This window comes from Prevotella merdae (assembly GCF_900290275.1).
GTDB classification, from domain to species: domain Bacteria; phylum Bacteroidota; class Bacteroidia; order Bacteroidales; family Bacteroidaceae; genus Prevotella; species Prevotella merdae.
Genome location: NZ_LT985324.1, coordinates 367,672 through 598,357, shown reverse-complemented (window position 1 = coordinate 598,357; position 230,686 = coordinate 367,672). Strand labels below are relative to the sequence as shown.

At 41.5% G+C, this 230,686-nt stretch carries 206 protein-coding genes and 5 pseudogenes (2 of these 211 running past the window's edge); 92 read left to right on the top strand and 119 right to left on the bottom strand.

Going from position 1 to position 230,686, the window contains the following annotated elements:
• The 10 genes from abc-f to C9991_RS08955 form a co-directional block, all read left to right on the top strand.
• Nucleotides 1-1,238, top strand: the 3' portion of a protein-coding gene (abc-f, locus tag C9991_RS09000) for a ribosomal protection-like ABC-F family protein (RefSeq protein ID WP_106812222.1). The gene continues 541 nt to the left of window position 1, outside the view; 1,238 of the gene's 1,779 nt are visible here — the last part of the coding sequence; its start codon lies off the left edge, out of view; the stop codon is at nt 1,236-1,238.
• Nucleotides 1,239-1,663: 425 nt separating this feature from the next.
• Nucleotides 1,664-2,635, top strand: coding sequence for a lipoate--protein ligase (gene lplA, locus C9991_RS08995; RefSeq protein ID WP_106812221.1), 972 nt, complete (start codon nt 1,664-1,666; stop codon nt 2,633-2,635).
• 33 nt (nt 2,636-2,668) lie between these two features.
• Entirely contained in the window at nt 2,669-3,757 is a 1,089-nt protein-coding gene (gene gcvT, locus C9991_RS08990; protein ID WP_106812220.1) for a glycine cleavage system aminomethyltransferase GcvT, read from the top strand.
• Nucleotides 3,758-3,817: 60 nt separating this feature from the next.
• Entirely contained in the window at nt 3,818-4,198 is a 381-nt protein-coding gene (gcvH, locus tag C9991_RS08985; RefSeq protein ID WP_106812219.1) for a glycine cleavage system protein GcvH, read from the top strand.
• Nucleotides 4,199-4,235: 37 nt separating this feature from the next.
• A complete protein-coding gene (gene gcvPA, locus C9991_RS08980; RefSeq protein WP_106812218.1) occupies nt 4,236-5,564 on the top strand; it encodes an aminomethyl-transferring glycine dehydrogenase subunit GcvPA in 1,329 nt (442 codons plus the stop codon).
• On the top strand, nt 5,561-7,018 hold the full coding sequence (gene gcvPB, locus C9991_RS08975) for an aminomethyl-transferring glycine dehydrogenase subunit GcvPB (protein WP_106812217.1): 1,458 nt from the start codon (nt 5,561-5,563) through the stop codon (nt 7,016-7,018). The genes gcvPA and gcvPB overlap by 4 nt, the downstream gene beginning before the upstream one ends.
• Nucleotides 7,019-7,247: 229 nt before the next feature.
• Entirely contained in the window at nt 7,248-8,609 is a 1,362-nt protein-coding gene (lpdA, locus tag C9991_RS08970; RefSeq protein ID WP_106812216.1) for a dihydrolipoyl dehydrogenase, read from the top strand.
• Between the two features lie 68 nt (nt 8,610-8,677).
• Entirely contained in the window at nt 8,678-10,735 is a 2,058-nt protein-coding gene (gene htpG, locus C9991_RS08965) for a molecular chaperone HtpG (RefSeq protein WP_106812215.1), read from the top strand.
• 287 nt (nt 10,736-11,022) lie between these two features.
• On the top strand, nt 11,023-11,856 hold the full coding sequence (locus C9991_RS08960; protein ID WP_232823288.1) for a ComEA family DNA-binding protein: 834 nt from the start codon (nt 11,023-11,025) through the stop codon (nt 11,854-11,856).
• 86 nt (nt 11,857-11,942) lie between these two features.
• On the top strand, nt 11,943-13,262 hold the full coding sequence (locus tag C9991_RS08955) for a YihY/virulence factor BrkB family protein (protein WP_374228642.1): 1,320 nt from the start codon (nt 11,943-11,945) through the stop codon (nt 13,260-13,262).
• Nucleotides 13,263-13,265: 3 nt separating this feature from the next.
• On the opposite strand, the gene C9991_RS08950 is transcribed toward C9991_RS08955, so the two are convergent.
• Entirely contained in the window at nt 13,266-14,099 is an 834-nt protein-coding gene (locus C9991_RS08950) for a DUF5715 family protein (protein WP_106812212.1), read from the bottom strand.
• A 123-nt stretch (nt 14,100-14,222) separates the two neighbouring features.
• Here C9991_RS08950 and C9991_RS08945 point away from each other — a divergent pair, with 123 nt between their 5' ends.
• From C9991_RS08945 to C9991_RS08885, 13 genes are all read left to right on the top strand, one after another.
• Nucleotides 14,223-15,197, top strand: a complete 975-nt coding sequence (locus C9991_RS08945) for a PhoH family protein (protein ID WP_106812211.1) — start codon at nt 14,223-14,225, stop codon at nt 15,195-15,197.
• 17 nt (nt 15,198-15,214) lie between these two features.
• Nucleotides 15,215-16,165, top strand: coding sequence for a phosphoribosylaminoimidazolesuccinocarboxamide synthase (locus C9991_RS08940; protein WP_106812210.1), 951 nt, complete (start codon nt 15,215-15,217; stop codon nt 16,163-16,165).
• Nucleotides 16,166-16,237: 72 nt separating this feature from the next.
• Nucleotides 16,238-16,975, top strand: coding sequence for a bifunctional demethylmenaquinone methyltransferase/2-methoxy-6-polyprenyl-1,4-benzoquinol methylase UbiE (ubiE, locus tag C9991_RS08935; protein ID WP_106812209.1), 738 nt, complete (start codon nt 16,238-16,240; stop codon nt 16,973-16,975).
• A 27-nt stretch (nt 16,976-17,002) separates the two neighbouring features.
• Nucleotides 17,003-17,755, top strand: a complete 753-nt coding sequence (locus C9991_RS08930; protein WP_106812208.1) for a shikimate dehydrogenase family protein — start codon at nt 17,003-17,005, stop codon at nt 17,753-17,755.
• A 75-nt stretch (nt 17,756-17,830) separates the two neighbouring features.
• Nucleotides 17,831-18,979: an AIR synthase-related protein gene (locus C9991_RS08925; protein ID WP_106812793.1), complete on the top strand. Its 1,149-nt coding sequence runs from the start codon at nt 17,831-17,833 to the stop codon at nt 18,977-18,979.
• 56 nt (nt 18,980-19,035) lie between these two features.
• The gene (prfA, locus tag C9991_RS08920) at nt 19,036-20,148 is read left to right on the top strand and encodes a peptide chain release factor 1 (RefSeq protein ID WP_106812207.1); all 1,113 of its coding nucleotides are present in this window, start codon (nt 19,036-19,038) and stop codon (nt 20,146-20,148) included.
• Between the two features lie 63 nt (nt 20,149-20,211).
• Entirely contained in the window at nt 20,212-21,039 is an 828-nt protein-coding gene (gene pyrF, locus C9991_RS08915) for an orotidine-5'-phosphate decarboxylase (protein WP_106812206.1), read from the top strand.
• 181 nt (nt 21,040-21,220) lie between these two features.
• Nucleotides 21,221-22,258: a UDP-3-O-(3-hydroxymyristoyl)glucosamine N-acyltransferase gene (lpxD, locus tag C9991_RS08910; protein WP_106812205.1), complete on the top strand. Its 1,038-nt coding sequence runs from the start codon at nt 21,221-21,223 to the stop codon at nt 22,256-22,258.
• 11 nt (nt 22,259-22,269) lie between these two features.
• On the top strand, nt 22,270-23,655 hold the full coding sequence (locus C9991_RS08905) for a bifunctional UDP-3-O-[3-hydroxymyristoyl] N-acetylglucosamine deacetylase/3-hydroxyacyl-ACP dehydratase (RefSeq protein WP_106812204.1): 1,386 nt from the start codon (nt 22,270-22,272) through the stop codon (nt 23,653-23,655).
• A 21-nt stretch (nt 23,656-23,676) separates the two neighbouring features.
• On the top strand, nt 23,677-24,447 hold the full coding sequence (gene lpxA / locus C9991_RS08900) for an acyl-ACP--UDP-N-acetylglucosamine O-acyltransferase (RefSeq protein ID WP_106812203.1): 771 nt from the start codon (nt 23,677-23,679) through the stop codon (nt 24,445-24,447).
• Between the two features lie 114 nt (nt 24,448-24,561).
• On the top strand, nt 24,562-25,470 hold the full coding sequence (miaA, locus tag C9991_RS08895; protein ID WP_106812202.1) for a tRNA (adenosine(37)-N6)-dimethylallyltransferase MiaA: 909 nt from the start codon (nt 24,562-24,564) through the stop codon (nt 25,468-25,470).
• Between the two features lie 91 nt (nt 25,471-25,561).
• Nucleotides 25,562-28,045, top strand: coding sequence for a transglycosylase domain-containing protein (locus C9991_RS08890; RefSeq protein WP_106812201.1), 2,484 nt, complete (start codon nt 25,562-25,564; stop codon nt 28,043-28,045).
• Nucleotides 28,046-28,350: 305 nt separating this feature from the next.
• Nucleotides 28,351-28,560, top strand: coding sequence for a C39 family peptidase (locus C9991_RS08885; RefSeq protein WP_106812200.1), 210 nt, complete (start codon nt 28,351-28,353; stop codon nt 28,558-28,560).
• 412 nt (nt 28,561-28,972) lie between these two features.
• On the opposite strand, the gene C9991_RS08880 is transcribed toward C9991_RS08885, so the two are convergent.
• On the bottom strand, nt 28,973-29,218 hold the full coding sequence (locus C9991_RS08880; protein ID WP_106812199.1) for a hypothetical protein: 246 nt from the start codon (nt 29,216-29,218) through the stop codon (nt 28,973-28,975).
• A 292-nt stretch (nt 29,219-29,510) separates the two neighbouring features.
• Here C9991_RS08880 and C9991_RS08875 point away from each other — a divergent pair, with 292 nt between their 5' ends.
• Nucleotides 29,511-30,137, top strand: coding sequence for a Type 1 glutamine amidotransferase-like domain-containing protein (locus C9991_RS08875; RefSeq protein WP_106812198.1), 627 nt, complete (start codon nt 29,511-29,513; stop codon nt 30,135-30,137).
• Nucleotides 30,138-30,527: 390 nt separating this feature from the next.
• On the top strand, nt 30,528-30,863 hold the full coding sequence (locus C9991_RS08870; protein WP_106812792.1) for a hypothetical protein: 336 nt from the start codon (nt 30,528-30,530) through the stop codon (nt 30,861-30,863).
• 629 nt (nt 30,864-31,492) lie between these two features.
• Here C9991_RS08870 and C9991_RS08865 read toward each other — a convergent pair.
• From C9991_RS08865 to gyrA, 3 genes are all read right to left on the bottom strand, one after another.
• A complete protein-coding gene (locus C9991_RS08865) occupies nt 31,493-32,698 on the bottom strand; it encodes a tetratricopeptide repeat protein (RefSeq protein ID WP_106812197.1) in 1,206 nt (401 codons plus the stop codon).
• A gap of 104 nt (nt 32,699-32,802) precedes the next feature.
• Entirely contained in the window at nt 32,803-34,002 is a 1,200-nt protein-coding gene (locus C9991_RS08860) for a hypothetical protein (protein ID WP_106812196.1), read from the bottom strand.
• 31 nt (nt 34,003-34,033) lie between these two features.
• Nucleotides 34,034-36,622, bottom strand: a complete 2,589-nt coding sequence (gene gyrA, locus C9991_RS08855; RefSeq protein ID WP_106812195.1) for a DNA gyrase subunit A — start codon at nt 36,620-36,622, stop codon at nt 34,034-34,036.
• Between the two features lie 298 nt (nt 36,623-36,920).
• Here gyrA and C9991_RS08850 point away from each other — a divergent pair, with 298 nt between their 5' ends.
• A complete protein-coding gene (locus C9991_RS08850; protein WP_106812194.1) occupies nt 36,921-37,526 on the top strand; it encodes a thiamine phosphate synthase in 606 nt (201 codons plus the stop codon).
• Nucleotides 37,527-37,568: 42 nt separating this feature from the next.
• Nucleotides 37,569-38,513: a ribose-phosphate pyrophosphokinase gene (locus tag C9991_RS08845; RefSeq protein ID WP_106812193.1), complete on the top strand. Its 945-nt coding sequence runs from the start codon at nt 37,569-37,571 to the stop codon at nt 38,511-38,513.
• A 464-nt stretch (nt 38,514-38,977) separates the two neighbouring features.
• On the opposite strand, the gene C9991_RS08835 is transcribed toward C9991_RS08845, so the two are convergent.
• The gene (locus C9991_RS08835) at nt 38,978-39,394 is read right to left on the bottom strand and encodes a hypothetical protein (protein ID WP_106812192.1); all 417 of its coding nucleotides are present in this window, start codon (nt 39,392-39,394) and stop codon (nt 38,978-38,980) included.
• A 165-nt stretch (nt 39,395-39,559) separates the two neighbouring features.
• On the opposite strand from C9991_RS08835, the gene C9991_RS08830 reads away from it, so the two are divergent.
• A complete protein-coding gene (locus C9991_RS08830) occupies nt 39,560-40,843 on the top strand; it encodes an O-acetylhomoserine aminocarboxypropyltransferase/cysteine synthase family protein (RefSeq protein WP_106812191.1) in 1,284 nt (427 codons plus the stop codon).
• A 67-nt stretch (nt 40,844-40,910) separates the two neighbouring features.
• Here the strand turns inward: C9991_RS08830 and C9991_RS08825 are convergent, their stop codons facing one another.
• The 3 genes from C9991_RS08825 to holA all read right to left on the bottom strand — a co-directional run bounded on the left by C9991_RS08825 (nt 40,911) and on the right by holA (nt 45,546).
• On the bottom strand, nt 40,911-43,037 hold the full coding sequence (locus tag C9991_RS08825) for a Tex family protein (protein WP_106812190.1): 2,127 nt from the start codon (nt 43,035-43,037) through the stop codon (nt 40,911-40,913).
• A gap of 163 nt (nt 43,038-43,200) precedes the next feature.
• A complete protein-coding gene (locus C9991_RS08820) occupies nt 43,201-43,737 on the bottom strand; it encodes a helix-turn-helix transcriptional regulator (protein WP_106812189.1) in 537 nt (178 codons plus the stop codon).
• Between the two features lie 777 nt (nt 43,738-44,514).
• Nucleotides 44,515-45,546: a DNA polymerase III subunit delta gene (gene holA, locus C9991_RS08815; RefSeq protein ID WP_106812188.1), complete on the bottom strand. Its 1,032-nt coding sequence runs from the start codon at nt 45,544-45,546 to the stop codon at nt 44,515-44,517.
• A 126-nt stretch (nt 45,547-45,672) separates the two neighbouring features.
• Here holA and C9991_RS08810 point away from each other — a divergent pair, with 126 nt between their 5' ends.
• From C9991_RS08810 to C9991_RS08800, 3 genes are all read left to right on the top strand, one after another.
• Nucleotides 45,673-46,131 carry a type I restriction enzyme HsdR N-terminal domain-containing protein gene (locus C9991_RS08810; protein ID WP_106812791.1) on the top strand — a complete coding sequence of 153 codons (459 nt, stop codon included), beginning with the start codon at nt 45,673-45,675 and terminating at the stop codon, nt 46,129-46,131.
• 81 nt (nt 46,132-46,212) lie between these two features.
• Nucleotides 46,213-46,761, top strand: a complete 549-nt coding sequence (locus C9991_RS08805) for a sugar O-acetyltransferase (RefSeq protein WP_106812187.1) — start codon at nt 46,213-46,215, stop codon at nt 46,759-46,761.
• A 51-nt stretch (nt 46,762-46,812) separates the two neighbouring features.
• Nucleotides 46,813-47,637, top strand: coding sequence for a TerB family tellurite resistance protein (locus C9991_RS08800; protein ID WP_106812186.1), 825 nt, complete (start codon nt 46,813-46,815; stop codon nt 47,635-47,637).
• Nucleotides 47,638-47,649: 12 nt separating this feature from the next.
• Here C9991_RS08800 and C9991_RS08795 read toward each other — a convergent pair whose 3' ends face one another.
• Together C9991_RS08795 and C9991_RS08790 are read right to left on the bottom strand one after the other, a co-directional pair.
• Nucleotides 47,650-49,821, bottom strand: coding sequence for a tetratricopeptide repeat protein (locus tag C9991_RS08795; protein WP_106812185.1), 2,172 nt, complete (start codon nt 49,819-49,821; stop codon nt 47,650-47,652).
• A 6-nt stretch (nt 49,822-49,827) separates the two neighbouring features.
• Nucleotides 49,828-50,733 (bottom strand): ABC transporter substrate-binding protein, encoded by a 906-nt coding sequence (locus C9991_RS08790; protein WP_106812184.1) that lies wholly within the window; start codon nt 50,731-50,733, stop codon nt 49,828-49,830.
• Between the two features lie 79 nt (nt 50,734-50,812).
• On the opposite strand from C9991_RS08790, the gene radA reads away from it, so the two are divergent.
• From radA to C9991_RS08755, 7 genes are all read left to right on the top strand, one after another.
• Nucleotides 50,813-52,216, top strand: coding sequence for a DNA repair protein RadA (radA, locus tag C9991_RS08785; protein ID WP_106812183.1), 1,404 nt, complete (start codon nt 50,813-50,815; stop codon nt 52,214-52,216).
• A gap of 68 nt (nt 52,217-52,284) precedes the next feature.
• Nucleotides 52,285-52,941, top strand: coding sequence for a 7-cyano-7-deazaguanine synthase QueC (gene queC, locus C9991_RS08780; RefSeq protein ID WP_106812182.1), 657 nt, complete (start codon nt 52,285-52,287; stop codon nt 52,939-52,941).
• 135 nt (nt 52,942-53,076) lie between these two features.
• Nucleotides 53,077-54,324, top strand: a complete 1,248-nt coding sequence (locus C9991_RS08775) for a phosphoglycerate kinase (RefSeq protein ID WP_106812181.1) — start codon at nt 53,077-53,079, stop codon at nt 54,322-54,324.
• Nucleotides 54,325-54,471: 147 nt separating this feature from the next.
• Nucleotides 54,472-55,212 carry a peptidylprolyl isomerase gene (locus C9991_RS08770; RefSeq protein WP_106812180.1) on the top strand — a complete coding sequence of 247 codons (741 nt, stop codon included), beginning with the start codon at nt 54,472-54,474 and terminating at the stop codon, nt 55,210-55,212.
• A 5-nt stretch (nt 55,213-55,217) separates the two neighbouring features.
• A complete protein-coding gene (locus C9991_RS08765; protein WP_106812179.1) occupies nt 55,218-55,475 on the top strand; it encodes a hypothetical protein in 258 nt (85 codons plus the stop codon).
• A 6-nt stretch (nt 55,476-55,481) separates the two neighbouring features.
• Complete coding sequence (locus tag C9991_RS08760; protein ID WP_106812178.1) at nt 55,482-58,742, top strand: UvrD-helicase domain-containing protein; 3,261 nt, start codon at nt 55,482-55,484, stop codon at nt 58,740-58,742.
• A 35-nt stretch (nt 58,743-58,777) separates the two neighbouring features.
• Nucleotides 58,778-61,585, top strand: a complete 2,808-nt coding sequence (locus C9991_RS08755; RefSeq protein WP_106812177.1) for a PD-(D/E)XK nuclease family protein — start codon at nt 58,778-58,780, stop codon at nt 61,583-61,585.
• A gap of 134 nt (nt 61,586-61,719) precedes the next feature.
• Here C9991_RS08755 and dnaB read toward each other — a convergent pair whose 3' ends face one another.
• From dnaB to panC, 3 genes are read right to left on the bottom strand one after another with little or no spacing between them, the layout of a single operon-like run.
• Nucleotides 61,720-63,267, bottom strand: a complete 1,548-nt coding sequence (dnaB, locus tag C9991_RS08750; RefSeq protein WP_106812176.1) for a replicative DNA helicase — start codon at nt 63,265-63,267, stop codon at nt 61,720-61,722.
• Between the two features lie 27 nt (nt 63,268-63,294).
• On the bottom strand, nt 63,295-63,642 hold the full coding sequence (gene panD, locus C9991_RS08745) for an aspartate 1-decarboxylase (protein ID WP_106812175.1): 348 nt from the start codon (nt 63,640-63,642) through the stop codon (nt 63,295-63,297).
• A gap of 14 nt (nt 63,643-63,656) precedes the next feature.
• Complete coding sequence (gene panC / locus C9991_RS08740; RefSeq protein ID WP_106812174.1) at nt 63,657-64,511, bottom strand: pantoate--beta-alanine ligase; 855 nt, start codon at nt 64,509-64,511, stop codon at nt 63,657-63,659.
• Between the two features lie 253 nt (nt 64,512-64,764).
• Between panC and C9991_RS08735 the strand changes: the two genes are divergently transcribed.
• The 3 genes from C9991_RS08735 (at nt 64,765) to C9991_RS08725 (ending at nt 67,215) form a co-directional block, all read left to right on the top strand.
• Nucleotides 64,765-65,562 (top strand): glycogen/starch synthase, encoded by a 798-nt coding sequence (locus tag C9991_RS08735; RefSeq protein ID WP_106812790.1) that lies wholly within the window; start codon nt 64,765-64,767, stop codon nt 65,560-65,562.
• 64 nt (nt 65,563-65,626) lie between these two features.
• Complete coding sequence (locus tag C9991_RS08730) at nt 65,627-67,078, top strand: DUF4270 domain-containing protein (RefSeq protein ID WP_106812173.1); 1,452 nt, start codon at nt 65,627-65,629, stop codon at nt 67,076-67,078.
• An 8-nt stretch (nt 67,079-67,086) separates the two neighbouring features.
• Nucleotides 67,087-67,215, top strand: a complete 129-nt coding sequence (locus tag C9991_RS08725) for an ABC transporter permease (protein ID WP_106812172.1) — start codon at nt 67,087-67,089, stop codon at nt 67,213-67,215.
• 122 nt (nt 67,216-67,337) lie between these two features.
• On the opposite strand, the gene C9991_RS08720 is transcribed toward C9991_RS08725, so the two are convergent.
• Nucleotides 67,338-68,693 carry an MATE family efflux transporter gene (locus C9991_RS08720; RefSeq protein WP_106812171.1) on the bottom strand — a complete coding sequence of 452 codons (1,356 nt, stop codon included), beginning with the start codon at nt 68,691-68,693 and terminating at the stop codon, nt 67,338-67,340.
• 166 nt (nt 68,694-68,859) lie between these two features.
• Between C9991_RS08720 and C9991_RS08715 the strand changes: the two genes are divergently transcribed.
• From C9991_RS08715 to C9991_RS17055, 5 genes are all read left to right on the top strand, one after another.
• A complete protein-coding gene (locus C9991_RS08715; RefSeq protein ID WP_106812170.1) occupies nt 68,860-69,717 on the top strand; it encodes an SDR family oxidoreductase in 858 nt (285 codons plus the stop codon).
• Between the two features lie 32 nt (nt 69,718-69,749).
• The gene (locus C9991_RS08710; protein WP_106812169.1) at nt 69,750-70,253 is read left to right on the top strand and encodes a DUF4186 domain-containing protein; all 504 of its coding nucleotides are present in this window, start codon (nt 69,750-69,752) and stop codon (nt 70,251-70,253) included.
• Between the two features lie 72 nt (nt 70,254-70,325).
• Complete coding sequence (locus C9991_RS08705) at nt 70,326-71,414, top strand: hypothetical protein (protein ID WP_106812168.1); 1,089 nt, start codon at nt 70,326-70,328, stop codon at nt 71,412-71,414.
• 323 nt (nt 71,415-71,737) lie between these two features.
• A complete protein-coding gene (locus tag C9991_RS08700) occupies nt 71,738-73,186 on the top strand; it encodes an AAA family ATPase (protein WP_106812167.1) in 1,449 nt (482 codons plus the stop codon).
• A gap of 210 nt (nt 73,187-73,396) precedes the next feature.
• Nucleotides 73,397-73,507, top strand: a complete 111-nt coding sequence (locus C9991_RS17055; RefSeq protein WP_232823287.1) for a hypothetical protein — start codon at nt 73,397-73,399, stop codon at nt 73,505-73,507.
• Between the two features lie 253 nt (nt 73,508-73,760).
• Here the strand turns inward: C9991_RS17055 and C9991_RS08690 are convergent, their stop codons facing one another.
• Complete coding sequence (locus C9991_RS08690; protein ID WP_106812166.1) at nt 73,761-74,135, bottom strand: helix-turn-helix domain-containing protein; 375 nt, start codon at nt 74,133-74,135, stop codon at nt 73,761-73,763.
• 145 nt (nt 74,136-74,280) lie between these two features.
• Between C9991_RS08690 and C9991_RS08685 the strand changes: the two genes are divergently transcribed.
• The 15 genes from C9991_RS08685 (at nt 74,281) to C9991_RS08605 (ending at nt 82,865) form a co-directional block, all read left to right on the top strand.
• The gene (locus tag C9991_RS08685) at nt 74,281-74,610 is read left to right on the top strand and encodes a hypothetical protein (protein ID WP_106812165.1); all 330 of its coding nucleotides are present in this window, start codon (nt 74,281-74,283) and stop codon (nt 74,608-74,610) included.
• A complete protein-coding gene (locus C9991_RS08680; protein WP_106812164.1) occupies nt 74,588-74,902 on the top strand; it encodes a hypothetical protein in 315 nt (104 codons plus the stop codon). The genes C9991_RS08685 and C9991_RS08680 overlap by 23 nt, the downstream gene beginning before the upstream one ends.
• A 281-nt stretch (nt 74,903-75,183) precedes the next feature.
• Entirely contained in the window at nt 75,184-76,524 is a 1,341-nt protein-coding gene (locus tag C9991_RS08670; RefSeq protein WP_106812162.1) for a DUF7833 domain-containing protein, read from the top strand.
• The gene (locus C9991_RS08665) at nt 76,466-77,149 is read left to right on the top strand and encodes a P-loop NTPase family protein (protein ID WP_157949425.1); all 684 of its coding nucleotides are present in this window, start codon (nt 76,466-76,468) and stop codon (nt 77,147-77,149) included. Before C9991_RS08670 ends, C9991_RS08665 begins: the two co-directional genes overlap by 59 nt.
• Before the next feature lie 5 nt (nt 77,150-77,154).
• The gene (locus C9991_RS08660) at nt 77,155-78,195 is read left to right on the top strand and encodes a toprim domain-containing protein (RefSeq protein WP_106812160.1); all 1,041 of its coding nucleotides are present in this window, start codon (nt 77,155-77,157) and stop codon (nt 78,193-78,195) included.
• Nucleotides 78,192-78,806, top strand: coding sequence for a hypothetical protein (locus C9991_RS08655; protein WP_157949424.1), 615 nt, complete (start codon nt 78,192-78,194; stop codon nt 78,804-78,806). The genes C9991_RS08660 and C9991_RS08655 overlap by 4 nt, the downstream gene beginning before the upstream one ends.
• Nucleotides 78,807-78,969: 163 nt before the next feature.
• Nucleotides 78,970-79,545 carry a hypothetical protein gene (locus C9991_RS08650; RefSeq protein WP_106812158.1) on the top strand — a complete coding sequence of 192 codons (576 nt, stop codon included), beginning with the start codon at nt 78,970-78,972 and terminating at the stop codon, nt 79,543-79,545.
• Nucleotides 79,546-79,551: 6 nt separating this feature from the next.
• Complete coding sequence (locus C9991_RS08645; protein WP_106812157.1) at nt 79,552-79,914, top strand: hypothetical protein; 363 nt, start codon at nt 79,552-79,554, stop codon at nt 79,912-79,914.
• A gap of 16 nt (nt 79,915-79,930) precedes the next feature.
• Complete coding sequence (locus C9991_RS08640) at nt 79,931-80,437, top strand: hypothetical protein (protein WP_106812156.1); 507 nt, start codon at nt 79,931-79,933, stop codon at nt 80,435-80,437.
• Between the two features lie 4 nt (nt 80,438-80,441).
• On the top strand, nt 80,442-80,645 hold the full coding sequence (locus C9991_RS08635; RefSeq protein ID WP_106812155.1) for a hypothetical protein: 204 nt from the start codon (nt 80,442-80,444) through the stop codon (nt 80,643-80,645).
• A 3-nt stretch (nt 80,646-80,648) separates the two neighbouring features.
• A complete protein-coding gene (locus tag C9991_RS08630) occupies nt 80,649-80,930 on the top strand; it encodes a hypothetical protein (RefSeq protein ID WP_106812154.1) in 282 nt (93 codons plus the stop codon).
• Nucleotides 80,927-81,253: a hypothetical protein gene (locus C9991_RS08625; protein ID WP_106812153.1), complete on the top strand. Its 327-nt coding sequence runs from the start codon at nt 80,927-80,929 to the stop codon at nt 81,251-81,253. Before C9991_RS08630 ends, C9991_RS08625 begins: the two co-directional genes overlap by 4 nt.
• 260 nt (nt 81,254-81,513) lie before the next feature.
• Nucleotides 81,514-81,768, top strand: coding sequence for a hypothetical protein (locus C9991_RS08620; RefSeq protein ID WP_106812152.1), 255 nt, complete (start codon nt 81,514-81,516; stop codon nt 81,766-81,768).
• A complete protein-coding gene (locus C9991_RS08615) occupies nt 81,768-82,103 on the top strand; it encodes a hypothetical protein (RefSeq protein ID WP_106812151.1) in 336 nt (111 codons plus the stop codon). The genes C9991_RS08620 and C9991_RS08615 overlap by 1 nt, the downstream gene beginning before the upstream one ends.
• A 216-nt stretch (nt 82,104-82,319) precedes the next feature.
• Entirely contained in the window at nt 82,320-82,865 is a 546-nt protein-coding gene (locus C9991_RS08605) for a macro domain-containing protein (RefSeq protein WP_106812149.1), read from the top strand.
• A 297-nt stretch (nt 82,866-83,162) separates the two neighbouring features.
• Here the strand turns inward: C9991_RS08605 and C9991_RS16710 are convergent, their stop codons facing one another.
• Both C9991_RS16710 and C9991_RS08600 read right to left on the bottom strand, forming a co-directional pair.
• A complete protein-coding gene (locus tag C9991_RS16710) occupies nt 83,163-83,318 on the bottom strand; it encodes a hypothetical protein (protein WP_153083065.1) in 156 nt (51 codons plus the stop codon).
• 35 nt (nt 83,319-83,353) lie between these two features.
• Nucleotides 83,354-83,899, bottom strand: a complete 546-nt coding sequence (locus C9991_RS08600) for a hypothetical protein (RefSeq protein WP_106812148.1) — start codon at nt 83,897-83,899, stop codon at nt 83,354-83,356.
• A 196-nt stretch (nt 83,900-84,095) separates the two neighbouring features.
• Between C9991_RS08600 and C9991_RS08595 the strand changes: the two genes are divergently transcribed.
• From C9991_RS08595 to C9991_RS08585, 4 genes are read left to right on the top strand one after another with little or no spacing between them, the layout of a single operon-like run.
• Nucleotides 84,096-84,854, top strand: a complete 759-nt coding sequence (locus C9991_RS08595; protein WP_106812147.1) for a ParA family protein — start codon at nt 84,096-84,098, stop codon at nt 84,852-84,854.
• Nucleotides 84,855-84,877: 23 nt separating this feature from the next.
• Complete coding sequence (locus tag C9991_RS16705; protein ID WP_157949423.1) at nt 84,878-85,027, top strand: hypothetical protein; 150 nt, start codon at nt 84,878-84,880, stop codon at nt 85,025-85,027.
• A 7-nt stretch (nt 85,028-85,034) separates the two neighbouring features.
• Nucleotides 85,035-85,397: a hypothetical protein gene (locus tag C9991_RS08590; protein ID WP_106812146.1), complete on the top strand. Its 363-nt coding sequence runs from the start codon at nt 85,035-85,037 to the stop codon at nt 85,395-85,397.
• A gap of 10 nt (nt 85,398-85,407) precedes the next feature.
• Nucleotides 85,408-85,683 (top strand): hypothetical protein, encoded by a 276-nt coding sequence (locus tag C9991_RS08585; protein ID WP_157949422.1) that lies wholly within the window; start codon nt 85,408-85,410, stop codon nt 85,681-85,683.
• Between the two features lie 63 nt (nt 85,684-85,746).
• Here the strand turns inward: C9991_RS08585 and C9991_RS08580 are convergent, their stop codons facing one another.
• From C9991_RS08580 to C9991_RS16855, 3 genes are all read right to left on the bottom strand, one after another.
• On the bottom strand, nt 85,747-86,073 hold the full coding sequence (locus tag C9991_RS08580; protein WP_157949421.1) for a hypothetical protein: 327 nt from the start codon (nt 86,071-86,073) through the stop codon (nt 85,747-85,749).
• A gap of 43 nt (nt 86,074-86,116) precedes the next feature.
• The gene (locus C9991_RS16700) at nt 86,117-86,356 is read right to left on the bottom strand and encodes a hypothetical protein (protein ID WP_157949420.1); all 240 of its coding nucleotides are present in this window, start codon (nt 86,354-86,356) and stop codon (nt 86,117-86,119) included.
• 150 nt (nt 86,357-86,506) lie between these two features.
• A complete protein-coding gene (locus C9991_RS16855) occupies nt 86,507-86,659 on the bottom strand; it encodes a hypothetical protein (protein WP_198643771.1) in 153 nt (50 codons plus the stop codon).
• 181 nt (nt 86,660-86,840) lie between these two features.
• On the opposite strand from C9991_RS16855, the gene C9991_RS08575 reads away from it, so the two are divergent.
• Nucleotides 86,841-87,050: a hypothetical protein gene (locus C9991_RS08575; RefSeq protein WP_106812143.1), complete on the top strand. Its 210-nt coding sequence runs from the start codon at nt 86,841-86,843 to the stop codon at nt 87,048-87,050.
• A gap of 142 nt (nt 87,051-87,192) precedes the next feature.
• On the opposite strand, the gene C9991_RS08570 is transcribed toward C9991_RS08575, so the two are convergent.
• Complete coding sequence (locus C9991_RS08570) at nt 87,193-87,762, bottom strand: hypothetical protein (RefSeq protein WP_106812142.1); 570 nt, start codon at nt 87,760-87,762, stop codon at nt 87,193-87,195.
• An 11-nt stretch (nt 87,763-87,773) separates the two neighbouring features.
• Entirely contained in the window at nt 87,774-88,061 is a 288-nt protein-coding gene (locus C9991_RS08565) for a sulfide:quinone reductase (protein WP_106812789.1), read from the bottom strand.
• 1,004 nt (nt 88,062-89,065) lie between these two features.
• Here C9991_RS08565 and C9991_RS08550 point away from each other — a divergent pair.
• Nucleotides 89,066-89,284, top strand: coding sequence for a hypothetical protein (locus C9991_RS08550; RefSeq protein ID WP_157949419.1), 219 nt, complete (start codon nt 89,066-89,068; stop codon nt 89,282-89,284).
• A 328-nt stretch (nt 89,285-89,612) separates the two neighbouring features.
• Here the strand turns inward: C9991_RS08550 and C9991_RS08545 are convergent, their stop codons facing one another.
• The 7 genes from C9991_RS08545 to C9991_RS08515 all read right to left on the bottom strand — a co-directional run bounded on the left by C9991_RS08545 (nt 89,613) and on the right by C9991_RS08515 (nt 99,639).
• Nucleotides 89,613-91,091 carry a tyrosine-type recombinase/integrase gene (locus C9991_RS08545; protein WP_106812788.1) on the bottom strand — a complete coding sequence of 493 codons (1,479 nt, stop codon included), beginning with the start codon at nt 91,089-91,091 and terminating at the stop codon, nt 89,613-89,615.
• Nucleotides 91,092-91,297: 206 nt separating this feature from the next.
• Nucleotides 91,298-94,018 (bottom strand): pyruvate, phosphate dikinase, encoded by a 2,721-nt coding sequence (gene ppdK, locus C9991_RS08540; RefSeq protein WP_106812138.1) that lies wholly within the window; start codon nt 94,016-94,018, stop codon nt 91,298-91,300.
• A 190-nt stretch (nt 94,019-94,208) separates the two neighbouring features.
• Complete coding sequence (locus C9991_RS08535) at nt 94,209-95,102, bottom strand: ATPase (protein ID WP_106812137.1); 894 nt, start codon at nt 95,100-95,102, stop codon at nt 94,209-94,211.
• Between the two features lie 310 nt (nt 95,103-95,412).
• Nucleotides 95,413-97,164, bottom strand: coding sequence for a phospho-sugar mutase (locus C9991_RS08530; protein WP_106812136.1), 1,752 nt, complete (start codon nt 97,162-97,164; stop codon nt 95,413-95,415).
• Between the two features lie 197 nt (nt 97,165-97,361).
• Nucleotides 97,362-98,186 (bottom strand): DNA/RNA non-specific endonuclease, encoded by an 825-nt coding sequence (locus tag C9991_RS08525; protein ID WP_198643770.1) that lies wholly within the window; start codon nt 98,184-98,186, stop codon nt 97,362-97,364.
• Nucleotides 98,170-98,964, bottom strand: coding sequence for an ABC transporter permease (locus C9991_RS08520; RefSeq protein ID WP_198643769.1), 795 nt, complete (start codon nt 98,962-98,964; stop codon nt 98,170-98,172). The genes C9991_RS08525 and C9991_RS08520 overlap by 17 nt, the downstream gene beginning before the upstream one ends.
• Before the next feature lie 45 nt (nt 98,965-99,009).
• On the bottom strand, nt 99,010-99,639 hold the full coding sequence (locus C9991_RS08515; protein ID WP_106812134.1) for an ATP-binding cassette domain-containing protein: 630 nt from the start codon (nt 99,637-99,639) through the stop codon (nt 99,010-99,012).
• 78 nt (nt 99,640-99,717) lie between these two features.
• On the opposite strand from C9991_RS08515, the gene C9991_RS08510 reads away from it, so the two are divergent.
• A complete protein-coding gene (locus C9991_RS08510; protein WP_106812133.1) occupies nt 99,718-100,152 on the top strand; it encodes a GNAT family N-acetyltransferase in 435 nt (144 codons plus the stop codon).
• Between the two features lie 480 nt (nt 100,153-100,632).
• Here C9991_RS08510 and C9991_RS08505 read toward each other — a convergent pair whose 3' ends face one another.
• From C9991_RS08505 to bamG, 4 genes are all read right to left on the bottom strand, one after another.
• Nucleotides 100,633-102,774, bottom strand: coding sequence for a peptidylprolyl isomerase (locus tag C9991_RS08505; RefSeq protein WP_106812132.1), 2,142 nt, complete (start codon nt 102,772-102,774; stop codon nt 100,633-100,635).
• 128 nt (nt 102,775-102,902) lie between these two features.
• The gene (locus C9991_RS08500) at nt 102,903-104,171 is read right to left on the bottom strand and encodes a hemolysin family protein (RefSeq protein ID WP_106812131.1); all 1,269 of its coding nucleotides are present in this window, start codon (nt 104,169-104,171) and stop codon (nt 102,903-102,905) included.
• Between the two features lie 86 nt (nt 104,172-104,257).
• A complete protein-coding gene (gene lptC, locus C9991_RS08495; protein WP_106812130.1) occupies nt 104,258-104,905 on the bottom strand; it encodes an LPS export ABC transporter periplasmic protein LptC in 648 nt (215 codons plus the stop codon).
• Nucleotides 104,906-104,920: 15 nt separating this feature from the next.
• Complete coding sequence (gene bamG, locus C9991_RS08490) at nt 104,921-106,207, bottom strand: BamG family beta-barrel-assembly machinery protein (protein ID WP_106812129.1); 1,287 nt, start codon at nt 106,205-106,207, stop codon at nt 104,921-104,923.
• 244 nt (nt 106,208-106,451) lie between these two features.
• Here bamG and C9991_RS08485 point away from each other — a divergent pair, with 244 nt between their 5' ends.
• The 3 genes from C9991_RS08485 (at nt 106,452) to secA (ending at nt 112,477) form a co-directional block, all read left to right on the top strand.
• Nucleotides 106,452-107,564: an Lnb N-terminal periplasmic domain-containing protein gene (locus C9991_RS08485; protein WP_232823286.1), complete on the top strand. Its 1,113-nt coding sequence runs from the start codon at nt 106,452-106,454 to the stop codon at nt 107,562-107,564.
• Between the two features lie 31 nt (nt 107,565-107,595).
• Nucleotides 107,596-108,957 carry an alkaline phosphatase family protein gene (locus C9991_RS08480; protein WP_106812127.1) on the top strand — a complete coding sequence of 454 codons (1,362 nt, stop codon included), beginning with the start codon at nt 107,596-107,598 and terminating at the stop codon, nt 108,955-108,957.
• Between the two features lie 133 nt (nt 108,958-109,090).
• A complete protein-coding gene (gene secA / locus C9991_RS08475) occupies nt 109,091-112,477 on the top strand; it encodes a preprotein translocase subunit SecA (RefSeq protein ID WP_106812126.1) in 3,387 nt (1,128 codons plus the stop codon).
• Between the two features lie 129 nt (nt 112,478-112,606).
• Here secA and ltrA read toward each other — a convergent pair.
• From ltrA to C9991_RS08460, 3 genes and pseudogenes are all read right to left on the bottom strand, one after another.
• Nucleotides 112,607-114,013: pseudogene (gene ltrA, locus C9991_RS08470) on the bottom strand (group II intron reverse transcriptase/maturase).
• A gap of 660 nt (nt 114,014-114,673) precedes the next feature.
• Nucleotides 114,674-116,129: pseudogene (locus tag C9991_RS08465) on the bottom strand (IS1182 family transposase).
• Between the two features lie 209 nt (nt 116,130-116,338).
• A complete protein-coding gene (locus C9991_RS08460) occupies nt 116,339-119,689 on the bottom strand; it encodes an alpha-amylase family glycosyl hydrolase (protein WP_106812125.1) in 3,351 nt (1,116 codons plus the stop codon).
• Between the two features lie 551 nt (nt 119,690-120,240).
• On the opposite strand from C9991_RS08460, the gene C9991_RS08455 reads away from it, so the two are divergent.
• Entirely contained in the window at nt 120,241-120,786 is a 546-nt protein-coding gene (locus C9991_RS08455; RefSeq protein ID WP_106812124.1) for a hypothetical protein, read from the top strand.
• Nucleotides 120,787-120,845: 59 nt separating this feature from the next.
• Here C9991_RS08455 and C9991_RS08450 read toward each other — a convergent pair whose 3' ends face one another.
• The 8 genes from C9991_RS08450 to ftsY all read right to left on the bottom strand — a co-directional run bounded on the left by C9991_RS08450 (nt 120,846) and on the right by ftsY (nt 129,158).
• On the bottom strand, nt 120,846-121,439 hold the full coding sequence (locus C9991_RS08450; RefSeq protein ID WP_106812786.1) for an IMPACT family protein: 594 nt from the start codon (nt 121,437-121,439) through the stop codon (nt 120,846-120,848).
• 11 nt (nt 121,440-121,450) lie between these two features.
• Entirely contained in the window at nt 121,451-122,698 is a 1,248-nt protein-coding gene (locus tag C9991_RS08445; RefSeq protein WP_106812123.1) for a DUF1015 domain-containing protein, read from the bottom strand.
• A 172-nt stretch (nt 122,699-122,870) separates the two neighbouring features.
• Entirely contained in the window at nt 122,871-123,788 is a 918-nt protein-coding gene (locus C9991_RS08440) for an NAD(P)-dependent oxidoreductase (RefSeq protein ID WP_106812122.1), read from the bottom strand.
• A 62-nt stretch (nt 123,789-123,850) separates the two neighbouring features.
• On the bottom strand, nt 123,851-124,918 hold the full coding sequence (gene serC / locus C9991_RS08435; RefSeq protein WP_106812121.1) for a 3-phosphoserine/phosphohydroxythreonine transaminase: 1,068 nt from the start codon (nt 124,916-124,918) through the stop codon (nt 123,851-123,853).
• 261 nt (nt 124,919-125,179) lie between these two features.
• On the bottom strand, nt 125,180-126,583 hold the full coding sequence (locus tag C9991_RS08430) for an HU family DNA-binding protein (protein WP_106812120.1): 1,404 nt from the start codon (nt 126,581-126,583) through the stop codon (nt 125,180-125,182).
• Nucleotides 126,576-126,866: an HU family DNA-binding protein gene (locus C9991_RS08425; protein WP_106812119.1), complete on the bottom strand. Its 291-nt coding sequence runs from the start codon at nt 126,864-126,866 to the stop codon at nt 126,576-126,578. The genes C9991_RS08430 and C9991_RS08425 overlap by 8 nt, the downstream gene beginning before the upstream one ends.
• Before the next feature lie 16 nt (nt 126,867-126,882).
• Nucleotides 126,883-128,181 carry a 30S ribosomal protein S12 methylthiotransferase RimO gene (gene rimO, locus C9991_RS08420; protein WP_106812785.1) on the bottom strand — a complete coding sequence of 433 codons (1,299 nt, stop codon included), beginning with the start codon at nt 128,179-128,181 and terminating at the stop codon, nt 126,883-126,885.
• A gap of 17 nt (nt 128,182-128,198) precedes the next feature.
• The gene (gene ftsY / locus C9991_RS08415; protein WP_106812118.1) at nt 128,199-129,158 is read right to left on the bottom strand and encodes a signal recognition particle-docking protein FtsY; all 960 of its coding nucleotides are present in this window, start codon (nt 129,156-129,158) and stop codon (nt 128,199-128,201) included.
• Between the two features lie 245 nt (nt 129,159-129,403).
• Here ftsY and feoB point away from each other — a divergent pair, with 245 nt between their 5' ends.
• From feoB to rpmA, 6 genes are all read left to right on the top strand, one after another.
• Complete coding sequence (feoB, locus tag C9991_RS08410) at nt 129,404-131,986, top strand: ferrous iron transport protein B (RefSeq protein ID WP_106812117.1); 2,583 nt, start codon at nt 129,404-129,406, stop codon at nt 131,984-131,986.
• 446 nt (nt 131,987-132,432) lie between these two features.
• Nucleotides 132,433-134,451 carry a transketolase family protein gene (locus C9991_RS08405; protein ID WP_106812784.1) on the top strand — a complete coding sequence of 673 codons (2,019 nt, stop codon included), beginning with the start codon at nt 132,433-132,435 and terminating at the stop codon, nt 134,449-134,451.
• Nucleotides 134,452-134,530: 79 nt separating this feature from the next.
• Nucleotides 134,531-134,968, top strand: a complete 438-nt coding sequence (gene rpiB / locus C9991_RS08400) for a ribose 5-phosphate isomerase B (protein ID WP_106812116.1) — start codon at nt 134,531-134,533, stop codon at nt 134,966-134,968.
• Between the two features lie 86 nt (nt 134,969-135,054).
• Nucleotides 135,055-137,664, top strand: coding sequence for a transglutaminase-like domain-containing protein (locus tag C9991_RS08395; protein ID WP_106812115.1), 2,610 nt, complete (start codon nt 135,055-135,057; stop codon nt 137,662-137,664).
• 161 nt (nt 137,665-137,825) lie between these two features.
• Nucleotides 137,826-138,143, top strand: coding sequence for a 50S ribosomal protein L21 (rplU, locus tag C9991_RS08390; RefSeq protein WP_106812114.1), 318 nt, complete (start codon nt 137,826-137,828; stop codon nt 138,141-138,143).
• Between the two features lie 19 nt (nt 138,144-138,162).
• Nucleotides 138,163-138,426: a 50S ribosomal protein L27 gene (gene rpmA, locus C9991_RS08385; protein ID WP_106812113.1), complete on the top strand. Its 264-nt coding sequence runs from the start codon at nt 138,163-138,165 to the stop codon at nt 138,424-138,426.
• A gap of 279 nt (nt 138,427-138,705) precedes the next feature.
• On the opposite strand, the gene C9991_RS08380 is transcribed toward rpmA, so the two are convergent.
• From C9991_RS08380 to C9991_RS08365, 5 genes are all read right to left on the bottom strand, one after another.
• Complete coding sequence (locus C9991_RS08380) at nt 138,706-140,703, bottom strand: DNA-binding transcriptional response regulator (protein WP_106812112.1); 1,998 nt, start codon at nt 140,701-140,703, stop codon at nt 138,706-138,708.
• Between the two features lie 6 nt (nt 140,704-140,709).
• Entirely contained in the window at nt 140,710-142,596 is a 1,887-nt protein-coding gene (locus C9991_RS08375; protein WP_157949418.1) for a reverse transcriptase family protein, read from the bottom strand.
• 319 nt (nt 142,597-142,915) lie between these two features.
• Nucleotides 142,916-143,119, bottom strand: coding sequence for a PIN domain-containing protein (locus C9991_RS16695; protein ID WP_157949417.1), 204 nt, complete (start codon nt 143,117-143,119; stop codon nt 142,916-142,918).
• A complete protein-coding gene (locus C9991_RS08370; RefSeq protein WP_106812110.1) occupies nt 143,116-143,367 on the bottom strand; it encodes a hypothetical protein in 252 nt (83 codons plus the stop codon). Before C9991_RS08370 ends, C9991_RS16695 begins: the two co-directional genes overlap by 4 nt.
• A gap of 47 nt (nt 143,368-143,414) precedes the next feature.
• Nucleotides 143,415-143,660: a hypothetical protein gene (locus C9991_RS08365; RefSeq protein ID WP_157949416.1), complete on the bottom strand. Its 246-nt coding sequence runs from the start codon at nt 143,658-143,660 to the stop codon at nt 143,415-143,417.
• A gap of 790 nt (nt 143,661-144,450) precedes the next feature.
• On the opposite strand from C9991_RS08365, the gene C9991_RS08360 reads away from it, so the two are divergent.
• Nucleotides 144,451-144,717, top strand: coding sequence for a helix-turn-helix domain-containing protein (locus tag C9991_RS08360; protein WP_106812108.1), 267 nt, complete (start codon nt 144,451-144,453; stop codon nt 144,715-144,717).
• A 40-nt stretch (nt 144,718-144,757) separates the two neighbouring features.
• Here the strand turns inward: C9991_RS08360 and C9991_RS08355 are convergent, their stop codons facing one another.
• From C9991_RS08355 to C9991_RS08300, 11 genes are all read right to left on the bottom strand, one after another.
• Entirely contained in the window at nt 144,758-145,786 is a 1,029-nt protein-coding gene (locus tag C9991_RS08355; protein ID WP_157949415.1) for a DUF2971 domain-containing protein, read from the bottom strand.
• Between the two features lie 10 nt (nt 145,787-145,796).
• Nucleotides 145,797-146,288: a metallophosphoesterase gene (locus C9991_RS08350; protein ID WP_106812106.1), complete on the bottom strand. Its 492-nt coding sequence runs from the start codon at nt 146,286-146,288 to the stop codon at nt 145,797-145,799.
• A gap of 586 nt (nt 146,289-146,874) precedes the next feature.
• The gene (locus C9991_RS08340; RefSeq protein ID WP_106812104.1) at nt 146,875-147,081 is read right to left on the bottom strand and encodes a hypothetical protein; all 207 of its coding nucleotides are present in this window, start codon (nt 147,079-147,081) and stop codon (nt 146,875-146,877) included.
• The gene (locus C9991_RS08335) at nt 147,071-147,760 is read right to left on the bottom strand and encodes an HNH endonuclease family protein (protein ID WP_106812103.1); all 690 of its coding nucleotides are present in this window, start codon (nt 147,758-147,760) and stop codon (nt 147,071-147,073) included. Before C9991_RS08335 ends, C9991_RS08340 begins: the two co-directional genes overlap by 11 nt.
• 7 nt (nt 147,761-147,767) lie before the next feature.
• Complete coding sequence (locus C9991_RS08330; protein ID WP_106812102.1) at nt 147,768-149,198, bottom strand: AAA family ATPase; 1,431 nt, start codon at nt 149,196-149,198, stop codon at nt 147,768-147,770.
• Between the two features lie 35 nt (nt 149,199-149,233).
• Complete coding sequence (locus C9991_RS08325) at nt 149,234-150,259, bottom strand: PspC-like choline-binding domain-containing protein (RefSeq protein WP_106812101.1); 1,026 nt, start codon at nt 150,257-150,259, stop codon at nt 149,234-149,236.
• A gap of 3 nt (nt 150,260-150,262) precedes the next feature.
• Nucleotides 150,263-152,197, bottom strand: coding sequence for a hypothetical protein (locus C9991_RS08320; protein WP_106812100.1), 1,935 nt, complete (start codon nt 152,195-152,197; stop codon nt 150,263-150,265).
• Nucleotides 152,185-154,560, bottom strand: a complete 2,376-nt coding sequence (locus C9991_RS08315) for a hypothetical protein (RefSeq protein ID WP_106812099.1) — start codon at nt 154,558-154,560, stop codon at nt 152,185-152,187. The genes C9991_RS08320 and C9991_RS08315 overlap by 13 nt, the downstream gene beginning before the upstream one ends.
• 124 nt (nt 154,561-154,684) lie before the next feature.
• Nucleotides 154,685-155,149 carry a WbuC family cupin fold metalloprotein gene (locus C9991_RS08310; protein WP_106812098.1) on the bottom strand — a complete coding sequence of 155 codons (465 nt, stop codon included), beginning with the start codon at nt 155,147-155,149 and terminating at the stop codon, nt 154,685-154,687.
• A 408-nt stretch (nt 155,150-155,557) separates the two neighbouring features.
• Nucleotides 155,558-156,151 carry a sugar transferase gene (locus C9991_RS08305; RefSeq protein ID WP_106812097.1) on the bottom strand — a complete coding sequence of 198 codons (594 nt, stop codon included), beginning with the start codon at nt 156,149-156,151 and terminating at the stop codon, nt 155,558-155,560.
• Between the two features lie 176 nt (nt 156,152-156,327).
• Nucleotides 156,328-157,617: a DegT/DnrJ/EryC1/StrS family aminotransferase gene (locus C9991_RS08300; protein ID WP_106812096.1), complete on the bottom strand. Its 1,290-nt coding sequence runs from the start codon at nt 157,615-157,617 to the stop codon at nt 156,328-156,330.
• A gap of 195 nt (nt 157,618-157,812) precedes the next feature.
• Between C9991_RS08300 and C9991_RS08295 the strand changes: the two genes are divergently transcribed.
• Nucleotides 157,813-159,198, top strand: a complete 1,386-nt coding sequence (locus C9991_RS08295; RefSeq protein WP_106812095.1) for an ATP-binding protein — start codon at nt 157,813-157,815, stop codon at nt 159,196-159,198.
• Between the two features lie 64 nt (nt 159,199-159,262).
• Here the strand turns inward: C9991_RS08295 and C9991_RS08290 are convergent, their stop codons facing one another.
• The 47 genes and pseudogenes from C9991_RS08290 to C9991_RS08060 form a co-directional block, all read right to left on the bottom strand.
• Nucleotides 159,263-160,369 (bottom strand): nucleotidyltransferase family protein, encoded by a 1,107-nt coding sequence (locus C9991_RS08290; RefSeq protein ID WP_198643767.1) that lies wholly within the window; start codon nt 160,367-160,369, stop codon nt 159,263-159,265.
• Nucleotides 160,366-161,139 (bottom strand): glycosyltransferase family 2 protein, encoded by a 774-nt coding sequence (locus C9991_RS08285; RefSeq protein WP_106812093.1) that lies wholly within the window; start codon nt 161,137-161,139, stop codon nt 160,366-160,368. The genes C9991_RS08290 and C9991_RS08285 overlap by 4 nt, the downstream gene beginning before the upstream one ends.
• Before the next feature lie 16 nt (nt 161,140-161,155).
• Nucleotides 161,156-162,964 (bottom strand): NACHT domain-containing protein, encoded by a 1,809-nt coding sequence (locus tag C9991_RS08280; protein WP_106812092.1) that lies wholly within the window; start codon nt 162,962-162,964, stop codon nt 161,156-161,158.
• 358 nt (nt 162,965-163,322) lie between these two features.
• Complete coding sequence (locus C9991_RS08275; RefSeq protein WP_106812091.1) at nt 163,323-163,838, bottom strand: 3-deoxy-D-glycero-D-galacto-nonulopyranosonate 9-phosphatase; 516 nt, start codon at nt 163,836-163,838, stop codon at nt 163,323-163,325.
• Nucleotides 163,839-163,994: a hypothetical protein gene (locus C9991_RS17050; protein WP_255414799.1), complete on the bottom strand. Its 156-nt coding sequence runs from the start codon at nt 163,992-163,994 to the stop codon at nt 163,839-163,841. It abuts the gene before it with no gap.
• 264 nt (nt 163,995-164,258) lie between these two features.
• Entirely contained in the window at nt 164,259-165,317 is a 1,059-nt protein-coding gene (locus C9991_RS08265; protein ID WP_106812090.1) for an N-acetylneuraminate synthase family protein, read from the bottom strand.
• Nucleotides 165,318-165,338: 21 nt separating this feature from the next.
• Nucleotides 165,339-166,091 carry a cytidylyltransferase domain-containing protein gene (locus tag C9991_RS08260; RefSeq protein WP_106812089.1) on the bottom strand — a complete coding sequence of 251 codons (753 nt, stop codon included), beginning with the start codon at nt 166,089-166,091 and terminating at the stop codon, nt 165,339-165,341.
• Nucleotides 166,092-166,100: 9 nt separating this feature from the next.
• Complete coding sequence (locus tag C9991_RS08255) at nt 166,101-167,456, bottom strand: hypothetical protein (protein ID WP_106812088.1); 1,356 nt, start codon at nt 167,454-167,456, stop codon at nt 166,101-166,103.
• Between the two features lies 1 nt (nt 167,457).
• Nucleotides 167,458-167,649: pseudogene (locus tag C9991_RS17045) on the bottom strand (LbetaH domain-containing protein); the annotation flags it as partial.
• A gap of 327 nt (nt 167,650-167,976) precedes the next feature.
• On the bottom strand, nt 167,977-169,179 hold the full coding sequence (locus C9991_RS08245; protein ID WP_106812087.1) for a glycosyltransferase family 4 protein: 1,203 nt from the start codon (nt 169,177-169,179) through the stop codon (nt 167,977-167,979).
• Nucleotides 169,172-170,050, bottom strand: coding sequence for a glucosamine inositolphosphorylceramide transferase family protein (locus C9991_RS08240; RefSeq protein ID WP_106812086.1), 879 nt, complete (start codon nt 170,048-170,050; stop codon nt 169,172-169,174). Before C9991_RS08240 ends, C9991_RS08245 begins: the two co-directional genes overlap by 8 nt.
• A gap of 12 nt (nt 170,051-170,062) precedes the next feature.
• Nucleotides 170,063-171,151 (bottom strand): glycosyltransferase family 4 protein, encoded by a 1,089-nt coding sequence (locus C9991_RS08235; protein ID WP_157949413.1) that lies wholly within the window; start codon nt 171,149-171,151, stop codon nt 170,063-170,065.
• A gap of 5 nt (nt 171,152-171,156) precedes the next feature.
• Nucleotides 171,157-172,362 carry an O-antigen ligase family protein gene (locus C9991_RS08230; protein WP_106812084.1) on the bottom strand — a complete coding sequence of 402 codons (1,206 nt, stop codon included), beginning with the start codon at nt 172,360-172,362 and terminating at the stop codon, nt 171,157-171,159.
• A 3-nt stretch (nt 172,363-172,365) separates the two neighbouring features.
• Nucleotides 172,366-173,292: an ATP-grasp fold amidoligase family protein gene (locus C9991_RS08225; protein WP_232823284.1), complete on the bottom strand. Its 927-nt coding sequence runs from the start codon at nt 173,290-173,292 to the stop codon at nt 172,366-172,368.
• Nucleotides 173,285-174,421, bottom strand: coding sequence for a CapA family protein (locus tag C9991_RS08220; RefSeq protein ID WP_232823283.1), 1,137 nt, complete (start codon nt 174,419-174,421; stop codon nt 173,285-173,287). Before C9991_RS08220 ends, C9991_RS08225 begins: the two co-directional genes overlap by 8 nt.
• Nucleotides 174,418-175,515, bottom strand: coding sequence for a glycosyltransferase (locus tag C9991_RS08215; protein ID WP_106812083.1), 1,098 nt, complete (start codon nt 175,513-175,515; stop codon nt 174,418-174,420). Before C9991_RS08215 ends, C9991_RS08220 begins: the two co-directional genes overlap by 4 nt.
• Nucleotides 175,515-176,567, bottom strand: a complete 1,053-nt coding sequence (locus C9991_RS08210) for a polysaccharide pyruvyl transferase family protein (RefSeq protein ID WP_106812082.1) — start codon at nt 176,565-176,567, stop codon at nt 175,515-175,517. The genes C9991_RS08215 and C9991_RS08210 overlap by 1 nt, the downstream gene beginning before the upstream one ends.
• Nucleotides 176,568-176,570: 3 nt before the next feature.
• Nucleotides 176,571-177,716 (bottom strand): Coenzyme F420 hydrogenase/dehydrogenase, beta subunit C-terminal domain, encoded by a 1,146-nt coding sequence (locus C9991_RS08205; protein ID WP_106812081.1) that lies wholly within the window; start codon nt 177,714-177,716, stop codon nt 176,571-176,573.
• On the bottom strand, nt 177,717-178,148 hold the full coding sequence (locus C9991_RS08200; protein WP_106812080.1) for an acyltransferase: 432 nt from the start codon (nt 178,146-178,148) through the stop codon (nt 177,717-177,719).
• A gap of 10 nt (nt 178,149-178,158) precedes the next feature.
• Complete coding sequence (locus C9991_RS08195; RefSeq protein WP_157949412.1) at nt 178,159-178,425, bottom strand: hypothetical protein; 267 nt, start codon at nt 178,423-178,425, stop codon at nt 178,159-178,161.
• Nucleotides 178,426-178,450: 25 nt separating this feature from the next.
• Complete coding sequence (locus C9991_RS08190) at nt 178,451-179,629, bottom strand: IS4 family transposase (RefSeq protein ID WP_438269190.1); 1,179 nt, start codon at nt 179,627-179,629, stop codon at nt 178,451-178,453.
• A 232-nt stretch (nt 179,630-179,861) separates the two neighbouring features.
• Nucleotides 179,862-181,406, bottom strand: coding sequence for a lipopolysaccharide biosynthesis protein (locus C9991_RS08185; RefSeq protein ID WP_106812078.1), 1,545 nt, complete (start codon nt 181,404-181,406; stop codon nt 179,862-179,864).
• A 39-nt stretch (nt 181,407-181,445) separates the two neighbouring features.
• On the bottom strand, nt 181,446-181,637 hold the full coding sequence (locus C9991_RS08180; RefSeq protein WP_106812077.1) for a hypothetical protein: 192 nt from the start codon (nt 181,635-181,637) through the stop codon (nt 181,446-181,448).
• Between the two features lie 89 nt (nt 181,638-181,726).
• Nucleotides 181,727-182,011, bottom strand: coding sequence for a DNA-3-methyladenine glycosylase (locus C9991_RS08175; RefSeq protein ID WP_106812076.1), 285 nt, complete (start codon nt 182,009-182,011; stop codon nt 181,727-181,729).
• A gap of 48 nt (nt 182,012-182,059) precedes the next feature.
• On the bottom strand, nt 182,060-182,326 hold the full coding sequence (locus C9991_RS08170) for a hypothetical protein (RefSeq protein ID WP_106812075.1): 267 nt from the start codon (nt 182,324-182,326) through the stop codon (nt 182,060-182,062).
• Nucleotides 182,327-182,328: 2 nt separating this feature from the next.
• Entirely contained in the window at nt 182,329-182,742 is a 414-nt protein-coding gene (locus C9991_RS08165) for a hypothetical protein (protein ID WP_106812074.1), read from the bottom strand.
• Entirely contained in the window at nt 182,732-183,079 is a 348-nt protein-coding gene (locus tag C9991_RS08160; protein WP_106812073.1) for a DUF6864 domain-containing function, read from the bottom strand. Before C9991_RS08160 ends, C9991_RS08165 begins: the two co-directional genes overlap by 11 nt.
• Before the next feature lie 3 nt (nt 183,080-183,082).
• Nucleotides 183,083-184,297 (bottom strand): DUF6575 domain-containing protein, encoded by a 1,215-nt coding sequence (locus tag C9991_RS08155; RefSeq protein ID WP_106812072.1) that lies wholly within the window; start codon nt 184,295-184,297, stop codon nt 183,083-183,085.
• Nucleotides 184,294-184,722 carry a hypothetical protein gene (locus C9991_RS08150; RefSeq protein WP_157949411.1) on the bottom strand — a complete coding sequence of 143 codons (429 nt, stop codon included), beginning with the start codon at nt 184,720-184,722 and terminating at the stop codon, nt 184,294-184,296. Before C9991_RS08150 ends, C9991_RS08155 begins: the two co-directional genes overlap by 4 nt.
• A 329-nt stretch (nt 184,723-185,051) precedes the next feature.
• Nucleotides 185,052-187,274 carry a serine/threonine protein kinase gene (locus C9991_RS08145; RefSeq protein ID WP_157949410.1) on the bottom strand — a complete coding sequence of 741 codons (2,223 nt, stop codon included), beginning with the start codon at nt 187,272-187,274 and terminating at the stop codon, nt 185,052-185,054.
• 358 nt (nt 187,275-187,632) lie between these two features.
• Complete coding sequence (locus C9991_RS08140; protein WP_106812069.1) at nt 187,633-187,986, bottom strand: hypothetical protein; 354 nt, start codon at nt 187,984-187,986, stop codon at nt 187,633-187,635.
• Nucleotides 187,987-188,295: 309 nt separating this feature from the next.
• Complete coding sequence (locus C9991_RS08130; RefSeq protein ID WP_106812067.1) at nt 188,296-188,601, bottom strand: hypothetical protein; 306 nt, start codon at nt 188,599-188,601, stop codon at nt 188,296-188,298.
• A 487-nt stretch (nt 188,602-189,088) separates the two neighbouring features.
• Nucleotides 189,089-190,987, bottom strand: coding sequence for an IS66 family transposase (tnpC, locus tag C9991_RS08125; protein WP_106812066.1), 1,899 nt, complete (start codon nt 190,985-190,987; stop codon nt 189,089-189,091).
• 60 nt (nt 190,988-191,047) lie between these two features.
• Nucleotides 191,048-191,395, bottom strand: coding sequence for an IS66 family insertion sequence element accessory protein TnpB (tnpB, locus tag C9991_RS08120; protein ID WP_106812065.1), 348 nt, complete (start codon nt 191,393-191,395; stop codon nt 191,048-191,050).
• The gene (locus C9991_RS08115; RefSeq protein ID WP_106812064.1) at nt 191,396-191,812 is read right to left on the bottom strand and encodes a hypothetical protein; all 417 of its coding nucleotides are present in this window, start codon (nt 191,810-191,812) and stop codon (nt 191,396-191,398) included.
• A 37-nt stretch (nt 191,813-191,849) separates the two neighbouring features.
• Entirely contained in the window at nt 191,850-192,164 is a 315-nt protein-coding gene (locus C9991_RS08110; protein ID WP_106812063.1) for a hypothetical protein, read from the bottom strand.
• Nucleotides 192,165-192,698: 534 nt separating this feature from the next.
• Nucleotides 192,699-193,106, bottom strand: a complete 408-nt coding sequence (locus C9991_RS08105) for a hypothetical protein (protein WP_157949407.1) — start codon at nt 193,104-193,106, stop codon at nt 192,699-192,701.
• A 31-nt stretch (nt 193,107-193,137) separates the two neighbouring features.
• Nucleotides 193,138-193,563, bottom strand: coding sequence for a hypothetical protein (locus tag C9991_RS08100; protein ID WP_106812061.1), 426 nt, complete (start codon nt 193,561-193,563; stop codon nt 193,138-193,140).
• A gap of 106 nt (nt 193,564-193,669) precedes the next feature.
• A complete protein-coding gene (locus tag C9991_RS08095; protein WP_157949406.1) occupies nt 193,670-193,936 on the bottom strand; it encodes a hypothetical protein in 267 nt (88 codons plus the stop codon).
• Nucleotides 193,937-193,959: 23 nt separating this feature from the next.
• The gene (locus tag C9991_RS16690) at nt 193,960-194,208 is read right to left on the bottom strand and encodes a hypothetical protein (RefSeq protein WP_157949405.1); all 249 of its coding nucleotides are present in this window, start codon (nt 194,206-194,208) and stop codon (nt 193,960-193,962) included.
• Nucleotides 194,209-194,234: 26 nt separating this feature from the next.
• A pseudogene (locus C9991_RS08090) lies at nt 194,235-194,375 on the bottom strand (ORF6N domain-containing protein); the annotation flags it as partial.
• Between the two features lie 44 nt (nt 194,376-194,419).
• Nucleotides 194,420-196,480: a TonB-dependent receptor gene (locus C9991_RS08085; protein ID WP_106812059.1), complete on the bottom strand. Its 2,061-nt coding sequence runs from the start codon at nt 196,478-196,480 to the stop codon at nt 194,420-194,422.
• A gap of 137 nt (nt 196,481-196,617) precedes the next feature.
• Nucleotides 196,618-197,307, bottom strand: a complete 690-nt coding sequence (locus C9991_RS08080) for a DUF4840 domain-containing protein (RefSeq protein ID WP_106812058.1) — start codon at nt 197,305-197,307, stop codon at nt 196,618-196,620.
• A 51-nt stretch (nt 197,308-197,358) separates the two neighbouring features.
• A pseudogene (locus C9991_RS08075) lies at nt 197,359-197,580 on the bottom strand (ORF6N domain-containing protein); the annotation flags it as partial.
• Nucleotides 197,581-198,022: 442 nt separating this feature from the next.
• Complete coding sequence (locus C9991_RS08070; protein ID WP_106812057.1) at nt 198,023-199,438, bottom strand: glycoside hydrolase family 57 protein; 1,416 nt, start codon at nt 199,436-199,438, stop codon at nt 198,023-198,025.
• A 42-nt stretch (nt 199,439-199,480) separates the two neighbouring features.
• Nucleotides 199,481-200,752, bottom strand: a complete 1,272-nt coding sequence (locus C9991_RS08065) for a glycosyltransferase family 4 protein (protein WP_106812056.1) — start codon at nt 200,750-200,752, stop codon at nt 199,481-199,483.
• Nucleotides 200,753-200,773: 21 nt separating this feature from the next.
• Nucleotides 200,774-202,720, bottom strand: coding sequence for a glycogen debranching enzyme N-terminal domain-containing protein (locus C9991_RS08060; RefSeq protein WP_106812055.1), 1,947 nt, complete (start codon nt 202,718-202,720; stop codon nt 200,774-200,776).
• Between the two features lie 296 nt (nt 202,721-203,016).
• Between C9991_RS08060 and C9991_RS08055 the strand changes: the two genes are divergently transcribed.
• Nucleotides 203,017-203,718 carry a Crp/Fnr family transcriptional regulator gene (locus C9991_RS08055; protein ID WP_106812054.1) on the top strand — a complete coding sequence of 234 codons (702 nt, stop codon included), beginning with the start codon at nt 203,017-203,019 and terminating at the stop codon, nt 203,716-203,718.
• 253 nt (nt 203,719-203,971) lie between these two features.
• Here C9991_RS08055 and C9991_RS08050 read toward each other — a convergent pair whose 3' ends face one another.
• The 3 genes from C9991_RS08050 to gap form a co-directional block, all read right to left on the bottom strand.
• Nucleotides 203,972-204,904 carry a diacylglycerol/lipid kinase family protein gene (locus tag C9991_RS08050; RefSeq protein WP_106812053.1) on the bottom strand — a complete coding sequence of 311 codons (933 nt, stop codon included), beginning with the start codon at nt 204,902-204,904 and terminating at the stop codon, nt 203,972-203,974.
• 4 nt (nt 204,905-204,908) lie between these two features.
• Nucleotides 204,909-205,826 (bottom strand): tRNA (adenosine(37)-N6)-dimethylallyltransferase MiaA, encoded by a 918-nt coding sequence (gene miaA, locus C9991_RS08045; RefSeq protein ID WP_438269194.1) that lies wholly within the window; start codon nt 205,824-205,826, stop codon nt 204,909-204,911.
• Between the two features lie 176 nt (nt 205,827-206,002).
• On the bottom strand, nt 206,003-207,031 hold the full coding sequence (gap, locus tag C9991_RS08040) for a type I glyceraldehyde-3-phosphate dehydrogenase (RefSeq protein ID WP_106812051.1): 1,029 nt from the start codon (nt 207,029-207,031) through the stop codon (nt 206,003-206,005).
• 341 nt (nt 207,032-207,372) lie between these two features.
• Here gap and mscL point away from each other — a divergent pair, with 341 nt between their 5' ends.
• Entirely contained in the window at nt 207,373-207,789 is a 417-nt protein-coding gene (gene mscL / locus C9991_RS08035; RefSeq protein WP_106812050.1) for a large-conductance mechanosensitive channel protein MscL, read from the top strand.
• A gap of 275 nt (nt 207,790-208,064) precedes the next feature.
• On the opposite strand, the gene C9991_RS08030 is transcribed toward mscL, so the two are convergent.
• The 7 genes from C9991_RS08030 to C9991_RS08000 form a co-directional block, all read right to left on the bottom strand.
• Nucleotides 208,065-210,533 carry a M1 family aminopeptidase gene (locus C9991_RS08030; protein ID WP_106812049.1) on the bottom strand — a complete coding sequence of 823 codons (2,469 nt, stop codon included), beginning with the start codon at nt 210,531-210,533 and terminating at the stop codon, nt 208,065-208,067.
• Between the two features lie 150 nt (nt 210,534-210,683).
• A complete protein-coding gene (nqrF, locus tag C9991_RS08025) occupies nt 210,684-211,955 on the bottom strand; it encodes an NADH:ubiquinone reductase (Na(+)-transporting) subunit F (RefSeq protein WP_106812048.1) in 1,272 nt (423 codons plus the stop codon).
• 18 nt (nt 211,956-211,973) lie between these two features.
• Nucleotides 211,974-212,600, bottom strand: coding sequence for an NADH:ubiquinone reductase (Na(+)-transporting) subunit E (gene nqrE, locus C9991_RS08020; RefSeq protein WP_106812047.1), 627 nt, complete (start codon nt 212,598-212,600; stop codon nt 211,974-211,976).
• Between the two features lie 159 nt (nt 212,601-212,759).
• Nucleotides 212,760-213,383 (bottom strand): NADH:ubiquinone reductase (Na(+)-transporting) subunit D, encoded by a 624-nt coding sequence (locus C9991_RS08015; protein ID WP_106812046.1) that lies wholly within the window; start codon nt 213,381-213,383, stop codon nt 212,760-212,762.
• 17 nt (nt 213,384-213,400) lie between these two features.
• A complete protein-coding gene (gene nqrC / locus C9991_RS08010; RefSeq protein ID WP_106812045.1) occupies nt 213,401-214,129 on the bottom strand; it encodes an NADH:ubiquinone reductase (Na(+)-transporting) subunit C in 729 nt (242 codons plus the stop codon).
• 12 nt (nt 214,130-214,141) lie between these two features.
• Nucleotides 214,142-215,302, bottom strand: coding sequence for an NADH:ubiquinone reductase (Na(+)-transporting) subunit B (locus tag C9991_RS08005; protein ID WP_106812044.1), 1,161 nt, complete (start codon nt 215,300-215,302; stop codon nt 214,142-214,144).
• A gap of 27 nt (nt 215,303-215,329) precedes the next feature.
• On the bottom strand, nt 215,330-216,682 hold the full coding sequence (locus C9991_RS08000) for a Na(+)-translocating NADH-quinone reductase subunit A (RefSeq protein WP_106812043.1): 1,353 nt from the start codon (nt 216,680-216,682) through the stop codon (nt 215,330-215,332).
• Between the two features lie 329 nt (nt 216,683-217,011).
• Here C9991_RS08000 and trxA point away from each other — a divergent pair, with 329 nt between their 5' ends.
• From trxA to C9991_RS07975, 4 genes are all read left to right on the top strand, one after another.
• Nucleotides 217,012-217,527, top strand: a complete 516-nt coding sequence (gene trxA / locus C9991_RS07990) for a thioredoxin (RefSeq protein ID WP_106812041.1) — start codon at nt 217,012-217,014, stop codon at nt 217,525-217,527.
• A 92-nt stretch (nt 217,528-217,619) separates the two neighbouring features.
• Nucleotides 217,620-221,996 (top strand): translocation/assembly module TamB domain-containing protein, encoded by a 4,377-nt coding sequence (locus tag C9991_RS07985; protein WP_106812040.1) that lies wholly within the window; start codon nt 217,620-217,622, stop codon nt 221,994-221,996.
• 76 nt (nt 221,997-222,072) lie between these two features.
• Entirely contained in the window at nt 222,073-224,112 is a 2,040-nt protein-coding gene (locus C9991_RS07980; protein ID WP_106812039.1) for a helix-hairpin-helix domain-containing protein, read from the top strand.
• A gap of 206 nt (nt 224,113-224,318) precedes the next feature.
• Nucleotides 224,319-224,738 carry a Fur family transcriptional regulator gene (locus C9991_RS07975; protein WP_106812038.1) on the top strand — a complete coding sequence of 140 codons (420 nt, stop codon included), beginning with the start codon at nt 224,319-224,321 and terminating at the stop codon, nt 224,736-224,738.
• A gap of 88 nt (nt 224,739-224,826) precedes the next feature.
• Here the strand turns inward: C9991_RS07975 and thrS are convergent, their stop codons facing one another.
• Nucleotides 224,827-226,779 carry a threonine--tRNA ligase gene (thrS, locus tag C9991_RS07970; RefSeq protein WP_106812037.1) on the bottom strand — a complete coding sequence of 651 codons (1,953 nt, stop codon included), beginning with the start codon at nt 226,777-226,779 and terminating at the stop codon, nt 224,827-224,829.
• Between the two features lie 124 nt (nt 226,780-226,903).
• Here thrS and trmD point away from each other — a divergent pair, with 124 nt between their 5' ends.
• From trmD to C9991_RS07940, 6 genes are all read left to right on the top strand, one after another.
• On the top strand, nt 226,904-227,581 hold the full coding sequence (gene trmD, locus C9991_RS07965; protein ID WP_106812036.1) for a tRNA (guanosine(37)-N1)-methyltransferase TrmD: 678 nt from the start codon (nt 226,904-226,906) through the stop codon (nt 227,579-227,581).
• A 99-nt stretch (nt 227,582-227,680) separates the two neighbouring features.
• Complete coding sequence (locus tag C9991_RS07960; protein ID WP_106812035.1) at nt 227,681-228,457, top strand: hypothetical protein; 777 nt, start codon at nt 227,681-227,683, stop codon at nt 228,455-228,457.
• Nucleotides 228,426-228,860 carry a helix-turn-helix domain-containing protein gene (locus C9991_RS07955; RefSeq protein ID WP_106812034.1) on the top strand — a complete coding sequence of 145 codons (435 nt, stop codon included), beginning with the start codon at nt 228,426-228,428 and terminating at the stop codon, nt 228,858-228,860. Before C9991_RS07960 ends, C9991_RS07955 begins: the two co-directional genes overlap by 32 nt.
• Before the next feature lie 167 nt (nt 228,861-229,027).
• Nucleotides 229,028-229,273, top strand: coding sequence for a hypothetical protein (locus C9991_RS07950; protein WP_106812033.1), 246 nt, complete (start codon nt 229,028-229,030; stop codon nt 229,271-229,273).
• A gap of 96 nt (nt 229,274-229,369) precedes the next feature.
• Entirely contained in the window at nt 229,370-230,587 is a 1,218-nt protein-coding gene (locus tag C9991_RS07945) for an OmpA family protein (RefSeq protein ID WP_157949404.1), read from the top strand.
• Nucleotides 230,588-230,607: 20 nt separating this feature from the next.
• A protein-coding gene (locus C9991_RS07940; protein WP_106812031.1) for a FimB/Mfa2 family fimbrial subunit crosses the window boundary here: on the top strand, nt 230,608-230,686 show its 5' end (the start). Its footprint extends 815 nt past the window's final position; 79 of the gene's 894 nt are visible here — the first part of the coding sequence; it begins with the start codon at nt 230,608-230,610; its stop codon lies beyond the right edge, outside the window.

Genomic DNA, 230,686 nt, shown 5'->3' with positions numbered 1-230,686 from the left:
GCGTATGCAATATTATTCTCGAACTTGACAACCACTCCATATATACCTATCACGGCAACTTCCGCTATTATATGGAGAAACGCCAAGAGCGTATTGACGCTACACGTGCCGAGATTGCGCGTGCCAACAATCTGTATAGACGAGAGCTTGAATGGATGCGCCGCCAACCGCAAGCACGCGGACACAAGGCTCGTTACAGAGAAGAGGCTTTCTACGACCTTGAGAACAAGGCAAGACAGCGCATAGAGGAAAGACAGATGCGACTGAAGTCGAAGAACGTGTACATAGGCTCCAAGATATTCGAATGCCAATATGTGTCTAAAGCCTTCGACGAGAAAGTTATCCTAAAGGACTTCTACTACAACTTCCAACGCTTTGAGAAGATGGGAATTGTAGGCAACAACGGCACGGGAAAGTCTACCTTCATCAAGATGTTGCTTGGTGAAGTGCAACCAGACAGCGGACGATTCGACATCGGAGAAACCGTACGCTTTGGCTATTTCTCACAAGACGGAATGAAGTTTAACGAGCAACAGCGCGTGATAGACGTGATATCCGACATTGCCGAATACATCGACTACGGAGGAGGACAGCATATCACAGCTGGTCAATTGTTACAGCACTTCCTGTTTACACCCGAACAACAGTACGACTATGTGTACAAACTGTCGGGAGGCGAACAGCGAAAGCTATACCTTTGCACAGTTTTGATGCGCAACCCTAACTTCCTTGTGCTTGACGAGCCTACCAACGACCTCGACATACAGACACTTGAGGTGCTGGAAGAGTATCTGCAAGACTATCCTGGATGCGTTATTATCGTGTCGCACGACCGTTTCTTTATGGACAAGATTGTAGACCATCTGCTTGTGTTCAATGGCGAGGGCGTGATAAAAGACTTCCCTGGCAACTATACACAATATAGAGAGTGGGAATCGCTTAAGCCAAAGGAAACACAGAACGACAAGAAGCTGGTAGACACAGAAAAGAAGGAGAAACGCGAGTTTGTTGGCGAACAACGCAGAAAGAAGACGTACAAGGAGAAGTGCGAGTTTGAGCAATTGGAGAAAGACATCGCCAAACTCGAACAAGAACAAAAAGAGATAGAAGAGGCTTTGTGCAGCGGAACTCTCTCTATAGACGAGCTTACAGAAAAGAGCAAACGACTGCCCGAAATAAAGGATGCTCTCGAAGAGAAGGAAATGAGATGGCTCGAACTGTCAGAAATTGACGGATAAAATATCCGGCATTTGGAGAGATGCTAAACCATTGTAATGCGCAACAGCACGCAAACTGAAGTGTCATTATATATGATGAAAAAACTTCGTTTGACAGCAAGCAAAACTTCGTTTGATAGCAAGCATAGATACATTTGATAGCAATCAAAGATACATTTGACAGCAAGCATAGATACATTTGACAGCAAGCATAGATACATTTGATAGCAATCAAAGATCGAACAAATATGTTGTCTACATCTTATAAAGACAATCGAAACGACGCAATAATACGAGCCAAGAGCGCGGGATGCACTACTGCAACACCCCACTCTTGGCTCTTATCATGTCAAAAATCCTTAACCCTCGAAAAAACACGAATAAAAACTCTTGCGAATGAATAAAATTGTGTAAGTTTGCATACGATACTTTAAAAACAAAAATCTATGATATATGTAACCTTGCCCAACAACCGTGAAAGAAGACTAACCTTCTACCTTGCTATGGAAGAGTATATAGCGCGCCACATGAAAGGCGACGAATACTTCTTCATGTGGCAAGTAACCCCCACCGTTATATTCGGGCGAAACCAACTGATACAAAACGAGGTGAATCTGGAATACTGCCGACAGCACAACATCAACACGTACAGACGCAAGAGCGGAGGCGGATGTGTGTATGCCGACATGAACAATATCATGTTCTCGTATATAACAATTGACGAAAACGTTAGCCTGACATTTGGCAAATATATAGATATGGTGGCTACAATGCTGCGCAAACTCGGTGTAGACGCTACCGCAAGCGGACGCAACGATATAATGATTGGCGACAAGAAAGTATCGGGCAATGCCTTCTATCATGTACCTGGACACAGTATTGTACACGGCACCATGCTGTACGACACAGATATGCAGAACATGGTGGGCGCTATAACTCCTTCGGACGAGAAACTTATATCTAAGGGCATTAAGAGCGTTCGCCAGCACATCACACTACTGAAAGACCATATTAGCCTCGACATTGAGCAGTTTAAGCAGTTTACCAAAGACAACTTATGCAATGGAGAGGTAATACTTGGCGAAGACGACATAAAGAAGATATCCGAGATTGAAAAAGAATATCTGACACCCAAATTCATTTATGGCAACAATCCACGCTACAACATAACACGAAGCGGACGCATCGAAGGTGTTGGAGATATTGTTGTAAACATGGAGATGAAGAACGATGTGATACACGATATTGACATCAAGGGCGACTTCTTCCTCGTGGGAGACATAGGACAACAGATAATAACGCCCCTAAGAGGTGTGAAGCTAACTGAACAAGAAGTGGCCCAAGCCTTACCCAACCAACTTGACGATGTTATTCTAAATCTGAAAAAGAACGACTTTGTTGAGCTGCTGACAAAATAAATCTATAAACTCAATCTAAATATTACTACTGATATGGAGAAAAAAACATGTCTTTACGAAAAGCATGTGGCTCTTGGAGCCTTAATGCAACCTTTCGGCGGATTTATCATGCCAATCCAGTACACCAACATCACCGACGAGCACAACGCTGTACGACAGCACTGTGGTGTGTTTGACGTGTCGCACATGGGCGAAGTAACGGTTAAAGGTCCTGATGCCGAGCGCTATGTAAACCATATCTTTACCAACGACATCAAGGATGCTCCTATTGGAAAGATATTCTACGGCATGATGTGCTACGAAGATGGTGGCACCGTAGACGACTTGCTGGTATACAAAATGGACGATAACGACTTCTTCCTCGTTATCAATGCCGCCAACATAGACAAGGATGTTGAGTGGATGAAGAGCCATCTCGAAGGTTTCGACGTTGAGTTTGCCAACCGTTCTGAAGACTATGGACAGCTTGCTGTACAAGGTCCTGAGGCCGAGCAGGTTGTTGAGGAGGTTTTGGGAATTGGATGCAAAGAACTTACTTTCTATACAGCCAAGTTTGCTGACGTTGAAGGCGAGACCATCATTATAAGCCGCACCGGCTATACTGGCGAGGACGGATTCGAGATTTATGCTTCTCATAAGTTTATCAATGCCAACTGGGACAAGCTGATGGAGTCAGGTCGTTGCAAACCATGCGGTCTTGGATGCCGCGACACATTGCGCTTCGAGGTAGGTTTGCCTTTGTATGGCGATGAATTGTCTAAGGACATCACACCAGTTATGGCAGGATTGAGCATGTTCTGCAAACTCGACAAGCCTGAGTTTATAGGCAAGGAGGCACTTGCAGAGCAGAAAGCCAACGGTCCAGAAAAGAAGCTTGTGGGCATTGAGCTACAAGACCGTGCCATTCCTCGTCATGGCTACAAGATTTTAGCCGAAGGCAAGGAGATTGGCGAAGTTACAACTGGATATCATACAATATCTACAGACAAGTCGGTTTGTATGGCTCTTATCGACGCAAAATACGGAAAACTGGGTACAGAACTTGAGGTACAAATCAGAAAGAAGACATTCCCTGGCATTGTTGTAAAGAAACGTTTCTACGACAAACACTACAAGAAATAACAAAAACAAAGAATTAAATAATTAACAACTAAATAATTAATCACTACTAAATTAAACACTATGGCAAAAGTAATTGAAGGACTCTACTACTCTGAGTCACACGAATATGTAAAGGTTGAAGGCGATTTCGCTTACGTTGGTATTACAGACTATGCTCAGCACGCACTTGGCAATGTTGTATATGTTGACATGCCTGAGGTTGACGACGAAGTAGAGGCTGGCGAGGATTTCGGTGCTGTTGAAAGCGTTAAGGCTGCAAGCGACCTTATCTCTCCTGTATCTGGTACTGTTGTTGAGATAAACGAGGCTCTTGAGGATAAGCCTGAGCTTATCAACGAGGACGCATTCGAAAACTGGATTATGAAGGTGGAGATGTCTGACAAGGGCGAACTTGACAACCTTATGGACGCTGCCGCTTATGAGGGTATCTGCAAGGAATAAGCAGATATCCAATATCATAAACTTTAAAACCTTTACTATGAACTTTAAATATTTCCCTCATACCGAGGATGAAATAAAACAGATGTTAGCTCAGGCAGGAATGGAGTCGCTTGACGATCTCTATTCTGATGTGCCTGAGTGCATCCGTTTTCGAGGCAAATACGACTTGCCTGACCCTAAAAGCGAGTCGGAAATAAGAGCTTTCTTCGAACAACTCGGCAATAAGAATCTTCGACTTACTGTATTTGCCGGTGCTGGTTGCTACGACCATTACACACCGGCTGCAGTACCTAACATTCTGTCACGCTCCGAATTTCTTACAAGCTACACTCCGTATCAGGCAGAGATATCACAAGGTACTCTACACTATATCTTTGAATACCAGAGCATGATGGCCGAGCTTACCGGCATGGATGTATCTAACGCTTCTATGTACGACGGCTCTACAGCAACAGCCGAGGCTGCCATTATGACTATGGCAGCTACCAAGAAGACAGATACTGTGCTTGTATCCGAGACGGTAGACCCTAAGGTGCTGAACGTTGTAAAGACATACGCCCACTTCCATGGATTCAACATCGAACTGATTAAAGCCAATGAAGGCACAACCGACAAGGCAAGTATGGACGAGCGTCTTGAGCGTGGCGGCATAGCTGGAGTTATTGTACAACAACCTAACTATTATGGCATTGTAGAAGACTACTCGGGTTTTGCCGACTCTTGTCATACAAATAAGGCTCTGTTTGTCATTAATAGTGTGGCTGCCGACCTTGCCATGTTGAAGACTCCAGGCGAATGGGATGCAGATATAGCTGTAGGCGACGGACAATCGCTCGGCATTCCTATGTCGTTCGGAGGTCCTTCTGTTGGCTATATGTGCTGTAAGGAAAAGCTAATGCGCAAGATGCCGGGTCGTATTGTAGGCAAGACTGTTGACAATAGAGGTCAACGTGTATTTGTGCTTACCCTTCAAGCGCGCGAGCAACATATTCGTCGCCAAAAGGCAACATCAAATATTTGCTCTAACGAGTCGCTCATGGCTCTCTTTGTAACAATATACATGTCTGTTATGGGCAAGGAGGGATTGAAGGAGGCAGCACAGATGTCGTACGACGGCGCACACTATCTGCACGACGAACTGATAGCCACTGGCAAATTCGAGGAAAAGTACAACAAGCCTTTCTTCAACGAGTTCTGCCTCAAATACAAGGGCGATACAGATGCATTGCAAAAGCAATTCATTGCCAACGGCATAATGGGCGGCATTAAAGTAGACGCAAATACCATTATGTTTGCTGTTACAGAGAAACGCACAAAGGAAGAGGTTGACAAACTAGTAAACATTGTAAAGGAGGAGACGCTATGAACAATCATCTTTATGGAAACTTGATTTTTGAGTTGTCACGTCCTGGCAGACGTGGTTATTCTCTTCCCCTGAATAAGTTTGGACACCACGAAGTTCCTGCCGAGATGCGTCGCAATACTGATGCTGAATTACCTGAATGTGACGAGCTTACCGTAGTACGCCATTACACCAATCTTAGCAACAACAACTTTGGCGTAAACAATGGCTTCTATCCTTTAGGCAGTTGCACGATGAAGTACAACCCTATAATCAACGAGGAAATAGCAGCTTTGCCACAGTTTGCAGCTATTCACCCATTACAGCCAGAAGAAACTTGCCAGGGAGCTTTGCAGGTATACTACGACATGCAAAAGGCTCTTTCTGCCATAACGGGTTTGGAAGAATTTACACTCAACCCATTTGCAGGTGCACACGGAGAGCTTACCGGACTTATGATTATACGCGCCTATCACCAAAGTCGTGGCGACATGAAACGTACTAAGGTTATTGTACCCGACTCGGCACATGGCACTAACCCTGCATCTGCAGCTGTATGCGGACTGGAAATAATTGAGGTGAAATCTACAGCAGAAGGTGTTGTCGATGTAAACGATTTGCGTGGACTGCTTGACGATACTGTTGCAGCCATGATGATGACCAATCCTAATACGCTTGGTCTTTTTGAGCGTGAGATTCCTGAGATACAACGACTTGTACACGAATGTGGTGGTCTTATGTATTATGATGGAGCCAACCTCAACCCTATGCTTGGTGTATGCCGCCCTGGAGATATGGGCTTCGACGTTATGCACATCAACCTGCATAAGACATTCTCTACACCTCATGGCGGAGGTGGACCAGGTTCGGGTCCAGTTGGTGTTCGCAAGGGCTTGGAACAATTCCTTCCTGTACCAAAGGTAGAAAAGGTTGGCGACAAATACCATATAGTAAACAAGGGCGATGGCGACATACATGTGGGCGAGTTCTTTGGCAACTTTACCGTTATGCTTAGAGCTTACACCTATATCTTGACCCTCGGCAACGAGCACATCAAGCTTGTTGGTCCGCTTGCCACTCTAAATGCTAACTATATCAAAGAGTCGCTTAAGGACTGCTACGAATTGCCTATAGGTAGTGTATGCAAACATGAGTTTGTATTCAACGGACTAAAGGACAAGTCGACGGGGGTAACAACTATGGATGTTGCCAAGCGTCTACTCGACTATGGCTATCATGCTCCGACAATATACTTCCCGTTGCTCTTCCATGAAGCTATGATGATAGAGCCAACAGAGAACGAAAGCAAGGAGACCATAGACTGCTTTATCGACACCTTGCGCAAGATTGCCGAAGAGGCAGCAAGCAATCCGGACGTTGTAAAGACAGCACCACATAACACACCTACAGGACGTGTTGATGATGTGCTTGCCGCCAAACAACCGATATTGACTTGGAAACAAATGAAATCTATTTAAATCTTTAAAGAGGAGGGTGTGTCAAAATGTGAGTTATCAGAATTAAAGAAGAAGTTAATCCATCTGCGATGGATGGAAGTTAACAGACAAATGCTTTATTTTCAGTAATTTATACATATGTCCGCTAACTTCTGTTAACTTCGGGCGAAGCCCAAACTTCCTTTAACTCCCATTTTGACACACCCTCCTCATGGCCCCCTAATACACCTAACCCTATTACTCTACTAAGATGAACAAATCCAACTTAATCATTATAGGTTCTGGACCTGGCGGATACCGTGCCGCTGAGTATGCTGCAAAGAATGGACTTACAGTTACTGTAATTGAGGCACACGAGGCAGGCGGCACATGCCTTAACTGTGGTTGTATACCAACCAAAACACTTTGCAGAAATGCCGAGGCTATCGAGACATTAGCCAATGCCGAGACTTTCGGTATAAGCGTCAATGGTTTTCAGCTGAACTTCAATAAGGTTATCGAACGCAAGCGCGAAGTGGTAGAAAAGCTGCGCAGCGGCATCGAGACCTTAATGCAAATGCCAGGCATTACATTTGTACGCGGATTCGCACATTTTACAGATGCAAAGACTATTGCTGTTGGCGACGAGACTTATACTGCCGACAACATTATCATAGCTACTGGCTCAAGCTCTAAATGTCCTCCTATCGAGGGCCTTACACTACCTGGTGTTGTAGACTCAACCCAATTGCTTGACATCGACCACATTCCTGAAAATCTTTGCATCATAGGTGCTGGCGTTATCGGAATGGAATTTGCGTCTATCTTCAACAGTTTCGGCAGCAAGGTTACTGTCATTGAGTTTATGAAGGAATGTCTTCCTGTTCTCGATAGTGATATTGCCAAGCGTCTGCGCCAAACTATAGGCAAGCGAGGTGTTGAGTTTACTATGCAATCGGCAGTAAAGAGCATAACCACGTCTACAACCGAAGACGGCAAGCAGCAACTCGTTGTAAACTACGAGAAGAAAGGCAAGCCACAGCAGGTTAATGCCGACACCGTACTTATAGCAACCGGACGCAAACCTAACACAGATGGGCTTGGTCTTGAATTGGCTGGCATCGAACACTCGACTAAGGGTATAGCCGTTGACGACAACTTCCGTACTAATATAAATAATGTATACGCTATAGGCGACGTAAACGGACGTTGCATGCTTGCGCATGCCGCAACATTCCAAGGAATGCATGTGGTAAACCATATACTTGGACGCGAGGACAACATCAAGTTTGACATTATGCCATCGGCCATATTCACCTATCCCGAAGCTGCAAGCGTAGGAGCAAGCGAGGATATATTGAAGGCAGAAAACAAGGAGTATGTATGCAAGAAGGGATACTATAGGGCTAACGGCAAAGCTGTTGCCATGGACGAGACAGAGGGATTGATAAAACTTATGATTGACACATCTGACAACAAGATTGTCGGATGCCATGCCTTTGGTGCCCATTCTTCGGATATAATACAAGAGGTTGCCGCTTTGATGAATACAGGTGTAACAACTGACGCACTTGCTAACATCATTCACACTCACCCTACTCTATCTGAAGTTTTGCACGAAATTGTTTGCTGATAATAAATTGGCACGCAATTTGTATAATATGATGTAAACATAACGTAAAATAATATATACATCATATTATGGCACAAAAAGGTAATATTGGAGTAACTACCGAGAATATATTCCCGGTGATTAAGAAGTTTCTTTATTCAGATCATGAAATTTTCCTTCGCGAAATGGTATCCAACGCTGTTGACGCAACACAGAAGGTTAAGACACTTGCCGAACGTGGCGACTTTAAAGGCGAACTTGGCGACCTCACAGTTCACGTAAATCTTGATACTGATAAGGGAACACTTACTATCAGCGACCGCGGTATAGGTATGACAGAGGAAGAAATCAACAAGTACATCAATCAGATTGCTTTCTCTGGCGTTACCGACTTCCTCGACAAATATAAGGACAACGCAAATGCCATTATCGGTCATTTCGGTCTCGGCTTCTATTCATCATTTATGGTGAGCAAGAAGGTGGAGATTATCACACGCAGCTACAAGGAAGGATCTAAGGCTATTAAGTGGAGCTGTGACGGCAGTCCTGAGTTTGAGATTAGCGATGCCGAAAAGGCAGACCGCGGTTCTGATATCATCCTATATATAGATGACGACTGCAAGGAATTCCTCGACAAGATTAAGATTCAGGAATTGCTTAACAAGTACTGCAAGTTTATGCCCGTACCTGTTGCCTTTGGCAAGAAGACCGATTGGAAAGACGGCAAGCAGGTGGAAACCGAAGAAGACAACATTATTAATAATGTAGAGCCTCTTTGGACCAAGGCACCAAGCACACTGAAGGACGAAGACTACAAAGAGTTCTATCGCACACTGTATCCTATGCAGGACGAGCCTTTGTTCTGGATTCACCTTAATGTTGACTATCCATTCAACCTTACAGGTATACTGTACTTCCCACGCATCAAGTCGAACATCGAGCTTCAACGCAACAAGATACAGTTGTACTGCAACCAAGTGTTCGTTACCGACCAGGTAGAAGGCATTGTACCTGAGTTCCTCACGCTGCTTCATGGTGTTATCGACTCTCCAGACATTCCGCTTAATGTTAGCCGTTCTTATCTTCAGAGCGATGCCAACGTTAAGAAGATTTCAAAGTACATCACAAAGAAGGTTGCCGACCGTCTATCTGGCATCTTTAAGGAGAACCGTAAGGAATACGAGGAGAAGTGGGACGACCTTAAGATATTCATCAACTATGGCATGTTGTCGCAGGAAGACTTTTACGATCGCGCCAAGGACTTTGCCCTACTGAAGGATGTTGAAGGTAAGTACTTTACATACGACGAGTACAAGACTCTTATCAAGGACAATCAGACTGACAAGGATGGCAACCTTGTATACCTCTACGCCAACGATAAGGAAGGTGAATACAGCTATATTGAGGCTGCAAAGGCTAAGGGTTATAGCGTACTGTTGCTTGACGGACAACTTGACACTCCTATGGTGCAGATGCTTGAGACAAAGCTTGAAAAGACTCGTTTCACTCGTGTAGATGCCGACATCGTAGACCGCCTTATTGTAAAAGATGATAAGAAAGAAAGCGAACTGCCTAAGGATGAGCAAGACAATCTATCACAGACATTCCGCTCACAGATGCCTAAACTCGACAAGACTGAGTTCTATGTAGACGTACAGGCTCTTGGCGAACAGAACTTGCCTGTAATAATAACACAGAGCGAGTATATGCGCCGTATGAAAGAGGCAAGCAAGTTCCAGGCTGGCATGGCTTTCTATGCACAGATGCCTGACGCTTACAACCTTGTCCTAAACAGCGACCATGCCCTTATCAAGAATGTGCTTGAAGGCGAGAAGACTGCCTGTGCTGAGGAACTTAAGCCTATAGAAAGCGAGCTAAAGGGACTTGAAGCACGTCTTGCTGCTTTGCATCAGACACAGAGCAACAAGAAACCTGAGGAGCTAACTCAGGAGGAAAAGGATGATGTAAAGAACACCGAGAAGGCTATTGAGGAACAGCGCAACAAGAAGAAAGACGTAATAACCACATATGCAAAAGGCAACAATATCGTACATCAGCTCATCGATCTTGCACTGTTGCAGAATGGCATGTTGAAGGGTGCTGCCCTTGACGCTTTCCTTAAGCGTTCTGTAGACATTATTAAATAAATATAACAAAACTATTTTGTTTTAATACAATTGAAGAAGAGGCAACTGCTTAATTGCGGTTGCCTCTTCTTTTATTTTATCAAAGTTCTTGTAAGTTCAAGAAAGAAGTCGTATTTTTGCATAAGTTTGAAATAATCAGCAATATAACTTAACAACTTTAAATCAAAGAATCTATGTTTTGGAAAAGAATTAGCTATTTATGCAAGTCTGACCGTAGAGCGATATTGACGTTGTTGGTATTAGTTGCTATCGCATGCATTGCTATTTATACATTGCAAAATGAAGGGATGGAGAGCAATCCTATTCCGGCTCAAACCGCCACTAAACAAAGCGAAACAAATATAGCAAGCAAGGAGACTGACAACAAGAACGACGAACCTGCCAAATTACGCAAAGAATTATTCTACTTCGATCCTAATACAGCAGACAGAGATCAACTTCTACGATTGGGTCTGCAAGAATGGCAAGTACGCAATATCTGCAAGTATCGCGCTAAAGGCGGCATATACAGAAGCAAGGAAGATTTTGCTTATGTATACGGACTGACTGTTGGTCAGTATCGCCGACTTGCTCCATATATAAGGATATCTGACGAATACCTGCCGGCGTCAACTCTTGCAGAAGTTAGAAATCATAAAAGATATAACAATTATGACAAAAAGGAATACTCCGAGAAAGAAACAACTGAAATAAAATCAGAAAAGCCAACCGCCTACACTCCTAAACTTAGAAAAGGAGAGCAACTTAATATAAACGCATCAGATACAACCCAACTAAAGACTATTCCTGGAATAGGCTCATACTATGCACGGCAAACTATGAGATACCGTGAACAATTGGGAGGCTTTGTGTCGAAACAGCAACTGCAGGAAATAGAAAACTTTCCGGAAGAGGCTATACAATATATACATATTGATAAAGACAATATCCAAAAACTTAATGTTAACAAGATGTCACTGGCACGGCTAAAACGACATCCATACATCAACTACTATCAAGCACGTGCCATAACCGACTACCGTAGATTGCACGGCGAGATAAAAGACATTAAGGAACTTAAACTGCTGAAAGAATTCACCGAATTCGACATCAACCGGATTGAACCATATATAGAATACTAAATCAATATATAAAAAACAAAGTAAATATATAGAACCATATACATTATATAATATATAGAATACTAATCCATATACAGACAATGAACATCAAGTCAACATATATAAAACTGTACAGATTTCTAACTACAGACATTTGGAGCATACGCCATAACGAAGTGTCACCTATACGCTTCTTTATGTACACTGTTCTGAAAAAGCTGATACTTGCAGTAGAATTCACAACCACCAAACGTATAACAAGCTCAGCGGCAGCCCTTACCTACTCTACCCTTCTTGCTATTGTGCCAATACTTGCTGTGGTGTTTGCCATTGCACGAGGCTTTGGCTACAACAAGTATATAGAAGCATGGTTTCGCGAGTCGTTGTCAAGTCAGCCACAAGCAGCCGAGACAATTATCGGCTTTGTCAACTCATACCTTGTACATACCAAAAGTGGCCTGTTCCTTGGTATTGGTCTTATATTTATGCTCTTCACAGTGATAATGCTTGTAAGCAACATCGAGCAGACTTTCAACTATATCTGGCAGGTAAAGAAGCCTCGAAGCGTCTTCCGTACCATAACCGACTATACATCAATGTTCTTGCTCGTTCCGTTGGTCATAGTTATAACCTCTGGTATAAGCATCTTCTTCGCCACCATATTCCAGCAGATAGAAGACACAATGCTGTTAGGTCCAATAATGCAATTCTTCCTGCAACTCATGCCATATGTCATAATGTCGGGCGTGTTTGTAGCATTGTATGTGTTCATGCCAAATACCAAAGTAAAGATAGGATGTGCAGTTGTGCCTGGTATTCTTGCCGGTGTAGCAATGCAAGGACTACAGTTGTTCTATATCCACTCACAGATATGGGTAAGCAGCTACAATGCCATCTATGGATCGTTTGCCGCTTTGCCTATGTTCATGTTATGGGTGCAGATATCATGGCTGATATGTCTCTTCGGAGCAGAATTGTGCTATGCAAGTCAAAACATGGAAGACTTTGCCTTCAGAACTAAGACCGAAGACCTAAGCCATAGATACAAGATGCTATTGTGCATTGTGCTCACAAGCCAGATATGCAAACGCTTTGCCAATGGAGGTAAACCTTTCTCGGCTCTCGACCTTAAGCTACAAACGGGCATACCTATACGCATAGTAAATGAGTTGTTGTACGAATTGTCGCAAACACACATCTTGACTGAAATAACAAGTGGCGATAAAGGTGAGACTACACACTACCAACCTGCCGAATGTATAACACGTCTTTCTGTGGGAACTGTTATCGACCGAATAGAGGCATATGGCAAGTGGACCTTAAACATTGATATGAAACGGCTTGCCTCTCCTGCATGGAGAAAAATAATAGCAAGCCGAAACGAATATCTTACAGAGCAAAGACAAGTGATGCTAAAAGACCTGTAAACATTAATTTACAGTGATGTGGAAGCATCCCTGTTTCACCTCATACTTGACATAACAGCGTTGGTTCTTGCGCATATCGTTAAGAACCTCGCTTAATACCCACTTCAATGTGTCGTTGCGAACCTTACGGCGTGCAACACCCTCGGGGTCTTCAACGGTCAAATAACGGTTATAACAGATGTCGAATGTTGTACCATAAAGATGGCATGAGTTTTCTGTTGCATTACCGTTATGCGAGCGCAACTTTGCCACATCCGACTTGCTGCGCAATACAGATGTAACAATAACCTTATGAAGAGGAATCTGTTTGGTCTGCAAACTGTCAAAGAAGTTGCGTCCGATGTCTTGCAACAATACAGCAGCTCGCGGCACCAAGTATGGTATACTACTTTTAAGCTTGTCTACATGATAGAATGGACTGCTGCCAACATACACAAGTTCCGACTTGCGCTTTTCTGCATCCGCCCTGTCAATAACAGCACTTACACCATGCTTGGTTGCTGCTACAAGCTGAACATCATTCTGGTCAGGAAAAGCATTACCAAAGTGCGGCACACTATAAATACGGTTCTTAACCAACGTACCGTCAGCATTAAAGAATATGGAAGGCTTGCCCAAAGGTTTCACAATAGTGTCCTTCACTCCCGCATCCACATCACTAACAAGTTCGATGGAATCGCGGTTTTCTGCAATCTCATCTTTATTCTGTATAGCAACAGTATCACTTTTGCCTACATTCTTGCCTGTAACCTGAGGAAATGATACACGAACTATTGCCAAAGCAATAACTACCAGTCCGAAACACTGCAAATATCTTTTTTTACTTACTTTCGTCATAATATATGCAAAGTTAGCGCAATTCAAAGACAATACAAAACAATGACTATTAAAAATTTTCATTCTTTTCGCTTAATCGGATTTTTTCACTAACTTTGCACGCAAAAAGATACTTTATACATTTTGATAGAGAAACATATCATATTAGAAGATATAGACCCGGTAGTTTTCTACGGGGTTGGCAACGCGCATCTACAAATGATTAAGTCTTTGTATCCAAAATTGCGAATTGTCGCACGCGACAATATCATTCGCGTTCTTGGTGACGAAGAGGAAATGGCATCATTTGAGGAGAACGTAGAAAAGATGCGCCGTCATGTCCTTAAATACAATAACATCAACGACGAAGACATCCTTGACATAATCAAAGGCCGACAGACCAAAGAAGAAGGTGTTAAAGGTGTAATTGTTTACAACATCTCAGGTAAGCCAATAAAATGCAAGAGCGAGAACCAACAGAAGCTGGTTGACGCTTTTGAGAACAACGACATGATATTTGCCACTGGCCCCGCTGGTACCGGCAAGACATATCTAAGCATAGCGCTTGCTGTAAGAGCCTTGAAAGAAAAGGCCATCCGTAAGATTATACTTTCGCGTCCAGCCGTAGAAGCTGGCGAGAAACTTGGATTTCTGCCAGGAGATATGAAAGACAAGATAGACCCATATCTGCAACCTCTATACGATGCTCTTGAGGATATGCTGCCGGCAGTTAAGTTGCAAGACATGATGGAGAAGAACATCATACAGATTGCTCCACTTGCATTTATGCGAGGCCGAACACTTAGCGACGCTGTAGTGATTCTTGACGAAGCACAAAACACAACTACAGCACAGCTCAGAATGTTCCTTACCCGAATGGGATGGAACACAAAGATGGTTATTACCGGAGATATGACACAGATTGACCTTCCACGCGGACAGAGAAGCGGACTTGCCGAATCTCTAGACATTCTTAAGAATGTGGAAGGAATAGGCTTTGTATCACTTGGACAGAAAGACATTGTAAGACACAAGCTTGTAACACGAATCGTAAACGCTTACGAATCGCACGACAAGGCTCTTGCAAAAAGTCAGGAAACAACAAGAGAGAATTCATAAACAAATAAAAAAAGAATATGAAAGCACTTACAAAAACTGATTTTCATTTTGAAGGACAGAAAAGCGTGTATCATGGCAAGGTACGCGATGTGTACGACATCAACGACGATGTTATCGTAATGGTTGCAACCGACCGAATCTCTGCATTCGACGTTGTATTGCCTAAAGGCATACCCTTCAAAGGACAAGTATTGAATCAGATTGCCGCCAAGTTCCTTGACGCAACTACCGACATCTGTCCTAACTGGAAACTCGCAACTCCAGACCCAATGGTTACAGTTGGTCTTAAATGCGAAGGGTTCCGTGTAGAAATGATTATCCGTTCTATCCTCACTGGTTCGGCTTGGCGTGCCTATAAAGAAGGCTGCCGTGAACTTTGTGGCGTGAAACTTCCTGAAGGAATGAAGGAGAACCAGCGTTTCCCAGAGCCTATCATCACTCCTACAACTAAGGCCGACGAAGGTCATGATATGAACATATCTAAGGAGGAAATTATAGCCCAAGGTATAGTAAGTGCCGAAGACTATGCTGTAATGGAAGACTACACACGCCGTATATTCCAGCGTGGTCAGGAGATGGCAGCCAAGCGTGGTCTTATACTCGTTGATACAAAGTACGAGTTTGGCAAGCGCGACGGCAAGGTTTATCTTATCGACGAGATTCATACACCTGACTCAAGCCGCTACTTCTATGCAGACGGCTACGAGGAGAAGTTTGAGAAGGGATTGCCTCAGAAGCAGCTCTCTAAAGAGTTTGTACGTCAGTGGCTCATCGAGCATAACTTTATGAACGAGCCAGGACAGACTATGCCTGAAATTACAGACGAATATGCAGAAAGCGTAAGCAACCGCTACATCGAACTTTACGAGCATATCACAGGCGAAACATTCGACAAGACTGTAGAGGAAGGCGATATCGCTGCACGTATCGAAAAGAACGTAGCTGCATACCTTGCCACACGCAAGTAAACGGTTTTTATAGAAGGTGTGTCAAAAAAGATATTTTGACACACCCTCTTATTTGGTTTTAAGAACAAGACAATGACATACAAACAAGAACAAATAAAGCCATACAACGACAACGAGGAAAAAGGGGCTCAAGTGGAGCAGATGTTTGACAACATTGCTCAAACATACGACAAGCTTAACCACCGGTTGTCTTGGAACATCGACAAAATATGGCGTCATAAAGCATTGAAGCGCTTGAAACCATTTAAGCCACAAACGATGCTCGACATAGCAACGGGCACTGGCGATTTTGCCATTCAAGCTGCCAAGATGCTCCAGCCAAACAAGTTGGTCGGAGTAGACATAAGCGAAGGTATGATGAATGTAGGTCGAATAAAGACCAAGAAACTTGGGCTCGACAACACCATATCATTCAGCAAGGAAGACTGTATGGCATTGTCTTTTCCTGACAATTCATTCGACGCTGTAACAGCAGCATTCGGAATAAGAAACTTTCAAGACCTTGACCGCGGACTTAAGGAGATGTGCCGTGTCCTAAAACCAGAAGGACATCTATGCATAGTGGAACTTACCACACCAGTACAATTTCCAATGAAACAGCTGTTTAAGGTCTACTCGCATACTATTCTTCCAGTATACGGTAAGTTTATCTCTGGCGACGCTACTGCATACACCTACCTTACAGCCACAATAGAGGCTTTCCCGCAAGGCGAGCGTATGACAGAAATTCTCAAGAAGGCAGGTTTTAAAGAGGCTTCTTTCAGAAGATTCACCTTCGGAATCTGCACTATGTACTTTGCTACAAAATAAAACTCCGACTAACAAACAATAATTATTATGGATAAGTATGGATTAATAGGATTCCCTTTAGGACACTCTTTCTCCGTTAGCTTCTTCAACGAGAAGTTTGCCAACGAAGGCATCAATGCGCGATACATCAATTTTGAGATTCCTAATATAGAGGATTTACCTGAGATTCTCGCTTCAACCCCAGAGCTTAAAGGACTTAACGTAACAATTCCATACAAGCAAAAGGTGATAAGCTACATCGACGAGCTTAGTCCTGAAGCACGCGCTATTGGCGCTGTTAATGTTATACGCATAACACGCAAGGGCAAGAATGTCACGCTTAAAGGTTTCAACAGCGATGTCATTGGCTTTACACGCAGCATTGAGCCTATGCTTGAGAATTTCCACAAGAAGGCACTTATCCTGGGTACTGGTGGTGCTTCACGCGCTATAGAATATGGCCTGAAGTCGCTTGGACTTGAAACATTGTTTGTTAGCAGAGCCAAGAAAAGCGGTTGCATAACATACGAAGAAGTTACACCCGAGCTCATAAAAGAGTATAATGTTATAGTAAACTGTACCCCACTCGGCATGTATCCCAAGGCCGACACCTGCCCCGACCTTCCATATGAGGCTATGGACACACACACCATTCTGTACGACCTCATCTACAACCCCGACGAAACTCTTTTTATGAAGAAAGGTGCCAAGTATGGCGCCACAACAAAGAATGGTTTGGAGATGCTTCTATTACAAGCCTTTGCCAGTTGGGATTTCTGGAACGGCGAGGAACAACTTTAAACCAATTACACACATAACAATAACATTGACAATAAACAAAACAAAAATACGACAATGGACAAATCGAACAGATACATGATGCGCGGTGTAAGCGCAGCTAAAGAAGATGTGCACAACGCCATTAAGAATATTGATAAGGGTCTTTATCCACAGGCTTTCTGTAAGATTATTCCTGATATTCTTGGAGGCGACCCCGAATACTGCAACATCATGCATGCCGATGGTGCTGGCACAAAGTCGTCTCTTGCATACCTTTATTGGAAAGAAACTGGCGACCTTAGTGTTTGGAAGGGTGTGGCACAAGATGCCATCGTTATGAATACCGACGACCTTCTTTGCGTAGGTGCCGTAGACAACATCCTAGTATCAAGCACTATAGGCCGTAACAAGATGCTTATTCCGGGCGAGGTTATATCTGCTGTTATCAACGGAACCGACGAACTGCTTGCCGACTTGCGCAAGATGGGTGTTGGTGTATACGCTACTGGTGGCGAGACTGCTGATGTTGGCGACCTTGTTCGCACCATTATTGTCGACTCTACCGTTACATGCCGTATGAAGCGTAAGGACGTTATCGACAATGCAAACATACGTCCGGGCGATGTTATTGTTGGTCTTGCATCATTTGGACAGGCTACATACGAGAAGGAATACAATGGTGGTATGGGTTCAAACGGACTTACAAGTGCCCGCCACGATGTATTCTCTAAGTATCTTGCCGAGAAATATCCTGAGAGCTACGACCATGCTGTACCTAACGAGCTGGTATACAGCGGAGGCTATCGTCTTGACGATTCGGTTGAGGGTTCACCTATAAATGCAGGCAAACTTGTATTATCGCCTACACGTACATACGCTCCTGTTATCAAGCGATTGCTTGACGAGTTGCGTCCAGAAATTCATGGTATGGTTCACTGTACTGGTGGCGCACAGACTAAGGTGCTTCACTTCGTAGGCGAAAACTGCCGTGTTATCAAGGACAATATGTTCCCTGTTCCCCCACTCTTCCGTGCTATCCAGGAGCAGAGCCAGACCGACTGGAAGGAAATGTACAAGGTATTCAATATGGGTCACCGTATGGAGATATATGTACGTCCTGAGGTTGCCGAAAAAGTGATAGAGATAAGCAAGAACTTCAATATCGATGCACAGATTGTTGGACATATCGAGGAAGGCAAGCGCTCGCTGCTCATCAAGTCTGAATATGGTGAATTCGAATATTAATTATATAATAAATAGTTGAGCAGTAATTATTACTTGTCTACTACAAAATACTACAAATGGCAGAAAACAATAATATATTAGAAAAACTCGACGGACTAGAGGCTCGTTATGAGGAAGTATCTACTCTCATAACAGACCCTTCTGTAATTGCTGACCAGCAGCGTTATGTGAAACTTACAAAGGAGTACAAGGATCTGGAGGACATCATGAAGCTTCGCCAGAAGTATATCAATTGTCTTAACGGCATTGCTGAGGCAAAGGATATCCTTATGAACGAGCAAGATGCAGATATGAAGGAGATGGCACGAGAGGAACTTGCTACCAACGAGGAACTTCAGCCTAAACTCGAGGAAGAGATAAAGATTGCGCTTGTACCTAAGGATCCAGAAGACGCTAAGAACGTACAGATGGAGGTTCGTGCCGGTACTGGTGGCGACGAGGCTTGTCTCTTTGCTGGCGAAATATTCATGATGTACAAGAAGTATTGCGAGTCGAAAGGTTGGGCAGTATCAGTAACAAGCGAGAGCGAGGGAGCCGTAGGCGGCTTTAAGGAAATATGCTTTGCTGTAAGTGGCGACAACGTATATGGCACATTAAAGTATGAGTCGGGCGTTCACCGCGTACAACGTGTGCCTGTAACCGAGTCGAATGGTCGTATGCAGACATCCGCAGCTACAGTAGCCGTTCTTCCTGAGGCCGATCCTTTTGAGGTTAACATCAACGAAGGCGAAATAAAATGGGATACTTTCCGCTCTTCTGGTGCCGGTGGTCAGAACGTAAACAAGGTGGAATCTGGTGTTCGTGCCCGCTATATGTGGAAAAACCCTAACACTGGAGAGGTAGAAGAAATCCTTATTGAGTGTACCGAAACTCGCGACCAGCCAAAGAACAAGGAAAGAGCTCTTGCACGCTTGCGTACATATATATATGAAAAGGAGCATCAGAAGTATTTTGACGATTTTCCCAACCGCCGTAAGACTCTTGTGTCTACTGGTGACCGTTCGGCAAAGATTCGTACCTACAACTTCCCTCAAGGCCGTGTAACCGATCATCGCATTGGCATGACCGTATACGACCTTCCTGGCTTTATGGGTGGTAACATCCAACCAATGATCGACGCTCTGACTGTAGCCGAGAATGCCGAGAAGATGAAGGAGAACGAATTGTAATTCGTCAATCATTACATCAATCGCAAATACTAATTGTATTCTAATTTATAAATACTAATCATTATGAACAGATCGGAATTAGTAAATCAGATAAAGACCAAGCGCTCATTCCTTTGCGTAGGTCTCGACACCGACCTCAAGAAGATGCCTGAACATCTATTGAAGGAGGAAGACCCAATCTTTGCCTTCAACAAGGCTATTATTGACGCTACTGCAGATTATTGCGTATCGTACAAGCCAAACCTCGCTTTCTACGAGGCATTTGGCGTTAAGGGTCTCATCTCGTTCGAAAAGACTATAAAGTATCTCAAGGATAACTATCCCAACCACTTTATTGTGGCCGATGCCAAACGTGGCGACATAGGCAACACAAGTGCCATGTATGCACGCACTTTCTTTGATGAGTATGATGTCGACTCGCTGACAGTGGCTCCTTACATGGGCGAGGACAGCGTTACACCGTTCCTTGGCTACGAAGGCAAATGGGTTATCTTGCTTGCTCTAACCAGCAACAAGGGCAGCCACGACTTCCAGCTTACCGAAGACAACAACGGTGAGCGTCTATTCGAGAAGGTATTGCGCACATCACAAAACTGGGGTAATGCCGACAATATGATGTATGTTGTAGGTGCTACTCAGGGCCGTATGTTTGAAGACATACGCAAGATTGTGCCAAACCACTTCTTGCTTGTACCTGGTGTAGGTGCCCAGGGTGGCTCGCTTGAAGAGGTATGCAAGTATGGTATGAACAAAGACTGTGGACTGCTTGTCAACAGCTCACGCGGTATCATCTATGCATCCAAGGGCGAGGACTTTGCAGAGCAGGCTGCCAAGAACGCCAAAGAACTGCAGCAACAGATGGATAAAGAGCTTGAAAAGTTCGGTATCTAAGGAAAAAGCACTGTTTTTTTTGCAAAATAGACAAATTCACACAAGCAACAAGCGTTATATCAATAAAATTGCTTATTTTTGCAAAATTAAAAGGTAATCAACTCAGCGGGTTGCTATTTTTAGCACCCGCTGAATATGATAAAAGCCTTTTGCAAAATTTAAAATCTAAATTGCAAAAAATATGGAATTTACAGCAGAACAAATAGCCAACGTCATTGGCGGAAGAGTGGAAGGCAACAAAGACGCTAAGATACACACTTTTGCCAAGATAGAGGAAGGCACTGAGGGAGCCATCTCTTTTCTCTCTAATCCCAAATACACACATTATCTATACAACACCAAGTCATCTATCGTCATTGTCAACGAAGATTTAGAATTGGAAAAAGACGTAGACGCCACACTTATCCGTGTAAAAAATGCCTACGAGAGTATAGCCAAGCTTCTGCAGATTTACGAAGCAAACAAGCCAAAGAAGACAGGCGTTGCCCCACAAGCATATATCGCTCCAAGTGCTAAACTTGGAAACAATTGTTATGTAGGACCTTTTGCCTACGTAGGCGAAGGTGCCGAGATAGGCGACGGATGCCAGATATACCCACATGCTGTTATTGGTGACAATGTCAAAGTAGGTACAAACTGCATATTCTATCCCAACACCACTATATATCAAGGTTGTAAGATTGGTAATAATGTCACAATCCATGCCGGCAGCGTTATAGGTGCCGACGGATTTGGGTTTGCACCGGGTGCTGATGGCTACGACAAGATACCACAAATAGGTATTGTTGTAATAGAGGACAACGTTGAAATTGGTGCCAATACATGTGTCGACCGCTCTACAATGGGTGCAACTGTTATCCACAAGGGCGTTAAACTTGACAACCTTGTACAGGTTGCACACAATGTTGAAATAGGTGAAAACACCGTTATGTCTGCTCAAGTAGGCATTGCAGGTAGTACAAAGGTTGGCTCATGGTGTATGTTCGGTGGTCAGGTAGGTCTTGCCGGACACATCACAATTGGCGACAAAACATTCTTGGGAGCACAGTCTGGTGTGCCAGGAAGCCTTAAGGGAGGCGAGGAACTTATAGGTACTCCTCCTATGAATCCACGCGCCTACTTCAAGTCGCAAGCTATATTCCGTCGCTTGCCTGATATGTACAAGGACTTGAACGACGCTAAGAAGAAGATTGAAGAATTGAACGAAAAAATAAAATAAACATATATAATATGTCAAAACAGAAGACTCTTAAAGGCAGTTTCTCTTTGTGCGGCAAAGGTCTACACACAGGATTAAGTCTTACAGTTACTTTCAACCCTGCCCCAGAGAATACTGGTTATAAAATACAGCGCATTGACCTCGAAGGCATGCCTACTATACAAGCCATTGCCGAAAATGTAATAGATACACAGCGTGGTACAGTATTGGGCAAAGGCGACCTACGCGTATCTACCATCGAACATGGTATGGCTGCATTATATGCCATGGGTATAGACAACTGTCTTATCCAGGTCAACGGACCCGAGTTCCCTATCCTTGATGGCAGCGCATCTATGTATGTGCAGAAGATTGAGGAAATTGGTTGCGAGGAGCAGAATGCACCTAAGGACTGGTATGTTATTCGCCACAAGATTGAGGTGAAGGACGAGGAAACTGGCTCTTGCATCACTATCCTCCCCGATGAGGAGTTCTCGCTTACAGCAATGTGCTCGTTCAACTCTAAGTTCATCAACTCACAATTTGCCACACTCGATAGTATGGACAAATTTGCCAACGAGATTGCACGTGCACGTACATTCGTTTTCGTACGCGATATAGAGCCTCTTCTTAAGGCCAACCTTATCAAGGGTGGCGACTTGGACAACGCTATTGTTATATACGAGCAGCAGACAACACAAGAGCGTCTCGACACTCTTGCCGACATGCTTAAAGTAGAACGCCGTGATGCTACAGAGCTTGGATATATCCAGCACAAGCCTCTTGAATGGGAGAACGAGTGCACACGCCACAAGCTGCTCGACATCATTGGCGATATGGCTCTCATAGGCAAGCCTATCAAGGGTCGCATCATCGCTACACGTCCTGGACATACCATCAACAACAAGTTTGCCCGTCAGATGCGTCGCGAGATTCGCAAGCACGAGATACAGGCTCCTATATACGATCCCAACGAGGCGCCAATAATGGACAACATCCGTATACGCGAGCTTTTGCCCCACCGCTACCCTATGCAGTTGGTAGACAAGGTAGTTTCGCTTGGTGCAACAAGCATCGTAGGCGTAAAGAACGTTACAGCCAACGAGCCTTTCTTTACTGGCCACTTCCCTCAGGAACCTGTAATGCCGGGTGTATTACAGATTGAGGCAATGGCACAGTGTGGTGGTTTGCTTGTGCTCAACACTCTTGAGGAACCAGAGCGTTGGTCTACATACTTCATGAAGATAGACGATGTTAAGTTCCGTCAGAAGGTAGTTCCTGGCGACACACTTCTCTTCAAGGTCGACTTGCTTGCTCCGTTGCGTCACGGAATCTCATCAATGAAGGGATATGTGTTTGTAGGCGACCACGTAGTGTCAGAAGCAACATTCACAGCACAGATCGTAAAAAACAAGTAAAAACAAAATTCAAATCTTATAATGAATCAGATAAGCCCTTTAGCATACGTTCATCCAGAAGCAAAACTTGGTGATAACAACATCATCGGACCGTTCTGCTACATCGACAAGAATGTAGAGATAGGCGACAATAACGTTATGCAGAACAGCGTGACTATTCACGTTGGAGCACGCATAGGCAATGGCAACGAGTTTATGCCTGGTGCAAGCATCTCGACAAAGCCTCAGGATTTGAAGTTCCGTGGTGAGGAAACTATTTGTAGAATTGGCGACAATAACAGCATACGCGAGAATGTAACAATATCACGCGGCACCGCATCAAAAGGCGAAACAGTTGTTGGCTCTAACAACCTCCTTATGGAGTGTGTGCATATCGCTCACGACTGTGTGGTTGGCAGCGGCATTATTATTGGCAACTCTACCAAGCTTGCAGGCGAGGTTGTTGTTGACGATTGCGCTATTATATCTGCCAATGTTCTGTGCCATCAGTTCTGTCGCATCGGTGGATATGTTATGATTCAAGGCGGATGCCGATTCAGTCAGGACATCCCTCCATTCATCATCGCCGGCAAGGAACCTACAAAGTATTGCGGTTTGAACCTTATAGGATTGCGTCGTCGTGGCTTCTCCAACGAGCTCATTGACAAGATTCACACAGCCTACCGTCTGCTCTACTCTAAGGGTATCATGTCGGAAGGCATCCAGGAAATCAAGAATAATCTTGAGGTTACAAAGGATATTCAGTACATCATCGACTTTGTTGAATCGTCAAAACGAGGTATTATTCGATAATATTATTAAAAGCTAATATCAAGGGAGTTAAGGTATCAAGTCGCCGGTTGCCATGCAAGCGCCGTGTAGCCGACTTGACCCCTTAGCTCCTTTTTTCATTTAACAAGACAAAAAATGTCGAAAACACTCATTGTTATTGTAGGACCAACTGGTGTGGGAAAAACCGAACTGTGCCTGCAAGTTGCCGAACATCTTGGTGTGCCTATTGTAAATGCCGACTCGCGACAGATATTTGCAGAAATACCCATTGGCACTGCCGCCCCAACAGCAATACAGCAAGAGCGCGTAAAACACTTCTTTGTGGGCAATCACCACATAGACGACTATTACAGCGCCTCTATGTACGAGGAGGATGTTATGCACCTTCTGTGCGATAACCTCTTCCAAACATCCAACGTGGCATTACTTACTGGAGGCTCGATGATGTATATTGATGCTGTGTGCAATGGAATAGACGATATACCTACCATAGACGACAATACACGCCAATGGATGAAACAACGTCTTGAAGACGAAGGCCTTGAACGCCTTGTTGAGGAACTTAAACTGCTCGACCCAGAGCATTGGAACATTGTGGACAAAAAGAACCCACGCCGTGTGGTACATGCTTTGGAGATATGCCATATGACGGGCAAGACCTACACTTCATTCAGACAGAACGAGAAGAAGCAACGTCCGTTCAACATTATAAAGATAGCCCTAAACCGCGACCGCGACATTCTGTACGAGCGTATCAACGCGCGTGTGCTACAGATGATAGATCAAGGCTTAGAGCAAGAGGCTATGTCGGTATACGACAAAAGACATCTTAATGCCCTAAACACAGTAGGATTCAAGGAGATGTTTGAATATCTCGACGGCCTTACCACACTCGACCAGGCTATCTACAAAATACAAAGCAACACACGACGCTATTGCCGCAAACAACTAACATGGTTTAAACGCGACCAAAGCATTGAGTGGTTCAACCCCGATAACTACGAAGAAATTATAAAATATATAGACAAGAAGCTCATAGATTGACACAATTTTTGTACTTTTGCAACATTATAGGATGTATTGTCCTACAATGTTAAGTATCTGTATATTTATTAGCAAATCAATACATTAGAAGATGAAAAAAATTAAAACAATTCTCATCTGGTGCCTTAATAAGGTAAAGGCATTCTTCCCTTGGTACAAAAATCTGTACAAAGGAAGAGCCTGGTATACCAAGACACTCATCGGATTCGCATCTTGCATTGCTGCATTTATCATCTACCTCGGAATGGTAGACATCAACTTTCTGTGGCTATTCGGCAAGTCGCCGGGTTTCTATACCATTATGAACCCTGAGACACACGAGGCTTCCGAGATTTACAGTGCAGATGGCGTGCTCATTGGCAAGTACTTTAACGAGAACCGCACTCCTGTAGCATACGAGGATGTAAACCCTGTATTCTGGAAGGCTCTTATAGATACAGAGGACGAGCGTTTCTACAGCCATCATGGTATCGACTATACTGGCCTTGTAGGTGCCGTAAAGGATGCTGTAATGCACCATGACGCACGTGGAGCATCTACCATAACACAACAGCTCGCCAAGAATATGTTCCGTGTGCGTACCGACTACTCTACCGGATTGCTTGGCAAGATTCCTGGTGTGCGCATGCTGATAATGAAAAGCAAGGAGTGGATTATTGCCACAAAGCTTGAGATTACACACAGCAAGAAGGAGATTATTACAATGTATGCCAACACCGTTGACTTCGGATCCAACGCTTTCGGCATAAAGACAGCTGCAAAAACCTACTTCAACTGCACTCCTAAGGAGCTTACAACCGAACAGGCTGCCGTGCTTGTAGGTATGCTTAAGGCCACTACCTACTACAATCCTATAGCCAACCCCAACAACTCAATACGCCGACGCAACGTGGTACTTCATAATATGGTGACACACGGCAACCTTAACCGACAGCAGTTCGACTCTATATCGGCTATACCAATAAAGCTGAACTATAGCGTTGAAAGCAACTACGACGGCAAGGCTCTTTACTTCCGCGAAGCTGTATCTGCCGAGCTTAAGAACTGGTGCCGCGAGAATGGATACGATCTATACTCTTCGGGATTGAAGATTTATACCACTATCGACTCGCGAATGCAGAAGTATGCTGAGGATGCCGCCATCAAACAGATGAAGCAGGTACAACGCAACTTCAACAATCATTGGGGCAACCAGGAGCCTTGGCAAGACGAACACCACAACGTTATACCTAACTTTATTGAAGGTATAGCGCAAAAACTGCCGATATACAAGAATCTGTCGGCACGTTTCCCAAACAACCCCGACTCTATAGAGTACTATCTCAATAAGCCTCACAAGGTTAAACTGTTCGACTATGAGCATGGCACCATAGAGAAGGAAATATCCACAATGGACTCCATACGCTATATGGTACACTTTATGCACTGTGCATTTGTGGCAATGGAGCCTCAGACGGGTGCCGTTAAGGCATGGGTGGGCGACATTAACTTTAAGTCGTGGAAATACGACAAGGTTACAGCCATGCGCCAACCAGGTTCTACATTCAAGCTCTTTGTATACACAGAGGCTATGAACCAAGGTCTTACACCATGCGACAAGCGACGCGACGAGTATATCTCTATGCAAGTGTTCGACAAGACACAGAATAAAGAGGTGACATGGGCACCAACAAACGCCAATGGATACTTTACTGGCGACTCGATACCTTTAAAGGGTGCCTTTGCACGAAGCATCAACTCGGTTGCTGTACGCTTAGGTCAGGAGATGGGAATTGCACGTATAGCCGAGACAGCACATAAGATGGGTATAGAGAGTCCGCTTGACGAGACTCCTGCACTTGCTTTAGGTTCAAGCGATGTCAATTTGCTAGAGCTTGCCAATGCCTACTCCACCGTGGCAAACGACGGCAAGTACGTAAGACGACAGCTTGTTACACGCATTGTCGACCGCAATGGCAAGGAGGTTTATACTGCTGCTACAAACGAAGAGCAAGTAATTCCTTACAAGAGTGCATACCTGATGCAGCAGCTTCTATTAGGTGGTACACACGAGGCAGGTGGTACATCAATGAGCCTTAACGGATATGTCGGACAATTCCGTGATACAGATTGGGGCGGAAAGACAGGTACATCAAACAACCACTCCGACGCTTGGTTTATGGGGGTTAGTCCTAACCTCGTTGTAGGAGCTTGGGTAGGTGGCGAATATCGCTGCATACACTTCCGCACTGGAGCTCTTGGTCAAGGCTCGCGTACAGCATTGCCTATCTGCGGCTACTTCCTTGAGTCAGTATTGAACGACCCTGCCTTTGCCAAGTATCGCGTAAAGTTTGGCAAGCCTAAGGATGCTGATATCACCTCAGGTATGTACAATTGCTCGTATACTCCACGGGCCAAGGCAGACACAATAGTAAGAGACAGCATTAACGTTGACGAGGAAATCATGCTCGACGAAGATGGCATGCAGATAGAAAAACAGCCAGCTGACGAGACATCTAAGGAAGGCAACGAACCTACTCAAAAGAAGGAAAACAAGAAGCCTAAGGAGCAGGTAGTCAACTTTGACGACTTATAAACAGACAATACACATATATGAGGTTCGGATTAATTCCGAACCTCATTTTTTTATTCATAAATACACTTGTCAACTTAAAAGTCAAAGTCAGTAATATTATATTACTTGGTCATTTAATATATATTACTTTGCCATTTAATATATATTACTTACACTCGCCTATCGCCTTCTATTTGTTCAAAAATAGAAAGAGCCTGTTTAGCGTATAATCTTAATGTACCCATAAAAAGCAAAAGACCCGCCCTGGTTCGCTGTTCAAATGGGAAGCGTGGCGGATTCTGTTGCCGTAAAGATACGAATAATCATTGATAATACAAACTTTTCCGCAAGGAAAATCATATAAAAAGGGGATACCTTTGACACCTTTATATTTAGATGGACATGCTGTAATCATTACTGGTTATGACGAAGACCACGGAACAGTCTATTATTGGGATCCTGAAACGGGTGAAAGTGGCAATGGCGCTGTAGGAGATTATATCCAAGGATGGTCTGTTAATGGAGTTAAGGAATAAATTAAGGTAATGATATGTAATATAATCCTAAATTAGTCATTAGAATACATATAAAACTATGTTTTACTATGGATTTCTAATAATTAGCATTAGCATAGTTTATCTGAATCTAATGATTGATTTAGGTTTAACAATCTAACTCGCTCTAAATTGGACTTTGATTGAAAATCAAGAAGTTGGGCGTTTGCCTATATTATATAGGTAACAATATGGAAACGAGCGACCTTCTGCTCGTTTCTGTATTTTGCAATATGCAAAGAACGCCTTAATTCGGGGACAAAGATACGACAATTTTCTAAATATCCCATAATTCGCTAGGAGAAATTTATGGAATTTAGAACTTTTTTTGTAAAATCTGATGCTTAGCAACACAATATGCATCCAAAAACAAACAGCTGTATTCGGACATAGCTTATCCGAAAACCTGCTGCCATAACGTTTTATTGCTGACGATGATTCTGACATCGGCTTTCATGTACTGTTGCAATATTGGGGTATTTTGTCCCTGTGTGCTCACAGTGGCTGTAGCCATAAAATAGTTGCCATCTTCACTATGTATGAGTTTGGCATTATGGCTTATGATGTTGCAGTTATAAGATGCATTGTCGTTGCCCTCGAAAGAAACATGAGCTGTCCTTGGCTCATCGAAAAGATGCAAATACTCAAAAAAATCTTAAAACATTCTTTATCCCCGATTAAATATCGTACCTTTGCAATCGAAAGAGTTCTTTGAATGGTTATGCAAATCACAGCAGGATGCTACATTCTGTATATTTCTAATTCGTAACCTCTTCTTTTTATGAGATAAAAACTTATCTCATTCTCAATTACTTATAAAAAATAAGTACTTTCGATGAAAAAACTCTTCAATATTTAGACTTACTGACATAGGGCTGTCATAGAAGACGCTATCTTTGTATCAAAAAGTATTAAACTTAATATTATAGAATATGAAAAGATTATTTTTATGCTCATCATTTGCTGATGTTGCTAATCTATTTGTCGATTGTGCCAAAGAAGATTTGCAAGGGAAAATTATAGCTTTTATACCAACTGCAAGCCTTACAGAACCAATACGATTCTATGTAAAAAAGGGGAAAAAGGCTTTAGAAGAAGCAGGAATGATTGTTGAAGAAGTCGAGATTACCCAACTGCCCAAAGAGGAAATATCTTCTATATTACATAAATGCGATTATATCTACATAACAGGTGGAAATACATTTTTCCTTTTGCAAGAGTTAAAAAGAAAAGGTGTTGATAAAATTATATCTAAACAAGTGAAATTGGGTAAACTGTATATTGGGGAATCTGCCGGAGCAATAATAGCCTCTCCCGATGCAGAATATATGAGAAGTGTGAATTTTGATCCAATAGAAAAGGCTCCTGAATTGAAAGACTGTACTTCTTTAGATTTGGTCGATTTTTATACGATTCCCCATTATGGAAATTTTCCATTCAAGAAAAAAGGTGAAAAGATAGTTCAACTATATAATGAGAAGTTGCAGCTTATTCCTATAAGTAATAAACAAGCTATTATTATTGAAGATTCAAATATTCAAATTAAAGATGCAAAATGAATAGAATAGACCGTATTTCTGCTATATTGATTCAGTTACAATCGCACTCGTTAGTGAAAGCACAGCAAATTTAGAACGTTTTGTAGCATAGACGAGATGCCAAGAAAGCATATCAAAGCAGAATGCAGCAACAAGAACGGTTGGCAATTCGTTACCTCAAAATCGGACAATCCTCCCAATGTCCTTATTATAAAGGGATAAAGATTATATTCCAAAATTACACTAAACATATCATGTAGGTAGGTTTATTAACATAATATTTTTTGATAAATAGTATTATTAAGAAAAAACTTTGTAAATTTACATGATAAATAACATGAAGTGTATCTCAGTATGCTAATTTGTTACTACCTCTCTAAAATGAATTATCAATTGCAAAATAGAAAGCATATGAAGAAGAGTATTATTGTAGCGTCCTTTTTGTTTTTTTTCTCGTCAATTAGTGCACAAGAAAAAATAATTTTACAGGATTCTCTGAACATTCCTGTAATCTTGGTCGATGGAGTAGAAGTCCAAAGTTTGGATAGCGTATGTAAAGAAGATATTATGGATGTTAAAATCATAAAGGATAAAAATATCATAAAGTATTTTTATCCTCGTGTTGGCGGTATAATGTGCATAACAACCAAATCGAAGAAGTTTCTTACACCGATAATACAAGGATATAAAAAAAACATTGAAGTTTGTGATAAGAAAAAAAAGAAAGGCGAAATTTATATTAGGTAGTCTATATGGATTCAATATCAATATTAAGATAGATATTTTATTGTACTATATATAGTAATGGCCTTTCTTGTTCCACTTCGCAGACGTAAAGGCAAAGTATGTTTGTCTGCAGACCAAAGAGGACAAAAATGATGATAGAGTAACAGCATTGGATACTCCATTTGTGCTTTATCCTAATGCGTCATGTCGTTGTTGGGTAATTGAGGGTGGTGCCGATATATATCCTGTCACTTCTAATGTGTTCTTTTTTCGTTCTTGTTACAATAGGGTTGATACTGTCGTTAGAGAAATAACGGTTACTCCATTGCTAATGGAATTGAATTTGGGAAAGAGATATTACAACCAATATTTCCTCGTTTTGAAAGTTTCTGTAGATAAAGTCTTTGGAAAGAAAACTCAATATTCAAGTCTTGACTTTTGTACAGAGTTTGATATAGTCAACCGAAGCCAACCTCTATATCATCCTTCACTATATAGGCATTCTCCAATCCTTCAATCTTCTGTTTACCTTTATTACGTCACCAATTAAATACTAAAAATCCCTCAATGAGGGACGTTTCAAGCGGGAAACGTACCTCATTGAGGGAAATATTCGTAAGAATTGTCCCTCTTAGAGGGAAATAGCCCTATTACATACCCTTAACAATAGCATCCACTTCGTCAAACTCCTTACCCATATTAAGGTTGAGGTAAATGGTGTAGAGAGGCATTGCCCACTGCTCCTTGGCGTTGGGCGCAAGCTTGCGATAAGTCTGCATGTAAGGCAAAGCCTTGCGGTATAGAGCTATCATCTGCGAGCGCTTCTCGCGTGAGCGGTTCTTTGAATTGTCAATCTTTACAGCCTGGTTGAAGTAAGCGAGGGCTGCATTGAGGTAAGCCTCAGCATGATTATTGTCGAGCGAGATGATTTTGTCGCACAGAGAAATGCAGTTGTCGTAATCTTTCTGCGCCAACAATACTGTAGACTTAGCAAACAGGGCAATAACATTAACCGAGTCGACCTCTATAGCATCATCGCACAGAGCTTTCGACTGCTCAATCTCACCACGTTTGAAATAATAGTCGAACAAATGGGTGAAGAAGTATTTAGAGCGTGGATAACGCGCAAAACCACTCTGCAGAACTTCAAAGAACTTAAGCGAGTCCTTCTCGGCACGATAGGTCTCGGCCATATACTGATATGTGGTAGACAGCCAGGCCGTATCCTGCTGTGCTATGTCGGCATAGCGCAAGGTAAGGTTGGCATCGTTAAGCTTGAAGCCTGAATAGACAGCATAGAATGCAGCATTAGGTAGACGCTTGTCGGTAGACGCATACTTGTACGACTCGAACAACGGTTGCTTGGCACAGTCGATGTATGTGGCAAAGATGTTGAAAGCCTTGCGATACTCCTTCTTTGCAACATAGAACATTCCACCATTGTAAAGATTAGGGCGAAAGGCATTAAGGTATTCGGCGTTGCGCTTGCGATAGTTAAGCTTAATACGCCCCTTACGGTCGGGCATTGCATCAAGAGAATCGAGTCCCTCCAACACTCCAAACATTCGGTTGGTAATGTCGAATAGATTGGCTGTATCTACCTTTTGCTTGAGATACATCTGTTCGTTTATCTTCTCATATTGCTTTCTAACGGCATCGAAAAGCACAAGCCAAATCTTCTCGTTCGTCTTGTTCGACGAATCGTTCAGTAATTTGCGCATAGATGTCTCGGCCTCAGCAAGCGCCTTGCCAGCCTTGACATTGTCTTTGGCTTGTGCTATTTCTTTCTTTTGAGCATTTATCATCGTCAGAGGGGCAATAAGGAGCACAGCGATGAAACACAATTTCTTGAGCATGATATCCTGTATTGATAGTGTTTTTAAAAAAGAGTGTGTGTCAACAGGAGCCATTAGCGGCTCCTGTCTTGACACACACTTATACCTATTAAAGTATGCTATTCTTATTTGTTGTTTGGATCCATAGCCTTTGTACGGCTGTCGTCGGCACCATAGAGGTTATAATAGGTGTTGTAGAGAAGGTAGCGCCAGTTAGCTTCCTTCTGGTCTGGATCAAGCTCTTTAGCCTTCTCGAGGTAAGCCTGAGTTTCTGTCAAGAGAGCCTTCTGCTGGTTTGCATCCTGAGTGTTTGCAGCCTTATTATTGTTGCAATATCCCAACCATGTGAGCACGAGTGCATTTGGCTTGATCTCGTTAGCCTTTTTAAGGTCAGCGATAGCCTCGTCCCACTTGCTGTCGTTCATCTCTGCCTGACCCTTAACAGCCCATGCTGTGAAGCAATTAGGATCCTGTGCAAGACGCTCGCTAATAAACTGAGCCTGCTTTTCCTTCATACCAAGGTTGCCGTAGAGAGTAGCAAGGTTGGTGAAGATAGTCTCGCTCTTGTCGTTGGCATAAAGATTCTCGAAGTCCTTAAGACACTTGATAGAGTCTTCCTTTGTCTTCATCTGCTGCTGCATCATAAGCATCTTGAGGCTGAGAGCGTCCTTGTAAGAAGCTGTGTCCTTAAGAGCTACGTCGCAATACTTATTGGCAAGATCAAGGTTCTTGTCCTGATAAGCGAGAACACCAGCAACACGTGCAACCTCGCCAAGATATGTATCAGGCGACTTAGTCTTGTCGAAATCGGCAAAGAGCTGAGCTGTGCCACTCTCTACATATGTGCCGTAGAAGTTGAGAGCGCCCTTGTTGTCCTCCTTCTGCAAGCAATCCTGACCGGCATTAATAAGGTGCAGACGCAATGGCCAAAGAGCTGCCTGATTCTTCTTGTGGAACTTAGGAGCAACCTTGCCCTTGGCGTTAGGCATCTGGTCGTACTTGTCGCACTCAAGAGCATCGTTCAAAGCCTTAGTAAGAGCAGCATACATACCCTCTGTATCAACTGGCTTTTCCTTCTGACCCATCTGCTTCATAACTTGGTTCTCGCCCATGGTTGTAGCCTCCTTGTTTACCTTCTCCAAAGAGAGCTGAACAAGCTTGTTGTAAGCCTTGGCCTTGTCCTCGTTGCTCAAGGTAGACTCGCACGACTGAAGCATGCTCTTAGCTTCGGCATAATCCTTTGCCTTAAGGATGCTCTTTACATCCTGTGCGAAAGACGATGAGGCAGCTACTGCCATCAACGCCATAATAAATAACTTTTTCATAAGTACTTTAAAAATTTGTTATTAATAAGTATTATTCCTGTTCTGTAGTATTTGCCTGCTCGGTGCTGTCTGTATTCTGTGCATTATCTGCAACAGGCTGTACAGCGTCTGAATCTTGTTCGTCAGTTGTATTCTGATCGTCGGCAAGTTTAGCCTCAAGTTCCGAACTCATTACCTTGCATACACTTGCTATAACATCGTTCTTCTTAGAGAGATTGATAAGGCGCACACCCTGTGTGGCACGTCCCATAACACGACAGTCGCTCACGGCAAGACGAATGGCTATGCCACTCTTGTTGATAATCATAAGGTCGTTGTCGTCGGTAACATTCTTGATAGCCACAAGTCTACCCGTCTTCTCTGTGATAGAGAATGTCTTGACACCCTTGCCACCACGGTTGGTTTTGCGATAATCCTCAACCTGCGAGCGCTTGCCATAACCATTCTCGGATACTACCATAACGGTCTCGGTATCGGCATTGTTGACAATTATCATGCCCACTACCTGGTCGTCGTCACCATCAAGCTGCATGCCACGCACACCGGTAGACACTCTACCCATTGAACGTACTGCATCCTCGTCAAAACGTACTGCACGTCCATTGCGGTTGGCAAGGATTATCTCATTCTTGCCATTTGTAAGACGTACGTCTACAACCTCGTCGCCATCAAGGATATTGATAGCATTGACACCGTTGGCACGTGGACGCGAATAAGCCTCAAGGCATGTCTTCTTAACTGTACCATTCTTGGTAGCAAATACTACATAGTGAGACTTGACAAACTCTTCGTCGTTAAGTCCGCGCAAGCGCAGAAGAGCGTTTACAGAATCATCCGACTCGATGTTGAGCATATTCTGTATAGCACGTCCCTTGAAATTCTTGTCGCCCTCGGGTATTTCGTAACACTTAAGCCAATAACAACGTCCCTTGCGTGTAAAGAAGAGCATGGTCTGGTGCATTGTTGCAGGATAGATGTACTCGGTAAAGTCTTGCTCGCGTGTGCGTGCTCCCTTTGAACCTACTCCACCACGTGCCTGCTCGCGGAACTCACTAAGCGGTGTACGCTTGATATATCCCATGTGGCTTACGGTTATCACAACAGGGTCGTTAGGATAGAAGTCTTCTGCATTGAACTCATGCTCGAAAGGCTTGATTTCTGTACGACGTTCGTCGCCATACTTATCCTTAACCTCGTTAAGCTCGTCCTTCATCACCTTCTTGCAAAGCTCTGGGTCGTCGAGGATAGACTGCAAGTAAGCTATCTGACGCTCAAGTTCCTCGTACTCGGCATGCAACTGATCCATACGCAGACCAGTAAGCTGAGCCAGGCGCATGTCTACAATAGCCTTCGACTGTATTTCGTCGAGCTCGAATCGTTTCTCCAAGTTGCGCTGTGCGTCGCTTGGTGTCTTCGAGGCACGGATAATATGAACCACCTCGTCGATATTGTCGCATGCAATGATGAGTCCTTCAAGGATATGTGCACGTTCCTGTGCCTTCTTAAGGTCGAACTTGGTACGACGTATTGTAACGTCATGACGATGCTCTACAAAGTACTTAACACATTCCTTAAGAGTAAGCAGGCGTGGACGGCCATTGACCAATGCAATGCAGTTGACAGAGAACGACGACTGCATGGCTGTCATCTTGTAGAGCTTGTTAAGGATAACATTGGCGTTGGCATCGCGCTTTACATCTACAACAATGCGCATACCCTGACGTCCCGACTCGTCGTTTACATTAGATATGCCGGTAATCTTGCCTTCCTTAACAAGGTCGGCAATGCCAGCAACAAGGTCGGCCTTGTTTACACCATAAGGTATCTCGGTTACTACAATCTTGTCGTGAGAATCGCCGCTCTCGATTTCGCTCTTGGCACGCATCATAATGCGTCCGCGACCAGTCTCGTAAGCCTGTTTAACTCCAGCTAGACCATATATATATGCACCGGTAGGGAAATCAGGAGCCTTGATGTGCTCCATAAGTTCATCGGTATCGATGTCTGGATTGTCGATATAGGCGCAGCATCCGTCTATTACCTCACCAAGGTTGTGTGTAGGAATGTTGGTAGCCATACCTACGGCAATACCATTACCGCCATTAACCAATAGGTTAGGAATCTTTGTAGGCATAACCGACGGCTCAAAAAGAGTATCGTCGAAGTTGGGGTCCATATCGACAGTATCCTTATCAAGGTCGTCCATAATGTGCTCACCCATCTTTGATAGTCGGCACTCGGTGTAACGCATAGCGGCAGGAGAGTCGCCGTCTACAGAACCAAAGTTACCCTGACCGTCAACAAGCATATAACGCATGTTCCAGTCCTGTCCCATACGCACCAATGCGCCATAAACAGAAGAGTCGCCGTGCGGGTGATACTTACCAAGCACCTCACCAACTACGCGTGCACATTTCTTATAAGGGTTTGAGCTTGTGTTTCCGATGCCGAGCATACCATATAGTATTCGGCGGTGAACAGGCTTGAATCCGTCACGCACATCAGGAAGAGCACGAGAAACTATAACCGACATACTGTAGTCGATATAAGACTTCTTCATTTCCTCCTCAATGTTAATCTTCAGGATTCTATCCTGGTCGATTGTCTGATTTTCGTCCATTTCTTATTTAAAACATTATTGATATAATCTCTCTAAAAAAGGTGCGCAATCGCTCAAAATGCCGTTTATTTTGCTTCTAAGCGATTCTTGCCTTCAATTTCAAGTTGTAAAGGTACAAAAAAATGCTGGTTCGGCAATATTAAAAGCCGTCAAAAAAAGCAAAATAAGCCATTTACTGCTATTATACAACCTAAAATTAAGATTGTGTTACATTTTATGAGCGATTTATAGGCTTTAAAATTGTAAGTTTGAGAAAAGATGTGTACATTTGCAGTTAAAAACAAGAATACAACAGACTATGAAGTTAGCAATCATGACTAAATCCACGTTCTTCGTGGAAGAAGACAAGATACTTGCTACCCTGTTTGAGGCAGGGTTGGACAACTTGCATCTTTATAAGCCTGGATCATCTCCGATTTACTCAGAGCGCCTGTTATCGCTGCTTCCAGACACTACATACGACAAGATTACAGTACACAACAATTTCTACTTGAAAGACGAGTATCGACTTGCAGGAATACACCTTGACACAGCATCCGAACAACCTCCTTTAGGCTACAAAGGACGCATAAGTCGCACCTGCAACGACATATATACATTAAAAGATACTAAGAAGCAGTCGGCGTACGTATTTCTTGGAAACGTTTTCGGCGAATCAAGCGACTCGGAGCTTCCATGCCTCAATATGAACGAACTTGAGAACGCATCGGACAAAGGACTTATCGACAAGAAGGTATTTGCCATTGGAGGCATGAATGCCGACAATATCCGACTTGCACGCGAATTAGGATTCGGAGGCGTTGTGATAGGCGATGACCTATGGAACCGCTTTGACATACACAACCAAAGCGACTTCAAGGAGCTTATCGCACACTTTGAAAGACTAAAGAAATTGGTATACTAATATAGTAAGCACTTTATTACGTAACATATAACAACAATAAAAATGAGTGAACAAAACTCTTTTTTGGTATTCTCTGGTACTAACACGAGATACCTTGCAGAGAAAATCTGCCAAAGCCTGGGCTGTCCGTTAGGCAATTTGGTTGTAACCAGGTTCTCTGACGGCGAGTTTGCCGTGTCTTATGAGGAATCAATCCGTGGCCGCGACGTATTTCTCGTTCAGAGCACATTCCCTAACTCAGACAACCTCATGGAGCTTCTCCTGATGATTGACGCAGCAAAGCGCGCTTCTGCACGTCATATCATCGCAGTAATTCCTTACTTCGGATGGGCACGCCAAGACCGTAAGGACAAGCCACGTGTAAGCATCGGCGCTAAACTTGTTGCTGATCTTCTCTCGGCAGCAGGCATCGATCGTCTTATCACTATGGACCTTCACGCTGACCAGATTCAGGGTTTCTTCGATGTACCTGTTGATCACCTTTATGCATCTGGTGTTATCCTGCCTTATCTACAGAGCCTCAACCTCAACACAGACGAGCTTGTAATTGCATCGCCTGACGTTGGCGGCTCAAAGCGTGCAAGCACATACGCCAAGTATCTTGGATGCCCACTCGTTCTCTGCAACAAGACACGTGCACGTGCCAATGTGGTTGAGAGCATCCAGATTATCGGTGATGTAAAGGACAAGCATGTTGTAATTGTTGACGATATGGTTGACACAGCTGGCACAATCACCAAGGCGGCCGACGTTATGAAGGCAGCTGGTGCATTGAGCGTTCGTGCTTGCGCTTCTCACTGCGTTATGTCTGGTCCTGCTTCTGAGCGCGTTCAGAACTCTGCTCTTGAGGAGATTGTATTCACTGACTCTATTCCTTACTCTAACCGTTGCGCTAAGGTTAAGCAGTTGTCGGTTGCCGACATGTTCGCCGAGACTATCCGCCGCGTAATCAGCAACAAGAGTATCAGCTCACAGTATCTTGTATAACAAGACATCAATACATAATCCTATACATATTTGATTGTGTAACACATAATCGAGTAGGAGGAAAACGAAGCAGTTTTCTTCCTACTTTCGTTTTCCGACCTCTCACACCACCGTACGTGCGGTTCCGCATACGGCGGTTCCTATTTTGGATACCATTCGAGATACGCCTCCATTAAAGTAGCATACCCTGCGGAGCGTAGTTTATTGTTATCTATCGCCCTTTTTAGAACAGGGCNGGCAAATGGATAAGACCGATAGATTACGAGACTACGGACTCGCTTTTCTATTGTACGAACAGGGCCTTGGCCTCTGTGGGTACGAACTTATTCGTGAATTATTCATATTTGTAAAATTAATTTTGAACAGTTACTTATTATTTTATCATTATAATCCTGTTGATGTCAATTTTACGCTTTGACACCATTATCCTATGGATTTGACTAATTGTTTTTACAGGTACATCCCTACTCTACCACGACCTGCTCTACAGCGCTTACAAGCGAGTCCTTGCCATTAAGGAGATAGAACTTTACGCGCACAACACTATTAAAGTCGGCACTACCCTTAACCTTTACATGACGTGTCTTGCCATAGACAAGCGTGTCACGCCTTGAAGGATAAGAGACAAGTTGAAGAAACTGCTTTGTGGACCCTGTTCCTACATAATATATACCTACACTGTCAACCACTGCAGACTTACCACCAAGCTTTATAGAGTCGGCAAGCTTCTTCTTTGACAACAACGAGGTGTCGGTAGGCTCAAACTCGGAAGCTGCAACCGTGTCGCCATCTTTATACGATGGGGCAAAACAACTGACTGTCGTCATACCTATCATAGTGGCCAATATCATAGCCAGCAAAACAAATAGTATCTTTTTCATTCTTTATAAATATCTATTAATATTCAAATTCGTTGCAAAGGTAGTCTGCTTTAGATTAATTCCAAAAAAAATGCAACAAAAAGTTAGCAAAGTCGTGATATTATTTGTACCTTCGCTTTTAGAAATCCTAATAAAACAACATAAAACCACAATAAAAGGAATTTGATGAAGAAAAATCTTAGAACAGCTTCCATCTGCGTACAGGGAGGCTATGAGGCAAAAAACGGAGAACCTATCGAGGTGCCCATCATTCAGAGCACCACGTTTAAGTATGACAACTCGGAAGAGATGGCTATGCTCTTCGACCTTAAGAAAGAGGGCTATTTCTATACCCGATTACAAAATCCTACAAACGATGCAGTGGCACAGAAGATAGCACAACTCGAAGGAGGTGTGGGCGCTGTACTTACAAGCAGCGGACAGGCTGCCAACTTCTATGCCGTATTCAATATCTGCGAGGCTGGCGACCACATCGTTACAAGCAACGAGATTTATGGAGGAACATTCAACCTGTTTGGTGTTACGCTGAAGAAATTGGGCATAGAGTGCACATTCGTTAATCCTAATGATTCAGAAGAAGAAATACAGAAGGCTTTCAGACCTAACACTAAGGTGGTGTTCGGAGAGACTATCAGCAACCCCGGATGCGCAGTGCTTGATATAGAGAAGTTTGCACGCATAGCACACAAGAATGGCGTACCTCTTATCGTAGACAATACCTTTGCCACCCCTATTAACTGTCGACCATTTGAATGGGGAGCCGATATCGTAACACACAGCACTACAAAATATATGGACGGTACGGCAAGTCAGGTAGGCGGTTGCGTGGTTGATAGCGGCAACTTCAACTGGATGGAACATGCCGACAAATTCCCAGGACTTTGCACACCAGACGAAAGCTATCATGGACTGACTTATGCAGAGAAATTTGGCAAAATGGGATATATAACAAAGCTCGTGGCACAACTGATGCGCGACCTTGGATCTATACCAGCCCCTATGAACTCATTCATACTGAACCTTGGACTACAGTCGCTTCACTTGCGCATGAAACAGCATTGTACCAATGCACAGCGTGTGGCCGAATTCTTGAAATCTGACGAACGTGTAGCGTGGGTTCACTTTAGCGGACTGCCAGGAGACGAGTATCATGAACTTGCCAAGAAATATCTTCCAAATGGCTCTTGCGGTGTAATTGCCTTCGGACTGAAGGGCGACCGTGAAACTGCCATAAAATTCATGGACTCGCTTAACATGATTAACATCGTGACACACGTGGCAGACGCACGCACCTGTGTCCTACATCCAGCAAGCCATACACACCGTCAGATGTCCGACGAACAATTGCGTGAGGCTGGTGTTGCACCAGACCTTATTCGCCTGTCTGTAGGAATTGAGGATGTTGAGGATATCCTGGACGACATCAAACAAGCATTGGAGAAAATATAATAAATTAGAAATAAAAAAAACAGGAGTTAAGAAGTAATGTCTCACTTCTTAACTCCTGTCTTTATTCTCACTCTCTCATCGACAACGATATTCTCTGTCGTTTATTATCCACTTCTGTCACTCTCACCACCACATGCTGATGAAGTTTTACCACTTCATTGGGGTCCTTAACGTATCGATCGGCCAATTGAGAGATATGCACAAGTCCGTCTTGATGAACACCAACGTCAACAAAGGCACCAAAGTTTGTTATGTTTGTAACAATACCAGGCAATAACATTCCTACCTGCAAATCAGCAACCTCATGTACACGAGGGTCGAACTCAAAAGCCTCAACTGCGGCACGAGGATCGCGACCTGGACGCTGAAGCTCGGCCATAATATCATTAAGCGTAGGCATTCCTACAGATTCTGTTACATAATCCTTCAGACGTATTGTCTTTTGAAGCTCTTTGTTATCAATAAGCTCAGCCACTGTACAGCCTTTGTCCTTAGCCATTGCTTTCACTATGTCGTAACTCTCGGGATGCGCCGCACTATTGTCAAGAGGGTTTTTAGCACCTGGTATACGCAAGAAACCCGCACATTGTACATATGCTACCGGACCAAGACGAGGAACCTTCTTCAATTCAGCACGCGACTTAAAGGCACCGTTCTTGTCTCTATACTCTACGATATTCTTGGCTGTAGAGGCATTCAGTCCGCTGACATACATCAACAAGTGACGACTTGCCGTGTTAAGATTAACACCAACAGTATTAACACACGACTCTACAACCATATCCAGACTCTTCTTCAGCTCTGTCTGATCAACATCATGCTGATATTGGCCGACACCTATACTCTTGGGATCTATCTTCACAAGCTCGGCAAGTGGATCCATAAGTCGTCTACCTATCGAAACAGCACCACGAACAGTAACATCCTTATCAGGAAACTCCTCGCGTGCAGCCTCGGATGCCGAATATACAGATGCACCATCCTCGCTAACCACAAAAACATTAATATCCGAACTTAAACCTATATCCTTCAAGAAAGCAGATGTCTCACGACTTGCCGTACCATTGCCTACGGCTATCGCCTCTATACCATACTTATTAGCCATTGCCAATACTTGACGAGACGCTCCTGTACGGTCGTTCTTTGGCGCATGAGGATAGATAGCCTCAAAATGAAGCAAGGATCCCTGTGCATCAAGACACACAACCTTGCAACCTGTACGGAAGCCAGGATCTACACCCATTACACGCTTCTGCCCCAACGGGGCTGCAAGAAGCAACTGACGCAGATTCTCGGTAAAAACACCTATAGCTTCCTTATCGGCATCTTGCTTGCTTGACAATGCAAACTCAGTCTCGATGGAAGGTTTAAGCAATCGCTTGAAAGCATCGTCGGCAGCCTCGCCAACCAGTTTACTACACTCACTACGTCCTATAACATACTGACGTCGTATCCTTTCCTTGCATTCTTCATCGTCTGCAGATATGCTTACACGCAAGAATCCCTCTTTTTCGCCACGACGCATAGCGAGCAAACGATGCGACGAACAACGACGAAGAGGCTCGGAGAAATCGAAATAGTCGCTATACTTCTGAGCATCATCTTCTTCTGACTTTGCCTTTACAACCTTAGAAGAGATAACTGCCCCACGACGAAATACACCACGTATATTCTTGCGAACCTTCTCGTTCTCGTTTATAGTTTCGGCAATAATATACTTAGCACCCTGTATAGCATCCTCCGCAGTCTTGACATCACCCTTAACATACTTTGACGCAGTAGCAATAGGATTAGGGTCACGCTGAATAAGAAGCAACTGAGCCAGAGGTTCAAGCCCCTGTTGACGTGCGATATCTGCCTTAGTACGACGCTTGGGCTTGTAAGGAAGATAGATGTCTTCAAGTTCTGACATGTTCCAGCATTGCTCTATACGTTTCCTCAACTCATCAGTCATCTTGCCCGCATCCTCAATGGTAGAGACGATAGTCTCCTTACGCTTGGCAACATCTATCAACCTTTCACGCATAAGGGCAATGTCAGACACTTGAACCTCATCTAAATTACCAGTACGCTCCTTGCGATAACGACTTATGAACGGTATAGTACAATTCTCGTCCAAAAGTTCAAGGGTGTTCTCAACGCCACGCTCCGGCAAAGACAGGGCATCGGCTATGATTTTTGTAAATACATTCATTGTCTAATATATAATAAGGTATATGCTTAAATTAGAATACAAAGTTACGACATATCGAGCGATAACACAACTACAATATCCAAAATAAAACATAAAAAGTAAGATTTCATACTTAGACAAAACGTACAACTAAGTATCCTTACACTTTACCAAAGACTATATACTATTTCTTAGGGACAAAAGTTTCCCAAGTTTGATCACTATAGAATATACGTATCTCTACTATATCACGATTAGATATGTCATTATTTTTTACTAATTGCACACCTTTATTAAACTTGCCATCATTAGCTTTATGGTGCTGCCCTGCATTATTATGCACCGCATCTCCTGAACCCTGGGAAACATTATTAGAGCAAGAAGCATCAACGTTAGACTTAGCCTGCTTTACATTATTATCTTCAACATTACCAGAAGCAGCGCCAAAGTCAAGCACGGCATGATCAGCAGTAGAGGGGGAGTTGAATGTTTCACCAGCTTCTACAGAACTATAATCGGTCATAGCACCTCGACCAAACAAAAGCCAATCGGTAGATATATCTGGAAAACGACTCTTTATCGATTCAACTATCTTAAGCGATGGAGCAGTGCGTCCAGTAAAGATACTACTCAATGTTGCAGGCGCCACCTTTATAGTCTCTGCAAACTCTTGTTGAGTCATGTGTTGAGACTCCAAAATTTTTCTTATTCTATCCTTCATTAAAGTCATATTTATATATAATGCCTAAATCTTAGCTTTACATTTCAATTTACAAAGTTAAACTATTTAATTGAGATATGCAAACTTTATATATTTATATTTTCAAATTTAAAATTTCAAATAGACAAATAGTTATTTTACAAAAACAAACAAGATAAAGTAGTGTATTACGATAAAATATACATATATACATATTAACTGTACAATATTATTATATGTATATATTTAACTCATTTGTGTTAGTTATTGATTTTCAATACATTTACATTTGTATATATTTAATATTATCAACAATATTCGCAATAGATAAGTACATGTTACAAAAACCACATCGTTTATACTTTAACAAATATGTTAATACCACTTATTATCAATAGGTTACAAACTATTTAACCTACATGTATATATATACATATAGGTTTGTGTATTTACAAACATTGATTTATTTCGCTGTAATTTACATCTCAGAATATAAATTCGCTTAAAGAATTTTTTTACATTTGTGTATTTATAAAAATTATATTATCATTGGTTTCACAAAAGTATATTCAAGATTATAAATGTTAACATATGTAATTTCATATTTTGAAACAGTCTAAAAACACGATTTTTTGCAATACTAAAAAAATCCGAACCACCAATTGAATGCTTCAAAGAATAACAAGTATTAAAGACAACAAAAAGCCTAACTCCCTTGAAATATAGGGAATTAGGCTAAAAAATAACCTTCGTGAGATTTTCTATTCTAGATAAAAACAGACGCCAATTGGATTGTTTTTAGTGCAAAATAAAGAAGACAAGCTCCTTCATAAGATCTCCATTAGAGGTATTTTGGTTGTCCAGACCCTTACTTTTGGCATCAATTTCTCTTATTTTAGACAAAATCATAAGAGTCTTCATCGCTGTGTAGTTGCGCATACCCGCACGGTAGTCCTTTATACCCCACACAGACTTAAGCTCCATATAAGCCGCAAGAGAATTATCATTGTTACGATCAGGTGCATAATAAGCAACTAACAGATTCTGAAAGAAAGAGTATAATAAGGGCAAACAAGAGAACAATGAACCCGCTTTTGGATTATTGTCAAAATATTTTACTATTTGATTAGCCTTATAAACATCCTTCTCAATGATAGCAGTCTTCAACTCAAACACATTAAAGTCCTTGCTTACTCCAATCTCCCGCTCTACTATCTCTGGCGTCACTCTCCTATTGTCATCAGGCAACGAAATCATAACCTTATCAAGTTCGGATATCAGTCGACTAAGATCCGCACCTATATGCTCGGCTATCATAGAACACGACTTAGGATCAATAGCCACATGCTTACTCTTAAGATACGATTCGATGAAAGAAGGAAGCTCATAATCCCTTTTCTTCTTGCTCTCAAACACAAGCCCAACAGCCTCCGCCTTACCAACAACCTTCTTACGCTTGTCAATAGTGCCGTTTTTGTAGCATATTACAAGTATTGTCGACATCAAAGGCTTTTCAAAGTATCGCTCAAGAGCATCAAGCGACCTTAACCCTTGTGCCTCTTTCACTATAACGACCCGATATTGTGAAGGCATTACAGGATATCCTCTGGCAAGATCGGCAATCTGTGCAGCAGTAGAGTCCGCACCAAACACAATGGTTTGGTTAAAGTCACGATCATCAGAATCAAGCACGTTCTCGGCTATATAATCAGAAATCTTATCTATATAATAAGACTCGTCGCCCATAAGCACATATACTGGCGCATATTTCTTGGCTTTAAGGTCGCGCATTATAGAATCGAATGTTGCCTGAGTTTTTTTATCAGCCATAATTATATTATATAAGGTGTAAAAATACATTAACGAGCCGCTTTTATGCTCGTTTTTCTCGTTAAAATTACGTACTTTTGTACATTGGTTGTCGCCTATGCGACATTTAGAAGCAAAATTACGAAAATGATTCGATTAAACCTACCTTCTTTCGCAATAAAGTTGTCAGGAACACAGCAACATCCACGAATATTCGATATTCTACGTCACCGTTATGTAGCCTTGACACCAGAAGAATGGGTACGCCAACACTTTGTACACTATCTTACAGAACACAAGGGTTACCCTGCTGCACTAATGGCAAATGAAATAAGCCTTAATATAGGCAACAAGAAACTACGCGCCGACAGCGTACTCTATGACCGAAGGTTACAACCACGTATGATTATAGAATATAAGGCGCCAACAATAAAAATCACGCAAAAGGTACTTGAACAGGTTGCAGCATACAATCTGTTGCTACACGTCGACTATCTTGTTATGAGTAATGGCTTACAGCATTATTGCTGTCGTATGGACTACGAGAACCGTAGATACGAATTTCTAAAAGACATACCCGACTATAATGATATTACACGGCCATAAGAAAATAAAATTAGTTTCTTTATATAACCATAACAGAATCATTAGATAGAAATATTTCATCAACTATACATTATTATATATATGACAGAATTCGAAAAAATGCGCAATCAGCAGCTATATTGCTTTGAAGACCCTGATTTGCTTGCCAGCACCACAAGAGCAAACGAATTGTGCGCCCAACTGTCAACAATGACTCTCGCCTCACCTGAATACAGACATACAATAGAAACACTGATTCCAGGTATCCCGAAATCATCAGCCATAAACCCACCATTCCATTGCGACCACGGAAACGGCATAACAATTGGCGAACACACGTTTATCAATTACGACTGCATTATGCTTGATGGAGGATACATAAAGATAGGTGCACACTGTAAAATAGGACCACGCTGTCATTTCTTTACACCACAGCATCCTATTGACTATCAAGAGCGCATAAAGCCTGTTGAAACATGTCTGCCAATAAACATAGGCGACAACTGTTGGTTGGGCGGTGGCGTTACTGTATGTCCTGGTGTCACTATAGGACCACGCTGCATCATAGCTGCAGGAAGCGTAGTAATACGCGATATACCAGCCGACTCACTGGCCGCTGGCAATCCCGCTATAGTAAAAAAACACTTATAAATTAAGAACTGATACTTTATTCAACAATAAATAAAAGAAAACAATAAAACTATGGGAGTAGGAAGATGGATTGGCGGATTCCTTGGCTTTATGTCTGGAGGACCGCTTGGAGCACTTGCCGGCTATGCCGTTGGGTGGCTATTTGAAAAGGGTGCCGAAGGATTTAGCATAGAATATACGAATCCAAACGGCACATACAGCAACACGTGGGAAGAAGGCAGATACAACAACAATGCCTATTCTGCCCAACAAAGACACGAAGGACAACGTAATTCGTTTCTGTTCTCATTACTTGCTCTTGCGTCTTATATAATTAAGGCAGACGGACGAGTAATGCACTCAGAGATGGAGTATGTACGCTCTTTTCTTCGTCGCAACTTTGGCGATATAGCAATGCACCAAGGCGAGCAGATACTTCTACGCCTGTTTGAAAGTCAGAAACAAATGGGTAGCGAAGCATTTAAGAACACAATACGTGAGGCCTGCGCTGAAATAGCACAGAACATGGACTATTCACAGCGACTCCAACTTATCAACTTCCTTGTACTAATAGCACAGGCAGATGGCAGCGTTCCTCAGAGTGAAATTGATGCACTACAGTTTATAGCAACCAATCTTGGTATATCACCAGAAGACCTAAACTCAATGCTTAACCTGTCAACTGGCGGCTCCAACCTTGACGCTGCCTATAAGGTACTTGGTATCACAGCCGATGCAAACGACGACGAGGTGAAGGCCGCTTATCGACGAATGGCCTTAAAGCATCATCCAGACCGCGTAGCAACACTTGGTGATGATGTACGCAAAGCAGCCGAAAAGAAACTCCAAGAGATAAACGCAGCAAAGGAAACAATATACAAAGCAAGAGGCCTTTAGCACTTAATCTCTTCAAGACACCCCAAGTGCATCAACCATTAGCTTTAATTCATAGCTTTTGATTCCGTTTATTTCAAGCATATTCTTGTCCATATTAAAGTCGTTAAGAATATTGCGATCGGCAGCATCAACCGATTCTGCATAAGATTTAAGGTAGCTAACAGCCTCCTTTGTCTTATGCAGTATCCATTTTGTATATCCAATATTCAAAAAATCTACTCCAGCTGCATTATTGCCTTCTACAAGCTGGTCGTATATTTTTTCGGCTTCCAATGGCTTGACATCCATAAGATATCCCCATGCAATGGCACGTTTAACAACTAAGTTTTTTCCGTTTTCCTCATAATCAATTTTAAACAGACCAGAAAATCCATCTTTCACCTTGCCACTATTGACAAGGGCTATACTTTGACATACTACCAAATTCTTTGTTTCACCATTCTCAAGAATGAGTCGATTATAGGCTTCTGCCGCTTCATCATACTTGCAAAGCATGAATAAAGCATCTGCCAAGCCCCTTAATACCGAAGCTTCATTGCAACCTTTGTCTACCAGTCCCATAAACGTTTTGTAAGCATCCGAATACAGTCCGAGCTTCATGTAAGAATGTCCAAGCAATGAAACTTCTTCCACATTAGTTTCATCACCCAAACTCATATTGGCAAGCTTTACCACATACTCATACTTCTTATTTTTAAAGAAAAAACGCTCGATTTCTACATAATCAGAAACAATTACATCATGCATCAACTCATTGCCAAAGAACAAGAAGCGCCCGCTTCCTGCCACACCGTCAACATCAGCAAACGGATTGGTAAAATCCTTGTGTCCTTGATACAGCATAAAGAACCTGTAAAGATTTTGCAAATAGAACAGTTTTATATAAGCAGGCGAATTTCTGTCGACATCACACGGCATCCCTCCAGAAGGTCCATTAGCCATCATTTCCTTCACATTGTCCGGCAATTGATTTGATATGGCTGACAATGAGAAAACAAACGAATAAACATCCGAATCACAAAAGGTACCATATAAAGAAAGGCTTCGCACAACATCATATAAAGATGCATCTATGAGATTGGCCACATAAGGATGATCTGGATAGAAAGGAACAAACCAGTTGCTTATCTGATAGAAGAATGAACATTGCTTCGTCTTTGAGAATCCACCAAAAAAGATATCACTACCCGACATCTGCATATCTCTCATCTTTTTCATCTTGGCTTCCATTTCATCCAAATTCCGGTCTGTAGCCCCATAATCAAGTATGTCGTCAATAGATTCTTCTTTTTCCTCTATGCTTATAGGAGTTATCTTTAAATTATTATTTTTCACAAAAGTTGGCATAATATCGCGCTCAATCTCGGCACTATCAGCCTCGGCATGCGAACAATAATACAAATTCATCTGCAATTCAACAAGTTCTCTCCTAGCCTCTTCATTTGTAAACACACGCTGCAAGACAGATTTCACCTCAGGAAACAATACATGTTCCCCTTCTGGAAGAGACAACATAATACCTACCAATGCACGATGACGTAAGCGCATAGGATTATTATTTTCATATATAGCTGCAAGCACCAACCACTTGTTTACATCAAACACTGTAAGCAAGGATATTGTTATAGCACTTATAATAACCTGCGCATCATTCAGATCTATCGTAGGCGACTGTATCAATGACAAGTAGAACGAAGTTGTTTCATCACTCCATTGCCCAGAAACCATAATATAGTTGAAAAGACGCTCCACGTATTGCTGATGCACAGCATTAGCCTTTTTTATGGCCTCCTTTTGCTCAGTCTCATCAAGCAGCGAAGCCATGGCACAATCTTGAACGTACCCCTCAAGTGTACTCACAATTGAGTCCTTATCTTTAGAAAAGCTATCAGCAATCGCTTTGGCTTGCGAAAAAGACACACGACGGTTTAGGATAGAATCAAGTCGCACAGTGTTGTACAAGTTATATGTTCTACGCAACAAATCCATATACACTTCATCACCATTAGGGTCCTGTATTCCACGCTCGAAACAATCAAGCATAAGCTGATAGTCAGCCTTTACAACTTCGAGCATATCCTTACCGGCAGAAAGGTGCAATTCTGCCATTCGTTTTTCAAGCATACGCAACGCTTCGCCCACATTGCGGTCAATAACTATAGTATCTTTTATAGTTGGTTTCATTGGTTTTTATTTTTTGCGGTTAATAGTATTTATATCATCTTGCTTAGGACTTGCCACATGAGCAAACTTTATCTTAGGAAGTTGCGATATGGTCTTCTCATCCGTCTTCATATATTTCTTTATTATCTCGGCATAGTGCTTTATTCCATTTTGGTTGATAGAGTCACAAGCCTGATTGTATGTTTTTATAAGCTCTGCCATTTGTACTTTTCTACGCTTGTCTTTCATAACTTCAGACCTTACAGCCAACACACCAAGTTTTTGTTTAAGGTCTCTACTATCAGCAATTACAACATTGCCATTGCGACGTGCTGTAGTAGCCTGTGGTTCTGTAAGCCACATAGCATCCATTTCGTTATTAAGAAGCATCGAAAGCCTTATGTTGACATCATTCACCTGTATACGAAACACCATCGACTGCGTCTTTACACCGTCAAGCACACGGTCTGTAAGGAAGTCGCTAGCCGAATATCGTGTCATTGCAACCATCTTGTCACCAAGTTGATCAACCTTTTTAATGCGCGCTTTATGGTTTGTGATAAGTTGCCAATAAGCATTTGTTGATGTGATATAGTCCAACTTCACACCCTCATGCTTCATACGTTCAGTACGCACAAGGTCGCTCACAGCCCCTTCTACACTACGTCCTATCACAGCCGTGTCGCAATCCATCTGCGCCGTAAAATACTTAAGACGCAAGTCAAGTTTAGCTGTATCATACAACACATGCTCCTTAACTAAATAAAGGGGCAAGCAGTCAAGCGTTGGCATAACTGCAATCTTCAATGCAAGAGAGTCTTCACGATGCAAACGCGCACGCTCTGCTCTTGACAATCTTTTTTGCTCCTCGTAAGAATTACCACAAGATATGGCAAAAAATAATGCTATTATATATAATAGAAACTTTTTCATAAGGCAAAAGTAACAATAAATTTTGTAACGCCGAAAAATATTAGTACTTTTGTATCTATACAAAACACATTTGAGCGTTATGGCAAAGATTAAGACAGCATATGTATGCAGCAACTGTGGACAGGAATCGACAAAATGGATTGGCAAATGTCCAAGCTGTGGTGAATGGAACACTTTTAAGGAGATACACCTAACAGCAAACACCAACAGCAACACCAACGGACTATTTCATAACGACAAATCCACACCTGACAAGAACCGTCCTGTTAAGTTGCGTGACATTCCAACCCAGGACGACCCACGTATCGACATGCACGATGCCGAACTTAACCGAGTTCTTGGAGGAGGACTTGTTGCCGGAAGTATAGTGTTGTTGGGTGGCGAGCCAGGTATAGGCAAGAGTACCCTTACACTGCAAACCATCCTAAACATACACGACAAGAATATACTGTACGTCAGCGGTGAGGAGAGTGCACACCAGCTTAAAATGCGTGCCGAACGCTTGCTTAACCGACAAGGCTCAAACAGCAACGACAGCCTTGATAATATCAACATCCTTTGCGAGACTTCCCTGCAAAGAATATTTGAATATACCGACGACTTGTCTCCAGAGATACTTATTATCGACTCTATACAAACTATAGCCACTGAGGATGTTGACAGTAGCCCTGGAAGCATAACACAGGTCCGCGAGTGCGCAGCATCTCTCTTGCGATTTGCAAAGACAAGCGGAACACCTGTCATACTGATTGGACACATCAACAAAGAAGGCACACTTGCCGGTCCTAAGATATTAGAGCATATCGTTGATACCGTAATACAGTTTGAAGGCGATCAACATTATATGTACCGCATATTACGATCGATAAAGAACCGTTTTGGAAGTACATCCGAACTCGGTATATACGAGATGCAGCAAACCGGACTGCGTCAAGTTAGCAACCCTTCCGAATTGCTCCTATCACAAGACCACGAAGGTCTTTCTGGTGTTGCTATCAGTTCTGCTATTGAAGGCGTGCGTCCTTTCCTTGTAGAAACACAGGCTCTTGTGTCTTCTGCTGCATACGGCACACCACAGCGCTCTGCTACAGGGTTTGACCAACGCCGACTAAACATGTTGCTTGCTGTGCTTGAAAAACGTGTAGGATTTAAGTTGATACAAAAAGATGTCTTTGTGAACATTGCAGGCGGATTGCGTGTCACCGACCTTGCAATGGACCTAAGTGTCATAGCAGCCGTATTGTCAAGCAATGTTGATACTGCTATTGAGCCAGGTTGGTGCATGGCAGGCGAGGTAGGACTAAGCGGAGAGGTACGCCCCATAAACCGAATAGAACAGAGAATTGCCGAAGCCGAAAAACTTGGATTTACCGACATCATACTTCCGAAGTCTAACGTTCAAAATTTAAATACAAGCAAATACAAGATTAACATACATCCTGTCCGCAAGGTAGAAGAGGCGCTTCGTGCCCTGTTCGGCTGATTTAGGCTCAAGTAAAAAGAGAAACATAAAACCAACATATATTAACAAATCACATTAATATAATAGCAATGAAGAAAAACTCAGTAATCATAGTAAGTGGAGGCATGGACAGCATCACCCTACTTTATGACCACAAGGATGAGATAGCCCTTGGCATATCGTTCGACTATGGAAGCAACCACAATGCACGGGAGATACCCTTTGCCAAGATGCATTGCGAGCGATTGGGCATAAAGCACATTACTATCAACCTCGACTTTATGCACCAATACTTCAAGTCAAGTTTACTTGATGGTGCCGATGCAATTCCCGAGGGACATTATGCCGATGACAATATGAAGTCTACCGTTGTACCTTTCCGCAATGGCATCATGCTGTCTATAGCAATAGGCATAGCCGAAAGCAACGATCTCGACCAAGTGTTTATTGCCAATCACGGTGGCGACCATACTATATACCCCGACTGCCGTCCTGAATTCATCAATGCAATAGACAGCGCAGCCAATGCCGGAACCTACAACAACGTAAAGGTTATAGCCCCATACACAAAAATAACCAAAAGCGATATAGCAAGAATAGGTAAAAAACTTGGTATCGACTACACCGAAACATGGAGTTGCTATAAAGGCGGCGAAAAACATTGCGGCAAATGCGGCACATGTGTGGAGCGAAAAGAAGCGCTTTTTGAAGCTGGAATTGAAGATTATACGATATACGAAGAATAATATAAATGAAATTTAACGGCCTTTTCTTCGTACAATATATATATTTTTAGTAAATTTGCGCTCTATAAAGGACATCCCATATAATATTGTTATAGTAGAATTTATATTCCTAACTTTTAAATAACATTTACAATAATGAAAATCGAAGATTTCAACTTTGCCGGTAAAAAGGCAATTGTACGCGTTGACTTCAACGTACCATTGGACGAGAACGGAAATGTAACTGACGATACCCGTATCCGCGGTGCCCTTCCTACATTGAAGAAGGTACTTGCTGACGGTGGTGCCCTCATTATGATGTCTCACATGGGCAAGCCAAAGGGCAAGGTTAACATGAAGCTTTCTTTGAGCCAGATTGTTCCTAACGTTTCTGCAGCTCTCGGTGTTGAGGTTAAGTTCGCTAAGGATTGTGGCAATGCTTCTGAGGAGGCTGCTGCTTTGAAGCCAGGCGAGGCTTTGCTTCTTGAGAACCTCCGCTTCTATCCTGAAGAGGAAGGCAAGCCTGTTGGCGTAGAAAAGGGCACACCTGAATATGACGCTGCAAAGAAGGAAATGAAGACACGTCAGCAAGAATTCGCAAAGAAGCTTGCTTCTTATGCAGACTGCTACGTAATGGATGCCTTTGGCACAGCTCACCGTAAGCACGCTTCTACAGCTGTTATCGACGAGTACTTCGACAAGGATCACAAGATGCTCGGCTACCTTATGGAGAAAGAGGTAAAGGCAGTTGATGCTGTCCTCGGTAATATCAAGCGTCCTTTCACAGCTATCATGGGTGGCTCTAAGGTATCTACAAAGATCGGTATCATTGAGAACCTTCTCACAAAGGTTGACAACCTCATCCTCTGCGGTGGTATGACATATACATTCTCTAAGGCTCTTGGTGGAAAGATCGGTATGTCTATCTGCGAGGACGATAAGCTCGACGTTGCTCTCGACGTTATCAAGAAGGCTAAGGAGAATGGTGTTAACCTCGTTCTCGGTACCGATTCTATCTGCGGTGACGACTTCAAGAATGACTGCAATACACAGGTTTGCCCATCTAACAATATCCCTGACGGCTGGGAAGGTATGGACGCAGGTCCTGAGACTCGCAAGGCTTTCGCTGCTGCCATCAAGGGTGCTAAGACTATCCTTTGGAATGGTCCTGCAGGTGTATTCGAGTTCGATAACTTCGCTGGTGGCTCAAAAGCTATTGCCGACGCTATCGCTGAGGCTACTAAGGAGGGCGCATTCTCACTCATCGGTGGTGGCGACTCTGTAGCTTGCATCAACAAGTTTGGTTTGGCCGATCAGGTTTCTTACATCTCTACTGGTGGTGGTGCTCTTCTTGAGGCTATCGAGGGTAAGGTTCTTCCTGGCGTAGCTGCTATCGAGGCTTAATTAAAGCATGCAACAAATAGGCTAATTAGGCTTCACTGAGCCTCGTTAGACACATATTCCAATAGGGTTTTATCTTTTTAAAAAAGGTAAAATCCTATTTTTTGTAATATTAAAATGCTAACTTTGCAGTAATCAATACACACAACAATGGCAAAGATTAAAATCGAAACTCCAAAGGGCGACATCATAGTGCGCCTTTACGACGAAACTCCGAAACATCGCGACAACATCCTTAAACTCGCAAAGGAGGGATATTATGACGGCACACTCTTTCACCGTGTCATTAAGGACTTTATGATCCAGGGTGGCGATCCCGACAGCAAGGGTGCACCCAAAGGCAAACATCTAGGTGCAGGCGGTCCAGAATACACTATAGAAGCAGAAATAAACCCTCAGCTATTCCATAAGCGTGGCGCCTTGTGTGCAGCACGTCTTGGCGACGAAGTAAACCCTAACAAAGAGTCAAGTGGCAGCCAGTTCTACATCGTATGTGGTGAGGTATACAAGCCTGCACAACTCAAGCAGATGGAGAAGCAGATGAAGCAGAACCAGATAACCATCACTTTCAACGACCTTGTTACCTACCACAAGAACGAGATTATGGATATGCGTCGCAACCGCGACCGTACCGGACTTCAGGATATGCAAGAACGCCTAATGAAGGAAGCACAGGATATCTGCAAGGCAAATCCTGTTGGATTCAGCAACGAGCAGACTGAAGCATACACCACTATTGGCGGCACTCCATTCCTTGATGGCGAATACACTGTATTCGGCGAGGTAGAACATGGACTTGACGTTGTCAGCGCTATTAATGATGTAGACACCGACAATGCTGACCGTCCTACTGACGATTTGACGATGAAGGTTAGCGTAGTTGAGGAATAACATATATGATAAGCAAGGACTCCATTGAATCTGCCTACTGCTTTATTCACCAAAAGTGGCGCGTCTACAAGTTCTCCACTATTGACTGGCAAAAAGACGATATCGAGTATGCCATCGCCCAGTACGTGGAGGGCATGGACCGCCAACTATACACCGAAATCGCTAATGGCAAACAAGACTTCTTGACCGACCACCGTACTTTTGCAAAAGATATGCAGGAGGCGGAGGAAAGGTTAGAAAAATTTCTGAATGTTAATCAATAAAATACTATGACCAACTCTTACGCCCTTACAATCTATAAGGCAAGTGCCGGCAGCGGAAAAACATTTACCCTTTCCGTAGAATACATCAAACTCCTTATCAAGGACCCGCAAAGTTATCGCTCTACCCTCGCTGTTACCTTTACCAACAAAGCTACAGAAGAGATGAAACTACGTATACTTAGCCAGCTGTACGGCATTTGGAAACTATTGCCCGACTCTAAAAGTTATATCGACAAGATTAAGGAAGATCTCGACGTTACCGAGGAATATATGTCCGAACGTGCTGGTATAGCTCTTCACAACATTGTGCACAACTATAGCTACTTCCGCATTGAGACCATCGACTCGTTCTTCCAAAGCGTGTTGCGCAATCTCGCACGAGAACTCGACCTTACTGCCAATCTGCGTATCGAGCTCAACGACTATCAGATAGAGCGCAACGCTGTGGACGAACTCATCAATTCGCTTGACGAGAACAGCGAACTGCTAACATGGATTATGGAATATATACGCGAGAATATGGACGACGACAAAGACTGGAATGTAATTGGAAACATAAAGAGGTTCGGTGAAAACATATTCCGCGAGTACTACAAAACCAATAGCAAGAAGCTCAACGAACGATTGCTCGAGGAAGGATTCTTCAAGCAATACACCACCAAGTTACGTCAAATGCGCAATGAGGCTGAGGTGGAAATGCAGAATGAGGCCGCTCAATTCTTCGATGCGCTTAACCACAACGGAATAGAGATAGACGACCTCAACAATGGCAAGAATGGTCCTGCTGGTTACTTCATCAAGATTAAGAAAGGCATATACAACAACACTATTGTAACCAAACGATTACAAAAAGTGCTCGACGAGGGCAGCGAAAGTTCTTGGGTTAAACAGAAATCATCTAAGGAGACCCAGGATATTGTAAGAGAACTTGCCAATTCCACACTAACCCCCCTGGTACATCATGCCGAAGACGTTAGACAGAAAAACTGGTATATATATGGCTCTGCTGTGCTCACATTGCGACACCTCAATCAACTGCGCTTGCTCAACAGCATAGAGAATAAGGTCAGAATGATGAACGTGGAGCAGAACAGATTTCTTCTGAGCGACACACACACCCTACTCCACTCGCTCATACGCGATACTGACTCGCCATTTATTTTCGAAAAGATTGGCAACTACCTGGAAAACATCATGATTGACGAGTTTCAGGACACAAGTACCGTGCAGTGGCAAAACTTCAAGGTGCTTTTGGAGGAATGTATGAGCCACGGCGAACAACAAGGCAATCTGATAGTTGGCGATGTTAAGCAGAGCATCTACCGTTGGCGCTCGGGCGACTGGCGTATGCTCAACAATATTGAGCGTGAGTTTCCATACCTTAATTCTATGCTCAATGTGTGCTCGCTCGACACAAACTATCGCTCGTCACGACGCGTTATAACATTCAACAATGCCTTCTTTAAGCGTGCCTCCGAACTGGAATATGCCGACCAAAAGAGCTCAACCCCAAACACTTCATCACCCGAGCAACTAAAAAAGGCTTATTCGGATGTGGCACAAAAAGTGCCGTCATTCCGCGATAATCACGGCTACGTAAGCATAAACCTTCTGCCAAACGAGGATTATCGCCAACAAGCTCTGCAAAAGACAGCCGAAGCTGTTAGTCTCTTGCTCGACTCGGGAGCCAATTATTCGGACATTGCCATACTTGTACGCTCCAACGACATTATACAACTCATAGCTGAGTTCTTCGCCAACGAGCTGCCCGACGTTAAGATTGTCAGCGACGAGGCTTTCCGACTCGACAGTTCTGTATCGGTAAACATCATTGTCAATGCAATGCTATGGCTCACCCACCCCGACAACATCCTTGCAAAGGCTTACATAGCCAAGGCCTACCAGACATACGTGCTAGAAAAAAGTGAGCAAGAAACCAACAAGCTGCTTGCAACTGCTGAAGGCATTGACAGTGCACTGCCTTGTGCTCTTATCGACAAGCGCGACGACCTTCTGACTATGCCGATCTTCGAACTTGCCGAACAAATTTACACCTTATTTAATATAGGCAACATAAAAGGCGAGGACGCATACCTATATGCATTCTACGATGCTCTTACCGACTTCATTGCCAACAACACAGCCGACATCGACTCGTTTGTAGAAGAATGGAACGACAGTATAGCGGAAAAAACAATACAGGCAAGTGCCATAGACGGTATCAGAATCATCACCATTCACCAGAGTAAGGGATTGGAATTTGAGCATGTTGTCATACCATTCTGCGACTGGACATTGGAGAAAGGCAACACTATATGGTGTACCCCTCAAGTGGAACCATACAACGAACTGCCTCTAATACCCGTAGACTTCAGTGCCAGTCAGATGAAGGGCACCATCTACGAGTTCGATTACAACGAGGAACATCTACAAAACTGCGTGGACAACCTCAATCTGCTATACGTTGCATTCACACGCGCAGCATCAAGCCTGTTTGTCATTGCCCAACGTGGCACCCCATCCTCACGTTCTTACATTGTGGAACAAGCTATTACCGACATTAAACTTGAAGGTAGCTCGCTTGATGGCGACCCGTCCGACAAGAAGGCGGAATTGCTATTTAGCTACGGCGAACTGGAGATTGTTGAGACAAAGGCCAAGAAGAAGTCGGACAATATCTTCACACCAGAGGTAGAAAACATGAATGTCGATATGGCAACCTTCAGCAACAAGGTTGAATTTAAACAGAGCAACAAGAGTCGTGACTTCGTTGCCGATGATGATGAGAATACAGATGATGACGACCGCAAACAGCTGAGCTATATCAAGACAGGCAAAATACTGCACTACCTATTCTCTACCATCAACACCACCGACGACATTGACACGAGTCTTGCACAACTCGAGATGGACGGACTTATCGAAGAAAGCGGCACTAATATCAAACGATTACGCGACATGCTGCACAAACGATTTTCCAACAGACAGGTAGCCGACTGGTTCTCATCACGATGGACCCTCTTCAACGAATGCACCATACTCGACTATGATGCAGCAACAGATACTGTTCGCGAACATCGTCCCGACCGTGTAATGAAGGACGAGAAAACTGGAGAAGTAGTTATAGTCGACTTCAAGTTCGGATCTCCACGACCTGAATACGTGGAACAAGTAAACCGCTATAAAGCCCTCACCCAAAACATGGGCTACCCCAACGTGAAAGGCTACCTGTGGTTTGTTTATTCCAACAGGATAGAGGAAGTTTAACAGTAATACATTGACAACGTATAAAATACAATTGAATGAACCAAACAAAAACCTTCCTGGAGTTTGTCTCCGAGGACATAATACATAAATGGGGCACTGATCTGTCACGCGTGGCAGTAGTGTTCCCTAACAAGCGTGCGGCTCTCTTCATGAACGAGCATCTTGCACGATATGCCCGAAAGCCTATGTGGAGCCCGGCTTATATAACTATCAGCGACCTCTTCCGTCGCCACTCCGATATGCAAGTGGGCGATTCAATAAAGCTGATATGCGACCTGCACAAGTCATTTGTCAAATGCACTGGACTAAACGAGTCGCTCGACCACTTCTATGGGTGGGGCCAACTATTGCTGACCGACTTCGACGATATTGACAAGAATATGGCCGATGCCGACCGCATATTCTGCAACCTCAAGGATATACACGAGCTCGACGACATTTCTTATCTCGACGACGAACAACGCAAGATGCTCAAACGCTTCTTTGCCAACTTCAGTGACGACCATGAGTCGGAGCTTAAACGACGCTTCCTTAGCCTGTGGAGTCATTTTAGCGACATCTACCACGACTACAACAAGCGTCTACAAGAGCAAGGCCTGGGATATGAAGGCGCTATCTACCGCGAAGTGGCAACCAAGGACAACATCGAGTTTAAATACGACCGCTACATATTCGTTGGATTCAACCTTCTGCAGCAGGTGGAGCAAAAACTCTTCGCACGTCTGAAGAAAATGGGCAAGGCCAATTTCTATTGGGACTTTGACGAGTATTACATGCCACGCCACAAGACCACAAGCGCCACCGATGCTGGACACTATATATCTATGTATCTGGAACATTTCCCTAACGAACTCGACACTCGCTCTAAGGAGATATACGCCAACATGCGACAACCCAAACACATCAGTTACATCAGCGCCGCCACAGAAAACATACAAGCCAGATACGTAAGCCAATGGCTACGCAACGATAATAGATACAAGGACGGACGACATACGGCTGTGGTGATGTGCGATGAGAATATTCTGCTGCCAGTTATGCATAGCTTGCCCAACGAGGCCGATAAGGTGAATATCACAAGCGGATTTCCTTTGGGTATGACTCCCGTTGCATCGCTCATTAGCCTACTGTTCGATCTATACACAACAGGCGCAATGCAGCATAGCAGACGCTACCGCACCCAATATGTAGATAAGGTACTCGCCCATCCTTATGCCCAATATATAGCCGACTGCATTCCACTATCGCCTATGGGCAAGATAGACAACATCACACTGCTGCAACAGATAGGCACATTGATTAAACATGTTGGTGTTAAGGCTAAAGACGAGAGCGACGCTCTATTTCAGGAATCTATTTTCCGTATGTATACCATCATCAACCGCCTTGAACAGCTTGCCGCATCTGGCGATATGGACGTGGACGTAACAACGCTACGTCGCCTTACCAAGCAACTCATCACCACCACCACTATACCATTCCATGGCGAACCTGTTGTGGGCATACAGATAATGGGTGTACTGGAAACGCGCAACCTCGACTTTAACCATGTGCTGCTGCTGTCGTGCAACGAGGGCAACATGCCTAAGAGCGTTAACGACTCGTCGTTCATTCCCTACTCCATACGCAAGGCACACGGACTTACTACTATCGACAACAAGGTGGCCATCTACTCCTACTACTTCCACAGGCTTCTGCAACGCGCCCAAGATGTAACCATCGTCTACAACAATACCACCGACAATGGACACACGGGCGAGATGAGTAGATTCATGCTGCAACTGATGGTAGACGGCACTCACAATATTAAACACCTCAACCTTTTGGCACAAAACGTACCTACTACTATGTGCTCTAAGGCTATAGTCAAAGACGAGAAGATACAGCAGGAACTCGACCAAATGAAGAACATCTCGCCATCTGCCATTAATGTGTACATCAGATGTCCACTGGCGTTCTTCTATGAATATGTGGCAAGAATTAAAGAGCCCGACTGCGAGGACGATACTGTGGACAACCGCATGTTTGGAAATATTTTCCATAAGGCGGCACAATTCATCTATGAAGATGTAACTAGTCGACATGCTACTGTTGAGAAAACTCAACTGCAGAAATATCTAAAGGACGAGAAAATGCTGGAGACCGTGGTAGACCGTGCATTCAATGAGGAACTGTTCAAGCTGTCAGCATCTGAGGCAGCCAACAAGAAACGCGCAACCGAATACAATGGTCTGCAGATTATCAACCGCAAGGTGATAATTGAATATCTGCAACAACTGCTTAAGACCGACCAACGACTTGCTCCGTTCACAGTACTCGGCTTAGAAAAACAGGTCTACAACGACATTGTATTCAACACCGAGGATGGAGCGCAACGCAAAATCAAAATAGGAGGTATCATCGACCGCCTGGATATGGTTACCGACCCTACAACCGGAAAACCTACTATAAGAGTTGTCGACTATAAGACGGGCAGCCCTATCAAGTCGGTTATTAGGTCGATAGACGAAGTCTTCGAAGGCAACAGTTACAAACATTCCGACTATTACCTACAGACATTTCTCTATTCGCTCATCATCAACAATTCGAGCAAGCTTAATCCGTCTAAATACAATGTCAGCCCTGCCTTGTTGTTCATCAAACAAGCCTCTGCCGACAACTACGACCCGGTTCTCTGTATCGATGAGCACAAAGTGACGGACATCGGTATATACCAAACCGAGTATCTTAAACTGCTGAAAGAGAAACTGGGCGAAATATTCAGCAAGCAAAAACCATTTGTGCCCACAAATGACAAGCGCACATGCGAAATGTGTGCGTTCAGAATGATTTGCGGGATATAATAACCACACAAAACACCGAGGTCTGCTTCATATACCAATGAGGCAGGCTTCGGTGTCTAATATTTCATTTCTATTCAAAACGTCTATACATTAGCCTTATTCAAGCCGCAACATAGTGCAACTCAAGTCGCATATTAGAATGGTGCCGGTTCCGACGAATCGCCAAATGGCGCATTGTCTGGCATAGCTGCAAAGTCAGGCGGCATTGGTGCATCACCTCCATTCATCTTGCTGCCAATAATTTCCGATCCAAAAGGAGCGTCATTAAGCGGTGCCGACTGTTTCTCCGGATCTTGGAATCGTGTGAATTCACCACGGAAGGTAAGCAACACATCGCCCGTTGCACCCTTACGGTGCTTGGCAATGATAATCTGTGCCATACCTCTAAGGTCATTACCCTTTTCGTCTGTCAGGATGTGATAATACTCTGGACGATGCACAAAGAGCACCATATCCGCATCCTGCTCGATAGCTCCCGACTCACGAAGGTCGCTAAGCTGTGGACGTTTTCCTTCAAGTCCCTCACGGTTCTCTACAGTACGGTTCAACTGCGAAAGTGCTATAATAGGTATATCAAGCTCTTTGGCAAGACCCTTAAGCGACTGCGATATCTTCGAAACCTCCTCCTGACGGCTACCAAAGCGCATACCGTTGGCATTCATAAGCTGAAGGTAGTCAATCATTATAATCTTTACACCTTTCTCACGCACCAGACGACGTGCCTTGGTACGCAATTCAAAAATTGACAAACCTGGTGTATCGTCTATATACAATGGCGCACCTTGCAGCAAGCGTATGTTCTTGTCAAGACGTTCCCACTCGTCTGGTGACAACTGACCGTTAAGCATCTTGCTGCCAGGAATCTCGCACACGTTAGATATAAGACGGTTTACAAGCTGCACGTTGTTCATCTCAAGAGAGAAGAAAGCTATAGGTGTGTTGTAGTCCACTGCAATGTTCTTGGCCAATGATAGCGCAAATGATGTCTTACCCATCGCAGGACGACCAGCCAGAATCACAAGGTCCGAACTCTGCCATCCACTAGTTTTCTTGTCCAATTCCTCATATCCTGTAGGCACACCAGTTAGACCACCAGCATTCTCCGAAGCCTTCTGCAATATCTCTATAGCTCGTGTTATGACAGGGTCTACTTGTGTGTAGTCCTTCTTCATATTGCGCTGCGACAGTTCAAAGAGCGAGCCCTCTGCCTCTTGCATCAGTTCGTCAATATCCTGTGTCTCGTCAAAGGCCTTTGTCTCAACCACGCTGGCGTAGGATATCAGCTGTCGAGCAAGAAACTTCTGTGCAAGAATCTTGGCATGATATTCTATATGTGCCGACGAAGCCACATGCGAGCTAAGCTCCACAATGTAAGGAGCACCGCCAACATCCTCCAAAGTGCCCTCACGCTTTAGCTCGTCGACAACAGTCATAATGTCCACAGGGTTCTCGTTCACCGATAGAGTCTGTATGGCATTGTATATCTTCTGGTGTCGCGGCTCATAGAAAGTCTCAGGACGCAGCGTCTCCGATACCATGGAGAAGGCATCCTTGTCTATCATGAGCGCACCAAGGACCACTTTCTCCATATCTACAGCCTGTGGCTGCAAGTGTCCATAGTTCTTGTCGAACGCCTTCTGTTGTTGGCGCGACGTTTTTCTGTCTGTATTTGTAGTAGGCATAAATATGTCAAAAGCGATTTACCGGATTTACTTCACTATCTTGTTGTCCTCAGGGAACACCACTGTCGGGCGGAAAGACTTGGCTTCCTCAAAATCCATCAGTGCATAAGAAATGATAATCACCGTATCGCCGATAGCCACCTTGCGTGCCGCAGCACCGTTAAGACATATACATCCCGAACCGCGCTCACCCTTGATAATGTATGTTTCAAAACGCTCGCCGTTGTTGTTGTTCACTATCTGTACTTTCTCGCCCTCAATCATATTGGCTGCATCCATCAAGTCTTCGTCAATGGTTATGCTGCCCATATAGTTGAGGTTGGCCTGTGTCACGTGTACACAATGAAGTTTCGACTTCAGTACTTCTATCATCATTATTTTATCGTTGCTTACTTGTTTTTGTATGTGATGTGGTCAATAAGGCGTATCGGGGTCTTGCCGCAATACACGGTTATGCAACCTGCAATATAGTCGCTGTCGTCCCAGTTTTCCACGTCAAGCAGAGTGTTGCCGTCAACAATTGAGTAGTATTCCACCTCTAGTCCATCAACGGCATTGATGTCTGCCACTACCTTGTCGTGTGTCTCCTTAAGAGTGTGGTTCTTTGCAAACTCCTTACTTGCTTTCAAGGCCTCGTATATCTTAGGTGCTATGGCACGCTCGTCGGCAGACAACAATGTGTTGCGCGAACTCTTTGCAAGACCATCAGCCTCGCGCACTGTATCGCACTCAACAATCTGCACGCCTAATCCCAAGAAACGCACAAGAGCCTTTACTACTGCTATCTGTTGCCAGTCTTTCTCGCCAAAGTAGGCACGGTCTGGACGTACTATATAGAACAGGCGCGATACTACCTGGCACACACCATTGAAATGACCAGGACGATGAGCTCCCTCCATAACTGTGGTTACGGGCGGAAAATCAAACTGACGCTTGTCTGGTGTTGGATACATCTCCTCCACTGATGGGGCAAACACATAAGTTGCACCACATGATTCGAGCAAGGCACAATCGGCATCAAGTGTGCGCGGATAGCGCTCCAAGTCTTTTTTGTCATTGAACTGGGTCGGATTGAGGAAAACAGATACAACGGTTACATCATTCTCCTTTACACTACGCTTTACAAGTGAGGCATGACCTTCATGCAATGCTCCCATTGTAGGAACAATACCAACATTCTTTCCTTCCTTCCGAACTTCGAACAACTCATTCTGAAGTTCAACAATACTTCTGAACAGTTTCATCTTTACAATAAGTTTTTAAAAACCCTCACGGGGCTTGTCTGTTTTCTAAATTCGATGCAAAATAACAACTTTTTTCTTAAATAAGAAAGAATTAATTTAAAAATATGGCAAAAACACTATTTAAAAGGTGTTATTCGGCTTTTTTGGCAATTATCTTAGTTTTTTTTCGTAACTTTGCAGACAAAAGTGTACACATGAGGCTACACCGTCGTTGTCTGTCGTTATAGTGTGCACACCTATAAAACAAAAAAGCATGGCAAATAAAATTTTATTCATCAATCAGGAAATATCCCCGTATGTTCCAGACACTACACTTTCTGTAATGGGCAGAGACCTGCCAAGCAAAATGCAGGAGGAAGGTTTAGAGATTCGCACATTCATGCCCAAGTGGGGCAACATCAATGAGCGTAGGGGGCAACTGCATGAGGTTATACGTCTTTCGGGCATGAACCTCGTTATCGACGACACCGACCATCCACTCATTATTAAGGTAGCATCAATACCACAGACACGCTTGCAGGTATACTTCATCGACAACGATGACTTCTTCATGAAGCGCAAGATGGCTACAGACGAAAATGGCGAGGAATACGATGACAATGGCGAGCGTGCCATATTTTTTGCTCGTGGTGTGCTCGAAACTGTCAAGAAGTTGCGCTGGTCGCCTGATGTCATCCACTGTCAAGGATGGATGGGCTATATAGTGCCACTATTTATCAAGGCTGCATACAACTCCGAACCAGCTTTTGCCGACACTAAGGTTGTGACATCTGTCTTTGCCGACGGACTTAAGAAGAATATTGGCGACAACTTCAAGAACTGTCTCGAATTCAAGGACGTAACTGTAGACAGCCTTTCAGCATACAAGGACGACTTCGACTTTATGGAACTTGGCAAGCTTGCTATCGACAACAGCGACGCTGTAGTTGAGGCAGAAGAAGGTGCAAACCCCGAACTAATTGCATATGCCAAGAGCAAAGGCATACCTGTTCTTGCCTACCCCGGCGAAGACTACACCGTGGCATACAAGAAGTTCTACGAGGAGCTGTAAGCCATACATGCTGTGACAAACAGATTAAAAAGGTTTTATCAGTAACACCATTTTTGCAAATACTATGAGCATAAAATACTTGGCAGGCTTGATGCTTGCCGCTCTTTTCGTTGTGTCGTGCGACGACACAACCGACAATATTGGCTCGTCGCTTACCGACAATGTGGACAAGCTGAACGTTATGACCGACACCTTTAAGGTTACTACACGATCTATCGTGGCCGACTCGGTTCTTTCGCGCAGCATTACAGGATACCTTGGTATGGTGCGCGACCCTGAGACAGGTGCCTACACTACGAGCAACTTCATGACACAGTTCTATACACCAGAGAACTTTGAATTCCCTGAAAAGCAGAACATCATAAGCCTTGATGCAGAGGGCAACGTTGTGGCAGACTCTTGCGACATACGTCTCTACTACACAAGCTACTATGGCGACTCACTCGCTACCATGAAGCTTTCGGCATACGAACTGTCAAAGCCTGTTGAGGAAGGACAGAAGTTCTACTCTAACTTCAATCCAGAGAAGGACTATATCACTCCTGGCAGCACACTCAAGGCCGACAAGGTTTACACTCTTACCGACCTTAATGTCGACGAGAGCACACGCAAGGGAAGCGACTATATGCCTAACATTCGCATTTCGCTCAACAAGGACTATGGCTCGAAGATTATTCAGAAGTATTACAAAAATCCTGAAACCTTCAAGAACTCGTACACGTTTATTCACAATCTTGTACCGGGATTCTACTTCAAGACCATGGGCGGTATAGGCTCTATGGCATATATCTCGCTTAGTCAGCTTAATGTGTACTTCCGTCATAAGACTACCTACACCAAGACCGACGGAACCAAGAGCGATACTATCGTAACATCTATGGCATCGTTCCCTGGTACACAAGAGGTGCTTCAAACTACCAATATCTCTAATGACAAGGCGGTTATCAAGAAGTTGGTCGACGACAACACCTGTACCTATATCAAGAGTCCGGCTGGCATCTTCACCGAGATGACATTGCCTGTTGACGAGATTGTTGAGAAGACATACATTGGTGCCGATGGCAAGACATACAGCCACAAGAACGACACTATCAACACGGCTAAGGTGGTGCTTAAGCGCATCAACAACACCGTGTCTGGCAAGTACGCCTTCGGTATACCAAAAACTTTGCTCATATTGCCTAAGGCCGATATGTACTCGTTCTTCGAAAACAACCGTATTGCCGACTATAAGACGTCGTTCCTTGCCGCTTACAACAGCTCAAGCAACACCTATACATTCAACAATATAGGCAGCCTTGTAAAGCATCTCTACCAGTCGGGCGACCGTACCAAGGCCGATTGGAACAAGGTGGTTATCATTCCGGTATCGGTTACCTACAACACCACAAACAATGTTCCCGAGCTTATCAGCGTTACTCACGACATGTCCATGTCGAGCACACGTCTTGTAGGTGGCAGCAACAGTAAGTATGGCGAAATCAAGATTAGTGTTATTTACAGTAAGTTTAAGTAAGAGTAGTCATGGCAGATAATTTTCTCGAACGCCAAAGACGCGACTACGAAGAGCGCAAGCAGCAACAAACCAAAAAGCCAGCTACCAGCGTGGCGGCTATATTAAAAAGAGCTCGCGAACGCTTTAATAACGATTGACAATTAGCGATCAATACACACATTATTATAAAGAGGAGGAAAGCAACACTGCTTCCCTCCTCTTTTTATTTTTGTATTTACTCTCCAAAATATTGCTTCTTCTTAAGTCGGTATGCCATGTTCTACCTATTACCATGCCACATATACCCTATTATACATAGCGTTGTTAGCATCTCCGACATGCCAAGAGCAATCCAAATACCTGTTTCGTCAAACCACAATGGCAGCACAAGAAAGCATGGCACAAGAAAAAAGATGCCTCGCAACAAGGCAAATACCATTGCCGGACGCACACGCTCCACACTTTGATAATAGCCAATGAGCGTGAGATTTACTATGAAGAACACAAACGCTGTTGCCATTAGCGGAAATCCCTTAACAGCAAGTGGAAAGGCTGCCTCGTTGGTATTGATAAACAATTCTACAAGCTGATAAGGAAAGAACACAAATGCCGTACTCACCGAACCACCACACACTACTGCAGCAAGCAGAGCCACACGCAATGTGGAACGTACACGACAGCTATCGCCACTGCCATAATTATAGCTTATTATGGGTTGTGCCGACTGTGCAACGGCGTTGCCTATCATATATACAAAGGGGGTATAGTAACAAGCTATACCAAAGGCGCCTATTCCCGGATCGCCTAGATAAGCGCCAAATACATAATTGCCAATAAGCGCAAGCACAGCCATTGTACACTCGCCCATAAGTGCCGACATGCCTATTGTACATTGATAACCAATATTGCGTATGGAATACAGCAACGAACGACAACTCCACTTCAAACGTATTGGCCTCAACTGACGAGCCGCAAAGCACATATACCATACAGCAATAATGCCACCAATAGCCATACTCAACGAAGAGGCAATAGCTGCACCAAACAGTCCCCACCCCATGTATACTATCATATACCAATCAAAAAAGATATTGGCTATTGCCGACACCACATTGCACCACATTGCCAGTCGCGGACTGCCATCAAGTCTAATGACAAATAATAGCAATGCTGCCCACACACCAAACAACTCGCCTGGCATAAAACCAAGCATATACTCTCGTACCAATGGCAACAGAGCATCCGACGATCCAAGCATACGTCCTATTGCCGATGGGAAGAACATAACTGGAATTATCATTGCAATAATAACCATGGTAGCAAATATCCATGCCTGCGTTACATTGATGCGGGCAGCCTTTAGCTTGAGTTGCGACATATGTATAGACGCAACTACCGAACAGCCAGCTCCCATCATCAAACCCAGCCCGGTAACCACCATAAATATTGGCACACATATATTTATAGCTGCTATACCGTCGGCTCCTACAGCATGACCTACAAAGATGCCGTCAATGGCTGTCATTGCCGATATGCTGAGCATACCTAACAGTGTCGGAAGGAAATAACGCCCGAAGAGGCGCGGAATACTGAGCGTACTAAGGTCTATCGCGTCCTTTGTTAGTTTCTCTGACATTATATATTTTTATTAATTGTTGATTTATGTGCATCCACAACACCATACCTGGCATTGCAGATGAAAGGGATTTACAAATTTAACGATTTTTCTTTAAACAATAGGCAGTTTTTCACTTCGTTTTAAGTACCTTTGAGTCATAAACCACAAAACAATATCTCAAAAGATGAAGAAATTACTTATTACTGGCAGCTCTGGATTCTTAGGAAGCAGGTTGGCCTTATACTATAAAGACAAATACGAGTTGCTGTTGCCAACACACAGCGAACTGAACGTCAGTCGCGAAGAGGCTGTTATGGCATATATGGAACAATTTCAACCGGATATTGTACTGCATTGCGCTGCCCTAAGCAACACTTGGTATTGCGAGCAACATTCTGACGAGTCGCATAGGGTTAACGTGCAAGGTACCGTTAAGATAGCAAAGGCTTGCAAGCATATTGGAGCCAAACTGGTTTTTATGTCCAGCGACCAAGTATATAATGGAACTCCTGTCTCAGAACCTCTTAAGGAACAGGATGTATTTCAGCCTGTCAACGTATATGGTCGGCACAAGCTTGAGGCTGAGCAAAGAGCATTGCGAAACAATCCTATGTCTGTAGCTCTAAGACTAACATGGATGTACGACGTGCCCAGTAGCCCTATGAAGTTAAACAGCAACATATTGGTAAATATTCAGAAGGCATTAGACGAGGGCACTACCATCAAAGCAGCCACACACGAATATCGTGGCGTAACCAATATCTGGGAGGTGGTAAGAAATATGGAACAAACACTTGAGCTGCCTGGAGGCATATACAACTATGGAAGTGGCAACCATATTGACAGCTATACACTGTTTCTGAAAGTTGCAAATATTATGGGCGCTAAAGAGCCTTCAACGTTTATCCTACCCGATGAGGAAAGATTTAGCGAACAAACAAGAAACCTTACAATGGACTGTTCGCTAATAAACAATTTCGGCATTCGCTTCAACGACAGCGTTGAGGGTATAGAGAAGGCGCTAATGAATAGAAAACCTTGATACTATATAATTAGTCACAATTAAAAAAAACTATGAAATACGTTGAACTGAATTTATTCCCAGAGGAAGAGGAGGAAACTCAAAAGAGTTCCGATTCGAAATGGAACAAGAAATACAACTCGGACAAACGCAAAGAGTATAATTCAGACAAAGGCAATGAGTATAGCTCAGACGAAAGCAATAAGTATGACTTTACCAATTTGTTTGAAAGGCTTTCAAAGTCTGCATTCCGCAGCCGATTCCACCTCTCACAAAAGGACAGGGAATACATAGCCGAGAAAGGTTTAGCCACAATCCGCAAACATGCAGAGGATTTCGTGACCAAACGTCTTGCGCCTGCTATTATTCCCAACGACGGCAAGCAGACTCCTATGAGAGGACATCCTGTATTTATTGCACAACATGCCACAGGCTGCTGTTGCCGTGGCTGTTTCTCCAAATGGCATCATATACCAGCAGGAAGGCTGCTTACAAGGGAAGAACAGCAATATGCTGTTGCTGTACTTATGGCTTGGATTGAAAAGCACTACTCGTGAGCACGTCTCTTTCGACAATATAGACAAACAAGTACAATATATAAAAACAACAAATATTATCAAACAAAAATTATGAAGAAAAGATTTCTCTTTGCTGTATTATTACTATCTTTATCGATAGTAACCCTAGCTCAAATTAGATCTGACTACAAGAAAGGAATGCAAATTCCTGATAAGATTAACTTGATTGCTGTTGCCCCCAAAGGCATAATCAAGTTGACTTTGGAAAAACCATACCCAAATGGGTTTCATACACTAATTGCAAAGAAAGATAATGCTCGTGAAGAAACAGAATTCATTCGTCTAATGAATTTCGAGGTCGACGATCTTCTTTCAAGAATCTGGGGAAGAGGAAGTATAGCTCAGAAGAAAACAATTATGAAAAACTACTTTCTGTCGTTAGGTTGTACACAAAACAAATACGGCTATTTGATGTTCAACGGACAGAGATGGCATGACGCAGTTGTATTTGACTTTGACGACAAGCATTATATATATCCTTCTGGATTTGATAAAGTCATAACACGAGAAGATACTAAGGATAAATATTTCGGAAGACCCTCGGGCTTTGAGAATGTTCTAACAGATCTACTACCGCAAGCTGCCGGAATAACCCATTTAGAAATGGCGTACAACGTACAAAAGAGGGGCGATTGTGGCATTATAGTACAGACTAACAGAAATTATGCAAACCAGTATTATTACAGAGAGATTTCCAAAGAAGAAATGGATGAAATAAATTATTCCATTTCTGGTAACTATCCAAGAAAGCTGAAAGAAGATTATATCTGTTCTAAACTTATCGCATACGGAGTCAATACTGTTGGAAATCCATCATCTAAATGGAGACTTTTCCAAATAAACAAAAATAATGGCAATCTGGATATCTTTACTGCCACACCGGTAAATCGCAGTAATAGCTCAAACATAAGCTTGAGAAGTTTGCTGTTCGACTTCATTCGTTCCAAAGTATTTACCAAACAGGAACTGGAATGGTACAACCAACATTTTACCAAAGAGCAATTAGATGCCATGACCGGATTTGGTCTTGGAATAGCAACAGGAGGTGGTAATGGTCAATATGTATGCAGGTCGTGTGGCGCAACCTTTACCAATTCTGCAGATTTACGTTCTCACGAGAATGCATACCACGACTATTAATATGCAGATTTCTCTTCATAACTATCTGATTATTTGATATTTCCGAATACAAAGATACATTTTTTATTTCAAAGAACACAAAAAGTCGTCCTTAAAAGTGTATTTTATATCAACCATCAAACAAATCAATGGGGCAAATCGAAGAAACAGTAGCCCCTGTTTATCCTCCCTCTTGCCGATGGTTCTGTATTAAATGAAAAGACAAAAACACGCAGATAATATGCGCTAATATGCCTTTTCCGCACCGTTAGCGCAAATTATCAGCAAATAATTTGCGCTAATGTGTATTTTCTTATATCTTTGCGCAGAAAATAACGAAAGAGATGGAACAGAAACTGATAGGAAGAGAAGCAGAACTCAAACTTCTCAATGAATATATAAACTCCGATAGATCAGAGTTTATCGCCGTCTATGGAAGACGACGTGTAGGCAAGACTTTTCTCATCAGAAAAGCCGTAGAGGATCATTTTGCCTTCTTCATGACTGGAATGAACGGAGTTGCCAAAGGCGAACAGCTTGTCAACTTCAGCATTGCCTTGCAAAAATATACCCACTCCACCACTCTGCAGACATTCAAGAGCTGGCTGCTGGCATTCTATGCCCTGTCACAATACATAGAAACACTTCCGGAAGGCAAGAAAGTTATATTTATCGATGAATTGCCATGGATGGATACCGCCAAATCGGGATTCATACCTGCACTGGAAAACTTCTGGAACAGTTGGGCAGTACTGCGCAACAACATCAAACTCATAGTTTGCGGATCCGCCACCTCCTGGATGATCAACAACCTGATTCGCAACCGTGGTGGCTTGCACAACCGACTGACCCATCATCTGATTGTAAAACCATTCACCCTGCACGAATGCGAAGAATACTTCAAGGCTTACCACTTCGGCTACAGCCGAAAACAGATAGCAGAATGCTATATGGTTATGGGAGGAATACCTTATTATCTGTCTATGATGGATAAGTCGAAAAGTCTGGTACAGAACATCGACCAACTGTTTTTCGCAGACAATGCAGAACTGAAAGATGAATTCAACGACTTATACAGAGCTTTGTTTAAGAAATCAGCCGACCATATCGCCGTGGTTACTGCCCTTGCTACCAAAGGAATGGGTATGACCCGACAGGAACTGGTCAAGGCATCGGGAGGAAAAGATAACGGTGCCTTCTCTACTGTACTGGAAGAATTAGAACAATGCGGATTCATCCGTCTATATGAACCATTCAGCACAGCCAACAAGATATCTTCCGACATTCGCCAAAAGCGAAACACCTTATTCCAATTGGTAGATTTCTATACGCTCTTCTACTTCCGGTTCATCAAGCACAACAAGTATCAGGATTCCAGTTTCTGGTCGTCCTCCCAGAACAGTCAGCTATACCATACTTGGGCAGGACTGTCGTTTGAGATGCTTTGTCTAAACCATATAGAAAAAATAAAGCATGCCCTGGGAATTTCGGGAGTACAGACCTTGGTTTGCTCATGGCGAAGCAGCAACACAGAAAAGGGAACTCAAATAGACTTGCTGATAGACCGTAAAGATGAAACCATCAACATCTGTGAGATGAAATTCTACAAGAGCGAATTCGAAATCAGCAAGGAATATGAGGAGAAATTGCAGGAGAAACTTCGTATCTTTACAGAAGAGACGAAGACTTCCAAATCGCTTCTCCTCACATTGATTACGTCTTTCGGATTGAAGCAGAACAAACATAGCGACATCGTACAGAAACAGATTACGATGGATGAATTGTTTATTTAATTAGACAAAGTATACTTTAAAATATTAAATCAAAAAGAATGAAAAGAATGTATGGCTTGACGTATTAAAGCTGAATGCTATTTTTATGGTTATATGTGTCCATTGCTCAGACCCTTCAACGTGTCACCCGAAGCCCGGTCAAACCCAGACTAGAGCTTCTGGGGTAGTATATATGGCTCATTTCTCAGACCATGTGTACCTTTATTTGTGATGATTACGGGAATACTTCTTCTCCCCGTCAAAATCTCCATGAAGGATTTTTACAAAAAGCGACTTCTTAGAATAGCATTTCCTTTTGTGATTTGGTATATGCTTTCGTAATGTGCTGAACGTACGTAATAAAAGCAGAGGCAAGGGTCTGTTTCCAAGACCCTTGCCTCATATTTAACTAATTCTCACTATTCAAGTATTATCCTTCAATTGCGCCCTGAGCCGCAGCAAAAAATCCTTTGTAAATGGGAGATGCGTGAAGTTATCGGAAACATATGTAAAACATTTCCATATATATTTATAGTATATTACTTTTTCTTATTACCTTTAGTGAAATCATGATAGATGATTTTACACTCATGTTTTACTCGTTCGCTGCTTGACGCAAAGTATTAGACGAGCCGTTTGTTGAAAGGCTGTCGAGAAGGAAACGGTAGGCTTCCTTCATTGCTGTCAACTGACCTTGCAAATACTGAACCTTTTGGCTAAGGTCTTCGGTTGCCATTTGGTCATCTTCGGTTGGCTCCTGTTTGGTAACAGGAGCATACTTTGTCTCGCCATAGAAGAAATCCATCTTTACGCCAAGTACATCACAGATACTCTCCAATGTGCCAGTTTTTATATCCTGTGCCTTTATTATTTGGCTGAAATTAGGTTGTGTCATTCCTAATTTGGCGGCAATGTCTTTCAACATATAGCCCTTGCCGATTAAGATTTTCTTTAATTCAAGTCCATCCATACCCTTATTTATGTTAATATTTCTTATATATTTAAGTGTTTTATTATATGTAATTAATAATTTTATTATCTTTGCACACGAAAGTTTAAGGATATTCTTTCGAAAGTTTATCCATTATCTTTGCAAAATTAATAAAAAAAGTAATATGACAAAAGAAAATCTTGAAATTTATCAGGAGGTTTTTCCAAAAAGCCAACTGAGAAGAATGAAGGTGGTTGATGAATATCTTAATACCTTCGGTGAAATGATTAAGAAAAAGGTTATTTCTCCAAATTGCGCTTTCGAAGCGTTGGCAAAGAAGTATGAGCTTACAAGAGCTGGTATAAGAGTTATGCTCACAAAGGCAGGTGTGTACAAAAGCAGCCAAGAGCCGCTTTATTATCCTACTGCCGAAGAACGAGCTGCCAAACCAACTTACTTCTTTGATATGAATAATCCTAATAATAATTATTATGGTACAGATAATATTGGATGAAGACCGTGGAGCTTATGAGGCTTTTATTGCCAAGCTAACGGATGCCCTTGCCCCGAAACTTGTGGCAATGATGAAGAAAACTCCACAGACCGTCTGTTCTCAAAGAGAGGCATACAGACGTTATGGAACTGGTAATGTGCGTAGATGGGTGAAGGAAGGCAGACTTAAACCATTTGCCAAGCGACCAGGAAAGATAGAGTATAAAATGTCGGATTTGAAGACTCTCTTCAATCAACAACAAGATTACTTCTCCAGTTATGTCCATGTACAGAATACAAAAAAACATATATAAGGCTAAGAAACCTTTGTGGATGCAATGTCTTCTGTTCAACATTATGCCTAATTTGTATGATCCTCATCCGAAAAAGGAAGAATGTCAGAAGAATCTGAAGGCAATATCGAGTGCCATAAATGGTCAGAAATATTATTGGCACCAGCACCATTCCATGATAGGTAAATTCTGCAAACTGGTTATCTGTGAAGATTACATAAAGATAATGTCAAAGAAAGGTAATCTAATGTTGTCTTTCGTTATTGAACGATGTGAAGACGATGAACTTAATGTGAATTAGAATGATAGGTTTGGATTATAGTTGGATAAAATTGCCAAGAACATTTTGTGATTGGCGTTGGTATAAAGATTCGCACATGGTGCTTCTGTACCTGCATATTCTTCTTCACGCCTCATTTTCCGACAAGGAAATAGGGGAAGTGGTTATCAAGAGAGGACAGATGCTCACAAGCTATGCACAATTGTGCAACAATACTGGTTTGTCATTGCAGACAGTGCGAACCTGCATAAAGAAGTTATTGAAGACCAAACAGATAAAAGTTTTGTCTTGCAAACATCACACAACAATATCTGTCGTGGCGTATGATAGTTTTCAGCCAGAGGGTAAGGACGAACTCAACCCAAATTGGGTAAAGTTGTATCGTAAGATAGAAGATTGGCGTTGGTACAAGGATGCCATAACCTTTCATCTGTTCATACACCTGTTGTTGAATGTTAACTACTGTCCTTCTGCGAATGGTGAGAATATTCTTGGAAGAGGTCAAATAATGGTGACAAGAAGGTCTCTGACAGAATCGACCAACATATCGGACAGGAGTATCAGAACGTGTATAGAGAAGTTGCAGAAATCTAAAGAAATATTAATTTCTCAAAAAGCGACCAACCGACCACACATCATAACTATCTGTAATTATGATAGTTACCAGTCTGGATTTGCACCTTCTAACATACAGCTAACATACAACCAACATACAACTAACATTCAGTGTGAAAGTGTGCAGCAAGCTTTGGTTTTCGCCTCGAAAAGCGACCAACCAAATTTGGATGTAAACACCTGTGGTGTAATGGGTTACATTGATAATGATTCTCAAACTAACACACAGCTAACATACAACCAACATACTGCTAACATGCAGCCAACACACGACCAACACACAGATAACATACAAGTAACAACATATAAGAATATAAGAAATAAAGAAATAAAGAAAAATATATCATCAACATCCGCGCATGCGAGAGAAGTTGAGAATTTGGAAGTTTTGGATGGGAAAGAAGAGAAAGAAAACCAACAAAAGAAAGCAAGGAAAGAAAGTTTCCTGGAGCTTTTGGAGCAGGATGAGCTTTGGCTTGGAGCTATCGCAAGAAAGTTCTCTCTTGCCAGAGTTGAACTTGTAAAGTGTAGGTTGGAGGATTTCGATTTAGACATGATATGTCGAGGAAAGACAACTCATACGGACATTCAAGATTACAAGAGCCATTTTGTAGATTGGCTTTATAAAAATAATAGTGCAACATCAAAAAGTAATAATCAATATGGAGTTTCTAAACAAGGCAAGCAAAATGGAAGTAGATTTGTTCCTAAGTCGTCTGAAGGAGCAGTCTATACCCAATCTTTCTAAGCTGCCTATTGATGAAGACCTTTGCAAGCGAGGCTTGCAATGTGCGTTTGAAAAAGTCGTGGAAAGCGGTTTTCATCATTACATCAAAAATGAGCAGCAGAGCAAACAGTTGGAAGCAGTTGCCAATTGGCTTGTCTCACCTGAAAAGAAATGGGGTCTGCTGCTGAATGGCATTCCTGGCAATGGAAAGACAACAACCCTTATGGCAATAAGAAAAGTTATCAATGCTTTGGAACTTGAAGATCCTAACCCGATTTCAGAGAACAAGGTGTTAGGCTTTAGATGCCAAACGGCTAAAGAGCTATGTGAAGTTGCCATCAAAGACAAAACAGCATTCAAGCAATACAAGAACTCCACTATACTTGGTATAGATGAGTTTGGCTTGGAGCCTACGGTTGTCTCTTCATACGGCAATGAATACACTCCTGTTTCCGATATTCTGGCTTATAGATACGAGGCTCGTTTGCCAACTATAATGACAACAAACATTGCAAACGTAGAAATTCGCCCTAAGTATGGAGACAGAATAGCTGCAAGAATGAATGAAATGTTCGACATCATCGTTATGCCAGACATAGATTTTAGAGTTAAGGTTAATGAATATACGTTTTTAAATAAATTATAATTGGGATGGAAGAAGCTAAGAAAATATTGCAAAAGACCCATGGAGGACTTGACGTTTTCAAGCACTACCTTGGCGAAGATTGTACTGCCCAGTTTTTCCGCAATCCTTATCGTAAGGACAAAAGGGCATCTTGCCGTCTGTATAAGAACGAGTCTGGAGGAGATAGTTACTACTATTTCCTTCAAGACTTCGGTGATAGCAAATTCTGTGGTAATTGTTTTGTTATTGTTGCCAAATTGCTTGACTATAACTTAAACACAGATTTCAAGCGACTTCTTGAACAGATTGACCGAGATATGAAACTCAATGTGTTTTCATCTTATGATGATGGTTTTCATAGCAAACAGGTGAAGCTGAAAAAGGTCATAGCCTGTGGTAGCAAGGAAAAGCAATGTTCCATTTCTGAGTTCAAACCTATAACAAAGCATTTTTCGGACAAAGAGTTGGAATATTGGCAACGTTATGGGATAGATGAGAAAACGCTGCTGAGATACGACGTGAAAAGTATCAAAAGCTGTTCGTTTGTCAAAACAGACGGAAAGAAATTTACTATCGTAAGCAGTGAACTTGTTCCTATATATGGATATTACTTCAATGGAGGGCTTGGCATCAAATTTTATCGTCCAAAGTCTGAATATCGTTTCATGTATGCAGGTGACTTACCCAAGCCATATATTTTCGGATGGAACAAATTGCCTACATCTGGAGAACGTGTATTCATAACAGGCGGTGAGAAAGACGTGCTTTCGCTTGCAGCTCATGGTTTTTATGGAATAGCCTTCAACAGCGAGACTGCAAAGGTGCCGGAAGATAAGTTGAAAGAACTTTCTGAGCGTTTCAAGGAAATAATCTTTCTGTATGATTCAGATGAAACAGGCATCAAGGAGTCGAAAGAACGAGTCGAAGACTTCAAAAATAGATACAATGTTTCTCGTCTTCAATTACCATTGGAAGGTAGCAAGAAAGAGAAAGACATCAGTGACTATTTCGCCATAGGCAATACAACGGAAGATTTTATCAAACTCATTAATGAACAAAGAACATGAAAATTTCAAAAAGAAGAGTAGAATACAGTCATTTAGGAGGTAATCTTCGCCTTGTATCTATGACAGACGAAGAACGAAAAGAGTTGGCAAAGCAGCACAATACAGAAAAATGGGCAATCTCTCCCAACCTCTATTTTGTTGAATTTTCCTCGTTCAACAGAAACTATAGAGGGTATGGCATCAGAAATGTCAATGGTGGGATAGAGTTCATTAATCCACTTTATATGAAAAATCCTATAACATTGGATAACAAAGGATATGTTTTTGTTGCCCACTCTAAAGACGACAGCAATAAGCATTGCTGTCTATTTTGGGAGTTTACGGATTATCTTGCTTATCTCTCCATCCAGAAGAAACATTTTCTGAATCTTCCTAAAGACTGCGACTGTTTCATTATGTCTGATGTAAGAAACTTCATACCTATGGTAGTTGATACAGACGATTACGAGAATATTTATATGTTCTTCCCAAATAATGACACTGGCTATACTATAGCCAAAACCATACAGAACCGCAATTTCAAGCATGTGCATGACTGTAGCCTTCTGTATGCAGCCAATGAAACATTGCATGATTTTGCCCATGCCTATTTGGAAGAAGTCAACAAATAAAGGGTATAACAGCATGAAGATACTTTGCATAGCACTTGGTGTGGTCATCATTGCAATCGCAATAGCTTTTATATATGAGATAAAGCATACGTATCGTGATGGTGACCTTTGGAAAAAATGAATGAATCGTCCGCATTTATGCGGCTACTAAAAAGTTATATATATGATAGACAATGTTTTCACTATTATCCATTGTAAAAATGGATTGGAAAAGACTCCTGAGTATTGGCAGAAAGCTGATTTCGAGGAGAAGTTTAAGGAGCTTACAGATAGGGTTATACAACATAAGCATTTTACCCCTACTGCCAGAATGAAGATAATCAGAAAGATGTCCTTTTTGATTAAGGCATCCACTACGATTGAGCAACTTCTCGCCTTGTCTGACAAGTTGAGAGACAAGTTCAATATCGATTGTTTCCAAATTGCTATAGACAGAACTGACAGCATGGCTCACATGCTATTCGGTTTCATTGATGAGAACGGTTCAAGTATATACTTCAACTGGCTCAACGAGATAAGAATATCTGTAATGATTCTTAATGAATTAAACTTGCCTCGACCTAAGAGTGTGCAAATGTGGCTAAGATATTTCCTGGCTTATTCGTTCGAACATGATCATGAGATATTCCAGAAGCAATTGGCAGCCTTGGAACATGGGGAAATAGATAAGATTAATCTTCCTTTTATGCGTGATGTCCTGCACTATGCAGAAGCCATGTGTAAAGGACAATTAAAATAGGAAATTATGGATAAGACGTTTGTTTTTAACAAGAATAATATCTGTACCAATCCCAATACTCCAGTTTCATGGATTAGTGAAGGAAAGCCTTCTATGGGATGGTCTTTTGATGTCTTTACCGCATTAACTCCTAAAGGATGGGTATGTGGGCTTGATTGCAATATGGGAGATTCCTGTGCAAGCTGCGGTTGCAACAGAAAGAGTCGTGAGTTGTATGACTCCCAGAAGGAAGCAATTTACAATTCTCTTAAACGTTTAGAGAGACTTGCTTTAGAAAAGAAAAAAAGCAAGTTCCAAAAAGAAATGTTGTCTGAAATCAGAAAAGGCATCAACTTATATGATATACGACAACTCGAATTGTTTGACTAAATAAAAAGATATATCAATGAAAAAGATTAATGGTATCAGTTTGCTGCACGGCATCGCTATACTTTCAGGTATAGGTATCGTAGGAATTTTCGCTTGGTGCGATGAGTCAATAAATGAAGGAGGAAGGGGCATTACGCCGACCTTGCTTTTCGTTGTCTATGTTCTATTGCTGCTTGCTTGTAATGCGGAAATTATTGCGTCAGACGAGAACTTCAAGAGAGTGTTTGACAGAACAAAGAAGGTCTATGACATAGCCAAGAATAACGCTTCCGTGGAAGGCATAAACTTGTATAATTTCGAACACGACAAAAAATGCAAAACAGTTATTTTTGTCATATTCGGATTCTTACTTGTGACTTTATGGCTTGCAATACACTTCACGCTGATAAGAAGTCTTATTTTAGCGTTGCTGATTTCCATCGGACTGTCTTATATGATTATTACATTAGTTTTGGTAGCTTGGAACTTAGCGGCAATAAGAGAATTAAATAAAACAAGAATGAAACTGGAAAGTAAACATTAAAGATATGATTACAGAATTTGAAAAAGGGCAATGGTCGGTCATTCAGAACGTCATAACCTTTATGAAGGATGACCAAACCGCTATGGAGCTTTGTAGAGAAGCTGGTTTTGGTAAGAAGAAGATTCTTGAACTGGAAAAGGATTCATGTACATTTATGAATGAGGTCAAGGCGTTTCTAAAACGCAAAGGACACTTATTGGAGGACTGAACTATGATGGTAAGTGTTACTAAAGCGGAATATGAGGCAATCATGTTTTGCAGAGAACAGGTCACTGGAGCAATAGAAGGAGCCTCGGATGAAAACTATGTAAAAGAGGCATCCGAGGCTATTGAGGGAATAGTTTCCTTTCGCAAGAAATATCTGAAAGCCGTTGCCAAGCAGGATAACCTGGCAACGGCAAAACAAGCGGTGAAGAAATTACATCCAGAAATTAAAGGACAAATGTTTAACAAATTGGTAAGAATCGTTGCCAAACAATTGGATGATAAATGAATGGATCAATAAGAAAAAGACTCCTTGCAATGAAGATTAGTAATTGGGAGTCTATTCCATATAGTGTAGGACTTCAATGTCCAAATGGCGATGATGGCTCTTTTATGGAGGGAAAATCTAAAGTTATCGGTTGGTGTGACACACCAAAAGGTCTTATGAAGGTATGTGAGTGCCAGGTGTGCTTTTCAAAGTTCCGCTACCATGGATTTCATGGTAGCTTGGAAGCTTTTTTGAATAGCCTTGAAGAAGATATAGTATATCAAGAGCAAGGACTTGAAGCCTGGAGTGAACTAACTTTAAAGAGATTTAAGCATGAGATATAGTAAATCGTTCATTCCTACACAGGCTTTCAATCCATGTACTTGGTGTTACTACGAAAGTAATTTTGCCACAGAGGATGAATACCAAAAGAGTGTATGTTTTAGATGTGACAATAACTTTTGTGAATTTACGAATGCAATGTGGAAATACAAAAGACGTAATCATTATCTTCAAAAGATAGGAAGAATTAAACGCAAATTGTTTCCATGTTCTATACCTCATTGGAAGAACACGGAACAGTTGCCTTTTTAAAAGATAAATTATGACACAAGAGGATTTAGACAAAACAAGATGGTGGGGAACATCCTACAGTCTGGAAACTGATCAGTTTGAAGTTTCATTCAGTGACACGACTAACTGCATTCCAAAGCTAACAATGATTATAAAATACAAGGTTAGGAACGGCAAGAAGGTGTGGCGTAGTCAAGTTGTTAGATATGTTTGCAACGGCATCTACTACAAGAACAAAAAAGATCTTCTTGATAGATGTAATGTAGTATTTAATTTTATCAAGTAATGGAAAAGGAAGTTTTGACTTTGCATCTTGCAGAACCTTGGTATTCGATGATTGTATCCGCTGAGAAGATGGAAGAATACCGGGAAATTAAGCCGCATTGGATAAAGCGTTTAACCACCAACTGCGAAGTTCCCTATGATGTGGCAGCAGAAACACATTATGGAGAGGTGCTGTATCGTCCTTATACCCACGTTCTCTTCGTAAAAGGCTATCCGAAAGGTAATGAGCCGTCCGTTGAGAAGAAGATTGTGGATATAACAATTGGCAAGCCCAAGAAAGGACTTTGCCCGAAAGAGTTTTTAAACAAAGAATATTTTATCATTAAATTCAAGTAAATATGAGAGATTATGTAATTTTAATAGTGCAGGCATTAAACATTTTAGCAAAGGTTACCATGATAGGCATGATTTGTTTTGCAATTTATGCTTTCATCTTTATACCTGTTTTTAGTTTGAAATGGTGTGCTTTATATGTATTTTCATTCGTTCTCGTCTTTTGCTTAGAACGTTGGTCTTATAATAATTTTCCTTATTACGATAAAGACCCTTGGAATGACTGATACAAATATCTTTTACGAGACTGGAGATATTCAGTTTAGTACATGCCAAACTATTGTGGTTCCTGTCAATTGTGAAGGAACGATGGATGAAGGGATAGCGTCAATATTCAGAAGACGCTATCCTTATATGTTTGAGCGTTACAAATGGATATGTGAACAAGGTCTTCTTGCCCCCGGCAAACTCTGGATATACAATTCCCCATCGAAGCGCAAGATATTAATATTTCCTGTTCTGCAACATGGCGAAGAAATATATAGATATATGGAGTTAGGCTTGGCTAAATTTCTTGCCACATATCAGGAGAAAGGAATCACATCGGTTGCCTTTCCTTTGTTCAATCCCATTGGTACAACAGAAAAGGATGTTTTAGGGCTTATGTCTTACTATTTAGCTAAGTGTGATATAGCAGTAGAGATATATACAGAGTATATTCCTCGTTCCCAAACACTTGTGCCCCTACTGGAGCGACTATGTGGAAAATTTACAGATGAAGAAATCTACAACATCAAGAAGAAGCTCTGCTTCGAGGTGGATTAATACAAAAGAAAAACGGTCATCATTCTCACGAACAACAACCGCCCTCCTTGGATGAACTTATGACAATCCACCTTTAAAACTTCTTAATTTGATTATAGTTGTGTGGAGTGCAGGGTATCGAACCCCATTTCAACCAACCACTTAATTATATCACCAAGCAGCCTTTTGAACACCCCGAAAAGAACCCCTCGATACTCACGCACAGAGGGATAATAGCACTACTGAAATGCTTAATGATTGATGTTTCTTTCAATATGTCAATTTCACTATTTATCCTTGACGCAGTTACACAATGGCTTATCGCCCATTATGTTTGTCATGCAGCCATGCCTTCTGTTCGTAGCTGAGTCCATCCCAGCTTTCCTTGCGTTTCTTGCCGCCTGAATGTGTCATTGCCTTACCGAAGCCCTTGAAGAGCCATGCCATGAATAACCATAAAAATACTGTTCCCATATCTGTAAACTTTAACTGGTTCTACAAAATGATTTCTACTTCACTGAGAATGTGGCGATACTGTCAAAACCGTTAGCCACCACTCCATATTCTCCTGCTGGCAGGTCATGGAGAGTGACGAGGTAAGATGAAAATCCATACTTCTTCGCCTCGTAATCCACGGTGGTGAAATTGGTGGTAGCCGATGCGCTGCCGAAGCCGATGTCTGCCATCTTGAATCTGCGTTCCTTCTTCTTGGTTTCGAACTTGAAGATGCCGAAGGCGTTCTTTGGCTCCTCGCTGTTGTCCTTCACACGGATGATGAGGGAGAACTTCTTGGAGGAAATCTTGTTAGGGCTTTCCGCTCCCTTCACTGTGAGGTAAGCTTTAGTTCTGTCAAGAAGGGAAGCTCCTGGAATTGGAACCAGGGCGAAAGCCGAAGACTTTGCCTTGTGTTCTCCTGTTTCCTTCTGGAGAAGCGTTGTGGTGCTGTCTGCGTTAATGACAGCTACCTGTCCTTTATACTCTGGTTCTGTAATGTTCTGAGCAAATCCTAATGTTGCAGTCAAGAACAATGCTGATGTCAATATCAAATGTTTCATACCTTAATATAAGGTTTTATTAATTAATTACACTGCAAAGATACAAAAAATTAATGAAATACGCAAGTTTTTATAGAAATATTTCTCTATTTAAGAAAATATTTATATCTTTGCAGTCGTATTTAAGGAAATACGACAATATAGCAATATGTCAATACGGCAATATAACAATATAACAATATATAAATAAGGTAATATGAAACAAGCAAAGATTATTTCTATCGCTAACCACAAGGGTGGTGTCGGTAAAACAACCACAACGGCAAGTGTGGGTTCAATTCTTGCCACTAAGGGTTACAAGGTTCTTGTCATCGACCTCGATGCACAGGCAAACTTGACAAGTTCACTCATTAAGGGAGAGGTTTCTGCATCAATATATGATGCAATGAAAAAATCCACTGCACTTCCTATATATAGAGTTAATGAGAAGACAGAGTTGGATTTAGTTCCTGCATCCCTTGAACTTGCTCAGGCAGATTTTGAAATGGCTTCAAAAATAGCCAGAGAAAGAATCCTTGCCAATCTTTTAGAAGATTACAAGGACAAGTACGATTATATCATTATGGATTGTCCACCTTCCCTTGGTCTTATGACATTCAATGCCATTACGGCATCTGATTATGTGATTATCCCATTGGTTGCAGAAATACTACCATTCAACGGATTGAAGATGATTTCAGACTTTATAGGTCAGTTGAAGAAGTATCTGAACCCTAAAATAGAGATATTGGGTATTCTCATCACACGATGGGAATCAACCAATCTTAGCAAGGGTATCGAGGAGCGTCTTCGCAATAATTTGGGAGAAAAAATATTCACGACCAAAATTCGCAAGAACGTGACTATCGCCCAAGCACCATTGGAAGCTACCAACATAGTTGAGTATGACCCAAAGAGCAATGGAGCTATCGACTATCAGGCATTTACAGACGAGATTTTGGAGAGAATGAAATAGTTCTCTCCTTAAAATGTTAAGTTATGACACAAGAACAATTAAATACGCTAAGTGAATTACTTGCCGACTTCAAGAGCGAATACACCGACATCGACAATGATGGCTACTGGAATGTAGAAGAAGTTGAAGGGCTTGTAAATTCAGCAATAAGCGACAACAATACAAATCAGTAACAAAAAAATGGGAAAGGGAATAAATATGGATGCCATGGATAAACTCATCTCTGGTCTTTCAGGAAATGAAGAGAATATATCCATCGAACATGAGCAAGCCAATGAGGAAAGCCATACTTCTGAGCCTCCAAAGCAATCACAAAAAAGCAAAGGCAACAGAAATAAGCCAGTCAAGCAACATATCTGCGCAACAGTTAATGCTGATAGCTTGAACAAGATACGTGCTATTGCAAAAACGGAAGGACTTACAATCAATTCTATCATTGACCTTGGTTTGGATATTGTCATAAAGAAGTACGAGGAACTTCACGGAACAATACAGGTAAAGAAGCCAAAGAAAGGTGATGTGGGAAAAGTATTCAATCTCTAAAAACGGCATTATGGATGGAATGGAGATATTCAAACAGGATGTTTGCAGAGCAGCTTTAGAGTGTAACGCCAATCTTGTTGTCGTGTACAATGGAAAGAAGGCATTTTGGTATTATGAGCAGCTACAGGCTTTAGTTGCTGAATATCCAAACAAGAGTATAACCTTATTGGAGTTTTGTGTTGCAGCAGAAAAAGTTGGTGATAAATGTTCCAAAGAAACGACTAAATGTTCTTTCTGTTTTGTTGCGAGAAATGTACCAAGAGAAGAAGCCCTCTCGGAATATTAAAATAAAAAGAAAGAAGTAGGATAAAGGACACTGCCATATATTCTGCTTCTTTCTTTTTCCTTATTACTCTGTAATCTCTGGCAATTCATCAAGAAGGCTGTCTATTGAGCCAAATTCAAGAAAAGCATAGCCTGTTTCTACAACTTCTCCGCTTTCCAAATCTTTAATAAAAATGCCACAATCATAGCCAAGATTTTCTGTAATTCTACACACCTCATAATCACTTGTATAATCACTATGTTTCGGACTCGCCACAATTCGTGGACGTGGTTCGTCGTTTTCATCCCAATCATATTGATGATTAGGAAATTTCTGCAAGGCATTTTTAAGCTCAACAACTTCCTTGTCTCTTATTGCCTTGTACATCATGTAAAAATCTGTATGTTCCATAATATGTTAGTTATAGAACGGTGGTTAGCCGTTCCGTTACCTTTTAGTTGTTGTCTGTTGCTATATCATGTATAAAGCAGTCATTTTTGCCGAACAAAATAATAACAGCTACAGCAGACACAACCACACCTGAGAAGAAGAGCCATACCGAAATCCACTCTGCTAAGAAACGACCGAAGATACCAGCTATGGCAAATATCATCAATGCAAAACCTAATAGACAGAAAACGCAAATAGCATCCTCTACACTCATTTTCTTGTAAAAATTCAAAATCTTTCCCATAATCAAACTTGCTTTAAAGGGTTCAACAATAAAATTATTCTGGATTTCCTGATTCATCTGCCTTTTAAGGACTTTCCGTTTCGTTCAATCCGAGATTTTTTTTAGAATCATTCCGGCATAACCGTCATCACCTAAGCCTTTTTACGTGCTTTAGAAGATGGCAGCCCAATAAGGCAGTAAGCCAAACAATCGGTAGAGAATTTTTGTAGAATACCCAATCTCTGATTGCGGAAGTCTGCTGCAAAAAATCTTCGCCGATAAGGAGAGCATCGACTGGTGTTTGGTGTCTGCCTGGGCTGCCATACCTTTGCACGTTAAAAAGCTATGGTGATGGTTAACGGCACAACCTATGCTAAAAAATTGAGGTTGAACACAAGAAACGGAAATAAGAATATAGATATAAAAATAAGAAAAGCATAATAAATATTCCATATACACGTTATATAGAATATATAGTATTATTAATTAATGAATAGATATATAGATGGAAAGAAAAAGTTGTAAGATTATACATGTACATTTCCTAACCACTCATAAGAACTTCTACTTTGGCAGTGTTGCTGCCATCTTCAAGAAGTTCAGCGAAGAAGAAATAGGATATAGTAAGGAATATATCAGCCACGCTCTGGTGGAAGATGGAAATCACCTTCTATCCAAAAAGGTATTGATAATAAGATCACGTTTGATTAGATAAGAATATCATAATGAAAATCGGACAACCATCGGAGATACCGCTTTACAGGTGAAGCTGAATGGTTCGCCTGATGGCTGCGACCGATGAGGGAGCAGTCCGAAAAAATGCTCTTGCTTTTAAATAGAAGCAAGAGCATCATTTACTATGCCACAAATTTAAACTCGTGTATGCTTATGTAATCATCATCATATTCGTGTTCTTCGTTCCACTTGTCAATATCAGCAATAGTAACAGAATCACGTTTAATACGAACAGCGGCGTATGCCAAAGCTTCCTCTTCCGACTTGAACTCCTCGTATTCATCCTCTCCTTCTACACAAGAAGCCACGATGAAATGGTAGGCAAAGTATTTGCCATCAATGTCATTTGTGGCATAAACTTCACATCCATCTTCCTCAACAATGTAGTACACTTTCATACCATTATAGTGTTTTTCAAGAAGATGTCTGAAATCTGTTGCACCCCAAGCTTCCTCTGCCTCGATGCAAAGGAGACCATCCGATAATTCGCAGGACTGGATAAATCCACGAAGGTAACTTTCACCCTTTTCTATGCCAAGAGCCAATATAATATTGCCTTCCCAATCCTTTGACGCACCATCCTCCATTACAGGGCGTTCGCTATTGTCGAACGCCTTGCAGAGGTAATATATTTCCTGAAGGTCTTTTTGATTACCCTCAATACGATAGTCTGTTCTTGCCCAATTTGCCATAATTCATTACTTTAAATGGTTGGATAATAAAGTTCTTTCTCACTAAGATGCTTGATAGTTTCATCCGCCAACTTGCAAGCCAATTCATCACGTGGGTCATAATAGCCCTTTTGGTAGTTGGCTGCCAACTGCTCGATGAAATACATTGCGACCTTGAATTTCTCTTGTACCAAGAAACGGTGGTCATTGGCAAGCTCAATGCCTGTCTTCTTAGCACTGCTCATCTTACCATTAACGAAACGAGAAAACTCGTCTGCAAACTGCTTGTCATTCTCACTGATAATTGAATAATCTGCCATAATCAAATCTGCTTTAAAGGGTTTAACAATATAATTATTCTGGATTTCCTGATTCATCTGCCTTTTTAAAGACTTTCCGTTTCGTTCAATCCGAGATTTTTTTTTAGAATCATTCCGGCATAACCGTCATCACCTAAGCCTTTTTACGTGCTTTAGAAGATGGCAACCCAATAAGGCAGTAAGCCAAACAATCGGTAGAGAATTTTTGTAGAATACCCAATCTCTGATTGCGGAAGTCTGCTGCAAAAAATCTTCGCCGATAGGGAGAGCATCGACTGGTGTTTGGTGTCTGCCTGGGCTGCCATACATTTGCACGTTAAAAAGCTATGGTGATGGTTAACGGCACAACCTATGCTAAAAAAATTGAGGTTGAACATAAGAAACGGAAACAGAAATATAGATATAGAAAAACATATATAGCCTTATTGCAAACAATAGATATAGAGAGTAATATGACAATACTGATATACAACAATACAGTAATATGCCAATACGGCAATATAGATGTAAACAAAGATATAGGATGCCGTACTCTTTCCGAGTGGTCTTATAGACCATGTGGCAGAGGCAGAAAGTAAGCCTCATTCTCTCAGTGAAGCTCGTGCAACGTTCAGCTTCTGAGAAAAAGAACGAGCCTTACTTTCTGATGACAGCCCGGAAAGTGTGCAGCATCCGTAGTATGGGGTGTTGTTTGCAACGCCCCTGAAGAATGTTCGACCTATCTCCCTTGCTGCTCTGGAGGGAAGAGAAGCTTTGCTCCTGGGCAGTTTCGCCATGTTTGCGGAATACACAGCAACGTCGTGCATGGAGAAAACTGGCGAAAGGGAACAATACCAATATAGATATGTTGATATTCCTGTATATCCATATAGACATAAATAAGGCTATGCAGATATACGATAATGTAGAAATGGAACAATATAGCAATACAACAATACATCAATATGGTAATGTAGCAATATAGATATAAAGTAATACGGATAGCAATATAGATATGAATGTATATGGATAATCAAACAATCAAGGCATGGCAAAGTGACCGCAGGGAGCCTTGCCGTGCCTACCTCTCTCCGGCATACACCGTCCGCCTTGTCAAGGCAGACATCGGTATGCCGGGTTTGAAGGATGCCGTACTCTTTCCGAGTGGTCTTATAGACCATGTGGCAGAGGCAGAAAGTAAGTCTCATTCTCTCAGTGAAGCATGGACAACATTCAGCTTCTGAGAAAAAGAACGAGCCTTACTTTCTGATGGCAGCCCGGAAAGTGTGCAGCATCCGTAGTATGGGGTGTTGTTCGCAACACCCCTGAAGAATGTTCGACCTATCTCCCTTGCTGCTCTGGAGGGAAGAGAAGCTTTGCTCCTGGGCAGTTTCGCCATGTTTGCGGAATACACAGCAACGCCGTGCATGGAGATAACTGGCGAAAGGGGATAATACACACATAGATATATTCCATATAACATTTATATAGAATAATATTGTTTCCGTATAAAGATTTCTATTACTATATATGTATTCTTTCTATACTGTACCGTGTAATTATAGATAATGGTCATTCAACCATACGACTATAGGTTTGAGTTTGTCCTTTATCGACATTCTCTATCTTGATAAGAACCATTGCTCTTGATGGAATCGTGCTTGGAAGTTCTTTCATCAGTTTACCTATTATTTCCTCCACGTTGTTAAAGCCAACATCAGTGATCTCACTGATTTTCCTTCCTCGATAAAAAATAGAGCCTTTCATCATCTGACGGAATGAGAAACGTTCAAATACCGTGCTATCAGCCTTCGAATAATCTCTTGATTTATCCTCAGTGAAGAATATCTTCTCCAAGACTTTCTCATTCAATGCCCATGCAGGTGAGAAGTCTATCTTAACATAAGACCTTGTTACACGATGACGGTCTGAATGGTTCATAGCAAAGCCAACCTCATCAATGGATGCTCCACATTCGTTTTGGGCAACAGTTGCCCATGTATGACGAAATGTATATACACAATACGCCTTCTCATGTGGAATATGGAGACTTTTCTCGCATATCTGACGGATTCCGCAATTAATGTTGGCACCAAAACTGTCGCTGTTGGTCATACGTTTGTGGAAATCGAAAAGATAAGGCGAGGTTGTTTTATCAAGATACTTGTCGAATACAGGTTGCAAGATACCAGGTATCTTCATTTCCATATAAGCATGATCGTTTCTGAACTTGCGAGTTTTTGCTCGCTCATAGCTAATGATGCCATCATGGTAATCTTCTTTCTTCAAATTATATATATCAACCGTATTCATTCCTGCAAGGCAAAGCACCATCATGGCAACATCATGTCCAAGCTCTGCCAAAGGCAATATACGGTCGGAAGGTGGGAGAGGAGCGGCAAAGAAAGCACGGCATTCTTCCATAGTAATAGCTCGCTTCTCTGGAGTGTCTGCCTTTGGTATTTTTATTTTTAGCCATGGATTTGTTGTTATACGGATGATACCGCAATCATAGTCGTTAAATTCAAGCAACGCTTGCCTGAATATTTGTCTTATACATATAGGGTACATTTCCTTGGCTCTTGCTGTTTTGGCAAGAGACTTTATCCATCCATTGATAAACTTGGATGTGAGTTGCGAACACATTACTTTATTGGAACCTGCATAGAGTTCCAAATGTCTATAGGCAAGTTCGTAGTTTCTGGCGTTCCGTTCATGACCATTGTTGTATAGATTGTCATGGTATTGCCTTGCATAATCAGAAAAGCATACATCAGCTGTACCGCTTTCCAAATATGCTACGACATCATCCACACTCCATGTGCGAATAGGCTGTTTGTTGAGCATTTCCGCAAAATGGGCTATCTTGACAGTACATGCTTCAAGAACAAAAGGATCCTTGACTTCATGGTTCTTTTTGTTCACAGATTTTGTTTCTACGATTTTGTCTGTTTTTAGATACCTTGACTTTCTGTTGTGAGTAACCCGGATAGATACATTCCAGAATCCATCTGCTCTCTGTCTCAGTGCCACTGTTTTAAATGTTGCCATATCTTTTATGTTTAAATTGTTCTTAGAATCATTTCGAAAGTTGTAAAACATGTGTAAAACATGTCCTTGGAAATTGTAAAACATATGTAAAACATCCATCATCATTTGTAGCATTTCAGTGGTACTTCCGCTAAAAACGAATTAAGTGGAAAGTCCTCTGTTACAAGGACTTTCCACTTAATCTATTGAGAGTCAAATATTTGCTATTATTCCTCTACAGCAGCCTGAGCCGCCGCAAGTCTTGCTATAGGTACTCTAAACGGTGAGCATGATGCATAATTCATGCCTACCTTAGCACAGAACTTAACTGATGAAGGCTCGCCACCATGCTCGCCACAAATACCAGTGCGGAGGTTTGGACGAGTAGCACGACCATTCTCTACAGCCATCTTGATAAGTTGACCAACACCTTCCTGGTCGAGAACCTGGAATGGGTCTACCTTCAAAATCTTCTTCTCCATATATGCAGGGAGGAACGAAGCGATGTCGTCACGAGAATAACCGAAGGTCATCTGTGTCAAGTCGTTTGTACCGAATGAGAAGTACTGAGCCTCCTCAGCAATCTTACCTGCGGTAAGGGCAGCACGTGGAATCTCGATCATTGTACCAATCTCAAACTCAACCTCTACGCCATACTCTACAAATACCTCCTTGGCAGTAGCAAGGATGATAGACTTCTGCTGCTTGAGCTCCTGAACAGTACCGATAAGAGGAACCATAATCTCAGGACAAGGGTTGAAGCCTTCCTTCTTAAGCTGGCAAGCAGCACCAAGGATAGCACGTGTCTGCATAGCAGTAATCTCTGGGAATGTGATACCAAGACGGCAACCACGATGACCGAGCATTGGGTTGTTCTCGGCCAAAGAGTTAACACGCTTCTTGATTTCCTCAACGCTTACGCCCATCTCCTTAGCCATTGTCTCCTGACCAGCCTTATCGTGAGGTACGAACTCGTGGAGAGGTGGATCGAGCAAACGAATATTAACGTGGCAACCATCCATAGCCTTAAGGATACCATAGAAGTCGGCCTTCTGATATGGAAGAAGCTTTGCAAGAGCCTTCTCGCGACCCTCTACCGAGTCAGCCAAGATCATCTCACGCATTGCAACAATCTTCTGGTCATCGAAGAACATATGCTCTGTACGTGTCAAACCAATACCCTTAGCACCGAATGCACGGGCTACCTCAGCATCGTGTGGAGTATCTGCATTTGTGCGAATCTCCATCTTTGTATACTTGTCGCAGAGGTCCATAAGCTCCTTGAAGTCGCCTGAAAGCTCAGCTGCCTTAGTCTCAATCTGTCCTGCGTAGACCTGACCTGTTGTGCCGTTCAATGAGATAAAGTCGCCTTCCTTGTAAACAACGCCTTCAATCTCTACAGTCTTAGTCTTATAGTCTACATTGATAGAGCCTGCACCTGATACGCAGCACTTACCCATACCACGTGCAACTACAGCTGCATGAGAAGTCATACCGCCACGAGCTGTGAGGATACCCTCAGCAGCAGACATACCAGCGAGGTCCTCAGGAGATGTCTCGATACGAACCATAATTACCTTCTTGCCGTCCTCGTGCCATGCCTCTGCGTCATCAGCATGGAATACAATCTGACCGCAAGCAGCACCTGGAGAAGCAGGAAGACCCTGTGTGATAACCTTAGCCTTAGAGAGAGCCAACTTGTCGAATACAGGGTGCAAGAGCTCGTCGAGCTTCTGTGGTTCGCAGCGAAGGATAGCTGTCTTCTCGTCAATCATACCCTCGTGCAGAAGGTCCATAGCAATCTTAACCATAGCAGTACCAGTACGCTTACCGTTACGTGTCTGAAGGAACCAAAGCTTGCCCTCCTGAACGGTGAACTCCATATCCTGCATATCGCGATAGTGCTTCTCGAGCTTGTCCTGAAGTGCGTCAAGCTCCTTATATAGTTCAGGCATAGCCTCCTCCATAGAAGGATAGTTGGCAGCACGCTCTTCCTCAGATATACCGGCACGTTCAGCCCAACGCTGCGAACCAATCTTAGTAATCTGCTGAGGAGTACGGATACCAGCAACAACGTCCTCACCCTGAGCATTAATCAAATACTCACCGTTGAAAAGGTTCTCGCCGTTACCAGCGTCACGGCTGAAGCAAACACCTGTTGCAGATGTCTCGCCCATGTTACCAAATACCATAGCCATAACCGAAACGGCTGTACCCCACTCGTCAGGAATACCCTCCATCTTACGATACAGGATAGCGCGTTCGTTCATCCAGCTACGGAACACAGCGCATATAGCACCCCAAAGTTGCTCCTTAGGATCGGTTGGGAAGTCGCTACCGGTCTGCTCCTTGATTGCCTTCTTAAAGAGTTCAACAAGTTTCTTGAGTGACTCTACAGAGAGGTCCTTGTCAAGAACAACACCCTGCTCCTGCTTAACCTTCTCGATGATAGCCTCAAATGGGTCAATATCTTCCTTGTTCTCTGGCTTCATGCCAAGAACAACGTCGCCGTACATCTGAACGAAACGACGATAGCTATCGTAAACAAAGTGAGGGTTGCCAGTTTTTTCTACCATACCTTCGGCTACTTCGTCGTTCAAACCGAGGTTGAGGATGGTATCCATCATACCTGGCATAGAAGCGCGTGCACCAGAACGTACAGAAACCAAAAGAGGATTCTTTGGGTCACCGAACTTGCAGTTCATCAGTTTCTCAGTATGAGCAACAGCTGCATTAACCTCATCAGTAAGAAGCTCAACGATCTTCTCCTGACCTACTCTATAATACTCATTACAAGTATCGGTTGTGATAGTGAATCCTGGAGGTACAGGAACACCAATATGGTTCATCTCGGCAAGGTTAGCACCCTTGCCACCGAGTACCTCACGCATTGAGGCGTTACCTTCAGCCTGTCCATTACCGAAGGTATAAACTCTTTTTTCATTCATAGCTAATAGGTCTATTTATTATATTTGTTAATTTATTCCTGTGATTAAATATTGGTTTTTAATATACATGCAAAGATAATCTCTATTTTGTTAAGAGCCAAATTTTTTAGGGGAAATTTGCTATCTCTATATAGCATTTTTTACTGTTTACGCAAACAAAGCAATATAAACACGACAAAATGCAAGTTTTTTACATGCTCAGATGGTACTCTACAAGTCCTTGCATTGGACTTTTGACAATTCTGCCAACAACAAGTCCACGGTTATTTGCGGCACATTCCAACTGATGTTTGAAATAAAACGCGATGCTTCCAACAGCATTTATTGCTATTTTTTTAGCGTTTTCATCTACGTTTTCTCTTGTTCTTTCCTTAAGGTAAGGTTGGATGTTTACATCAATAAACGTCTCGAAATTGCGCACCACCATATCGGCAAGCTGAGGATAATTATCCATGTTGCTTGCTATAAAGCGTGTGATAGACGCCATGAAACGGTTAGGCGAAGGCTCACGATACACCTTTTCTATTATATCAGAAACATTAAGCTGCCATTCAGACATAAAGAGGTTGCGCAGTTCGATTGGCAACCACCCTTTAAGTATGCCATTAAGAAAGTTTCGTCCAAGCACAGCCCCACTACCCTCATCGCCTAAAATATAGCCAAGTGCTGGAGTTTGTGCAATGATATTGGTTCCATCATACAAACAAGAGTTAGCTCCTGTGCCAAGTATACATGCTATGCCTTCCTTGCGCAAGCACAATGCACGTGCGGCAGCCAGCAAGTCGCTGTTAACCTCTATTGTCTTTGACGAGGAGAAGGTACGAATAAGCATATTGCGCATTATGGGCTGTCGGTCGGGTGTGCACCCTGCGCCATAATAATATATCTCGCCTACATCATTACGATTTATAGCTTGTGTTGTGAGCGAAGGCAACAACTCGTTGTTCAAAATACCTTCGATAATATCTGGAGCTTGAACTGCTGGATTTATACCACTTGTATTTATACGTACAAATTTTCCGTCGGGCGTAGCAAAGCACCAGTCTGTTTTTGTGCTACCACTGTCAACAATCAGTCTTACCATTCTATTTGAAATACAAAAAGTAAATTGCAGCGATAATAGCGGCGGCTATAAACGCAACCAACATTTTTATCATACAACCAGTTAGCTTCTTTATAAGCAAGAAGCAAACAACGGCTGCAATGATGCAAAAGATATAATAACCTATAGATTCCATTATTTATACAACAGTTTAATGGCGCCCATACAAACGACGGCGCTGTTAGACGATGATAAACATAAGAAAATCCACTTAAAAGAATGAATGTTAAACCAAACTTTTAAGCGGACTTTCCTACTATATAATTTTAATTAAAAAATATCAACACATTATTTAGTTGAGTCCAAGACTCTTCTTGATTGCCTCGATCTTCTCCTCAGCAGCCTTGTTGCAACGCTCGTAGCAGCCAGCACACTTGAACGAAGAATCCTTAACCTCGATATAGAACTTAATCTTAGGCTCTGTACCTGAAGGACGAACGCTAACCTTAGTTCCGTCTGTGCAGAACCACTGTAGCACGTTGCTTGTAGCAGGCATGTCAAGCTTCTCAACGTTGCCGTCTTCCTTAGTAGCTGTAAGTGCCTGATAGTCCTTCCACAAGCAAATCTGGCTGCCACCAAGCTCCTTAGGAGGATTAGAGCGGAAGTTGGCCATCATCTGCTTGATTTCATCAGCACCAGTCTTACCTGGGCGAACAACGTTTACAGTAAACTCCTTGCTGAAGCCATACTCAGCATAAATCTGCATCAAGAGATCGTAGAGAGTCTTGCCCTGGTCCTTAGCCCAAGCTGCAATCTCGCAAATCAAGCAGATAGAAGCAGGAGCGTCCTTATCGCGTACCTTATCGTAGGGCAAAAACCCGAAGCTCTCCTCGCCACCGCCGATATACTGCTGCTTGCCCTCAGAAATAGCAATCTCGCGAGCAATCCACTTGAAACCAGTATAGCAGTCGCGAAGCTCTACATTGTTCTTCTCTGCAATCTTGGCTATAACCTCTGTGGTAACAATAGTCTTAACAAGGAAGTCGGTTGGCTTCAACAAGCCAAGCTTCTTCTTGTTCTCGATGATGTAGTAGCAGAACATCATACAAGTCTGGTTACCATTGATAATCATCCACTCGCCCTTATCGTCGCGGCAAACAATAGCAAGACGGTCTGCATCAGGGTCGGTTGCTACAACGAGGTCGGCATTAAGCTTAGTACCAAGCTTCATACCAAGAGTCATAGCCTCTGCATTCTCTGGGTTAGGCGAAACAACTGTTGGGAAGTTGCCATCTACTACCATCTGCTCAGGAACTACATTGATGTTCTGGAAGCCCCAAGAACGCAAGCATAGAGGAACGATAACACGACCTGTACCATGCATAGCAGAGTAAACGATGTTAAGATCCTTCTGACGGTTGATAACGTCCTGGTCAATCATAGCAGAGTGAACAGCTGTCATATAGTCGTAGTCCATTTCGCCACCGATAATCTGAATCTTATCCCAGTTGGCCTCAAACTTAACCTGGTCTATAGTAACCTTATTCACCTCCTCGATGATACCAGTATCGTGCGGAGCAAGAACCTGTGCACCATCGCTCCAGTAAGCCTTGTAACCGTTATATTCCTTAGGGTTGTGCGAAGCGGTAACGTTTACACCAGCCTTTGCGCCAAGCTGACGGATAGCAAAAGAAATCTCTGGTGTAGGACGCAAGCTCTCGAAGAGATAAGCCTTGATGCCATTAGCCGAGAAGATAGCAGCTACAGTCTCAGCAAAAAGACGTGAGTTGTTGCGGCAGTCGTGACCTACAACTACCGACAGATTCTCCTCGCCTGGGAAAGCCTTAAGGATGTAGTTGGCAAAGCCCTGAGTAGCCATACCAACGATATATTTATTCATACGGTTTGTACCTGCGCCCATAATACCACGCAGACCACCTGTACCGAATTCCAAGTTCTGATAGAAAGCGTCGATAAGTGCCGACTTATCTTCGTTGTCAAGCATAGCCTGAACTTCCTTACGTGTTTCTTCATCAAATGCCGGTGTGAGCCACAGCTTTGCTCTTTCCTCACACTGAGCAATCAGTTCTTTATTATTATCCATAATAATTTAAATATATGTTAACGTTAATATTTGTATTCGTTTTTAGTATTATACAAAGATACAATTTCTATTTATAGATAACGGCTAAGCCAATATATTATTAATCTTATTTAACAAATGAATTGGCACGCCATCCCTATCCTATCTTTATATATCCCTAATATCTCATTATATACCTTGCTTCCTCCTATATTCCTTTAAATATTCCAGTCATCAGGATTGCATTGAGCCTCTACCTGCTTTTCTATCTTATCTAGAAGCGACGGGAAGAAGTCGATGCCTGTTATGCGCTCCACCTCGTCAACAGAGTTGGCATAGTCGCCCTTAGGACGGTTGCCATCCCCATTCTTGTATATAAAACCTATGGCTTTAGGATTGCCTTTCATCGTTAGCACCACCTTGAAGAATGCGTCTGGCACAGCCACCTTGTTCTTGCCTATTGTCTTGGCACGCTTCTTATAGAATATTGGACCGCACACTATATATATGTCGCCATTCTCCTTTGCCCATTTGCGGCAAGCCTGTTCCATCTCGTTCCAGTCGCCACGATTAAGTTGTGGAGCTTGAGGACAAACATTTGTAAAGAGGAATGATTCGTCCATAGCCTTTGCGCTCCATTTGTTGTCACCAGCTGGACACATATGTCCACGGTCGTATCCAGAGCGTACATAATCAGAGTCAATGGCACGTGGCATAGGCACTTCCTCGTCTTCGTGGAACGAGGCATCGCTGCGCTTTACACTACCCTTTAGATGTGCTGCCGTAAGATGCCATGCCACCCAATTGGGCACACGTCTATCCTTGTTGTAAGACACGGTATAGCCTTTGCGTACAAGTATCTGTTCGGGCACAGACGTTAGCGGGGCTGGCAATTCAATACTCTCGTATGTCTCAGGTGCCGATTGGGTTACTTCTTGCTTGGTTTCAGCAACCTTGGCGTCCATGCGCTTTACTACAACATCGCACGAACCCAACAGGCTGCCAAGACAGCACACTACTAATAACTTAAATATTCTGTTCATTGTTTACTATATTTTGCTCAGAAACTTTATCTATTTCAACTGCCTCTGATTTTATTCTTGCATATCCATCCACAACATAGCGGCGTGCTGTCCATACAGCCACAAATACCGACAGTACTGAGGCCGCAAACACGGCAAGCACAATGAGCAACTGGAAGAAGGCGGCATCCAATACCTCAACGCCACACATTATCATTGTCCACATTACTACTGGCGAACATCCCACAACAAGGCTCGACATCTGGCGCATACCTGGCACTAAAGACTTCTCTATGGCTCGCTTCATGAGATAGTTGAGCGCCTCTGTACGCGTTGCTCCATTGCCTATAAGATAGTAGTAGAGATGATTGTGATGGCGCAAACCCATATAATACACTGAAAGCGAACGCGACATTGGCTCTACAATGCTGCCTGCAAGCAAGGCTATAACAGGCAGAAGGAAATGAGAACCGAAGCCTTTGTCTACCGAATTGTTAAGAAGCAGCAGCAAACTGCCCGTAACCAACAGGGCCACAAGCATTCCGGCACATACCGGAAGCAGGTACATACGCACAGACAACTTGGCTTGCACAACAACCGTTATAATTGAATAGACTACAAAGGCTAAGCCAAAAGCCACATCGAACCATACGCTGTCGGTTGCTACAAGATAGTAGACAGCCGCGCCTAACACACCCACACGCAAAAGCATCTTGACTAATGCCGCAAAAACGGTCTTAACTGCGTCTATGCGAAACATGCTTGCAACGAGCAAGGGAAGTATAATAAATATGGCCATAAGGCCTATTCCTAACATTGATATCATAAACTATTTCTGTATTAATTACTCATTCAAAGGCACCACCTTATTGGCTACCTGTAACAACAAGGGATCGTCGGTGGTTACCACTATTGAGGTGTCGGCAAATTGGGGTTGCCTTAGATAAGCTGCTATCATACCACGCTCGGTCTCACCTTGAAAGAAAGTTGGCTGGTCGAGCAACAATACCGGACGGCTGCTTACACCTGCAAGTGCCAAAAGCACACGCTGGGCTTGCGAATTGTCGAGACTGGAAAAGCGCTGGCTCATCAGCTCACCCGAAAGCCCAAGGCTGTTAAACTCTGCTATCACATCATTGTCCGAATATGCCTCGCCTTTGTTTATCTTGAGCCGAAACATTGAATTGGCAATATCCCTTACAGTACTGGCGCCAAAGCTGAACGACTGCGGAACCCACGACATAAAATGTCGGTAATAGGCAGATGTAGCTGGATGCACAGGTTCGCCGTCTACACTCGCCCACCCAGACGCTAATCGCTTCATACCAAGAATGGATAGCAGAAGCGCCGACTTGCCACGTAAAGTACCTCCTGTTATAGCAACAACGTCGCCGGGAGCAGACACAAACGACAAGTTGTCAAACATTTTTGTCCGACAGTCTTCCATACCCGCCTTATACAACTCTATTATCATTTCTTCTTTATTTGCCTTATTATACTTGCAAAGGTATACTAAATTTGGTATCTTTGCAATTATCAATTAATAAAAAATATGGAAGATTTGATTTTTATAGAGGCTAAAGAGGTTAGAACCGAATATATCGACGGTATCAACAACCTGCTTGGTCAACTGACATCGTTGCCTAAAGAGATGAACGAAGCGCTGTTGCAGGCCATAGTTGAGTCGGACCGCACCCACCTGTTCCTTGCCTACATTGGCAACCAGATGGTGGGCATGGCCACTCTTGCCGCGTATGTAATACCTACGGGAACAAAAGCCTGGGTGGAAGATGTTGTCGTGGACAACAACTTCAGAGGCAAGCACATTGGCAAGAAGCTTGTCAACCATGTGGTAGAATATACTAAGAAATACAGTCCATGCTCGCTTATGCTGACATCACGCCCTATGCGTGTGGCTGCAAACAAGCTATACCAATCTGTTGGATTCGAGAAACGGGAAACCAATGTATACAAGATACAGGTTTAAACTAAGGCTGATATTGCCAGGACTTATATTACTGCCACTTAGCAAACGACATAACACAACGCAGATAACATACAAATTCGTTCTTTGCATGCTATCAAATGCTTCTATGCTTGCTATCAAATGTACATTTGCTTGCTATCAAACGAGTTTTTGCTTACTGTCAAATATGCACCATCGCCCCCAAACCATCCACAGTAAACAGCAATTGATCATACATCACCCTATGTTCTGTGTGAGCGATAAAAAAGGCTCATCCGACACAAGTTTTCATTTCTGTGCCGTCTGTCGTATGACGCGTCGCGTCTATACGCTCTGTGGATTCGAAAAAAATAACCCCGTAGGCTTCTGTGCATTCCGTGCGTTCTGTGGGAACTATAACAAGACAATATCTGCCATCACTCCAAATTCCGTATAAACAAAAAAAGAGTCTGAAAACAATTGCGTTTTCAGACTCTTTTTTATGTTGTTAATTTAATAATCTTAGAAGAAGAGGTAGCGGTTGTCAACAACCTTAGCCTTGATGTAAAGCTCGTTCATGAAGTTGCTAGCCATCTGCATCTCTTTCTGGCGAAGCTTCTGCATCTCGGTAGCTGCATCAAACTTGCCAGGACGCTGTGTCTTGTTTGTAACCTCAAACACATAAACACCTGCGTTACCCTTAACTGGAAGCTTGCAGAACTTACCCTTAGCAGTAGCTGCAACAGCACCACTCAATGCAGGCTCGCTTGCGCCAGTAGCAGGAACAAATACAGGAGCAGCGAATGTTACCTGATTAACAGTTGAAACATTAGCACCCTTAGCCTTGGCAGCTGCAACTGACTTAACGCCATTGAGCTTAGCCATAAGCATCTCTGCCTTCTTATCCTTCAATACCTCGCCCTTAACATACTCCTTAACCTGAGCATCATCAAGTGAGCGATAGCCTACATTATTAATATTATCGAGAACTACAACCAAGAGATGGTCGTTGTCGCCACACTCGTAGAGAGGAGAAACATCACCCTTCTTAGCATCAAACAACCAACGCATAGCGTCGCGTGTGCTGCGGATACCAGCAAGATTGTGCTCGGCTGTAGTAACATCCTTACGCTCCTGTACGTTGAAACCTGCCTTGGCAGCGTTCTTAACTATAGCGTCGGCAGTAAGGTTAGCGCTTACAAACGAGCTGAACTTGTTGTAAGCAGCCGAGTAAGTGTCCTTGCTGAAGGTTACATTCTTCTTTACAACGGCTGCAACATACTTGTTGATCATGCCCTTGCGGTCTACAACCTGAACGATGAGGTTGCCCTGCGAGAGAGCCACGTTCTTAAGCTCGTTAACCGACATTGTGTTGAGTGACATGATATAATCCTTAGTATTATGGTCGAGCGACGGGGCGCTCTGATACTGACGTGTTGTAAGCCATGTCTTCTCGCCAGTCTGACCATACTTCTTGGCAATTACCTCGAAATCGGCACCAGCCTTAAGTGCATTGTAGATAGAATCGGCACGCTTAGCGCTCTCCTCTGCTGTAGCACCAGCAACCTGAATCTGACGATACTGTACCGAATCAGGGAGCAACTGCTTAGACACAAGCTTGATAACGTTAAGAGTATTGTCAGAGTTGTTCTCAAATACCTTGCTTGTAGAGCCAACTGCCATTGAGTCGAGGCGCTGTGCAATATCGTAAGGATAAGCATCCTTTGAAACAGGAACACCAAGATAGTTAACCAATGAGGTGCTCTTGCGTACAACGTCCGAGGCATCTGTAGCCGAAGCAAGAGCCTGGCTATAGCCAGCAAACTCCTTCTGCAAAGCTGCACGGTCGGCAGCCGAAGCCTTAACCTGAACATCAACATACTTGATGTCGCGGCTCTCTACATACTGCTTGAAGCGACCCTTAACCTCGTCATACTTAGCCTTAAGGTCGGCGTCAGAAATCTGAACCTTGTTGTCGTCGATGCTTGAGTAAGAAAGAGCGGCAAGCTGTATCTGGCTCTCCTGGTTCTGATCGTTGAAAGCCATCTGAGCCTCTACCTTGTTGCTCAAGAAGCAATGAGCGAACAAGCCCTGATACTTCTGTGCGAGAAGCTGCTGACGAAGAGTCTTCTCGATGAATGTCCAATACTTGTAGATAGTGTCATACTGCTTTGCGAGCTGCGGATTAGCCTGTCCCTGAGCCTTATACTCGGCAAGGAACTTCTTAAGAGCATTAACGTCAAAGCGACCAGTCTGCTGGTTGACGAACGGAGTCTGCATAAGCATAGGGTTGGTACCCTCTGTCAGAACATTCTGCAACTCGGCATCTGTAACGGTAAGACCTAGCTTCTTGGTCTCGTTCTCGATAAGCTTGGTCTGAACATATGTGTTCCAAACCATGTCCTTAACCTGATTGAGCTGGTCTTCATTAAGGTTGTCCTGACCCTGCTGCATCTTAATTACCTCGGTGTACTCGTCAACGAGCTTCTGGAACTCTGTAACGTTGATTTTCTCACCTAAAACTTCTCCGACCTGCTGTCGCGCATCATTGCTTGACGACTCGCATGAACGGAACGCCTCTTCGGCGATGAACGCAAAAAGACCCAAGCTGATGATGCATATCAGCAAGACGCCTTTGCTTCTGATTTTTCCTAATGCTGCCATTATTTTTTAATTGTTTTTATTTGTTATTTTTATTATCAATAGCTATAGATTGTGCCATGTTACACAAAATGCGTACAAAAATACTAATTTATTACTAAACTTTAGCACATTTAATCGAAAATCTGCCTTTACGGATTAACTTTTAGTCTTACCAACTCTATTTTTGTCATTGTGCTCTTCATTATACGGAACTCGAAATGACCTATTGTGATAACTTCGTTAAGTTTCGGGAAGTTCTGATATTCATGCAAGATGTATCCTCCTACAGTCATGTATTCGTCGCTCTCGGGCAGTCCGATAGCAAAGAGATCATTCACCTTGTCTATCTCAAGACGGGCTGAAAGCAAGTACTCGTGATCGCCCACTTGCTTGGCAATATATTTGTCGCTATCGTGCTCGTCCTCAATATCTCCAAATATCTCCTCTACTATATCCTCGAGCGAAACAATACCACTTGTACCGCCAAACTCGTCGACCACAACACCCAGGCTCTTCTTCTGCTGAAGGAAGATGTGCATAAGTTTCTGTGCTGCCATTGTCTCTGGCACAAACGGCATCTTGCATACATGCTCGCGCCACTTGTCCTTATTGCGGAACATCTCCGAACTGTGTATATAGCCAACAATATGGTCGATATCGTCCTCGTAGACTATAATCTTTGAGTTGCCACTCTCTATAAACTTCTGCATCAACTCCTGTATGTTACATTCGTTTAGGTCGACTGCATTAATCTCTGTACGAGGCACCATACAGTCGCGCACTTTACAATCGGAGAAATCGAGCGCATTCTGGAATATCTTTACCTCGTCGTTGATGTCATCTTCGCTCTGCGCATTGTCTATGCTCGACTGCACAAGATAGTCGAGATCGACCTTTGAGAATCCCTCATCATCATTCTCTGCCGTCATCTTTATGCCTACGACATAAAGCAGACACTTGGAGAGGAATGTTGAGAAACGGCTTATTGGCCACAATAATATATAGAAAATGTATGCAGGAACCGCAAATACAGAAAGTAGTCGGTTGGCATTGTTCTTGAACAGAATCTTAGGCAAGAACTCCCCTGTGAACAGTATCACAAGCGTAGACAACAATGTGTCGGCTGTAACCCTGGCACCTTCGTCCAAAGAACTGAAGAGTGTATTGTCGAACAACTGGGCAAACAATATACCGTACACTACAAGCACTATGTTGTTGCCAACAAGCATTGTACTGACAAAGCCATTAGGATGGCTGTAAAACACCGATATTATTTTGCCTGACAGTCCACTGTCCTCACGATCCATCTCGGCAAGCATACGGTTGCTTGACACGAATGCTATCTCCATGCCCGAAAAGAATCCCGACAGAACCATTGTTATGGCTATACAGATTAATAGAGGTATCTCTGTTTCCACTTTATATTTGATTGATTAATAACCAAACAAAGCACACGGCCGAATTCTTACGTTCTGCCCTGTGCTATTGTCTTAATATTTATTATTTATCGTTGAATCTTTCTTGTAGGACGAACCTGCGGACGTACAGCAGCCTTAACCGTATCTGGTGCGCTGGCTATAGTGTCGCCACTACCTGCGATATCGGCTTTTTCAAACGAGCCTTTACTATTGGATACCGTGTATTTTGTCATACGCTCATCGCTGCGGAAGTAAGTTCCCTCAAGCGTTCGGTCGGGTGTTACAAGCTTGGAAGGTACAAAAGAATAGAGCTCATGGTTGGACTCGTCCCAAAACAACTGCTGACTTGTAAAACGTAAACCGTCCTTGGTAAGTATGCTTACACGGCTTCGCAACTCCCACAATCTCTTCTGGTCGTAATAGTAGGCAGTATCACATTGTATATACGACTGCACATGAAACTTCTCGTCGAACTGCTCAAAGAACAGTCCTTTCTCGAATATCCAACGCGACGGATTGCGCACAGTATTGACCTCCCATCTTTCAGAAACGATGCGATATTTTATCACTCCCGAATCAGAAATCAAGGTATTTACTCCGTAACTAATCATCATAGAAGCAGAGTCGCGGTCGTGCACAGCCGGGGCAGTATGCTCTTTCTGTTCCTCGCACGAGGCCATAAGCACAATGCCTACAATCCATAACAATATGTACTTGCTGTATTTCAAAGCCATTATCTACTTGTTTATTTACTCCATCTTCCACTTGGCAAACCAACGCTCGTTGAAGGTCAAGCCAATATTGATGCGGAACGAATTCTCGGTAACGAATGTCTTGCAATCCTGACGCACCCATTGAGCGGAGATGTTAAGAAGCGAGCGGTTGTTGTAACCATTAACGATAGGAATGCCAAAGCCTGCACTAACGCTATACTCCTTTGGTCCGTTCTGTCCGTTTATCTTAAGATAGTCGGTAGCGTACGACGCGCCTATGCGGTAATGCACACGGCTAAAGAACTTACGGCTGTTCTCTTGTGGACAAATCTCGCCACCCAAGGTAAACTTGTGACGGTCCTTATATGCAAGACCATGCTCGGACATGCCCTGATATTGAGGACTATCTACCGACGACCACTTTTGTAAAGTATAGTCTAAGCCTACCTTCAGCGATCCAGAGTGATTCCACATAAGACCTACACCATAAACAGTAGGTATTGCCAAATCGGATGTACCCTTATGTATGGTGGTATCGGCAACGCCTGTCTGCGAGTTGTTTGATATCTCCTTGCACTGTGGCGTAGAACCAAGTTTGTGACCCAAGCTGTATGTAAGGCCAAGTGTAAGTTCGTCTTTCTTTGTAAGCTTGTGGGTGTACTGCACACCGAAGTCGAGTTTGTAGTTATTGACAGACGCTGTGTAATATCGCGAAAGCGTATTGACATAATTGTCGCTGTACGAGTTTACGATAGAACGTGTGTAGTTGCCCCACAGATAAGAGCCATTGACACCAATAGCCAAACCATTTATTGGCATCCAGCCAAAGCCCAAGTATACTTGATGCAAACCTCCTGTTCCAGTATATGTGTTAGAATAGGTTGTTGAAGAACTTGAACCTATAGAGCTTCCTATCTTTTGTGTGTTAGAGTAATTATAACCCACATTGGTGTATGGCAAGATACCAAAGCTTACACCAAGGTGCTTTGCCAAACGGAATCCGGCAACCACATATTCGAAATTGCCGTTTTGAGCGTTAACCTTAACATCACCCTCCTTATAGTTGGTTATCTGTCCAGAGATTCCAGCGTCAAAAATAAACGACAGCGAGTCGATAGAGGCATACGATGCAGGGTTAAGACTATTAATTTGGTTGTGCTCATGGAAGCCCAATCCCAAACCATTCATTCCACGATTAAAACCTCCTGCCTGTTCGCCAAGAGTGCCTAAGCCATACTGGCTGTAAGGAGAGTTTGTTCCACTTTGAGCCAGAACAGCAAGTGATGTGGCAATCATGGAAGCGGTAATGAGTATTTTCTTCATGTTCTCTAAATCTTGTTTTTTTGATGTATGTCTTTCTATGCCAATCTACATACACATTATATATAATAGGTGGCATTATGCTCCATATTTACTCCTATCGGAACAATTGGTTGCAAAATTATTGAAAAAAAACGAAATAAAGGCACGCTAACTGAGAAATTAAAGTTATTTTTGCATCATGAAACGATTTAAAAGGGAAATAATACATACTATACTGGTATTTTTTTTGTTATTAACAAATAATTTGCCAGCACTTAGCCAGACACAAAAGGCCGACTCATATCTCGATTCTGTCGAGGTTAGTTTGCTCACGTGCGGTCCTCGACCATACGTGTACAGCCTATATGGACATACTGCAATAAGATACAACGACCGTGCACACGGAACCGACCTTGCTGTAAACTATGGCATGTTCTCGTTTGGTAAACCTTTCTTTGTATTGCGCTTTGTATTCGGACTGACCGACTACGAGATGGGTATGGAATACTTCAGCGACTTTGTGTCAACCTATGCAGCCTCGGGCTGTGGCATACGCCAGCAAGTGCTAAACCTAACCAATGAGGAGAAGAAGGCTATCGCTGATGCCATATACACCAATTATGAGCCGCTGAACCGCGTATACAGATACAACTACTTCTACGACAACTGCACAACACGTGCCCGCGACATAATACTAAGTCACATCAAAGGCAAAGTGACATACCACAACAAGATAGACAGTAGCCGCACGTTCAGACAGATGATTCACGAATATAACGAGACTCATCGTTGGGCACGATTCGGCAACGACCTTCTTCTTGGCATTAAGGCAGACCAGCCTACCACTCGCGAAGAACAACAGTTCTTGCCCGAACATCTGGCAAACGACTTTGCCAAAGCCGAGATAAAGGGAAACAATAATACAAACCGACCCTTGGTGACATCAGACACATGGGTATTGCCACGAACAAGTGATGTGGGCAACGACTCGTTTCCATTGTCTCCATTTGCATGTATGCTGACAATAGCATTGACTGTGGTGATTCTTACGGTAATAGAAACCTTGCGCAAGTCTAATTACTGGTGGTTAGACCTCATACTGCTACTATCCACTGGCTTATGCGGACTCATTCTCTTGGCAATGGTTTTCTCGCAACACCCTACAGTGAGCCTCAATTTGCAGATACTTATGCTTAATCCACTATCGCTATTCGCGATTGTTCCCACAATAAAGTCTATACGAAAAGGCAAGCGAAATTGGTGGATTAAGACATGGTGCACATGCCTGTTAATCTTCTTCATAGGCGGATTTTTCCAAGACTATGCCGAGGGTTTGATGTTTGTGGCATTATCTTTGCTATTAAGATATGGCAAGTAGTATACATATTTACGAAATACAACAATAAAGAATGAACAGATACTTATCAACCATAATCCTGCTGACACTGCTCGGCAATATGACCGAGATGTCGGCGCAAAGCCTACAACCAGCTCCACGACTTGTCGTGAATATAGCTGTAGACCAATTGCGCACCGACTATATTGAGCATTTTGCTCCTCTGTACGGCGAAGAAGGTTTCAAGCGTCTTTTGCAAAAAGGCAGAGTGTACGAGGCCGCAAGCTATCCGTTTGCGCCTGTTGACCGTGCATCTGCCATAGCCTCGATAGCTACTGGCACCACCCCACATTATAATAATATTGTAGCCACACAATGGCTCGACCGCACTACATTGCGCCCTGTATTCTGTACAGACGACAATACATATGGTGTGTCTCCACAGAAGATTGCCACCTCAACTGTAGGTGACGAGCTAAAGATATCTACCAAAGGAGCAGCTATTGTATACTCTGTGGCGCAAGAGAAGGATGCTGCGGTACTGTCGGCAGGTCATGCTGCTGATGGAGCATTTTGGGTTAACGACAAGACCAATCTTTGGACAACATCCAATTACTACTCAAAGGGAGCACAGGCTCTTGTAAGAACATACAACAACGCAAGCACCAGGGGAACTACGGGCGACAATGATGCTGTTGCCGATATGTCTATAGCCTGCGTTAAACAAATGGGTATGGGACGCGACAACATTACGGATATGTTGTCGGTAACATTATCGGCCAAAGGTACCGATGCCACCGTATGGCAGTCGGAAATGGAGATTATATATGTAAAGCTTGACCGCACACTTGCATCTCTAATAAAGCGTATTGAGGAGAATGTAGGCAGCGATAAGGTGATGTTTGTACTTACAAGTACAGGCTATACAGACGAACAACAGGTTGACTATCAGCGATTCCGCATACCGTCGGGCACATTCTACATCAACCGCACCGCCAATCTGCTTAACATGTACCTCGGTGCTATATACGGACAAGCTAAATATGTGGAAACCTGTTTCCACAACCAAATTTATCTTGACCGCAAGCTTATAGAGCAACGCCATATCAGTTTTACGGATGTAATAACACGCTCGAAAGAGCTACTCGGACTAACAGCAGGCGTGCGCAACGTAACAACAAGTCCATACAACCCAGCTGTTAGCGGCGACCTTATCATAGAAACCGCTCCAGGTTGGCAAATAATAAACGAAGACAGTCACGAAAATTACTTTTCACGTGCAGCATTTATTCCCTTCCCTATCGTATTGTATGGAGCAGGAGTAAAGGCTGAACGTATAACAACCCCGGCAACAGTCGACCGCATTGCTCCGACTATTGCTAAAGCCATACGTATACGTGCACCAAATGCTTGTTCTTCAGCACCTCTGCAATAGTATTTTGGTCCTGTAACAACGGTAAACACACTTAATATACCGTTTACAGGCTCCAGAATGGTGCTATTTGGATTTTTTTTAGTAATTTTACACCCATATTTAATAACAAGCATATAATAAAACAAAATATACAATGAATTTCAACAAATTATTACAGTCATTGTTTGGCAACAAGTCATCAAAGGACATGAAGCTCATACAACCCCTCGTAAACAAGGTTAAGGAGGCTTATCCTGAGATTCAGAAGCTGAGCAACGACGAATTGCGTGCACGCACAAAGCAACTGCAACAGTATGTACAGGACTCGGCTAAAGAGCAAAAGGAAAAGATTGCCGAGCTGAAGGCAAAGATTGAAGAAACTCCTATCGACGAGCGCGAAAGCATCTTCAACGCTATCGACAAGCTCGAGAAAGAGGTGCTCGACATCTACGAGAAGGCTCTTGACGAGGTTATGCCTGTTGCCTTCTCTATCGTAAAGGATACAGCACGCCGCTTTGCCGAGAACGAGGAGACTGTTGTAACTGCTACCGAATTTGACCGCGAGCTTGCAGCTAATCCAAAGAACGACTTTATCACTATTGATGGCGACAAGGCTATCTACCATAACCACTGGACAGCAGGCGGCAACGACCTGAAGTGGGAAATGGTTCACTACGATGTACAGTTGTTTGGCGGTATCGTTTTGCACCAGGGTAAGATTGCAGAGATGGCAACTGGTGAGGGTAAGACGCTTGTATCTACCTTGCCTGTATTCCTTAACGCACTTACCGGCAATGGTGTACACGTGGTAACTGTGAACGACTACCTTGCTAAACGTGACTCTGAATGGATGGGCCCGCTTTATATGTTCAACGGTCTTTCGGTAGACTGTATCGACAAGCATCGTCCAAACTCTCCAGAGCGCCGCAAGGCATATATGGCAGACATCACCTTCGGTACAAACAACGAGTTTGGTTTCGATTATCTGCGTGACAATATGGCTCTATCACCAGCCGACCTTGTACAGCGCAAGCACAACTATGCCATTGTCGATGAGGTTGACTCGGTACTCATTGACGACGCACGTACACCGCTTATCATATCAGGTCCTATCGCTAAGGGCGATGATCAGATGTTTGAGGAGTATCAGCCATTGGTAGAGCGTCTTGTTGACGTACAGCGCAAGCTTGCAACACAGTATCTTGCAGAGGCTAAGCAGCTTATATCTGAGGGACAGAAAGCAAACGACCAGAAGAAACTCGAGGAAGGCTTCCTCGCACTATACCGCTCGCACAAAGCTCTGCCTAAGAACAAGCCACTTATCAAATATCTCTCTGAGGAGGGTATCAAGGCTGGTATGCTCAAGACAGAGGAGTATTATATGGAGAACAACAACCGCCGTATGCCGGAGGCTGTAGAACCTCTTTACTTTGTTGTTGACGAGAAGCTTAACAGCTGTGACCTTACAGACAAGGGTACAGAATGGCTTGCAAATCAGGTAAATGACAAGGAACTATTCGTATTGCCTGACATCACATCTGAATTGTCGGCTCTTGAGAACGAAAAGGGACTTGACGAACAGCAGCGTCTTGACAAGAAGGACGACTTGCTAAACCATTATGCAGTACAGTCGGAGCGTGTTCACACCCTACAGCAGTTGCTAAAGGCTTACACCATGTTCAATAAGGACGACGAGTATGTTGTTATGGATGGTGAGGTTAAGATTGTGGACGAGCAGACTGGACGTATCATGGAAGGACGTCGTTGGAGCGACGGCTTGCACCAGGCTGTTGAAGCCAAGGAGCATGTTAAAGTAGAGGCTGCCACACAGACATTCGCAACCATTACCTTGCAGAACTACTTCCGTATGTACCATAAACTCTCGGGTATGACTGGTACTGCATCTACAGAGGCAGGTGAGTTCTGGGATATCTACAAGCTCGACGTTGTTGAGATTCCTACAAACCGTCCTATCCTTCGTAAGGACCTTGACGACCGTGTATACAAGACAGCACGTGAGAAGTATGCTGCAGTTATCGACGAAATTGTAGAGATGCGTAACAACGGACGCCCTGTTCTTGTTGGTACTACATCGGTAGAAATATCTGAGCTTATCTCTAAGATGCTCAACATGCGCAAGATTCCTCATCAGGTTCTTAACGCCAAGTTGCACAAGAAGGAGGCTGACATCGTGGCTGAGGCAGGTCGCAGCACAATGGGTGTTGTAGAAATCGTTGACGAGGATGGCAACAAGCACAAAGAAGAACGTCTGCTCGGTGCTGTTACTATCGCTACCAACATGGCTGGTCGTGGTACCGATATCAAGCTTACACCTGAGGTTAAGGCTGCAGGCGGACTTGCCATTATCGGTACAGAACGTCATGAGAGCCGCCGTGTAGACCGTCAGCTTCGTGGACGTGCAGGACGTCAAGGCGACCCAGGTAGCTCTGTATTCTATGTATCGCTTGAGGACAAGCTTATGCGTCTGTTCGCTTCAGAGCGTATAGCAAGCCTTATGGACCGTCTTGGCTTCCAGGAGGGTGACCGTATTGAAAACCCAATGATCTCTAAGAGCATTGAACGCGCTCAGAAGAAGGTTGAGGAGAACAACTTCGGTATACGTAAGCACTTGCTCGAGTATGACGACGTAATGAACAAACAGCGTACCGTTATCTACGAGAAGCGTCGCCATGCTCTTATGGGCGAGCGTATCGGTATGGATATCACTAACGTTATCTGGGACCGCGTTGTAAACATCATCGAGTCTAACGACTACGAAGGTTGCCGCGAGCAGTTCTTGAAGGTTCTTGCTATGGAATGCCCATTCTCAGAAGAGGACTTTGACAACATTAAGAGAGAAGACCTTGAGGAGCGTTCGTTCCAAAGCGCAATGGCTACATTCAAGCGCAAGACAGACCGCATAGAGAGTGTTGCATGGCCTATAATAAAAGAGGTGGAGGAAAATCAGGGCGCTATCTACGAGCGCATTATGGTTCCTATCACAGACGGCAAGCGTGTATACAATATTCCTTGCAACCTTAAGGAGGCTTACCGCACAGAAGGCAAGGACGTTGTTAAGCAATTTGAGCGTGTTATCATGCTTCATATCATTGACGACTGCTGGAAGGAGAATCTGCGACAGCTTGACGAACTTCGTCATAGCGTACAGAATGCATCATACGAGCAGAAGGACCCATTGCTTATCTTCAAGCTTGAGAGTGCAAAACTGTTTGACTCAATGGTTAATGATATGAACAACCGTATCTCAAGCATTCTTACACGTGGTCAGATACCAGAAATGCAGCGTCAGGAGGAAGTTCAGGAAGCTGCTCCTGAACAGCCAACACAGCGTCAGAACTATACAGAGGAGAAGGTTGACCTCGACGATATCGCACAGCAGGAAGCTGCTAATCAGGATACTCGCGAGATTGAAGAGAACCACACTCCACTTGTAAAGGACAAGATGCCAGGACGTAATGATCCTTGTCCATGTGGTAGCGGCAAGAAGTTTAAGAACTGCCACGGAAAGGGACTTGAGTAAAATAAAGACAGCTAACTATAGTTAGCGTACAATGATAATCGAGTAGGAGGAAAACGAAGCAGTTTTCTTCCTACTTTCGTTTTCCGACCTCTCACACCACCGTACGTGCGGTTCCGCATACGGCGGTTCCTATTTTGGATACCATTCGAGATACGCCTCCATTAAAGTAGCATACCCTGCGGAGCGTAGTTTATTGTTATCTATCGCCCTTTTTAGAACAGGGCCGTCAGCTATTCGCCAATAGCCCTTGCGAGTGTTACCCCATTCGTATGCTTGGTATTTATTGATACCGCATCTAATGAGGTTTGCCACTTTTGTCTTGACTCTCTTCCAAGATTTCCATATACACATGCGTATTCTACGTCTTAACCATTCGTCTGTTTCAAGTAAAAGACGTTTCATATTGGCAAGATGATAATAACCTACCCACCCTCTTATGTATTCTTTCAGCTTTTGCTTTCTCTTGGCATATCCCCATCCATTATTGCGACTTGTCAGTTCTTTCAACCTTGATTTCATCTTGGCTTTGGACTTTGGATGTACCGTGAGTTGGCATTTGCCTTTCATCACATAAAAGGAGTAGCCGAGGTATTTTACTCCTCGCACATACGACACTATAGTCTTCTCCTTGTAGACTTTGAGCTATAGAGTATTCTCTATAAATCGGGTTATACTCGCCTTTACTCGCATTGCAGCCATTTTGGACTTACAGAATATCATCGAGTCGTCGGCATAGCGCACAAAGGGAAGCCCTCTGCGTTCGAGTTCCTTGTCCAATTCATTGAGCATGATGTTACTCAACATCGGACTTAGCGGTCCTCCTTGGGGAGTTCCCTCTTCGCTCGCTTCGAACAAGCCTTTGTTCATTACACCACTTCGGAGATATTTGTGTATAAGACTGACCACTCTGCCGTCTTTAATGGTACGGCTGAGGATTTCTATGAGTTTGCTATGGTTCACTGTATCGAAGAAGCGTTCAAGGTCAAGGTCTACTACATATTTGTAGCCTTCGTTGATTATCCTTTGCGCTCCCCGTAGTGCGTCATGGCATCCTCTTCTCGGACGGAAGCCGTAGCTCGTCTTGGAGAATTGGGTCTCATAGATGGGAGTCAATACTTGGTTTATGGCTTGTTGCACCAAACGGTCTACTACTGTAGGTATTCCCAACAGGCGCATCTTGCCATTGTCTTTGGGTATTTCTACCCTTTTCACTGGGTTCGGACGGTAAGAACCGTCCATCAAGGAACGAATGAGTTCATCCTTGTTGGTCAATAGCCATGGGAGTAACTGCTCGCATGACATCTTGTCTATACCACCACAGCCTCTATTTCTCATAACCGCCTTGTAGGCTCGGTTGAGATTTGCAGGACTAAGGATTTGCTCGAAAAGGTGTTCCTTGTCGAATGGTACTTCCACGATGTTGTCTTCACACATCCACATAAAGGTCTGCACTCCCCCATACCATTCGGTTTCCGACCTATCTCTTTGGGGGCAGCCATTAACTTGGGATAACGTTTTCTGCATTCTTTCCTTCATGAGGTATGTTTCAATTAGTATCGTTTAATTGTTAGGTTCTGCCCTTCGTGCAGCGTTATCGAGTATTGCACTACTATGGCGTCTGCTGACTTCTCACGGCAAGCTTTACTCCGCTTCTTTCGTAAAAAAAACTATTTGAAGCGTCCGTGAGACCTCCTCGGATAAGGGCATTGTCTTTCCATCTTATACCCACTTCATTTTTTCGCAAGCTCAAGGAAACTCCACCGACCGTTCCGAATAGCTATGGGACTTTTATTTGCTTTGCAATCTTATCCATGGTTAAATGCCTTATATGAAGTTCCTGTTCGTTAGGTCAGATGTTTGCCGCCAGCTTCCTTCAGATTTCACCTTGCGATGAACACCCTTCCCTTTGACTATGCAATTCCCGCTATTAGGGCTTGCTCGGGACTTCCACCCGTTAGACAATGCTCATGCCGAGCGTACAACAAAAAAGAGGACTGCATCACAGGAGAGCACTGAAAAACCTCTCAAAATCCAAGCCTAACAACAAGAATAGCGGGGCCGCGACACCATTGTGTTGCGACCCCGCTTTTATTAGGAATTTTCAGAAATACTTGAAGAACTCGCCCAATAATGCCTCACAGACCTATATATGACCCCATTTGACCGCATTCCGAGTTTTTTTAAGGCATTTCCGCCTTATTTGCCTCCATTCATGATTTTAATGATACGTTTTACGTTAGCTGCAAACATAGTTACTGCTCCTTGCATACGCATGGCATCTATTCCGTAGGATTCTGCCCTGTCATATCCAAAGACGTTCTTTAACTCAGCATTCTTTGCCTCTATCTTGTAGCGTTCTCTGTAAGCTTTCTTAAACTCCTCTGTTTGTTGGAATGCCAGTTGAGCTTGCTGGGTGGCTGTCTTAATAGTTACGCTATATGTTTTAGATTTCGCACCAGCCTTGTAGCATCCTTCTCTTAAGGCACATGCCTTGCATTTCTCTACATCAAAATAATAGGTATATACTTGGTTGCCTTGTACATTCTTCTTTCCTTGCTTTTCTTGTAGCCATGTGACCTGCTGAGCATACAAACATGCCTGCGTCCTTGTTGTAATCCCATTTATCTGATTCTGATCTAAATCCCTGGCTTATGCAGGGACTAAGCCTGGCTACGATCTTTATATCTTCATTCTTTGCTTTTTTCAGATTGCTATCTCCTGAATAGGCTGCATCTCCAACAACGGCATCTACCTCTATGCCATTTTCTTTGGCTTTGTCTATCAGGTCGGGTAGTTGTTTGCCATCGCCTTTTTCTCCAGAAGTGACCGTGGCTGCTACAATCAGCCGCTCTGGAGTGATGGCAATATGGCTCTTGTAGCCGAAGAACTGATTTTCGGCTGATTTATGGCCAATTCTGGCATCCTTATCCTTAGACGTGGTATAGCGATCTTGTATGTCCTCAAGGGTCTCCATCAGCATGTTGAGACGTTCTTGAATCATGGGGATATTTACCAAGAGTTTATCCTCTGATACTTTATCAACAAGCGCCTTCGTATATGCCAACTCATGCTCCAAACTGTCATCTTCGTTCTTTGCAGGAAGAATATCCTTTATGGATTCGTCATTTTCATACAAGGACTTACGTAATTGTTTTGAGCGAAGTTTCAATATCTGTATAGGAGTATAGGGATTCGAACGAGAGCCTGAGTGAGTAGCGTCAACAATGATAGTATTGGACTTGATTATCCCTTTCTCTATAGCAATGGAAACGGTCTTTGAAATAAGCATATCAAGCAAGTCGATATCCTTAAGTCGAAGTTTTCTGAACTTAGTGAGCGTGCTAGGATTGATTACGCCCTCTTCTGGAGACATGCCTAAAAAGTACTTGAAGGACATGTCGTACATGGAACGTTCAACAACATCTACGTCAGAAGAGTCGTAGATAACTTTCAGAAATAGATACTTAAAAAGTCTGATTGGGCTTTCGGCTTTTCTGCCATTATCCTTGCAGTATTTTGAAACAAGTTCTTTGTAAACAAAAGAAAAGTCTACAAGGTCATTAATTTGGCGAAGCAAGTGCTTCTTGGGAACGACCTTGTCATATAGACCGGAATAATCGGTAAACTGGAATGTTTCTTGTTGTGCTAGCATATCTCTCTAAATATGCTATAAAGGTACAAAAAATAATGCACATATGCAAGTAAAACGACCTACATATGAGCATTATTTTTAGACATAAAAGAATTTGAGAGGTTTTTCAGTGCCCTCGCATCACAGCAATCCCCTTTTTAATAATAGCACTTAATAAAACCTAATTAACTAAACTTACATTTATATTGACAATTTGCAATCATCAAAAGTTACTTAATCACAAACTTCTTACCGTTGCAGATATAAGCACCTGGAGCCAAGATGTACTCAGCATCCTGAGCGTTGCTTACCTCTGCCACCTTCACACCTGAGAGGGTGTAAATCTTCACTGCGCCTGCCTTCTGAGCTGCTACAGTCTGGTTGATACCTGTTGAGACACTCTCATTGGTCTTACCGGCAAGGTTATAAACTGCACCGTTTTCGAATTTCAAATCCTTTGTCTGCTGACCACTGCCGTTGCTGAAGATAATCATGGTAGGAGCAGTTGTCAAATCGCCATCATACTTCCACATCCAGACATCCAAACCTTTCTTCTTCATGCCGGTCTTGGTACATGCTACACCTGGCCAGTTACCACCAGTAAAGTTTTCTGAATCATTCCAAGCCCAGCAGTCTACCTGACTCCAGTCTGAAGGAGCAAGGAAGTAAGCGAAGATACCTGTTGGAGTAGGAATAACTACCTCTTTAATCTTGTTGAAGGTTGCAGAACCAGTCTTGGTTTCATTGTCAGCATTAGTTGCGCTCCAAGTTACAGTCTTGCTCTCGCCTTCCATCATATCAGCACCGAGAGTGAATGTAGAAGCCTTACCAGGAGTAAGAGCTACCTGCTCGCCATTACCAATCTTATACCAACCGCTCTTAGCATTGCTGCTGAGGGTTGCTGTTACGGAGATAGTCTTCTCGAAGTCACCACCATTAGGACTCAAAGTAACCTTGGCTGCAGCATTGACAGGAGCGTCAATTTTCTTGGCACTTTTACCACCATCATACTCCAAGTAGATATCGCCTGTGATACCAGTGATATCACCAGACTGTGCACCGCTACCATTATTCAAGATGACATTGAAACTCTCTACGTCATCGAAATCATAAGTCCAGTATTTAGCACCATCAATCTCCTCAGGACCTTTCATTACCTTACCAGGCCATGCACCTGTCAAATTCTTACCGTCAACACCTGTTGTCCAAGCGTGGATGTAAGGAGCCTTGTCTGCCTTTACATATACGGTGATAGCTGCGTTAGGATCTACCTTGGTATAAGTGACCTTACCTGTCTTCTCCTTGCCTTCAGAGCTTGTAGCGCCCCAAGTCACTGTCTTGGTATCCTTGAAGTTCATGTCTTCACCGATAGTGAAGGTAGCAGGCTTACCAGGGGTCAAATCTACCTTGGCCTGTCCCTCTATCTGATACCAACCAGACAAAGCATCTTCTGAGACCTCAGCGGTAACAGTTACCGTATTGGTGCGGAAACTTCCGCCAGCTGGAGAAAGAGAAACGCTTACAGGCATAAGAGGAGCCTCGTCAACCCAAGTTGTACCAGCCTCTTCATTACCATCATAGGTCTGACCGTCCAGAGACTTAGGAGTTTCATCATAGATGAAAGGACCATCCTCACCTATCTTGCCACCCTTCCAATCCTTCACGAGAACGCGAACCTGACCCTGAGTAGCAGGAGCATCAACGGTGATAGTAGAACCTGTGTAAGTCTTGCCTGTTACCAAGTCTGTATAAGTACCAGCTGGGCAATCTGTGAAAGTAGCACCACCATTGAGGGCTACGAGTGCATAACTGTCCTTATAAGCACGCTTGAAGGCGATACCGCCCTTGGCAGGAGTACAGCCATCGTCAGTCCACTGACCCTTACGGAGAGCAGGAACAGCCTGACGAATCTTGTTCAGACGGATGAGGTGCTGAGCCACATCATGATTCAATGAGGCAGCCACATTACCAGAAGCCTTGTATTCACCGAAGTCTGATGCTTCTACATCACCTGTGATATAACCACCGAAGTAAGCACGACCGGTTTCAGAAAGAGGACCATTAGGACCTCTGTCAATCACAACATCGCGACGGAAACCTACCTCAGAACCATAATAGAGACATGGGATTCCACGGAAGGTGAACATCAGAGAGAGATTCTCTGCCCACTGAGCGTCTGAGCCGCCAAAACGAGACCCAGACCCAGGACCATAGTCGTGACTGTCTACATATACCACATTATAGGTAGCGTCATTATATTTCATATCACCAGTCTTAGCCAAGCGGTATGCGGTGGCAGCATTACCGAAGTTGTAGTGCAATGGGAAGTCGATCACATTGAAACCGCTTGACTGAGAATAGTCTGGCTCATGCCATGCGCCATTCAGCATAAAGGTATTGTTGCTTTCTGGAGAATTCGCATTATCCTTCTCGCAGAGAGGCATCAGCTTATCATCATAACCTGTACCTCTGTCATAGATCTCTTGAGTGTCCCAGTATGACTGGTTGCCATCAAACTGATCCATCAAGTTCTGTGGAGCCTGCCATGTATAATAAAAAGGTGAAAGGTTGTCCTGACCACGGTACTGCACACCACTGTAACGGGAACAAACCTCACCATACATAAAGAATGGAGCCTTGTTCAATCGCTTGTCCTCGTACTTCTTACCGAGGGCAGCAAACTGAGGAATGAACTGCTTGCAGAAGGTAAGACGTGAGATGTGACCGGATGTATCAATACGGAAACCATCGACACCCATCTTGATAAAATTGCCATAGCAGTTGACAAGATATTCAGCCACAGTATTATTTTCAGTATTGAGGTCCACACAGTCACCTGCAATCTGAGCCCACCAACGATTAGGTAAGTCCCAGTTGAAGCTACCGAAATGATGCCAATAGTTATGTATATCGTGGTTATTGCCATCGGTATTCTTCATCAGGGCAAGACGACGCTGATACTGACCAGCAGGCAAAAGACTTGGATAGTCACTACCCAGTGTTTCCAAATTAGGAATCATACAAGCATTGATGTCTGCCTGGTTACGAAGACGTGTATCGCGGTCGAACTCCTTGCAAAAATGCTCCTCACCGAAGTTACCGGAGTGGTTGAGCACGATATCGAGGATAATCTTGATACCCTTGGCGTGAGCCTTGTCGATGAGTTCCTGGAACATCACGTCACCGCTCTTTTTGCCGTCACCGCTCTGATAACGGCAATCTACCTTGGAGAAATCCGAAGCATGATAGCCGTGGTAGTCATAACCGGATGCATTCTGTACGACAGGAGTAATCCAGATGGCAGTGAAACCTAACGCCTTGATGTAGTCGAGCTTGTCGATGACACCCTGGAAGTCACCTCGCCAACAAGGGTCCTTGGTACTCTTCTGTGCTTCCTGGTTATCCCAGCAGAGCACATTGTTTTTAGGATCTCCATCGTAAAAACGGGTGGTGATCATGAAATAGATACTTTCGTCTCGGAAGTCAGTACGATTCGATGTAAACACATCGGTAGCCATCGTCTGCAAGGAGACCAACATGAGCATAAGGACTGCCCATAGCCTTGTAGTAAATCTTTTCATAAGATTGACTGGTTATTAATTTTTAGTTAGTGATGAATATCTATGTTAGTTATGCGATTGTTAATTCCTACGTTTATGGTAACCCTATCCCCTACACACCCTGAAAGGACAGAAGCTATTCGTTTATGGTATGCGGTAAGAGAAACCCTGTTCCCTACACGCCCTGAAAGGGCAGAAGCTCATAGCCCAGGGCATCGCCCTGGGTTGTTTGGGGCGGTAACCTGTCGCCCTGTAAGGTAGGGTGTTCAAAATCCGCAATTTTTTCTGCACGATTTTTGACCCAATAAACGTCATAACTCATTGATATTCTGCAACAATTATATGCATAATGTATCGGAATGGAAATCCTGCANAGATCACTTACTTATACACCTTATTATATATATATACATATCTGTTGATTTATTTCCCGTTTTTTGATTGAGAAAAAAGATTTAAATGTTATTAGAAATAAATATTTTTCAAATTATCTTTGTTTTATTGATTTGAAAACACTAAATTTGCAGAAACTAAACATTATAACATAAACCACAACTAAAAACACTACATTTATGAAGACCAAACTTTTTCTCACATCAGTCCTCTTCAGCTTCGCCATGTCGGCTTCAGCACAGATTCAGTTGCTCTATATGGATCTATACGGACGCGATGTAATCGACCGTAACAAAAAACTATATTGGATGAATGGTGACGACGATCCATGTTATGACATTTTGAACTATAAGAAGGTTGGCAGCAAGGAAACATTTAACCTACGCTCAAAAGAGGAGCCATCAGATACTTATAGTGTCGTGATAAACCTCTTACCCAATGGTGACCCAAAGGATATCACACTGACAAGCAAACAGTATGGCAAAAGAAGTAGCCCCGTTGAGACATCATCTGGAGATGCAAGAGAAGACGCACGTGTTATAAAATACTTTAAAGGACTTGCTGGCTACCCTGCAACTGTTGATGCAAGCGAGGTAGCATCAGACCCTAAATCGGCCGTAAACAACGCTAAAGAAGCTGGTGCTGCAAATGCCACCGAAAAGGTAATGGATGTGGCCAAAGGTGCCGTAAATAAAGTTAAAGGACTGTTTAAGAAGAAAAAATAACAAATAAACCTCACCCCCATCCTTATATAAGATATATCAGATGGGAGTGAGGTGTTTTTTTAATCATCCTTAAAGGATAGTTTCTCCAATTTTTCTTTCAATCGTGGAGCCTCCGATTTCCTTATTGACAGACGAATCTCACATGTATTATCATAAGTCTGTCCTACAATACGAGGCGACATCTCCTTTATAATCTTCATAACATCATTCATCATGATGTAAGGGAAATCATAAACAATCTCTTCCTCTTGATAAAGCTTGATAATCTCCGCATTGGCAATAGCCTCTGCCGCTGCAGTGCGGTAAGCAACAATAAGTCCGCTTGTACCAAGATTTACACCTCCATAGTATCTTACGACAATGATAAGTATATCTGTAAGATTGTTCTTTGTAATCTGTCCTAAGATAGGTTTGCCAGCTGTACTGCTTGGTTCGCCGTCGTCATTAGCGCGGAACAAGGCATAGTCGGGTCCTATTGTATATGCCCAACACACATGTCGGGCATCGTAATACTTCTTGCGAAAATCTGAAACAATCTGCTTTACCTCTTCCTCGGAAGTTACATGAAAGGCAAAAGCGAGAAACTTACTTCGTTTCTCGCTATAAAAACCTTCCGACGTTTTATCTGTAATAGTTAAATATTCGTCTGTCAGCTCCATTAATCTTATGAAAGTTTATGAATTATCAGTCCAGAGCGCAATTTAGGCTCAAACCAAGTAGCCTTAGGCGGCATAATCTTTCCGCTGTCGGCAATATCAATAATCTGCTTCATTGATACCGGATACAGAGCAAGAGCCATACGCATCTCGCCACTGTCTACACGGCGCTTCAACTCTTCTAAACCACGTAATCCACCAACAAAGTCGATACGCTTATCAGAACGCAAGTCCTTAATACCAAGAATCTCGTCAAGAATAAGTCGACTTGAGATGTCCACATCAAGCACTCCGATAGGGTCGTTATTGTCGTATGTACCTTCCTTTGCATTAAGAGCGAACCAGTGACCATCAAGATACAATGAGAACTCGTGCAGATGCTGTGGCTTGTATACAGCCTCACCCTTATCCTCTACTGTAAAATTCTTGGCAAGAGCCTCAAGGAACTGCTCTGACGTTAATCCGTTAAGATCCTTAACAACTCGGTTATAATCAAGCACTGTTAGCTGCGAAGCCTGGAAGCATACTGCCATGAAATAGTTGTATTCCTCGTCGCCCTTATGGTTGGGGTTGTTCTTTGCCTTTTCAGCTCCAACAAGAGCAGCAGCGGCACTGCGATGATGTCCGTCAGCAATATACAGAGCGGGCATCTTTTCAAACTCTTTTGTTATAGCAGCAATATCGTCATCGTTGTCGATAACCCAAAGCTTATGACCAAATCCATCATCAGGAGCAACAAAGTCGTATTCGGGCTTTGTGGCTGCATGACGCATGATAATCTCGTTGAGCACCGAGTTGTCGGGATAAGCAAAGAATACAGGCTCAATATTGGCATCGTTCACGCGAACATGCTTCATACGGTCTTCCTCCTTGTCACGGCGTGTCAGCTCATGCTTCTTTATCACACCATTAAGATAGTCGTCCACATAAGCACCCACAACAAGACCATACTGAGTCTTGCCGTTCATTGTCTGCGCATATATATAATAAGACTCCTTCTGATCCTGACGCAACCAGCCTTTCTCTTGGAACATCTTGAAGTTAGCGGCAGCTTTCTCGTAAACACGAGGATCATACTCGCTTGTACCTGGTTCAAAGTCAATTTCAGGCTTGATAATATGATAAAGACTCTTCTCGTTATCACCAGCCTCAGCTCTTGCTTCCTCACTGTCAAGCACATCGTAAGGGCGTGATGCTATCTGTTCAACAAGATCTTGTGGTGGGCGTACGCCTTTGAATGGTTTAACTGTTGCCATATTTTTGTTTAGATTTAAGGATTTATAGTTTAATATAAGCCTCACCCCCAACTCCTTCACAATATGGACGAGAGTAGTACGCTACAATTGCAAGAATATATATACATATAAAAGCAAAACATTCTACTCTCTTCATATAGAATATGGGCTTGGGGGTGGGGCTTTTAAATTTTTATTTATTCACCTGGAATTTTGTGCATCCGTCCTTGAAGAACGCATTAATCTGCTTGGCAGCAGCAATACCAGCATTGATGTTAGCCTCAGCAGTCTGAGCACCCATCTTCTTAGGTGTTGAGAAGTAGCGACCCTCAAACTTGCGGAAGTCGGCATCAGCATCAGGCATAATGTCGGTAATGTACTTAATGTCGGTGCGCTCCTCCATCAACTTAAGCAATTCGGGCTCATTGATAACCTCCTTGCGTGCTGTATTGATGAGGATAGCATTCTTCTTCATCTTACCAACGAGAGCGGCATTAATACTCTGCTTGGTCTCAGGAGTTGCAGGAATATGCAATGAAACAACATCACAATTCTCAAAAAGAGCATCCTGTGAATCGACAGCAGTAACACCAGCAGCCTCAATAGCCTCCTTAGGGCAGAAAGCATCGTATGCATAAACCTCCATGCCAAAGCCCTTTGCTATACGAGCAACGTTACGACCAACGTTTCCAAAAGCAAGAATACCAAGCTTCTTACCCATCAACTCAGAGCCAGACTTGCCATTATAGAAATTGCGCACTCCATATACAAGCAGACCAAACACAAGTTCAGCCACAGCATTAGAGTTCTGACCAGGAGTGTTTTCTACTACAACACCCTTCTCCTTAGCATAAACACAGTCAACGTTGTCGTAACCAGCACCGGCACGCACAACTATCTTCAACTGCTTTGCTGCATCAAGTACCTCAGGAGTAACCTTGTCCGAACGAATAATCAATGCGTCAGCATCGGCCACAGCATCAAGCAACTGCTGCTTATCTGTATATTTCTCAAGTAGAGCGAGTTCGTTGCCGGCTCCTTCTATTTCTGCCTTAATACCATTCACAGCAGCTGCCGCAAAAGGTTTCTCGGTTGCCACCAATATTTTCATAGTAAGATATTTTTATTAGTTATACATCTGTTACAGTAAGACTATAAATAGGACTTATATTCTTAGTGCTGAGCCTCGAAGTCCTGCATGCACTTAACGAGAGCCTGAACACCCTCTATAGTCTGTGCATTGTAGCAGCTCGCACGGAAGCCACCTACCGAACGATGGCCCTTAATGCCTACCATACCCTGTGAAACAGCATAGTCGAGGAATGGTTTCTCAAGATCCTTGTACTCGTCGTTCATAACGAAGCAGATGTTCATCAATGAGCGAGAACCAGGCTCTACAGTACCACGGAACAACTTGTTGCGGTCGATTTCGTTATAGAGAATCTCTGCACGCTCCTTAGCGCGACGATCCATCTCCTCCAATCCACCATTCTTCTTAATCCAACGCAATGTCTCGAGAGCGCAATAAATAGGCACAACAGGTGGCGTGTTGAACATTGAGCCCTTATCTACATGTGTGCGATAGTCGAGCATTGTAGGAATCTGACGAGGAGCCTTGCCAAGAACATCGTCCTTAACAATAACAAGTGTTACACCTGCCATAGCAAGGTTCTTCTGAGCGCCTGCATAGATGCAATCATACTTGGCAACGTCTACTGGGCGGCTGAAGATATCCGAAGACATATCACCAATCAAGCGAACAGGCACATCTGGATCCTGACGAATCTCAGTTCCATAAATAGTATTGTTTGTAGTGATGTGCAGATAGTCGAGATCTGCAGGGCACTCATAATCCTTTGGATAGAAAGTATAATTATCGTCCGCTGACGAAGCTACCTCTACAACAGAGCCAAATAGCTTGGCTTCCTTCATGGCCTTCTTTGCCCACGTACCGGTGTTGAGATAACCAGCCTTATTGATAAGGAAGTTGTAAGGAATCATGCAGAATTCCAAGGAAGCACCGCCACCAAGGAACAATACCGAATAACCTTCAGGAACATTCAACAATTCTTTAATCAAGGCAACTGCCTCGTCAACCACAGGCTGAAAGTCTTTTGCTCTATGGCTAATCTCAGCCAAAGAAAGTCCAGAACCATTGAAATCTAAAATCTGTTTTGCTGTGTTCTCAATCACTTCGCGCGGAAGTATCGACGGACCGGCATTAAAGTTGTATTTCTTCATATGCTTGTCTTGTTATTAAGTTAATAATTATTCTTTCGATAGCGAAGTTACGATTTATTTTCGAATAGTCCAAATAAAATGCAATAATTAATTTACTTTGAAAATAAACGGCATAAATACACCCCCTTTTCTTTACATTTGTACATCGTTAATCTGCTTACACATTATTATATAGTAAAAATGTATAACTATATCATTATGACAAATAAAAAATGTATGAGCCTGAAAAAACAAAAATAACAAAAAAAAGCCAAGACCGTTTTAATGTCTTGGCTTTATCTTTAGTTTCGGTATTCTTAGTTTATCGCCAGGCTTCACTTCCTTTCGGTTGTTAAACACTTCAACGTAACATTCCATGCCAGGACCGAGATAGGCTCTGCTAATAGATGCAAGGGTCTGACCGCTACGTACTGTCACCGAGATCTCTTCACCAACAATAATGTATGCGCCTGTGCGCACACGTACATCAAAATTATAATCAGCAGCTGGCTTTGGCACATTTGATTTCTTTTTCTCTGCAACAGGTGGCTCATGAGTTTTCTCTATAGGCTTGGACACCTCTTCCTTAGCTACAGTTTCCGCTGCATCTGTTATAGCTACTTGTTTAGCAGCATCTGTTGTATCTGCTACAATATTCTTTTTAGAAGCTACACCCTGCTTAGGTTCTACAGCAGCCGACTTAAGTGCCATCGAATGCATTGCAAGCTTGGTCTGCAGCTGTTCTATTGCCACATTCTTTGCCTTAACTTGCTCGTAAAGGAAATACATACCAACACCTATAAAGATGAGCAGCACAAACGAGGCTATGGAGAACCAATACATCAAACGCGGATTGCGTTGCTTGCAACCTTCAGCCACAACAACCTCTTTTGGTTGAGGAGTAGTCGCCGAACTTTCAACTGATGATTGCTGAGAGTCATCCGAGCTTTTTTCAACTGATTCATCCGAGCTTTTTTCAACTGATTCATCCGAGCTTAATCCAACTGTCGATTGCTGAGATTCATCCGAATCTTTATCTGCTTCAACCTCAGACATTGGTTCATGCCCATATTCAGGCACAGATTCAATTTCAAGCTCCGGCTTTGCCTCTTCCTTTTGTCCCTGATCCATTTCATTCTCAGGCACAACATCAGAAGCCTTCTCCTCAATTGCCACATCACTCTTATCCTCTTCAGCTCCAACTACCGATTCATCAACAGATGCATCAATAGTCTCAACAACAGCCTTTTCAGCTACCTCTTCGGCATCATTCGCAACAGTCTCATTTGCTGTTTCCACAGTAGAGTCACTTGCAGCAACCTCTTGCTTACTGCCATTAAACTCGTTGTCAATCTCTGAGAAGTCAACACCATCATTAAGCACAACAGTCTCAAACTGCACGAAGGGGCGGTTAACCCTATCGCGCAGCATAACCTCAGGCGTAAACGATATCTTATTACGCCCTTCAATAATGATGCGTTCGCCCGTATTTACATCCACACTTGCACGTGCGCCAACACTCGTAACCTTAAAAGTTCCGAGTCCCTTTACCTTTACCTGTTTATCAGCACCGTCAAGTTGTTCGCATATAATGTCGAACATTGCGGATATAAATTCGGTTGCCTCTTCTTCCTTCAAGCCATAACGCCCTACAAGTTCCGAAGCGAAATCAGAGACCTTAGCCATTCTGTTCTCCTTTCTTCATTTTGTTCTTGACCGAAGCCACAGGCTTAAAGCTGAGCACAATCTTTGGAGGAACCATCATACGCTGACCAGTCGACGGGTTAACGACAATGCGTTCCATCCTGTTCTTCAGTTCGAAAGTTCCAAAGTCGGGAACCATTACATTCTCTCCGCCATCAAACTGTTGTGCCATCGACTCTATCACACAGCGTACCATACGCTGTGTGTTATCTTGTGAGAATCCCGTACGACGGGACAATTCGGCTATGTATTCCTTGTTGTTCATTTCATTAGGAGATGTTTCAGTCTGTCACTTCGCCATAAAGGTCGAAATCGTCGCTGTCTGTAATGTGTACATTATAGAAGCAACCCCTACGCAGACGACGTGTGTCCTTAATAAGTACCTCAGGGTCTACCTCTGGCGAGCAGAACTCAGTACGTCCTATATAATAGTCGCCTTCCTTTCTGTCGATGATTGTCTTCATAACACTGCCCACCTTGCTTGCCTCCACTTCTGCAGATATACGCTGCTGTACAGCCATAAGCTTGTCAAGGCGACGTTGTTTCACTTCTGCAGGAACATCATCCTCATAATGCTCGGCACTGTATGTGCCTTCTTCCTCACTATAGGCAAAGGCACCCATACGCTCAAACTTAGCCCATTTCACAAAATCGACAAGTTCCTTAAAGTCTTCCTCCGTCTCTCCTGGGAAGCCCACCATAAGGGTTGTACGTAAATGTATTCCAGGCACTGCCTCGCGTATTTTCTCTATCAGCTCCATCGTCTCCTGCTTCGACACATGTCGGTGCATACGTGTGAGCATGTTGTCCGAGATATGCTGCAAGGCAATGTCTAGATACTTGCAAACATTAGGACGCTCGCGAATAACATCGAGCAAGTCCATCGGAAACTGATTTGGATAAGCATAATGCAAACGAATCCACTTAACCCCCTTTATGTCGGCAATATCCGATATAAGGTCGGCAATATGACGCTTGCCGTCAATATCCACACCATAATATGTCAATTCCTGTGCAATAATCTGAAACTCCTTAACACCACGTTCCACAAGAGCGCGCACCTCATCCAGTATTTCCTCCTTAGGACGACTCACATGCTTGCCCGTAATAAGCGGAATGGCGCAATATGCACAACGACGGTCGCATCCCTCGCTTATCTTTACGTATGCATAATGATTAGGCGTTGTGATATGACGCTCGCCCGAGCATGTCGAAACCTCAGGCTTTCCAAGATCAGAGAGAAGCTGCATAAAGTTGAACTTGCCATAATACTTGTCCACTTGCGGAATCTCTTTCTCCAGTTCCTCCTGATAACGCTGCGACAGACATCCCATAACAAAGAGTTTGCTTATGCGTCCCTCCTCCTTTGCCTGTACCAGCTCCAGTATAGTGTCTATACTCTCCTGCTTGGCATCCTCAATAAATCCACATGTATTCACCACAACAATCTCGCCTTCAATGCGTTTTGCGTCGTGTGTGCAATGATAGCCGGCTTGCTCAAATTTTGTCAACAGGGCCTCGCTGTCAACAAGGTTCTTCGAGCAACCCATTGTAATAATATCTACTTGTCCTTTCTTCATCATGTTCTGTGATATGCCTACTTGTTAGCATTAAAAAGCGAGTCAACAAACTGACGTCTATTGAAAAGCTGCAACGACTCCATCGACTCACCCAGTCCGATATACTTTACCGGCACCTTAAGCTGGTCAGATATGCCTATAACCACACCTCCCTTAGCCGTTCCATCGAGTTTGGTTATGGCTAGTGATGTTATCTGCGTAACCTGTGCAAACTGCTTAGCCTGTTCAAAGGCATTCTGTCCGGTACTTCCGTCAAGCACGAGCAGCACTTCATCAGGTGCTTCGGGCAGCACTTTCTTCATCACATCCTTTATCTTCTTAAGCTCATTCATCAGTCCTACCTTGTTGTGCAAACGTCCGGCTGTATCAATAATCACAACATCCGCACCGTTAGCTTTAGCCGAAGACAATGTATCAAAAGCCACAGATGCAGGGTCCGAACCCATTTGTTGCTTAATAACAGGCACACCTACACGCTCACCCCAAATGCTTATCTGCTCTACAGCAGCAGCACGGAATGTATCAGCAGCACCAAGATACACCTTCTTGCCCGACTTCTTAAACTGATATGCAAGCTTGCCAATAGTTGTGGTCTTGCCCACACCGTTCACTCCAACAACAAGGATTACGTATGGACGATGGTCCGTAGGCAAATCCCAGTCGTCGTTGTCGGCTGTATTGTTCTCGGTTAGCAGCGCGGCAATCTCGTCACGCATTATTCCGTTCAGCTCGGATGTCGACACATACTTGTCGCGAGCCACACGTTCTTCAATGCGCTTTATTATCTTAAGCGTTGTCTCCACGCCTATGTCTGATGTGATAAGGGCCTCTTCCAGATTGTCAAGCACTTCATCGTCAACAGTCGATTTGCCCATTACGGCACGCTGAATCTTATCGAATACACTATGCTTGGTCTTCTCGAGTCCATTGTCAAGAACTTCTTTCTTGTTCTTATTAAAAAATCCAAAAATTCCCATATAACGTTATTTGTGTCTGCAAATATAAGCATTATTTTCCGAACAGCAAAGCGATTGAGCCTTAAATACATACTTTACCACACCCCATTTAAACCTGCACACCCAAGCCAGTACCTATTTTTAGGTATTTTAGCACAATTAATTCGAATTATAAAACCACTTTTCAATTATTCTGTGTAACTTTGTCATTTTAGATAGCAAAAGAAATATAAAAAACTGTATACAGAATAACATATATAGATAATATGAAGTTATCAGATTTGAAAACTGGCGAACGCGGTGTCATCGTTAAGGTGATGGGACATGGAGGATTCCGCAAGCGTATCGTCGAGATGGGATTTATCAAAGGCAAGGTGGTTGATGTCTTGCAAAATGCTCCTCTACACGACCCTGTAAAATACAAGCTCATGGGCTACGAAGTATCGCTACGCCACTCTGAGGCTGATATGATTGAGGTCATAAGCGTAGAGGAAGCCGAGAGAATTGAAAAGGAAAACAAACAGAACAAGTCAAACAACCCGTCCGACATATACGACGAGGCTGCCAACAACGCATCTGTAGAAGACAAGTCTGCCCCTAACCCTACCCCACTTACCGAGGGTCAGCTACGCGATGCAGCTATGAAGAAACGCCGCACCATTAATGTTGCGCTTGTAGGCAATCCTAATTGTGGCAAGACTTCTCTCTTCAACTTTGCCTCTGGAGCTCACGAGCGTGTAGGCAACTACTCTGGTGTTACTGTCGATGCCAAGGTTGGTCATGCCGAATTCGAAGGCTATGAGTTCAATATTGTTGACCTTCCTGGCACATATTCGCTTTCTGCCTACTCGCCAGAAGAACTTTATGTGCGCAAGCAAATCATCGAGAACACGCCCGACGTTATCATCAACGTTATAGATACAAGCAATCTTGAGCGCAACCTGTACCTTACCACCCAGCTCATCGACATGCACTTGCGTATGGTGTGCGCGTTAAATATGTTCGACGAGACTGAGAAACGTGGAGATAATGTCGACTATGCAAAATTGGGCGAGCTGTTCGGCGTGCCTATGATTCCTACTACTTTCACCACTGGACGTGGTGTCGAACTGCTGTTCCATATCATTATTAATATGTATGAGGGTCTCGACTTCCTCGACGCCAACGGCAATCTCGACCCCGAAGTAGCCGAAGGCATCAAGCAGTGGCACGAACAATACAGCAAGTCGGAAAAAGAACAACCCGACCACGACGAGGATTTTGCTTCGGGTGTCAAGCCTAAACATAATGTGTTCCGACATATACACATCAACCATGGCACCTACATCGAGGAGGGCATCACGGCAATACAGGCCGAACTGAAGAAGGAAAACGACCTACGTCACAAGTTCTCCACACGTTATCTTGCCATCAAATTGCTTGAGCGCGACTCCGATACCGAGCAGCTTATCAAAAGCTCTACTTCCCATCCCGACCGTATATTGGCCGTTCGCGATAAGGCAACAGCCGACGTGCAAACCTATACTCACGAGGATTCGGAAACGGCTATCATGGATGCCAAATACGGTTTCATTCACGGCGCTCTTCAAGAAGCCGGCTACCAGACAGGCAATAAAAAGGACACCTATCAGGTTACTCATCTCATCGACAACGTCATCACCAACAAGTATGTTGGCTTCCCTATATTCATTCTTATGATATGGGTGATGTTCGAGACAACGTTCTCGCTTGGCCAATATCCTATGAACTGGATAGAAGCTGGTGTCGAATGGATTGGCTCTATGATTTCCGAGCATATGACAGCAGGCCCTCTTAAGGACATGCTTATAGATGGAGTGATTGGAGGAGTAGGTTCTGTCATTGTCTTCCTGCCGCAAATCCTCATCCTCTATTTCTTCATCTCCTTTATGGAAGATTCCGGCTATATGGCCCGAGCTGCCTTTATCATGGACAAGCTAATGCACAAGATGGGACTGCACGGCAAGTCGTTCATCCCGCTCATCATGGGCTTTGGATGCAACGTGCCAGCCGTAATGGCAACACGCACTATCGAGAGCCGACGCTCACGCCTTATTACAATGCTCATCCTGCCACTCATGAGTTGCTCGGCACGCTTCCCTATATACATTATGATTATAGGAACCATGTTTGCTCAGCAATATCGCTCTGCCATCATGATGTCGCTATATCTTGTGGGCATCGTCATGGCTGTCATAATGAGCCGACTGTTCAGCAAGACTCTGTTCAAAGGCGAGGACACTCCGTTTGTTATGGAACTTCCACCCTACCGATTCCCTACAGCCAAGGCCATTGGTCGACATACATGGCAGAAGGGTAAGGAATATCTCAAGAAGATGGGAGGCATCATCCTTGTAGCAAGCCTCATTGTCTGGGCTCTTGGTTACTTTCCACACGACGAAAGCCTATCGCGCGAACAACAGCAGGAACAGAGCTACATTGGTCGCATTGGCCATGCTATCGAACCTGTATTCCGTCCTCAAGGCTTCGATTGGAAACTTGATGTAGGTCTCATCTCTGGTGTAGGTGCCAAGGAAATCGTTGCTTCCACAATGGGTATTCTATACCATAGCGACGAGGCTGCCGAGGAAGGTTCCGAGGAATCCTACTCACATTTGCAGAAACAGATGGTTGCCGATGGCATCACACCGCTTGCATCCTATTGCTTCCTACTGTTTGTATTGCTCTACTTCCCGTGTATAGCCACTATTGCAGCCATTAAGGGCGAGACTGGCTCATGGAAATGGGCTACTTTTGCAGCTTGCTATACCACTGTGCTTGCATGGATAGTATCGGCTATTGTCTATCAAATAGGCAGTTTGCTGATGTAACAACGACACACAGATAATAAAGCATAAATGGAAACAAGCCTTCCATTTAACTGTAAACAAAAGTAAATTTCGTGTGATTTCAGTTAAATTATGCTATATACGCAATAAATAACGACGAAAGCACTTGCTTATTTGTAAAATCAAACTATCTTTGCAATGTGTTTTTCATGGTATTAGATTATTAAGGTTAAGAAAGCATAGGTTGTTGTGAAACAATCTATGTTTTTTGTTTTTATAAGGACCTAAAACCCCGCTTGAAACGACATCAAGCTCTTTTTTTTAAATCAACATCAGGCACTTTTAAATAAATATCAAGAAAAATAATCATACAATAAATTGATAGTTACAATTAATATGATTATCTTTGCAATTAGGAAATGCCGCCAACGGGCGGAAATCGCAAAAATACATATATAGCAACAAAATTTAAACCTACAATAAATAAAATGAATAGCAAGCAACTTATGAACCACGCTGCAGACAACATCCGTCTGCTTGCCGTTTCTATGGTAGAAAAAGCCAAATCAGGACACCCTGGAGGTGCAATGGGCGGAGCCGACTTTATCAATGTCCTCTTCTCCGAGTTTTTGGTATACGATCCCGACCAGCCTACATGGGCAGGACGCGACCGCTTCTATCTCGACCCAGGACACATGTCGCCTATGCTTTACTCTGCTTTGGCTTTGCAGGGAAAATTTAGCATTAACGAACTCAAGTCCTTCCGTCAGTGGGATTCGGTATGTCCAGGACATCCAGAGCGCGATATTGAGCGTGGCATAGAGAATACTTCTGGTCCTCTCGGCCAGGGCCACACATTTGCTGTAGGTGCTGCTATTGCCGAAAAGTTCCTCGAGGCTCGTCTTGGCTCTACTATGATGCAGCACAAGATTTATGCCTACATTTCCGATGGTGGTGTTCAGGAAGAGATCTCACAGGGTGCTGGTCGTATTGCCGGTCTGCTGAAACTCAACAACCTCATCATGTTCTACGACTCTAACGAGATACAGCTCTCTACCGAGTGCGATGTCGTAATGAAGGAAGACACAGCCAAGAAATACCAGTCATGGGGATGGAATGTTATGGAGATTCCTGGCAACGATCCCGACGCTATACGTGCCGCTCTTGTTCTCGCACAAAAGGAAACAGAGCGTCCTACACTCATTATTGGCCACACTACAATGGCTAAGGGTGCCCTTAAAGACGACGGCTCAAGCTACGAGCACAACGTTAAGACTCATGGAGCTCCTCTCGGTGGCGACGCTTACACTAATACTGTAAAGCACCTTGGTGGCGACATCAACGACCCATTTGTTATCTTCGACGACGTTAAAGAATTATATGCTAAGCGCAACACAGAGCTTCGCGAGATTGTTAAGGCTCGTCATGCCGAGGAAGAAGCTTGGCGTAAGCAGAACCCTGAATTGGCAGCCAAGATGGACGATTGGTTCTCTGGCAATGCTCCTAAGGTAGACTGGAGCGCTCTTGTACAGAAGCGCGACGGTGCTACACGTGCTGCATCTGCTGCTTGTCTCGGCGTATTGTCTGAGCAGGTAGAGAATATGGTTGTTTCATCAGCCGACCTCTGCAACAGCGACAAGACCGATGGCTTCCTAAAGCATACCCACAACCTTCAGGCCGACGATTTCTCTGGAGCCTTCTTCCAGGCTGGTGTTGCCGAGCTGTCTATGGCATGTATCTGCATCGGTATGTATCTGCACGGTGGTGTTATCCCGGCTTGCGGCACATTCTTCGTGTTCTCCGACTACATGAAACCCGCTGTTCGTATGGCTGCTCTTATGCGCGTACCTATTAAGTTCATATGGACACACGATGCATTCCGCGTTGGCGAGGACGGTCCTACACACGAGCCTGTTGAGCAGGAAGCACAGATTCGCCTTATGGAGAAACTCAAGAACCACAAGGGCGAGGATTCTGTTCGCGTGTTCCGCCCTGCCGATGTCGACGAGGCTACCGTATGTTGGAAAATGGCTATGGAGAATATGTCTACTCCTACAGCCCTTATCTTCTCTCGTCAGAACATAACATCACTGCCCGAGGGCAATAACTACGAGGAGGCACGCAAGGGTGCTTACATTGTAGAGGGTTCCGATACCGACTTCGATGTTATCCTTGTTGCTTCTGGCTCAGAGGTATCTACACTTGTTGCCGGAACCGAGCTTCTCCGCAAAGATGGCATAAAGGTTCGCGTGGTAAGCGTACCTTCTGAGGGTCTTTTCCGCAATCAGAGCAAGGAATATCAGGAGAGCATCCTCCCTGCTGGTTCTAAGATCTTCGGTCTCACAGCCGGTCTGCCAGTCAATCTTCAGGGACTTGTAGGTGCCAACGGTATGGTTTACGGACTCGAGTCGTTTGGTTTCTCAGCTCCTTACAAGGTGCTCGACGAAAAACTTGGCTTCAATGCCCAGAACGTTTACAATCAGGTGAAAAACTTTTTATCTAAATAAAACTAATTAATTGTCTCGCACACCACCTTATTATATATAGTGGTGTGCGATACCTTAACCCATTAAAAACCCAACAGCTATGGAAATCAAGACAGTAGGTATTGCATGCGACCACGCTGGTTACGCATTGAAGAAGTTCGTTATCGAATATCTTGAGAGTCATCAGATTCCATTCAAAGATTATGGTACATATAGCGACATGAGCTGCGACTATCCCGACTTTGCTCACGCTCTCGGCAATGGCATCGCCAACGGTGATGTTTACCCAGGCATCGGCATATGTGGTAGTGGCGAGGGTATGGCCATCACTCTTAACAAGCATAAGGGTGTACGTGCCGCTTTAGTATGGAGCCCTGAGATTGCTCAGCTTACACGTCAGCACAACGATGCCAACGTTATTGTGCTTCCAGGTCGCTTCATCGACAATAAGACAGCCGAGAAAGCACTTGACGAATTCTTCAAGACTCAGTTTGAGGGCGGACGTCACGAGCGCCGCGTACAGAAGATCGACTTGTAATATCCTTTTTATCCCAACTCATTTCATAGGAGGGTACGGCTCTTTTGCTGTATCCTCCTTAAAATTATCTACTAAACCCAAACCCTATGAAACGCCTTTTCATCTCAGCCTCCTTGTTTGCTCTATGCCTCATAGCCAGTGCACAGGGCACGTTTATATCCAACGCAGCCTACCGCACTACTATGCAACAGCAGTTTAACGAGCGTATAAAAACAGTTGGCAAGACTTTCTACAACACCAGAAACCTCAATCTCACAGCCGACGAGAACCAGGCTCTTGAGTTTCTTTATGCATATATGCCCCTTGCCGACATTACCGACTACCCCACCTCATTCTTTGCCGACAACGTGCGCCTGTCATTCCAAGCCCGCAAGGAGATGCCTTGGGGCAAGGACGTGCCCGAATTACTCTTCCGCCACTTTGTAGTGCCTATCCGCGTCAACAACGAAGCGCTCGATTCATCACGTAGTGTATTCTACAACGAACTAAAGAATCGTGTCAAGCATCTTTCTATGCACGATGCCATTCTTGAGATTAATCACTGGTGCCACGAAAAAGTTACTTACCAACCTTCAGACGCTCGCACATCATCGCCATTGCAGACACTGCGCACCGCAACCGGACGTTGTGGCGAGGAGAGCACATTTGCCGTTGCAGCCTTACGTGCTATGGGCATACCTGCAAGACAAGTATACACCCCACGCTGGGCACATACCGACGACAATCATGCTTGGGTAGAGGCATGGACAGATGGCAAATGGTGGTTCCTCGGAGCATGTGAACCCGAACCCGTACTCAATCTTGGTTGGTTCAATGCGCCAGCCTCACGCGCCATGCTTATGCATACCCGTGCCTTTGGCAATTATCAAGGACCCGAGGAGGTTATGCTTCGCACAAGCAACTTCACCGAGATTAATCTCACATCCAACTATGCTCCAACAGCACAAGTCAGCTTCACCATAAAGGATGCTAATGGCTCTCCTGTACCAGGAGCACGTGTCGACTTCAAGATATACAATTATGCCGAATTCTATACAGCCGTAACCAAATACACCGACCAGCAAGGACATGTGTCATTGTCTGCTGGCATAGGCGACTTATTGGTATGGGCATCCAAAGATGGCAAATACGGATACCAGAAAGCATCATTCGGCAAGGACAAGACAATAACCATCCAACTCAACCGCGATGCACAAACCGACAGCAAGCAACTGATATTCCCTGAAGAAACAATTGATGTAGTGCCACCAGTCGAAAGTGCCAAGATGCCTTACGTAAGCGACGAGATGCGCAAGGAGAACAACCGCCGTTTTGCCTACGAGGATTCTGTGCGCAAAGCATACACAGCCACGTTCCTCACTAAGCAACAGGCCGAACAAATCAATCCGCAAGCTGCCGAATACCTCGTTAAATCACGTGGAAACAAGCAAACCATCATCGACTTCCTTGCTCGACATAAGGACAACGAACAGCGTGCACTCGGCATCCTTGCCACATTAACCGATAAAGACCTGCGCGATATTCCTACAGAGATACTCGAAGACAACTTCACAGCTGCCACCAATCAACTGTCACCACGTGTGGAGAGCGAGATGATATCACAACCTTTCAAAAACTATCTTGCCAAAGCCTTCCCAGCCTCAACAGCCAATGCTTTCCGTAAGAATCCAACCGCCCTCGTTACTTGGATAAACAAGAACATACGCCTCAACCCAGACAAAAAGGCATTGCAGATAGCCCAAACACCAGTAGGTGTCATGCAATCAAAGCTTACAGACGAGCGTTCACGCGATATCTTCTTCGTAGATGTTGCACGCAGCCTTGGCATCGAAGCCCGCAAAGACGCAGTTACAGGCAAGGTGCAGTACAAGAAAGACGGAAAATGGCAAGACGTTAAATTCGAGGCAAAACAACAGGCAACCGCACCAACAGGCACACTCAAGCTCACATACAAGGCAAGTCCAATACTCGACGACCCCAAGTATTACAACCATTTCACCATCAGTCGCATAGTTAATGGCACCACCCAACTCATGAACTTTGAGGAAGGCCAGGCTGATATGGGCAACGGAACATGCTGGAGCAACACCTTCAAAGACGGTGCAACATTCGATGTAGGCACATACATGCTCACCACAGGCACCCGACTTGCCAATGGAGGCGTACTTGCAACCACACGCATGTTTAATATCACCGAAGGCAAAACCACAACCCTGCCCCTCGACATACGCTACGATGCCAACGAGGTAAGCGTTATCGGACAGTTCAATTCCGAATCTATAATCAATAAAGACGGCAAGGACGTCAGCATCCTCTCCCAAACTGGTCGCGGTTATTATATACTCGCCGTGTTAGGAGTTGGACAAGAACCAACCAATCATGCCTTACACGACATCGAGAAAGAGCGTGCCGCATTTGAGGCTTGGGGCAGACCTGTTGTGTTGCTATTCGAGAGCGAGGCAGATGCCAATAAGTTCCAAAAGGACGAGTTCGCTTCCCTACCCTCAACCGTACAATATGCTATAGACAAGGACGGTTCCATCCGTGAGCAAGTAGCACGCGAAATGAAGTTGCAAAACAAGACCCAGCTACCAATGTTTATCCTCGCCGACACCTTCAACCGTGTAGTCTTCTCATCCCAAGGCTATACAATCGGCCTAGGCGAGCAGCTTAAAAACGTGTTCAAGAAGCTATAGCAGGTTAATATTGTTAAACTTTACAAAAAACATCTACATGTATTTCCTTGCTACACAAATAATTAGTACCTTTGCAGCCGATTTAATCCGCATAGGCCAGAAAAAGTAACAACATAGTGTTGTTCGCCTCACGGAAAAACCCGTTTATATTAATTAATTAAATGTACGCAATCGTAGAGATTAACGGTCAGCAGTTTAAGGCAGAGCAGGGCAAGAAGCTCTTCGTTCACCACATCAAGGACGCTCAGGAAGGCCAGACTGTTGAATTCAACAAGGTACTGCTTGTTGACAATGAAGGTTCAGTACAGGTAGGTGCACCTGCCGTAGAAGGTGCAAAAGTTGTATGTGAGGTTGTTAACCCTCTCGTTAAGGGTGACAAGGTAATCGTCTTCAAGATGAAGCGCCGCAAGGACTATCGCAAGAAGAACGGTCACCGTGAGCAGTTCACAGAGATCACAATCAAGGAAGTAATCGCTTAAATTTTAGGAGGAACAAGAAATGGCACATAAAAAAGGTGTAGGTAGTTCTAAGAACGGACGTGAATCAGCTTCTCAAAGATTAGGCGTTAAGATCTGGGGTGGTCAGAAGTGTATCGCAGGTAACATCATCGTTCGCCAGCGTGGTACAAAGCACAACCCAGGTTTGAATGTAGGTATTGGTAAGGACGACACTCTCTATGCATTGGTTGACGGTACCGTTAACTTCCGCAAGGGTCGCAACGACAAGAGCACTGTTTCCGTAATACCCGAAGCTGAGGCTTAATTAAAACAAAAAAAACTATTCCAAACAAACATAATTAATCCCAACCTTCAAGTCTTTGAAGGTTGGGATTAATGCTTTATACAACAACCACAAAATCATCCGCCAAGAATAGTCAGTGTTCAATTTAGGGAATACAATTTTTATAGACACCTTTGCAAGTGCCTATATAATGAATAAAAAAAAATAAAAGATTAGTTCCCCATTGCAGTATCGCTCTGCACTATGCCGCCACTCGGATGAGGCTAAAAATTAAATGTTGAGTGTTGAATGTGGGGATATTTACAATAATTGAGATACTTTATCCAATACTTCCAATATTTTCAATATTCCTTCCGCATGAAAAACAAATGAAAAGTTACTCTTTAATGCAGTTTTATTTCCATGCATATACGCATTTCTCGCCAGAATCATTTGTTTTCCATCATAGATTAACTCCGTGTTGCTTGTAGCTAATTGTGTATTTATTAGGTCCTCAAATTTTTCAGGAGTATTACTTCCTACTGCTGACAAATGTTTGCACAACAACGGAATAACGAACTCAAAAGCCACAAACGTATAAGCAAAGCTGTTTTTATTATTAGTTCCCGTTATTTTCAGCAACTGATGAAATGCCATATCTAATTGGGCGATAGTTTCCTTTTTATTATTCTCATTTAATCGAGGTGAAGCATTAATATTTTCCTCTATTCCCTCCATCAACTTGTAACTCTTACGCAAGTAATTTCGGCGATAGCAATATCCTATAGTTTTTACGAGATGCTTTGCGTTTTCTCTTGATTCTTCTTTAGAAAAATGAAATAGCGGTGACTCTTTTAGGTAATAGTCGTCAGCTCCATTGTCGATTAGAGCTTTAAGATTCCATGATTTACTGGAAGCAGTGAATATTATCACCTGATTTCCTGGATTGGCCTGTTTGATACCTTGCAAAACTTTCATTCCAGAGAAATCCATAACATTTAAATCCTTATTCTCCTCACAAGCCATCAAACGCAAATCCAAGAATATTACATCATAAAAACCTTCTTTCAGCTTATCCCTTAGGTCCTGTGGAAGGGCGTTATACGATGCTGTTTCTTTGTCGTGAACATCAAATGCTTCTACTTCTCTGACACAACACATCAATACTTCTTTCCAACCTTCATTTCCTTTGTCGTCAATCAGCAGATACTTTCCTCCTTTTTGTTTGTCTTGCTTAGGTATAAGATTGGCATCCTTTTTCTCATTGTCAGACGTATCTTCCAAAACATCACGTATATCCATATTCTTTATTACAGAATATCTGAAAAACATATTCTTTTCTGCTTTTCGCAATATCTCAGAAATACAATTTGTGTCCTTCGATACAAAGCGATTAAGAGCCATCAATCCCCATTCGTTTGCCAACGAATGATGACCGTATGTCGCATATTCTTTAATATTGATTCTATTCAAGAATCCCGACTCAAAAGTGTCACAAGTCAATAGTGGAGTATTAGCTAAACAATAATCCAAATCTTCAACGCTACAGATGGCAAAACCCTCTGTTTGTAGAATTTGTGAATATGGGAAATAGCGATAAAAACTATCTATTGATTGCTCGGTTACCCCAATAATACGCGCCAAAACAGCCTTGCGCAATTGTTCACACATCAGTCGTGTTGTGAATGCCAATTGAATGCCATGTTTGGCATACTCATCCAAATCGAGAATGATAGTGTCTGTATTTGAATCTATAGTTGATATTATTATATCATCAATATCCTTATCATCATCTATAGCATAGAATTCGCATTTGTTAGCCTGTTTCAACAATTGGCAGCTACTTAAATTTTCTTCATTGCCAAATACAACAATGTTGTTTGGACTACTCGTTTCCAAATAGTCATTTGAAAATATTTCCAAGTCTACTTTGCCAACATTCTTATAAAGCAGAACAAAATGCTTCAGTCGTTTATAAAACGTCTCTTTGGGCATCCCATATATTATTTGAGATCCTTCATCATAATCGATGGCAGTACAACCTTTAGAATATTTCACCAATGGTATTTCATCCATTAAATCTTCTATGTCCGTCAACAACATCGAAGCTTGTTTCCAAACACCATTTTCTTCTATAGCCAAGGATGAATGATAGCAGATACAAGCCGCATCATGAAAATCCTCCACCTTTGTTTCTTTACTCGGTTTCACCCATCTAACAACATCGTTGTATATGCCAGCCTCTATGTAGCCACAGGCTTTAGACAACTCCCCATACTGGTTATCGTCAATTATATATATCATTTTATTACCATTCATAGTATATCAGTTTGATTTTATTTTATAGAAAACAAATTCATGAGTAAACCCAATTGTCTGTTCTGCTATTTCTTCTATCTCTTTCACACCTTCACTTCTTAATATATTCCAACGTAAGTTTTTGTCGTTCCATTTGGATATGATGCTCCAGTTACAATAACTTCTCATCTTTTCCTTTATAACTCCCAAATCACCGGCACCTTCATTCACCCTTTTAATAGCATCGTTTATATCTGCCGATGGAAACGACCCAACCTGTGTAAACTGGATTGTGTACACTATCCAGCCATTCATAGAAGATCTTGTACATGAAATGTTTAGTTCTTTATGTTCTGGATATTGACCAAACATTAACAACACATGCACCAGACACCAACGCAACATATATACATTGGTGTAAAAGTCTGCTTTTTTTAATTCCTTTGAATCATAGTCAAATACAAACTGTGTATTCTGCCCTTCAAGGGCTTTTATCAAATCAAACAGTTTAGGCGATCTTATTCTTATTGTATTTCTGAATATATCTATAATGTCTCCATATCGTTTTATAGGATGTTCTTTCTTTTTTTCCCAATCATTCCATGTCTCCGTATGTAGCTTCTCGTCATAACCAAGCCATCCTTTTATATTGTTACTGACACCAGACATAAAAGTATGCACTAAGCTGTATAGTGACTGTGGAATATTGGGATGTCCCTTTGCTTCTTCGTTAAAAACGGTCCTACATTGCTTGAGAAGTTTATCTATTGACCAACTTGCATCAGGAAAATCATGAGTCAAAAATTTTAATCCATTTGGTTCTTCAAATAAATGCAAGACTTCATATGTAGCCTCAATATCATGTTTCTTGACCTCTTTCTTGTTGTTTACAACCTCAATAACCTCACAATCCTTGTTCTTCTTAGTGCTTTTTCCTATTAGTTTATCTAATCGAGAACGCAGAGTTAAATACAAAGGGTTCTTACATCCCTTTATCATTTTCAGATATTCAATTTTTCCATCAAGAACATTTTCCAATGAAACGAACTCACCATACGTCCTATGTTTTACATATGCATTATGATACAATGCATATTTTTGACTTGCAACCGCATAACTATAGCATTCCCACATAAATAACAGTGATCGAATCTCCCTTACATACGCTTTAGGAACATTCACCTTATCACTAATTACAAGTCCCGTAACCTCTTGATGCCCTCCACGCTTTTGTAACTTCACTTTTGATGTGTTTAAAGTAAAATGTTCATCTTCGATGATATGGCGTAGTTCTTTACAGAAATCTCCATCGTGTTGATATACATTGTGCATACTGCTGAATGTTATATCATCAGCATAACGTGTATAAGTCAATCCAAACCGTCGTGCTACACCTGAGAGTTTCCAATCCAAACGTTCACATACAATATTCGATAACATAGGAGACGTAGGGGCTCCTTGTGGCAAGACATATCGTTTATTTCCTTTCTCGTCTTCTATCTCCATAGAACAAAGACCAGCAATAGCACTTGCAACCTCTTTAGTCAGACACAAAGGTCGTAATTGTAGTTTTTTCCATACTCTTGCTTGATCTATGCTTGGAAAAAAATCTTGTAGATCTACATTAAAAATGTAATTCTTTCCTATATGAGGTGATGCATTATCAACTATAGACTTACCTCGAACAAAACCTGTTACATTGTCTTTTGGATAATACATTAATTCTAATAGATAGTTAAGACATTTTTGTATTTCTTTCAACCCTCTTACTGGAGCTGATATATGTCTATAGCCTCCAGATTTCTTCGGAATTTCGAAAGAGATATAATTACGGACTGACCTTTTCGGTGAGGAGAAATAGCAATAGTCCTCCCAAGAAATCGGATAGTATTCCACCCCAAATTCTTTTGCCATATTTTGTTTAATGATATTAAGAACATAGTGCAAATCCCTTGACGTAGTCATGGTACTTATCCTTTTTCTAATTATCCTATCATCCATAATTATTCCTTTAATTAGAAAAGAGAGCCTTCGAGATTTCTCTTCTTTATTTCATACGCGCCAGGCGAAAGCGATGGCGTGAACGTCTAAACATTGTTTATTCTCCAAAACTGGAGAACATCAGTCAAATCTACGACTGACGGTGCAAAAGTTTATCTCTCAGGCTCTTTTATATTTTACCATCTTTCATCATATCATGGTAGTAAACCAACATTGCGCTTCGCGCATAGTGTTAACTGTTAACACAAAACCTGTCAACCATCCATTTGTTATCTTCATATCTTCCACTACATCTATTGCCATATTCCAATTCAGCCACAGTCACTTCTGATACAAAAATATCATTTGGACTTAACAATGCCAAATGTTCTGCTATGTTTTTCTTATTGCGCAAGAAAAAAACAACAATATCTGTGTCAAGCAAATATCCATTCATAATATTATTTCTGAATTATTAGTTCTTGCTTTATGTATGTCTTCAACTATTTGGGCAGTAGTGCGCTGGTCCTGCCATTTACCAGCAAATTCATCAACCCACGACTTGCTTGCAGTAGCAGTTGATGCTGTCGGCTTTTTCTTGTCAACAACCTGCCATTTCATCCTCAAAGCCAATTCCTTGAAAAAACTTAAATCTGAATTAGGAATATAATAGCTTGTTCCGTCTGATAAAATTACTGTATTCATAATATGCCCTCCTGGTAAATGTTTTATACATATTGCAAAGATATACATTATTTGCGAGATAAATATGATTCAAGCCATAATAATTCAAAATTCGACAATTCAAGCTTGTCTTTCATCACAAGTGTCAGGATATGGCATATAGCCTCCAATAGAAACTCAGAATACGAGCAATGACTCTCTCTATCTGGCTCAAAGTAATCCACATCCTTACAGTGTAGCCTTGCAAGTCGTTCAAGAAGATAAAAAGCGTTCCCTGCCGCCTCCTCATTCTTGCCTTCTTCATATTGCTTCATAAAGACTTCAAGCAATAAAAACATATGCCATAGCAGCCTTTTTTACCATCATTCCACGTGTTTGGTTCTATCCAAACCTTGTCTATTTCCTCACGCATGGTAGGTGTGAACCCTATAAAACTGTAGTTCTTCCATGACTTCACCGTGCGCATGGCTGCAGGATGTCACTCTCCACTACATATTTACGCCTATCAATGGCTTCTGACCAATATGTCAGGTAGCGGATTAGTACGTCATGAGTCAATGCCTTCAGCTCTTCTACGACTTTCTGTATTTTCTTGTCTACAACGTAAGTATTCGGTATCCCCTCATATTTCCGATACGCATATGAGTTTTAGCCCTCCACCAGCTAAGACCAGTGGAGGTTACAACCTCAGTAGTTTTTCACATAGTATTTGTCAAGATACTCAGCAATCATTTTCTTGATGCCGTCCTTGATCACCTCATCCGCAATATGAGAATGACCCATCACAAGCCTCATTTCCCCTAACAGCCAGTAAGTCCTTCTCTATCTTCCTCCAGTCCAAGTCTGGCTCTCCGAATCGCTAGCCCAACACACCAACATGTGCAAAGCAAGCCTCCACCATTCTTCGAGAGTACCTTATCTATCTTATCAAAATCTGTATTTGTGTTCATACAATGTTCCCATTGTTAAACCATTCAAAATATTCACTTAAAAGTGAACAGTATTCAATTTCTTTATGTATTTTTGCACTATCAAACAACTAATGTTTATAGCTATGACAAAAGTATCACTCAAAACAAGTGCAACCTTTGAAATTTAGTAATTATGGTACAGAATAAACTTTTCCATGATTGCCTTGCAGCAATTCCAGCCGAACAGAAAGCTGAGTTTGACTTGTCGTTTGGAATAGCAGAGCGACTGAGTGAGATTCTGAAAGAAAAGGGGCTCAGCCAAAAAGACTTTGCCAGAATGCTCCATAAGCGAGACTCTGAGATTTCCAAATGGCTCACTGGTCGCCACAACTTCACCACACAAACCATTGCTCGCATTCAAATCGCATTGGGATGTAACTTGATAAATATTGCTCATTAGGTGTATTGGAGAGTCTGAGTAAAGGCTCTCCAATTTTTTACTATATTTTTCGGTATTCACTATTGAACAAAACATCATCAGTATCGAAATAGACTTCTGCGATTAAATGCTTTTGGAGATAATCATAATTCTCATAGTCTTCTTTGAATTTCTCCATATCAACATCCATATCATGCACATAGATATTGCACTGCCTATCTGCGTGTTTCTTTTTGAATTCAGAAATGAAGCTTTTTACTTCAGCTTCTGATGATGGCATGAACTTCAGCTTAACAAAGAAGTTGTCAACCACTGGCATGCCTTTGCATTTATAGTCATAAAGGCTATCATCCAAAGATGAACAGACCTTGTTCTCATCAACTAAGCAATGCTCATATCCATAAGCATCAACCTTACGACTTAATTGATAGAACTTGACGTTTCTTCCAACAAGAGCATCCTTAATCTTTATTTTGTCCTTTTCTGACATCTGCGAACCAAATATGATACCACACAAAGCGGAAGCTGGAATTTCGTGGCGACCAAAACAATCAGTTACGATTCTTGTTTCTTCCTCGTAACTCCAACTTTGTTCCTTTGTCGCCACCAACTTTACAAGCAGTTTATTGCCTTTCAAGTCATCAGGCGACAAAGTAGGAACAGACTTGGTATATTTCACATTCAGAAGAATTTTATCGTTCTTGCAGATACCACCTGTATATTCCAATAGTTTGTCTCTGCGATAGATGATACAGTATCCTTTTCTTTCAGAAGCATACAGTCCCCACATGGAAGACACATGGGGATTACGGCTCAAAGAAAAGATGCCAGCCGTTTTCACTTTCTCTATAATCCCTTTCAACTGTACCTTGACATTATCAATAGATTGATAACATCTTGGATGCTTCAGTCTTAAAACATCCAACGTATTGACAAGAGCCTTTGAGTTGAACTGAAATTCTTGGTCATCATTCAAATGCTCCACATCAGAAGACCAGAAATAATTGTTTTTCAAAGCTTCTATATCTCTATCGAATACCTCATTGTCAACCCCTCTGTATTTGTATAAAAAGTCATCTTTCATATCCATTCTCCAAAAACTAAAGATTATAATGCATGGAATCAAATTCCTCATTTCCTAGCTCTCTATTCAACTCTTTCTTTTCACTTTCCAAACACTCCTTTGCCCAATCTCTCACTATTGAGGTTGAATGATTAAGCAACTGTCCGAAGCAGAAAATATTACGCTCATGATATGGGATGATGGAGCCAGACCAAGAAAAAGAATGAAGATTTGTATGTATTCCTTCCAATACAGTTTTATCATCTGCGAAATTGTCAAGCAACCACACAAAGATATTTTGCATCAAAGGTTTAAGAACAACATCTTCAAATGCCTTAAAACCTTCTTGAATGGAAGTAAAGCTTTTACCTCCACAATCTATCAAATCACCGCCAAAGGCGATGATGTCTATCTTATGCTTTTGATTGATTTTCACCAAAGCATCCATTAGCTTATTAGCATTGATCTTATGTAGTCTTAAGATTTTTCCTCCTTGTAGATGGAAATCAGAAAAATGTATTATTCTCATGCCTTTGTCAGTTTATTTTTTCGAAGTCTTAGTGCACCAAAAGCTTCTATTCGATTATCTTCTATTAATGTTTTTACAATGCGTGACACATGTTTTTTCGACATATCTAAGGATTCTGATATATTTGCAGATGTTACTTCATTATGTTTGGCAATAAAGGCAAACACTTGCTCTGTATTATTGGCTATCTGTTCTTGCTTTTTATTATTTTCAATAGCAATATGCTAGTCCTATACTCCACCAACACAGATACCGATGTGATACATAAAGTCCTCTCCTTACATATTTCCATATGGATACTCCAATATACAAACTTACAGAGAAGAAGACAATCCATCCAAATGCCGTTTTATTCAAATCACAAACACACCAAGCATTCAATGTACCCAGGGCACTTGTTATATATGATTCCGCAAGCCACAAGAATATCACACAAGCTATTAAACTATAATAATATGGCAGTATGTTTTCTGCTTGTTTAAGAAACTTAAAAAATCTTTTCTTACAAACATTATAAGATTTCTTTATGGCAGATAGATTCAAAAACTTCATTTCTACGTGTTGATTATTAAAGATATTCGTACAACTAATCCCCATTCCCTAAAACAAACTCATTATAGGGTAGATTACAATGCGTAATATTAGTTTTGCAATGTCTGATACCTTTCAGAATTTCTTCAAGACACGCTTGCTCCACTTGCAAGGTTGAATCCAAAACGTGTCTTAACTCTTCTCGATTCTCTTCTATGCGTTTGAGAAGAAATATATCTAATTGGCTCTTGTTATTTTTCATTGCGGTGTTTTGCTTTATACTGTTGCATTCTTTCTTTTAAATGCAACCTATTAATAATTTTGTCTTTATCCTCAACTACCTCTGCATATTCGGGATTATACATCATTAAAAAAACACTGATAAAACCATCCTTTCTATTTTGGATAAGGTTCTCTGCACGCGCAATGGTTCGCTTCCATCTATTCAATTTGCATTCTTTTACAGTATATTTTCCCTTATCTGTGATACCCATATACAGAATGTCATTCTTTATTTCAATGTGTTCACTATATCTATCAAAATAAGGATTGACAAAAAGAAAATCATCACCATCAGTAGGATAATCTGTTACAGTCATGTCTTTAAGAGACTTCTTGGTACTTTTTGATGAATTGCATAATTTGCAGGAAAGAACCAAGTTATGCGGAAGAAACATCCAGTCTAATCTACTATTCTTGTTGACAAAATGTTCCAACTCAGCAGTAGCGTTCTCTTCATGTATCTTCATTCTACAGAATGCACAAAGTCCATTTTGTTTTTTATGAAGATAATTACGCATGTTTTCCTTAAATGAGTCAAGTTCTTTGTCTGTCCACGAACGAACAGTAAGACCTTTGTTCTGAACATTAGAAATCGCATGTTCATCTTCTGGCTGCAATGAATAGGGCTTGTCTATTATAAAATTCTCTTTTGAGTTCATAAAAGAATCATTCCTCAAACGTTTCAATAATTGTCTCTATGATTTTCTTCATTGGGTCGATGTCATTCAGATTGCCGACAATCTCTTTCAAGAAACTGATTTTACTCAGAACTTCCTCCTCTTTCATAGTATCATAGGATATACCATTCATCAGTTCTCCAACAATATTAGCTAGATACCGATTACGAGTTGTCGGCATATTAAAGACCTTCAATAACACTTCTTCAGCCGACCATCCATAAGTGTTGTTTTCGATTTCTTTCGACTTTATCAGATTATGTTCGTCTTTATATAGATGAAACACTTCAGATCGTTTCATCGGCAAGCTTGATACCAAGAAGTTACTATGTGTAGCTATTAACAGATGACAGGCTTGCCCTTTCAGACATTTGTCCAAGTAGTCTATAATCGACATTTGCCAAGATGGATGTTGACTTATTTCTGGTTCGTCCATCAGGACCAAAACATTTTTCTCTGCTACAGAAGCAACACTGATGATGGTTGCCAACATATTAAATTCTCCAGAACTCATGTCAATGCAAGAGACAAACTCCTTGGAAACTTTACGAAATGATATTTGACTCAGGTTGATAACATGCATCTGTCTCAATTTGTAGAGAGCATAAACATCATGTTTCTTAGCTTCTAAATCATTTCCATCTGTAAGATCAATATTCATACTTATGGTATCCTTGTTTCCTTTGATCTTCTCATAAAAGTCAAACAAGACTTGCTTTTCATCAAAATTCAGTTGCCGGAATTTCTTGCCTGCATAAGTAGTTTCCTTTGCTTTCATTTCAAAGTCATTCAACGTTTCGTTAAAGGTAAATTTTTCATTTACTGCTTGTAACTTAAATCTGAATGATATATATAACTCGTAACCAATGGCGTTGTTAGCATTATTGATTCGATTCAGTTGTTCTTGCGAGGCAGAAGCTATATTACTGAGAAGAGTAAATAAGATGGAAGTCGGTGAAATCATGTTTCCATTGACTTTTGCACCTATATACTTATAGAAATGAAACTGCTCTCTTTCTTTACTTCCTGGAACCTTAAACTTATCGCAGATGCTAAAACTTGTAGCCACAATCCTTGGTAAATAATCGAGCAAAACCGAACATTCCTCTCCGTCTATATAAAAATGCAAGCTTCCTTCTTGCCAATCTAATTTGCACACAGCCCCATTCATATAGTAAATAAGTGTAGTGCAAAAAATATATTTAGAACGTCTCACCATCGAATACATGGTATAGCTTACCCAAACATAAAGGAGGAAATCTATGATAGCTTCCAGTATAAGACTTTTGCCCACACCGTTTTTTCCAATTAACAGTGTGAACTTGCAATCTTGCGAATTACTTTCAGGCTGAGTGAAATCCAACGTGAACGAATGCTTGCCATCTTGCAAAAAAGTTGCGCTTAATATTTTGAATGTCATACTGCTTGATAAACTATAATGAATTTTGTTCTACTTTAATAATTTCTTTTTAGTCTAAAACCAAAAGCTGTTTTGAATTCTTCCATCTTAACATGTACTTTCTTTACATCATCTGAGTTTTCTAAGTTTATTCTTCCATTAAAGAAATCGGTTTGAATCTTTTTCAGGATAAGAACTATATCATTCATCCTTCTCAATTTGAGTACATCTGTCTGGTAAGGTGCCAACAGAGTTATACCTTCGATTGAGGTCATAACCCAGTACAATAAATCTACATCGTCTGAGATGTATGACTTTTCACCATCTAATTTGATGCATTTTAATGAATTATTGATCAATTCAAAAAGCAATTTATCTACAATTCTATTACGTTCTGGAGAGGTTTGGAATTGAGATTTGGTGGTGAAAGAAGCAACATATACAAATGTGTGAAGTAGCTCCAATTTCTTTCGTGTAGAAGTTAGTTCTTCGTTTCTCTTCTTTTCCGAACTTTCAAATTCTTTCTTCTTATCTTCCAATTCCGTCAGTTTCCCATTTATTTTTTCTTCATGGTCTTTTAGCTTTTGCAAAGCCTCTAAATAGTTGGAATTTAACTGTTTGATATATTCGCTGTCATTTTTATGATTGAGGTAGGCCAATACAAGTGGAGCAAAGCCACAAACTATTCCAAGTAGCAACAACCACCAACTTATAACTCCATTAAACTTATTGATGATATTGTTTGTTTCTTGTCGGATGTCATCTTGCCTGCTCGAAGTCTGTTCCTCTATTTCCGAAACACAACACTGAAGGATTCTCAAAGATAGTTCTATATCTTTTACTTTTTCAACCATTGCGCTATCTTTTTTTAGCGTACCTTTTGATGGTTGACTCAATTCTTTTTTAAGTGATTTACATAAACTATCTACAGTAACGACAGGTCTTTCATAAACAAGCCTTGATTCATTTCTGGTTTCTATAATTGAGCCGATAAGCATTAATAATGATATAGCGGCAATAGAGGCAACAAGCGCGAATATTTTACGACTGGAATATTCCCAATCACGATAGACTCTTTTCATATACTAATAACATTTTTCAAACAACGAATATGACTCCAATTCTTGCCCAACGTAAATTCCATCCTGTTCATTTATCATATCCTCTTTGAGGATAACACCTTTGATGAACCCTATGTCGTCACTGTTTCCCAAATCTTTTATGACCGAAGATACGCAGTTGAGTACAACTTCATCATGTGAGAACAAAATAATCTGCAACTCATTCTTATTCCCAAGCTTTAGTTTTTCATAAGTTTCATATACTCTTCTGAAAAAGCGGTCAATATTGACACTATTGTCAAAATCGCTTGCGGTAAAAACATCATCAAAAACCAAAGGAGCATTTATATTCCATATTTTCATTGTCATAAATGCCATGGCTACTTTGATGCTAATAGCATACAGCTTATATCTGAAACTATTATAAAACATCTTTGGACTTACTGTTCTTTCGCCAAAAATCTCAGCATTTCTTATCTTTACTTCAATCTTACCATTTTCTTTTTCTATATAGATTTCTTCCTTTTTATTGAAATTTTCTTCTCCAAAAGCTTCATACATCCCGTCCAAATTCGTAAACTCGTTAAGTATAGGAACAATTATTTGCTTACAAGTCTCATATACATCATTCAATTCTTCGTTGTAGATAATCTTGAATTTACTGCAAATATCATCTAAGTTATTTATATGAGTAGAATTAATACTGATGCTTTCTATCTCATGAAATCTCAACATATTGATTTTTGCCTCTCTCTCTGTTTTTATCAATCTTTCCAAAGTTGATATAGCACTTTTTCTTCTCTCGGTTTTATCATGACTCTTAAAAGTATCTAGAATAATTGTTATATATTCAATACATTCTTTGGCAAATAATTCTACGGGCTTCAGAGATTGATATAGTGATAAGGCTTCTATCGGAGAGGTCGCCATCATTTTGCCTACTTTTGCATAGTTCTGTACTAAAACTTTGTTATTATCAAAGAAACGGAGAGTCGTAAAAGGGATAACACTCCATATACCAACAAAATGTCCCACATTATAATTTATGTTTGCAACCAAATCTTCAGTCTTCCCCTTTACTGTCTCCTTATACTTATCACGTTCTAAGTTGTCTTTCAGGTCTTTCATTTTTTTCAGTAGGTTTTCGTATTTCCTTTTTACCAATCCTGCAATTTGCAAAATGTCATCTTGCAAAATCTCTGAAAGTTCAGTATTGTAAGTAGGCTTTTCAATATTGGGATCCATTTTATCGCTGAAGTATTTAATGGTTCCCTCCAGTTGTGCTATTAAATCTCTTATCTTTGTCAAGTTCAAATCCCGAACAAACACTTCTGATAGGTCTTCTTCCTTCTGGATTTTTGCCAATTCAACATCACAACAAAAGAAAGGGCGGAAACTAAAATTTGAATATATTGGTTCCAATAAACGTTTGAATTTCTTTTCACCTTTAACAACCTCTTCTTCATTTATTTCCAAGATGATACTAATATCTTTTTTATTATAATTTCCGTATGGAAAATAACGTTCTCTATCAGTTATGTTTCTATACTCTATTGTACTTATATGAGTATTTGAAAGCATATATTCCAAGCCTGTAAAAAGACTGGTTTTACCTGTTCCGTTTTTTCCTGCTAGGAATAGAGAACAAACCCTATTTCTATTATCAATCATATTCAAGGCGAATGGCTTTCCGTTCTTTTCGTTGAATTTGCGGAAATGCTTTATCAAATACTTTCTTACACGAAAATCACGTTTTACATTGTCTCTTTCCGTATCCAACAACTCAGCCCAGTTATGTAGACTTTCACCATCAGTTTCCCATTCTTCCAAACCATATGCAAACTCACGATATGATATATCCTTACCTTGCTGTAAGGTATTCCATAAGACGTAAGCTTCTTGGGACTTCAAAAGATTCTCAGGCAAACGTTTAAAAAATCTTTTTATTAATCCTTCCATAAATCTTCCATGTTAAGCCTTAGTAATTCTAGGGCATTAGTGCGAAATTGGTGATCATTCTTCATTGTTGACAACTTGTTTTTTACAATAGCAAACGAAGATTGCTGTTCAATGTTTCTAAGGGCTTTTATGATGTTGGTCTTGCAATCACTTCCTCCAACGATTAGATAACCTATTATTTTTAAAATTAGGTTTTTCTTGTTGTTGGATTGATTATATATCATTGTAAAATAGTAATCCTTAAATAGAGATAAATCTTTATGATGCCTACTGGAGTCTAATCCTGAATTAGTAGAATTCACAGATTCAGCAAGAATCGCATCTATTGAGCTTTTCATTTGTTGAAAAGCTATAAGCCAATTAGAATCATCTTCACCTTTATTATTCTGAATATCTGAAAAAAATGCAGATAAAACTTTTATGCCTTCTTCAAGCTTTACTTCAAGCGGCTTCTGAGCAAAATATGTACTAAAATATAGCACATAGCAAAATGGTGTAAAAATATCTGGTATAAGGGCGTGCAGATCTTTTATTTTCTCATGAATCAAGTCTGTAACTTCTTGTGGCAAAATTGTTCCAGAATTAATTTCATCCATTATCAACTCATTGTTTACGACGAGTTGATTATTTCCTGTCTCTCGGAAAATATCTAGTTTTATTAAAGTATCAAGTACAGGATTTTTATTGCCACTCATTACCTCTACCAATTGGTAGCAATGATTCTCATAAATGATATTTACCTCTTGGTAAGAATACTTATTTAATTCGCATTCTTTGTAAATCCAGGAAAGAATATCATTGAATAATCTCTTGTCTAAAGAAACAAATCCTAGAACATCCATTTCCAACCAGGCTATCATGACACACAGTCTTGCCCAATGTGAAACAAAATACATCTCATTTTCACCTGAACGAAAAGTCCTTATCCATGACATTCCTGAATTATTTTGGATGCGTATATATTGTGGTACAATGGAAGCCTTATCAATTTGTGAATCTAACCATTTATGCAATTTGATTTCTAAGTTGTTTGTCAATGAATATTTTTTTCTTAACAAATATAACAGAGACCCTATTGTATGTCCATAATGCAATCTCTCATATCTATTGGTATAGTAAGTTCTGTTCATCTTATCAAGCATAGCATTTTGTATATAGAACAAGGACATCAATGTGTCATCCTCTGTAACAAAACGTTCCATTAATTTAGCTTGTTGTTGAAGATAATAATCCTTATACTCCAAATTCTGCGGAAAGATTTCATTATGCAAATTTGTAATATTCTCTTTAACATCAAACACATGCTCAACATTACCTGCTAGACTTTCGCCAATTTCCTCCCACCATTTGATTATTTCACCTGCTATTTTTGATCCAAAAAGCAAGCGTAATTCTCTCGTTCTCAACTTACATCTAACAACATCGTCTGTAAGTTCTTTCAATTCGTCCTGTATATATGTCCAATAGTAAGAGAACATATCAAGGGAATATAGAAAGTTTGCAGCGGTTGTCAATATTCTCAATTCATAGAATCCCAATTGACGATTATTAAAGACTTCTAAAATTTTATTCCAAAGTTCTTTGTATATCGTATCATCAAACAGCTGGAAGCTTTTTATTTCTTCTTCTTGAAGTGAATTGGCACAGATACAAGATAGTAATAAAGAACCATTTTTATAATAGCCTCTAATCTTTCTGCATATATTATTGGTTTCCGATACGTTTATTCCAAAAGTGTAATTCTTCCTTTTGTCTTTCTCGTCAAACATAGACGATATTTGGTACACCTTATATGACCTACCATCTCTTATTCGCACAAAATCTTTCAACAATTCTCTACTACAAGTAGCCATACGAACCTCAAAAACCGGAAACTCTATCTCAAAAGGAGTACATTGTGTAGCAAACTTCATGCTTAGACAGTTTACAAAATAGTGCCCCGCTGTTCTTTCTACAACGGTCGTCAAGAGTTCTTCGTTGAAAGGCAAGGGCAGTTCAGATGCTTTGATACAACAAAGTGGAATTATTTTTGTGTCTGGAGCATATTTCTGTATGAATTGATACACAGACAAAAATGTTGAACCATAATAGATTGCGTCATCTGCCAACAGAAGCACTTTTACTTTAGTCCAATCAATAAATGGTATCGTAAACTCTGTAATAATTTCAAGGCTATTCCATATACTCCCCAATTGTTCATGCAATAAGTCCATGAGTTTCGGAGTTTTCCTTGATATTGCACAAAAATATACTTTACCTTCAGTATCTTCGTGTCTCTTTATTATCAAGTTCACCTGTTCTTTTATGTGCTTGCAAAATGCATTCACATAATTTTTGAATTCTTTGGTATAACTTATCTCCATAATATTGACGTTGTGTAGTTTATAAAAACTGGCTACTAAGCCCCATCCCCCAAAAGTTGCTCAAAAAAATGGCTATGTTTTTTTACCATCAATCGTGTCTTCCTCAAATTCTTAAAGAATGCCTTTAAGCCCTAGCAGTTTCGCTGCCATCCTTCCCATATGCCCCATCCTTGGCCTCGAATATCACGCTCGGCTCTATTACTTCCACCGTGTGCCATGCACCTTTTGGTATCTGACATCCATACTTCGCTTCCGCTGGACAAAGATGAATGCGTTGTACCTCGCGATACTCTACTTTCCGTGTTACATCTTGCGCATCTATAGCCATAGGCAATGCTTCAGATGCATTCTTCTCGTATGTCACTACCTCCTCATATATCACTTCGTCCAATTTTCCGCACAAGCAGACAACTGTTTCTGTCGTGTCCTCATGCCTGTGTATAGGCACAACAGTTTCTGGCAACAGAGCATTCAGCATGCGTTGCGAATTATCATTGGCAGATGTACGCAAATCCAAATTCTGACGTAAACGAGGATTCTCTTTTGCCTGTTCAAACAAATTATCGAGTAATTCTTTATTTATTTCCATATCCAATTAATATTAAATCATTGAACTTTTGCAAATTCAGAAGTTATAGAATTTAAAGAAGTTATAGAATTTAAAGCCGTATGCCTTACAGCTGAATAATCAGCAAAAAGAGTAATGGCTATCGCTCGGCTTTGCCGCTTGCCTTAGCAAGAATTTCTAACGACCGAAGGGAGTGAAGCTTCCTTGAGCTTTGCGAAAAACTCCTTTAACTTCTGAAATCTCCGAACTTGCGAAAGTTCAGTTAAATCATAATGTAATTCAAAACTCCTAATTCTTCATCGCATGCGTAGCAGCGAACAATTCTTGCTCTGGCAAGCGGCACAGCCGATTACAAAAATCAAAACTCAAAATTCCTAATTGCTTCTGGCAACCAACTCCTAATTCAAAACTCCTAATTCAGCAAGGTACTCATCGTTCAGTGACAATAACCTTGAATGTCTCGAAGATAAGCTTCACGTCATACCAGAACGAGCTGTTCTTCACATACTCCAGATACAGCTTTATCTTCTCCTGCATAATCACATGGATATAGTAATCCTCTGGATCCTCAGCCTTCTCCATCAGTTCGTTCTCATTGCGAAACTTGATGCTTGCCGGGTCAGTAATGCCTGGTCTTACATCCAGCACGTGCATCTGTTCGGGTGTCCAGTAATTCACATAGTGACGCACCTCCGGACGAGGACCAACCAAACTCATATCTCCAATAAACACGTTTATAAGTTGGGGGAGTTCATCAAATTTATATTTACGGATATAATAACCCGAACGTGTCACACGAGGATCACGACCACCAATGGTCACTAATGAACCCTTGTCTGCTCCTACACGCATTGAGCGGAACTTAAAAATACGGAAATCCTTGTTTCCACGTCCCACACGCACCTGACGATAAAACACCGGACCTTTAGAGTCCAACTTAATCCAAATAGCCAATATCAGAAACAATGGACTTAAAACAATTAATCCACAACCAGAAGCAACTATGTCAAATAATCTTTTCATACATTTTTAATATAAGTATGTGTTCATTTTTATCTTTATATATGAGCGGCAATCTGTAGGAGGGTATGGCATCCCTGCCATACCCACTCTGCTATGATTGTACAACCTATTTAGTGGGTATGGCAAGGATGCCATACCCTCCTAAATATCCTTTGACATTCTTTTATAATCGAATTTTACAAATTATTTACAATCTCTACAAAATTCTCAATCACATACTCCAAATCCTCGTCCGTCATCTTAGTATTCAACGGCAGAGTGATTTCATTCTCAAACATGTGATAAGCATTTGGGAAATCCTTGATGTCAAATCCCAACTTCTTGTAGGCAGTCATCATAGGTAGCGGCTTATAGTGAACGTTAGTAGCAATGCCACGCTCCGCCATCTTTTCAATCACCTTGTTTGTCTCCTCACGAGTTCTGCCCAACAGACGCACCAAGTACAAGTGACCCGATGAAGTATGCTCCTCGTCATAATGGTTCAGCACAGCCACGTTCAAAGGTTTCAAAGCCTCGTCATAACGCTCAATCATCTTGCGTCTGCGCTCCAGCATACCCTTATAGCGCTGCATCTGCACAAGTCCGATAGCAGCCACCACATCCGTCATGTTACACTTATACCAAGTGCCAATGATGTCATATTCCCATGCACCGAGCTTAGTCTTAGCCAAAGCATCCTTGTTCTGTCCATGCAGACTCAACAGCTGTGCCTTACGATAAAGATTCTCATTCCAAGTCTCCCCCTCAATCTCAGGCACACCGCTGAACGCATTATCCACGTTCTTGTCCAAGTCCTTCACCACCTTCTCATTACCAAAAGGCAGATTCCATGACAAGGCACCACCCTCAGCAGTAGTAAAGTTCTTCACAGCATGGAACGAGAAAGACGAGAAGTCGGCAATTGCTCCCACCATCTTTCCCTTACGTGAAGCACCAAAGGCATGGGCAGCATCGCAGCAGACAGCAACACGACCAAGCATCTTCTGCAAGTCTGTCTTAGGAGTAAACATAGCCTTCTTGCCTTCCACGATACTATACAGTCTGTCATAGTCGCAAGGAATACCAGCCAAGTCAACTGGAATGATAGCCTTAGTATTAGGAGTGATAGCCTTCTCTACTGCCTCATAGTCCATCTCAAGGCAGTCCTTCTGCACATCCACAAACACGAGCTTGGCACCCACATGCTCCACAATAGAAGCACTTGCTGTATAGGTATAAGCAGGCACAATCACCTCGTCGCCCTCACCAACGCCCAACAGTCTAAGAGCCATTTCACCACAAGCAGTTTGCGAGTTAAGGCATACAGCCTTCTGCACACCAATAAACTCAGCTACTTCTTTCTCTAACTTCTTTGTGCGTGGTCCAGTTGTAATCCAACCAGACAAAATAGCATCACGCACTTCTGCAGCCTCTGCCTCCGTCATATCAGGCGGAGAGAAAGGCACATTACGCAATTTCATTGTCATAATATGATTATAAAATGTTTAAATGATTAAATTATTTGTTTGGAAAAAGTCTATTTCCCGCGATTTATTTGTTTGGAAAATTTCGTTTTTCGCCAATTTATTTGTTTGGAAAATGTCATTTTTCGGCGATTTATTTGTTTGGATAATTTTATTTCGTTATCTTTGTCACTGAAATACAACAATTTACGAATCACTATGTACTACAAGAGAATTATAGATAAATATCTATCAGAATGGGCTTCACGCGATACACGTAAACCTATTCTACTTCGAGGAGCACGCCAGGTAGGCAAGTCTTCTGCTGTGCGTCATTTAGGCAAGCAATTCAAAAACTTTTTAGAAATAAATTTTGAGATGGAGCCTCAATACAAAGCTATCTTCCAGCCCGACCTAAATGTCAATCGTATCGTTATGCAGATTTCTGCAATATCAGGCTCAAGGATAGAAGAAGGCGAGACACTTCTTTTTATGGATGAGATACAAGAGTGTCCAGAAGCTATCATGTCATTACGTTTCTTCAAAGAGAACATGCCCAAACTTCATGTTATTGCAGCAGGCTCCCTATTAGAGTTCGCTCTTGCTGAATTACCAACATTTGGCGTAGGTCGAATCCATTCAATGTTCATGTACCCAATGACCTTCGATGAATTTCTTCTTGCCAACAACGAAGATCTATTACTCGAAGTTCGTAACGCAGCATCTTCACAATCACCTCTTCCTGAGCCATTGCACGAAAAGTTAGTCAGTCTTCTTCGCACATATATGCTTGTAGGAGGAATGCCCGAATGTGTTGGCAAATGGGTTGAGACTCACGATTACTTGCTTTGTCAGGAAGTACAAAATGATATACTTGTAAGCTATGAGGACGACTTTCCTAAATACAAGAAAAAGGCTGATGTCAATTTACTTCGCAACATATTGCGTAGTGCAGCAGTACAAGCCACGAAAAAGTTTGTCTATACCAAAGTAGGCGACTATAAGACAGCAGAAGTCAAGAGTGCGCTCGACCTACTCATTCTTGCAGGATTACTAATTCCCGTAACTCACACCAGTGCCAATGGACTCCCTTTAGGTAGTGAAGCTGACAATTCCTATCGCAAGATTCTATTCTTTGACTGTGGACTTATGCTGCGACTTTTGGGCATCACTATAGGAGATACAACCATGCTTACCACCCAAATACTTACAGCCACAGCAGCCGACCTTGTCAACAAAGGTGCCATGGCAGAGCTTGTTGCCGGTTTGGAGATGCTTCACTATATGACACCCAACTTGCGACATGAGTTGTATTATTGGGTACGCTTGTCAAAGAATTCATTAGCAGAAATCGACTATCTCCTGCCATCACATCTTAATATTCTTCCCATAGAGGTCAAAGCAGGAAACCAAGGTGGAATGAAGAGTTTGTGGTCTTTTATGCGTGAGAAGCATATCACCGAAGCCGTACGTTGCTCATTAGAGAAATTCGGAGAGTTTAGTTACACCGACAAAGAAGATGCCGATGCCGTTCGTCACGTCAACGTTTTTCCTCTCTATGCCGTTTCACAGATAATAAGATCCACAACATCCGAACCTCAGTAAATTATCCCACACGGATTTTGTGCTGCTTTATTAACATTCAGCACAAAATCCATGTGATTCAACTTTATCTCTCTTTTCTTCTTAAGAATCCATACACAAACTGCCACACATAACCAATCATGCTATAGTGTGCCACGTCCCTGTATTTCCATGAATATCTGAAAGCGTTGCCAATAACATGCAACCGCTGATACCATTGTCCTTTGCCACGATTGTAAATGGAGGTATCGTCATACAAAGCACTCTCGATGGTCCTTTCTGCAAACTCGCTGTCAGCAAATATTCTCTTGTCATTCAGTTCCACACCAAGGTATTTCACTGCAATAGTATTCAATACATCAGCAAAACCGTCCAGTCTAAACCGCTTGCATAGAGAATAAAACTCCTTCCATTCCACTTTGTCTTGATTAGTCTTAATCCAGCAAGCCCAATCAACAAAATGCCTTAAATTGATACCTTCCACCAAGAAATGCGTCAGCGAATGATAGAGCATAAACAATCCCTCTGCCTCAACTGGCAACACATAAATCTCCGTTCCGTCAAGTCTTTCCAGTTTACTTCCGTTGCCTATAGCCTCAACAATATATTTATGCAAAGCCAAATCCGTTCCGCCACGACGAGCTGAAGTAAAATACTGATGGTTCTCGATGGTCAGTTTCTTATAAGCGATATGCGAATGCTTATACCAACCATCATCCACCATCAAGCCCTTCTTCCTTGCCACCTCATTGCCTTGCCTATAAGCACACTCGCCATAAGCGTCAATCAAGTAGCAGTCGAAGTCGCCAAACTCCCTATGCTCAGCCCTTGGATAATAACGGCTGTGAGCCAGTCCCTTGAAGACAACAGTCTTTATGCCATGATGTTTCCAAAGTTCTACAACATCCTTAGCCAAAGCCACATGTTGCGCAAACATCTTTTCCACAAAAGCAGTCTGTGCATACCATTGCATCAAAGTCGTGCGATCAGGAAAGCAAGTACAATCAGCATCCTCCTGCTTCAACAATTCCAAAGCCTCATACACCAACCCACGCACGCCTTGCTTCTGTGCAAGAAGCAAGACATTCCGCCAGTCCACGTTATCATCAATCTCCTTCACATTTCCGTTTATAGCAATGTCAAGCAATCGCAATAATGTTTTGGAAGACTTGTCCATAGTGTTTTCTCTCATTGTTTCTTCACATACCACATTTTCTTCCATCCATTACCCACAACATTCATCAATGTCCAGAATGTAGCCATCAATGGATTCATTTCTTCTGCCACATGAAACAGTGGATAATGTGCCCAAATGCGTTTCCACAAAGGCTTAGGAGTTATGCTTACTTTACGTCGGCGATACCTTGCCAGGTTCTCCTTCAGCAAATAGCAAGGAGCCTTTCTAACAACCTTAAGCCATAGAGCCGTATCGTTATTTTTACGTACATCCTTTATCTGCACCAGTCCTATCCGCTCTCTGTCGTACATCACAGCCAGGCATCCTGGCCAACAGCACATAAACATAGCCAACTTACTCACTTTCTTTATTCCCGACACATACACGCCCAAGTCTTTGCCATCCTCACTCATCTCTGTATATTCATGATAAGAGAAGGCATAACCATTCTCCACCATAAACTTCAGTTGATGCTCCAATTTCTCAGGCAACCACAAGTCATCCGAGTCAAGAAAAGCAATCCATCTGCCCTTTGCCCTACGCAAGGCATTGTTTCTGGTAATGGCAGCCCCAGAGTTCTTAGGATTGCATTCATAATTAATACGCTTGTCAGCCTCCATAAACGGCTTTACAACCTCCAACGTATTGTCCTTAGAACAGTCGTCTTGAATAAGAAGTTCCCAGTTTTGGTAAGTCTGAGCCTGTATACTTTTGATTGTTTCTGCTATAAAAGCAGCACACGCCCAAGTGGGAGTGATTATAGATACTAATCCGTAGTCTTGCATAATAAATTATATACGTTCAAATTAAATCGATTAAAGCGTCTGAATCATCTCGCATAGAAGCTAAAAGATCATTTATTTCTTTTATTTTTTTCTCCAAAGAATTTTTGTATTCTTCTGCTACATTATAAATCCCGATATCTTCATAAAATACCAAAATATCTTTAGATTTATCTTTACTATCAAAACAAGTCCTTTTATTATTAATAAATAAAGGTGCTACTTTTTCCACTTCGTTATGAATAACAACAGACAACTTTTTATTTATAAAATTCGGTATATGTACATATCGAGTTATAGTCTCATAAAAATTTCCCGTTCTAAAAAGAAAATATTTTTCGTCACTTTTTGCAACATGCGTAGTTGTCTGTTCCAAATAATTAAAAAATATATTAGCAGATAAAGATAAACTCCTATCATTCATCTTTGTTAACTCTTCAAGAAAAATCTCTAAACTTGGAATTATGAAATATTGAAGAAAACAACTTGAATCTAATTCTTCACATAATCTCCAAAATGTAATGCGTTCATACCTTCCTGTTTTTATCAACTTTTTTGTATATATTGTTTTTTTTATTTCTTCTCTTGAATGAGCTATGTATGATGCTGCAAAATATTCTTGAAGAGAACGATGAGGAAATACATAAGAAGTTCCATCTTGAACCAATATAGAAATGGCAACACTAAGATCATATATTACATCATTAACTTTACTGGCTACTTTCAATCGTTCTATGATTTTCGGCAAAATTGCATGAAGATATTCAGGAGAAAATTCATAAGTAGATTGCATATATGATACAAAACAAAATGCTTCTAATAATAGTCTGATTTCGTCTTGACTTAATTTTGACTTTTTCTCATGCTGATAACCACCAGCTTTACTTTTTGCATCATGTTTTGAGTGCAATGTATCGAAAACATTATAGTAAAAACTACTTATATGCTTTGGTAATTCAGGATGCTCATTATAAGTTAATATGAACATGGATAAAAGCAACGGACTACTCATATACTTCATAAATGGATTGTTTTTAGATTCAGACAACAAAGCCTTTATCTTTGATGCTAATTCTAAATCTTCCTCACAACCATTTACTAATTGTTTATCTATGAAATCAAGAACCTGAGAATCGGAAAGTATACATACATGATAATTATCAAATCTCTCAAACGTTTCAGCACCTGCTCCAGGGCGTGAAGTCAACAAAAAGTAGTTGTTATGATAACTATCAAAGAAATTTTCCAAATCATGAGTAAGCTTGTCTTTTTGATCAATAGCTATCTCATCATAACCATCTAGTAAAAAAAGGAAATTTCCTGTCTTCAACATTCTATTGAATATGTTCTCGTTTTGAGACAATTTGAAATTAAAAACCTTATTTGCAACAAAGTCTATAAAGCTTCCATTAAAACCTTTTAGTTTTCTTAATTCAATAACCAATGGTATCTTACTTGACTTGCTGCACGCTGATAGAAACAAATGTCGAAGAATCATCGTTTTACCACATCCAGCATGCCCAAGAAGGGTTATGAAGTTATGCTCTGCAAATAACTTATCTGGATTATCGGGGACTTGCATCTCTTTATTTCTTCCCTTTAAAGAAAGAGGAAAGTAGACATCATAAAAATTATGACGTTCTTCGCTAAAAAGAAATGTCTTTATTTTAGAATATTTATCGACAAAATTACCTATATACGTATTAATGTCTTCTCTTAAAGCTTGCTTGATACCGGCAGAAACATCCTGTAGTATATTTATGACACCATTTGTTATTTTGGGTGCCATAGATGCTAATAATTTCGAATCTATAATCATTTCTATCATAATTCTTTTGTCCTACAATTCTTGTGCAACCATAAACTTTGGCAGCACCTCCTATGCCTAATGGTTTTGCATCGATATTATATTTAATAGAATATATTGACATTATATTTACATTTCACTTATTGGTTCCGCCCGATGGTATCGCACCATATCGCTCCAAGCGACCACTTGTGCGGACGGATATGCCATTATTTATTTCTCTAGTTTCAGATTTTGTGCAAGTAGAATCTATTATATGGAACTTTATTTTTAGCTACTAATCCTCGTTACTATACATAATATAAATTCTATAGTTTGACCGAGAAGATTCTACCTAAATTAAGCAATAATTGAAATGCCTACTGCAATCCATCAAATACTATTGATTACTTAAATGTATATCATTGATGATCTTACATATTATTGAATCACCAAGTATTGTTTCTACAAATTCACGAAAGGCACCCTCTCCTCCTTTTTTCTCAACATGCACATTAGCCAAATCTTGTATATACTTTGGTGCAGACGAAGGAACACCCGCCCATCCAACAAGTTTGAGAAGCTTAAGATCATTTAAGTCATCACCTATATATGCAACATCTTCAAAAGTAATACCTAAATCCTCACAAAGTTGACTTGTAATAGCAACCTTATCCTTACAACCAAGATAGCAATAATCCACTTCTAGTTTGGTTGCACGCCTTTGCACTATTTCGGTATTCTCGCCAGTAAGAATACCGACGGGAATACCGAGATTATGTGCAAACAACACACCTGCACTATCGTATGTGTGAAATTTCTTCAACTCTACGTTAGTACCATCATAATACATTCCTCCATCCGTCCAAACACCATCAATGTCGGTTAGGATTAGTTTGGGAAATTTCCTATTCATTTATTTTGATATAATTTTGGCAGGCACTCCAACTGCAGTTGCTCCATCTGGTATATCTGAAATAACTACAGCTCCTGCTCCTATTTTCACATTATTTCCTATTCTTACATCTCCTATAATCGTTGCCTTAGCTCCTATATAGCATTTTTTGCCAATATTGGGAGCTTTGATATTATTTGTATCATCACGAGATCCTATTGTAACCCCATGCTGTATATATGTACCTTCACCTATATAAGCATTTGGATTTATAACAACTCCAAATCCCTTATGACAAAAATAAACATTCCTTATATTTAATGAATAAGGAATATCACAATGATAATACCAACGAATGCAACGATTGAGAATCTTACAAAGAATCTTAGAAATTACCCCCCCCGATACAAAATAGACTGCTTTTGTATCAAATGATTAAATCTATTCATTATTGTCAATCATATTATTATATATTATTTCATTTGCTGGAATATCACGAAGAGCTTTATGACCAACAACACTATCTTTTTGAGCCCACTTAAAGCCATCTCCAGGACTTAACATATGAATATCATTCTCTGTAATAACATCTCCAGCCTTAATCTCTCTTAATGAAGCAATGGAGCGCTCAAGCTTTTCTTTGGAAGCTGCTACACTTTTATCAATATACAAATCTTCTGTGCCTAACCAATGCTCTACCATACGTATATCACGAACCATACGATTTACACCATCTGGTCCAAGAGAACCAGGTTGATCAGTACCCTTCATATGACGGTCTATTGTAATATGCTTTTCTATAATCTCAGCTCCCATACCTACAGCAATTGCTGGCGCAGAAATACCTATGGTATGGTCTGAAAAACCAATATGATATTGACCATAATGTTTCTTAAGATAAGTAATCGTTCTAAGATTCAGATTATCTGGATGTGTCGGGTATTGAGAAACACAATGCAAAATTGAAATATCATTATGATAATGGGTAATTGTTTCAAGAGCATCATCTAACTCTTTCTTGCCTGCCATACCCGTAGATAGAATTATTGGAATCTTGGTCTCTGCCATTGCAGCAAGAAGTGGTAGATTGGTAAGATCTCGACTGGCTACCTTCAAATAATCTGGTGTAAATAGTTTCAACATAGACAGACATCCCTTTGCACAAAGGGTTTCTATAAAATCAAGCCCCTTTTCCTTAGCGTATTTATACACCTCAAAATGAGCTTGATCATCCAATTCAAGGAATGCACGATGCTCTCCATAAGTTTTACCAAATGAATTAGGAGTATTGTATGGTCTATTCATTTGTGTTGTAGTCAACTCCTCGTTCAAATCGCGACGGGTCATCTTCACAGCATTCATAGGCTTAAGGTCTATATTAAAAGTGTCCTCATGTACAGGACGTGCAATTAATTCGACAATAAGTTTAGCAATATCTACTGAGCCATTATGGTTCTGACCGATTTCTCCAATAATGTACGTTTCACCTTTTTTGATCATAATTGTATGTATTTTTATAGATTATTTTTTATTTTGAGATATATTTGAAATCATTGATTGCTTTATTTCTTCATGAGAATCGAGATATGATACTACATCCTGCAAAGTAAAGTTCTCATCTTCTTTCTTAAGGTCAGAATAGACCTTTAATGCATTTATAAGATCCTCGGGAGTATCAATAGTTAAGCGGATGTCATTACGTCCTTGAAGAAATGCAGGGCCTACTATCCACTCACATTTAAAATCTTCTGGATGGTTGTATATATAATAGGTAACGTGTTCATGAGCGGGAGTTCCCTCATCTGTGATATCTGCCACTCGTTTGAGGGCAGAAAGACGTACAAACTCCCCCCAAAAACCAAAGTGAGTAAGAATAGACGGTTTGTCATTGATACGGAAACCTATATAATCAGCATCACTTGTCTTCGACTTCTCCACAAGTTGAGCGACGCCATGCCAATCCATAAAAGGATTATCTGAACAGATGCGGATTATACCATCAACATTATATGTTTCCGCTGCTTTAATGAAGCGATCAAGTACATCATTCTCTGAACCACGGAAAACAAGTTCTCCCTTATCCAAAAGAAAGCTCTCCAATTGGTCATTGTTGTCATTTACAGATGTAGCTACAATCACTTTTGCATCTGCTACTTTGTGTAGATTCTCAAGAAGTGTTTCTAGGAGAGTTTTACCTCCATAAAACTGTTTTAAGATTTTACCAGGTAGACGGGTTGAACCCATTCTTGCCTGAATAATAATACCAATGTTCATTGTTAATAATTATTTCATTATAACTTTTTTGATTTTTTCTACAGTATTCATTGCAAATACTTCTTTATAAGCGAATACTTTGGTTAATACTGTTTCAAGAGCGTTCTCATATTCATCTGCAGAATCAGTATATACAACTCCATTTTCCGGTTTCAACACCTTACTATAATAATTCACAGACATGTCTGAATAGTTATAGAATATTGTTGGTTTCTTATAGTATTGACACTCCAAACATGTAGTTGAAGAAATGGTAAGATGCACGTCGCACCATATCATATATTCATAAATATTAGCCCCAGGACGATAAATGATGTTATTTTGATTAAAGTCTAAGCCTGCATCATTATTTCTTGGTACATATACATAAAGACAATTTGGAGTTCTTTTTGCTACCTCGTTTACATAATCGGCCATTGCATCCTCATAACCTCGCTGACCTGCCACAAGTATTATATATCCATATTTATTTCTATACTCCTTAAAGGCATCATCAATAAAATTATGTTTTGCAAGATCCATAAAATACAATCCAGTTTTATAAACTTTCTTACAATAGTGACAATTATCATTAATTAAATATTGATACTCATCTTCACCAAACACACATATTTCATCTGGATACAAAATTTGAGAAGAATAAAGTGAATTATATGCATAATGCTTATCATTTAATACACCATGTTGAAGTTCAATAACTGGAATGCCTTTTTGATGTAAAGCCCAAACGTAACCCATAATAGTGTATGGACATTCTATTATAACTTTTTGGGGATTATGAGTAATTTCAAGTAGCAAATCAAAAACTTTCTTCTGAGACGCAAAAATTCGTAGAGCATTATTGTAATCAAATTGTATTTTATTTTCATTTAAAGCTTGCGTCAAAATAGCCTCATTATGAAGTTTTATTTTACCACACCTCATGAATATTGCTAACACATGTACAAAAAGCAAAAGCCATGATTCTGAAACAATAGTCTTTTCAGGTATAATGGAACGAGGGCAAGCTGTCTGTTCTTTACCAGGCTTTTCTATCACCAATGTATCAGGAAAAGCTTTAACAACACAACCTGAAATACGCAGTTGTTTTAAGCCTCCAACCATTTTTCTTCTTTCAAAACCTGCAAAAAGCCATATTGGCTTTCTCTTGAAATAATTTAGAGGATTATAATAAAATAATGTACTTAAAACTTGCTTTATAGCAGAACTTCCAGTACTTTTCATAGTCTTATTATTACCCGAAATGGCATCAATAATATTGATTCTTAATAAAGGCCAAACACTAATACCCTTATATTTCACCTTCATCAAATCATACCTTGACTCTATATCTCTTATTAGATCTACTGCTTCTAAATATGTCATATCAATGAAATTTCTTTTCTCTTTTTAATTTGTTAAAGTGATCAATGTCACGATATTTTATTACTTTTGCAGGATTTCCTCCAACAACAGCATATGGTGGCACATCCTTTACAACAACAGAACCAATGGCAACAATAGCTCCTTCGCCAATCTTAACATTACCAGAGATTATGACATTAGAACCAAGCCATACAAAATCGTCTATTTCTACATATTTCTTATCGTAAGAGGTTCCATAAGGGATGGACTCGCCATTATTATAATCATGACTTCCTAACATTATCTTACAATTTTCTCCTGTATGAAAATAATTACCTATTTTTACCCCCCCCCATTCCACTTATAACAATTCCATTTGAATTAAAATGGTATCCAACGTCGACTTTGGCGGTTCTTGAAACCATACAAAAGTTATTAACTCCTACACTTCCATAAGAATGTAGCATTCGCTTAAAAATAAATGAATACATCTTACCAGATAATCGTCTGTAGAAACTCAAAATTAAAAACAATAGTTTCTTCATTTCTTCCATTGTTCGATAATTGATCTATACAAATCTCCATACTTAGCAGCAACTTTTGACCAATCAAAGTGGTTTCGAGAAACCCTTATAGACGTTTTCTCTGCTGTCCAATCTCTGAAATCCTTCATATTTGGATGCTCAAAATCCATAATATAATAATTATGTATATCGTTATAAGCATCACCAATGACGGTATCTGATATCTTGCTATTAACAATAATACGAAGACCTGTAGAATATGCTTCTATTTCTGCTAGAGATTGAGCTTCTGTTGTACTTGCATGAGAATAAAAATCTGCTCCAGATAAGTATTTGGCAATATTCTCAGCTCTAACTTGGCCAAACATTTTCACCCTTTTCTGAAGTGAATTTACATCAATATATTGTTTTATAATATCCCAATCAGGACCTTTTCCTAATAGCCAATACTGAAAATTGATACCGCTTTTATGCAAAATTTTTAAGAATGACAATTGACCTTTTCTATCAATTAAGAGACCTGAAGTTATAAAAACAATTGTATCATCAGTTGCTCCATTTTCATTACGGACACGCGATCTTTCGTCTTTCAAAAAACGAAAACGTTTAGTATCTATACCATTCGAAATAATAGTAATCTTTGAGGAGTCAACACCCAATTCAAGCAGTTTATTTTTATTATCTACATTCAATGCAGTGTCATAATCAGCAAAATATCTTGTACCTAAAGCAGCATCTACTGCTTTTCGATATTTTTCACCATATTCACGTATTAAAGGTACAGCATGTGATGTTCTAACAATCGGTAAACCATATTTCTTATTTAAAAAATATAAAGGAGAAATTCCCAATCCATGAATATGAACAATATCAGGCTTAACCTCTTTTATAGCCTTTTCAAAATTTGCTTTGTAAATCTCAAATCGTAATGGATTTACATGACACACTTTTATATAATGCAACCATTCTTTAATGGTTTGTAAAGGTTGTCGCAATATATTATAAAGAACTTTTAAAGGCAATAATTTATATCCCATATATTGATGTGGATATGAACAAATCTTTTCAGCATCAACACTTTTCATATTAGTTGCATAAAGGAACTGCTCAACCCCATGAACATGCTGCTTACTAAGTTCATGTACAACACGTGTTACACCTGTCGTATAACTACCTCCTACTTCTTGAGGAAGTTGCCCTATAGATAAAACCTTAATCATATATTAATTTCTTGTATATTCCTTTTATTGCCTTCAATGCTTGATGAACAAAAGGATGGTTATATTTTTTTAAATCAACAATATAGAAACTTCCATTAGAATTAAACGTATGCAGCCCCTCATACATCCACGACCCTGGCTTTTGTCTGTATATAACCGCATCACCTTTATAAAAAAGCACAGCTTCTCCATAGTCACGATTACAGTCCTGTGCAGGTCGAATTAATCCTTTTTTTGACTCTATAAATGCACCAGCCATACGCGCTTCACGCCTTTCAAACATTTTTATTCCAATTTCTTTATAAGGTCCCGTCAACTTATCTGATTCCAATACAATCAAATGTTTTCCTCCTGCATCTGGTATACTCGTTGCATACATTGTATATTTACCATTTTTCTTTCTTATTACAGCATCAACTAGAGGTAAATCTGCAACAACTATTGGTTCAACAAGTTTATCACTTTTTCTATCATATCTATACATTGTACTCTTACCAGAAGCAGAGTTTTCTGGATGTACATAAATAATACCACTCTCATTATAAATAGCAGGAAAAGAAAGATGAGTAGGCAAATCCAATATTATACTACAATCTTCTATTGTTTGTGTCTTTCTATTTGCTACAATTCTTGCGATTCTGCCCCTTTTTACATTTGAGTCAAATTCCTCTACCAAAAGTGTAATGGTATCATCTGTCGATTCAAGAATGAATGGATCTGCAAACCACTTTGTTTTATAATTATTTTTTAAGATGTGTAAATTACCCCAATCTATTCCATCAGTTATAATGTCGTCACAATACTCACCATAGGCCAAATTCCATTTATACTGACTCAGTATTGTCCGTACTCTATCAATTATATTTATCATTGTTGTAAGATTTTATAATTGTTTATAAAGTTCTAAATAATTTTCTACCATTTTCTTTATAGAAAATTTACTACGAATCGTCTCAAGGGCATTAACAGATAAGAATTTGTAAAGTTTTTCATCCTCTATAGCTTTGCATAAACAATAAAATGCCTTTCTGCTATCAAACTCCTTGATGAGAAAACCATTATATTCGTCTTCGACTATTTCTGGAGTACCACCTCCTTCTGTGGCAATTACCGGAATACCAGAAGCCATAGTTTCTAAAATAGAATTTGAAACTCCTTCTGCATGTTTCTTGCTATTTGTAAACAAAACGCCATAGTCTGCAACACTAAGTATTTCTTCCACATCAGTCCTTCTTCCTATAAAATGAATATTGCTGTCTTGTCCTTTTGTTAAATCTTGATAATAAGACAACCTATCTCCATATCCTATAGCCAAAAAAGTAGCATCCAATTTCGCATTTTTTGCATATAAAGCCATTTGAATATAAGAATTCCAATCCTTTGCAGCATTGATTCTTGCACACATCACAACTAAATAACGAGTCTTAATTCCAAGTTCTTGGCGTTTTAAACTTCTATCTATGTTGGCTGGTATCCTATTAAAATCAAATCCATTATAAATAACACAACTTTTACTCTTGGGAGCACCCTTAGCGACAAGGCCTGCTTTTGAATTACTTACAATTGCATCTGCTTTCCAAAAAGTATACATCATCATCATATGACGAGGTGAGAACCAAGGGTCTTTATTGCCATCCGCTACAAAGCCTGCTACATATTTATAATTATACTTACTCTTTAAAAGTGCTAACAATCCCAATTCTGTAGGCGTATCGACCCATGAATGAACAATATCTGGGACATATGACGCTATCGTAGTTTCTATCTTACGACAACGCTCCTTACGATTAATACTATCAATACATTCATATGTCATTTTTGTGGATAAAACATCAGGATAATCAACATTGTTATGAAACACTATGGTATGCATATGTATTCCGTCTATTTTATCCAGTCCTTTAACAAGTTCAACCATTCGACGTTCTCGGCCTCCATCTGCAAATTGATTTATTAAAAATAGTATTTTCATCTGCATCAATATTTTTGTTTAATTTCTTGTTTGACTATCAATTGAGGTTTTGTCACAATTGCAACACAATAACCTAAAACTAACACTGTATAGAACTCCATATCATTAATTGACATAGAAAAAAATGTCTTTGCAAACAATTGAATTACACATGCACCTAAAGCAACATATATTACAGGATACTTTCTTGTTGTTCTCCAAAAATGCAACATTCTCTTCCAAAATACAAAAAAGACAGTTATGCCTATCATTCCATGGTCTACAGCAATTTCTAGCCAATCATTATGAGCATAATTTTTACCATATCTTATAGTTGCATCAGCTCCTAATCCAAACAACAAAGAAAAAGGATTACTATTATTCCAAAACATATTCCAAAAATCTTCATATAATACGGAACGGCTACTTGTATTACCCTCTTTCGTGTCTTCCAATCTTTGCATAAAATACGCAGAGCTATCTTCCATATATGAAAAATATTTATAACTCAAAAAGATACAAATTATTGTCAATATTAGAAAAACTATTTTACTCTTGGTATTGCTAGTTCTAAAAACAGAAAAGAAAATAAAAAACAAACTGAGACCACCGACCAATATTGCACCTCTTTTCATTCCTGACAACATAAAGAATATACAAATCAAGAATCCTGCATACTGGACTAATGGTTTTTTATTCCAAAAACAGAACAAAGGTAATAAGGCTGAAAATAAATAACCTGCGTTATTAGTAACTTCATCCACATTCAATAAGCCTTTAGCTAACATCAGCTGCATCATCTTACGTTGTTCTATGAAATATCTTGGAACACTAATAAATAAAACAATAATAGCTACATAACATAGCCATTTTTGTGTTATATATCCTTTTTTAGTAAAAGCATAAAATGCATAAAAAGGGAGCATGGAACGGAGTATATTCTGTAAAAAGAAATCCGTTGGTATTACATGACCTATCTTATTTAAATCTTCAAAAAAAAGAATATTGATAATACCATATATTGAAAAAAAGACAATTAAGATATTATAAGATTTTATTACTGGTTGATATCTGTAATCCTTATAACAAATAATTGCATAATATAAGGAAATCAACATAATGATAATGTATGATATGGTTGAGATCTGATCTCCTTGATATAACCATCCCTTAAGGCGGAATATACACCATAAGAATACATATACATTGCAAATATTTATGTATTTACCCATAAATTAAATATTTAACCAAGAACCTATTGTTTTATCCCATTTCTCTGGTGCAAATGAACCAATACCAGCAGCAGGATAAAAAGTCAGTTCTCCAAAATAAATATTTTCGTTAACGTTATATAAATCCACTCTCAAAAATTTAAAGCCATTTGATAGTTTTTGCGCAATATCTATCATTCGAGATAAATTATTAGGCATCACTTCTATATGTGATGGATCTGGTTCTAACCCTTTTTCACCAAATGGCAACAACTTGCCTTCGGGAGAATAATAGTTGGCATGATGATCTACAAAACGTCCGAAATCAATCTTGAAGAATTTAACTTTACCATTAAAACAGAAGAACTTATAGTCACGCAAATCCGAAGATTCATCAGATTCTCTCACATTGTGTTCAACTATATATTTCTCAGCAATTATTTTTCGAGGAACATTTAGATAGGGCTTTTCACGATAAGTTTTTCCTGCATTTGAGTGCATAGAAATCTGCAACTTCTTTATTGCCTTAGACTTGTCAAAATGTGTTTTATCTGAGCAAACGGCTACACCACATCCTCCTCCACCATGAGTTGTCTTTAACACGAACTGGTCTGGTAAAGAATCCCAATCTATATCTTCAACTCTATCCCAAACACCTAAAGTAGGAATTATATATTCTTCACCGATACGTGAAGCTACATAATCTTTAGCTGCCAGCTTATCTACCATTTTTGTATACTCTGGCTTGTAATCATATACTTTCAACCATTGCAATTTTTCAGTAAATGACTTTGGATTCTTCCAATCAATCCAATGTCCCATTTTGCTCCTATATATTAATGACAAATAGAGTTTGTCTGGCCACAAGGCACGAGTATGGTATACTATAATAAAAACATAATGCCAGGGCTCTTTAAAAAGACGTGTTAATCTATAAAGTATTCTATTCATATTCTTCTTTTATTATTTTTTTTATTGCATTAATTAACTTATCCCTATGTGATTCACACATTATATAATTAAGTATACGCAACAATTTCTTTTTAGTAATAGTACTTGGAAGGATTCTCATATCAAATAATTTATCTAAAATTTTATTTTGATATGGCTCAAACATAAATATTTGTCGTTTATAATTAGTCAAATAATAATCTGTTTCCTCTGATAATATTTTATGTTCATCAGCTATAACATCATTCAACCTTTTTATTTCTGATTCAAATACATCATTTTGAGTAAGCGAAATAGTAGGATTCGTTCCAAATTGGCAATAAGGATAAAGTTCGTATTCAATATCATTTCCAAATGATAATTGCACAAAAAATCCCTCATTCCAAGATGTATTTATTATTTCATTATTATCAAAACAGAAATTGCCAAGACCATAAAAGATTGGTTTACCATTGTATATTTCATACCCAGAATAGCAATGTTGATGATGATTAACAACTGCATCAGCTCCTGTATCAATGAAGAAACGATATGTTTCTTGCATTCGAGAAGAAGGTAATTGATAGTATTCATGTCCACCATGCACAATTACAAGTACATAGTCCGCTTGTTTCTTTGCTTCCTGTATTAAATAGAACTGACGTATTGGATTCAGAGGATTCGCACCAGCATCTTTATCTGTAGCTATAGAGAATTCATGCTCACAACAGTTTATTACCGCAAGCACCTTATTACCCTTTGACAGATACAGAACTCTCTCTGCTTCTTTAAGATTATTACCAACACCAACAATATCTAATCCTTGAGATTCGCAGCATTCTACAGTTTTTCTTAATCCTTCTGCTCCATAATCAAGTATATGGTTATTTGCCATTGTCACTCCGGTAAAGCCTGCGTATTTCACAGCTTCTGCTGCTTCCTTTGTACAACGAAGGTTAGGTCCACATTTTTGGATTGGATTATAACCATTTTCCACAATAGGACTCTCAAAGTTGACAAACGAAAAATCTGCCGACTTAATAATTTTTCGGAGATTTTCTGAAAATATATCTCCAAAATTTCTTTCTTCTACCAGTTTGGCAAGCCTTGCTGTTGGTGCAAAGTCACCAGCTATTATTACTTTCATCATTTATTATACAAATGTTTATACTGATTAATAACTAAACTCATTTTATATTTACTTGTATCAATAGCATCTGGTTTATAACATTTAAACCAATCTGCTATCTTTGTTGCCCAATATAAAGGACCTAAACTAAGTGAAAGATAATCAACACCACCACAATTTGTTGAAGGTGGGATAGTATCTGAAGCAAAACTATGTAAACCTACTGCTTGTGCCTCAATTAAAGCTATACCAAATCCTTCGTGATATGAAGGCATAATAAAACAATCTGAAGTAGATAAAACATGAGAAATTTCAATATCACCAGGATAAAACTCAACATACTCTTTAAGCGACAGCTCTATAATTTTATTTAAAACCTGTTGCTTATAATCGCCATCCATATCAAATCCTATAATTCTCAATTTTGCATCAATTCCTAAATTTCTAATATTTTCAAGAACTTCCACGGAGAATTTTTGATTTTTTATATTGGATATAGCTCCAACTTGCACAAGTGTAAGAACTTTGTTTGTCTCTACCTCTTTATTTCTTGGATAAAAAATATCATCGTTATAGAAATTATTAACAATCTGATATTTTACATCTTTGGAAAACAAAGAAACACATGCTGATTCTGAGCAACCGATTCTTTCTGTAGCATACTTATTTGCTATTTTTTGACGGAATTTGTCCAATAAAGTACAAACTGCATTTCTTTTTCCATGAATAATATGTGCTTGTGCTATTCTTATTGGAATTTGATATTTAGCAGCCAATTTTAGAATTATTGCATTTTCATATTCCCTGTTACAATGAATGACATCATACGGTTCCTCTTTATTAAAGATAGACTTTAATTGCATGAATACACGTATATCACGAACATAATAGTCTATCCTTTTTAAAAAAGAACAATTACCTTCATAATTAGGAATCCTAAAGATTTTACCGCCAAACGTTAAAAATTCATCATCATAATATCTTTTTTCTGAAGTAAATAGTAGCATATCGAAATAAAAATCATCAGATAGCTTTCTTACTATTCCCATCATAATCGCCTGAACGCCCCCATTGCCTAAACCTTCACACGATACTAACAACACTCTTTTTTTCATTATTCTTCAAGCTCTTTTTTTAAAATATTCCATGATTGTTGTCTTAAAGATTCCAATAGAGGAGTTATTTTAGAATAATCAATAGTTTCCTCCCATGGTTTACATAAATCTATTTGAGCTGTAGAACAATAAATTCTATTGCTCAAATTGAGTTTTGACAATAAATTTTCCAACCTTGTCCCTCTACCATTTCTGCTTTGAAGTATGGCAAACTGTCTTTGAAAAATTAGACAGAAAGCAAGACCATGAAAAGATCTAGTAACAACAAAATTTGCATTTGCTATGTTATTTACCCAGTCCTCCACAGCTACTCTATTAAAAAGCACTTTACCAAGGATCGTTGTTTTCTTATTTGTATTTACAGGCTTTAATCCTAATTTATATGCAAGTTCTTTACAATAACTTTCTAATTCCTCATCTTCACTAAGAGGATAATAAACCAATGTTTTGTTTTCCTTTCTCTTTGGTACAAATTCATCATATGAATCAAATAATAGAGTAGGATCTAAGACACAATTTGCGCCAATACCAAACACCTCCCTTAATATCTCAACACCTGTTTCTTCACGACATGTGACATGACTAAAGTTGTGTAAAAGTTTATGAATAGACTCGGTATATCGATCATACATCCATTTATTCACACCAATACTTGATGCATAAGAAATTCTCTTTATATCATTAGAACCAAAATCTAAAAAAAATATCTTCCAGTATTTTTTAGTTATATCTGGATTCCAAACTTGATCGCTTCCTACTATATAACAATCCGCTACAGGTGGATGACTATATAATTCATCAATATTATCATATTTTTTTGTTACAGGAATATACTTTCTCCAAAATCTATTAAATTTATAAGTGGCAGGTGTAAAATATTCTATTATATTAGCTATTTTGCCCACAAAAGTGGATTTTACAGTATCCTTAATATGAATATTTATCATATAAGGATTATGCCCTAATGATTTCAGTGCTTTTATAGTGGCATATGCCTGAAGTTCCGCTCCATAATTTTTCTCATGCCATATTGTTAGTAATGCTACTTTCATATATCATCTTCTTATTAATGGTCTTATAAGATCTTTAATACTCTCAATTAAACACTTTCTTTTATATCTCCACCCCAAATCACCATATTTCTTTGCTACATATAGAAAACCTTTACTTTCATAATCATAGATGAAACGTTGATGATCTGGATGTAGTTTGGACGGCTGTTTTAGTTGTGGTTGCATGCAATCTTTTATAGATATTCCTTCTGCTTTCTTTTCTATGTTTTCAAATAATTGTTTACCCTTATCAGAGTTTATTAGTATCAATGATACTCCTTTGTCATCTTCATATGGAGAATCTTTAGGTATTCCCCATTGGTCACCTACCGTAATATCACCAACTCGTTTCAAATTAGTATAATGACAATTAGAACAACTCTCACGCATTGAGAGTCCAGAGAAGTACAAGTAATTGCTTGTACTACGGAATTCTTCTTTTCCGTTTTCGAAAATGAAACTTTCTCGAGCGCCATGCCATCCGAAACGCTTATCTCTAAAACATGCCTTTACTATTTGTGAGCCTCTCGTTTTTTGTAGGTATGCAAGATAATCTTCCCATATCTTAGGTGATGGAACTCCATGACAAACTATATCTATGCAGAAAAGATTCTTACGTAGTAATTTGGGAATATAAGCCTTCAATCCTGCAACCTGACATGCTGTTCCAGAGAAAAGAACTCTAACTCCATTTTTCAGCTCATTTTTAATCTGTCTAAATACACCTCTAAGATCGCTCTGAACATACTTAGACATACGAAGAGCAGATAATGTTATGTTATCGTTTGCCTTTTGATGAGTAACCCTCCAAGTATCGGTAAAGGCCGCTCCATACACAACACCACCATCTGCTATAAACTTATCAGCTATAGCAAAAAAAGCACCTCCACTTTGACTTTTCTTTAATTGTTCGTCTTGTGAAAGTCTGAACTGATATGCCAATGGAGAATCATAATTGTCGTATCTATTATAGTTGTTGTGAAACTGACATACCTTATCACAAAGACCACAATTAACGCATAATTCAGAATTTGCTTTTGGATATAAGAATCCAAGACTATCTGGAGCCATTGTTATAGCGTCATGTGCACAAATACTTGCACAAGCTGTACAGCCACAACAATTATATTTATCTTCTATATTAACCATTTATTCAGAATAATCGTCTATCATATAATGATTATAGTCTAACATCACATCGTGTGATAGTATCCTTATAGGATTTCCTCCATGTACACAATATGGTTCGAAACTATTTGATTTTGTAATTATTGAACCAAAAGCAAAAATACAACGTTCTGGCGTACTAACAGAATGCATAACTTTACATTGAGCAGCAAACCAGTTGTCATTGCCTATTTTTATTGGTCCATAACCTTTCCTAAATTCTTTTTTCTTAACATCATACAAAGGATGAAAGTTTGTATCCATAACAACACAGTCCCATCCAAAGATGTTCTTTTTCCCAAATTCTACAGACTTAAAAGAAATCAGTTTAAGACTCGTAGTCGCCATAAAACCATCACCAAATATTATTGTAGATTCTTTTCCTTGACAAATGAACGAGTTATTGCCTATCATACAAGAACCTTTAAAGACAATTACCCCCCCCCATTTGAGTTATGTGTATTCCGTTGTCAAGATACATATGACCTCCAAATCCACCCAAACGAATCATACCAGGACGTATTGGAGCATCAATACGTATAACACCCTTTACGCTATATAGGTGCGGTTTTCTCAACCATATAGGTAGTTTGTAAGCTTGTTTTATAGGAAGGTGTCTGAAATTGAACAATATACTTGACAGCATAGAATACTTATAAAATGATATGAATAGCCTTACAAATCTTTTCATAAATGTATATTTATTTGTTTTTTCACTACTGTCCAAAGAAATTTTCCCATAAGGTCAACTGACCATCATCGGAGTCATTCTGAGGACGTTTGGGCTTAACAAATAGCTCACCTAAAGGTTTCCTTTCAAAGAGGACTTTACCAATGGCAGCAGATAATATATAAAGATTTTGATCAATATGATATACCTTCTTAGCTATGGCAAGCAGCAGATAATCGCATATGGCAATCCAAATCTGCGAGAATACAGCATTCTGGCTCGTTCCATAGAACGACTTGATATGCAGTCGTTGTTTGATCCATTTAAAGAAACATTCCACTTGCCAGCGCTCTCTATAGAGTTCCGCTATAGTCAGGTAGGAATGAGTGAAATCGTTGCTCAGAAATCTATAAATGTTGCCGGTAGCATAATCCTCATAAATAACCATGCGGAGTGCGTCTGGATACCATTGTGAGGTTTTCTGTCCAGTAAGCCTAATAATGGCATCACTCACAACACCAGTCCGCTTGTCTACGGGACGTTCCTCCAGCACTTCATATTTCATGTTATCCTTGGCTCTTGTTACAAAGAACGCTTGCTGACGATGAAAGTGATTAAACAGCTGCTTGAAGTCGACGTAGCCTTTGTCCATGAGATAATAGCTTCCAGGCTCTACAGGAATCAAACTCATTGTCTTAGAGTCATGAACTACAGCTTCTGTAAGATAAATGAATGTCGGTATGGAACCACGCAGATCCAACAACGTATGCATCTTCACACCGCCTTTGTCATGATGCAGACGAGCCCATGGACAAAGCTGAAGGCACAACTTGATAGTGCTGCTATCAAAGGCGTACACGATACCATTCACGTCAAGACGGGAAGGTTCATCTTGGTACAGCTCTCTTGCCCAAGCAATCAGTATCTGACCGAAATCATGGTATATACGCCAATCCTTGGTCTCATTGATATGGGCCAAAGTGGAACGTTGGATATACTTTATTCCGCTCGAATAGAGTTTGGAAGAGAGTGCAACCAGCGTTGCATCAATGCTGCGGAGACTAACTTGGTCAGTGAACTGCGCAAAGCTCATCACCATAAACTGGTCTCTGCATTTGAACTCGATGGCATGTCTATTGCCATTGTATCTCTTTACGCACTTGTCGAATTCATATCTTGGTATGAGCGACATGATTTGAGCGAATACGGTCTTTCCTTGATTCATGATTTCAGTCTCTTGCAATACAATTTGCAAAAGTACAAAATCAAATCTCGAAAAAATCAAATTCGTATAACTCATTGAATATAATCAATTTAAATCATGTCCAAGATTTTTTCTTTGGACAGCAGTGNCTTGATTCATGATTTCAGTCTCTTGCAATACAATTTGCAAAAGTACAAAATCAAATCTCGAAAAAATCAAATTCGTATAACTCATTGAATATAATCAATTTAAATCATGTCCAAGATTTTTTCTTTGGACAGCAGTGTTGTTTTTTTATTTTTTCGAGTATAAATTTTTTCTCTTCAGGATTTAAACCTATTGAGAAAACCAATACACACAAGATTAATTCTGTTATACTTAAATTGAGCACAAATCTCATAAAGCCTATGTCCAAATATTTTGAAATGAAGATAGAAATAAATAAGCAAATAGCCATAATAAACAGACATCTTGCCACCGTACTAAGCATAAAGTTGCGAACGGGGAAATGGGTCATTGGACGAAGCATTGATACTCTAAGAATAAGTGCTCCTATAGCAAAGAATATTATAGAAAACTGGGCAAATTCAGGACTTCCACCACTATATAGAATTATCCATGCTACAGGAAAGTTTAGCAAATTAAATAAGCCAACAACAATTTGGTAACGTTTGATTTTACCTGTTGCCAGCATAAGGTGAACAAGAGGAGATGAAAAGGAATCAATTAGTGAACATATAAGTATTATACGTACAAAAGATGCAGTATGTTCAGGAACATCTTTAAGCCACAAATTCAATATAAACTCTGTTTCAGTAACCAAAGGTACTATCATAGCTGTTAATAGGAAGAAGGCAAGACGACTACTCCTCAATACTAAATCATGCGACTCATCGACATTGTTACTTGCATAGGATTTTGTTATTTGAGGTTGTACCGCAACATAAAAGTTACCTGAGAACTTTGTAACCGCAGCCTGAACTTGTGTTGCAAGACCTCTTGCAGCATTTATAATAGGGCCACAAAACACGTTGAATAATATATTGATTCCTTGATCGCGAAGAAGTCCTGAAATGCTACCAATAAAATTCCATCCAGCAAAACCGAACATCTCCTTAAAAAGTTCCTTGTCAAATGACCATTTGAATGAGCATTCATCAAAATGTTTCTTGCAATAGATATTGTATATCATACGTGTAATGAAAGCAACAATACACATAAAAGCTCCATATACAATAAGTCCATCAAAAGAAGAATACAATACCATAAAAGCTATGAGCAAATTTGCTAAACCCTCAAATATTCCTATATATGCAAATGCCCCCATTCGTTCATGGGCTATAAGAGCTGCATTATATGGTGTACTCCACAGATTGAGAACAAAAGTAATCAAAGCAAACTGTAGTACCCAATTAGCTGCAATTTCTCGTCCTGCTGGTATTGTCATATGAGTATTAAGAAACCATACACCTACTGCTTCAACAAGAATTACAATAATAGCAGCCAGTGATAGCTGTATTATAATTGCTGTACTAAATACTTTTTTTAATTTATCCTTATCGCCTTGCCCAAGAACAAAAGTTATAAAACGGCTGATTGCACCTGCTATAGAAGATGATATCATCGAGAACATAGCTATAAAACCTGCAACGGCATTATAAACACCATAATCCTCGACTCCAAGTGCCTGAAGTATAACTCGAGATGTATATAAGCTTACAGCCATCAAGAAAAGCATCCTGATGTAAAGCATTAAAGTATTCTTTGCTATTCGTTTATTATTTGATGTTTGTGACATAATAATATTTATACTAATAATAGGAATATCCCTATATTTTTATACATTTATATTTTTCTCTGTCTTTCCTTGCTCATATCGATGTGCCTTTGTCTCAAATATTACTTCCATTTCATCCGCTGCTTCTAATGAATGATACCGTCCTTGCTCAATCCATACTTCAGGAATATCATTTCCCCACTTCCGTCTCATTGACTTGCTCATCATTGAAACTCTCAATGGCAGAGCCATAAATACACACAACAATTTTATATGTGTCTGTATGGCGATGAATGGCAAACTTAGTCCCTGTCAAAAGGACATTAAGCATACGTTGTCATTTAAAAAGGCGTCACACAATATTTACCTGTCTCCAAACTATTGGGTACAATAATATTTATTAATCCTTGTTCATCTTTAACAATAATAGAATCATATGTTATTTCAATTACAGAACCACATTCTTTATTATTTTTCTTGTCATAAAGATGGTCACCAACCTTAACTACTTGTCCATTTAAGAATCCGCTTATAAGAGAACTCTTGCTAATGCTACCACGATACAATCTCCGATTTTTACGAAGGCTTCTCTGCATTTCCTCACCTAAATTCTGTATAGCTTGCACCGATTAGTGTTAACGTAATAGAATTGCGATTGCTTGTCGGCTGGCGCATCATAGTAATCTACCACTATCACGTAATCGTTTCTTCATTCCTTGCAATGCAGATTCTGCCCAAAGCTTATAGTCTTTCTTCATCGCTTCCTTCTCCTCTTCAGAGAAATCAGAATGCTCGATTTGAAACTCTACATACTTTTCAGCAGAATGCTTTGCATTATTAAGTCCTACCTCTGATACCTTAGCGATTGTCATCCGCTCACCTATAATGGCACAGATATAGCCTTCGATAAAAGCTGTTATGTAATCTTGAGTATTTTGCATAGCTAATACTTACTTTTATTCATCCACTTATATACATACTTATAACAAATAGTCATTGCGTTACCTGCAATAAGCAAAACACTACCTGCAAAAACGAATACATATCCTACTCTTGAATTTGAATCACTTGTAATATAATTAATTCCAAAACAAGATATCACAGATCCTATAACATTTACGACCGCTGCAATGATAGCAAAAAACGGACTTGCATTCTGATATTGTAATTCAGAAGATAAATGAGACTCTGATTTCTGCAACCTTTCAATGGTCTTCACCTTCGTATTATAATCGTTTATCAATTGCATTATTGCAACCTTATTTCCTTTTAAGTCTTCTATAGAAATGCTGTAGAGTTCACCATTTTCATAAATCTGACTTTGAGGTAAATCATCTGGGCTTATCTTATTTGCCATTTTTAGTAGATTTATATAAAGTATATTGAAAAACTTTTATGACTTTATTTATTGTCGTTATTGCAAATTGCAAATAAAGACTGTCACCATTATCCAAAGATGCAATCAAAATCGGTTCCTTTATACTTGTACCAAGCGGACTACTAAAATTAGAGAATGTCAAATGACAGCGATTTTCAGTTGACTCTACTATTTTTATTAAAGGAGACGTATCTTCATCATCCTTGAAATCAAAGATAAAATCCGTATCCTCTATTTTCATTGTTATCGTCTTTTCCGAAGATAAAACGAGAACTCCAGAACTATAAACCAAGAAATCACCAACTAAAACATCCATACCCTATAGTTCTTTAATATCATAGATTATATATTTTGGATTATGAGATTTTGTAAAACCTATATAGATCCTTCTTTCTACAGTTATCTCATAAACCTGTTCAAAAGTCAAAGATTGAATTCTATCTAAGATAGTGTCATCAAATTTTCCACTTATTGATAATTTATCATCATCAATCGATTCAAAAGCAAAGCTTCCTGTTCTTGTATTCAGCAAATAGAATTTTCCTTTTATGATCATATCCTCAGTTTGCTCTATACTTTTAGCAAGATTATCTATGATATGTTGCTTGTCTTTTTCTTCAATTTTCTGACCTTCTTGAATGTGTTGATTTGCATTTGTCCAACTTACAGCAATATTTACCTTGTTTTTTTTCAATAATTGCAAGAGTTCATTAAACTTAACCAAAGCTTCTTGACCATATTCCTCTGCATATTTACGAAGTTCAGTTTCTGAATATCCAGACTTAAAAAGACGTATCAATTCACGAGCAAAATCATCTGCACTTGTTTCCGTAAATGACACCTGCAAATTTTGAGGACGAAGTAAGACTCGTACAGAACCTGCAAGAGAATAAACATATTCAAAATTGGTATCTAAAAACAACTCATTCAACTTTTGATTTTGTTTCTTTGAATCGAGTTTTTTGAAGTTTTCCGATGCCTTAATTTTCTTGATAAAGCTTTTTGCACAAGACTGTCGAAGTTCTTCTACTTTTAAAAGACATTTTGTATATTTTTCAAATGGCATAGTTCCATACTTCACGTCTGAACCTGTAAAATGAATTTCAAACAATCCACACTGCCCAGTCATAGACAAAGCTGCCACATCAGATTCTTTTTCATACGAAAAATCAAAATATGAATCAGCTGTCGGTAAATACCCATTAGGAACATCTGCCAAAAAGATCATCAGAGGAACAGATTGAGTTCCATCTTCAGATATATCAACTGCATAAACAAAACCATCATCAACTCCATTAATCAACTCATAAAGAGACTTTTTCTTATTGACATAGTTTTGCAAAGAATTGATTCCTACCCTAAACACTAACCATCGCTGATTACTCTCATCACAATCAACCCAATAAGAAAGATAATTGTCTCCAGATTTACTTACATAATGAGATAAAAAGGGTCCATCAAAGTAGATTAAATCCGCAACCTTTCTTAAATCATTTGTTGGAAATTTGCTTTCAATACCACGTAGCTGTATCATAATGGCTGTATTATTTTAAAAGTTGCATTCAAATCACAGCAATCAGACTCATATAAATCAAAATGTCCATGCGAGTCAGTTGGAGTAATCATTCCATCTTCATTTTTCAATACTCCTAACGATAAGGAATCACCTATCACTTTAGAAGCGTTTTTACAAACATTTTGCAAATAGTGATAAAAAGTTATAGCTTGCCCTGACGTTTCTAAATTAGAAAGAGCAAAACCACTAATATCTATATTACCACATTCGATTTGCTGTTTCAATCTGTTTGGATGTAGCTTATGGGGCGGTATATGATTTTTCTGCTTTTCTTCTGCAAAAACAAATCTGAAAGATTCCTTATCATTAGGCACATTTAATTGCGGCATTTTTGAGCCATGTTGCAAACAAAAGTCCAATTCGTTTTGATACTTGAATTTCATTGCTTATGAATTTTTATCTTTTATAATTACCATATAAGCGTAAGCGGTCACTTTAAGTACGTTAGTTAGTACTCAATTTAGGGCATAGCCCTTTGTATAGGCACTTTTGCAAATGCCCATATATTTAGTAAAACTCACTTATATAATAACATTGAACATATTTGGTATAATTATATATTGATAAGTTATAAGGGCTAAGAGAAGTATACCATAAGTAGCTACACCTAGTTTTTTCACTAAAAATGGCGTGTACATTAACCCTACTATTACATTTGCCACCAGGCAAAACACATTAGTCAGTAAGTTTTTTCTTACTTGCGTCATAAATTTTATATTTTCTTAATTTTCTCAACCAACTCCTCCACACTCAACGAACAACTATCCCAATCTTCCATTGGCTGTCCATAACCATATTTCAAATAATCATACCATTTTGCCAAGCAATAATGATAAGCACTATCCAAGCAACTGAGCGTAGAGTATCTGCCCACATAATTATTTCCAGCACACCATGTTTCATGTATCACAGGATACAAGGATGTATTCTGTGAGTAAGGAATAATATGAGCAGAGCCATCTATGGAAATTACAAGTATATTATCTATTCGGTCATCTGCTGCTCGCATTTCAGCCTTGATCTCTTCTCTAGTAAACAAATGAGAAGGCTTTGCTACAAGGTTGATTTTTGCTATAAAATAAGGTTGCTCTAAAGGATCAACTTTATCTATTACATATTGCTTGATTTTTTCATTTAAAGCTTTTAAGAGAGCAACTGGTTCTTGTCTACATCCCAATGTAAAAACAGAACTGTCGGCAGGTTTCATTTTTTCGACTTTGCCATCTTTTCTCAAATAATAAAACTTACAATCAGGATAAAGCAATTCCATAAATATATATCTATCGATATTCTCTAATTGAAAAAGATACTCAGCCAAAGGTGAATCTACAGAAATACCCAATCTCATAATTTCATCAGAGAAATCAAACTTCATATAGTTTTTTTTAGCATAGTCTTTCTCATAAACATGCGAATCTTTGGTATCAAACGGCCATTGTATTGGATTATTAAAACCATAAATTTGATCCAAAGCTTCGATTAACTGTTTCCTTTTTTCTTCGGATATATACTCTTTGAACCTGTATAAATTCTGTAAACTATTTACATAATTTTTGAAATTTTCAGATGTGCAATTGTTATGTCTTCCATCTGTCACTTTTTGTATAAAATTGTATGGTCCTAATTTCAATACGAACAAGAATTTTCCTTTTAAATAACGTATTATTATTCTAGAACCTCTTGGTAATGGCTTCCCTGAATCATAATCATAGACCCCATAATTAAAAGATTTAGCTGAAACATAGTGAGCAGGGGTATCTTCTACAACTTCTTCAACATATTCATTATTACAATCTCCTACTGTTACATTCTGTTCGTTTAATTCTAACAAGAAATAATTCCATACAGACACGTCGAACTTTTCAAAGATAAGTTTTCTAGGTTTAACTCTGAAATACCCCAAGTTGGAAATGATATCGATGCAACCTTCTTCTGAGGCCTTCTTTACATTGACAAAGTCTAGATCTCCTCCATCAGGGAAAAACATATATCGTGAAATTGGCAATCGGTTTACTTCTTCCAAAACTTTGACTATCGAATCAATTGAATCCCAACTACATTCAGAAGGCACATAACTATTTCCAAATAATCTTTTTAACAAAAAGTGCCAGTTACTTTGGCTCTTTTTTATTTCATCTTTTGAAACATCTTGCCAATTTAAAAGAGATTGATGAAAAGAATCCATTGACGGTCTATCATCAGGGTCATTACTTGTTGCTTGCATTAACAATTCTTCGATTTCCACAAGATGAGTTCCCCTAAACTGGGACATAGCATTTAGGGCAATAGAAGAATCATCATACCTATATACTCCATTGAATCCTTTTCTTTTTCCTGAAAGCAATATCCAAAGTGTTTTTGCCAAAGAATAAACATCAGCCTTCTTACCATCAGCATCTCGGGCATTTCGTTGCATTTCTGGAGCTATTGTATTCATTGGTCCTATGCGACTGCTATTTTTTGTCAAATGATGAGAATTATCCGGTATCTCTACTAAACCAAAGTCACATAAAACAAACCTACCATCATAATAAAGTATGTTCTCCGGTTTGATATCACGATGAGCATATCCTGCTTGATGCAACTCTTTTAGGATTTCCGCTATTTGCAAGACACAATTAACCTTTGCGTCAATTGTTGTTATATGGCTGTCTATTTTATCTGCCAAAGGCATAGTGTACCATAACTCTTTCTTTGAATAATCTACAATAGGTATCACCCCGTCAAATCTTTGACAAGCAATCAGCGTATCTATTTCATCTTGAAAACGCAGTATCTTCTCGTTGATCGTTCTTGCATAGTCACTTAATCTTTTCAAGGCAAAAGCCTGCTTGTCACTATTTCTAATCACCTTACATACAACTCCATTTCCTCCCTGCCCCAAAGAAGATTTCTTAGGGACAGAATATTGTTTGCTAAGCTTTATTTTCTGCATGCTTAATAATTTAGAAACGAAATTCCGTATATTCATAAACTAATATTAGTATTAAAAGACCAATACTAAAACCTTTTTCATATGAGCATCTTATAAAGCCACAGGATGCAAACAATGGTATTACTTTTGCTTCATCTTCCTTAGTAAGATGCCCTACAATATTTTATACTTTTTTCTCGCCATGGCAAAGTTCAAGCAAGCTTGCATTGCTCATGACTTATCGAAAAAGTTCCAAATCTTCACTGCTGTACATAATTCAATGTTTTAAATTCAGCAGCGAAGATACTTCTTTCTTATTTAAGCCCTAATTTGAGTGCTTACAATAGCCAATGGAGGAAATATAACATGTTTGTTCATATCAGATTAAGTCTAAACAGTCTTCATCATTAACATCAATATCATTGACATCTGTTCCCATGACAACCTCAAACCTTTTGAAAAGAGAGAATGCTTCATTCAAATCCATATCCTTTTTAGGATAGAAACGGACAAACTTCTCTGCCGTCTTATCCCAACATAGGTAACTTATACTCAAAGAAGGTACTTCTCTTTGACCACTTATCCACATAACACATCCACGACATACATACCTTTCTGAATCATAGGTTTTATATGTTTCCATTAGATATTTTTGAAGTGAATTCATGTAAATATCAGAGACATCGGCAGCTGCCGTTCCTCTCAAATCATTATATTGTACTGATGCTATCATAACTATATGTTTATCTAAAAAGTTCTTTATTACTAAGTAAATTAGAATCAAAACGAAAATAACTCTGTATTGCAGATTTAAATTCTGGAGTTGGTTCAACTCTTACCTCTAATTCATCCATAGAAATTACATTTGGGAACTCCATCATGAGATCTTCAAAATCAATTTGTCGCAACTCGCAATAAATATCCTTAAGGCGCATATTAGAGCATAAACGATTCACTCTAACAGCTGTAATCTATATTTCTGTATCTATCTCTGTTGAGATAGAATATATCAATTATGAAGCCTTAATTTTTTTCATAGGTATTAATCGTCTTTTTCCATTGCATGATGATATGCATAATATCCATCAATATCCATACCTTCACAATATTCAGTTTCAATAATTGACAAAAAGGTCTGGCGAGCCTTCTCTGAAGCAAGCATCAAGGTATCATCACACTCTACACTCTTTAGAAAATACTTCATTCCATTTGTTTCTTCTTTTACATCAATTTCAAAAGAAGAATAATCTGATAAGTCTGAAACTGTATGATATAATGACCATACATCATTATAATCGCTTAAATCTATGCATGAAAGCCATGCTAAAAAATCTGTTGTTGTTGCCATAATTCTTATCGTTTAAATAGTTATCTGTAAGCATCCACCCCTATGTCAATACTGCTCAGCCCCAGTGTTTACTGGGGTTGAGAGATTTCCATCGAGTTGAATAAATTTGTTATTTTTTTTGTTAACACCTAATGAAGCCAGTGCCATCTGATCATTGTCTGTTTTCCACTTACGACCATGTCAAAGAAATCCTTGAAGCTGGCAGTATGGACAGACACTAAATTCAGCAGCGAAGTTAATTCTTTCTAATTTAAGCCCTAATTTGAGTGCTTACTATCATTTAATGTGTAAATTATTAAACATTTCCTCGGTCAACCTACAATTATCAGAAAAGAACATCACCTCGGTACCTTTACCATTGTTGTTGGCACTATAGTTGAGTTCAAATTCCTGAGGTAACCATCTATATTTCCATACACCATCTGAACCACCTTTAAACAAAGGCAGTTCATAAGATGTTAAAATAAAAAACGATTGAATTTAACGTTTATTTCTGTATAAAGCATGGCAAGATTGCCTCCTTTTCAGCATGGCTGCAAGGTTTATCTGTAAGACGAGAGACCAACTCCTTGATGTACCTTACAGGAGACAACTTGTTCATACTACAGCTCTCTATAACAGAAAACATAAAGGCATAGTCAAGCGCAGAATCTTCACTGCCGATATTCAGACAGTTTTTAAGATTCAGCTTGATGTGTCTCATCATTTGTTCTGCCAAGTTGTTGGATAACTCGAGATTGCCATCCTGCAAAATTGTCTGCATTGCAGACCACTCTGCTTTGATATACTTTAGTGCTTTCTTTGTCAAGGTCCCTAAGCCTTTGTAGCCTGATCTGGCAAACTGCTCAAATTTTTCTTTAATCCGTTCCATTATAGGACGACTCCTTTTGAGTCTTTCCAAACGGACTTGCTCGGAATCTAGATTTGCCTTTTTGCAATCATGCTCTATTGCAAAAAGCCTTCCTATCTCATCTATAAACCACATTGACAAGGAATGGTTCTCCTCCAGGGATTCTACAAATTTTCTCCTTATATGAGTAAGGCAGGCTGAGCGATGTTGGTTTGGATGTTCCTCGTCATCATATACCTTATATACTACATAACCATCTGTAGTGAAGAAGCCGATGAAGTTGTCCAAGAACTGACGGATTGCCTTGAGGCCACGGCTTCCGTGCTCGTATATAAACCACACGAGTTTTTGGACATTAGCCTTGATTCCCCAAAAGTAACGTTTCAGGTATTTACGGATACCCTCATCTGTTTTAACTCCTACTAGTCCGGAGGTTTCATCTATCATCCAGTTGTGGGTCTTCTTGATAGTTGACTCCCAAACCTCCTTCATCGCTTTACGGATATAAGTGATAATCTTATGGACTATGACACCAAGAGTTTTGGTGTTCATGTTCAATCCCATATGAGACAGTTTGTCTACGATTCTTGTAAACGGAGTGTTGTAAGCGAAATGCTCGGTTAGAACATAGGTTATCAGCTCCAAATCAAAAGGCACTCCCTTTATTAAGCGAGTGTTTGGGCGTGTTATCCCTTGGCCTTTACCTTTCACATAATAACCTGCTACTTCATAGAAATGCTCTTCATAATGCTCCGGGATGCGGACCAACTCACGATACCACCATGTTTCGATTTCTCCATTACGCTTCACGAAATGTCCGTTTTCAGGAAGAGAGAAATATTCATGTAACTTATGATATACAGGAGTGAGTGTATAGGGCTTGTTCTTCTGATAGTCTGTACGGACTGAACGCTTGTCATGTGAGTCCTTCTTTTGGGGAGAAACATGTCCTCCTGAAGAAGTGGATGAATCAGACTTATTGTTGTTCTTCTTATCTGGCCAATCATCCTTTTCCTCTTCTCTCGTCACCTCATTGCCCGACTTCAATAGCTTTGCCTGCTCGGCATTGCGCTTGAATTTCTGACGTTGACGATAGGAAGCCAACCATTTTGCCTCTGTTTCCGAGATTGCAGATTTCTCAAGCATAGCAGTAAGTTTTGATATCTTCTCGTTCAAGGAAGCTATCAAATTATCGGATGCTTTCTGATGACAAGCACTCTCCTCCATTACACGCTTGACATTTTCCATATTATCAATACGCAACTGTTTGAGTTCTGCCTTATGACGTTCTGCCTGATCCTTCATCTGTTGCATGTAGAACTCCTTCATATTGTCCTGCTGGGCTTTGAAGAACTGACGGTCCTCTTCACGTTGACGTTCAAAGTCGGCACGCATGGCTTGATCGTGGGCTACAAGATCTATCTGCCCACGATTCGCTGTAGCCTTCTCTTCATTAAGACGGGCTATCTCAGCATAAGCCAAACGTAACTTCATTTCGTCATTCATATCCATAAAGGTACTGCTTTTTTCTGACATATGCAAGACTTTTATTAGATATTTTATATGCAAATTACTGATAAACAAGAGCTTACACAATCAAGCAGCGTCTTCTTTTATCATCATTTTAGTTACTTGTACGCCTTCTGTAAGTGCAACAAAATCGCTCCAGCATATTTTGTAACAAGAACGCTTTTCGTCGAATATGGGCAAAAAGAATTTTTCATCATCCAAACGAATTTTTATCAATTCAAATCTACGGCGACCACGATAGAGTATCTTCATCGTACGAAGAGTCTTTGACATAAAGATAAAAACAGATTCATCAAGAAATGGATCCAAGCCCATTTGGGAGCGGACTACTTCTGAAAGGGGATCGATATCCTTACGCATATCCATAGGGGATGAACAGAAATAGTACCTCTGTTTACTTGTAAAGGATATCATTTAGCCTACGATTTTGTGCAACAATGCGGTTATCTCATTCACATCTGTTTCACAAAGAGACAACTCCATTCCGTTACTGAAAGACACGTGCATCGATATGATGCTATAAGTGGAAACGGGAGGTTTGGCCGGAGATATAGGATCTTCCGTATTGTCTGTTTCCACCGATGAAGAGGTTGGAGCTTTTCTCTCAACAGATTCAATTTCCAAGGGAACAAGAGCTTTGTCTCCTTTGGATAAATCACCGCTCTTTGCCTTGCTGTCCCAAAAACACTTTCGATAGTAATGTAGCACATTAGCATATGTATAATTACTTTCATCACAAAATTGCTTAAGGGAGCGGCCTCGGCCATACATCTCGAACTCACGAATGATGGCTGCATAATCAACCTTTACCTTCTTTACTTTATTTTCCATTTGCTACTGATTTTTTGTTCAGCAGCAAAGTTAATATCTACTTCTTAGTAAACGATATGGAGAAATAGACGGTTACTCTTTTTTTTACAATATATCCTCGTTGGTCTGTCTTGTACTCAATAGCAACGTATGCCTCCAAATTATTTTTTTGAAACTCAATAGGATATTTACATTTTCTTTTCAATTCGTTTATAAACAACTCTTTATTTCTATAGTCAGGATTACCTGTGCTTACTTGGCATACATCAAATAGTTGCGGAGATGTTCCCACAAGAGACATATTAGTATTGGAGTTGCATGAACCAAATACTACCAAAACTGCCAATAATATAATACCCACTAATTCCTTCATCTTTATTCTATATGATTTTATCCATGACTCCACTTTAAAAGTGGATTAAATTTGAATTAAACATATGCCTTGGAAAGCCTTTATGCAATCCTCGGCGTTAACTAACTCTGACAACCAGTTGGAGAACGAGTTGTTTATGCAACGTGAAAATGCCTCCTGTAGCCTAAATATAGCCCCCAAGTGGGGCGATTCGCTCTTTGAACTATTTTGTTGCCATCTTGGAGAAACCAAAACACTTTTTGCCTAAGTCCTTAATGGATGCACCTATGTAATATACACAGTTCGCTGCTCTCCTTTTTTCTATTTTATCTGTCATATTTATATTCATTTTTCCAAAATCACAAATTGTGACTTTGAACATTACCATATTTAACAGCATTCAAAGGTAGTGCTTTTAGCCTTTAAGCCACTATTGCACAACCCCTTTCTTTGAAAAGAACGTAAAATCAATAGTATTATTGCGATGATTGTACTGTTAGTAATTGCTTAACTCGTTGCACCGTACTCACACTCTTCCAAGCAGGTGCATTACGGTTATGGCTCTAATTGATTATCTATGATGTTAAACGTGTCTGTTGATTCTACCCCTCTATTTACTATATTATATTCCATAGGGAATATGATTTCTTCGGCTGTAACAATAATAGGTCGTGGAGTACTATAATCGAACCAATAAAACTTTCCTGTTTCTAAATTTTCCAATTTTTGCGCATAGCACCACGGACCAATTTCTTTTATTGTCAATTTATAATGTCCTGTTAAGTCTATCAAATCAGGATGACAGCCAAAAGAATCAACAGGCAGATTTCTTAGTGTGTCTTGAACATTCATGTCCAAATCTTCGAGACACATCTTAGTGGTAGTTGTACGGTTTTCAAAGGTACAATTACCAAGAACTATCATTATTGTTAAAAGTACAAAAGCTAATTTAATCTGTTTCATTTGTTTATTCTCATGCTCCAATTCTTATTATTTATTCCATAGTTACCTTATCCTTTTTCAAAGCTAATCTTTCTCTTAAGATTTCCATGACATACTTGGCGAGAAGTTGACTATTGCCTTTTACATCAAATGCCATAAGGCTCTGTTCATGACAAGGAGTCATTCCTCTACCATCATCAGCTTGTTGCCAAAGTTCTAAATGAATTATGCCTGTTTGAACATTCAACTTTACTATGCAAGCCACGGATTGTTGATAGTAACTTTTCAACGAACGTTCTTTAATAAACTTCAGATAAGCGGATGTGGAATTTATTGAAGTTCGTATGACCATACTACTTTTACCCAAACAGAAAAATATCGCATTGGCCAATTCTTCCTCGGATGCTGTAGCAGGAAGAAAGATAATTGGTTTATCTTCTACTTGGCATCCCTCAAAAATCAGATAGAGAGTTATCACCTTGAAACCTTTTGATGAAAAGGAAATGCAACAAGACTTTTTTCTATGGGAATAGAGAAGTTTGCAAAGCCAAAATTTTATTCTTTTACACATAAACATAGGGAATTCATATAGAAAAATTTGACATGGTGTTTTCACTTCTTATCGCCTCCTGTTTAAATGCTCCAATTAGGGTATATTTTATAGGAATTTTTCTTTCAACAACAGTCATCATCTTGACTATATCAGCTTTCGTCAGAAAGAATATTTGCTGCTTGCTTTTATAATTAAGGCTCATATTGCCCATTTTGTTTTCTGCCTTTTTCTTCCACCTGTACGCCAAAACGAAAGCAATGACAACGGCAAGTATTACGATAAACAATGTCTGTTGCATAATCATTCTTTTCTGTATGTCTATTATAAAAATCTGCGTAAAAACATAATTAAGAATATCACAAAAAGAATAAAGCCACATCCCCATGCCCGATTTGACATTTCATTATCAAAATTAGATAATTCTGTTGCTTTTTTCGATTTACTACCTTCATAAAGGGTTCGGTAAGAAATCTTGCGATGCCTTACAAAGCGTAACCATAGATAGCGTAAGCCTGTACCGATACGAAGAATAATAATATTCTCCAAATAATATCTGAAAAGTTCTTCCATACTCAATAGAGAGCTCTGATTTTTTCTTATTCCCTGTTGATTCTTTCCACCAATTCATCTGGTGTAAGCATCTCCATCTTAGAGAAACCAAACCACTTTTTGCCCAAGTCCTTTATGGATGCTCCTATGTGATACACATCATCGTCTATACAAAGGAAGCGGTCATTTCGCATGAACATGTTACCAATGACTTGATTATGTCTTTGCCTTCTTATTTTAAGATTGCACTTTCACTATTTTGATGTTTGTAATCTGGTGACTTTGATGTCTTCTTGCCATAGTCAAAACTATAAACAATTTTCAGATTTGCATACTGATTATAACTACGATTTTGATCTATTTGTTTGAAAGAATAATATGATGCAGATAATTCATCTACAATGTTATTCTTCATCATGAATAAATTGTTTGCATTAGCTTCGATAGCCCAATTCCCATGATTCCACATAGCCGATAGTTGATACCGCCAAAATGTCTTTCTACTAATCTGGCTGTCTATCAAATCTCTTGACGGTGACGCTATGGATGCACCAAAAGAAAAATCCCGAACATAGTAGTTTATCATAGCAGTCCCAGAGAATGCAGACAAATTACGATGCTCAGCTCCTCCTCGAACTAAATGTTCAACCCATTGACCGGATAACTTCATATTAAGTGTACCAGAAGGTTTATAGGTTATAGACATATCTGCACTAGGACGATGATAGATACAGTCATCTCTAAAAGTGCTAATAAGATGCCCATCTCGAATATAGTAATCCGAAATAATCGAATGATTTTGATAAAAGTATGACACTCCCGTTTGCAAAGCGAATTTGTTAAAATTCAATGTGTGGCTTAATCGTGGATTCAAAAGAATGGAATTATCCATGTTAGAATTACCTTTGAGAATGATGATAGGATCAATCTGCTGTTCTACATTGTTAATCGTATTTATTCTCGGATAGGTGTTTCCCAAAGCGAACATAAATTGAAGTTGCTGTACTTTATCTATCTTATAAGTAGCCCTTGCTTGAAGTCTCGGAGTAAGATGATTGATTGACCTCATCCCCTCCAAACGATATGTTAGAAATGACAGTCCAGGATTAATATCAAAGAAAAAACTCCCTAAACGTTGGGAATAGTCTGCAAAAAGGATGGTTTCGGACGAATGCAAATTTTGATTATATGCAGAAGTCCCAATGTATTCGGAATCACTAATTCTCATGAACTCGTATAAACTGAAAGCCAATCTATTTCTATGACTGAACGCCATAGAATAGTTTGCATTCGCTTTGATGTAATAATAATCTTCCTTGACAAGTGAACGAAAAGACACATTATCATCGTTATAGAGACGGTCATAATCGTTTCGAGAATAATATCCATCAAAAACATAATCCAACGATTTTGTGTTAGAAAATGTGTGCAATCCGTAAAAATAGACACTTGGACGATAAGATTTGTTTCGAGTGTTAATGTCCAAAATGCTACCGTTCTTGATTGCAGCAGCAGTTTTCCAATACTCCGTCATTCCATTATTGACACCGTTTTTTGAGGCATTCCATGCCATACCACCTCTAAGCATCCAAATATATTTTCTTCCTCGGTTGCTGATTGATGCCTGTACATATTCTTCCGTTTGCCTATTGTCAGCATTATTGTAATGCTGCAGTCTATTCAGTTGATAATCAGGAAAAATAAAAGTCTCATTCTCGTCCATAGACGATTTTGGATTTTCCAAAGAATATCCAGCCCAAAGGTTCAAACTTTTGGTTCCTGTGACAAATTTCGAAATAAGATTGTAATCACCATAGAGATAGCCTACATTCTGAGACGCATCAAGTTGCGTGTAGCCACCATTGTTGAGTGGTTTCATTATTATGTTTATAGCATATGCATCTTTTGCATATTTGCCAGTCGGCACATCAAAATATTCCACTCGAGAAACGTCCTTCGGTCTTAAAGACTGTACCTCTCGAAAATCAACTTCACGTCCATCTATATAGAGAGTCGCAGCCCCATTGGGAGTTGTCACACTTCCAGTCGAACGCTCGACAGACACTCCCAGAATCATGAGATTGCTCAACAGATCATAACCAGTTACAGCATGTTTACGTTGCTCTTTTGTAGGAATAGCAAGGATATGATCACCTTCTCTTGTAAGATAAGATGACTTTACAACAACTTCACCAAGTTCTTTGCCTTGAATAAAAGTTTTAGTTGTATCTGGTTTCTGGGCATAAGTTACGTGTATGCACAAACTCATTATGATGACTAACAATGCTTTCATCTATTGATTTTTTATTGTTTTTATACTTATAATCAATATGCCTTCTTCTGTACTTAAAAGACAATACCTTTAACTCTTTAACTACTATTACCAAAACTTTTGCATGAATATAACGTAACAGACAACGTTCGTCTCATTCATTTCGAGATTGGATCTGTTTTGCCCAGAATACTAAGAAAGAACTCTTCTCCAGAATAGCCATCAATATCTTGAACAATCACATTGTCAACAATAATAGATTTGAGTTCCAGTTGGATCCTTCCTGGAGAGATAGGACGCTTGTCTGCATCAAAAACAAATTGCGAAGGACATTTAAAGTTGAAAAGCACAAGATGCTGCTGTCCGCCATAGTTCAATGTCACTGGTACTTTGCTATCGCTATATATGATTTTCCCCATTTTGCTCGCTCCTCCTGTTTCTTCGTCTGAGCTTGCAAAAGAATAAGGTATCGAAATATCATAATCGGGCAACAGCTTGACTGCTTCTGCCAATTTAGTATCTTTTATGACAAAACTTATCCAGCTGATTGGGACTTGCTGTAAGGTGACAGTCCGATTTTCGTATCCTCCAAAAGTGTAGTGGATGATAGGTTGACCATTTTCTGTGACCTCACCTTTCCATAAACTTTTATAATCCATCTGTTCTTGCGATGCATTATAGATTACAGGAATGAATATACTGCTGTATTGTCCTTTAAGCTCATTACTCAGCTCCTCAATTACACTTTGACGCTGGAAGTAAGAATCCACATAAGTAGGATCCTTATGGCATCCGCTTAAACTAATCATGGCTGAAATAGCCACAATGACCATTGATATCTTTTTCATTGCTTACTTTATATTTATGTATTAAGTTCTTTTTCTTGAAATTTGTATGTATTATCCTCTATTGATCCTTTCCACCAATTCGTCTGGTGCAAGTATCTCCATCTTGGAGAAGCCGAACCACTTTTTGCCCAAGTCCTTAATGGATGCTCCTATGTGATATACATCATCGTCTATACAAAGGAAGCGGTCATGTGATAAACGGAATGTTTCAACATCAATCGGTGCATATTGAGCATTATGACGGTCTATGTCGAGTTGGAACTGACGCACTATTTACCACGCTGAGCACATTGCTCACCGCATCGTATGTATAGGCATTGTCCATAATGGTGTTGCCACCACTGTTTACCGTGAGGTTCTGCAATCTGCGACGCTGTGGGTCGTAGGTGTAGAAGGTCTCGTTCTTATTTTGCGGTTATAATAAAAGAACGAAGATTGATAAAGTTTATTGCTTAGGATTACATCATTTTACAAATGAAAACACTATATGCTTGTGTCGGAAATTAAGCGCCATCTAAAGTATTATATATTAAATGGTCGGAGAACATATATTAAATGGGGTTTTAATATATATTAAATGGGCAAGTAATATATATTACTTTGGAGAGAGGATTGGTAGCGCGTATGGATATAAAAAAAAGTGCCCCACCACATCACGTGGTAGAGCACCCAACTTTATTAACCAATATTTGTATTTATACAAGAACCTTAATTCTTACTTTGATTCTTCTTCGACAGCTTCATCGGCTTTCTTAGCAGTACGCTTTGCTGCGGGCTTCTTAGCTGCAGGAGCCTTTGTCTTCTCCAGCTTTGCACGGAGCTTCTCTTCAGCAGCCTCTATCTTCTCTATCTTGGTCTGCAGACGTACAATCTCCTTTGACTTCATCTCGATTTCCTCGTCCTGATTCTTGATAGTGGTGAGGAGTGAGCTGAGCTCGTCGTTGTCGATTGAGTCTGGATAGAGTGAGTTGACACGTGAGATGAAATCGCCAAGGATGTTCATATAGTTGGTGAATGCATCGAACGGACTTGAGTAGATACCACGATTAAGACCCACCTGCGAAGGCTTTGTAGTCATCTGACGGAAGTTGTTAGAAGCCTGGAGGTAATCCCAATCCTGATTGATGCGTGGATCATCAGCAATGCGTACACGATCGGCAACGCTATAAAGCTTATTGAATGCCTCTCGCTGCATTGGATTGCCCAACCAGCAGCTGCAATCGCGTTCCTCGTCATTCCAAGATAGTGTATCAGGTACGTCGACAGCACTTACGCTATCAAACGAATCGCAGATTTCTGAAGGTGTAGAGAATGTGATGCCACGCTCCTTAGCACATGTAGGGAGAGCCTTGAAGAAGTCGAGGATGTTGCTTGACAATGGCTGTGCGATGCCGAGAGCCGAAAGCTCCATGAAGATGTTAACCACCTTTTCGCCTTCTGGCAAGTTGGCAATGCGGTCCATATAATTGTCGGCGAAGAGTGGATAGCCTTCCCAATCGGTGTTGCTAAAGCGAAGAGAGATATCGTCGCTAAAGTTGACGTTGCGCAGAAGAAGCTTAAGGGTAGGAGCAAGGGCGCAATTGTATACATAGTTAGGCGACTTCCAACCAAGGACATGGCGTGCTCCTTCGGTGAGCATACCCTTGAAGCCCATCTGTGATGCCTGCAAACCGATGTCGTCGCTATAGATAAGCGAAGAGTTGCGCAGAACCTTAGGCTCCTGACCAAAGTATTCCTTCATCTTTTGTGCCTGACGCTTAACCTCCTTGGCAAAGCACTCCTCGTTGGCAAGCGATGCAAGACCGTGAGAATAAGGCTCGGCAAGGAACTCTACGCAACCTGTTTGGTTGAGTTCTTGCAACTTCTCGAGAACCTGAGGAGCGTGTATCTCCAACTGCTCGATACCTACACCCGAGAGTGAGAATGCTACCTTGAAGGCACCATTGTTAGACTTGATCATCTCAAGCAAAGTGTTGAGTGCCGGCATATACGAGCGCTCGGCGATGTCGGCTATGAGACGCTCGTTCTCATAGTCGTCATAATAGTAGTGGTCGGTACCGATATCGAAGAAACGGTAGCGCTTCAACTGGATGTTCTGATGTATTTCGAAATATAAACAAATCGTCTTCATTGTTGTTTGTCGTTTAATGGATTGTTGTGTATTTTGTTATGCTTAGAGCTTGCCGGCGAGTACACGCTCATAGAGATTCTTGATGCGTGCGCCCACTTTCTCCCATGTAATCTGGTCGACCTCGTTCTTTCCCTCTTCCTGGAGATAATGGAAGAGCGAGTCGTTGTGGCAAATTGAGTAGATAGCATCGGCAAGAGCGTGGATGTCCCAATAGTCAACCTTGATACAGTTGTCGAGAATCTCGGCACAACCCGACTGCTTAGAGATAATAGTAGGCGTGCCACACTGCATTGCCTCAAGAGGCGAGATGCCGAAAGGCTCTGAAACAGAAGGCATGACATACACATCCGAGTCTTTTAAGCACTCGTATACCTGCTTGCCACGCATAAAGCCTGGGAAGTGGAAACGGTCGGCTATGCCTCGCTCGGCAGCAAGGTATATCATAGCATCCATCATATCGCCACTACCAGCCATACAGAAACGCACATTGCGTGTACGCTGCAACACCATATTGGCAGCCTCAACGAAATACTCAGGTCCCTTTTGCATGGTGATACGACCAAGGAATGTGACAATCTTATCCTTGCCGGTGTGGTCGGGACGTGGAATGTCCTGGAGCTCCTGACGCAATGGATATACGGCATTGTGCATGGTAAAGCACTTGCGTGGATCCTGATGATACTGGTTGATAACGGTTTGACGTGTAAGCTCAGACACGCACATGATGCAGTCGGCATTGTCCATACCGTCCTTCTCTATTGAATAGACAGTAGGATTGACCTTACCACGTGAGCGGTCGAAGTCGGTAGCATGTACGTGTATACACAATGGTTTGCCACTGACATTCTTGGCGTGGATACCAGCCGGATAGGTAAGCCAGTCGTGGGCATGGATGATATCAAACTCCTCGGTGCGGGCTACAACACCTGCAATTATAGAGTAGTTGTTTATTTCCTCGTGCAGATTAGACGGATAGCCACCAGCAAAATCCATACAGCCAAGGTCGTTGACATGCATATTATTGAAGTCGGCGTATATATGATCGCGCAAACGATAATAATAGTCGGGGTCCATCACATTTGATATGCGGCTCTTAACGTAGTCGTAATCGACATTACGCCAAGCAATAGGCACACAGTTCATGGCAACAATGCGACAAGCGCTGCGGTCCTCGTCGCCAAAAGGATGAGGCAAACACAATACGGTCTCTACATCGCCTTGGGCATGCAGACCCTGTGATATACCAAAGTTAGCGGTAGCAAGTCCACCATATACGTGAGGAGGATACTCCCAACCGAACATTAATACTTTCATATTTCTGAATCCTCCTTGTTTTTAGTATTTATATTTTTCAAGTAGTTCAAGTGTACGCAATATCTCAGCCACGTTCATTGCAAATGAGATGGCTCCACGACCATGGAACGGTGGGTTGCCATCGAACAATTCGGGTATTGTACCAAGACAATGCTGCGTCATCTCATCCTCATAGCCTACCATCTGACGCTCGATGAACGATAGACGTGTGCGCTTGTAAATCTTCAAGCAAGCTTCCATATAGAAGCCACCAAGCCAAGGCCATGCTGTACCCTGATGATAAGCATAGTCGCGTTGTGTTTGCGGACCTACATACATAGGATTATATCCACCACTCTTTGGCGACAATGAGCGCAAACCCTTAGGTGTAAGAAGCTCGCGTGTACATACGTCGAGCACACTCTTTTGCTGTGCTGGTGTAAGTGGAGAATAGTCGAGTGCTACAGCGAATATCATGTTAGGACGCACACTCCAATCGGGGCTATCCAACGGCTCTACATAGTCGAACAGATAACCATACTGGTTGACGAATGTATCAAGGAACGAATTGCGGCACAAGTCGGCACGCTTCTCGTAATCGGCAGCCTCGTTCTCGGCCTCGTACTCGGTAGCCATAGAAGCGCAGAACTTAAGAGCGTTGTACCACAAGGCATTAAACTCGACGATATATCCGGTGCGCGGAACAACGGGACGTCCGTTGGCTGTAGAGTTCATCCAAGTTACGGCCTTGTCCTTGCCTTCGCTATAGAGCAATCCGTTATCCATAAGATGGAGGTTAGGATGCTTGTCGGCTACGATATAAGCAACGATGTCCTGTACAAGTTTGCCATACTTACGGTTGCACTTATCGCGTCCTACATGCTTGGCATACTGCTGTACAGCCCATACTGCCCAAAGCAATACATCGGGCTGCTCGATTTCGTAAATCTTTGTTGTAAGAGGCTTGCCCTCCATAAACTCGTAGAGACCGCGCGAAGCAGTCTGCATAACAAGCTCGAAATAGTCTTCCTCCTCAATAGAGAGTGTAAGACCAGGTAATGCGATGAATGTATCGCGTGCACGGCACTTGAACCAAGGATAGCCGGCAAGAAGATAGCGTTCGTCCTTACTTGTACGGTTGTGGAACTGATGAGCTGCATTAACAAGACAATGGAAGAAGTTGTCGCGAGGCGAACGCTCGTCTACTTCCTTATCGAAGAGACGCTTCAAACCACCAGTCTTGCAGGCAGATGTAGATGCGGAGAATACGATACTCTCGCCCTTCTTGATGCCCATCTCGAAATAGCCAGGCACATAAAGGTCCTCGTTAGAAGCATAGCCACGCTCCTGCTCCTTAGGATACTCAACGCCACGATACCAATCGGGCTGGAAGACAAAGTTGTTGTCCTTGCTGAACTGCATGTAGAGATCGGGATAGCCAGCATACATGCAAGTCTTAATACCATTCTCAACCTCGGTGTATTCGCGCGATGCAGTAGAGTTCTCATGTGTAAACTGGCGCACGCTGCGGAATGCAAGGAACGGACGGAAACGCAATGTTGTTGCCGAATGGGCATCAACCAATGTGTAACGTATCAAGATGCGGTCTTCGTAATGCTGGAATACCACCTCTTTCTTTAGAACAACACCACCTACGCGATAGAGCGTAGTGGGCACCTTGTCACAATCAAATTCTCTGATATACTTGTGCCCCTTAGGACTGTAGTTGTTGCCCTGATATTTATGCAAACCAAGATTGAACTCTGCACCATGCTGTATAACTGTAGCGTCGAGCGACGATAAGAGAACATGATTCTCATCGTCAAGTTCTGGTACGGGTACTACAAGTAGCCCATGATACTTACGTGTATTGCAGTCTACGATAGTAGAACACGAATAGGCTCCAGAACGGTTTGTACGCAACAACTCACGAGGGAGAGACTCTTCCAAGTTTGTCATTAGAGCTTTTTCGAATCGAAGATAACTCATAGGTTTAAATTAAGGTTCGTTAATAGTTGTCTATTTAATGTTCGGCAGTAGTCTTACAAGAAGGCGTCGCTGCCTTACGAAATCAAAGGTAGTAAAAATTAGATTATCAGCAAAATAAATGTGACTATATTTTTTTAAAAATGCTATTTTGCATGTTTTTTAAGGGTTTTAACACCTAAAAACACGGTAAACGATTTCATAATTCACGAAAAATGCCTAACTTTGTGCTTACGCCAGCGAAGACTTTGGTAATGATTGTAAAAAGAATTTTCACGATAACAACAAGAATAATCACTATGCCATCACATATTCTTTACAAAGAGGATGTCGCACGCGACATTGTAAGCTTTTGGAACAGCAACGACCAAGCTGAGATAAAGGCCATAGCCGAGAACTTGTCTATAAGGAAGTTCAAGAAGAACGAGATTATATATCACGAGAGGCAGAAGCCGACAAGGATGCTGTATCTTGTAAGCGGGAAGATAAAGATTGTGAAAGAGGGTGGAGTTGGGCGCACGCCTATTGTAAATGCAATTAAGGAGAAACATTTCTTTGGTTTCCGTGCATTTTTTGCAGATGACTGCTACGCCACTTCGGCAATGGCTTTTGAAGACTGCACCGTGGCATCTGTTCCAATTGCAACAGCCGCACTACTGATAGCTAATAATAACAATATAACTAATTTTTTTGCAAAACAACTTGCGCAATTGCTCGGCAACTCGGGCGATAGAATTGTTTCGCTTACACAGAAACATATACGCGGCAGACTTGCCGACACTATCCTTATTCTTAAAGACAACTATGGTACTATGGCCGACGAGAAGACCATTAACATCTCGATGAGCAGGGACGACCTTGCATCTATGTCAAACATGAGTACTAGTAATGCTATACGTACGCTTTCGGCTTTTGCTCAAGAAGGACTGGTAGAGATTGTGGGAAAAAGGATTAAGGTGCTGGATGGAGAGAAGCTGGAGGATATATCGGAAAAAGGATAAAGGGAGAATGTAAAATTCTATATTTAAGTTTCGCAAGTGTGGAATTTAAAGAAGTTAGAGAATGTAAAGTTCTATATATAAGTAAGGTGTACGAAACTCCAATCCATGAGTTTCGTACACCTTATTATATAAAAACATGTTCTTATGTTCTCTTGTCTTTAAACCATGTTCTTCTGTTCTTCTGTCTTAAAAACATGTTCTTCTGTCTTACAGTTGCTTGAGTAGTACGGTTCGGAGACCGTACCTCCTGTGATTATTCGGGGATTAGGAAGTTGATGACTTCCTGTTCTACAGTTATAGTGAACGGACCAACCGGTGTCTTCATCAATCGGCCGTCGATACCGACAAGAGCCTTGCGTGCCTCAAGCACTTCCACCTTGCGTGTGCGGTAAGGGTGAACACTCTTATGATTAAGGAACTTGCCTCTTACAAATAGGTAGAAACCTTCGAGTAATTGTGTCATCTCTGGATGATAAACCACACTGACATCAAGTTGCCCGTTATAGGGTACGGCATTGGGAGTTTGACCGTAGCCAGTTGAATTGCCTATGCACACAGTCATAACGTTGCGTTTAATGGTGTCTGAGTTTATCTTCAGGTGCATGCGATACTCGAGACGTTGGAATATCATGAGCAAGAACGAGAAGAAGAAGGACAATGTGCGCGAACCAAAATAATGACGTGTCTGACGACGTAGGTTCATGATGGCAGCAATAAGTCCGATATTGATGCAATTGAGGAAATAGCGACGGCAATGCTCGCCGTGTTTGTTGGTATAGCGTATGCATCCAAGATCGATTTTACGAATGCGACGCTGCTTGAGCCACTTGATAGTTTGATCGTAATCGCCCTCGGTCAATCCCCAAAAATGGGCAAAGTCGTTCATCAAACCATTTGGTATAACACCAAGAGCAACACTCTCGCGTACCTTGCTGTCGGTCTGCATAAGACAATTGACAGCATCGTTGAGGGCCGAGTCGCCACCTACAATAACAATAGTCTTATAGCCATTGTTTATCATCATCTTAACAAGACGATCTACACCTGACGTGCTCTCGCTCTGCACAAAATCGTATTCCACCCCATTAGCCTTAAGGCACTTTTCTACCTTCTCCCATCGGCGCTTAGGGCTCAACATATCATGCTTAGGGCAATAAAGTATACCCCAACGGTTGTCGTTTATCATATCGTTATTGTTTTAAAAGTTGTAGTATGGCATTCACCTTGGCATCCATAGGCATTGTGGCATCTATCCAATTGATTTTGAATCCGCGGCGCTCCATGCCACGGAACCATGTCATCTGTCGTTTGGCAAACTGGTGAATGGCTATCTCAAGTTGGCTAAACATCTCATTGTAAGTGAGGTTACCAACAATATATTCGGTAACAAACTTATATTCGAGACCATAATATATAAGGTCGTCAGGATTGATGCCCTCGTTGATGAGCGATCGAATCTCGTCGACCATACCCTCATCGAGACGTGCCTTTAGGCGGCGTGTTATCTTTTCACGACGAAGGTTGCGGTCGATATCAACACCTATTATAAGTGAGTTGACGGGCGGAAGCTCGCGCTCGGGAGTGGGGTGTTCGAGGTTATATGTCTCTATTTCTATAGCACGTATGGCACGCTGGGCTGTATCCACATCGGTATGATTGTGCATATTTGAGCCTGTCTTACGCTTGAGACCAAGAAGCATTTGTGTCAACTCGTCGAGCGACTTAGAGGCAAGACTCTCGCGTAATGCGGGATTTTGTGGAACAGGTGACAGTTGATAGCCTTTAAGCACAGCCTCTATATATAGTCCAGTTCCGCCACAAAGTATAGGCAACTTGCCGCGCGAGCAAATATCATCATAAGCATTATGAAAATCCTGCTGATACTGGAAGAGATTATATTTGGTGCCGGGCTCGGCAATATCAATAAGATGATAGGGAATATGGTGGCCGTCGACCATATAGTCGGCAAAATCCTTACCAGTACCAATATCCATACGTCGGTAAACCTGTCGAGAGTCGGCACTGATTATCTCGCCTCCGGTTCGCAATGCTAATGCGGCGGCAATAGGAGTCTTGCCGCTTGCCGTAGGACCCAATATCGTTATCATCGTTTGTTTCATGCTGGCAAAGTTACAAAAAAGTTTCTGATACCGCTAAAAAAAGAAATAGAAAAAATGGAGTTAGAAACCCATAAATGAGGTTTCAGGAGGGGTATTGATACCAAAAAAGCCTGGCATTTTACAATGCCAGGCTATATTATTGTTGTGTAATCGCTTTAGCGGTATTACTTCAACTCTGCGAGGTACTTGATAGTACGAACCATCTGAGAAGTATAAGAGTTCTCATTGTCGTACCAAGAAACTACCTGTACCTGATATGTGTCGTCGTCGATCTTGCTAACCATTGTCTGAGTAGCATCGAAGAGTGAACCGAAACGCATACCGATGATATCTGAAGAAACGATCAACTCATCGTTGTAACCGAAGCTCTCGTTAGAAGCAGCCTTCATTGCAGCGTTGATACCCTCAACAGTTACGTCCTTACCCTTAACAACAGCTACGAGGATAGTTGTAGAACCTGTAGGAGTTGGAACGCGCTGTGCAGAACCGATCAACTTACCGTTCAACTCAGGAATTACGAGACCGATAGCCTTAGCAGCACCTGTTGAGTTAGGAACGATGTTCTGAGCACCTGCACGTGAACGACGGAGGTCGCCCTTACGCTGAGGACCATCAAGAATCATCTGGTCGCCTGTGTAAGCGTGGATTGTAGACATGATACCAGACTGGATAGCTGCGTACTTGTTCAAAGCGTAAGCCATAGGAGCCAAGCAGTTTGTTGTACAAGAAGCTGCAGAGATAACTTTATCTTCTGGAGTCAAAGTCTTGTGGTTTGTATTGTAAACGATAGTTGGGAGATCGTTACCTGCAGGAGCAGAGATAACTACCTTCTTAGCACCTGCTGTGAGGTGTGCAGAAGCCTTCTCCTTAGATGTATAGAAACCTGTGCACTCAAGTACTACGTCAACACCAAGCTCACCCCAAGGAAGCTCAGCTGCGTTTGGCTTAGCGTAGATAGTGATTTCCTTACCATCAACGATGATAGAGTTGTCTGTTGCCTCTACAGTGTGCTTGCCCTCACCATACTTGCCAGCGAAGCCACCCTGTGCTGTATCATACTTAAGAAGGTGAGCCAACATTTTTGGAGATGTAAGGTCGTTGATAGCAACTACCTCATAACCCTCTGCCTCAAACATCTGACGGAAAGCCAGACGACCGATACGGCCGAAGCCGTTAATAGCAACTTTTGTCATTTTGTTTAATATTTTAATTAATGGTTGAAAATGAATCTTACTTTCAAGCTCCACAGTACTTGCCAATGAGCTGAAACATTCATAAAGCAATACTTTTGAGCATTTTTTCTTTATCGAGCGCAAAGTTACTAAATTTTTTCTAACTTTGCATGCGGATTGAGTATTAAATTATATAAAAAAGTCCACATGTAGCGAAATATTGAAAGGTTTTCTTACCTTAACATGCAAGAGTGACAACTCTATATTGCAAAATAAAAAGTCATAATGTGTGCGCACAAAGGAAGTACTCGCTATTTATAATTAAGGTGTATTCCTATTACATCAAATAATTAAAAGAAAAGATGAGTAAATTTCTAAATGAATTTAAGCAATTCGCCATGCGTGGCAATGTGCTCGACATGGCTGTCGGTGTCATCATCGGTGGTGCCTTTGGAAAGATTGTCAGTTCGGTAGTTGATGATATCATCATGCCTCCTATAGGATGGCTCATTGGTGGCGTAAACTTCTCCGACCTGAAGGTTTCACTTCCCACAGTAGAGGTTGCTGGCGAGAAGTTGCCTGCTGCCACTATCAACTATGGTAACTTTCTTCAGACCTGCCTCGACTTCTTCATCGTAGCTTTCTGTATCTTCCTGCTGATAAAGCTGGTCAACAAATTTGCCAAGAAGAAGGAAGAGGAGCCTAAGCCAGAGCCTAAGCCTACCGCTGAAGAGAAACTCCTTACAGAGATACGCGACTTGCTTAAGGAGCGCAAGTAAGAAAGCGCAAGCAAAGGAAAGCATGTAAAAAAAACGCAGACTTAAGAGTGGTTGACTCTTGGTCTGCGTTTTTTGTCCTTATCATTGATTGTTTTGTGTTGACAACATTGTTGCCTTATATATTGAAGTTTGCACTGCAAAGTTACATAAAATAATATTGTCAGGCAACCCCCGTTTTTCCATATATGGTTTATTCTGCATCCGACGTGGCTTATATTGTCAAAAATAGTGCTTAGTCGGCTAAACTTTTTTATATTAATTACAGCTTTATTCCATTATCTTGTCAGCGTATACGCATTCTCCTTTATCTTATTCATCAACTTGTCGGGATAATCGGGATGTTGGCTAATAAATGTTTCCACAATCTGGCGAGCCTCCTTGCTGTGATGACCAGAGAGAAGAGCCGAAAGCCATTTGCCAGGGAAAAAGATATCGCCTGTACGTTGTACATCCAGAAGAGCATCGAGTGCAGGTTGCAAGTAACGATTGTTGAGAGGCTCGCGTGTACGGTCGTTAAGCAAACGAAGAAGCGAAGCTGTCCATGGCTCAATACGACGGTTCTCGGCTTTTAGTAGAGAATTGAACAGACGTTGCTGCTCGTCTACATCAGGAGTGCAAGCACGTGATATGAAGTCGAACTGTCTTATCTCATCAGCATCAGAGAGTCGGGTGCGCTGTTTCTGCAATATTTTTTGCCACTGTTGCGGTTTGAGAATTGCCAAGCGATAGGCTATCTGCGTGTAGTCGGTCTTGGAGAGCAGCGGGTCTGACTTGTCTGCCCATACATTATATATAGAGTCAGTTACAGACTCATCGGAAACAGTATTGTACAACTGTCGGATAAGACGTTGTTTTACAGATGCAATAGTTGCATTGCGATACTCTTGCCACATCTGCTGCTCCTGAAAATGACGGTCGGTATCAGGCATTGCAGACACTGCCCCACCCCAATAGCTTACAAGTTGTGAGGCAATAAGAGCATTATTCTCTGCCTTGAGCCATGAGTGCATAGTATCAGACAATGACTTGGCATCGATGCCATGAGCAAGATAGTTCTCGTACATATTCATAGCAAGGGCAAAGCGACGTAAGTCGTCTGTAGGCAATGGGATATTATCGAAATTGTCAAACACAAAAAGTCCATAGCCAGAACCATCGGCATTGGGTACAATATAGTCGGGACGCTTGGCAAGGGCAATCTCCTTCTTAACGCCCTGCATATCAACTGGGATGGTAGTAGTGGTGATGCGAGTTTGCTCGGCACCATCATTTTCCACCTTATTTATATATATAGCATCAACCAAGAAAGATTGCTGCCATGTAAGACCACGTTTGAAGGGATCGGACTGTGTAATGATAAGCTTGCCGTCGTTCCATTGGGTAGTAACGGTAGGCATACCCTTCTGCTTAACCCATGCCTCGCTAAACTCTTTGAGATGAGCCTCTGGAGCATAGCGGTCAAGTATGTTGATAAGTTCATCCCATGTGGCATTAGAGTAAGAGTAGGTATTCAAGTACTCCTGAAGTCCTTGGCGGAAACGCGATGCACCCATTTGTTCCTCAAGCTTGCGCATCATTACTGGAGACTTTTGATATATGATGTTGCCATATAAAAGTCCGGCAGAATTAAGGTTGTCGAGTTGCTGCTGTATAGGATGAGTGCCTTGGGTGCGGTCGGTACTTAAGGCACGTGTCTGATACATACGCAGGAAGTTGAGGTCGTGGTTGACATCTGGGAACAATTGCTTAGCTATCTTGGAGGCAAGGAAATTGGCAAACACCTCTTTTGTCCATACGTCATTAAACCAGCGCATCGTGACATCATCGCCAAACCAGCAATGTGCTGTCTCGTGAGCAATAAGCTCTACACGCGTCTGAAGTTCCTCGGGAGTGGGATGCTCGCCAAGGAATATCTCATGATCAGTAAACTGTATTGCTCCGGGATGTTCCATACCACCAAACTGATAGCCTGGCAAAACAACAAAGCCATATGAGCTGAACGGGTATTTGATGCCTGTATAATCCTCAAACCAGCGGATGCTATGGTCGGCTATATCGAATACGGTATCAAGTTGGGTCACCTTCTTGGCGTCGGTCTCACGATATAAGGCTGTAAATGTTCTACCATTGCGCTCTTGTGTCTGCTTGCTGAACTTGCCTGCAACAAAAGAGAAGAGGTATGTAGGTATACGTTCGGTAGAAACGGATGTTATAGTCTCCCACCCTTCAGGCACATTAAGACGGGTGCGGAACAGAGCCTTAAGGTCTGGCTGATCGAAACATGGGAATACCGAACGGGCATGCTCAGGCACAAAGAGTGTATAGAGATAGTCGGCATTACGGTTAAGCGACTTGTCGCCACTTATGAAACTCATGGATATGATATTCTTGCCACGTCTTAACGACTTACGTGGAATAAGGATGTGTTCGTCTTGCCAAGCTACAGCAATCTGCTTGCCATTGACAACGCATAAACCATCAAACTGAGACGGAGCACCTTGGAAATCAAGCTGAAGGTCGGTCTTACCACCTTTATATATAAAGGTAATTGTAGCATTACCTTTAACAGCTTCGGTCTTGGATGCCGGAATATTAAAGGTCAAGTCGTAGGTAATGTTGCCGACAATGGCGGCTCGCGATACGGCAAGTTCTTGACTGATGCCATTCACAACATTAATAGGTGTGGCTGCATTTGACGAAAGACAAAGTGCGGCAGCCATGAAGAAAGTGTATAATCGTTTCATTAGTTTATATTTTAGTTCGTTGCAAAGGTAGCACTTTTATATTAAACGTAGGTAGAAACAACAATATAAACACCCCTATAAACGCAACAAAGCCGCTGAGAAATCCCAGCGGCTTTGTCTTTATGTAACTTTTGAATATAATCGTTCAGATTATCCGAAGTTGTCGTACATGATACTTTCTGGATCCACACCGAGTGAATCGAGGTAATCGGTAACTGTCTTGATAAGCATTGGAGGTCCACAGAGATAGTACTCGCAATCTTCTGGAGCCTCGTGGTTCTTCAAATAGGTGTCGCGGATACAGTTTACTGCAAATCCCTCGTAATACTTCACACCCTGAGCATCTGCAACAGGATCCTTGCGGTCGAGAGAGAGATGGAAATGGAAGTTAGGATATTCCTTCTCAAGCTCCCAGAAGTCCTCAAGGAAGAATGCCTCACCAAGAGCACGAGCGCCATAGAAGAAGTGGAGCTCACGGTCTGTTGTGTGCAGTGTCTTAGTCATGTGCATAATCTGAGCACGGAGAGGAGCCATACCAGCACCACCACCAATCCAAATCATTTCCTTGCCTGAAGTGAAGTTAGGATGGAAGTCGCCATAAGGACCTGACATCATTACCTTGTCACCCGGCTTTAAAGAGAAGATGTATGAAGAAGCGATACCTGTAGGTACGTTCTGGAAACCTACCTGTGGACGTGGCAAGAACGGTGTTGTGGCGATACGCACGGTAAGTGTGATAATATCACCCTCGTCAGGATAGTTGGCCATAGAGTAAGCACGTACAGTTGGCTCTGGGTTGTGAGCCTTAAGAGAGAAGATATTAAACTTCTTCCATGTGCCGATATACTCATCGCCAATAAGATCCTTGTCGAAGTCCTTGTCGTAGTCAATGCAATCGTATGCAGGAATCTTAATCTGAGCATAAGAGCCAGGAACGAAGTCCATGTGCTCGCCTGGAGGCAAGGCAACCTTGAACTCCTTGATGAATGAAGAAACGTTCTTGTTAGAGATAACCTCGCATTCCCATTCCTTAACGCCCATAACCGAATCGGGCACCTTAATCTTCATGTCCGACTTAACCTTGCACTGGCAACCAAGGCGCCAGTTGTCCTTGATCTGCTTGCGTGTGAAGTGAGGCTTCTCTGAATCAAGAATCTCGCCACCACCCTCAAGCACCTGAACCTTACACTGTCCGCAACTTGCCTTACCGCCACATGCAGAAGGCAAGAAGATACCGTTCTCGTTGAGTGTAGCCATCAACGAAGAACCCTGAGGCACGTTGATGGTCTTGTCGCCATTAATTTCGATATTGACATTGCCACTCGGACTAAGGAACTTCTTAGCTACGAGCAGGATGACAACCAAGAGGAGTATCACAACAAGGAAAACTCCGATACTTGCAAATATAAATGATGTATTCATAACGTTGAGTCCTCCTTATTATATTTTAAGACCAGAGAAGCACATCATAGCCATAGCCATGAGTCCTACTGTGATGAAGGTAATACCAAGACCCTGCAAAGGCTTAGGCACATCGCTGTACTGCATCTTCTCGCGGATAGCACCCATGGCCACAATAGCCAAGGTCCAGCCAATACCGCTACCAAGAGCATAAACGATAGCGTCTACCACGCTGCCAATGTACTGCGAGTTGGAAGGGTCGAGATTGATGCGCTGCTGCATAAAGAGCGAAGCACCCATGATAGCACAGTTAACGGCGATAAGTGGCAAGAAGATACCAAGAGCAGCATATAGCGATGGTGAATACTTCTCGACTACCATCTCTACCAACTGTACGATACCAGCGATAACAGCAATAAAGAGGATGAAACTCAGGTAAGAAAGGTCTACGCCTTCAACCAAACAATCGGGGCCCAACACCTTAGTCTGCAACAGATAGTCTACAGGTACGGTGACGAGCAATACGAATGTAACGGCAAGACCAAGTCCCAATGATGTCTTCACATTCTTCGATACGGCAAGGAACGAACACATGCCGAGGAAGAAGGCAAATATCATGTTGTCCACGAAAATGGACCTGAAGAAAAGGCTTATTAAATGTTCCATTGTTTAATTGTGAGTTTTGAGTTTTGAGCTTTGAATTATCGGCTGAGCCGATTTTGAATTGTTCAGTTATGAATTTTGGTTGCCACCAATTCTCAATTCCTTAATTCAACATTGCGGCTATGCCGCAACAATTCAAAATTCAAAATTCAACATTCAACATTATTTTTCTTTATAAAAGTAAGCTCTATGAATCCATATTACGCATCCCAAGAGGATGAGCGCCATGGCAGGCATTGTCATCATACCGTTGTTGATATAGCCAGCATCGTAAACTCCCTGAGGGATAATCTGGAAACCGAGCAATGAGCCACGACCAAGAAGCTCGCGCACACCACCTACAGCAACGAGGATATAAGCATAACCAAGACCGTTGCCTACACCATCAAGGAATGAAGGCCAAGGCTTGTTCTGCATGGCAAATGCCTCAAGACGACCCATGAGGATACAGTTGGTAATGATAAGACCCACATATACCGAAAGCTCTACGCTAACATCGTAGACATAGGCCTTGAGTATCTGGCTCACGATAGTAACAAGAGCAGCAACAACTACCAACTGCACGATGATACGGATACGGTTTGGTATGGTGTTGCGAATGATTGAGATAATCACGTTAGCAAATGCTGTAATCACCGTCACGGCAAGACCCATCACGATAGCAGGCTTAAGCTGTGATGTTACAGCAAGAGCCGAACAGATACCAAGTACCTGTACAAGGATAGGGTTGTCGAGGTTAAGAGGATTGGTGAATGCAGCCTTATTCTCTTTTGAAAACAAACTCATAATCTTGTTCCTCCTCCTTATTTAGATGTTAAGAATTTTGTGTACTCACCGAGGCCATTCTTGAGCATATCGCTCACACCATTACAAGTAAGTGTAGCACCAGTTACGGCATCACACTGTGTTGTAGGATCACTAACCTCATTCTTCTTCACTACCGAGAGAGCTACGCCTTCCTTGCCTGCAGCAAAGATATGCTTGCCCTTGAACTGATCTTGCCAAGCACGAGAATCCTTGATTTCGGCACCAAGACCAGCTGTCTCGCCCTCGTGATTGAAGTAAGCTCCATATACGGTCTGCTTGTCGGCGTTGAGGGCAATATAACCGCTGATACCGCCCCAAAGTCCCATACCATAAACTGGGATGACATACTTAGTCTCGCCTTCCACGTTGCAAACATAGAGGGCAAGCTTGCCTTCCTTGGTAGAAGCACTGTTGCAGAGGAATCCAGCCTTTGTGCCACCTTGCTCGCCTTCAGCTACAGTCTCGCCGTTACGGTCGATAATCTTGTCGGCAGTTATCACCTTATTATATTGTTCTGTAGCCTCAGCACCGTCTATATCGCGAATGTTGAGAGCTGCAAGAATTTGCTTTTTCTTATCGAGAGCCACGTTCTCGTCCTGCTGCGGCTTAAGTGTAGAAGACACGAATGCAAGCAGGAACGCAACGATAACTACTATAACGACAGAATATATGATTGTGTAGGAGTTTGAACTGGTGTTCAGCCCCTTCTTCTTTGTTTCTTCCATATTCCGATAATGTTATTTGTTGGTTAAACGTTTCATTCGCTTAGAGATGTTCTTCTGTACTACACAGTAGTCGATGAGCGGAGCGAACATGTTCATGAAGAGGATGGCAAGCATCATGCCCTCTGGATATCCAGGGTTCATAACACGTATGATAACAGCCATGATACCAATGATGGCGCCATACCAGTACTGACCGCATTGTGTGCGAGCTGATGTCACAGGGTCGGTAGCCATAAATACAGCACCAAAACAGAAGCCACCCAATACGATATGCTCATACCATGCGATAGGAGTCATGCCAAGAGCCTCGAAGATGTAGGCGGCTACAGCACCACCAACAAACACGCTGAGCATTGTACGCCATGAGGCAATACCTGTCCAAAGCAAGATAACAGCACCGATAGCAATTGCTATAACACTTGTTTCGCCTATTGAACCTGGGATAAGACCTGTAATCATGTCGCAAAGACTGTTGTTTACAGCAGCTCCCTGAGCAATCTCACCAAGTGGTGTAGCGCAAGTGAATGTATCAGGCAGAGTATTGCCAAGTCCGAAGATTGTGTCATTAGCCACCCATACTGCGTCGCCACTCATCTTTGTAGGATAAGAGAAGAATAGGAACGCACGTGTAATAAGAGCCACGTTGAAGATGTTCATACCTGTACCACCGAATATCTCCTTGCCTATTACTACAGCAAAGGCAACAGCAATGGCAAGTGCCCACAACGGACAACCTACTGGGATAATCAACGGAATGATGATACCCGAAACAAGGAAGCCTTCCTGAATTTCCTCGCCTTTCCACTGTGCCCAGGCAAATTCGATACCGAGACCTACCACGTAGCTAACGATGATTTTAGGAAGCACCTGCAATGCTCCATAGATAAACATTGAGAAGAACGAAGCGTCGGCCAATGCGCCTGCTGCCTTATAGTTCTGGAATCCCACGTTGTACATACCGAACAACAATGCCGGAAGCAACGCTATAACTACGAAACTCATAATGCGCTTCGAGTCGATGGCGTCGTGAATATTAACACCGGTCTTGGATGTTTGGTTAGGTACAAACAGGAAAGTCTCAAAGCCGTCGAACAAGCTGCGGAAGGCGTGAAGCTTTCCTTCAGGCTCGAAATTCGGCTTGATGTCATTAAGATATTTTCTTAGAAAATTCATACTTTCTCTTTGTAATTAAATTAAATGTTATGCATTCTCCTTGCGAAGCATGTCGAGACCCTGACGCACAATGTGCTGGAGTTCTAGTTTTGACGAGTCTACAAACTCAGCTACGGCGAAGTCCTCAGGAGCCACCTCATATATACCAAGTTGCTCCATACGGTCGATATCGCCAGCGATGATTGCCTTGATAAGATATTCGCCATAGATGTCCATAGGCAGAACCTTGTCGTACTCGCCACTCATAATCATATGGCGCTCACCACCCTTGATACGTGCATCAAGGTTGTACTCCTTATTCTTACCCAAGAGCCATGAAAGATAGCTGCGGTTAACAGAGAAATCATTGGTACGTGGAAGTATCCAACCAAGCATCTCGTCTACATTGTCGCCTTCAGGTATTACGGTAATCTCTGATGTGTGACCACCAACAAAATCCTCGGCTGTACATTTACGTCCTGTCAACGGATTGCCGTTGATAATGCGCACGTGATCCTTTGCAGCGAGCTTGCCATCAAGAATGCTTGCTATAGGCTGACCAACAAGAACCTCAGCATAAGCAGGATTGTTGATTTCGCTACCTGCAACAGCTACAAGACGACGAAGGTCTACCTTGCCTGTGTTGAATAGGCGACCGAAGAAGATAACCGCTGTAGGTTCTACAGTCCAAACCACCTCGCCTTTGTTTACTGGAGCAATGTTGTTAACCTGAACACCTACATTACCAGCTGGACACGGACCATCGAACACGTTCACCTCAACATCCTTTGCAGATGTCAATGCCGAGCTTGTCTGCTTTGCACCAATACCAAGATAGGTCTTGGCAATCTTTGACAAGGCGGTAAGACCAGCCTGGAAGTCTTTCTCATTACCTTGCAATTCAAACTCAAAGTTGCCAGCCAATGGCATGTCGCGCAAAGCACTAACGAAGATAGCACGTGGCTTTTGGTCGGGAGTTGTAGAAACAGCGTATGGCAACTGGTTGATATAACCGAACAAGCCGGCCTCAAGCAGAGCCTTAATTACAGCATCGCCATCAAGCGAAGCCACCTGTTTCTGACCAAAGTCAACATACTGCTGATCTTTATCAGCCTCTACGACAACGCGCAACACCTTGCGGCGGTCGCCTCTGACAACAGCTTGCACCACTCCACTTACAGGTGAGGCGAACTTAACATCTGTCTGTTTCTTGTTGACAAACAGAGCTTCACCAGCCTTCACCTTGTCGCCCTCGCGAACAACAACCTTAGGGATCATGCCTACAAAGTCGTCAGGTACAAGGGCATATTGGGCAGCAGCCTTAACAGAGAACTTCTGCTCAGCAGCCTTTCCCTTGAGGTTAATGTCCAAACCCTTACGTAACTTAATTACATTTGCCATAAATATATTAAAAAAATAAGAAATTTCTCTTTACTCAGATATTGAAATAAACAGTAGCTTCCACGGTAATGAAAACCGCCTACAAAATTAACAAAAATTTGTGAGCTAACAGAAGAAAAATCATCAATTATTAGCGACAAAACCGTCTTTACCATAAAGTTTGGCACAAGTATCATCCTAATGTTGCAATAATGTCATACCGACTTTGCAAAAAAACAACTAATAAAACAACATTTCATCAAGAATCATTTGGAACTTTGAATATAATATTATAAGTTTGCAGTTGAATGAATCTTGAATCTATACACATCTTAAATTAACATCACAACATGGGAAATATAATCATGGCATTGATAGTGGCAATAGTTGTCCTAGGCAGTTGCTCCAACAACAAGAAGGACAACATGGAAAACAAAGTCACAACCTCTACTCACAAGACAAAGAAAAAAGTAGCCGATTATGGCGAGCTTGCCACTGTATATCTATCTACCGAAGACTTCAAGCAGAAGGTAATGAACTACGAAAAGCATCCGCAGGAATGGGTGTTTGAGGGAAGTCGACCTGCTGTTATCGACTTCTATGCCACATGGTGTGGACCATGCAAGATGACGGCTCCGATAATAGAGAGATTGGCAAGACAATATAAAGGCAAAATTGATTTCTATAAAGTTGATATCGACCAAGAACGCGAGCTCGCACAACTATTTGGCATACAAAGCATTCCTACATTTTTGTTCATTCCTTTGTTAGGGCAGCCCACAATACAGATGGGAGCCATGCAAATGGCCGATTTCGAAGAGATAATCAAAACAGAATTGTTGAACAAGAAAGAGGTTTCATCATAAAGATTTGTCATTCTCAATGTTTTTCCGTAACTTTGTACGTCTTTTCGACATGATACAAACAGCAGGATAAAAACGAATCATAAGAAGCCCACGTGTTCAAACGTATAATAAACATCACCATATGGACCCTTATAGGTCTATACACAGCCATTATCATTCTGTTGCACATCCCGTCCATTCAGACTTATATTGGGGGATGTGTAGCAGATGCTCTATGCGACAAATTCGGCACTAAGGTAAAAGTAGGCAGAGTGGACCTCGGCTTTATTAATCGCCTTATACTCGACGATTCGTATATGCAGGACAAGAATGGCGAGCAAATGCTGCGTGTATCACGAATTTCGGTAAAAATTAACCTGTTGGCACTTGCCAACGGACAAATTGAAATAACATCGGCTCAGTTCTTTGGCCTTCATGCCAATCTATATAAGGCTACTCCAGAGGCAAAGCCAAACTTCCAGTTTGTTATTGACGCACTTGCGTCAAAGGACTCTACAAAGCAAAAGACACCACTCGACCTACAAATCAACTCGCTCATCATACGCAATGGTGAGATTAGTTATCGTGTGCTGTCACGTCCAAGTAGGCCTGGCAAATTCTCTGCCGACGACATCAATGCACGCAACATAAGCGCGCACATCATAATCAACCGCATTACCGACGATTCACTTAACGTTAAGGTTAAGCGTATTGCATTTGACGAACGTTGCGGATTCAAACTAAAGTCATTATCCCTCAGTGCTATAGCATGTCGCACTAAAACTAAAATAGAGAACTTCAAGCTTGAGCTCCCAGCCACTTTAATTCAAATTCCAAGCCTTCAGGCTTCGTACAGAATGAAGAATGGACAGATAGAAATGCCTACACTACAGTTTGATGGAAGCATAAAAGCACCCTATATTTCTCCATCCGACTTAGCCGTATTTGTACCTACACTTACCCGTCTAAATATGCGTCCTGCATTGGACATACAATTTAATGGCACTGGCTCTTCGCTCACCGTAAACAAGATTAGTATCAATACAACAGACGGCAGTCTGCAACTTGTAGCCAATGGTGGCGTAAAGAACTATCCTGCCAACCCATCATGGTATACCAATATCGACCAACTCAAGGCCGGTCAGCAAGCAATATCCAATATCTATGCTGTAGCTACCGGAAAGAATGTACCCAATATAATCGAACGCTTGGGCAACGTGCAAATTACCGGTTATGTTGGTGGCGACAAGAAGAATATTGCCTCTGAAGGCAAACTGAATACATCACCCGGCAATCTGACATTGGCTTTCGACAAGCGAGGCGACAAAATTACAGCCCATATGGAGACGGTTAGATTCAACATCGGATCGCTTGTCAACGACAACAAGCTTGGACACATATCTGCCAATCTCAATGTGCATGGTTCATCTAAAGACAATTTCGCAGCACAAGGCCGTGTATACGATTTCGATTACAATGGTTACAAATATCGCAGCCTTAACCTTAACGCTACCTATCGCAACAAGCGACTTGAAGGCAAGGCCAACATTGACGATCCAAATGTGCAACTTACCGCTATTGGAACATTTGTAAACAACGGGGCAAAACCAAACTTGCAGCTTAAAGCCAACATTGCACACTTTGAGCCGAATACATTGCGCCTTACAGACAAATGGCAACAAACAGCTTTCGCTGCCAATATTGCATGCGACATAAAGGGCAGTGACATCAATAATGCTGACGGATCTATAGAGCTACACGACTTCGCCATGCGTGGTCCCGAAACCGAATACAATATTAATAATGTATCGGTTAAGACCGGATACAACAACGGCAACCACTTCCTTGATGTTGACAGCGACTTTGGAACTATCAACATCAACGGACACTTTAGCTATAACACTATCGTTAGAAGTGTGCTCAATATGGTGGCAGCAAAACTGCCTACCATACCCGGACTTACACATAAGCCGCAACGAGAGTTTAATGACTTCACCATTAACGCGTCGCTCAACAGCACCGAATGGATGAACCGCCTACTTGGAATTCCTCTTGAGATACACCGCCCGCTAAACATAAGTGGCGAGATTGACGACAAAAACGAGAAGATAAACCTATGGTGCGATGTGCCGTCATTCACATTCAACGGCAATCGATTCAGCGATGCCTTTGTCAATGTAGAGTCACCAAGCGACACATTAAAGGCAGATATCCGCATCAAGAAACTTGCCGACAGAGGCAAGTATATGGCTTTGCACCTTAACGCGGGCGCATCCGACAACCATCTAAATACGTCGCTTAGCTTCAGCAACAACGAGCGTCATCCGCTTAAAGGCATTATCAATTCCAGTACAGTATTTGCCAAGGACGAGGAGGGTGTATCTACGGCATACATCGATGTGCTGCCATCACGCGCTACAATTGGCGATACTACATGGCACGTAGCACCATCTTCGATAATATACAGCAAGAACAAACTTCAGGTAAATAGCTTCTCTGTTAGTCACGACAACCAAATGCTTGCCATCAACGGCACTGCCACGAAGAGCGAGAATGACTCGCTGCTCGTTACACTTAACGATATAGATGTTAGCTACGTGCTTAATCTTGTCAACTTCCATTCGGTAGATTTCTTAGGCATGGCGTCGGGCGAGGCACGCATAGCAGGTGCCTTCAGTGAGAAACCATTGCTTTCTGCCGATGTAATAGTTAAGGACTTCAAGTTTGAGACGGGTCGCATGGGCACGCTATATGCCAATGTTGGCTACAATCACGAAGAGGGAAACATAGAGATTAATGCTGTGGCTAAAGACGAAGACAACCGTTGGACCGACATAAACGGATATGTATCGCCCAAGCACAACTATATAGACTTGGCTATTGACGCACACCGCACAAGAGCCGAATTTATGGAGAGCTTCTGCGGCTCGTTTATGGACAACGTCAATGCTGATATCAACGGCAACGTCAATGTTGTTGGTCCGCTTAACAACATCAATCTTGTAGGCAAAGCTGTTGTAGACGGTTCGGTTCGTTTGTCGGCACTTAACACCACCTATTGGATGCGAGGCGACTCGGTAACATTCGTTCCGGATGAGATTAAGTTCAAAGGCGACACCTTATACGACCGCAACGGCAATATTGGCATTATGACTGGCAGCATATACCATAAACACTTAACCAATCTGTCGTACGCGCTTAAGGTTAAGGCAAAGAACCTTCTTGCCTACGACACACATTCGTTTGGCGACAATACATTCTATGGTACTGCATATGTCACTGGCGATTGCGATATAAAGGGCAAGAGCGGTGAAGTGGTTATCGACATTGATGCTGTGCCCGAAAAGAACAGTATACTGGTATACAATGCTGCAGACCAATCGTCGATTGGCTCTACCGACTTTATTACATGGAAGGACAACAATGTGGAGGAAACCGACTCTACCGACACCGAACATAATAATAAGGTGGACATATCGACTAACATAAGGCTCAACTTCCTTATCAACTGCAACCCCAACGCCACGCTTAAGTTGATTATGGACGAGAAGACAGGCGACTATATCACCCTTAATGGCGACGGTGTGTTGCGCGCATCCTATTTCAATAAAGGCTCGTTCGACATATATGGCAACTATATTGTTGACCATGGAGTGTACAAACTTACCATTCAGAACATCATAAAGAAGGACTTTACATTCCAGAAGGGAGGCTCTATATCGTTTGGTGGCGACCCATACAACGCAGCACTCAACCTTAAGGCCTTATACGTTCTCAACAGCGTTAGCCTTGCCGACCTTAACATCGGACGCTCGTTCTCTAACAACAATGTGCGTGTAAACTGTCTGATGAACATCACGGGCAACCCAAACTCGCCAAAAGTAGATTTCGACTTGGATATGCCTAACATGTCGAACGACATAAAGCAGATGGTATATAGCCTTCTCAATGCAGAGGAGGAAAAGAACCAGCAGGTGCTCTACCTACTTGCCGTGGGAAGATTCATGGCACAGAACAATAACAACAATGCCACAGGCGAGACTCCTCAATACAGCCAAACATCACTGGCAATGCAGAGTTTCTTGAGCGGCACAATCAGTCAGCAACTCAACAGCGTGCTTAGCAACGTTATAAACAGCAGCAATTGGAACTTTGGCGCCAACATATCTACAGGTACCGAGGGATTCAACAATGCCGAATACGAGGGTATGCTGTCGGGTAGCTTACTTAACAACCGACTGCTCTTTAACGGACAGTTTGGCTATCGTGACAATGCCAATGCTACAACAAGCTTTATTGGCGACTTCGACATTAAGTATCTGCTATTCCCTAACGGCAACCTTGCCATAAACGTGTACAACAAGACCAACGACCGCTACTTTACACGCAACAGTCTTAACACGCAAGGCTTGGGTGTTATAATGAAGAAGGACTTCACCAGAATATCCGACCTCTTCTTCTGGAGAAAGAAGGAGAAAACAAAAAAATAGGAAGTACGGCTTAAAACCGTACTTCCATAACACCCCCTCTATCCTATCTTTAGCTATAAATAAAACTACATACACTATGAAAAAACTCAATGTCACTCTCCTACTCCTCCTCTCCTTACACGCGCCAGCATTTGCCCAATATGCCGACCAACCAAAAAACCAATGGCAACAATACTTTGAGCAAATTGCCGACTACGATGATATAGAGGACAACAACATGGAGGATATGTACGAACGCCTGTGCGAGCTCGAGGCCTCGCCTATCAACCTAAACACAGCCACAGCCGATGATCTTAAGCAACTCTCCTTTCTTAACTCTACACAGATAGAGGAGCTTACCGAATATCTCGACCGCTATCGTCCGCTGCAATCAATGGGCGAATTGTCCATGCTTCAAACGCTCGACCCTGTGCGCCTTAATATGCTGCAATGCTTTGTATTTATTGGCAACGAGAAGAAAGACAAGCAATTTCCCGATGTAAAAGACATACTCAAATATGGCAAACACGAACTTGTTGCCACAGCAAGCATTCCGTTCTACGAGAGAAAGGGCGACCGCAGCGGCTACCTGGGATATCAATACAAACATTGGATGCGCTACACATTCAAGTTTGGAAGGTATGTACAAGCGGGTATAACGGGGGCGCAAGATGCCGGAGAGCCTTTCTTCGCCAACGGCAACAATATGGGTTACGACCATTATGCTTATTATGCCATTGCTCGAAAACTTGGATGTCTGAAGACACTCGCACTCGGACAATACAAGGTTCGACTTGGTATGGGGCTTATTATGAATACAGGTTTTGCACTTGGCAAAACTACATCGCTTGTGTTCTCATCTTCCACCAACAACATATCACCAAACGCCTCACGCTCTGATGCCTACTATCTGCAAGGCACTGCGGCAACAATTGCACTTGGCAAGCATACGGACATCACGGCATTTGCATCCTACCGCAAGATAGATGCCACTCTTAACGAAGACGGCTCAATACGCACGCTGCTGCATACTGGTTACCACCGTACCATAAGCGAAATACGACGCAAGCACAACTCGGCACAATGGACAACCGGCGCTGCTATACGCTGGCAAAACTATGGACTGCATCTTGGTGCCAACACCATATACACAACATACAACCGCGAATTGCATCCCAACACATCGCAACTGTTCCGCCTATACGACCCTAAAGGAAAGAGTTTCTACAACGGCAGCATCGACTACGGATTCATAAACAGCTGGCTTAACATCAACGGCGAAACGGCTCTTAACAACGAGGGAGCGATAGCTACAATTAACAGCATTTCGCTTAAAGCTTGTTCTTCGCTTACTCTCACAGCCATACAACGTTTCTATTCATACCGATACTATTCGCTCTTTAGTTCATCGTTCAGCGACGGAGGCAAGGTGCAAAACGAGAGTGGAATATACCTCGGAGCTAAATGGTCGCCACTAAGCCGACTATCTATACTTGCCTACTCTGACTATGCCTACTTTCCTTGGGCACGATACACTGCATCCAAAACATCACACTCATGGGACAACATGCTACAAACCACCTATACCATGTCAAGGCGCCTTACATTGTCTACACGATATCGTCTGCGAATAAGACAACAAGACTATAACAATGCCGAGACAACAAAAAAGAAGATACTTATAAACAAAACCGAGCATCGTGCGCGCCTGTCATTGGCATACAATGGCAAACATTTCAATGCCAAAACTCAAATAGACGGAGCATACGCGGTATTTCCATCTGGTATGCAAGGCTTGGAGAACAGTTGCGGTGGTATGATTATGCAAACTATTGGATATAACCATGATGCTATAACCGTAGCCGTAAACGTTGGATATTTCAATACGCAAGACTACAACTCGCGCATTTATGCCTACGAGCGCAGCACATTATACAGTTTCAACTTCCCGATGTATTACGGCGAGGGCATGCGCGGAGCCTTGTTCGTAAGGGGTAGTATTGGCAATAGCCTTATTATAATAGGTAAGGTGGGAACCACCAAATACTTCGACCGCGACGTGATATCAAGTTCGTATCAACAAATCAACAGCTCATGGAAAACTGATATGGACATACAAGTGAAGTGGAAATTCTGAATAGAAGAATTGGGAAAACTCTGCCTTATCCATCTTGTTATGCATAAATAGACATAGCATAAGGTTAAAGACACCAAAATAGATGAGATTTAGATTTATTATTGTTACTTTTACAAGTGGATTTATTTATCCTACTTTTGCAAGTTGCATATTTAAAGAAGATCGTTCAATACATTATATATAATAAGGTATAGAAAATAAAAGATATGAACAGAAACGAAATAGTTGAGCATTTGGCAAGCAAAGGAGTAAAACCTACTGCCAACAGAATATTAGTGCTAAAAGCTCTGCACGAGGCCAATCGACCTATGAGCTTGAAGGCATTAGAAATGAAACTACTGTCTATGGACAAGTCGAGCATATTCCGTGTGCTGACATTGTTTCTTGAACATGAGGTTGTACACTCGTTCGAGGACGGACGTGGTTTGCTAAATTACGAGCTATGCGGACATCATGGTCCATGCAAGCACGACGAAAATCATATACACTTCTATTGCGAGATATGCCAACGTTCGTTTTGCTTGGAAGATGCGCAAATGCCAGATGTACAATTGCCGGAAGGGTTTGAGGCACATGCCATGTCGTTTGTTATTAAGGGAGTATGCGCAGAGTGCAAAGCAAAGTAATACATCTATACAATCAACGGGGATTAACAACTTGACAAATCATCAAGTTGTTAATCCCCGTCAATTTTATGTAGGTATACTTTAAGTATTACTCCTCAGCTGCTTTGAGCTGCTCGGCAACCTCGTCGTTGATGCGCTTAGCAAACTCCTCCTTAGTCATAGTAGCCTGCTCGCCGCCACCTTGCTTACGCATAGAAACAAGACCCTCGGCTGCTTCCTTCTCACCTACTACTACCATGTAAGGCACACGCTTGAGCTCGTTGTCGCGAATCTTGCGGCCAATCTTCTCGTTGCGGTCGTCTACAAGTGCACGTACACCCTGCTTGTCGAAGAACTTCTGTACCTCCTTAGCATACTCGTTGTACTTCTCCGAGATAGGCAGGATAGCCACCTGGTCTGGTGTAAGCCACAATGGGAAATGACCTGCTGTATGCTCAATAAGCACAGCTGTGAAACGCTCCAGTGAACCAAACGGTGCACGGTGAATCATTACAGGTGTCTGCTTAGAGTTATCCTCAGCTGTATACTCCAGCTTAAAGCGCTGTGGCAAGTTGTAGTCAACCTGGATTGTACCAAGCTGCCAACGACGACCAATAGCATCCTTAACCATGAAGTCGAGCTTAGGACCATAGAAAGCAGCCTCGCCTACTTCCTCGTGTACCTCAAGGCCCTTCTCGCGACAAGCCTCGCGGATAGCATTCTCTGATTCAGCCCAAATCTCCTCGCTACCAATATACTTCTCGGTATCCTTAGGATCGTGGAGCGAGATCTGTGCCTCGTAGTTGTTGAAACCAAAGATGCTGAACACCTTGAGAATGATGTCGATGATGTTCTCAAACTCCTGTCTTACCTGCTCTGGACGTACAAAGAGGTGAGCATCGTCCTGAGTAAAGGTGCGCACACGTGTAAGTCCGTGCAACTCGCCACTCTTCTCATAGCGGAACACAGTACCAAACTCGGCGATACGCAAAGGCAGATCCTTGTACGAACGTGGCTTGCGTGCGAAGACCTCGCAGTGGTGAGGACAGTTCATAGGCTTGAGCATATACTCCTCGTCCTCCTCTGGTGTGTGGATAGGCTGGAAAGCATCCTTGCCATAATGAGCGTAGTGGCCTGATGTTACATAAAGGCTCTTGCCACCAATACCCGGAGTGATAACCTCCTGATAGTTGTAAGGCTTAAGGAGCTTGCGCAGCAAGTCCTGAAGACGAAGGCGAAGATCGGTACCCTTAGGCAACCATATAGGCAAACCCTTACCTACACGCTCAGAGAACATAAATAGTTCCATCTCCTTGCCAATCTTACGATGGTCGCGCTTCTTAGCCTCCTCAAGCATCTGCAGATACTCATCCAGCATGCTCTTCTTAGGGAAAGAGATGCCATAGATACGTGTCATCTGGTCGCGCTTAGCGTCTCCGCGCCAGAAAGCACCAGCAACACTTGTAATCTTAACAGCCTTGATAGCACCAGTACTCATAAGGTGCGGGCCACGACAAAGGTCGGTGAAGTTGCCCTGAGTGTATGTAGAAATTGAGCCATCCTCAAGATCCTGCTCAATGTGCTCACACTTGTAAGCCTGACCATCAGCCTTGAATTCGGCCAAAGCCTCAGCCTTAGGAACCTCACGACGAACAACTGGCTCGTTCTTCTTGGCGAGTTCCTTCATCTTTGCCTCTATCTTCGGGAAGTCGTTCTCGGAGATGACGTCGCCTTCCTTAGGCATTACGTCGTAGAAGAAACCGTTTTCCACAGCCGGACCAAATCCAAACTGTATGCCAGGATAAAGCTCCTTAAGAGCCTCGGCAAGAAGGTGGGCAGATGTGTGCCAGAATGTGTGCTTACCCTCTTCGTCCTCAAATCTGTAAAGGGCGATTGTAGCGTCCTCGTTGATAGGACGATTAAGCTCCACTGTTTCACCATTAACACCGCAAGATACAACGTTGCGAGCGAGAGCCGGTGAAATACTCTCGGCGATTTGTAACCCCGTCACGCCCTGCTCGTATTCACGAACTGAGCCATCAGGAAATGTGATTTTAACCATAACAAATTAGTTTTTTTATCAAAGTTGGTGCAAAGATAACTAAATAAAAAGACTAGGCAAAAATAAACGTGGTTATTTTCATGTTTTCTTTGCTGAATGACCGAAATTATGTAATTTTGCACCTATGAGAATAGATATTATAACCGTATTGCCCGAAATGCTTGAGGGCTTTATAAACGAATCGATACTTGCACGCGCTCAAAAGAAGGGTCTCGCCGAGATTCATCTACACAACTTGCGCGACTATTCGGCAGATAAGTGGCGCCGTGTTGACGACTATCCTTATGGAGGATTTGCGGGTATGGTGATGCAATGCGAACCTATCGACCGCTGTATTTCTGCTTTAAAGGCCGAACGCGATTACGACGAGGTGATATTCACATCGCCTGATGGCGAGAAGTTTGACCAGCATGTTGCCAACGATCTTTCGATGAAGGGCAACATCATCATACTATGCGGACATTATAAAGGTATAGACCAGCGTGTGCGCGACCATCTTATCACACGAGAGATTTCAATTGGCGACTATGTGCTCACTGGTGGCGAGCTTGCTGCTGCCGTTATGGCAGATGCCATTGTACGTATTGTGCCGGGTGTTATAGGCGACGAGCAGAGCGCCCTAAGCGATTGTTTCCAGGACGACATGCTATCTGCTCCTATCTACACACGCCCTGCCGACTACAAGGGATGGAAAGTACCCGATATATTGCTTAGCGGCAACGAGGCAAAGATAAAGAATTGGGAAATGGAACAAGCCATGGAGCGTACGCAGCGCTTGCGACCCGACCTGCTTGAGAAATAAAACCACACAAGACTTATGTGTTCAAAATCCACATTATCTTATTATGGATTTTGAACACATTATATATTCCACTTCAGCAAGTGTGAAAACAAGAAACCTATGGACTCATTGTATCTTCTTCAGTTTGCATGTTTCATATTCATGATTGTCAATGCCTTCTTCGTGGCACTCTCTCATCTGCATGTAAGATGGGAGAACAAGCGATATGAGCATTCACGATGGATGATTGTTGTCGCCTTAATAGGATTGGCGATACAATATGTCATACAGATGGTTTTCGGCTTCCGTGCTGCTGACGACAGTCTTGGGGCTGTCGTTAACATTCTCGTCTATACGCCCTGTTTTTCGCTTATCTCCATGGGAATCTACAATATAGAGGCCACACGTTCCAACCTCAGAAAGATGATACTGATGTGTAGTGGCATTTATGCTGCCATCATTGTGGTCTTTTGCGTGGGTATCAGTCTTCATCATAGCCTGTATATCAGAGAGGGGCTTTATCTGATGCTGACTCTGTTTTGCGTAAGTGTTTTCTATTGCATATACATGATTATTCAGGAGATGATTAGGCGTAAAAATATGTTGGAGACAATGGCGGCAACGGATTTGTTGCCTTACGTAAGATATTCCCGAGCAAGTGTAATCATTCTATGGCTCGCAGTTCTCGCTATGCCAGTTGCCATCTGTTCTACCACCTTATTATATATAGTAGGTCCTGCCGTATTGCTTGCCTTGTTGTTCTTCAATCTTACGTTTATTGCTCTCGGCAGCAGTTATATCCCTACCGAAGAACTCCTGGACAAAGAAGAAGAAAGCTATGCCTTAGCGAGAACTAAATATAGGTATGGGGGGGGCACATTCTGCCAAGCAGTATAATTCCACAGGTGGTATAGAATCTTTACAGCTAATTTCCGACGAGCGCAGAGATTTCATCCAGAAGAGTCTTGATGACTGGTGTGCGAATTTAGGATATAAGGACTGTAATGTAAACATACTGACGCTTTCCCGTACGCTTTGTATCTCAAAGAACGAACTGAGCCAGTTCTTCGACCAATGCCTGCACTCTAACTTCCGAATATGGCTCAGCGAGATACGTTTCAACGCAGCCAAGAAGATGATGTTGGAATATCCAGATTATAGCAACGACATCATTTCAGCCGAGTGTGGATTCTCTTGTCGCACTCATCTTTACCGAATCTTCAAGACAAAAGAAGGCTGTTCTCCTACCGAATGGAGAGACTTCCAATCTACATATACAGCACAAAATGATTCAAATTGAGCCTAATCATTTTTTCGTAAAATACCAAAGAAAAAGCAAAATTTTTATCGAAAAATAGTCAAAAAGGTGTCGCATTCCTACGAATGCGACACCTTTTTGGTAGGAATGCGACACTTGTACAGTGAAAAACTGCACCTTCTTTCGGAAAAATTCACTATATTTGCAACATGAAGGAAATAATAGAAACTATGCCAAGGATAGAATTAGCCCTGATCATCATCGGGGTGTTTGTACTCATATTAGGTATTATCTTGGGATATGCCATGATACATGAGTACAGGATGTATCTTGAGAATCATTGGAAGGCTCGCTATAGCTTTCGTGACTTCATCAAGAGAGAACGCTTTTATATCTATTTGCTGTTGGCATCCATATTTATCTTCCTGACAAACCTCTTGTATTTCCTGGAGTGAGTTTCGGTTAGAATGGATGAATTAGCTTTATGGTGGATACCTGTCTTGTAATTGGAGACAGATCCTTACCTTTACGATAAAAAACAAATGAATGATATGGTAAATTATTTGACAACAAAAAATCGGTTGCTGGTAGCAATACTTGCATTTATTCTTCCATTTTCTTTTGCGAAAGCAGAAGTAAAAGAAGATGGAAAGACTATTTCGCAAGGCTGGTACATCGGTATTGAGGGTGGAATGCCTTTCGGTTTCTCTACTTTCTCAAGTTTCGGACATGACAAGACGTACCTCGGTTGGGCTGCTGGCTTATATGGTGGCTATCGTTTCAACTCCATTTTCTCGGCAGAGTTATCTGCCAAGTACGGAGAAATGAACTTGTCTGCACAAGACTGTTGCGTAGAACGTAACTATTGGTTGGGTAGCGACGGCGTGCTTTACAAGGCAGGTGTCTTAGGCATGGACAGTTGGGAATATGCCAATCTGAAAAGCCATGTCAGAATGGGACAATATGGGGCAAGAGTGAACGTTCATCTCCTTGGACTGTTCCATCAAACAGCTAACAGCCGATGGGATTTGGCTGTTTCACCTCATATATATGCAGTAAGTACCAAGGCTGATATCCATACTATAGCCGATGATGCCAAGGTGATGAAAAGTTCAACCAACTGGCATTTGGGGTATGGTGCAGACTTGCAGGTGGGCTACCAACTGACCTCATGCCTGAAATTGGGCATCTATTCCGGTTTGACTCGTCTTACTGGCGAACGTATGGACGGAATGCCTGAGCATCTGCATAAGAACAACTTTGTTTGGGAAAGTGGAGTAAGATTAGGAATTAACCTCTCAAAAAAGAAGAACAAGGTAGTAGAAACTCCATCAGTTCCACAAAAGGAGGTTCTACAACAGGAACCAACTTCTTCGGAGAATGTCAATCAGAAAGAAACTGTGGATAAGGCTGAGACAAAGGTTGCTGAGCAAGACGTGGCAGAACAGCACAAGGTGACATTCCCCGTCGTCTACTTCGCTTTCAACAGTATCGCCATCAAGCAGAGCGAGCTGTCAAAGCTGAATGATATCCTACGTACATTGAAAGAGAATCCGGACATGAAGGTGACGGTGACCGGCTGGTGCGACACGAAAGGCAGCGTGGCTGTCAACAAGCGCATATCTCGCCAGCGTGCAGAAGCTGTAAAAACTTGGCTTGCGAAGAATGGCATAGAGGCTAATCGCATTACTGCAATAGGAAATGGTAGCGATGACACCCAAGATGCGGATAAGGCTCGCCGAGTAGAGACTAAAGACAATCATCAGTAACCCATAAAACAAGATAGAAAATGAAAGCAAAAAGAAGATTTAATATTTGGTTATGGGTGCTGTTATGCGTCCCATGCCTATTGGCAAGTTGCGACCATA

Coding starts and splice junctions, on each gene's coding strand:
- C9991_RS08325 (WP_106812101.1), bottom strand. CDS start 150,259: ATGAAAAGAGTCTATCGTGATTGGGAATATTCCAGTCGTAAAATATTC.
- C9991_RS08825 (WP_106812190.1), bottom strand. CDS start 43,037: ATGAATGTATTTACAAAAATCATAGCCGATGCCCTGTCTTTGCCGGAG.
- C9991_RS08140 (WP_106812069.1), bottom strand. CDS start 187,986: ATGATAGCATCAGTACAATATAATGATTTGAGAGGAACGGCAGCTGCC.
- C9991_RS08290 (WP_198643767.1), bottom strand. CDS start 160,369: ATGAGAGAAAACACTATGGACAAGTCTTCCAAAACATTATTGCGATTG.
- C9991_RS08305 (WP_106812097.1), bottom strand. CDS start 156,151: ATGAAAAGATTATTTGACATAGTTGCTTCTGGTTGTGGATTAATTGTT.
- C9991_RS08165 (WP_106812074.1), bottom strand. CDS start 182,742: ATGGCAAATAAGATAAGCCCAGATGATTTACCTCAAAGTCAGATTTAT.
- C9991_RS08580 (WP_157949421.1), bottom strand. CDS start 86,073: ATGGAACATACAGATTTTTACATGATGTACAAGGCAATAAGAGACAAG.
- gcvH (WP_106812219.1), top strand. CDS start 3,818: ATGGCAAAAGTAATTGAAGGACTCTACTACTCTGAGTCACACGAATAT.
- C9991_RS08545 (WP_106812788.1), bottom strand. CDS start 91,091: ATGGCAACATTTAAAACAGTGGCACTGAGACAGAGAGCAGATGGATTC.
- C9991_RS08055 (WP_106812054.1), top strand. CDS start 203,017: ATGCCATCACATATTCTTTACAAAGAGGATGTCGCACGCGACATTGTA.
- C9991_RS08205 (WP_106812081.1), bottom strand. CDS start 177,716: ATGGTTAATATAGAAGATAAATATAATTGTTGTGGCTGTACAGCTTGT.
- C9991_RS08155 (WP_106812072.1), bottom strand. CDS start 184,297: ATGATACAGCTACGTGGTATTGAAAGCAAATTTCCAACAAATGATTTA.
- C9991_RS08340 (WP_106812104.1), bottom strand. CDS start 147,081: ATGAAAAATAACAAGAGCCAATTAGATATATTTCTTCTCAAACGCATA.
- C9991_RS08625 (WP_106812153.1), top strand. CDS start 80,927: ATGAATGGATCAATAAGAAAAAGACTCCTTGCAATGAAGATTAGTAAT.
- C9991_RS08705 (WP_106812168.1), top strand. CDS start 70,326: ATGAAGAAAAGATTTCTCTTTGCTGTATTATTACTATCTTTATCGATA.
- C9991_RS08950 (WP_106812212.1), bottom strand. CDS start 14,099: ATGACGAAAGTAAGTAAAAAAAGATATTTGCAGTGTTTCGGACTGGTA.
- C9991_RS08520 (WP_198643769.1), bottom strand. CDS start 98,964: ATGGCCATATTTATTATACTTCCCTTGCTCGTTGCAAGCATGTTTCGC.
- C9991_RS08960 (WP_232823288.1), top strand. CDS start 11,023: ATGGAGAGCAATCCTATTCCGGCTCAAACCGCCACTAAACAAAGCGAA.
- queC (WP_106812182.1), top strand. CDS start 52,285: ATGAAGAAAAACTCAGTAATCATAGTAAGTGGAGGCATGGACAGCATC.
- C9991_RS16700 (WP_157949420.1), bottom strand. CDS start 86,356: ATGGGAAAGATTTTGAATTTTTACAAGAAAATGAGTGTAGAGGATGCT.
- rpmA (WP_106812113.1), top strand. CDS start 138,163: ATGGCACATAAAAAAGGTGTAGGTAGTTCTAAGAACGGACGTGAATCA.
- C9991_RS08225 (WP_232823284.1), bottom strand. CDS start 173,292: ATGAATAGAATACTTTATAGATTAACACGTCTTTTTAAAGAGCCCTGG.
- C9991_RS08905 (WP_106812204.1), top strand. CDS start 22,270: ATGTCAAAACAGAAGACTCTTAAAGGCAGTTTCTCTTTGTGCGGCAAA.
- prfA (WP_106812207.1), top strand. CDS start 19,036: ATGGCAGAAAACAATAATATATTAGAAAAACTCGACGGACTAGAGGCT.
- dnaB (WP_106812176.1), bottom strand. CDS start 63,267: ATGCCTACTACAAATACAGACAGAAAAACGTCGCGCCAACAACAGAAG.
- C9991_RS08720 (WP_106812171.1), bottom strand. CDS start 68,693: ATGTCAGAGAAACTAACAAAGGACGCGATAGACCTTAGTACGCTCAGT.
- C9991_RS08575 (WP_106812143.1), top strand. CDS start 86,841: ATGGAAAGAAAAAGTTGTAAGATTATACATGTACATTTCCTAACCACT.
- C9991_RS08510 (WP_106812133.1), top strand. CDS start 99,718: ATGGAAGATTTGATTTTTATAGAGGCTAAAGAGGTTAGAACCGAATAT.
- C9991_RS08255 (WP_106812088.1), bottom strand. CDS start 167,456: ATGACATATTTAGAAGCAGTAGATCTAATAAGAGATATAGAGTCAAGG.
- C9991_RS16695 (WP_157949417.1), bottom strand. CDS start 143,119: ATGAATGGATATTTGCTTGACACAGATATTGTTGTTTTTTTCTTGCGC.
- tnpB (WP_106812065.1), bottom strand. CDS start 191,395: ATGATATCCTTTACAAGTAAACAGAGGTACTATTTCTGTTCATCCCCT.
- C9991_RS16690 (WP_157949405.1), bottom strand. CDS start 194,208: ATGGAAGAACTTTTCAGATATTATTTGGAGAATATTATTATTCTTCGT.
- C9991_RS07960 (WP_106812035.1), top strand. CDS start 227,681: ATGGACTCATTGTATCTTCTTCAGTTTGCATGTTTCATATTCATGATT.
- thrS (WP_106812037.1), bottom strand. CDS start 226,779: ATGGTTAAAATCACATTTCCTGATGGCTCAGTTCGTGAATACGAGCAG.
- C9991_RS08445 (WP_106812123.1), bottom strand. CDS start 122,698: ATGGCAACAGTTAAACCATTCAAAGGCGTACGCCCACCACAAGATCTT.
- C9991_RS08550 (WP_157949419.1), top strand. CDS start 89,066: ATGGATAATCAAACAATCAAGGCATGGCAAAGTGACCGCAGGGAGCCT.
- C9991_RS08600 (WP_106812148.1), bottom strand. CDS start 83,899: ATGAAACATTTGATATTGACATCAGCATTGTTCTTGACTGCAACATTA.
- C9991_RS08775 (WP_106812181.1), top strand. CDS start 53,077: ATGAAAATCGAAGATTTCAACTTTGCCGGTAAAAAGGCAATTGTACGC.
- C9991_RS08200 (WP_106812080.1), bottom strand. CDS start 178,148: ATGATAGGCAATAACTCGTTCATTTGTCAAGGAAAAGAATCTACAATA.
- C9991_RS08070 (WP_106812057.1), bottom strand. CDS start 199,438: ATGAAGACGATTTGTTTATATTTCGAAATACATCAGAACATCCAGTTG.
- pyrF (WP_106812206.1), top strand. CDS start 20,212: ATGAACAGATCGGAATTAGTAAATCAGATAAAGACCAAGCGCTCATTC.
- C9991_RS08210 (WP_106812082.1), bottom strand. CDS start 176,567: ATGAAAGTAGCATTACTAACAATATGGCATGAGAAAAATTATGGAGCG.
- C9991_RS08645 (WP_106812157.1), top strand. CDS start 79,552: ATGGATAAGACGTTTGTTTTTAACAAGAATAATATCTGTACCAATCCC.
- C9991_RS08835 (WP_106812192.1), bottom strand. CDS start 39,394: ATGAAAAAGATACTATTTGTTTTGCTGGCTATGATATTGGCCACTATG.
- C9991_RS08315 (WP_106812099.1), bottom strand. CDS start 154,560: ATGGAGATAAGTTATACCAAAGAATTCAAAAATTATGTGAATGCATTT.
- C9991_RS08505 (WP_106812132.1), bottom strand. CDS start 102,774: ATGGCAGCATTAGGAAAAATCAGAAGCAAAGGCGTCTTGCTGATATGC.
- C9991_RS08130 (WP_106812067.1), bottom strand. CDS start 188,601: ATGGCAACAACAACAGATTTTTTAGCATGGCTTTCATGCATAGATTTA.
- C9991_RS08650 (WP_106812158.1), top strand. CDS start 78,970: ATGATAGACAATGTTTTCACTATTATCCATTGTAAAAATGGATTGGAA.
- C9991_RS08145 (WP_157949410.1), bottom strand. CDS start 187,274: ATGCAGAAAATAAAGCTTAGCAAACAATATTCTGTCCCTAAGAAATCT.
- C9991_RS08260 (WP_106812089.1), bottom strand. CDS start 166,091: ATGAACATTGGTATTATTATTCAGGCAAGAATGGGTTCAACCCGTCTA.
- C9991_RS08355 (WP_157949415.1), bottom strand. CDS start 145,786: ATGGATATGAAAGATGACTTTTTATACAAATACAGAGGGGTTGACAAT.
- C9991_RS08525 (WP_198643770.1), bottom strand. CDS start 98,186: ATGAACAGAATATTTAAGTTATTAGTAGTGTGCTGTCTTGGCAGCCTG.
- lplA (WP_106812221.1), top strand. CDS start 1,664: ATGATATATGTAACCTTGCCCAACAACCGTGAAAGAAGACTAACCTTC.
- C9991_RS08830 (WP_106812191.1), top strand. CDS start 39,560: ATGAAGAAAAATCTTAGAACAGCTTCCATCTGCGTACAGGGAGGCTAT.
- C9991_RS08565 (WP_106812789.1), bottom strand. CDS start 88,061: ATGGCAGATTATTCAATTATCAGTGAGAATGACAAGCAGTTTGCAGAC.
- C9991_RS08585 (WP_157949422.1), top strand. CDS start 85,408: ATGGATGGAATGGAGATATTCAAACAGGATGTTTGCAGAGCAGCTTTA.
- C9991_RS08230 (WP_106812084.1), bottom strand. CDS start 172,362: ATGGGTAAATACATAAATATTTGCAATGTATATGTATTCTTATGGTGT.
- holA (WP_106812188.1), bottom strand. CDS start 45,546: ATGGCTGATAAAAAAACTCAGGCAACATTCGATTCTATAATGCGCGAC.
- C9991_RS08790 (WP_106812184.1), bottom strand. CDS start 50,733: ATGAAAAAGTTTCTATTATATATAATAGCATTATTTTTTGCCATATCT.
- C9991_RS08215 (WP_106812083.1), bottom strand. CDS start 175,515: ATGAAAAAAAGAGTGTTGTTAGTATCGTGTGAAGGTTTAGGCAATGGG.
- nqrC (WP_106812045.1), bottom strand. CDS start 214,129: ATGGAAGAAACAAAGAAGAAGGGGCTGAACACCAGTTCAAACTCCTAC.
- C9991_RS08395 (WP_106812115.1), top strand. CDS start 135,055: ATGAAACGCCTTTTCATCTCAGCCTCCTTGTTTGCTCTATGCCTCATA.
- C9991_RS08295 (WP_106812095.1), top strand. CDS start 157,813: ATGTACTACAAGAGAATTATAGATAAATATCTATCAGAATGGGCTTCA.
- bamG (WP_106812129.1), bottom strand. CDS start 106,207: ATGAAGAAAATACTCATTACCGCTTCCATGATTGCCACATCACTTGCT.
- C9991_RS08795 (WP_106812185.1), bottom strand. CDS start 49,821: ATGAAACCAACTATAAAAGATACTATAGTTATTGACCGCAATGTGGGC.
- C9991_RS08715 (WP_106812170.1), top strand. CDS start 68,860: ATGAAGAAATTACTTATTACTGGCAGCTCTGGATTCTTAGGAAGCAGG.
- C9991_RS07980 (WP_106812039.1), top strand. CDS start 222,073: ATGAAAAAACTCAATGTCACTCTCCTACTCCTCCTCTCCTTACACGCG.
- C9991_RS08265 (WP_106812090.1), bottom strand. CDS start 165,317: ATGATCAAAAAAGGTGAAACGTACATTATTGGAGAAATCGGTCAGAAC.
- C9991_RS08730 (WP_106812173.1), top strand. CDS start 65,627: ATGAGCATAAAATACTTGGCAGGCTTGATGCTTGCCGCTCTTTTCGTT.
- C9991_RS08110 (WP_106812063.1), bottom strand. CDS start 192,164: ATGAAGGAATTAGTGGGTATTATATTATTGGCAGTTTTGGTAGTATTT.
- C9991_RS08405 (WP_106812784.1), top strand. CDS start 132,433: ATGAATAGCAAGCAACTTATGAACCACGCTGCAGACAACATCCGTCTG.
- C9991_RS07975 (WP_106812038.1), top strand. CDS start 224,319: ATGAACAGAAACGAAATAGTTGAGCATTTGGCAAGCAAAGGAGTAAAA.
- C9991_RS16710 (WP_153083065.1), bottom strand. CDS start 83,318: ATGGGAACAGTATTTTTATGGTTATTCATGGCATGGCTCTTCAAGGGC.
- secA (WP_106812126.1), top strand. CDS start 109,091: ATGAATTTCAACAAATTATTACAGTCATTGTTTGGCAACAAGTCATCA.
- C9991_RS08865 (WP_106812197.1), bottom strand. CDS start 32,698: ATGCTCAAGAAATTGTGTTTCATCGCTGTGCTCCTTATTGCCCCTCTG.
- trxA (WP_106812041.1), top strand. CDS start 217,012: ATGGGAAATATAATCATGGCATTGATAGTGGCAATAGTTGTCCTAGGC.
- C9991_RS08060 (WP_106812055.1), bottom strand. CDS start 202,720: ATGAGTTATCTTCGATTCGAAAAAGCTCTAATGACAAACTTGGAAGAG.
- C9991_RS07945 (WP_157949404.1), top strand. CDS start 229,370: ATGGTAAATTATTTGACAACAAAAAATCGGTTGCTGGTAGCAATACTT.
- feoB (WP_106812117.1), top strand. CDS start 129,404: ATGAAGTTATCAGATTTGAAAACTGGCGAACGCGGTGTCATCGTTAAG.
- C9991_RS08115 (WP_106812064.1), bottom strand. CDS start 191,812: ATGGAAAATAAAGTAAAGAAGGTAAAGGTTGATTATGCAGCCATCATT.
- C9991_RS08755 (WP_106812177.1), top strand. CDS start 58,778: ATGAACCAAACAAAAACCTTCCTGGAGTTTGTCTCCGAGGACATAATA.
- ftsY (WP_106812118.1), bottom strand. CDS start 129,158: ATGGGAATTTTTGGATTTTTTAATAAGAACAAGAAAGAAGTTCTTGAC.
- C9991_RS08275 (WP_106812091.1), bottom strand. CDS start 163,838: ATGAATAGGAAATTTCCCAAACTAATCCTAACCGACATTGATGGTGTT.
- C9991_RS08320 (WP_106812100.1), bottom strand. CDS start 152,197: ATGGAAGGATTAATAAAAAGATTTTTTAAACGTTTGCCTGAGAATCTT.
- lptC (WP_106812130.1), bottom strand. CDS start 104,905: ATGGCTTTGAAATACAGCAAGTACATATTGTTATGGATTGTAGGCATT.
- radA (WP_106812183.1), top strand. CDS start 50,813: ATGGCAAAGATTAAGACAGCATATGTATGCAGCAACTGTGGACAGGAA.
- C9991_RS08930 (WP_106812208.1), top strand. CDS start 17,003: ATGGATAAGTATGGATTAATAGGATTCCCTTTAGGACACTCTTTCTCC.
- ppdK (WP_106812138.1), bottom strand. CDS start 94,018: ATGAATGAAAAAAGAGTTTATACCTTCGGTAATGGACAGGCTGAAGGT.
- nqrE (WP_106812047.1), bottom strand. CDS start 212,600: ATGGAACATTTAATAAGCCTTTTCTTCAGGTCCATTTTCGTGGACAAC.
- C9991_RS08535 (WP_106812137.1), bottom strand. CDS start 95,102: ATGGTAAGACTGATTGTTGACAGTGGTAGCACAAAAACAGACTGGTGC.
- C9991_RS08360 (WP_106812108.1), top strand. CDS start 144,451: ATGGTACAGAATAAACTTTTCCATGATTGCCTTGCAGCAATTCCAGCC.
- gcvT (WP_106812220.1), top strand. CDS start 2,669: ATGGAGAAAAAAACATGTCTTTACGAAAAGCATGTGGCTCTTGGAGCC.
- C9991_RS08820 (WP_106812189.1), bottom strand. CDS start 43,737: ATGAAGGATAGAATAAGAAAAATTTTGGAGTCTCAACACATGACTCAA.
- C9991_RS08810 (WP_106812791.1), top strand. CDS start 45,673: ATGATTCGATTAAACCTACCTTCTTTCGCAATAAAGTTGTCAGGAACA.
- C9991_RS08590 (WP_106812146.1), top strand. CDS start 85,035: ATGGGAAAGGGAATAAATATGGATGCCATGGATAAACTCATCTCTGGT.
- C9991_RS16855 (WP_198643771.1), bottom strand. CDS start 86,659: ATGGCAGCCCAGGCAGACACCAAACACCAGTCGATGCTCTCCTTATCG.
- C9991_RS08190 (WP_438269190.1), bottom strand. CDS start 179,629: ATGAATCAAGGAAAGACCGTATTCGCTCAAATCATGTCGCTCATACCA.
- C9991_RS08430 (WP_106812120.1), bottom strand. CDS start 126,583: ATGGCTAAGGTCTCTGATTTCGCTTCGGAACTTGTAGGGCGTTATGGC.
- rpiB (WP_106812116.1), top strand. CDS start 134,531: ATGGAAATCAAGACAGTAGGTATTGCATGCGACCACGCTGGTTACGCA.
- C9991_RS08235 (WP_157949413.1), bottom strand. CDS start 171,151: ATGAAAATACTATTTTTAATAAATCAATTTGCAGATGGAGGCCGAGAA.
- C9991_RS17055 (WP_232823287.1), top strand. CDS start 73,397: ATGATTACGGGAATACTTCTTCTCCCCGTCAAAATCTCCATGAAGGAT.
- C9991_RS08710 (WP_106812169.1), top strand. CDS start 69,750: ATGAAATACGTTGAACTGAATTTATTCCCAGAGGAAGAGGAGGAAACT.
- gcvPA (WP_106812218.1), top strand. CDS start 4,236: ATGAACTTTAAATATTTCCCTCATACCGAGGATGAAATAAAACAGATG.
- C9991_RS08605 (WP_106812149.1), top strand. CDS start 82,320: ATGACTGATACAAATATCTTTTACGAGACTGGAGATATTCAGTTTAGT.
- gyrA (WP_106812195.1), bottom strand. CDS start 36,622: ATGGACGAAAATCAGACAATCGACCAGGATAGAATCCTGAAGATTAAC.
- C9991_RS08670 (WP_106812162.1), top strand. CDS start 75,184: ATGATAGGTTTGGATTATAGTTGGATAAAATTGCCAAGAACATTTTGT.
- C9991_RS08925 (WP_106812793.1), top strand. CDS start 17,831: ATGATGCGCGGTGTAAGCGCAGCTAAAGAAGATGTGCACAACGCCATT.
- C9991_RS08105 (WP_157949407.1), bottom strand. CDS start 193,106: ATGAAACAGATTAAATTAGCTTTTGTACTTTTAACAATAATGATAGTT.
- C9991_RS08620 (WP_106812152.1), top strand. CDS start 81,514: ATGACACAAGAGGATTTAGACAAAACAAGATGGTGGGGAACATCCTAC.
- C9991_RS08685 (WP_106812165.1), top strand. CDS start 74,281: ATGACAAAAGAAAATCTTGAAATTTATCAGGAGGTTTTTCCAAAAAGC.
- C9991_RS08000 (WP_106812043.1), bottom strand. CDS start 216,682: ATGGCAAATGTAATTAAGTTACGTAAGGGTTTGGACATTAACCTCAAG.
- C9991_RS08870 (WP_106812792.1), top strand. CDS start 30,528: ATGAAGAAGAGTATTATTGTAGCGTCCTTTTTGTTTTTTTTCTCGTCA.
- C9991_RS08845 (WP_106812193.1), top strand. CDS start 37,569: ATGAGTGAACAAAACTCTTTTTTGGTATTCTCTGGTACTAACACGAGA.
- C9991_RS08330 (WP_106812102.1), bottom strand. CDS start 149,198: ATGACATTCAAAATATTAAGCGCAACTTTTTTGCAAGATGGCAAGCAT.
- C9991_RS08760 (WP_106812178.1), top strand. CDS start 55,482: ATGACCAACTCTTACGCCCTTACAATCTATAAGGCAAGTGCCGGCAGC.
- C9991_RS08015 (WP_106812046.1), bottom strand. CDS start 213,383: ATGAGTTTGTTTTCAAAAGAGAATAAGGCTGCATTCACCAATCCTCTT.
- C9991_RS08220 (WP_232823283.1), bottom strand. CDS start 174,421: ATGATGAAAGTAATAATAGCTGGTGACTTTGCACCAACAGCAAGGCTT.
- C9991_RS08030 (WP_106812049.1), bottom strand. CDS start 210,533: ATGAAACGATTATACACTTTCTTCATGGCTGCCGCACTTTGTCTTTCG.
- C9991_RS08065 (WP_106812056.1), bottom strand. CDS start 200,752: ATGAAAGTATTAATGTTCGGTTGGGAGTATCCTCCTCACGTATATGGT.
- C9991_RS08285 (WP_106812093.1), bottom strand. CDS start 161,139: ATGCAAGACTACGGATTAGTATCTATAATCACTCCCACTTGGGCGTGT.
- C9991_RS08160 (WP_106812073.1), bottom strand. CDS start 183,079: ATGGATGTTTTAGTTGGTGATTTCTTGGTTTATAGTTCTGGAGTTCTC.
- C9991_RS08860 (WP_106812196.1), bottom strand. CDS start 34,002: ATGAAAAAGTTATTTATTATGGCGTTGATGGCAGTAGCTGCCTCATCG.
- C9991_RS08150 (WP_157949411.1), bottom strand. CDS start 184,722: ATGAAATTCAAGTATCAAAACGAATTGGACTTTTGTTTGCAACATGGC.
- C9991_RS16705 (WP_157949423.1), top strand. CDS start 84,878: ATGACACAAGAACAATTAAATACGCTAAGTGAATTACTTGCCGACTTC.
- C9991_RS08850 (WP_106812194.1), top strand. CDS start 36,921: ATGAAGTTAGCAATCATGACTAAATCCACGTTCTTCGTGGAAGAAGAC.
- C9991_RS08725 (WP_106812172.1), top strand. CDS start 67,087: ATGGCAGATAATTTTCTCGAACGCCAAAGACGCGACTACGAAGAGCGC.
- C9991_RS08185 (WP_106812078.1), bottom strand. CDS start 181,406: ATGTCACAAACATCAAATAATAAACGAATAGCAAAGAATACTTTAATG.
- C9991_RS08630 (WP_106812154.1), top strand. CDS start 80,649: ATGATGGTAAGTGTTACTAAAGCGGAATATGAGGCAATCATGTTTTGC.
- C9991_RS08300 (WP_106812096.1), bottom strand. CDS start 157,617: ATGACAATGAAATTGCGTAATGTGCCTTTCTCTCCGCCTGATATGACG.
- C9991_RS08515 (WP_106812134.1), bottom strand. CDS start 99,639: ATGATAATAGAGTTGTATAAGGCGGGTATGGAAGACTGTCGGACAAAA.
- C9991_RS08380 (WP_106812112.1), bottom strand. CDS start 140,703: ATGAATGGTAATAAAATGATATATATAATTGACGATAACCAGTATGGG.
- C9991_RS08005 (WP_106812044.1), bottom strand. CDS start 215,302: ATGAATTTTCTAAGAAAATATCTTAATGACATCAAGCCGAATTTCGAG.
- C9991_RS08570 (WP_106812142.1), bottom strand. CDS start 87,762: ATGGCAAATTGGGCAAGAACAGACTATCGTATTGAGGGTAATCAAAAA.
- C9991_RS08170 (WP_106812075.1), bottom strand. CDS start 182,326: ATGCAAAATACTCAAGATTACATAACAGCTTTTATCGAAGGCTATATC.
- gcvPB (WP_106812217.1), top strand. CDS start 5,561: ATGAACAATCATCTTTATGGAAACTTGATTTTTGAGTTGTCACGTCCT.
- C9991_RS08700 (WP_106812167.1), top strand. CDS start 71,738: ATGGAACAGAAACTGATAGGAAGAGAAGCAGAACTCAAACTTCTCAAT.
- C9991_RS08310 (WP_106812098.1), bottom strand. CDS start 155,149: ATGGAAATAAATAAAGAATTACTCGATAATTTGTTTGAACAGGCAAAA.
- mscL (WP_106812050.1), top strand. CDS start 207,373: ATGAGTAAATTTCTAAATGAATTTAAGCAATTCGCCATGCGTGGCAAT.
- C9991_RS08655 (WP_157949424.1), top strand. CDS start 78,192: ATGAAAATTTCAAAAAGAAGAGTAGAATACAGTCATTTAGGAGGTAAT.
- C9991_RS08735 (WP_106812790.1), top strand. CDS start 64,765: ATGGCAAATAAAATTTTATTCATCAATCAGGAAATATCCCCGTATGTT.
- ubiE (WP_106812209.1), top strand. CDS start 16,238: ATGACATACAAACAAGAACAAATAAAGCCATACAACGACAACGAGGAA.
- C9991_RS08640 (WP_106812156.1), top strand. CDS start 79,931: ATGAAAAAGATTAATGGTATCAGTTTGCTGCACGGCATCGCTATACTT.
- C9991_RS08615 (WP_106812151.1), top strand. CDS start 81,768: ATGGAAAAGGAAGTTTTGACTTTGCATCTTGCAGAACCTTGGTATTCG.
- gap (WP_106812051.1), bottom strand. CDS start 207,031: ATGACAAAAGTTGCTATTAACGGCTTCGGCCGTATCGGTCGTCTGGCT.
- C9991_RS08690 (WP_106812166.1), bottom strand. CDS start 74,135: ATGGATGGACTTGAATTAAAGAAAATCTTAATCGGCAAGGGCTATATG.
- serC (WP_106812121.1), bottom strand. CDS start 124,918: ATGAAGAAATACAACTTTAATGCCGGTCCGTCGATACTTCCGCGCGAA.
- C9991_RS08595 (WP_106812147.1), top strand. CDS start 84,096: ATGAAACAAGCAAAGATTATTTCTATCGCTAACCACAAGGGTGGTGTC.
- C9991_RS08800 (WP_106812186.1), top strand. CDS start 46,813: ATGGGAGTAGGAAGATGGATTGGCGGATTCCTTGGCTTTATGTCTGGA.
- C9991_RS08050 (WP_106812053.1), bottom strand. CDS start 204,904: ATGATAAACGACAACCGTTGGGGTATACTTTATTGCCCTAAGCATGAT.
- C9991_RS08665 (WP_157949425.1), top strand. CDS start 76,466: ATGGAAGTAGATTTGTTCCTAAGTCGTCTGAAGGAGCAGTCTATACCC.
- C9991_RS08180 (WP_106812077.1), bottom strand. CDS start 181,637: ATGGCTCTGCCATTGAGAGTTTCAATGATGAGCAAGTCAATGAGACGG.
- lpdA (WP_106812216.1), top strand. CDS start 7,248: ATGAACAAATCCAACTTAATCATTATAGGTTCTGGACCTGGCGGATAC.
- C9991_RS08425 (WP_106812119.1), bottom strand. CDS start 126,866: ATGAACAACAAGGAATACATAGCCGAATTGTCCCGTCGTACGGGATTC.
- C9991_RS08280 (WP_106812092.1), bottom strand. CDS start 162,964: ATGATAGAAATGATTATAGATTCGAAATTATTAGCATCTATGGCACCC.
- rplU (WP_106812114.1), top strand. CDS start 137,826: ATGTACGCAATCGTAGAGATTAACGGTCAGCAGTTTAAGGCAGAGCAG.
- C9991_RS08085 (WP_106812059.1), bottom strand. CDS start 196,480: ATGAAAGCATTGTTAGTCATCATAATGAGTTTGTGCATACACGTAACT.
- C9991_RS08095 (WP_157949406.1), bottom strand. CDS start 193,936: ATGCAACAGACATTGTTTATCGTAATACTTGCCGTTGTCATTGCTTTC.
- miaA (WP_106812202.1), top strand. CDS start 24,562: ATGTCGAAAACACTCATTGTTATTGTAGGACCAACTGGTGTGGGAAAA.
- C9991_RS08480 (WP_106812127.1), top strand. CDS start 107,596: ATGAACAGATACTTATCAACCATAATCCTGCTGACACTGCTCGGCAAT.
- lpxA (WP_106812203.1), top strand. CDS start 23,677: ATGAATCAGATAAGCCCTTTAGCATACGTTCATCCAGAAGCAAAACTT.
- trmD (WP_106812036.1), top strand. CDS start 226,904: ATGAGAATAGATATTATAACCGTATTGCCCGAAATGCTTGAGGGCTTT.
- C9991_RS08890 (WP_106812201.1), top strand. CDS start 25,562: ATGAAAAAAATTAAAACAATTCTCATCTGGTGCCTTAATAAGGTAAAG.
- C9991_RS08365 (WP_157949416.1), bottom strand. CDS start 143,660: ATGAAGCAATATGAAGAAGGCAAGAATGAGGAGGCGGCAGGGAACGCT.
- C9991_RS08460 (WP_106812125.1), bottom strand. CDS start 119,689: ATGAAAAGATTTACTACAAGGCTATGGGCAGTCCTTATGCTCATGTTG.
- C9991_RS08335 (WP_106812103.1), bottom strand. CDS start 147,760: ATGAACTCAAAAGAGAATTTTATAATAGACAAGCCCTATTCATTGCAG.
- lpxD (WP_106812205.1), top strand. CDS start 21,221: ATGGAATTTACAGCAGAACAAATAGCCAACGTCATTGGCGGAAGAGTG.
- C9991_RS07950 (WP_106812033.1), top strand. CDS start 229,028: ATGAAGGAAATAATAGAAACTATGCCAAGGATAGAATTAGCCCTGATC.
- tnpC (WP_106812066.1), bottom strand. CDS start 190,987: ATGTCAGAAAAAAGCAGTACCTTTATGGATATGAATGACGAAATGAAG.
- C9991_RS08455 (WP_106812124.1), top strand. CDS start 120,241: ATGAAGACCAAACTTTTTCTCACATCAGTCCTCTTCAGCTTCGCCATG.
- C9991_RS08660 (WP_106812160.1), top strand. CDS start 77,155: ATGGAAGAAGCTAAGAAAATATTGCAAAAGACCCATGGAGGACTTGAC.
- C9991_RS08940 (WP_106812210.1), top strand. CDS start 15,215: ATGAAAGCACTTACAAAAACTGATTTTCATTTTGAAGGACAGAAAAGC.
- C9991_RS07955 (WP_106812034.1), top strand. CDS start 228,426: ATGGGGGGGGCACATTCTGCCAAGCAGTATAATTCCACAGGTGGTATA.
- C9991_RS08245 (WP_106812087.1), bottom strand. CDS start 169,179: ATGATTAAGGTTTTATCTATAGGGCAACTTCCTCAAGAAGTAGGAGGT.
- C9991_RS08635 (WP_106812155.1), top strand. CDS start 80,442: ATGATTACAGAATTTGAAAAAGGGCAATGGTCGGTCATTCAGAACGTC.
- C9991_RS08770 (WP_106812180.1), top strand. CDS start 54,472: ATGGCAAAGATTAAAATCGAAACTCCAAAGGGCGACATCATAGTGCGC.
- C9991_RS08350 (WP_106812106.1), bottom strand. CDS start 146,288: ATGAGAATAATACATTTTTCTGATTTCCATCTACAAGGAGGAAAAATC.
- C9991_RS08195 (WP_157949412.1), bottom strand. CDS start 178,425: ATGAAAAGATTTGTAAGGCTATTCATATCATTTTATAAGTATTCTATG.
- C9991_RS08440 (WP_106812122.1), bottom strand. CDS start 123,788: ATGAAAATATTGGTGGCAACCGAGAAACCTTTTGCGGCAGCTGCTGTG.
- C9991_RS08370 (WP_106812110.1), bottom strand. CDS start 143,367: ATGAATACAGTAATTTTATCAGACGGAACAAGCTATTATATTCCTAAT.
- htpG (WP_106812215.1), top strand. CDS start 8,678: ATGGCACAAAAAGGTAATATTGGAGTAACTACCGAGAATATATTCCCG.
- C9991_RS08240 (WP_106812086.1), bottom strand. CDS start 170,050: ATGATAAATATAATTGATAGAGTACGGACAATACTGAGTCAGTATAAA.
- C9991_RS08765 (WP_106812179.1), top strand. CDS start 55,218: ATGATAAGCAAGGACTCCATTGAATCTGCCTACTGCTTTATTCACCAA.
- nqrF (WP_106812048.1), bottom strand. CDS start 211,955: ATGAATACATCATTTATATTTGCAAGTATCGGAGTTTTCCTTGTTGTG.
- C9991_RS08875 (WP_106812198.1), top strand. CDS start 29,511: ATGAAAAGATTATTTTTATGCTCATCATTTGCTGATGTTGCTAATCTA.
- C9991_RS08805 (WP_106812187.1), top strand. CDS start 46,213: ATGACAGAATTCGAAAAAATGCGCAATCAGCAGCTATATTGCTTTGAA.
- panD (WP_106812175.1), bottom strand. CDS start 63,642: ATGATGATAGAAGTACTGAAGTCGAAACTTCATTGTGTACACGTGACA.
- miaA (WP_438269194.1), bottom strand. CDS start 205,826: ATGATAACGATATTGGGTCCTACGGCAAGCGGCAAGACTCCTATTGCC.
- rimO (WP_106812785.1), bottom strand. CDS start 128,181: ATGAAGAAAGGACAAGTAGATATTATTACAATGGGTTGCTCGAAGAAC.
- C9991_RS08080 (WP_106812058.1), bottom strand. CDS start 197,307: ATGAAAAAGATATCAATGGTCATTGTGGCTATTTCAGCCATGATTAGT.
- C9991_RS08530 (WP_106812136.1), bottom strand. CDS start 97,164: ATGGATAATAATAAAGAACTGATTGCTCAGTGTGAGGAAAGAGCAAAG.
- C9991_RS08375 (WP_157949418.1), bottom strand. CDS start 142,596: ATGGCAAAAGAATTTGGGGTGGAATACTATCCGATTTCTTGGGAGGAC.
- C9991_RS08680 (WP_106812164.1), top strand. CDS start 74,588: ATGGTACAGATAATATTGGATGAAGACCGTGGAGCTTATGAGGCTTTT.
- panC (WP_106812174.1), bottom strand. CDS start 64,511: ATGAAACTGTTCAGAAGTATTGTTGAACTTCAGAATGAGTTGTTCGAA.